The organism is Gammaproteobacteria bacterium, from assembly GCA_029881255.1.
In the GTDB taxonomy this organism is placed as follows: domain Bacteria; phylum Pseudomonadota; class Gammaproteobacteria; order S012-40; family S012-40; genus JAOUMY01.
Map to the genome: position 1 here is coordinate 1 of JAOUMY010000001.1, position 230,686 is coordinate 230,686.

The following is a 230,686-nucleotide window of genomic DNA, read 5'->3' on the forward strand; positions in this document are numbered from 1 at the left end:
CAACCCATATTCCTGACTCATCAGTTCTCTCATTCACACTCGCACATGAACTTAATGCAAGCGAAAGTAGTAATGCTTTTTTTAACACTTGTTTCTCACATCTAAATTTTTAATACACGCAATCTTTAAACTATAAAGTTAACGCCTAGCTTTGGGGCTGCCGGAGCGCAGCGTAGGCAGTCCCAGCCGCGATAGCGGCGAACAAGAGCTGATTGTTAAATGCTTACTCTCGACCAACAAGCTCTACCTTCTTCAAATCACCCATTGCCAAATCTCTTAGCCCTTCGGCGAACTCAAGTGCCAATTGAATATCAACTTTAAGCTCAGACGACACTTTTGATATTTCTTCTACACGGCAATCAGTATAAGGGTATTCCGAAAGAGTTACGTGAACACCCAGAATTCCTGTTTTGGATATTACATAGCACCGTATTCCAAATCGCTCCAAGTACTCCGAACCATCAGATTTTGACTGACTACCTATTAGCTCTGCCTTGCCATCGACTGTACTGGCAAGAGCTTTAAGCCTTTCACAAAACTCAAAAACATCGTTTGGATTAAACCAGCCCTCTCCAAATCCCGTAAATCCGTTAGCAACAAGATTTCCTTTCAATCCAATTGCATGGTCATCGAGATCTGCGGTAACAGCTAGTTGGTTCATATTCTTCTATGCATTTAACGCTCAGCTTTGGGGCTGCCGAAGCGCAGCGTAGGCAGTCCCAGCCGCGATAGCGGCGAACAAGAGCTCATTGTTAGTCGTTTACTCCCCTGGTTCCTCAAACAATATTGTATTTTCATCGATTCCTGATTCATCTTTATAGTTTTCTACTAAATACGAAAGAAATTCCTTCGATAAATTTCTCGCATCTTTCAATACGCGACCTTCAGACAACTTTCCTCTCCAAAGCTTTACATTATCTTTTGATGTGTTTGCGAAAGTTGCATGCTCAGTTACCATCAATCTTTGATTGAATTGTTGAACCATATTCCTCCATAAATGCAAAAAATTGAAAAGCTTTTTGTCTCCTGAATCGATAAAGACTCCTGAGGAAATGGAAGCGTCTACAACGGAGTCAACTAGCCTCGGGAATACTACTGGCTTTTCCAGCTCCTCGCCTTTTGCAATAAATTTTGCGTCATATAACGTGCCAACATTGAGATATAGCTCATGCGCCAAAGAATATAGTAGCTCTTTCCGTTTGTCTTTTTGAGCTATCCACCTTTCAACAAACAAACCCATAATGGCGGAAAATATTAATAAGGACGTAATCGCTGGTTCAAACCCGCCTTCTACGCAGAACCAGGCAACAGAAACTACATTTGCTGTGATTAGGACTAGGAAACTTATTTTAATGAGTAGTTGTTTGTTCATCTTCGTATACGACTAACGTTCAGTTGTGTGGCAGGCGCGTTGTCCGCGCCTGTCCACCACGAACGGCGTGTTATGTGTCTCCGCTCTGTTCATTACTCAATTTTAATAATGCGTCTGACGTATTTCTTTATCAATGTATATGATTAAATTCCCAAATATAGTGAGAATGGCGTGGATATGGCCTACCATATTCATCATTCCCAATACTTGGGTGATTACCCCAAATTGGCAAAGAAAGAGCTATTAACAATATTACAACCAGCAACACATTAATTAATAGCTCGAACTTTTTTCCATTTTTCTTCAACACAAGAATCTTTCTAACCGCAAGCCATAAAAATAGCGCAACAAAAATATATGCGAATGGACCATAAACAATATTTCCCGCAAAGTAGATTAAAACTACGATAAGGGTTAAAAACCAATATTCAGAAATAATTCTAGCCATATTGTTTAGTCACATAACGCCCGCATTTGCGGCCGGTTTGAAGCGCAGCGAAAAACCTGTCCGCCAAGATGCGCTTGTTATGCGTCTTCATCTAGATGCCAACCTACAATATCCCCTACATCATCATAGACATTGTAAATAACTTCACAATCACAATGTCCACCATGATCAATTAACCAGGGTATGATTTTGTTTTTATCTAATTCACGAGATTCAATAAAATCAATCGCCTCTTTAAGAGTATGATCACACTCTGGGGCTGATTCGCGATTCAAATAACTTAGAAGATCCTTTAAATCCTCAATACTCATTGGTATTGAGGCCCTTAATGCATCTTCTTCATTCTTCTTGAATTGTTCCTTTAACCTTTTCTTATCTTCTTTATCCATATTCCTTTACGCATAACGCTTAGCCAAGAGGCGCGGCGCAGAGCGACGCGTCCGAGTGAGCGTAGCGAACGCTCTTGGGCTGATTGTTAGAAGGCTTGTCTTTACAACTAGCACCATTTCTATTCACCTAAGTTGATTTTCTTCGCAATGTCATAGCACGCCCCGCACAGCAGCTTTACACCGGCAAATTCCTCACTATCGTCAGTCCATTCACCGTTTGTCTTCTGCACCATACTTTCACATGCTGAGCACCATGCATCAGGCCTAGAGTTCTCTGGATCATTGGCCCACCAAAAACCCCTTGCTTCTCCGTCACTCAATGTCTGAACAATGTGCTGACACACAAAAGTAGCTTGCTGCTTACCATGAGTACAACATTCGATATAGTTTTCTTCTTCCGTCATATGGTTCGGGCTGCCTTCTAACGATAAGGCCAGGGGCGCGAGCAGAGCGAGCGTCCCAGTGAGCGATAGCGAACAATCTGGGCCGCCTTGTTATGAGTTTTCATCGATATATGACTTCCATCTGAGCATTAAATTAGCAACATCAAACGCTCTCTCTTTTTCAAACGAGAGGCCCATATTTTCTGATTCTGCCCATCGAAGATACTCAACTATGTCTTCAATATTTCCTGATTTCACACGGCCATAGATTGCTGTCATATAGCTATAGTATTCGTCACGCGCTTCTGGAATACCTCTTACTCCGATAGGATCCCATACATAGTGAACTATCTCCTCTACACGACGAAACAACTCAGCATCTTGAGGTAGCATCTTATCGCTCATATATACTCATAACGCCAAGACAAGCGGCGCTGAGCAACGCGAAGCGTCCGAATGAGCGCAGCGAATGCTCTTGGTCTTTTTGTTAAGCGCTTTACTTGCATGTAGCAGTTCCTGTTGCGTAAGGGTATTTACTGCGTTTATTTGCGCTAAATTGCCCACTACGCATTTTAACTTCCATTTCCGAAATATAAGCATTTGAACCGCAAAGTTCAGTTGCTCGTCTATGCCAATAACTTTCTACTAATTCTTTTGATGTGTTCGGATTGGCCTCGAACGTTATCAAAAATGTTTTCTCATCGAGTTTTTCATTACGGTATCCCTCCGGAACAACGCTACCCAGAGGCTTATACGGAGTCGCTAACGAACAACCGGCACAAATAATACACATCAACGCTTGCAAACTCCGCACAGACAACCAACTTAACAACTACTTTCTCCGGTTTCTATAAGAACACCCATATCGAAATATTTATCCTGCGCGCTTAACGTTTAAGCCAAGAGGCCGCCGACGTAGGAGGCGGTCCGAGGGAGCATAGCGACCTTAGGCGACTGGTTATATGCTATCCTAATTTTGCACATGCCAGTATCTATAAGGAAACATATGCTCTTGTTTTTCGGCGACTGTATCGAGATCAATTAAGTCAATAATAAACTCAAAAGATACTGTGGCTTGACTACTGTAGCTTTTAACTAAATTAACAACCAAGCCTTCTTGAAACTCTATTATTTTGTCATTCTTTGCGTCTAGTATCTTTATTGAACGCTTAAGACTGTAGGGTTCACCGTGGTAAACGGAAAAAACATCATATCCTGCGTAATCGACAATAATCAGCAAAGATGCCAGGGATCCAACGAGAAAAGAACTTATTGCAACTACGATATACTTAGTCATCGACTGCTCTCATGCATATAACATTTTTATCAGTAGCCCCTTCTTAAGATATCTCGATCTTTTATCATAATCTGCGAGCAACTTATTGTTTGAACTAGGGATATCCAACAGAGCACCTTAGTTCCAAAATCAGGATAGCTAGTTTTTCCCCCTATCCCAACACGGTGATCGCCCCCTATCTAGCCGCTTAAATTCCTAACTCCCTCATTTAATATAAAAATCCCCAATCAATCAAGGCTAAATCAAGCCGTGGCTAGCGCAAAAAATTTTGCGCCTTGAAATCTGATCCAGATGGCTGTATATACAACCAGTACTTTAAACATCGAAAGGAAAAAGAATGAAAAAGAAAGCTAGCCCATTTATGACAGCTCTGCGTGAAGAAATTCGTTTGCGTGGCTATAGTATAAAAACAGAGAAGACTTATCTCGAATGGACTCGTCAATACATACGTTTTATAAAGCACAAACACCCAAGTGAAGTTGGCGCAGCTGGCGTAAAAGCTTTTTTAACGTTTTTAGCCGTCAAGAAAAACGTGGCGATCAATACGCAGAAATCGGCGTTGAACGCACTCAATTTTTTGTATGCAAAACACCTAAAAATTGAACTCGGTGATCTTGGTTTTCAACTGGCGACACGTCAGCGAATTCTGCCAAGTGTTTTGACACCGGTTGAAGTGAAGCAAATTCTCGATCAACTTTCGGGGCGTAATCTTTTGATTGTTGAATTGCTATACGGTAGCGGTTTGCGCACATCCATACACCGGCGAGCTATGTCGACATCATTTGCACTACACCGTAGTGCGTAAGTTTGTAAAAATTGCGGTTCGCCAAGCCGGTATCGACTATAAGCGCGTCAACACTCATACCTTTAGACATTCCTTTGCGACCCATATGTTGGCGAACGGAACAGATATCCGCTCTGTCCAGGAGATGCTCGGACACAATGATGTCAAGACGACGCAGATTTATACCCACGTATTAGGGCAACACTTTGCAGGTAGTCAGAGCCCGCTTGATCAAATTCGCGAGGATCAGGCGCCGTATTTGTCTCGATATGCTTGTACAGCCGCAGCATGCTGAGAAAGTTCGGGATGCCCATCAAGATAACTCAACAGGTCTTCGAGTTTAACGATACTGGCCACGGGTATGCCCAGGGATTCTTCCACTTCCTGGATGGCGGACTTGTCACCGGTGCCTTTTTCCTGGCGGTTGAGGGCAATCATCACCCCCGCCGGTGTCGCGCCCTGAGCCTTGATGATGTCGACGGATTCGCGCACGGAGGTACCGGCGGAGATCACGTCGTCGACGATTAAGACCTTGCCTTTTAGCTCTGCGCCGACGAGGGTGCCGCCTTCGCCGTGGTCTTTGGCTTCTTTGCGGTTGAAGACATAGGGCACGTCGCGGTCGTGGTGGTCGGCCAGGGCGATGCCAATAGCGGCAACTAGCGGGATGCCTTTATATGCCGGACCGAATAGCACGTCGTATTGCAGGCCTGCGTCGACCATGGCGGCGGCGTAGAATCTTCCGAGTTTAGCCAGACTGCCACCGGTGTTGAACAGGCCACTGTTGAAGAAATAGGGGCTGGTACGCCCGGATTTGAGCGTGAACTCGCCAAATTTCAGCACGCCGGTGTGTATGGCAAAGTCGAGAAATTCCCGTTGATAGTCGCGCATGATTGCTCCCGCGTTTGAGTTGGCGCCATTCTAGCGAATATGACCCCTGAGGAAAACTTCGGTATCATAGCCGGCCTTCAATAAGAACCAGGGGTAGTCTCATGCGCATCATCACCGCCAACGTCAACGGCATTCGTTCTGCGGCCAAAAAAGGCTTTTTTGAGTGGATGCAAAAACAGGATGCGGACGTGGTGTGCATACAGGAGACCAAGGCGCAGGAAGACCAGCTCTCCCAGGCCGAGCACTATCCCGAGGGCTATCACTGTTATTACTTCGATGCGGAGAAAAAAGGCTATAGCGGTGTTGCGTTGTATTGCCGCCAGAAGCCAAACAAGGTCACCAAGGGTCTGGGCGAAGGCTTTGAGGATATGGACGCCGAGGGGCGCTATATTCAGGCCGACTTCGACAATATCAGCGTCATCTCTTTGTATTTACCTTCCGGCTCGTCCGGTGACGAGCGTCAGCAGGTGAAATACAGCTTTCTTGATCGTTTCGCCGAAACCCTCAAATCCATGCGCAAGAAAAAGCGCGAATTTATTGTCTGCGGAGACTGGAATATCGTGCACAAGGAAATCGATATCAAAAACTGGAAGGGCAATCAGAAAAACTCCGGCTGTCTGCCCGAGGAGCGCGCGTGGCTGGATCAGTTATTTGGCCCTATCGGTTTTGTCGATGCCTTTCGCGTGGTGAATCAGGCGCCTGAACAATACACCTGGTGGTCAAATCGCGGTCAGGCCTGGGCCAAGAACGTCGGGTGGCGTATTGATTACCATGCGATCACGCCGGGGCTAAGAGATAAAGTAAAAGCAGTGGAGATATACAAGGAAGAGCGGTTTTCAGATCACGCGCCGTTAACCATAGACTACGACAGCGTTCTTTAAGAGGCGGCGTCCAGATCGTTTTGTTCGTTCTGGAACTGTGTCAGCCAGTTGGTAAAGTGTTCCACTTCCATCGGCTTGGCAAAGAAGAATCCCTGCCCCATATGACAACCAAGGCGGCGCAGAAAACCCGCTGTTGCTTCGTTCTCGATTCCTTCGGCAACTATGCCATAGCCAAATGCGCGGCCCACATTCACAGTCGCCTCGATAATCGAGGCGTCTTGCTGATTATTCACCGCGTTATACACAAATGAGCGATCGATCTTGATTTCGTCGATCGGTAGTTTCTTGAAATTCACGAACGACGAATAACCTGTTCCAAAATCGTCGATGGAAACTCGGAAGCCCATGTCGCGCAGACTCGTCAGAACTTGCGACACGCGCGTAGTGTCGTGCACGATAGCGCTTTCGGTTACTTCCAGGGTAAAGTGACGTGGATTCACGTTTGTCCTTTTCACCAGTTCGATAACTTGCTCGACAAAACGCGGATCATTCAAGTTTTGTACTGATAAATTCACAGAGAGATGTAACTCGTGTCCGCGCTTATAGAAGTAGGCAAAATCACGGAACGCACGCCACAACACCCACATCGTCAAACGCCCCATCAAACCTGTACGTTCCGCCAGCGGAATAAAGCGCATCGGCGGCAAAATACCGCGACTCGGATGGTGCCAACGCACCAGTGCCTCGGCACTGACTACGGAACGATGGAGTAAATCATACTTGGGCTGGTAAACAAGAGTCAGTGCGTCATTTTCAATCGCATCGCGCAATTCGCCTACCAGCATCAATTCGGTTTGTTCATCGACATTTTCATCAGTGTAGAAAGACAAATTCAGACCGGAAATCTTGGCATGATCCAGTGCCTTGTCTGCGTGATGAACCAGGGTAACGCTTTCTTTGGCGTCGCGTGGAAACATCGCAATACCGATACATGCCGAGATAAAAAATCGCTCCTTACCCACAACCAGTTCGTGTTCCAGTTTGTCGATGATCTTGCGCGCGACAATCTCTGCGCCATAATCGTCCGTATCGTAAAGCAGGATACCAAACTCATCACCATCGATTCGCGCCACGGTATCTGAATCACGCACCACGGAAGTCAGCACGCTACTGATCTGCTTTAGTAAATCGTCGCCATAATGATGACCAAGGGCGTCGTTTACGTCTTTAAAACCATTAAGATCCACCAACAACACGCCATGCTCTCGATCACTACGCTTACCCATGGCAATGGCTTGATCGAGATGATCCAGTAATAGTTTGCGATTAGGCAAAAGCGTTAAGGAATCGTGCATGGATTGATGCGTTAGCGCATCACGTTGTTGTCCGAGCTTACGCAACAACCCGGCAACATACATCGCCAGCCACGCCGACAACCAAACCACCATCAATGTACCAAAAGCCAGCGACACGCCCATTTCCTTCATAAAGGAATAGGCCTCTTTTGCGTCTTCGACATACACCGCCGTGATGTAGGAATTCGCAGAAGAAACCGGTGTATTAAACCAGGTGTAGAGTTTGTCGTTGATTACCTGCTGACCGTTTTCCCGTTGGTCACCAATAAAGGAATACAGGCTGGGGAATTCATTGGATGGCGACAGTACATAGGTCAAAGTGCCTTCGTTACTGTGGACGTAAAAATAGATATTTTCCGGTTCCTTGGCCTCGATTCGCTCAATAAGCTCATTGATATCGCCATTTTGCGTGAGCGTGTTGTCGATATCATTCAGGGTGTTGGACAGCAGCCCTCTAAGCACCGTAAGTTGTTTTTCAACGCCTGATTCGCGGGTAGCATCAAATGAAAGATAGGCGAACGCAACCACCACGGTGGTTGTCACGAGAGAAAAAATGAGGAGCCACTTTAGTCGCTGATTCATTACGCCTGCATCCCTCTATATAAGGATGCAAGTAAATGTGAGGCTCTTATAATTAGTCTTGAACTCATTCGAAATTACGCAAAAATTACCATACTGTAACCCTCGTAATATCGTCCACCGCCGTCGGTTTATTAGCACAAATTGACTATAACCATTCCTGGCCTTATTCAAGCACTTACAACTACTGTTCGTTCGGGCGTAAAAATATCAGCTGAGCGACTTCGCGAAATCAAATAATGGCGCGACCACCAGAAAATTCGTCAATTGCAGAAACACCACCACAATGAGTGGCGAAAGATCAAAACCAGAAATGGGTGGCAACATACGCCGTGCCGGTCGCAATAGCGGCTCGTTGAGTGCGTATAAAACACCTACCACCGGATTATAGGTCTGGGGATTAACCCAACTGAGTATGACCTGAATAATCAGGGAAAACAGGAATATCTTGAGCGTAAAATCGAGTAACTCCACCACGCTCACCGCCAGTGTAGCCAAGGGCGAGGCTTGTGCACCAAGCAATACCATGGTCAAAAACAGCTCAAGATATTGCAATACGATCAATACCAATACCGACGCCATATCGATACCGAACAAACCGGGAATGAAACGACGCAGCGGCCGTAGAACAGGATTGGTAACCTTGACGATAAACTGTGAAACAGGATTATGAAAGTCTGCACGCACCAGTTGCATCAACAAACGCAACATAAACACCAATAGCAGCAAACCAAATATGGTGTGCACCAAAAAGATGCCCGCATTGCTCACATAAGAATTTCCCATCAATCTGCTCCGTACTGTTGCGCCAGTTCCGCTGCGCGATCCGCTGCGGCTTTTAGCGCCTTGCTAAAGATCTCTTCCAGACCGTTTTCACGTAGTGTTCTAATCGCCTGTTCTGTCGTCCCACCTGGCGAGGTCACACGATTTCGCAAAATTGCTGGCTCATCACTACTTTCCATGGCTAGCTTGGCCGCGCCTAACGCTGTCTGTATAGTCAACAACCGTGCCGTTGATTCCGACAATCCCAAGGTATTGGCCGCCCTTTCCATCGCCTCCATCACATAGAAAAAATACGCAGGACCACTACCCGACAAGGCAGTGATGATATCCATTTGATATTCATCTTCCACCCACAACGCCACGCCTACGGCGCGCATAATATTTTCCGCTAAAATTCGCTGTTCGGATTTGACCAGGTGATTGGCAAACAAACCCGTCGCGCCGGTCTGCACCAATGCTGGCGTATTCGGCATAGTGCGCACGATAGCAACATTCTGTCCTAACCAACGCTGCATGTCTTTAGTGCGTATTCCGGCAGCGACAGAAATCACCAGCGGTTGACTCTTCTCGACTGCACCAGCAATTTGTTTGGCGACATCTTTAAACACCTGCGGCTTCACCGCCAGCACCACTGCATCGACCTTATCAATGAGTGCCGCATTATCGACAACTGTGCGCACGCCAAAACGAGATTCAAATTTGTTGAGCTGATTGTTGTCGATATCTGACACCCACAGCTTACCTGGATCAGCGCCATCGGCTATCAATCCACCGAGCAAACTTGCTGACATATTGCCCGCGCCTATAAAACCGATGTTGTCCTTGTTCATTTTCATTCTCCCGACTGGTGTGCCACTTTATTAGAATTTCGCTGAAAAATCACTTGCTGTCGATTTACCGCAGGTTTAGCGACGATAATCTCGCTGACCAAAAATGTCGGTGCCGACGCGCACCATGGTCGCACCTTCTGCAATCGCTACGTCCATGTCATCAGACATTCCCATCGACAAAGTGTCCATTTGTAGTTTGCATTGCTCATTGATGCCAGCAAGTAACTGCCGTAGTTGCGCAAATGGCAGGCCTTGCTTCGAAACATCTTTTTCCGGCTGTGGAATCGCCATCAATCCGCGCAAGCGCAGACGTGGCAGTAGTGCTATTGCTTCCACCAGTGCAGGTAACTCATCCACTGACACCCCGGATTTAGTAGACTCGCCGCTAATATTGATCTGCACGCATATATTCAGCGCAGGAAGTTCCTCTGCACGTTGTTCGCTGAGACGTTGCGCAATCTTCAGTCGATCAACGCTATGCACCCAATTAAACGCATTGGCAATCGCGCGTGTTTTGTTTGACTGTATCGGGCCGATAAAATGCCACTCGATATTCAGCGACGCCAACTGCGCAATCTTGTCCAGCGCCTCCTGAACATAGCTTTCACCGAATACCCGTTGGCCTGCTTCATATGCGGCACGAATGGCTTCCGCCGGGTGAGTCTTGCTCACCGCAATCAGCTGTATCTCGTTTTGCTCGCGCCCGGCCTGTTGCGCTGCTGTTTCAATACGCTGTTTTACCGCCTGCAACTTGCTCGCTATGCTCGAAACCACTTAATTCCTTTCATTTTTCCAGCCCACATCATACCCTTGGACATACTAAAGAAAAACACCGGCCCAGCCGCTAATTTTGTGTGGCGCCGTTTTGTCGATATGGTCTTTTCCTTCAGCATTTCAACCCGTTAAGGATTTCAAATGGATATAGCAGAGTTGCTCGCGTTTAGTGTTAAGAACCAGGCATCTGACCTTCATCTCTCTGCTGGCGAGCCTCCCATGATCCGTGTCGACGGCGATATCCGCCGCATCAACGTGCCGCCGTTGGATCACAAGGAAGTCCATGCCCTGATTTACGACATTATGGACGATAAACAACGTAAAGATTTTGAGGAATTCATGGAGACCGATTTTTCCATCGAGATTCCGAACCTGGCCCGTTTCAGGGTAAACGCCTTTAATCAGTATCGCGGCGCCAGCGCAGCCTTTCGTACCATACCCACGCGCATCCTCACCCTGGATGAGTTAGGCTGCCCGCCAGTGTTTAAAGATGTCTGCGAATATTCTCGCGGACTGGTACTGGTGACCGGCCCAACCGGCTCGGGTAAATCGACTTCACTCGCGGCCATGATCGACTATGTCAACGAAACCCGTTATGGCCATATTTTAACGATAGAAGACCCGATCGAATTCGTACACACCAGTAAGCGCTGCATCGTCAATCAACGTGAGGTGCACCGTAACACCCTCGGATTCAGTACTGCATTGCGCTCCGCCCTACGTGAAGACCCGGATGTAGTGCTCGTCGGTGAGATGCGTGACCCGGAAACCATACGCCTCGCTTTGACCGCCTCCGAAACCGGTCACCTGGTTTTCGGTACCCTGCACACCAGTTCTGCGGCCAAGACCCTCGACCGTATCATCGACGTCTTCCCGGCCGGTGAAAAAGAGATGGTGCGCTCGATGGTGTCCGAATCCTTGCGCGCGGTCGTCTCGCAAGTGCTGCTGAAAAAAGTCGGTGGGGGACGCGTGGCCGCACATGAAATCATGATCGGTACACCAGCCATCCGTAACCTGATACGCGAAAACAAGATCCCGCAGATGTATTCTGCGATCCAGACCGGTAACCAATTGGGCATGCAGACGCTGGATCAGACATTGCATGACATGGTACGCCGCGGCATCGTCGCGCCTTCCGAGGCACGCGCGTCGGCGGCCAATAAAGATCACTTTCAATAAAAAATATCGCGCCAGAGCGCGGAATTCATTGGGGAAAACTCGGGGTATCACCAATGGACTTTATGTCCTTGCTTAAACTTATGAAGGAACGCCGCGCGTCAGATTTATTTATCAGCGCCGGTTTCCCACCCAGTCTCAAAATTGATGGCAAACTCACGCCGGTCTCGACCACCAGTCTGTCTGCGGAACAAGCACGCGATATTATTCTGCGCACCATGACGCCGCTGCAAAAGCGCGATTTCGAACGCACCTCAGAATCGAATTTTGCCCTCAGCCTGCCCGACGCCGGACGTTTTCGTGTGAATGTGTTTCGCCATCAAACCCAGTTGGGTATGGTTTTGCGCCGCATTGAAACCGAGATCCCGGATCTGCAAAGCCTGGGGCTACCACCGACTATGGCCGAGCTGGCGATGTATCGACAGGGTTTGGTGCTCATCGTTGGCGCCACCGGCACCGGTAAAACCACCACCCTGGCGGCGATGATTCAACACCGCAATCGTCATAGTCAGGGGCATATTATCGCCATCGAAGACCCTATCGAGTTTATTCACAAGCCCGAGGGGTGCATCATCACCCAACGTGAAATCGGCATCGATACCGAGAGTTATGAATCCGCCTTGCGCAATACCCTGCGCCAGGCGCCGGATATGATTGTCATCGGTGAAATTCGCAGTCGTGAGACGATGCAACAGGCCATGGAGTTTGCGGAGACCGGGCATCTTTGCGTTGCGACGCTACATGCGGCCAACACCACCCAGGCCATCGAACGTATATTGAGTTTCTTTCCTGAGGATAATCGCGCACAGGTATTGCTGGATTTGTCTCTGAACCTGCGTGCGATTGCCGCGCAACGTCTGGTCCTGGCCAGCGATCATAAAGGCCGTCACGTCGCCGTGGAAACGCTGATCAACACCCCGCTGGTGGCAAGCATGTTACGCAAGGGCGAGATTACTTATCTGCGAGAAGCGATACAGAAGTCCACCGAGTTGGGTATGAAGCTAATGGACCATGCCCTGTTCGAGCTGGTCTGCGCAGACTTGATCAGTCATGAAGAAGCACTTACTCACGCCGATTCGGCGAATGAATTGCGCCTGATGATCAAACTCAACACCCCACACAAACCCGCCGCCACAAAGTTTCGACGTATTGCGCTGCTCGAAAAACGCTAGCGTCGCTATTAACAAGGACAAAACACTTCGGTTTTTCACGACATTGTCTGCCCCTGGGCATGGTGCAATAATGGGCGCTTTCCGCACCCGAGAGAATTCTCATGTCTGTCAAAGTCTGGTCCGTGTTGTCGGGATTCATTTTTGCCACTAATTCGGCATACGCCGTCGACCAATACACGGTCACAGATCTCGGTCCGCTATTAGAGACCAACGCTAAGCTACAACAGGACGACGAACAGAAACTCAAGTTTGATATCAATAACAACGGCGTCGTGGTGGGCACTTACCGAGTCCCTACACCGGGTGGTTTCAAGGCCTTTGTTTGGGACAGCAGCAATGGCCGCCAGGATTTGAACACGGATTCCACGCGCCAGGATGAGGCGCGGGGCATAAACGATGTCGGGCAAGTCGTCGGTTGGGCCAGGGTTGGGACTAACAATGTCACAGTAATGTGGACGCAAAATCCTGATCTCAGCTGGAGCGAAACCTTTCCTGCCATCGTCGGACAAATCAGCGGCAAGGCCACAGCGATCGACAATAGCGGCAATATCGTCGGTACTTACACCGATAGCAGTAATCAAAAACACGGCTTTGTCTGGTCCAGTAGTACGAATTCACCTCACGCCCTAAGCGACAGTGTCGCCGAGCTTGCCGAAGACACGAATAATGGATTTGTTGTCGGCACCTCACTTATCGATTCAATCGACCGTGCCATATTCACCAGAGCAGTAAACGACAATATACCGTTAGGCAGTTTGAACAACAGCGGTTTTGCAAGCTACGGCACTGCACTCAACGCAAACGGCGACGTCGTCGGCGGGGGATTTACCGATGCAAATTCCTGCACGCGTTTTTGTTTTGGCGTGGCCCATGCCTATCTCTGGCAACAGGCGACGGGTATTCTAGACCTGATGCCGAACGATCCGGCTACCTCCTGGGCAAATGACATTAATGACAGCGGCCAGATCGTCGGCTGGCGTTTGCGCCTGCCTACCAGTATTGCCGTGCTATGGCAGGATAGTATCGCCATCAATCTGAATCCGATCACCGCAAACCTGGGCGATTGGCATTTGGAAAGAGCCCACGCCATAAACAACGGTGGACAGATCGTTGGTATAGGCAAGAAAAGCGGTATCTTGAGTGCTTTTGTACTGACGCCGACGGGCATCACCAGCAGTAGCGATCTGGCCGTAGCAATTCTGCCCACGCCATCCGGCAAACCACATAGACGCGCTCAGACGTCAACGCCCACAACCCGTTTCAGTATTATCAATCGCGGCCCTGACGTTGCGCCCAATATCGTTGTTAACGCCACCATACCGCAGGATATGCGTGTCGATGCGATCAATATTTCCGCTGGTAACTGCGAAATTCAAACTGACGTCCAGTGCACGCTCAACTCACTTGGCGTTGGCGAAAGCCTGACCGTTGACGTAACCCTCGGCGCAAACGTCGCCGCAGAATACGAAATCGAGATTAGCGCCAGCGGCGACAACATCGATAGCGGTCCGACGCCGAACAACTCGGCCACGCTAAAGATTAGCCTGCCGGCCAGCACGCCATCGATCACCAGTAGCGATCCTGAAACAAGTAGCGAAATCTACAGTGGAAATGACTCTGCGGAGGCAGACGCTAGCGGAACAGCGCAAAGTCCCAGTGGTGGGTTTGGGTGTGCAGCAACAAGAAACGGTGACATCGATCCATTGCTGCCATTTTTACTATTTGCAGGGCTGATTTATTTGAATACCAACTCTCGTCGACGCGAAAAAAACGCTATTCGGTCTTGAAGCGATTCACGAGATTAAGCATCTCTTCGCCCTGAGAATTAAGACGACTAAAGGCATCCTGGCTGTGCATGGCTGACGACGCAGTTTGCTCGGCGATGTCGCGTATGCTGACCACGTTCTTATTGATTTCTTCCGAAACTGAACTCTGTTCTTCTGCTGCCGACGCAATCTGGCGATTCATATCGTTGATACGTATAACCGCAGAAACAATTGCATCAAGTTTAGAACGCGCCGATTCAGTTTCCTCACGCGTATTCTGCATCTGGTTTTGACCGGCCTCCATTGCACTGACGGCGTGACGTGTTCCGCTGTGCAATTTTTCGATCATGGTCTGAATTTCACTAGTGGAATCCTGCGTACGACTGGCTAGCGTGCGTACTTCGTCAGCAACGACAGCAAAACCGCGCCCCTGCTCACCCGCGCGTGCCGCTTCGATCGCCGCATTCAATGCGAGCAGATTTGTCTGTTCGGCAATGCCTTTAATAACATCAAGCACCGCTCCAATCTGGTTGCTATCGGCTTCCAATATCTTCATCGCGTCCGAGGCACGTTGTATTTCGCGATCCAGCTCAGAAATACGTTGTGATGCGCTACCCATCGCTGAGCTGCCGTCTTTTGCAAGCTTGGCCGCTTCTTCTGCCGCATCGGCAGCATCATTGGTACTACGCGCCACTTCTTGTACCGTAGCAGCCATTTCATTTATCGCCGTGGCCGCCAGGTCAACTTCACGATGCTGACGCTTTACCCCTTCCGCTGAGCGAGTAGACATCTCAGCCGCGTTCTGCGTGACCTCAAGGACATTTTCTGCCGTCGAACGTGCATTACTAATTGTTTCAGCAATCGTGTGTATGTATTCGTTAAATCGATTGGCAAAAGCGGTATGGCCGTCAAGGCGAGGAGACAAATCCACCACCCCACCTTTCACCTGTAACATTTCAGCCAGTAAACGCAGTTGTTCGTCCTGTTGCGCTTCTTTTTGTGACTGATGCGCCAGATAGACCAGTACTGCAGTTTCAAACACCACAAATGCCGCGTGAATCATCACGATGCCAAATCCTGTGTTCTGTTCGAACACGAAAACACCAAAATCGGCAACCTGTAGATAATTAAATGCCAAGTGATGCACAGCGATGACGCCCGCCGCAACGACAACAGTCAACCAGTCACGATAGGCGAGCAGAAAAGCAAGCAGGGCAAAGATGATGAAATGGGTTTCGATCATGCCGTGGGCCTGGTGAATAGTCAGACCCGAAAACACCATAAAACTGGTGGCTATGGACACACGCATGGCCTGACTACCGGGTACCAATATACTCAAAGCTGTTGGCACCAGCGCCGCCGGCAAGCCTATCCAAAGTGCCGCATTCCAGGTGTCATGCCACGAGGCCAACGCCAGGGAATACAACATCAACACCCAGGTTACGACAACCAGCTGTCGGTCGACCCGAACCTGCGTCTTGTTCACACTCAAATGTGCCGCCATCTCGCCTGCTGACACGCTGTGACTATTTTTCACCACGGCTCAATTCCTTATTATACGAAGTAGAATACTTCTAATACCTGTCAGCAATAAGAATCGGTATTTAAAGGTATAAACTTTATTCTTTGGGCAAAAAAAAGCGTCGCATGATGCGACGCCCGGCAGAAAAGTTTTCAACCCCTGGATATCGTTAATCTAGAAAGGCAATGTCGCCGAATTGCTGACCCAGATGCTGTACTGGGTATTGGCTTGATCGACTAACATTTGCTTCCAGGCAATATAGGTTGCGCCCATGGGCGTGACCGCTATATCCGGCGCAACGGTGTATCCATTCACATTCAGTTGATTGACTACCACAGGCTGAGGCGCAGAAGCCCAGCCTATTTGTGGCGTGTAGTGTTTGGTGTAAAGAACGCTTTGGCCTGTTACATCACTTACCCATGCAGCGATTGCCTCACCGTTAGGGCGCATTAACAATGTGGGATCAGACTCGTAATTTTCATTGAGATTACCCAAGCGAGCAGCAGGCTCCCAGTTCCCCAGCATCGGACTGAAGCGACTGGAATACACGTTATAACGCGGACCACTCAATCCCTGGCTTTGCCCCTGCACCCACACAGCCATTGCTTCGCCCTGCACGTTGGAAACGATCTTCGGCTTGCCAGACAATGTGTTTGGCAGAGAAATCAGGTTTTGCCAGCCAAACGGATTGTTTGGCGCATAGGCATAGAGCCCGCTGTCATTAAACCCGACTACACCATTGATACCCGCGATTGCAAACACCTGTCCCTGACCAGTGGCAGCGATATCCAGTGAAATCGGTACCGTAACCTGGACCGGTAACTGTGGTAATGCTTTGTCCTGACTCCATCCAGTCGCCTGAGTGAAATCGTTAACATAAACATACAGAGTCATACCGCCCGAACTGTTATTTAACAACTCCTGGCGCGCGATAAAAACGCGGCCCTGAGCATCGACTACGGGTCGACTGAACTGTGCCGAGTCGCTGACTTCGAGGGTACGGGTTTCACCCCAGATGGTACCGCTACGATAGACTCGCGCATTGAGATTGATCTGATTTGGTCCAGACGGTCTGCGCCAAACCGCAGTAAGCACTTCATTATTCAACAACAGATAGTATTGACCGTCGACCGCGCCTACACGCGTTGGCGCCGTCCATGTACCTTGATTCGTGCCTTCACTGAAGAACAGCTCGCCCTGCTTGCTCCACAAGGCATAGGTGTTTCCGGTCAACTGCGATACCTGAATCTGCACCATGCTCGCATTCAACATTTCTGCGCGTGGCGCGGGCAGTTTTTCACGCCAGGCCGTGCCTTCAGAAGAATAATAGACATGGTTTTCGCCCAGCTCGTAGCGCCCGGTAAATCCGTTAAATTGCGAATGCTTCACCAGCGACAAATAGAGATTGTTATCGGTCACCTTTAGTTGTGGCCCGTGAACATAATCATTGCTGCTGTTAACTGTGGTGCTCGACCACACACTGACCGGCATCGACCAGTTACCCGTCGGCCCCGAGTTGATCGGCGTGCCACCTATCGCTGGAAACCATGCCTGTACCGTGTGGCACTGTTCGCATTGATTGGATGAAGCAATATGATTCGGACTCTTTCCTGTAGACGTTACACCGTTGTGACACTGGAAACATGAACCCAATGCCTGGTTGTGATCAAACATGATCGCGGGTATCCACATTGTTGTGGAGTGACAGGCTTCGCATACATCCGTGGTTTGTAAATGCGCGATGGATTTACCCATCGCCACAAAGTTGTTGTGACAGCTGCTACAGCTACCGATAACTTGCGAGTGATCCACGACTTGTACTGTAGGCGAACCACCAATGTGGCAACTAAAGCATTGGTTGGTCGCCGGAATATGATTGGCCGGACGAGGCGTGGTTGGCGTAATCACTCCCACAGGTGTGCCCGGTTGCGTGGTTGTCGTAAACCAGTTCAACGTGCTATGACACTGCGCGCACTGGTTCGATGACGGAATATGGAAGGCGCTCTTACCTGTTGCCAACACACCGTTATGACAGCTCTCACAGGTACCGACGACTTGTGCGTGATCGACCTTGATCGCTGGCACCCACGCCGTCGTCATGTGACAGCTGGCGCAGAAACTCGTGGTCGGCAAATGACTGACGCTCTTGAAGTGACAGGACTCACACGGACCGATGACTTGCGTGTGATCGACAATCACAGAACCGGTTTGAAAATGACAGGCGTTGCATTGATTTGTCGATGCGATATGTCCAGGTGGTTTTGGCTGTGTTGGATTGATAGGCGACGGTGTAATAATCGAACCTGGCCCACCGAGTTTGCCCGCGAAAAACATTTCGTATAACACAGCCTGCGCAGTTCGGTTGGCTTTTCTCCAGGTGATGACCGGCGAGTTGCCGCGCAGAGCAAGATCGGGCTCTTCCGCTACAACAACAGGACCGGGATAAGTGGTTACCAGTTCCGGAACATTCCAACCGGTGTTAGCCATAAAGTGCGCCGTAAACAATTCGCTGGTCTGCGGCGAGTTCTCTACCCAGGCAAGTGTCATCTCGCCGACGCTATCCACCACAGCATCAAGACTGTTTAAATAAGTAGGTATCTGATTTCCAGGCGCGGTACCGATGGGACCACGAAAAACCGGTGCGCTAACCGCTTCCGGTGGCGTCCATCCCTGCATCGGGATATAACGGCTGACATAAATAAGAGAATAGGTGTTGATATTGTCACGTTGTTCTTCCACCCACGCGACTACCGCATCACCACGCGCATTGCTTGCAAGCGCGAAGGGTTCTAATTGGGTACGATCGTTATTGAACAGATTGTCATCAATGTTCTGTCCGGTAGACCAGAAGCTTTGTTGAAAATCATAAGCGAACAAACCATCACCACTGATCGCGTCTGTCACATGCACAACCATTTGCGCCATGCCCGGCTGACCTGAAGTGACCAACTCCAAACCGGCAATGAGCTCTGAACCCAATGGCATAGGTGGACGCGCAACAATCACGTTACTCCAGCCAAACGAGGAAAGCGTCGCGCTATAAATACCGCGTGATGCGCTGATTTCTTCCTGCCATGCAAGGAGTATCTGGCCACTGGCATCCATTTGCGGACGCGTGGAACTCACGAAACTACCGTTGCGCGTCAAGGTGAACACCTGAGACCAGATATTCGATGTCTGATATCGTTTCGCCTCGATCACAAATTGATTGATTCCAGTCTCTCTCACCCACATGGCGGCTGCGCCACCCTGGGCGTTTCTGACTATCCAGGCCTGTTTGCCTTGTCCCAGCAAAACAGGTTGGCTCCAGCGTGTGACTGCGGAATAAACGCTGGCATAAATACTTTGATTCTGAACCCAGACGGCGTAAGCCTGTCCGGAAACATTGTCTGTTACGATATCAGGCAGCGTGGAAAAAGACTGTTGCAGTGGAGGGACGGGTGACTCCGGTTGCCATGCACCAAAACTACCCTTGGTTAGCACGGCGGTAACACCGCCCATGTATTGTCCGGTGAAGGGATTGAGATCGGTATGTGTGCGCCAGCGTACGAAGGTGCTGCCATTCGCACTGGTGGAAACCATCGGTCCGTGAAAAAAGCCAGTGGCGGCATTTTGCAAAGAAGCAGTTCCAATTAACTCGGGAATCGTCCACGACTCAATAGTGCGTGCCCGTATTTTTGCGCGACTTTCCAGCGAGTTGTTTTCGCTTTCTTTCTGGTTTGAATTTCCTGGTGCGACAACTTCTCCGCAACCACTGAACAAGCTGAACGCCAACAAGAAAGTCAGCACACACGCCAGAGCAGATCTGTTACTCCGCATGATTCCCCTCCACAACCCACATACTTATAAATTATTCGAACCAGACAATATTTTCCCGATCCAATACTGTCCATGCGTGGGGCCATAGTGATGGAGGTCAATGAAATCTTGCTGAACTGAAACAGTTTTTAGTCTGAAATGCAGTAACTTAGACTGTGTTATTTGACACAAGCGTGAAATGAAAATGAATAATAAGTGTATCTATTTTAAATAGCGCTTCATGCTTCGCGACGATAAACAATATTGCCGTTCAATATCGTTAAATCAACCTGTCCCAATAATTCGCGACCCACAAATGGCGAGTTCTTGCCTTCGCTTAACATGCTATTCGCCGTTAACATCCAGTAGGCATCCGCATCAAATACACAAACATCGGCGGCTTTGCCAATACCCAAGGTGCCTACATCAACACCGATAACACCCGCAGGCTTGTGCGTAACAAAGGCGATTGCTTCCGATAGCGTCAATACTTTTTCGTCCACCAGTTTCAGCATCAATGGCAATAGCGTTTCAATCGACGAAATTCCCGCAGCAGTTTCCGCCAGTGGCCCGGTTTTACTATCAAAGTCATGTGGTTGATGATCTGAACACACGGCAGACAAGACGCCATCGGCTAATCCTTTACGCAAACCATCACGATCACGCGCACTGCGTAGCGGTGGCATAACATGATAATTGCTGTCGAATCCGCCAACATCAATATCGAGTAAATGCAATTGATGTGCGGCAACATCGGCAGTCACTGGCAAACCATCGAATGTCGCGCGTGCAACCATGCGTACGGCATTTGCCGATGAAAGTCGACAGAAGTGCACACGCGCGCCTGTCAATTCAACTAATGCAAGATCACGCGAAACAGCGATAGTTTCAGCAATTTCAGGAATTCCAATCAAACCCAAACGCGTCGCCACCGGCCCTTCATGTGCAAATCCATTTCCTGTCAACCAGGGATCAGAGGGCTGTATAAATACGGTAATATCGTGACTGCTCGCATATTCCAGTGCACGCCGCATTACCAGCGTATTTTTGATTGTGCGATTGGCATTGCTCACGCCCACGCATCCCGCCTCTTTTATCGCGGCCATTTCACTGATTTGCGCACCTTCCAGATTTTTACTCAGGGCGCCAAGACAAAACACTCGCGCATAACCAGCCTGACGCGCACGCTGAGTAATGGATTCGACAACCGAAGGTGTGTCGATAACCGGATTGGTATCCGGAGGACAACACAATGTGGTCACTCCACTGCGTGCGGCAGCGAAAGTTTCGCTTTCGATAGTCGCTTTGTATTCGTATCCGGGTTCGCGCAAGGCGACGGCTAAATCCACCAGACCGGGGCAAACAATTTTTCCCTTCGCATCAACAGTTTCGTCTGCATGAAAACCTTCGGGTGCATTACCTATCGCAAGAATTTTTCCATCGGCGATAAAAACATCCGCCTGCTTATCCACCTTGTTTGCCGGATCAATTACCCGGCCAGCGCTGATACGAATCTTACTCACGAACCCTCCCGTGTTGCGCTGTAACTTCCCATGCACATCGACATCACTGCCATGCGTACGGCAATTCCGTTAGTCACCTGTTCGAGGATAACGGATCGTTCTCCGTCAGCGACCTCGGAGGCAATCTCAACTCCGCGATTTATCGGCCCGGGATGCATGACGATGGCTTCCGGTTTGGCGCATTGCAATCGTTCATTGGTCAAACCATATTGTTGAAAAAATTCTTTTTCACTCGGGATAAACGCGCCTTGCATACGTTCTTTCTGCAAGCGCAACATGATGATGGCATCCACACCCTCAAGCCCGCGACAAACATTGTGATAGACATGCACGCCCATGTCTTCGATACCCGCAGGAATCAATGTCTTTGGTGCAATAACGCGAACTTCGTCGACACCGAGCGTGGTCAGCGCATGTATTTGCGAACGCGCTACGCGTGAATGCAAAATATCGCCGACGATGGCCACTTTGAGGCGCGCAAATTCGCCGAAGTGACGGCGCAAGGTAAACATATCGAGCATCGCCTGCGTAGGGTGCGCGTGATGTCCATCACCGGCGTTAATTACGCTGATATGTTCAGGTGCATGACGCGCAATAAAATGCGCCGCGCCACTTTGCGCATGTCGCACTACAAACATATCGCACTGCATGGCTTCGAGATTGCGTAAGGTATCGAGTAGCGACTCGCCTTTGCTTGTCGCGGATACGCTGATATTAAAATTCAACACATCGGCGGTAAGGCGTTTGGCCGCCAGTTCAAATGTGGTGCGCGTGCGCGTGCTGTTTTCAAAAAAGAGATTTACAATGGTTTTACCGCGCAGGATCGGCACCTTTTTCACCGCCTGTTGGCCGACGCTACTAAATGTTTCGGCGGTGTCGAGTATATCGACCAGTATCTTGCGTGGCAGGCCTTCGATGCTGATGAAATGTTTGAGCTGCTTATCTGCCGTCAGTTGTATATTGTCGCGATAACCCATACCGGTTTTCCTAAACTGAAATAATACTCAACTCCAGAGGATCGGCTCCGCTGAGCTTGAGTTGTTGACCTTCTGCAAGCTCGACCGTCGTCGCGGCGAAATCCGCCTGTATCGGCAACTCGCGCCCGCCTCTGTCGACCAGCACCGCCAGCTTCACGCTGTTCGGCCGCCCATAATCAAAAATCTCATTTAATGCCGCGCGTATCGTACGCCCGGTATACAGAACATCGTCAACCAGTATGATATCCCTGCCTTCCACATTGAGCGGGATTTGCGAGGGCTTTACCTGGGGATGCACACCGATACGAGTAAAGTCATCGCGATAAAAAGAAATGTTCAGCGTTCCCATAGGCGAACGACAAGCCAGTTTTTGATGCAGTTTCTCTGCTATCCATGCGCCCCCGGTATGTATGCCGATGATTACCGGCTCGTCGATGGCCTGGGCGCCAAGATAGGTCTTTACCTTTTCTGCCAGCGCATCGATGAGCGCGTCCACATCATAGTGATTAGTCATTGTTCCTTTTATATTCCTCTAACCAGGATTCCAGGATGAGCGCGGCGGATACGCTATCTACGCCATGCTCCTGTCCAACACCTGTTTGTTGCAGGGTTTCTGCTTCGAATGAACTCAGGCGTTCATCCACTTGGTAAACCGGTAAATGATACCTGCCATTCAGGCGATTGCCAAAGCGTTGTGCAGCTTGCGTTATCTCATGTGGGCTGCCATCCATAGACAGCGGTCGACCAACGATCAAGGCCTGGGGATTCCATTCTTCGATGACACGACTGACTTCTTCCCAGCGTGGCGCACCGTTCTGCGCCTTTAACACGCACAGAGGGCGTGCAGTTGCCGTCACGGTCTGTCCAACCGCAATGCCAATACGTTTCATTCCAAAATCAAAGCCGAGAACTGTTTTGATGACGGGTTCAGGCATGCCCAACGTCGTTGGATAAAAGATTGAGATCCACGCCTACGGAACGGGCGGCCTCTTCCCAGCGCTTTTCATGTGGTGTGTCGAAGATGATGTCGGCTAGCGCCGGAACACTCAACCAGGTGTTGGCGGCCATTTCCGTTTCTAGCTGTCCTGGGCCCCAACCCGCATATCCCAAAGCAACCAGCATACGATCAGGGCCTTCCCCGCGACCGATCGCCTCAAGTATGTCACGCGAAGACGATACGCCAATTTCTTCCGTCACTTCCATGGTCGCATTCCACTCACCAATCGGCGTGTGAATAACAAAACCGCGCTCGGTTTCCACCGGCCCACCCTGCATCACGATTTGATCCGCAATTTCCTGGCTTGGCCACGCAAAACCCAGTTGACTCAACACCTCGCCAACAGAAACAGACATGGGTCGATTTATTACCAGCCCCATCGCGCCTTCATCATTGTGTTCACAAATATAGGCAACGCTATGAAAAAAATTGGGATCGTTCAAGGCTGGCATGGCGATGAGGAAGTGGCCCGTCAGGTAGTGGGATTCAGTCATATCGATAATTTCACTTTGTGAATGGTGATCTCGCCATCTGGTCTGGCGCATTATACACATACGTTAGACATAACGTACAAAACTGTTGGTGCATATCATTCGTTTTGTGCAGCGTTAACGCGCCTGCACGCCGCTACTTAAAAACTTCCAGGTTCGAATGATATGTAATACATCGGCCTCTTTCTTAATGTCTTCACTAAATGGCGCGTAAGGCGCGGCCAGGTGCACTATCGACAATGCGGCATCGTCCAGCATTTTGTGTCCAGAGCTACGCAATATTTCGACGCGACGTATAGTGCCGTCATCATTCAGCGTGACATCCATAGTAACGCTGCCACTAAGCTTGCGGCGTCTTGCCTCGGCGGGATAATGAAGATTGCCAACCTTTTCCACTTTGCGACGCCAGGCATCCATATAGGCCGCATATTGATATTCCTTGGTGCCTGCCGTTACCACCTTATTGCGCGGTCGTTTGGCGTAGATTTCCACTGCATTGGAAATCTCCGCTTCAAGACTGGCGATGTCCATGCTTTGACTGATCAGCTCAGCAGCGGTAACTCGCTTGCCCTCTTTTTTTTCTTCGAGTTTTTCATCGGTGGCGATGGTTTTCTTTGCTGTATCCTGAGTGAGCAATTCTGTCTGCGAAACCGGTTCGCTCGGCGGAGGAATAAAGACCGGCGGCGACGGATTGGTAACATTCAAGGTTTCGCTCGGCGCCATGGAAGGAAACAGCGTTTCCGGCTTGACTTGATCTTCGCTGGTGCCTCCGCCTTCCTGGTTACTCTGTGCCAGATAGGCCGCGTTTTCTACGGGTTTACTGGTGCGGGTATTTACGAGGGTAACTTCCAGGGCCTGCGGCAATTGGCTTTTTTCCGTTTCACCCAGGCCAAATCCGATGAAAAGTATCACGAAGGCGTGCACGACAAGGGCAATAACCAGCGAAATCGCAAAGCGATCGCTGATATTGATAAACAACACCTGGGATGACAGGCCATTGTTCATGTCTTTGCCTCGTTACTCAGTCGTTTTAACAGATTGAATGAAACCAGCCCGGTCACCACGCCAAACACCACTGCCATTAACAGCAACGGTGGGTATAAAGTAAACACACCGGCATGGGGAATAAACAGCCAATATGCCAGCAAGAATTGGCCCGTAATATGTGACATCGCGGCCAGCACCGCCGTTCCCAAAGGCCCCAGCCCACACGACTTTAAGGGCTGCAACAGAAATAACATCAGCAAGGTTGCGATGCTTCCCGCCAGGCTTAAAGCGAAAGTGGGAGTCAGAAAAGTCCCCAGCAGCAGGCTACCGACAAATACCCGTAACAAGCTCACCCACACGGCCGCACGAAAGCCGTACAGAAAATACACCGCGATGGTGATGACATTCGCCAATCCGGGTTTGACGCCGGGAAGCGGGCTGGGCAAGGCACTCTCCAGCACATGGATGGCGATCGCCAGTGCTGCCAGACGCGCTATGCGAATATCTTCTGCTGTCGGTGTTAATGTCAGTTGCATCTTGGCTCGTTATCGTCAAACACGGCTTTGAAAATCGACTTCACTTTATCGCTCGCCTAAAAAAACGTTGGCCGTCAATGTAGGCGGAGCGATAACAGACAGGTATGGCTTGGTTATCGGCAGCATTAACGGGTCTTTTTTGCGGCGCTTGCTGGCAAGTAGCCTCAATACCAGAAACTAGAAATTAATTGCGTCATATTGTTGGTTACCGACGAGGCGCAAACTTATGCCATTAGGTATACACACCGCCATCTGCCCCGCTCGCTCAAGCCAACCCGCGAGTACACACACTTGCTTGTTACACGATGACCGAAGGAAACGTGTTCGCCCATCCTCAATCACAATTTCGCTCGAACCATGGCGGGTTTCCACATGGATATGCCTGTCCTGCAATAGTGAGTAGCGCCGCACCTCACCGGGGCTGCGCACTTCCACATATTGCGCCACGCCGTCACCGCGCCCCTGCCAAAACCAGGCAAACGACACGACACAGGCCCCGACCGCCATCAACACAATCAGCTTGTCGAGAATACCGATTTTCACTCGTCGTTTATTACCTGTATGTTTTCATCCGCGACATCGTAAAACTGGACGCGTTTACGCAAGGCCCGGGTGATAATTACCTTGCCCTGTTGATCAATTAGCATCGCCTGTTCGACACCCATGTTTTTGGCAATACGCTGCCAGTGTTCAATGCCTGCGACAAACAGCGCTGTCGCCGCAGCGTCTGCAACCGCAGCATTCATATTAACCACCGTTACCGATTGAAAATCCGTCGCTGGCATGCCGGTAAAGGGATTCAGTATGTGGTGATAACGCTTGCCTTCTTGCTCAAAAAAGCGTTCGTAATCGCCAGATGTAAACACACTTTCGTCGCCTTGAATCGCAATACTGGCAACAATACCCTTATTGCGCGGATGTCGTATGCCGATATTCCAGGGCTTACCGCCTTTGGAACCAATGGCACGCAAATCACCGCCGGCATTGACGATGACATCGTTGACGCCAATCTTTCTTAATTCCTCAATCACGCGATCAATACCGTAGCCTTTGGCAAAGCCGCCAAAATCAAATTTTACCGCTGAATTCTTGCCACGCAGCGTCAATTGATCCAGGTCGAAGCCTTCCATCGTCGGACGGGAATCCAGCCATTGTTGCAATACCGCTTTGTCAGGTGGCCGCATATCTTTGATCTCTTCCATGCGATCAAATCCCCACAGCTGCACTAGCTTGCCAATTGCGGGATTAAAATAACCTTCACTCCGCGACGACAGTTCTTTGCCTTTGATAATGAGGGGAAGCACCGATGGCGCGACGGAAAACGGTGCCCCGGTTTCCAGCAAACTGTTCACCCGCGCCAACGGCCCTTCTTCATAGGGATGCCAGGCGCGGTGCAAATAGGTGAAATCTTCTTCGACTTTCTGGAGCGCAAGTTCGGCCAGTTTTTCATTATCGGTGTAATGGGAGACTTCGATGACAGTGCCAAAGGCAAAGATCTGGTGACTGTGAACGCGGGCGTCATTGCCCAGAGAACAGGAGACCAGCAAGGGTATGCTGAACAACAGACTCAGCCACCGAGAGTGATGCGACTTTTCAGGCGAGCCTTCGTTCAATGGCATCCATTAAATCTCCCGCGATATCGAGATGATATTGCGCATCCAGTTCACGGATGCAGGTTGGACTGGTGACATTGATCTCGGTGAGGTAATCACCAATCACATCCAGACCAACAAACATCAAACCCTTTTCCACCAGCGTTGGCGCGACCTGTTCCACGATCCAGTAATCTCTTTCACTCAAAGGCACACCCACACCGGTACCACCTGCCGCCAGATTGCCACGGGTTTCACCCGATTTCGGGATTCGTGCCAGAGCATAATCCACTGGTTTGCCATCCACTACCAGAATACGCTTGTCGCCTTTGACGATTTCGGGAATAAAACGCTGCGCCATCACGTATTCGCTTTCCATATGGGTAATAGTTTCGAGTATCACACCGAGATTTGGATCGCGTTCGGATACACGAAATATCGATGCACCACCCATCAGGCCGAGCGGTTTCACGATTACGTCCTGCTGCTCACTGACGAAGGCGCGTAAATCTTCTCGCGAACGGCTGACCAGCGTCGGCACACAACATTGCGGAAACCAGGCGGTATAGAGTTTTTCATTGGCATCGCGCAGGCTCTGGGGTTTATTGACCACCAGCACGCCTTTTTGCTCCGCCATTTCCAACATGTAAGTCGAGTACACATACTCCATATCGAAGGGCGGGTCTTTGCGCATCAGGATGACGTCCATTTTCTCGTCGATCGGGCCGTCACCGCTAGCGCCATATTGAAACCACTTGTCCTTGTCGTCCTGCACAGTGATTTCGCGCCAACGGGCAAAGGCGCGACCATCACGCAAGCGTAAATCATTTTGTTGCATGTAAAGCAACTGCCAGCCGCGACGTTGCGCCGCCAGCATCATGGCAAACGTACTGTCTTTGGCGATCTTAATTTTTTCGATGGGGTCCATCACCACCCCAACACGAACGGGCTTGTTCATCACCGAGGGCTTCCTGCAATTTCTCGCGCCGCTGCCAATAATGCCAGGCGCGCCACCACACCATAGGCATAAAAACGATTGGGCGCCGCATCCGGAGACTGAGAGCAATCCGGTACGTTCAAAGGTTCGGCAAATGCCAGTGGTTCGAAATGCATTCCCGGTGAATTGAGATTTTCATTGACGCCTTTGGCGGTGTGTACACGATAAAAGCCGCCAACAACATATTGGTCTATCATATACACCACGGGTTCGGCCACCGCTTCGGCCCAGGTTTCAAAGGTGTAAACACCTTCCTGCACCAGTACTTTGGTAATGGCCTGACCTTCTTTGGCCGTTGTCATTTTCTGACGTTGCTTGCGGTTAAGCTCAGAGATCTGCGCCGGATCAGTCACGGTCATAATGCCCATGCCATAGGTGCCGGCGTCGGCCTTGACGATGACGAAGGGATCGCGATCCACGCCATAGGCCTCATACTTGCGACGTATATCATTGAGCAATGCCTCGACATTTTTCTCGACACACTCCTCGCCCTCGCGCTTCTTGAAATTGATTTCGCCACACTTGCGAAACAAGGGGTCGACCAGCCACGGATCGAGATCGACGATGTCGGCAAACTCGCGCGCCACGCGGCGGTATTCAGCGAAGTGTTCTGATTTGAGGCGATTACTCCAGCCCAGACTCAAGGGCGGTATCACCTTTTGCTCCAGACCTTCAAGCATGGGCGGTCGTCCGCCACTAAGATCGTTATTGAGCAGTATCGAACAGGGGTTAAAATCTCCGGCGTGGATACGATTTCCTTTGCGCTCTATCGGTTCCAGCGTCAGGGTATTACCCGATGGTAATTCGAAAGTTGTGGTCTCGGTAATCTCAGGATTTAGCGTTCCCACTCTGACGGTAAAACCGGCCCTGGCGATGATCTCGCGCAGATTCGACAGGCTTTCCAGATAAAACTGATTGCGGGTGTGACTTTCGGGGATGATCAATACCCCGGCCGCATCGGGACAAACCTTTTCTACAGCGTGCTGCACTGCCTGTATACACAGCGGCATGAACGATGGATTGAGATTATTAAACCCTGCTGGAAAGAGGTTGGTATCTACCGGCGCAAGCTTGAAACCCGCGTTTCTCAGGTCAACCGAGGCATAAAAAGGTGCTGGCGTCTTGCGCCATTCACTGCGTAACCAGGTCTCGATTTTCGCCTGTTTATCAATCAGGTGCGTCTCCAATTCAAGGAGAGGTCCGGTTAATGCCGTAGTCAAATGGGGGACAGGACTGTTTTGTGACATAGCTTAAGGATTTCACTCGCTGGACGATAAATTGGTTGTATTATCACACAGTTAGTCTCGAACTCAGAAAGAGCTACTATGTGGGACTCTGGCCTAGCTGAACGAACGTGCTACCGTGGCCGCGATTGTAGTTGATTTATCGGCCGCGGAGTACATTAATACCAGGCTATCCAGTATACTTGGGAAGCTTCGTGTTTTTTCAATGACTATAGATGGGTCAGCGGTCAAATAATTACAAACCACCATAGAGGTATATACACGTGGAAGCGTATAAATCTGCCGGGGAGGCAAATAACGAAAAACTGAAAGTCATGGTGATCGACGATAGTAAGACGATACGCCGTACTGCAGAAACCCTGTTATCCAAGGCAGGTTTCGAAGTGATCACCGCTAACGACGGTTTCGAAGCCCTGGCCAAAGTTGTTGATAATCAGCCTGACATTATTTTCATGGATATTATGATGCCGCGTCTCGATGGCTATCAGACTTGTGCGCTGATCAAAAACAACGATGCGTTCAAGGACACGCCCGTCATTATGCTTTCCAGTAAAGACGGACTATTTGACCGCGCCCGCGGTCGTATCGTCGGTTCCGACAACTACATCACCAAGCCGTTTTCTAAGGAAGAGTTGTTAACCGCCGTACACGAATATGCACCCGCCAAAGGCGGCTGATTTTCACAACCTCGGTCACCTATATGGCCATTATTCTTCTTGTTGATGATTCGAATACGGAAATACATGTGTTCAGTCGCATGCTGGAAAAGCACGGACACACCGTACTCATTGCAAAGAATGGCCACGAGGCCCTGACTGTCGCCGCACAATACCTTCCCGACCTGATACTGATGGACATCGTCATGCCGGAGATGGATGGATTTCAGGCCACGCGCCGACTACGCGGCCAAGCGTCAACGGCCCATATCCCTATCGCTATGCTTAGCGCCAAAGACCAGCAAACCGACCACATCTGGGCCGAACGCCAGGGGGCGCAGGCCTATATCGTCAAACCTGTGGAGGAACAGGTCTTAATCGCCGAAATCGAGCGCCTGTTGAATTCCTGATGGCTGGCCCTATCCTCAACCCCCTGCAATTACTAAAGGAAATAGACTTGCGCTGCCGCCGCTTTCTGAAGCAGACGACCACGGGTCAGGCGCGCCAGGCAAGCCTGCTGGCTATTCATGTCGGAGACTACAATCTCTGCATCGAAAGTCGTTTTATCGAAGAGATCCTGTCCTTTAGTCGCCAGACCCGGCTGTCCGCCATTCCGAACGCCAAACCCTGGCATAAAGGCTTGACCAGCATCCGCGGCCAACTCCTGAACGTCATTGATCTCAAAACCTATCTGCTCGAAAAAACTACAGAAATCTCCCCTGGAACCCGACTCATATTGATACGCACCGGGGATTTCCGTAGTGGCATTATTGTCGATAGCGCCCAGGGCTTATTCCCGGCAACCGAAACCAGCCAAAACGGGAATATCGCGCTGTCGCCTACTTTAAAGGACATCTGCCGCGCGACTATGACTATAGAAGGGCAATTGTGGATGCAACTAGATATCGAACGACTTTTCTCTGATCCCTATTTTGTCCAGGCTACCCAGGGATAAATAGCAGGGGTCTATGTACGCGCAACGTCTGCCTCAGACCACGTTTTCCAGACTACCCGTGCCCTTGTTGGCAGGATTGTCTGTGAGCGTATTAATCATGGCGTTGATTTTTTCCTATACCGCTTCGCAGGCCACCAACTACATCCACTACGCCAACCTCACCAAAGAATTGCAGACGCTGACGCTGCAAATGTTGCGTTCCAGCACCGACGCCAGCAAGGGTAAGAGCAGTGCATTTACCTTTTTGCAGGATGCCCACGATCGCTTTCAGCAAAACCTGGATTTACTGCAAAAAGGCAGTAGCAACCTCCCCCCCTCGCCGATGGAAGTACAGCCATCGCTGCAGGCGATGTATGTTTTATGGCTGGAGTTTTCCGGCCAGGCGCGACAGATTCAGCGTTCCGAAGGCACTATTCGCCTGCTGAATGAGTTTGTCACCGCAGTAAATGACGTGATTCCCGGCCTCAATGAACACTCGGAAATCGCAGCCCAGGGTCTGATTAACAAGGGCGCGCAAAAACGCCAGATCTATCTCGCCAGTCGCCAGCTGATGTTGGGCCAGCGCATCGCCACCAATATCAACCGCCTGTTGAGTGGTGTCCAGTTCGCGGAACCGAGCGCCATGCGCCTGGAGTCTGACACCCGGGAATATGGCGACGTTCTCCTCGGCCTGTTGTCAGGCAACAAACAGCTTGGGCTGGAGCAGGTGCGTGACACGGGTATTCGACAGGAGCTGGACCAACTGCTGCAGATTTACGAAGCCATCCAGGTGCTGGTGCAACGTATCATGGAGAAAGCGCCGGAGCTGTTTAAAATCCAACAGGCGCAGAGTGATCTGGCCTCTCAGTCGGAGGCGATTGCCGCCCACATTGGCGTCATTGATGGGCAATACCAAACCTTGCAACAACAGCTGGGGTCAATGCGGCTCGGTGGATTCGCCATGGGTATGGTCAGCATGGTCTTCCTCGCCATGTTAATCCTGCGCCTCAATTCCGGCACCAAGGAGCAACTCCTCCGTGAAGAACACAAGAATCGTCGGGTACAAAACGCCATCCTCAAACTACTGGATGAAATTGCGCCGGTCGCCGAGGGTGATTTGCGTGCCCACGCCACGGTAAGTGAGGAGGTTACCGGCGCGATTGCCGACGCCATCAACTTTACTATCGAGGCGCTGCGTGAGCTGGTCACCACCATCAATCTGATGGCTGCCGAGGTCGAAAGCAGCGCCGACGACACCCAGCTAATGGCCCTGCAACTGAATCGCGCCAATGATCTGCAAACACAACAGATCGACCAGGTTAACATCCATATCCACACCATAGGCGACAAGATCGACCAGGTTACCACCAGCGCCAGTGATACGGTAACGATCGCCCGGCAAACCATGCAATCGGTGGAAGTCGGTAGCCAGGCAGTGCAGGAAACCATCAAGGGTATGCACATCATCGTCGACGATATCCGTGAAAGCTCGATCCGTATCAAGCGACTGGGTGAGACCTCACAGGAGATCGGTGACATCGTGGAATTGATTAATGACATCGCCGAACAGACCAATATCCTGGCCTTGAACGCCGCGATCAAGGCATCAAACTCCGGCGACGGCGGGGTGGCGTTTGCCGGGGTTGCCGATGAAGTCCAGCAACTGGCCGACCGTGTCACCCAGGCAACCGGAAAAATCGAGTCTCTCGTACGGAATATTCAACAGGATACCGCCAAGGCGGTGGAGGCCATGGAACAAAGTACCGGCGACGTTATCTACGGTGCCAAGTTAGCGGAAACTGCCGGTGATGCCCTGTCACAGATGCAAACTGTGTCTGCACATCTGGCGAATTTCATTCATAATGTCGCTCAAGCTGCAACCGAGCTTAGGCAACTCTCGCAACAGACCCGCGAAAGCATGGAAATGATCAAGCAGGTCACCCGCCAAACCCAGGCCGGTACACGGGAAACCGCCCGTATGGCGGCGGATCTGGCGAACAAAGCCGCGGAACAAAACCGTCGTCTTCAGGCATTTACCTTACCGGATGACGGAAATCAGGACAGGGAAGGGGCTTAAGCAATTGAATGTTAATCTTAAAATAATATGTAAAGGGTTAAATATGCAGCGGAAATCTAGTCTTGTGCTGAAGGCGTATTACGGGGAGCTTTAGCGTGACAATTGCAGCCGATAGGAAAGAACACCAGCAGCCTATTTCCTGGGTAAAACCAGAGCTGGACAAAACAATACAAGAAATCAAGAACTGCCTTGAGGCCTATGGTCACAGCCTGACCAATTTCGAGCCATTACTGCCGATTCTTGAACAATTGAAACTGGCGCGCGGCGCATTTCACATGCTTGAATTATATGGGGCTTCGCTCCTGATTGAGGACATGGAGCGCACCGTTCGCAGCCTCTTGGCGAGACTGACCAACAAGCCCGAAGACGCCTATGAATCCCTGGTTCAGGCATGCATCGCTCTGGAAGGCTATCTCGACCGACTGAGCCGTACCCCGAATGACTCGCCACAGGCCCTGCTACCGATCATCAATGACTTGCGCGCCGCACGTAACGAGCCATTATTAACTGAAAGCTCTTTGTTTTTACCCAATCTGTCCATCGTTCCCCGCGTTCCCGATGACGTCTTGATGGACGAAGCCAAACAGGAATCACTTGCCCACACGGCCAAATCATTGCGCCCGTATTTCCACGCCGCCTTATTAACGTGGTTCCGCAATTCCAAAGACACCTTGAGTCTGCAGCAGATTAAACTCGTCATCCGTAATCTCGAATCAACGGCGATGACGCCGCGCTTACGCCAACTGTGGTGGATCGCCGGTGGCCTGGTAGAGGCACTGGTCGACAAGGGTTTGCGCACCAATGTTTCTATACGTCTGTTGCTCGGCCAATATGATCGTTTTATCAAACTGGTTGCCAACGGTGAATTTGAATACATCGAGAAAAATCCGCCCACGGAATTGTTAAAAAATATTCTTTTTTACATTGCGCATGCAAGCAGTCGTGGGGAAAGAGTTAGCACCTTGAAAAAGGCCTATAGCCTTAGCCAGATCACTCTCGACGAATCCGATTTAAAAAACCTGCGTGACAATATTCGAGCCCCGCGTACTGAGACTTTTGCGGCCATCGCCCGCGAACTCAACAAAAATCTCAGCAACATCAAAACGGTCGTTGACTCATACGTTCGAGGACAAAATAAGTCCATCCTCAGTGGCGCTGAAAATAGTGTGGAATTAAACAGCATCGTTCAGCCACTGCGACATATTGCCGATACCTTGAGTTTGATGAGCCTGGGCAAGGAACGACAAACACTTGCCACTCACATATCAGTTTTCGAATCGAAGCTAAAACAAAACGGCGTTACCCGTGATGACATCATGTCACTCGCATCGACGATCCTGCATATCGAGTCGGTCATCAACAACATTGGCAATGAACGACGTGTGCGAAACCAGCCGGGCAAATTCAACGAACGTCGCCGACAGCGTAGTCACGCGGAGGAAAATATGGATACCGCCAGCAATCAGCCGATCAATCGTCTGCCTGGAACCGAGTATCGCCTCTTCATCCAAAAGGCTGCACACCAGGCCCGCGAAAACCTGGGGCAGGTCAAGAAAGACATAACCGCTTTTCTTGCGAGTAATTCACGACACGCGCTGGTACAGAATATTCCCCAGTTACTCAATGAAGTTCACGGATGTCTGGTGATAATTTCACAGCCTTTTGCCGCCCGACTGACTCAGGCCCTGATCTCGTTCGCACAAAAAAATCTTTTGGATGAAACCGCCACTCCCGATGAAATAACCCTGGACCGCTTTGCCGAGGCGATTGTTGGTCTGGAGTATTTTCTAGAAGGTGTTACAGAGGGGCGTTCACAGCTGCATACCATACTCGCCATCACCCGCGAAAATCTCGCGGCTATCGGCTATGCGGTTCAGGAACCCAAGCAATCCGAACGCAAGCATCCTTCTCTTGAAAGTGTGGTGACCAATATTACGAAGGCGAAAGCCTCACGTTCTGGTGATAATAAATCGCAGGTATACATCCCTGTCGATGTGGATCAAACAGATGATGAAGTCGCTGAGATTTTTGCCGAAGAGGCCGAAGAAGAAACCCAAAAGCTGGCGCGTTATCTGGAAACCCTCAAGGGTGACATCAATAATCGTGACGCGCTGAATTATATTCGTCACATCTATCACACGCTCAAAGGCAGCGGTCGTATTGCCGGCGCAACCGATATCAGCGAGTTCGCGGCTGCCATTGAAGAATACATCAATCGCGTTTCTACCGGCGCGATCCAGTTAGAACAACGTGGGTTGAAATTACTCGTAGATGCCTACGAAATTTTGCACCTCTTATTAAGTAACTTCCAGCGCAAAGCTCCTCCCCCGCTGAAAGCCAACACCATTATTCAAGAGGCCATCTCACTTTCAGAAGAGATTAACCAGGCCGCCAGACACGTCTCGCAACCCGTTGACGCCTTGACTCAAGCCAATATGGGAATCACCGAGGAGGCACGCGCAAGTCAGATCACTGTGCAGGGCGCGACCGGCGTCGTTCTCGACCTGATCGATCAACTCGACTCGTGCATTCGTTACTACCACGAAAGTCGCGACTCGGACCCCAATGCGCGTCCACTGTCAAAAGTCATTGCAGATTTACAGCGCATCACGATTTCCGAAGACGAGCCCAGTGAATTCGCTGAGACTACTGGCTTACTGCTGCGCTATATGAAGAATCTGGTCGAGGGTAATGGCCTCATCACTCTGGACACCCTCGACATATTAGAAGAGTACAGCGCAACCACCCGCGAGCTGTTTACCCGTCCATTACTCGACAAAGAGCCGCAGCAAGCCGAGAAAGCGGCTGCTACTCCGAGCAGCGAAAAGCAAGTTGAGTCCGACGCAACGGAACAAGCGACGATAACAACGGAAGCGGAAATTGAAACAAGTCCTGAAGCAATAGAAGAAATTCCGGAAGAGGTGAAAGAACCGCAGGCCGCCGAAACCGTTCAAGAGGAAGTGGTCGCACCAAAAACCGCTGAGCCTGCAACCACTATGGTCGAATTTGATGACGCGCCATCCACCGCGGAAAAATATGCATTCGATTCAGAGGAAGACTCTACGCTCATCGATATATTTATCGAAGAAGCGCAACAATTGGTACACGAGTCTAATAATTTGCTCGCCAAGTGGGTGCATGACATACCCGATGAGGCAAACATCGACGCCCTCAAGCGCTTGCTGCACACCTTGAAAGGTGGCGCGCGCATGGCAGGAATAACAGCGATTGGTAACATCGCTCACGCAACAGAATCCTTACTGGAACGACTTGCAGGAAACCTGCACGTCATTACGCCAGAGCTACTCGGCATGATGCACAATGTGTTCGATAGCGTGACGGAAATCGTCGAAGCATTGCAACATGGCAGCGACTTCAGCATTCCTTTTGAATTGATGGACCAGATCAACCACTTTACGACGCCTGTGGCTGACAACACCCAAGACTCGCAAATCGAAGATGCTGCAATAGCTGAAATCGCGGAGCTCGTCGAAAACGAAGCGCATAGTGAAAGCATAGATGCCGAAGACGAACTCTTTCAGGATACCGTTACTACCGACATTAGCAGCGATGTTTCTAGCGAAACAAGTATCGATGACAGCGACGAGGCCGCGCGCGAGTTCGCGGCCATTGTAGAAGATTCAGGTTCGGAAGAAGACATTGTTGCTGAGCTGGAAAAAGCACTCAATACCGAGGACAGTCCGCCAGTTTTAACCGAAATCGTCGAAGAGGCACCGGTAAGCGTGGCGCCTGTCAGCAAAGCACCAGTCGTTGAAAAGCCGATTGTTGCCATCCGCAAGCCTGTCGAAGCCAAACCTGGCAGCAAGGCTGAACCCATGCGTATCGCGGCGGAAACCGTCGACAGTCTGGTCGAAAAAACCAAAGCAGAAAGCACGCTCATCAATGATACCGCTCGCCATATCTCAGATATGCTCAACTATCTGTCGGAAATGGATGCGGCAATCAGTCGCCTTCAATCGCAGTTGCGAGACATTGAATTCGGGCACGGTGGCGCGAGCAATAGCAATGATGAACTGGACATGGCAGAGTTCAGCGAATCCCAGCAGGCCGCTCAGCGACTCATGGAAAATGTTGGCGATATCGAGAACCTGCACAATGCCATGACGCGTGTCGCTATCGAGTCAGACACACTTATACAGCAACAAAGCCGTTTGCACTCAGAACTCAGCGATGAATTAATCCACTCTCGCATGACGGTGTTTGCCGACCAGACCCATCGTATGAATATGATTGTGCGTCAGGCATGTCGTGAAACCGGCAAGCAAGCCGTACTACATTTACACGGCCTGGAAGGCGCTGTTGATCGTGCAATGATGGATCATTTGATCAGCCCGTTCGAACATTTGTTACGTAACGCCATTGCCCACGGTATCGAAGCACCCGAGCAACGCGCACAGAAAGGCAAACCAGAAATTGGCAAGATCGATTTCACCTTCGATCGCGATGGCAACGATCTTGTCTTCAATATTTCCGACGACGGCGCCGGTATCAATATCCGTCGCATATTCGAGAAAGCCGTGGCCAGAGAACTGATACGTGAGAACGACAAGCTGAGTGATGATGAATTAACACAGTTCATTTTCGAACCGGGTTTTAGTACCACCAATGACATCAGCCAATTGGCCGGTCGCGGTATTGGTATGGATGTAGTCAACAGTGAAATACAAAGACTGGGTGGCGAGATTCTGGTACACACCGAAGCAGACAAAGGTACGACGTTCACGGTACGTGTACCTTTTACCTCGACGCTAAACAAAACTCTATTGTGCCGCTGTGGTGAGACCTTGTACGCGGTTTCACAAAACCTCGTGGAAGGTACGCGCCCTATAGATCTCGAGAGTCTGGTGCGCACCTACTGCCAGCCCAAGCCGGTATTAAATGTCGAAGGACAGGAATATCCGATCTGGTATCTGGGTACCTTACTCAACGATTCCCCGCCTGTATTGCCGGAGAGCAATAAAGTTGCATCGGTGATACTGCTGCGCAGCAATCGTATTCGACTGGCGCTACAAGTAGATGAAATTCTCGACATCAAAGACGCCATGATCAATCCGACCGGGCCACAACTCGGGAAGATTAACGGCATAAGCGGTGCGAGCATATTGAACGACGGTGAAGTTGCATTGATACTCGACGTACCTGCCCTGGTACGGATGGCTATCATGAAAGTCGCCAAGCCGATCGCCGATGACTCCATCGAAGAGAAAACAAACCAACGCCCGCATATTATGGTTGTCGATGACTCTATTACCGTGAGAAAAGTCACCGAGCGTTTTCTCAAGCGTAATAGCTTCGAGCCGGTTTTGGCGAAAGACGGCGTAGAAGCCCTGGAGATACTCGAACACACCCGCCCGAATCTCTTCCTGCTGGATATTGAGATGCCGCGCATGGATGGATTGGAACTGGCAAGGGAAATTCGTAAGCACCCGGCACATGCCGATACGCCAATTATCATGATCACCTCGCGCACCAGCAAGGCACACAAGCAGGCTGCAGATGAAGCCGGTGTGGATATTTTTCTCGGCAAGCCATATCAGGAAAATCAGCTATTGAGTTACATCCACCGTCTGTTGGAGGACGAAACAGGAAACGCGTAAATGGACCACGCATTGAAAGTCCCTTGCAGTCTGGTGACGCAGGGGAAAACCCATCTGCTGATACCAAACAGCGCCATCGTCGAAGTGGTCAAAACTAGCGTTCTACTCTCGGACGACGGCCGAGAATTCGTCCACTGGTCAAACAGGGATCTACCCGTATACGACGAGCGACGCCGGGCGCATACCGGCGACAACACTACTATTACCGTGATTGTTCGCACCCCTGAAGACAATCAACTGTTCGCGATTCCCGCATCACAATTTCCACGTAGTATTCAGGCAAACATGCACAACGTAACGGAAGATACCCGCCCACCCAACACTCACGCCATTGCTATCGCCTACATCCTGGTCGACGGACAACACGCCATCATCCCCAATCTGGATCTTTGCAAAAAGAAAATTTCCTGATTTTTCATCATTTAGCAATCGTATTACATGCATTTTCTTTAAGCTACCGTTTTTCAAGCATATTTCTTTCAGTATTTTCTTGAAAAAAAAACCTAAAGCTTTTCGCCAGACTGTCGACAATCGTTATAGACGTAAGGACTTTAGTCATTTTTTCTGAGAACTAGGCGACAGTTTCGAGAATTATGAAAATTTATAACTCTCCGGTATTGGACACGGAAATCCAAAGACAGGCCAGACAATCGGCTGACAGTCTGCAGACTCGCGCAGATGTCAATCGCGAAGGCGGCTCACAGAGCACGCCGCATTTGGACAAGTTGTTTCTAAACACCTTGCGCCCGTCGCAAGCCACCGAGTTTCTTGCTCAACATATGGGCAAACGTATAAATGAAAACTACCAGTTAACGCCAGCGCTAAATGAACAACGCTTTGGTCATGAGACCAGCGGTGCGGCAGGCGTCGTTAATAAAATCATTCAACTGGCCAATCATGCCATGCGCAAGCTGGCGCCCGAAATGGGTATCCCTGCTGCCGCATATGATATCCGCAAACAAATTGATAGCGGATACAGCGACGCGCTCGACATCTTTGGTGTATTTGGTCAACTCGACGAAGACACTCAATCAAGTATACGGGATGTTCGCGATTTGCTTGACCGCGCGTATCAACATGCACCGCTGAACGGTCACCCGGATAACACATCGGCACTACTATTTCAGGGTGAACGTATTAGCACCTCAGTTTCAACGCAATTTGAAATTGAAACCGCCGATGGCGATAGAGTTACCATCTCCTTGGAACAGTTAAATGAGCAAACAAACAGCAGCGTATCGTATGGCGAAGGCTTGTCTCAGGTTAACGTACGCAGTGGCGAGAATACCCAAAGCATAGACGTAAAAATCACTGTTGAGGGCGACCTGAGCGACGAAGAGAAGGCATCTATTTCCAAACTCGTTGGCCAGCTAACCGACGCCAGTGATCGTTTTGACAACGGTGAAAGCGCCGAGGAAATAGCCGCCAGCTTGAATCTCGGCGATGAATTAATTAAGAATTTCAACTTCAGTCATTTTACGGATCAGCAGATTGAGAACGTAAAAGGATTTAGTGAAAGCAGTTCTACTCCGGTACAGACTGCCGAAATAGAACCTGTTTTGCCTGACGAATACGGAAACATTCCGGTAAATGATTTACAAAGAACCGTGCTTTCGATTCTGTCACGGATCACCGAGTTTCGTGAAGCTTTGGAAAAATCCCTAGAGGATGACCAGAAGATTTTTGTAGAGCAGCAGGTGTAAAGTTTACTCAAGGAAGCGCTATCACAGGGACGTGATATTTACCTTGGCCCAGGCAAAATATATTCAACACCGGTACTCGCGGCTCATGCTCAAAGTTGCTTGGTTAGTTTCCAATTCCTGCCGCATCAATATAAATCTTTTTGCCACATCCCCGATTCGCGCCTTTAAAACCAGCGTTGTAGGTATATTTTAAGGACGCATTCGATTCTATCTCGCGTGACAGAGCGATGCGAACCTCCAGCAAATACGCCTTACCATTGTGACGACGACACACCAGCTCTATCGCACCATCAGATTGTTTATTATTTTCATTCCAACGTTGTAATAGCAATTCAGAACTAACCACTTTACCTATATTTCGCCGAATTTCCTGCGCTATAGCGGTCGTAGCGAAGTCCTGAACCAGCGTTATTGAGGTTTCAAAATAGTCCTGAACCGTGAGTCCGCTACAACTACCGTGCTTACGCCACTGATAGTTTTGCAGACACGAAGCGACGCCAGGCATGTACTTTTCCAGCTTGGCATGATCAACCGCGATTTTGTCCTCACACCAGTCGCCTTTAGCCTTTTTACCCGCGCAATACGCGTAGCGATGTTTGGGATCATTGAGGCGATTCGGCCACAAACCATGAAGCGCAGGCTGTTCAGCACTGAAAACATCGGTCGAGCTTCCCTGACATTCTTTCTTCTGTGGATGAAATTCACAAAACGCTGGCTGCCAGGATAAGGCCAGCACATAGTAATCGAAGGACGCGATCGGCTTAGCCGCGAAAAGCGATCCCGGAGTAAACAGAAGCCAGACAACGAGGGCAACCCGACACTTAAACAAAGAAAGACGCATTTTTCTATCATTTTTTCCGTGGTATTAAACGCAATTTTACGTACAAATGAATAAACTGAGAACCCTATCACAATTTCTACCTTCATTGACGCCAATTACCCCTTGAGTTTAGTGCGTTGCAGGACGACATCAGGGGTATATAAGGAAAACTCGAAACAGGCGGAGTCTACAATGAAACAATTTGTCTTTTATGCAGCTGTAGTATTGATTATCGGTGGCGTCGTGGTCTTATCGACTAAGTTCTATGACGATGGCGGAGTATCATACTCATCAACCGGCACTAAGAGTAAAGTCAAACAAGAAGCCAGCCGTTTGGGCATCAATAACGACTGGGCGAATCGATAAGATCTCCTCTCCCTGTCAAAATTACCAGAGAACTCGCTTTATAGCTTCTCTGGTTTTTTTCGTCTCATGATTTAACCACTCGAATTGCGGTTACTTCGCTATCTCGCCGTCGGTAACGACTGTTATAATCCCTCGTGTCGACTAACTACATAAGATTTTTTCGGTGGCGATTATTCTGAAGACATTTCTCTCTATGCTATGCATAGCGTATTCAACTATCACGCTGGCCACGCAGGAAGCATCGACACAACATTACCCGCCCTCTCCTTCGTTTAGCCAATTGGCGGGAAATATCTGGGATGATCTTGGTCAGTTTACAACTGAAATCAATCCCGTCGACAACGCCTTGCCACTGCTTGGTTTGACCGCAACAACACTTTTGTTGGTTGCTCATGATGAAGCCATTACTCAACATGTCCAGCGTCTTGCGCATAAATGGGGAATTCTGTCCGACACGCAACACGGACGCGAGGCACGCATCGTATTTGATCCATCTGTCGGCGGCTTTGATATTCCGTTTCGGATTCCACAAAACCTGGTATCGTCTTTGTACTTCATGGGTGATGCACCGATGCATATCGCCATCTATTCCGGGCTAGCAACATATGGCGCAATATATGACAACAATCGCGCACGCAATGCCGCCAGCCAGGTGGCCGAAGGCGTGTTGGCTACCGGTATACTCATTCAGATTATGAAGCGCTGTTTTGGACGCGAATCACCTTTTCAAAGAACAGAAGCAGGCGGTGCCTGGGATTTATTTCCAAACCAGATTGACTATGCCTATAACGTAGCAAAATATGACGCTATGCCTGCGGGTCATATGGCGACGGCCATGGCCACAACCCACATACTCGCAGGCAACTACCCTGAATACAAATACATCAAGCCAGTCGGCTACACCTTAACCTCCATGATAGGCCTGGCAATGATAATCAACGGCGTGCATTGGGCCGGAGATTATCCCCTGGGGCTGGCGACCGGCTATCTGGTCGCGAATATCGTGCTGAAACGTGGAAAAGAATACCGGGAGCGTTTCGACAGCACGCATTCGCTTCGTCACTCAAGAAAAATCCGCGCGCAATTTCTACCCTATATCCATTCATCAAACAACATGGGGCTGTGGTTATCGGTCTCGATGTAGGCAATCTGGTCGCGTTTAAAAAACCACGCGCCACAACTGTTTCGCTAGTGATCTGGTATTGATATAACCTGCCCTCACCGCCCAATACGTCGTTCCCGGTAAATCAATCAAACCAACGTTTATATAGGCATCGTCACCAAACCAGTCACCGCCAAAGTTACGCTGCCCATAACTCACGCGGATCTTATTTGCGAGCAAATTGGCGTAGACGCGAAAACCCACATTTTTATCGCCATGAGGTAACCATTCGGATTCTGACCGTTGCATATTAAAGGTCAAGCCCGCACCCATCGACCCAAGCATTACGCTGTAACGCCGAAAATCGTAATTCGCACTGGCCTGGTAATATGGTTCCCAGGCACCGTTGACACGTCGACCAGCAAGCGGCGTAAACCTCAGATTAATATGATGCTGCCCGGTCAGACGATAGCTAGGCTCCCAGCTAAACTCGTATCCACCACTCAAGATGTTGTAGTTCGCCTCATATGGTAGAACCAGGTGCATGGGATTGTAGTTAGCGTACGGCGCGGTAGATTGCGTCCACGACCGTTTCTTATTATTTCCCGCCAGTGAGTTACCCATGAGTATGGCCAGAAATGAAATCGTATCCACTGTCTTAACGATCTGCTCTCCAGCAACCCCTTTCTTTTTGTCCCGTCGCGCCTGGGCAAGAACCTCGGCTTCTCTATCCTGAATATCGATAATCCTGTCGCTGATTTTTTTCAACAGTGGTTGATACCAGGTCAGTACATAACCATCACTGTTATTGATAATAGTTCGAATTTCCGAATCGGTTCTGTCATCGACAAACCCACGCTTCTTCAGCCTGGCAAGAAAAGGCTTGAAATCGGCCGCACCTTTATAATTTCCCTGATCGTCAAGATCAATCAGCGCCGAGAAAATCAGGTCGAGTTTGCGATACTGATCATCGCTATGATCATCCACTGAACACGTCGCAGCCGAAGTCGTGTCCACAAAAATTGCAACTCCGTGAGACGCAAGATTATTGCCTTGCGCGAGACCATCGTAGACACGGGTTTCGAGATCCTGGCGTGCCTGTGTTTCGCAAGATTTACGTTTTGGTCCAGCCTTGATGCCTTTACACCGTTGATCGATGCTCGCCTGGAAGGCGTCAACTAATGTACTGTGACAGTTACCTAGACCTCGCTCCTGTAGCCAACGCCAACTGGCTTGCTGAGCACCGGTATTGAGTCTCTCAAGCCTAACAAAGCGCTGGAACAGAAATGACGCCTTTCTTACATCGACGAAGCCGAGCATATCAAAGTACGCGCGAAAAAAAGCGGGGGTACAGGCTTCCGTGCGCCCGCCTTTTTCAAATCCCGATAACAACTGACTCTGCATTTCACTACCGGATTTCGAACAATAGTATTGCGACAGATTCAATAAGGCATCGAATACACCCACATAGTAGTCAAACTCCCTAAAATACGGGTCAAGAAAGGCAGCAAAATGACCAAGAAAACTTCCAGTCAATGGTACATAACGATCGGAACGAAACAAGACGCGATCGGAAAACTTGTTTTCATTGAGACGTGCAACACGCAATTTCAACGAATCTTCACCGAGCTTGTCTGCGACTTTTTCCAACATGCAGATAACACGCTGGCGTTGTTTCATCACGATATCTGACGAGATGCGATGTGTTGAATTCATGAGGTAGCCGGGACAGTTGCCAAAAATAGGCGATCTGTCCGGCTCGATATTGACACGGAATCCCCGGTACATGGACTCAAGCACGGCACTTTCAAAGGCGAGACAGTATGCGGTCAGCGAATGCACATCATTATCCAGCGCTATACGACAGGCATTCATCAATCCGGTGTTGCTCAATGTTTGGAACAGGGCGTCAAAATCAATTTCACCAAAGCTGGCGCCTGTACTCTCCAGCTTGGCCAATGTCGCTTCCACTGCGCTTTGGGTATTGGCTGACCAGTCACCGCGACGATAGAGATTAAATAACTCCTGATCTCCCGCAGACGCCGTCGTCCCTACCATATATTGAGCCAGCCCGATCAGACCATCAGAGACTATTCCCGCATGTTCGTTACTTTGGCGTTGGTTTTCCTCACCACGCAGATTGGAATGCTCCATATAAATATAGTTATAGCGCCGTCCTTCCTGTTCGTAACGGCTGCGCGTATCGACATCATATTGCCAGGGCTCGGCAATCGCGCTGGCAAGGCCTAGCGGTTTGTTATCGAATGAACCGCCATCTTTGAAGCTTCCGCTGCGCACCTGCATATGCGCGGCTGGACAACGTGGATCATCGACACCAGATGAGCTGGCATTTTCATCCGGCAAACAGTAGTCGAGATGAATCGCGGAAAAGGCGCCGGGCACAGAGCTGGAGGCCTTTGCAAATTCAACAATGGTTTCGACTGGAATATTGTGTCCATCGCGCGTCCTTACACCTACCGGATATACCACGCGCCCTATCAAGGGATGTGTTGTATTTTTGGTATTCGATAGAAATACGGCGCGTGACTTGCCCTTTTCACGCAGCGTCTTTAGCCGAAAACTAACGGCAACGCGGGAGACACTGAGCGAAATACCTTTTAGCTCGACTTTATCCGGATTGACCCTGGTCATGACAAATGCCAGGGGCACTTCACAGCCATCCTGCCAGATATCCTTATCCATATGCGTCTGCAGGAGTTCAAGAACGCGATTCAGAAATTTCCGCGACAGCAGAAATTCGTCTTCCTCATATTGATCATTCTCTGGCATCAACTCCCTGATACCGGTTTTCAACCATAACGCTTCAAATAGATTCTGCTTGTCGACATTCGAAAGTACGCCAGGCAATGCAGCCAGTTTACTCTCGTCCATACACCACACCATGGCACTGAACAAAGCATTTACACTCCCGGCGGACGTGCCCGACACACCTTTTAACTCGGGATAATTACGATTTTGGAAACCTTGCTGCTTTATCTTCTTCAATATATTGATGAGCGCCCAGTTGTATCCGGCTTCATAGGCACCGAGACTGATCGCGCCACTGATAGCGAGCGCTATGGGCACTTCTTGCTGGGAACTGGTATCGGCGTCAGCGCTGAGACTCGATGTTGAAATGAGAAAACAGGCAAAAAGCATACATAGCAGGCCACACTTTCTAAATCTACTATTCAATGTCATAACATCCCTTTTAAGTTGATCGTCGCGCTCCCCGTGACGGTTGTAAAAGCCATGCGCAGTCGTTACCGTACTTTTTCCCTGAATTATAACGTCGTTTCTAAGCGACACTCCAGAGCAGATATGTCTAGTGAGCCATGAGGATGGCGAGTATTGAATGAGAAATAACATTTGAGAAACGAAACAAATTCAGACATTATTTGAATTTTTTGGAAGAAAAGATGTTCTGGCTGATTACAATTGCCCTGTCCGCATGGACGCTCAATATCAGCGGCCATATTAGCAGCGGTGCCTGGGATGCGTTCATACTGATGTGCTGGATTACCTGGCCACTGCTGCTTTGCACCTTGCTCATCACGCTTAAGCACCGGGGACAACAGACGCCTTTCTGGCGCTTACAATATTTCAGCGACTACTTGTTGACGGGAGCACTGATTCCGCAAATCGTAGGCGTCATACTTTTTAATATCACCTTACAGGAAAATATCGAGAATGACTCCCGGTCATTTTCTGAGAATTTACTATTCGTGGGCTACTACACCGTTAAGCTATGGCTGGCAACGGCGTTAAGCGTCGTCGTATTCTATTTTGCTGCAAAGTTGCGTACCAAGAAGCCTCGCATCGACAAAGATATCGTCTGACACAGCCTAATTTCCGCCATTTCACACTCCTGATGCCGTAATTTGTAAATATTTGTTAAATACGATGCTTTTTTAACGACTGAACACACCCTCTAGTATATATCTATTGGCGTTTAACGCTGTGGTCTCGCCGATATGACTTTCTGGCTTGAACATAACTTGTAAACCTATAACAACACTCCAACTTATGGTTTTTGTGGGGACATACACAATAATACTTATTTGCTTGCATCTGTAACCGCAGGATCGGGCACTTTCTATTTCATCATAAAAGGAGCTTGTGCATGAAACCCACCCCCTTTCCAGTTGGCGATAGTTACAACGATTTCTCAAATAAACATCGCAGTGTAATTTTTTTTGCCATGCTTATACTTGCCTTACTTGGCTGTAATAATCAACAGACTGGAACCGAAGGCCCACAATACGCCAACGAAGCCCTCAAAAGCGAAATCCTTACTTATCGATTTGCGATTCACCCCTTACACAATCCCAAAAAGCTAACCGAATCCTATCAACCGCTCATCGACTATCTAAATGAACATGTAAAGACCGTACGTTTTCAGGTCGAAGCATCCCGTGATTATCAGGCCTATGAAGCGAAGTTCCGCAATAAGGAAGCAGAGTTTTTGCTGCCTAATCCGTGGCAAACATTAGAGGCTATGAAAGTTGGCTACTCCGTTATGGCCATGGCAGGTGACGCCGAGGACTTTAAAGGTATTTACATCGTACGTAAGGATGGAAATATTCATCAACCTCGCGACCTCAAGGGCAAAGCCGTCAGTTATCCCTCACCTACAGCATTAGCAGCGTGCATCATGCCGCAGCAATTTCTTCACGACAACGGACTCAACGCCACCCGAGATGTCATTAATCATTATGTCGGCTCGCAAGAGTCATCCATCATGAATGTCTATTTGAAAGAGACTGCCGCGGGCGCCACCTGGCCACCACCCTGGCGAGCGTTTCAAAAAGATCACCCAGAAGAAGCTGCGCAATTACAGGTCATATGGGAAACACCACCACTCATCAATAACTCTGTAATGGCGCGCAACGATATACCTTCGGAAATTCGCATGCGGGTAAGAGAGTTGCTGACCTCCCTGGAAAAAACAGATGAAGGGCTACGCATCCTTAAGGGGATGGAAACTGCACGTTTTCATGCCGCCAACGATGACAGCTACGACAAGGTCCGACAGTTTGTTGAAAGTTTTGAAAAGAACGTCAGACTCGTAGAGGAAAAAATCTAATGTGGCATGCTATACAAAAGGCACTAGCAGGAAATCTGCGGCGAAGACTACTTTTCAGCGTTGCCGCGATACATGCGGTTATGATGAGTCTTTTTATCTGGGATTTAACTGTACGACAGCAGGAAATGATACTAAGCCAGCAAACACGTCTGGCGTCAGCATTGTCACAAAGCGTGGCGACTTCGGTAGCCATATGGGTACAGGCGCGGGACTTTGCCGGCATACAAGAAATTGTTGATGCCCAGAAGCGTTATCCCGAACTGAAATTCGCCATGGTGACCGGGCTGGATGGCGAAGTCTTTGCGCACACAGATCCAACGCGCCGCGGACAGGCGGTTCTTGATCTCCCACTGAATCCTACTAAGGCGATACTCAGTCGCAGCCGTGATCTGGTTGATATCGCAACGCCCGCCATTCTGGCAGATCAGCAAGTTGGCTGGGTACGCATTGGCATTGGCCAGGAGATCACCGACGCCGAACTCAACGCGATCATTCGCGACGGTCTTTACTATACCCTGGCGGCTATTTTGATAGGGTCTTTATTAGCGGCATTAATGGCAAAAAAAATGACCAACCGCCTATACGCTATTCAAACAACGGCAGACGCAGTGCACGAGGGTAAGGCGGACAAGCGTGCCGCAGTGGAGGGTGACGACGAGGCGGCAACATTGGCCCGGCAATTCAATCGCATGCTCGATCGTCTGTCAGAACGTGAGCATCAACTACTTAACTCCCATGAGGCTCTATCACAAAAGGAAAACAGTCTTGCAGAAGCACAGCGCATCGCAAAACTTGGGGACTGGGAAATGCGCTATCCAAGTCGCACCTTGTTCTGGTCGGATCAAGCACTACGTATCATCGAAATCAAACGCGAAAACAAACAATCCATTAGCTATGACAAATTTCTCGAAATCGTTCATCCAGATGAACGAGACTATGTCCGAGAAGTCTATGCACGCTCCATAAGCAATAAGGCGGTGTTCAATATTGATCATCGTCTGCTTATGCCTGACGGACGCATAAAGTATGTACATCAGTATTGCGAAACCTATTACGATGATGAAGGTTTACCTTTACGCTCGGTGGGCACGATACAAGACATCACCGAACGCCGACTGGTCGAAATTGAACTTGAACAACACCGCTATCATCTCGAAAAACTGGTTGAAGAACGAACGAATGATATCGCAACCAAGAATCGTCTTTTTGAAGCCATTAGTCGCATGCAGGCGCAATTCATACGTGAGCCCAACCCTGCTGAACTGTTTAGACAGATAGTCAAAGAGTTTGTTGAACTAACCGATAGCGACCTGGGATTCATTGGCGATGTCCAACAGGATTATGAACATCGCGAATTCCTTCAGGATTACGCCTTTTACAATATTCCGCAAGATGAGAACACATTGGCATTCTTTGAAAAACATCGCAGCACAGGATTTATGTTTCGTCGCGATGCCGGAGATAATTTATTTAACCATGTGATAAAACATCGGGAACCTGTTATCTCCAATGACATTGCCAATGACCCACGTCAGGGTGGCACACCAACAGGCCACCCTGTGCTGAATAATTTTCTTGGCATACCTGTCTGGTATGGCGAGAAAATGGTCGGCGAAATCGGGCTTGCCAATCGTGTGCATGGTTATGACGAGACCATGCTAATAACCTTGCAACCGGTAATTGAGGCAGTTGGCCGCATTATTGTCGCGCGTTGGGACCAGCTCGCAAAAGAACAGGCGGAACAAGCATTAGTCGAGGCAAAGAATATTGCCGAATCTGCCAGTGAAGCAAAGAGCAATTTTCTCGCAAACATGAGTCACGAGCTGCGCACTCCATTGAATGCCATTCTAGGCATGCTTTACCTGGCGCTGCGTAACGAACTTCCCCCCAATCTGCGCAATCAGCTTGGTAAAGCACGCACCTCAGCGCATTCACTGTTAAGTATTATTAATGACATATTAGATCTATCGAAAATAGAAGCCGGAAAACTCGATATCGAGCGTATTGAATTCGGCCTGGATCATGTGCTGGAGCGGGTAACCGACATCATCGCGCCGCAAGCAACGGAGAAGGAGATTGAGTTTCTTATTCGATACGATACGCATATTCCGCCGACACTTATTGGCGATCCACTCCGTATTGGGCAGGTCTTAATCAATTTGTGTAGCAACGCGGTTAAGTTTACAGAGAAGGGACAGGTCACCCTGTATTTTCACGCCGACAGTGCCGATGAATCTCAGTTGACGCTACGCGCATGCGTGGAGGACAGCGGAATCGGAATGTCTAAAGAACTGCAATCACGTCTGTTTACAAAATTTACGCAGGCGGACCAGTCAAGCACGCGTCGATTTGGTGGAACCGGACTGGGTCTGGCCATTAGCAAAAGTCTTGTTGAAATGATGAACGGGCGTATTTGGGTTGAACGCTCAGAGACTAATCATGGCACAACGTTTTGTTTCATGATGCCTCTGGGTATTGCGCCACAGGCACAAAACAGCCATCGTCAGGCCGTTGCCAACCAGGCAGGTCCTCTGCTCAAAGACATGCGTGCGCTAGTCGTCGATGATAATGAAGTCTCAAGCGAGATCCTCGCTGAAATGTTACGTGAGTTTAAGATGGAAATTGATATTGAGCGGAGTGGCGCGGCAACTCTGGCGCGTCTGGAAACTCAGCAACCCTATGATTTGGTCTTGCTTGACTGGCACATGCCCGGCATGAACGGAGACGAGGTCATGAACAAATTTCGTCGGCAAAATCCAGGCGGCAAGATTCCCAAGTTTATCATGGTGACAGCGTATGGTAGAGAAGACGTCTTACTCGGGGCCGAACGCGCCGGTGCTAACGGCTTTCTGGTCAAACCTGTCTCTCCGTCGTCTTTACTCGACGCGACATTGACGGCGCTAGGGCGTGAACGAGTCTGGGAAAACCATGACAAGTCGTATACGACCCGCCGCATACAACGCAGTCATGACTTCGCTGGAATCAAACTATTACTGGTAGAAGATAACGAAATAAATCGTGAATTCGCCGGCGAACTTTTGCGTAGCGAAAACATTGAGGTTGACGAGGCGCGGGACGGAAAAGAAGCAGTTCGCATGATACAGGAGCGAAACTATGACTGCGTTTTAATGGACATACAAATGCCCGTCATGGACGGTATGACGGCCACACGTCAGATACGCGCTTTGGGTCAGACGCCTAACTTTTCACATCTCGCGCAACTTCCGATTATTGCCATGACGGCCTTGGCGATGCTGAATGATGCTGAACGCAGTTTCGATGCCGGCATGAATGACTATGTCACTAAGCCCGTTGAACCGGAAAGACTGATGGACGTTCTTGCAAAGTGGCTACCTCGCAACAATAAAACCAACGCGAAACGGGTCGACGTACCTCATGATAACAACATCTCTCAAGATCTGCTCGCCCTCAAACACCTTGATGCTATCGGAGGCGTACACCGCATAGGTGGAAAAAGCGATGCTTACAGACGGCAGTTGCTACGCTTTCGCGAGCGCTATGTGAATGCGGTAACAGAGTTGCGTCGACTCATTGAAGAAGAAGGCGCACAGGAGGCCGAGCTGTATTGTCATGCACTTAAAGGTGTTTCGGGAAACATAGGCGCGACGCGACTACACCAGGTGCTAAGTGAAGCTGACGCGCTATTGAAGCGACTGCGCGTACCTGACGAGAACTTGTTGAACAATCTTGAACAGCGATTTCAGGAAGTGATAGCTGATATTGACTCTCTTTCACCATCCCCTGAACCTACTATGGCCATACAGGCATTGAAGCCCGATGAAATCCAGGACTTATTGCGAGAACTGAGTTTTGTATTGTCCAATGATTTGGGCGCTGTGGAAAACCTGCTTTCACGTCTACGTTCTGGCATCGATCATGCGCAATGGACAACTGCGGTAAACGAGATCGCGCAACTCATAGACACCTTTGATCTGGATGAAGCAGAAACACTCATAACGAATTTTCAACACCAACTCAATGCGCAAGCGGAGGAGTACGCGTAATGAAGCATCGTTTTCATCGTCCAAACATTCTAATTATTGATGACGTAGCTGAAAACATACATTCACTGATGGGCGTGCTACGGGATGAGTACACGATTACCGCAGCGACCTCTGGCGAAAAAGGCCTGGAAATGGCCCGTCGAAAACCACACCCTGATTTGATATTGCTAGATATCAAAATGCCACACATGGACGGCTATAGCGTTCTCGATCAGTTGCAGAATAATGAAGAGACGACAGACATTCCCGTCGTCTTTGTCACTGCCTTAAGTGAAAACGAAGATGTTGCGCGAGGCCTTAAACTCGGCGTCGTCGACTATATCATCAAGCCGGTGGAGCCTGATATTCTACGACTACGCGTCAGGACACAGCTAAATTTGCGTGATGTTCAACGTCAACTCACCCATCAACAGGCTCGATTGCCGGACAAACACACGAATCTACCCAAAGTATTGTTGGTAGACGACGTTCCGGAAAACCTGCACGAACTTATCGAAGCGCTTAAAGCTGATTACCAGATCCAGGTTGCGGGTAATGGCGCCAAGGCTTTGGAGATCGTCAATTCCGACTCACCGCCGGACATTGTTCTGCTCGATGTCGTCATGCCAGGCATGGATGGATATGAAGTTTGTAGACGAATTAAATCAAGCACATTAGGTAACGCTATCCCTGTCATCTTTATTTCTGTCGCCAACGCCCTCGAACACAAGATTTCCGGGTTCAGAATAGGTGCCGCCGACTACATTACCAAACCCTATGACATTGATGAAGTACGTGCCCGAGTACGTACCCATCTTGAACTCGCTCAACTACGCTACTACCTTGAATCGCAAGTGGCGCAGCGCACAGAACAGTTACGTCGCGAGGAAGAGAAATATCGCACAGTTGCCAACTTTACGCATGATTGGGAATACTGGGTCGGGCCCGGCGGCGAAATGCGCTATGTTTCACCATCCTGCGAACGCTTGACCGGATATACAGCGAACGAATTTGTCGAGAACCCGAATTTGATTTACCAAATCATGCATTCTGATGACCGGCAGAAGTTTTTACAAACGAGCAATAAATCACAGTATTGTCCGGTTGGCAGTGGCTTCGACTTTCGCATTACCACGAAAAGCGGTGAACAACGCTGGTTAGAACATAATTGCCTGACTGTTTATAACGAGGATGGTGAATATCTCGGTTGCAGAGCCAGTAATCGTGACGTTACTCTGCGTAAGCTCGCCGAAGCAGAAATACTCAAACTGAATTCCCAACTGGAAGAGCGCGTAAGAGAACGAACGCTGGAGTTGGAAGATGCGAACAACAGTCTTGCCAGCGCGCGTGATTCGGCGGAAGCGGCATCTCATGCCAAGGGCGTGTTTCTCGCCAATATGAGTCATGAAATTCGCACGCCATTAAATGCCATACTCGGCCTGTCACGTTTAGGTACAAAACCTGAAAACGAACTCGATGACAAACAACTATTTGGCCAAATTCAGGACGCCGGCAATCACTTGCTCGCCATCATTAACGATATTCTCGACTTCTCCAAGATCGAGGCTGGAAAATTGAAGATTGAGCTTGCGCCATTTTCTCTACAGCAGACTATCGAAAATATCCGCGCTGTAGTAGACCGTGACGCAAAGGAGAAGGGCCTTGATTTTACCATTGCGATAGATGAGCACGTTTCACCCTGGGTAATAGGCGACAAATTACGCGTTTCTCAGATCGTGCTTAACCTAGTCAGCAATGCCATTAAATTTACGCCGCGCGGAAAGGTGACATTAGACGTATCTCGCGATGGTGAAAACATCGTGTTCAAGGTCAGCGATACCGGCATTGGCATCGGCGCAGAAATGCTCAGCCGCCTGTTTCAAGCCTTCGAACAGGAGGAGGGTTTAACCACTCGACAATACGGTGGCACAGGACTGGGCCTGGCAATTAGTAAAAACCTGGCGGAGTTGATGCGTGGAAATATAGACGTCAACAGCACAGAGAATGTGGGAAGCACTTTTCGCGTGAGTCTGCCGTTGTCTGTAACTGACGCGCCTGCGCAGATTTCTCAACCCAGGACAGGCTCGAAGCGACTTGCCGGTTTAAAGATTTTAGCTGTTGAAGACATTGCCGTTAATCGCTTTCTTCTCAAAGAGATTTTGCAGAATGAAGGTGCCCGAATAGTCGAAGCCGAAAACGGTGTAGAGGCCATCAAGTTGTTTGTTCAAGGCGAGGCGGAAGACATTGATATTGTGTTGATGGATATTCAGATGCCCGAATTGGATGGCTTCGAATGTACCCGCCAAATTTTGCGCATAAAACCGGAACAAACCATTATCGGACTAACCGCCTATGCACTACCAGAGGAAAAACGCCGATGCGTAGAAGCCGGCATGGTCGATCGGGTAAGCAAGCCATACCAGATCGAAGAAATCATTAGTGCCATACTCACGCATACCGCGACCGTCGCCGCGTAAAGTGGAAGCCATGGCATACTTGCGAATACAGGCGCGCCACCCCAGAGTATGCTCACGACGATGATAGTAAGATAGAAAACTGCGCGATTCATAGCATCCTCCTCGGCGAGGTTACCTTGAAAAAAATTATAGGGTAACAATACTGCCTGGCAGCAAGATGATCAGTGTGAAAGCTCACACCTTGACGCTATTTTTTCTGTTGCAGAAACCGCATCATCCACTGCGCCATGCGCAGGGAATCGGTATCCTTTGACAGCGAGTCGACGCCATGCTCAAACACTGACTCACCCAGTTTGGCGCGACGATGATTCATCATCGTTTCTGAATAAGACTTACTGAATTCCGGATGCCCCTGAAAAGTCAGTATGTGCTCACCGATTTGAAAGGCCGCATTTTCACAGAATTCACTACGCAATATTGGCTCAGCATCGGGAGGAAGACGCATCACCTGGTCCTGGTGGCTGGCAACGATAGACACACTCTCCAACGGAGGTTGCTGCCAGGCTTTGTGATCGACTACTTCGTAAGACTGTACGCCTACGCCCCAGCCTTTGGGTGATTTTTTCGTCTCACCTCCCAGGGCCTGGGCAATCAATTGATGGCCGAAGCAAATGCCCACTAACGGCTTCTTGTGTTCATGCAGGCGAATCAGAAAATCCGAAAACACCCGTATCCATTCCTCGTCGTCATAGACGCTGGCCTTGCTGCCGGTGATGACATAGGCATCACACTCGTCGATCTGCACCGGGTATTCGCCATGCTCAACATCATAAGTCTTGAACAAAACCGCAGGTGCGGCCGTGGACAATAGCGTTTTGAACATTTCAGGATAGTTTTCATATTGGTCGCGATACTGATCCAGTATGGAATCGCACTGCAAGATACCGATTTTCATATACGCCTATTCCTGTTGCCGTCGAATTGTTCCATTATAAGGTGGCTCACTACAGGAACACAGTGAATTGGTCGTTATGGTTTGGTCGGCAAAGGAGTAGACCGTCAGTCTGTTTTTGCCGCACACCGGTTCAAAACGTCAGCACGCAGGATGACAGGATGCCTATGAACGCCAGAGAGATCAAAACCGTTGCCCAGGCCAAGCAAATCGTTGAGCAACGTCAGCTAGCACACGTCAAGGTAGGCGTATTCGACGCCGACGGCATTTTACGCGGCAAGTATATGTCGAAGGAAAAATTCTTCTCCGCCCTGGATAAGGGTTTTGGTTTTTGCGACGTGGTCCTGGGTTGGGATTCAAAAGACCAGCTCTATGACAACGTCAACTATACCGGCTGGCACACCGGTTATCCCGATGCGCCGACACGCATCCTGCCCGACACCTGCCGCGATTTACCCTACGAAGAAAACGGCCTGTTCTTTCTGGCCGAGTTCGCGGATAAAGCCGAGCCTATTTGCCCGCGTGGCACCTTGAGACGCGTTATCGAACGCGCAGCCGATATGGGTATCAAGGCCTACTCTGCCTTTGAATATGAATTCTTCGTCTTTCAGGAAACCCGCGAAAGCATACGCGAAAAACACTATCGCAATCTCACGCCACTGGCGCCGGGATTTTTTGGCTATTCCGTGCTACGCAATTCGGTAGACGTGGAAATCTATCAGGAGATACTCGACCTCGGTGAGGCAATGGACTTCGGCATTGAGGGCTTACACGAGGAAACCGGTCCAGGTGTCATGGAAGCGGCGATACAAGTCGACAGCGCGCTCAATTCTGCCGACAAAGCATCTCTGTTTAAAACCTTCGCCAAAGTCGCCTGCCAACGCAAAAACCTGATGGCAACCTTCATGGCCAAGTGGTCGCCGGACTGGCCCGGTCAATCGGGTCACATCCATATTTCGTTACAGGACAAGAAAGGCGCATCGCTTTTCTATGACGCGAAGGACAAACATGGCATGAGCGAAACCATGCGACACTTCGTAGGCGGACAACAACAGTTAATGCCCGAGTTACTGGCCATGGTCGCGCCAACCGTCAATTCCTACTCGCGCCTGATACCCGGCTTCTGGGCACCGACACATAGCACCTGGGGAGTGGAAAACCGCACCTGCGCGCTGCGCGTGATTCCTGGTAGTGAAACATCTCAGCGCGTGGAGTATCGCGTCGCCGCTGCCGATGCCAATCCGTATATCATTTTATCGGCGGCCCTGGCCTCGGGATTGTATGGCATCGAACGTCGCATCGAGCCGCAAGCCATGGTCGAAGGCAATGCCTACGATCAACACTTTGACGACAAGTTGCGACTACCCGCCAATCTGTGGGAGTCAGCACAAAGACTCAAGGCATCTGAGATGGCGCGGGAATGGTTTGGCGACGCCTTTGTGGAACACTTCGCCGCCAGTCGCGAATGGGAGGAACGGGAGTTCCGCCGCGCAATTACCGATTGGGAACTGGATCGTTACTTCGAGATAATTTAATGACTACTGCAAAAACCTTTTCCGTTATTTCGCCGATTGATGGTTCAGTTTATCTGGAACGTCCTTACGCCAGTAGCACCGACATCGACAAAACATTTGCGCAGGCAAATACCGCGTTTTCCCACTGGCGCGAAACGCCCTTGGCCAAACGCATCGAGATTTGTACCGCGCTCGTGGATTACTTTCAGGCCAACCAGGATTCCATAGCCAAATCGATTACCTGGCAAATGGGTAGGCCGATTGCCTATTCTGCGGGTGAAGCCCGTGGCACTGCGGACCGGGCAAAGGTAATGACTGAAATCGCCGCACGCAAATTACAAAATGTCGACGTCCCGGCCCAGGAAGGGTTTAAGCGTTACATGCAGCGCGTTCCCCTCGGCGTGGTGTTTTCCATGACACCGTGGAATTATCCGTTTCTTACTGCGGTAAACGTGGTGGTTCCGGCAATATTGGCGGGCAATGTCGTGGTGATGAAGGCCTCAGCACAAACACCACAAACCGCAGAAATCTTTGCCGATGCATTTAATGCCGCTAAATTACCGCAACACGTGTTTCAGTTTTTACACCTGGATCACGCAGCAACCGAATCGATTTTGAAAAAGGCGCCGATTAACTACGTTGGCTTTACCGGTTCTGTCTCTGGCGGTGCGGCGGTTGAACGTGCACTCGCAGGTCGTTTTATCGGCCTGGGACTGGAACTCGGTGGCAAAGATCCCGCCTATGTGCGTGCCGACGCGCCGGTAGAACAGACGGTGGTCAATCTGGTCGATGGCGCGTTTTTCAATTCCGGACAGTCCTGTTGCGGTATCGAACGCATATACGTGCAACGCGCCATATTTAAAGACTTCGTCGATGCCTTTGTCGCCGAGGTAAACAAATACAAACTCGATGATCCCAGCAAGCCAGACACCACGCTTGGTCCGATGGTACGCGCCTCTGCGGCAGAACACGTGCGTAAACAAATCGACGATGCACTGGCCAAAGGCGCGAAGGCATTGATAGACGAAAAACATTTTCCGAAATCGGGCAAGGGCACGCCTTATCTTGCGCCGCAGGTATTGATCGACGTGGATCATTCCATGGACGTAATGCGCGAGGAAAGCTTCGGCCCGGTGATCGGTATCATGCCCGTCGACAACGACGAACAGGCCGTAGAATTAATGAACGACAGCCACTACGGATTGACGGCCTCGATATGGACGCAAGACATGGACGTCGCTGAACGTCTCGGACAACAGTTGGAGACTGGCACCGTATTCATGAATCGCTGTGACTATCTCGATCCCTATCTTTGCTGGAATGGCGTGAAAGACACCGGACGCGGCGGCACGCTTTCAGAGATTGGTTTCGAACACCTGACACGTCCCAAATCGTTTCACCTCAAGCGCTGAAAGGAAAAGCTATGAGCGGCCAATTTATTGCCAACTGGAATTATCCCACCACCATACGTTTCGGTGTTGGACGCATTAACGATCTGGCCAAGGAAGTGGGCAAACTCGGCATGAGTCGACCACTACTGGTAACGGATAAAGGTCTGGTCGCGCTACCGGTTTACGCACGGGTGAAAAAAATACTCGACGATAATGGCATTCAGTACGAGGAATTTTCCGACATCAAACCCAATCCTACGGGTAGCAATGTGGATGAAGGCGTGCGTTGTCTACGCCAATCCAGTTGTGACGGCGTGATTGCCTTTGGTGGTGGCAGTGCGATGGATGCAGCCAAAGCGATCGCCTTAATGGCAGGACAGACACGCGCGCTATGGGACTTCGAAGACGTTGGCGATAACTGGACGCGTGTGATCGAGAACGGCATGGTACCGTGTATCGCCATTCCTACCACAGCAGGTACAGGCTCTGAAGTCGGAAGGGCATCAGTGATTACCGAAGAATCACAACACCGCAAGGTTATTATTTTTCATCCACGCATGTTGCCACCAGTCGTGATTGCCGATCCAGAACTCACCTGCGCCTTGCCTGCGGCGATTACTGCGGCCACAGGCATGGACGCCTTATCGCACAATCTTGAGGCCTTGTGTTCACCTGGTTTTCATCCTATGGCCGAAGGCATTGCTATCGAAGGCATACGTTTGATTAAGGAATATCTTCCCGCTGCATACAAAGACGGAAACGATATGACGGCGAGGGCAAATATGTTAGTGGCCTCAAGCATGGGTGCTACCGCGTTTCAAAAAGGTCTGGGCGCCATGCATGCGCTTGCGCATCCGCTTGGCGCCAATTACGACGCCCATCACGGCATGCTCAACGCGATCGTGATGCCCTATGTGCTCGAAGCCAACGCAAAGGCGATACAGGACAAAATGGCGCGTCTCGCCGCCTGTCTCGATTTACCGGGACGCGATACGAAAGCCGTGATTGACTGGGTGTTGTCTTTGCGTAAGACCTTAGGTATACCGCACACGCTTGCAGCAATCGGTATAGATGATAGCAAGGCTAGCTATATTGCACAGGAAGCGGAGAAAGATCCTTCGGCAGGAGGTAACCCGATTTCGTTTTCAGTGAACGAATACGAAACTCTACTGCGAAAGGCGATCAACGGCTAACCGTTCTGAACTCTCGGTGCAGGTTGGCTAAGCTTGTCTAGCTCAGCAAGTATGTCGTCTGGTTCCATACGTTTGGTGTAATCCGCGTTGACAAAGGTAGACGCGATCGTACCGTTCTTGTCAACGATGAATGTCGCAGGCATGGGCAATAGCCAACTGTTTTCGCCATTTCTCTTCTCTAAGTCAAGCGAAACCTGAAGGAAGACTTCACGCAGGGACACTGGCAACTGAAACACCAGGCCAAATAGCTTTGCCGCCTCGTTGTTAAGATCGGTCATGACTAGATAGTCAAGATGATGGTCCTTGATATGCTTTTCTGTGAAAGTAAATAACTCTGGCGAGGCCGCGATCAACAGCGCTCCTCTAGCAGAAATCTCCTTGTGAACATCGCCCAGTGCTTTGAGTTCCAGATTACAGTAGGGACACCAGGTACCACGAAAAAAACTGATCACAAGATGTTTATCTCTGTTCAACTCGCGTAATTTTACTTTTCTCATATTGCCGTCAAAAAAGAAGGCATCGGGAAGGGTATCACCTCTTTTCAACGCCTTATCTTCAAGAAACATCATAAGCGTTTCTTTTTCGAAATCCGAGACTACTTTCGAAAGTTCCGGCGGATACTGGCTGGAAAGTCTGACTTTTAAGGCATCGAGCTTTTCTTGCAGTGACATCTACAAACCTACTATTTCTCACGTCTCGTAGATTTATCGGTCCGTCTCGCTAGCATAATAAGAAGACATTGTTAACATTTGTATCGCTACTACTTAGGAACTAGGCGCCCATAGCGCAAATCAGACAGTCACGTCCCCATAAATTTTCGGTCGCGCGCGCTTCATGAAAGACTTTCCCAACAAATACCTGGACTCAATTTTGAGCATTTTATTCAGTTAAAGTAAGCAAGATTCCTCCCCGATAACAAGGAAAGCCATGACTCATTATGTGGTAAGAAACAGTCCGAACAAATAGTCGGAGTCTGTCTTAAATTTGGTCATACAACCAGACAGGTATATGTGCAATGAAAGACTTTTGGAAAACAAATATAAAAATTGGAATAAGCACACTTTTAGCCGTGTTCTGTACCGCCTCGTGGAGCGCAGAAAAACCGCTTAATCTCGCCATACTTATGCCAGCGCCAGCCAAGATTATTCACAAGAACTGGCAACCGCTGGCTGATTACCTAAGCACGGCCTTAGGCAAAACGGTGCATATTTCGACACCCAGAAACCTGGAGCAAGCCAGAACCTCTCTGGGAGACGCAGACTTTGTCTACGCCAACGCCTATCTCTACGCAATACTTGCCGATGAGTTTCAAATTACACCCATAGCGCAGATGCGCAACACCGGCAATAGCGTCTTGAGTCGCGGCCGATTTCTGGTAAGAAACGACAGCAACATCACTAGCATAAAAGATCTCAAGGGCAAGAAGATTGCCCTGATCAGTCGCTTTGGTGCCGGCTCGTATCTGGCGCCACGCGCCAGTCTTGCGCGAGAGGGATTGGATATAGAAAAAGATGTCACTGTCGAATTTACCAACAACCTCAAAAAAGCGGCCTATATGGTCATGCTTGGCGAGGCTGACACCGCCGTCATGTGCGAAGTCAATTACGAGATTCTTTCGAAACGGATTGATACCGGCGATTTAAAATTTTTTGATACGACAGAGCAGTTTCCAGAAGCGATTATGTTTACACCGCACAAGCAGGACTCTGAAATCGCAAAACTCTTTAAGAAAGCCATACTCGCCGATAGTGCCCGTAAGAACGAGGCTTTACGATCGTTAAACGAAATGAAGATAGGTAATTTCATCGAATTTGATCCTGCCATTATGATTCAACTGAACAAACTCATTCGTCAGGCCGGGCTGACGAAAATCGACGGCACATAAAAAAGAATCACCGCCATGCTCATGCGCGTTCAACTCAACCTGCACACCAAGGTACTCGCCAGCCTGATTGCTTTGTTTGTAATTTCTCTCGCCAGTCTAGGCATAGTGTTACTACGCGACGCCAATCTACGCATGAATGAGTTTCGCTTGTTACAGGCAAACGCTCAGGCGCGAACTCTCGCAGGCAATGCTGAAGAACCTCTATTAGTAAGAGATTACCCGGCCTTGGAAAACCTGGTGAACGTAGCAAAGTCTGAACAACAATATGCTTATGCCGCTATTGTTCGCCCCGATGGATTAGTATTTAGCCATTCAGACATGAGTCTTGTTGGTAGTCATATTGCTACGGTGTCGAACAATGAAGGCGTCAGAGTTCTTGATATAGAAAAGAATCAGCGTAAATTGAAAGAAATTGTGTTTCCCCTGGATACCACCGGGCAACACATCGCCAATGCTCATCTCGCATATTACACCGACACAAGCTATAGCATATCTAACGAAACACAGAAGTATTTGGCCGAGATCATTATAGGCACGCTACTGGTGCTTTCGCTAGGCAGCTTGCTTATTACGCGACACTTTACCAATCACCTGGTCAAGCTGACGCAATTGGTAAATAGCAATGGTGTAGATATGCACCTGGTGCTAGACAACAAGATTCTCAACCGCGGCGACGAAGTGGGAGACCTGGCGCGTTCGTTCAAGGACATGTCGGACAAACTGGTTGATCGGTTACAGGAGCTGGAGATACAGATACGTGAAAGAGACAATGCCCGCGCCGCAAACGAAACCAAAAGCGCCTTTCTTGCCAATGTCAGTCACGAGTTAAGAACACCGCTAAATGCCATCATAGGCTATAGTGAAATTCTGATAGAAGATGCCGTGGATACCCATGCGCAACAGAATCTCAAAGACTTGGATCGGATTAAAAATTCCGCCAAATACCTCAATTCCTTGATCGACGACATGCTTGATTTGTCAAAAATTGAGGCTGGCAAACTGGAACTGACACCACATTTGATCGATGTTTCGTGGCTGGTAAAGGAAGTCGGCGCCTCGATAACGCCTCTAGTGGAAAAAAATCACAATGCCTTAACTATCAACATCGCCACGGGAACTGAAAAGGTATACGCGGATCCCTTGCGCCTGAAGCAGGTCTTGTTTAATTTGCTCAGCAACTCAGCGAAGTTTACCAAAGATGGCAATATACAAATCCATGTAGAGCCCGTTGCAAATAGTGTTCGATTCGCGGTTAGCGATACCGGTATAGGCATGAACGACGAACAGCTGAATAAAGTTTTCGACGCCTTTACTCAGGCCGACGCGAAGATCGCGCAAAAATACGGAGGAACCGGTCTGGGCCTGGCCATATCAAGACGACTGTGCGAAATGATGGGAGGCAGTCTCAACGCAACGAGCACGCCAGGATTGGGATCGACTTTTGTGGTTATGATGCCGGCAGTTGAGCCATCGCAACAACAGGCTACAGCTTAATAAAAAATCACACGTCACACGGTTACTTTCTCAATTGCTGTAGCGTGTCTTCCAACGATTTATTTCTAAGCCGCAGATAATCCAGCTTGTAACTGTCTCCCTGTTTCACAACCAATACCGCATCTCCTGAGGACACGGGGAGGATTTCTCTGTCGAATAAATAAATACGTCGATGTCCTTCGTCAATTTTTGCAATAACTTTTGCCTGCGCAATTTGCATCTGTATATGCGACCATTGTTTGTCTGATTGAATCAAGTCACCCACTACGGCTTGCGCAAACTTGGACCACAGCCACAACCAGTCTTCCCTACGCTTGCTACTTCGTTCAATAAAGGCACTCAAAAGCTCTCTTTCGTCGCCAACAGGCAGACCCGCTACGAGTTGAGCGAAATCGAGTGGCGGCGCATAGGTTCTGGGTAATATTCTGGCGGGTTTTTGTATCATTCGCGCACGCGGCGCTGCCGGTGTGGCTGCCGACGCAGGTGCCGCGTCTGATTCCGCCGTCGATCGCTGCCCAAACGATGCTATCTCTTCCATACGTTCTGGCATCGCTTCACTTTCAAGCGATAAGCCAGACGCTGCCATAGACGGCTCTGACATTTCTGATGCAGCCTCAAGCTCTATTGCCTTGGGCTTGTTTGAAACAGGCGCAGAAAGGCTTTTTTCAAGGGGAGCAGCTGGTGGCGCTTGCTTCACGTGCGCAGGAACTTCTGCTTTTGACTCAGCACCACCCGAGGAGTTGCGCTCAAACGGTGCCTGCACATCTGATGCTTGCCTTTTGTTAATTGGCGCACGTTCTTCCAGTGCGATCTCAGTTTCACCAAGACGTATCTCCTTAGGGGCCTCCCGTTGTAAAACCAATACAACACTGACGCTTAAAACAATGGTTGCCGCCAGCGATAAACTCGCTATACGACTTGAGGAAATTCGATGCGTATGCGCTAAGGGAGCCGTTGCCTCAGCTTTTTCGCGAGCGATTTGCATAATCGCCGCGTCCAGGTTTTTACCCGGTTCGGACTTGTTAGACGCATGATAGGCGTCGACAACAGCCTTTTCGCGGGTTTCAAATGTTTGCTCCTGGCTCATATCAATCTTCCAGTAACTGAGAAAGTTTGTTCACTGCATAACGGTAGCGACTTTTAATCGTATCCAGATTTTCGCCACACACCTGGGCAATTTCCTGCAAACTTAGCCCGGATTCCACTTTCAACAAAAAGACATCAAGCTGACGTGGCGGTAGCTGCTCCACGAGACGTTGAAAGGCCTTGCTCTCCTGCTTGTGCGCCAATTGGATATCGGGACTTTCAGTATCAACCATCTCACTAACATCTTCGACGCTGGCCAATCCGATCCGATTTTTGCGGTAGTAATCATATAGACGATTTCGGGCCACCGTATAAAACCAGGTTCGAAAACTGGCGTTTCCGGTATGCGTAAATTGGCCGTGAATAATACTTGTCCATATATCCTGGAACAGTTCATCCGTGTCATCTGTATTAGACAAACGATTGTTGAGATAACGGTATAAGGGTGAGCGATAGCGCTGGTAGAGCATCTCAAAGGCCTCCATATTGCGGCCTTCATGAAACGCCTTGATTAGCGCCTCGTCCGTCTCTTGGCCTGCCCTTATCAATATTCCTCCTGAACAATCGTTGGGCCGCCGAAGGACGGCCCAACAACTTCCATTAGCGGTTTATTCCACTCGTGCATGTCTTGACGGGACGTCAAGCGCCTGCGCAAGACTGATTAGCTGTATAAATTCGCCACGATGACCATTGTCATCACGACCCTTACCGCCACGGGCCAGCGCAGCAATATCTTCCCAGCCGAAATCCTGCAAATATTTTCCGCCACGCAGTTTTTGTCCAAAGGCTGCGACACTGGCACTAAACATAAGCCGATGCGAGGGTTCGGCACTGAGACTTTCCGTCATTACAGGTACAGTGATCAATTCGCTTTGATCCGCATCGGGTTGTTTAAAACGCAATTTCACAAACGCCAATTCCCTAAGTTCCGCTTCTTCGCGTAACCCAGCCTGTGGTTGATAACGTAACGCATCAATCAAGGTATGCGATTGTCCGGCCAGTTCAAGTTCATACAGCGCGGTCACCGTATGTCCCGCGCCAATATCACCCGCATCCACTTTGTCATTATTAAAATCCTCGCGTGCCAGTTTGCGATTAACATAACCAATCAAGCGATAACTGACTACTTTGGACGGATTAAACTCGATCTGTATTTTCACATCCTTGGCAATCGTCATTAACGATGCGCTTAGCTGCTGACCCAAAACCTTTTGTGCTTCTTTTAGGCTGTCGATATAACTGTAACTTCCATTTCCCTTATCCGCCAGTTGTTCCGCCAGATGATCGTTTAGATTTCCCTGACCGAAACCAAACGTCGATAAAGCAACGCCGGATTTGCGATTTTGTTCAACCATATCCATTAGCGCATTGAAGTTGACCGTACCAACATTAAAATCACCATCGGTGCACAACAATACCCGATTGATACCTCCTTTGACAAAAGCAGCGTTTGCTACCTCATACGCCAGCTTGATACCTGAGGCGCCATTAGTGGAACCACCAGCTTGTAGATTCTCCAGGGCTGAGAGTATCTTGTGCTTATCTGCACCTGAGGTAGGTTCCAATACCGTACCGGATGCCCCTGCATAGACGACGATACTGATACGATCCTGCTCACGCATACGTGACACCAATAAACGCAATGACTGTTTTAGCAGCGGCAGCTTGTTTTGGGCGTTCATCGAACCTGAGACATCAATCAGAAACACAAGATTTGCCGGTGGCAATTGTTCAAGCTTTTGCTCATACCCTTTCAGACCTATCTGCAACAGAACGGAATTTTTGTTCCAGGGTGTTTTCGCCAATTCCGTCGTAACGGAAAACGGCTGCTTACGCGAACGAGGCGTGGGATAGTCATAATCAAAGTAGTTGATCAGTTCCTCGATACGCACAGCATCCCCACGCGGAACCTGACCCTGGTTCAACATCCGTCGCACATTCGCGTAACTGCCGGTATCCACATCAATGGAAAAAGTTGAAACCGGCGCTTCTGCCACCAGACGTATCCCGTTATCTTCGAAGTGCTGATAATTCTCTCTGTCTACGGTGACTGGCGCCTGGTAGGGAATAGGATGATGCGGCTTGATCACCCGTTCACGTCGAAACATATCACCCGATTTTGTCGGCGTTTTCGGCATGCGCTCGGTTCGAGTCGTACTCGTTACGATTTCTTCCTGGTGAATAAGCTCCTTTGCAGGGAGGCCGCCAGCCATATCCATATGCGTGCTGTCCCAGTCTTTTTCCGGGGCAATCGCAGCCAGAGATTCATCTGGCGTTTTCTTCTCAGGGATCGCTCGCTGAGCCTCACTGTCGTGACTGATTTCCTGCTCCTGCGTCACCACTGGTGCCGCCAAACGCGCCCCAGTTTCGCTTACAGGGCTTTGTGTCGTACAGGCGCCGAGCGCGGCCCCTGCAACTAGACTGAACAAAATAGACGATGTACATAATTTCATAATATCTCTCCTTACTCTGCGTTATTCAGGAGAGGTAAACGCGCAAAGAGAGGTTTTGGGTTTAAATTGCGGAAATTTTTTTTGCCCCTAGAATCAGCAGGATAGTTACTACCCATAGATAGCTGGGATTTTTTCCGTCAAGAATGGGGGTTAATTCGTAACTCCACTCGACCTAAAAATCACGATATCCACCTCGATCTGCCTATACGCCTATGCAAGCATGAGTTGGAATGAATTTAAAGTATTTCGTCCCATACATCGTAATAGTACTGGACGCGGTAAATCCTATAGTGCAATCCATCACCCGAACGTTTTCATGGATTTTTACAATGGAATCATTTATTAAACAGCTCCCGGAGAATCGCAAACTCAACGTCATATACCGACTCGAAGCCGGTTGCCTCGGACCGAATGGGGCGGATCTGATTGATGACTTTTGCCAGCATGTTCAGAACGAGCTTAATAAGATGATTTCAGAATTTGTGAAATGGAATATAGAACCGCGAGACCAACGCAAGCTAGATGAATTGGAATTTAATATTGGTAATAAGCGCCTGAGTAGAGAACAAGCGAGCCAGATTTTTTCTCATTTTGGGAAAGAATTGAATCGCGTAGAAGAATCTTTTCTCGAACTGGTTTCACAGCTTATTAAGTCTTATACCATTTGATACCACTGGGTGATCCATACTCTCGAGTAATTTACCACTCACTATCGCAATATCAGCTTACATTAAACCACAGCCTGAACTGTGCCCCTTTCCCCAGAGCACTACTAACACTGACGTCACCGCCAAGAAGGTGCGCAAGTCTTTGGGTAATGGCAAGACCAAGCCCTGTGCCACCATAGCGCGATGCGATTGAGCTGTCAGCCTGTGTGAACTCGGCGAAAATTGTCGCCTGCTGTTCTGCAGACATTCCAATACCGTTGTCTCTGACAGTAAACACCAAACGATTCTTGTGTCCGTGCTGTTCGTCACCCACATTAATGACAATTTTTCCGTCATTGGTAAACTTGGCGGCGTTGCTGATCAGGTTGAGTAAACATTGCTTGAGTTTGACATAGTCAGAATGTATGGACGTGATTCGTGATTCGTTGACAATCTCCAGTTGGTTATGATTCTTCTCTGCTAAAGGTCTTGTGGATGCATCCACATCTTCCAGTAAATCTTTTAGAGACACGTCACTCATTTCCAGTTCGAGTTTTCCTGCTTCAATCTTCGACAAATCCAGAAGGTTGTTAATTAATCCTAAAAGGTGTACTGCCGAATGGTTAATGCGCTCCAGATCCACGACTGCATAATCAGGGTGTGATTCTCTGAGTTCCTCTTTTGCCAGTTCCGAATAGCCAATAATGGCATTCAATGGCGTTCTCAATTCGTGACTCATGCTGGCCAAAAAAGCGGACTTCGCTTTATTGGCAACCATAGCCTGATCTCGCGCCTCGATAAGTTCTGATTCCGTCTTTTTGCGTTTCTCCACCTCAGTTTCGAGATCCTGCCGAATTCTCAACTCACGATCACGCAACCTGATATAGGAAAAGTGCCCAATGGAAGTGACGACCATAACCGCCATCGCGAAGAAAACATAAACATAGATAAGGTTCGAAGTTTTTACGCTCCAATAACTAAACTCGACCGCGACATATGGCATATAAATCCATAGCAGCGCATAGAAGAAATAACGCCTGGACCACGGGATAAACGACAGTGCCGCAATCGCAACCAGATTCAAACTGATCGAATAATGTGAGGCGCCCCCCAACATGGCAATCATAGTCGTCAAGGCCAGGCCACTTGCCGCAGTCAACACCAGCGCTGCGCGTTCGATCGACCTCTGTGTACGGGCGCGTTTTACCCACGCCACTATCAGCAACGCGAGGGGAATAAATAACAAGCGTATCGCGAGGAAATGCCAAACCAGGTGAGGTGCGTGTACCCAGTCTAAGAGCCAGAACAATAAAAACAACGGCATCGCCACCCAAATCGCCATGGTTCGAGTGATATTGCGTAGCTCTTCCAGTTTTTCGCTTTGAATGTCCACCAGTGACTTGAATTCGTTACTTTTTCCCGTACCTGTATCGACATCCAGCGGAGATATTTTGAGCTTTTATCAATCTTCCGTTAATTGCTTGTTTTTGTTTAACATAGAGCGCCCATTTTACGCGCGTGTTCGATAAGCATTTCGCGGGAGTTTTGCGCATACCCCTTTTGTTGACAATGTTGTTGCCAGCACTCGAACAGGTGGGCTAGCTGTGGCTCGCTACCGTGGCAACCCAGTACATGCAGGACATGGTCTCCGACCTTCCACGGCCCCTCACCTTTAATCTCCCCGCGGATCACATGCGCAGCGAACTCGATCCCCTGCTCTTGAGCGACCACGTCCCAGTACAGTTCGAAATACAATATGCCTTCCGGGTGGGGATAAAGCGCGGCTGCAACCCGCTTATCTCCATTGGGCGAACGTATCGTCAGGGGCGCGGTGACGGTAAACAGCTTGGCCATAAAGTCTTTTCATCGATATCAAAAACGACAGCATAACATGTACTGCATCTACACAGAATTAGAGCCAATGTAAGTCGGTGTAGATTTCTATCATTAAGTGGATTCGCGCATTGCCAGCAGTCACTGGTCACATTTAAAACTTCTTCTACATACACTCAGTTTTCACAATGGTATAAACCAGTATCATGCGCTGTTTTCGATATAAGCATTTATTTGAATTCCTTTTCGAAGGCATAGATTCAATCATGCAAAAGAATGCACAATTAGAACGCCTATAGTGTTTTTTTCTAACAAGGCTTACCGCATTTTTTGCGTTTTCGATGAGACACTTTTCAATAATTATTTTAAAGTCGTGTTATTTCGTATAGCGCTTCTCACATTCAATACAACACCCCCCCAGACCCTTTGATCGCATCGGCAAGTTCGGGTAATAATTCCCCAGCTGGATGAAGTGACTCAAATTGAATTCTGTCTAACAAGACTTCGTTTGTTTTGAGATCTACTTCGACGTCTCTTGAAGAGTTTTCATATATGTTAACTAAGCAAGTCGTACCAGCACTCATTACATGAGTCTTATAAATTAAACGATAGAGAGAGTTGTTATGAAGAAGCTTTATTCATCAGCAGTATTGATCTTGAGTATGTTTGTGGCACCAGCGGCGTTTGCAGACAAGAGTGGTGGACACACAGAATGTTCTGACGAAGCGAAATGGGCGATTGATGCCGAATTCGGTGCTGGCTCAGGAGATCTTACACGTTGTCTTTCTAAAAAGAGCCATGTGAAAGTCGTTTATCAAATCAACACGAAATGTAAAGATGCTACTTGTACCGCTCCTTATGCGGTAGGCAACATCGGTAACGCAATCAAGGATTACGAAAACCTACACGGAATGGTTCGTGGTCGCGATTACGAACTTGTTGCTGTTATCCACAGCGCTGGTTGGTCTTTGGTTCTAGACGATCCAGCTAAAAATCCTTTCCGCAATGCAGTTGCGGGCTTGCTGGATAAAGGCGTAAAAGTTCTGTTTTGTCAGAATACTGCTCGCTCCAAGCACATCGGTCTTTATGACATGATTCCTGGAATCGGGTTTACTACTTCTGGCGTGACTGCTCTTGCTGATCTTCAGATGAGAGGTTACGCAATGGTTCAGCCATAATCTGAATCTTCGAACGAATCAGCCCCTGCTTTGCAGGGGCTGATTTTTTTTGTAAGATCTGTAGGCACACTCAGTGATTAATGATTAACAGCAGCCCGGCTTTCATCTCCATTCTCTGCCACACCATCATCAAAATCTCTTGGCAATGTTATAGTAAATACCGACCCTTTATTTAACTCACTTGTTAATTCAACATCACCGCCCATAAGCCGACAAAACTTCTTACTTATTGCCAAACCTAAGCCCGTACCTGCATGATCCTGAAACTGGGCTTTTTCCACCTGAGTGAATTCATCAAAGAGGCTTTTTGCATCCTCCTCTGATATACCCACGCCAGAATCACTAACGGAAATCACAACAAGAGACTCGCCCTTTTCTTTTATTGCAGAAAAGTTGATGCCTATTGTACCTTCATGCGTGAACTTGCAGGCATTGCTCAATAGATTCAGCAGTATTTGTCTTAGCTTTACCCTGTCGGCATACATCAGAATTTTTTTATCGGGCGCATTCACTTCCAAACGATTGCGATTCCTAAGCACCATAGGTCTCACCGTGGACACCACTTCGCCAATCAAATCGTCTAGATTGAAGTCTTCCGCTGAAACTGTCATTTTTCCTGCTTCTATCTTAGACAAGTCAAGCACCGCATTTATTAGACTGAGCAAATTTTTTCCTGAATTACAAATCCGGTCCACATCCCCGCGAAGCTGCGCTTCTCCTGCAGGAAGCTCATCCAGTATCATTTCGCTGTAGCCAATAATCGCATTTAACGGTGTTCTCAACTCGTGACTCATATTTGCAAGAAACGCACTCTTGGCATGATTCGCAATTTCCGCATCTTCCTTGGCGTTTTGAAGCTCTAGTTCCGCTTGCTTTCTTTCGAGAGCGACACTTACCCATTGCGCCATCAGTCCCAACAAATCTTTATCTGTTTCCTTTAGTTTTTTGTTTGGCCTGAAAGAGGCAAAATTGATTGTCCCAAATTTTTGGTCATTTACACGCAGTGGCGTGCCCATGTATGCACCCAATCGTGTCGCCAGATACCCTGGATGACTGGCGAAGTCGGTTTTTGATACATCCTTTAACAACAGCGCATCATTTTGTTCGAACGTCAGGCCACACATCGTCTGAGAGAGTTTTAATTTTTGATTCTTTTCTAAAGACACACCTTCTGGTGCAATCACATTAACAATGGTGTTTTCGTTTTTTTCGGTATCAACCTGGCAAACTCTGCCAATTTCCAGACCAAACAACCGACAACCCAATTTCAATAGTTCATCTATTTGCTCGTCAAACGTTAGGCCTGATTTTGTCGCAACCTCATGCAAGGCTCGCATTTGTTCTGCCTGTCGGTGTTCCGATTCTTCCGCACGTTTTCGCTCAATGACTTCATTTTCCAGTTCCGACTTGGACAGTTCCAATGAGTGTCTTGAGTGTTCAATTTTATGGTTCAAACGATAAATATAGAAAACGAAAATCGCCATACCTCCCAGAAGAAGAATATCGACGATGATCCATGCCGCATATTTTTTAAACACATCACTAAAACTGAATTTTCCGAGATCTTTATAGGGGCCTACGCGTAATTCCTTCATCAATTCGTGTACAGGCTGATAGTCCAGAGGCACTGTCCAGCCTGCGCTGTCTGCAGCACGCACTGCTTCATGATTTTGGGGGAGTCGCAATAGCGCAATGGCCACCTGCTGCGCCAGGGCCTCCAGTGTATGCTTGGTCGTAGCGAACGCCCATTCTGGATACAACTCGGTGCTGTGCGCGAAAGGAAACCCAGGGGTATTTTGAGCGTTAATTATAAAGAAATCATTGAGATTTATTCGGCCTTCTTTCGCCATACGCTCTATGATATCTGTTCTCACAGTCCCCGCGTCTACTTTACCTTTTAAAACAGCGAGAACGATATTGTCCTGTGGAAGTCCGTTAAAAATTATCTCCGAAAACTCATCTTCTGGACGAATGTCATGGCTATAAAATGTCTTCAACGCCATCCACCAGCCGCCAAAGGCAGAGGGATGAACGGCCATAAAGGATTTCCCCTTTATATCATCCAGCGACCGTATGTCTTCACGGTCCGCGCGAGTGAAGATAAGTGCACCGAACTTTGTATACGTACCACCCATGCGCTTGTTTCTCAGGGTGACGATTCTGGAAATGCCATGAGTCGCTTCGAGCGAAGCATAGGAGGCCGGGTTAGACAAAACAAAGTCTACTTCTTTCTTCAGCACCGCCTCGGCTAATGTATCGTTATTCAAAGGCAGGATTTCGAAGTGGAAGCCAGGAATCATTTCGGAGAGGTATTCAGCCGTCGGTCCCCACATGCGCAAGGTTCGCTCCTCGCCACGGAGCGCAAGTACACCAACTTTTATGTGCTCAAAAATCGCCTCGCCAGCAGAGACGGTATCCATGCCCGTTGTCAAAAGCAAAGCGGCAAGACTAAGCCATGCTTGTCTTTGGCAATTTCGTAGCAGCCTAAAAACAGGTGTTTTCACCCTATTCTTTCCTATTTTCTATATATACGTCAGACTTCCTTGGTCATATTGATACGTCTTCCATGAATGGCTCGAGCAAAAGAGCACCAATTTATCCGGACCACTGGTGCGAAGTGTATACAAACAGGCTTATTTTGCTCGCCAGATGATTTAAACGGAGGATATCCGGCTTAACTCGCAAGACTTATCGGCACAAAGTGTGAAAATGTTTACACTTAATGTGCTTTAGAAGAAAGCTGAGTTAAACGTCGTCCAGATACTTAGAATTAGACCGGATCGAAACCACATGAGTGGGGAGAGATAAATTTTTTGAGAGGGCATACGCTCATCGTATGCCCAAGCGTAGACGTCTTTCTGAGAACATATCGTCGTCTATTCCCTGGTCAATTTTCACATGATCGATTTCAAACAACGATTGCTGCATAGTCTGGGCGTTTTTTACCGACACTTCTTTCCACATCCAGGCATTGTTTATTCTCTGCCAGGATAAGGTCTGTTTTTTTAACGGTGCGCCTTTCCTGTCGTAGTAGTCAATTCGCGTCTTTACGCATTCCTTCGGGTCCGCAGTTTTCTTATACCAGGACTCCTTGCGACTGTAGATACTGTCTGTCTCGATAGGTATGCTTTCAACAAGGTAAAATTCGTCTCCGTCTTTATCCTTTACTATCCGAAGCAATTCATGTTTGTCCTGTTCTGGCAGACGGGGGGTAATGTCACCATAGGTCAGATCGGAGCCAAGAAAACTCTCACCGAGATCGCGTACGGACACTCGTCTCAAAGAGCGCAGGTTCGGTAGGTACACCCACTGTTGTGCATTTTTCTCCTGGTTGTGGTCATAGCCCCAGCGCATAAACCCAGTCCCCTCTGAGTCAGGTGGATACAGTGTAAACAACACCATTTTATCCAGCAAACCCTGATCGCCTTTCATATCGCGCCATAGACGCAGATAGGTGGTGGTTCTTTTCTGACCGTTTTTTGCAGTAATCGTAATACTCATGCGAGACTGCTGATCCGATCCAGGATTTTTATTGTCACAACGACTGACGATTTCTAAGACATCCGGTTTCTCTTTAACATTAACAGCTGCCAGGGCAGATTGCGTTTCGAGGCATAGAAACGTAAACACGCCATATATAGTCAAACCACAAATAGTTTTTTTCATTATTGCCATTCCCTTATACGACTTGACATTCAACAATCGGCTATATCAACTACACCATACGGGTGTCTATAGCATATAGACGCAAAAACAGTAAAAAGTTCCCTTCGCACTTAATACATTCGTAGCAGACCTATGAGGCTTATTAACACGAGTGTCGCACCGATTACCTGCTTAAATAGCTTGTCTTTTTCTATAATGTAATCGTGTGCTTTTAACCCGAGCCAATGTCCAACAGCCACAACCGGGAGTAACATTAAGGCGGTATCCAATTGTAGCTCAACGTCAAGAGAAATAAACGTAGCTATTTTGATGCTTACCACGACAAACCAAAGCACCAAAAGTGTATTTCTCATTTGTTGCGCAACGACGTTGCGCGAGAATACAGCAACGATAAGTGGTGCTCCGGTTAGTGAAGCCCCCGTAATATAGGCGCCAGTTCCGAGCAGAAATCGATCAAGCCATTTATTGCTACTTTTTATCACCAGTCCGGTCATCCAAGTAAACGCATAGAACAGAGTAACCGAATAGATAAAGATAAGCATTACCCTGTTTGGCAGGCTAATCAAGCCAAATACACCCGCGATAGCCGCAGGAACAATAATAGGCAGGGTGCGAATCATATATGACCAGGCTACGTTGCGAAAACGCGTAAGCAGTGTAAGCGCAGAAAATATCAGCAAGTGCAGGCCAATGATAGGTAACCAGAATATGGGTTGATCGTATATCAGCAACATCAGCGGTAGTGCCAGAGCCGCACCGCCAAAACCAAGCCCACTGCGCACAAAACCGGACCAGACAAAGATCAGCAGCGTCAGCAAAATTTGTGAAGTCGAAAACTCCAACAACATGTGGTTTACCAGAATTTGCTAGTGGGAAATTAAAAGAGCATTTCAACCAGAATCAGGCTGATCCATGGCACGTAAGTAATAATCATCAGCGCCACTATCAACACCAACATCCACGGCAAGGCGGCGCGAGTGACCTGCCCCAAAGACATTCCAGTTAGACCTGCGGCGACATAGAGATTCAGCCCTACAGGCGGCGTTATCATTCCAACCTCCATATTTGTTGTCATGATGATTCCGAGATGTATGGGATCAATACCCAAACTAACCGCAATAGGATGAAAGAGAGGCGCGAGAATCAACAGTATCGACGATGGTTCCATAAAATCGCCAGCAAACCAAAGGATGACATTGACAAGCAATAAAAAAACGCCTGGGTTTAAGTCCTGCTCGATTACCGCTTTGGACAATTCTTGTGGGACTTGTTCTTCCGTTAAGACGTGCGCAAACAACATCGCACAGGCGATAATGAACATAATAACAGCGGTCATTTTTGCCGAATCGAGCATTACCCTGGGTACGTCTTTAAAGCCCATGTCTTTGTGAACGAATAAGGCAATAAACGCGGAATAAACAGCGGCAACTGCAGCTGCCTCAGTGGGCGTGAATACACCGCCATAAATTCCACCAACCACGACAAAAATCAAAAAAAGACCCGAAAACGCGTTACGAAAACTGATCGCAATATGTTTAAAACCTTGCCATTCATCGCGTGGCATTTTCAGCCGTCGCGCAGTTACCCAGGTTGCCAGCAGCAACAGAACCCCCACCAGAATGCCGGGTAAAATTCCTGCAATAAACATCTTACCTACAGATTCTTCGACAGCATCGGCATAGACTATCATCGGAATAGAGGGCGGGATCAGAATCCCCATGCTGCCAGCCGTGGCGATGACCCCAACAGCGAAGCGTTTGTCATACCCGGCCTGTATCATGCCAGGAATCAGAATCGAGCCTATGGCTACCACCGTAGCGGGTGATGAACCGGAAATCGCGGCAAACAGCATACAGGCAATAACGCCGGCCATTGCTAGTCCACCGTCCATCCAACCCACCAGGGATTTGGCGAACTCTACCAGGCGCTTCGATACACCGCCGCTAGTCAAAAAATGCGAAGAAAGAATAAAGAATGGAATTGCCAGCAGCGTGGTGTGTTCCATCGTACTAAACAGTTTTTGCGCTATGATCGTCGGCGATTCTTCAGAGCCGAACATAACAAAAGACAAGGAACTCAAACCGAGACTGATAGCGATGGGAACGCCTATCAATAGCAGTATCAGTAAACCGATAAATAATCCGGCTACCGCCATCAGGAGCGCTCCGTCTTTTCGATGACATGCGCTTCGTGAACGTGTAGCGCATTGCGTTTTCCGGTGATAATTTCCCAGCCCAGGAAAAGAAAATGATATAGCATCAAAGACAATCCAACCGGAATAGACACATAAGGTATCCATTGAGGAATTTGCAGATCTTCTGTCAGATCACCCCATTCATAGATTCGATAGGTATACACAAAGGAATGATAATCTACGATTGCAACAAATACGATACAACAAAGCACCGCAAGGATTAGAACAACACGACGCCAGTGATCAGAAAGACGTTCGAGTAGTATATCAATGCCGAGATGGATTCCGACCTTAACACCATGAGCGGCACCAACCAACACTACCCAGGCAAATAGATACTGTACTAACTCCAGAACCCAGATTAATCCGGTATCAAAAAGATAGCGCAATACAACATTCGTAAACAACAACATGGTTGCCGCAGCGAAAAATATGGTTATGCTAAATTTCTCGAATAAATCGATAGATCGATTAAGTAAATACATAAAACATCTTGTCATTGTAAAAGGAGACTGCGCTCGCAGCCTCCCTTTCAAATGGATTATCGGCCGAGTAGCTTATTGATGTCATCTATCAAATCACCGCCTATCTCGTCACGAAACTCGCTCCACACTGGCTCGTTAGCCTTACGCCATGCGGCCTTTTCTGCTTTGCTCAATTCTACGACCTTGGCAAAGCCTTCCTCTTCGATTTTCTTGCGATCACCTACATCGGCCTCCGCTGCATATTTACGATTTGCATCGGTTGCCTCAGTCAACGCCTTTGTGACTTGCTTGCGAATGTCATCCGGCAGATTTTTCCAGAATTCATCACTGACCACAACGAGATATCCTAAATAAGAGTGATCGGATACGCTGATGTAGTCCTGAACCTCATGAAATTTCTTTGAGTAGATATTTGACCAGGCATTTTCCTGTCCATCCACTACACCTTGACCCAAAGCGGTGTACACTTCTTTAAATGGCAGTTTTTGCGGCGTTCCACCGAGATGACTAATCATAGAAGCGGCAATATTAGAAGACTGGATGCGAAATTTTTTGCCTGTAAAATCGGCTGGAACAGCACGCAGGGGCTTATCACCTTTGGTAGAGAACACCTTCATGCCATTGTCCCATACCGTCAACGCATGCAAGCCTTTTTTATCTAGGCCAGTGGTCAGACGATCCATTAACGGAGAGTCCACTAATTTATGGACATCGGCGATATCGCCAAACAGATAAGGCAGATCGAATGCCTGAAGCGTTTGGGAAAACTTTACAAATTTTGACAAACTGGGCGCAGCCATAATCCCCGTCGTTTTGCTGGAACTGAGTCGCATTGCCTCCAGAACTTTGTTGTCATCATACAACTGCGAATTGGGAAACACCTCTACCTTAACGCGACCATTGGTGTGCTTGTTTACAAGTTCAGCAAATAGATCGGCAGCTCTCCCCTTAGGCGTTCCGGGAGCTACCACATGAGAATACTTGATTGTATAATCCGCAGCGTAGACCTGCATTCCCAACAACGATAGAACCACTAGTAAAAACAGGCGATAGAACACTTTCATTCCGTTCTCCTTCATAACATTCAGATGTAGGCTCAGTTTCGGACATGATCCTTATCGTTATGTTTTTCCAAAACATTGAATCAACATTAGCAGGGAATATACAAATTACCAGAGGAATACTTCCACACTATTTGCGATATAGAAGTTGCACCATAGTTTAGTTAATTTTCGCATTCACTCTGATGAAGGCATTACGAGTTTGCCATTGAGGATGAGGTCTTGATAGTGCGCCAGGTCATTTTCATTGTCTACTTCTCCCCAGCCTGGATCAGTAGGTACTGCGTATATTCTTTCACCGCGCGCAATCAATTGTGACAATAGCCCCGTCATATCGAGGCGATTAAACTCCTCGTGGCTCAATTCTGAAGCATATGTCTTCACAGATTGCCAGGCTTGAGGTGTTAGTTTTAGCAAGCCCATATATTGCCCCTCAATTTGAGACAAATTGTCAGGCTTGTTTCCAATTTCAATCAGCCTGCCGGTGTCGTCTTGACGAAAGGTCTCGGCATCCGACAGAGGATCACTAAACCGTCCCTGCCACAAACTCAGCCAGTCTGGATCATAGGAAATCAGAAATTTGTGAGTGTTTTCGATCAATCTCTTTACGGTCGCAGCGGGATAAAATATGTCCGCATACGATACGATACACGGTGACCGACTCAGCCAGTCATCGGCCGCGAACAAAGATGCAACCATATTGGTTTCTGACCATTGGGAATTGTGAAAACATTTCAGGCCTTGGTCTTCTATCATTTCACTTTTATAGCCAGTAACAACGGCTATTTCATCAATTCCCGCCATGCGCAATGCCGACGTTTGCCATTGGAGCAAGCTTCTTCCGGCCAATTCGACTAGACATTTCGGGCGGTCTGACGTTGCCGACTTCATTCGACTTCCTCTACCCGCCGCAAGAATTATTGCCCTCAATTCTTCACTCCATCAAACCACTTTCTAAATAGCAGAACATCTTTTTGATCGGTCGGTAATTGACGTTCTGGATGCCACATAATTCCCATGATGGGCAATGTTTCGTGTTGGACTGCTTCAATAACACCATCTTCTGCCTGCGCCACAATTTTCAATGGCGAAACGGAATGCCGGGCCGCTAATCGATGATAGCTATTTACTGAATGACGCGCCTCATCACCCGAAACTCTGTGGCTTTCATTGATATGTCCCGTGACTGACACAAGCGAAACACCGAAATAGTGTTGTATTGCCTGCATGCCTCGGCATACACCCATCATTGGCTTTTTATTGTTAATGCAGTATTCAATCAGGTATGTTTCGAGGTCGTCACGCTCAGGCGTTTCACCGCCATATGTTACGAGATCATTTCCGCCTGATAACAAAACACCTACTGGGTTAACTTTCTTGAACAACCCTTCCACTGCAAACCTGCTGTTAGGCAAAACCAGTGGAAGATAACCAATGCTTTGTAGAAACATCGTCCACCGCTGGTCTAAGCAATCGCGTCTCTCCTCATAATCGTTTTCGTTGGCGACGCGTTGGGTTATTGCAAGCAGTTTCACTTCAGTACGATCACCTTTCGATTCGCGCAGTCAAGCTGGAGAAGTGTAGCCTCAGCCCAGGTTCTAAACTGCATTTCACCCGCACCTATGACGGCAGGGACACCCAACTCTCCTGCACGAATTGCCATATGGGAGTTAACGCCGCCATACATCGTTACCAGCCCCGCAATACCAGTTGCAAACAGCCAGTCATAGCCAGGATCGGCGCTAGCGATAAAAACAATACTTCCTCGCAGGCCTTGACGATTGTCAAGATTGCTCGTGACCTTTCCTTCGACTGACTTGAGCGTAATAAAATTGGGCTCGTCTCGCGGCAACTTAAACCACCAGATCTGAGAGGGATCGGTTATTACCGGGGGAAGTACCAGAGAGCGGGTTTCTTCATAAACCGCCTTTCCCTTGCGGATACTTTCTTCAAGAATATTGCGCGGCTCTTCCCAGGAACCATAAAGATATTTCACTACGCCAATATCCACATACGACATATCCTCGCGATCGAATCCCTGCTCTTCACCATACGATTGGAGCAATTGCATGGCATTGCTCAGGCTGCGCGTAAAGACGAATTTGGAATACTCACGTCCCTCGATAGCGGATTTTATAAAATTCAAAACACTCAATCCACTATGGTTCAACTCATGCTGTGCCATCAGTTCTTCCAGCATATTCATCTTTTCCAGAGACATGCGGAATTCACGTCGCTCATGGTTACGCCCAAGTGTTCCTTGCGTGGACCAGTCGAAATACTTTTCCGGCGCTTCGTCATAACGAAGAGAACAAATATCATAAGTCCCGGGGCGCAAATGTCCGTAGCGTTGTAAGAATGCGTCACGACTGAGTAACTCAAAATCTGTGCTAATTTGCGAGCCCACTGTATTCAATGAACTCATAAATCGTTCATAGTCATCCTCACTAAGAACGCCGACATTGATTAGCGACTTCAACATCTGTACAGCAATAAAGCCTGCTCTGGCCAATCCTGCAAATGGCAATGTACCGTAACGCTTGCAGTCTTCCAAAAGCCAATAGATTTTTTCCAGGATATCCAGATCCGAATCAAGTATTTTTTGTTGTCGCTGTTCCAGTTCAGCAATTTTCTCTATATCTACCTTCCACAGACCCGATTCTGGATCAACAATACGGTTGGTTAGTCGCCGCAAACTATTGACAAGCGCATTGCGCTCACCTTGTGCAAAACCGTGACGCTCCAGTTTTTCTATTCGATTTTTAATATCAAGGGTATAACAGGAGTAAATAATCTCAAACTCCACCTTGTCATGATTGTGTGGATTCTCTCGCAGCTGATCCAGATAGTGGTCAACCAGTCGCCCTGCGAGTCCAGGCTCGATATCGGAAGGAATGAAAGAATTAAAGCTTACCCTGACATCAATATAGGGAAATCCGCCGAAACTTTTTAGTAAGGGAAAACTCCGTAGGTTTCGGTAGCCGTAATTGGCACGCTGATAGGCCCAAATCGCATCGGTAATCAGTTCTTTGTAAAGTGATAATGTCAAAGGCCGCGGACGTATTCCGATGATTTCCGCTGGGTTCCAATCTGGCATCACGCCGAATACGGCCTGAGATCCCAGCAAATACGGATGCGGCTGCATTGCCATCGCCAGTTTTTTTTCTATTTGCGACAGCAACCGGGTTTGTTGCTCGCAACTAAGATGTGTCGAATTGGGTAATACTAAAGGCCGAACTTGCAACAAGTACAGATCGTCGTTTTCCGTGACGGCAAACTCAATATCAATAGCATCGTTGTCAAATAGCGAACTAAGTTCGTCAAGCAAATCTGCAAGTCGTTGAAGCCAGGCGGTATTCGGTCTGTTTCTTTTAGACTTTATGCCTATCACAACCTTTACATCATTAGATGTCCCGGCGGTAATCGTGTCTGTACTGCCACTGCCCTCATCATAATTCACTACATAATAGTGTCCACCAGAATTCGGATCTCGGCTAAACGCGACGCCAGCGCGTACCACATTTGTCAACATGGGTTGAATCAATACCTGATCTTTATCATTGATTCGGCCGAATGAAGCGATAACGGCATCTATAGCGTTGGAAACCTGCTCTTTGCCTCTAATATCCAGCAACGATTTGAAGTGTCCTGCCATAGTACTATGCTGAGTATCTTCTAGAAGGCAGCTACTACGGACGATGAGACTCTTGTCAAACCACCCTGACGACTCTATTTGCGAAAGCACGTTTTCCTTCGCCTTTCGCCACTGACCAACCTCTACGAGAATAAGTGGCAGCAGGTTTCCGGTTACGAGCTTTCCCGACAATGTGGCGAGATTTTCCGCTTTCGTACCGAACGCTACCTGAGACATATGCGCTATATTCTGCTTCGCGCCGTCCATAGACGCGTCAGATACGTTGTTTCAATCACGTCCAGTCCACTCACTTTCTTTTCGACATAGTTCATGAATTGAGCGAAGGATTCTTCTCCTGCTTGTGCCCGGATATCGTTAACTGACCACCATACCCCTAGATATGTCTCTGGTGATTGCTGTACCGTATGTCGGCCTTCGATATACAAGACATCCTCGAATAGAGAACTGGTATTTAGACGATCAGAAAGTTGTTCAGTAACGCCAGACCGTCCCGAGGATACACGTTTAATATTGGGTGCGATCTTGTAAAGCGCCTGTTCGATTTCAACTAGTAAAGGATTTGCCTCAATGTAGCGCGGATTCCACAATACGGCCATCTGTCCGCCCGGACGCAATACGCGATGAAATTCCGATATCCCTTTGTCAAAGTCTACCCAATGAAAAGAAGATGCCATCGTGAGCAGGTCGACGCTATTATTGGCTAGTCCAGTGTTTTCACCACTGCCTTTCTTCCATGTAATCGCTAAATTGCCACTATCGGCTTTTCCCTGCTCGCGCATATCGTCATTTGGCTCTATGGCAATCGCCGAGGCACAACCACGTTCGGCCACCATTCGGGTCCAGATGCCGGTTCCAGCACCTACATCAACAAAATCTATTTCATCGATGGTATGTCGAACCTGGCTCAACAAGGCCGTTAGTGCCGCTTCTGCATAGCCAGGACGAAACTTGGAATAGTTTGTAGCCAGCCCGGTAAAATCACCTGGCGCCAGTTTTTCTGCTCTCACGATTTTTCCTCAAGGTGAAAGTGATCCACGATATGTTGCACAATTTGCAACGGCGATAGAGCGCCATCATTCAACAACTCGAGATCTGGACATTTTGGTTCTTCCACAGGAATATCGATGCCCATTACATTCGATACCTGTCCAGCGATTGCTCGACTGTATAGCGCTTTCTGGTCACGCTGCACCAATACGTCGATGGGTACTTTCAAATAAATTTCATGGTAGTGACGAATTTCTTGCCTATTCCAGGCACGAACATCATCGAACATCGAAATCGTTGCACAGACGACATCAATTCCTTGAGTCGCAAGCATATGGCACATTTTTCCGTACTGTGAAGCCAGCTGTCGCCGTTGTTCCAGGCTATGTGATTGTGTATGCCCAAAAACTTCGCGTAGCACGTCTCCGTCCAGGTATACCGATGCCTGACCTATGCTCTGTAAATGCGTATGCAGCAAACGTCCAATTGTCGTTTTTCCCGCTCCAGCCAGACCAGTAATCCAGTACACATGACCCGGTGCAATCGTCGTAGTCACATCAATTTTCTCCGGCCAGACTGATGGTCAAACTAGAAATGGTACCCTGCATAAATGTGACGTGAGCAACAATCACGCCAGTCAAAATACGCTTGATTCGGCCTGGAGCCTATTTTGCATTTCATCGCGTTGAGCAAGGGCGACGGCTAGGCAGTCTTCCAAAAGGCAATTACTCAAAGACTCCAGGTAAAGAGTATTGAACAAAATAATTTTTTCTGTCGGCAGCGTTGGCACTATTGCAATGTGTAATCTGCTATCCCGCTATGAAGGCGTCTTTCTTCCGCACTGGAACGAGGCCAATCTCTTTCTACGTATCCATGAGCAAGTTTACCCTTCAACGATCTTCATTGTTCATAAACATCGGGAACTCGATCTTTGGTCGCAATACATACAGCAAACACCTACGGTAAAATCCTTACATATGGTGCGCAACCCCTCGGCACTGGCAATGTCTCTCGCCAATATGTGGTTATTCCGCGATATTATTGCGGGAATGCCCCTACCCGCGGATGTCACTGACTGGCTCATTTCGAAAAGCGCTCTATCGGATTTTATTTGCTTTGATCGTATCGAACAGATCTGTAGAGAAACGGACGACACACTGGTGATAGATACCAGTGAGCTGTCAGATGCAGAAATCGATGGAACAGATCTCAGAATTAGAGAACATTTCCAGCTGAATTCTTCACCAGGCGAAATAGAAAAAGGGGTCAAGAACTCTCTATTCGATCGTTTTTTGCACCATAGTCCTGTTTTTATCGCTTGGCAGGGCATTCAATTCAAAATTTATTTTTCTGCCTGGGGAAAACTGACGTTATCACCGCAAACACACGAAATTTTCAATTTCAAGTCTGATGCGATCTGGCCTCACGTTTATGATGCTCCGAAGACGATACGCGTATTGATCGACACTAAGAATTTTCATAACATGTTTTTTGAAGATACGAGAAAGTTAATCTTACCGAGACTCGCTGAATATCTTCACAAATCGCTACCCGGTATTGGTCAACACTTATTGCAGCGGTATGAGTCAGCACTAGAACAGTTTGAAGCCATTCAATTGCACGAGCTACCAACAAGAGCCTCGGAATATTATGGGCAAATTCTCAACTCAAAAATCAATTCCTTTGTCGAGCGGCATCCCCATCTACAGTCTCGTTGGAACCTGTTTTAGCTATCCAGAGAAGAGGTTTTGCAAAACGAAGTATTGGCCCGTTTTCGATCCGCTTCTTCGCCGATGGGCATTCAATACCGAGGCAAACCCAATGGTGATAGCCAAGCCATCGACACTTTTAGTATTGCCGGCAACGTCTTTTAGATTCACTCCGAGCACCTTGTTGCCCTGGTTCATTTTTTCATCAGCCAGCTACCCGATGGATCGCCTCATTCTACATTTGAATAGCACTACTGCGCTTCAAACCACTGAAGACACTCTACGTAAAACACGCGGTAGTCCACGCTTAGATCGATCAAGCCTCGCTGACACCCGGAATTTCAGACTCAAACAGCCTTGGACAAAAGATAAGCTTATGTTTTTAAAAGATAACACCGGCACTAATGTCTGGACTGGATTCAATCGTTTTAGTAAGCTAGAAAACAGGTGTCTCGACAGACAATTTTCATAGATGTCTAATGTCGACATAAGCACAATTGCGCATACTAACAATTCAAAAAAACGGGGATATCGACGTGGGGACGATACATATCACTCGACAACAGCTTGGGGTTGGCGGCAAACATTTGGCCATACTGGCAGGTCTAGGGCTGCTCGCATCCTGTGGCCAGGGTTTGGACAAAAACCCTGATACAACAGATGGGCCTCGTTTTTCAGATATACCGCTAAGCTATCTCCCCTTCGCCAATTCATTCAAAGACCAGCCACCTTCGTCAATCGGCCTGTTAAACAGCGAAGACTTCAACGATAGTATTCGTGGCGACATCGTCAGCAATTCGGGAAAACCCGATTTTTTATTCGATACCGCGTTTGACTACCGTAGTGACAAAACAACCGCTTTACCGCCCGTGCGCGACCGCGACTACAATGCGACACTCATATTCGACGGCCAGTATGACACTTCGACGCGTCATGTAACGAATTTTCACACCGACAGTTTCCTGTTTACCAAAAACAGTCGCCTATATCGACAACCTATCTGGCAGACACGCTCTAGCGCGGCGCAAGTCATTTCGAGTGGTGCACGTTTCAACGTAGGCAATTTGTGCCAGCTCAATGGCAAAGGTGACAACAAAGGCAAGTTTCTTCTGGTAGGTCAGGATTATCAAAATGTCGATAACTCCATTATTGTCTACAAGGAAGCCATGCTGTCACAGAACGACAAGAATCAACGCGTGAAACTCTGTGACGCAAACTCAGCCACATGGCGATTTGTCGCCTTGAATGCTAGCGAATCCATGCTACCACTGGAAATTCCACACAAGCTTGCAGGCACCATATTTCAACCGGTACATGACGTGAATAGCGGCGTACTCACCGGTTGGGTCGTCAATGATGCGACAGGTAGTTTGCGCCATTACACGCGAGATTTTAACAGTTACACGTCGATACCTGTTCCTACCACTAACGGAGATGCGGATACCAGCAATGACTGGATAGTGTGGTTGGGCGAGGAAGAAAACGGAAGTTCAATTTGGTTCGCCACCCACGGTGTTCACTTACACCGTTATAACACCCAAAGTAAAACGCTTGTGACACCACCAGGCGGCAACATGCCATCCTTTTCAGCCGTACCAGACAGCAACCATGCACTTCAGGTATTTGGCGCATTTAAACATAACCAGTACCCCTTGTTTGCATTTGACTCCAACTATCTCTATTTCGTCATCAGAAACACGCAAGTTGCTACGACAGGAACAGACGGAACGCCGCTGTATCATTTTATTGTCAGACGAATTCCGGCCGCAGGAACCAGCAGTATGCCGGAGACGCTTGCGCAATTTCTCGCTCATGATTTAGGTAAAATGTTGTTAACTGACAATAAGCTGGTGCTTTCCGTCAGCGACCAGGAGGACACCAGCGAAGGCAGCCGTTTTGTACTCATTGATAAAAACAGCACTTCGTTGGAACCGATGCATGTGACACCGATTACCGGACATAAATGCCTGTTCAATCTGATTGCCAGTGGCACACGGGTATTTGGTAACTCCCTCGCCCTGGAGAGTTGCCGCAAACCCACCACGCAAGATACACACGTACATTTTTTTCAATTTGATGAGTCCGGCCAAGGAAGTTATATCGACAATAAACAGAGCCGAATACTGGCAGCGGAATATACCTCGGAATACAGCCCGTTTGCGCGCAGTCAAACTATTAAGACACTGGTCGTGAAACGTAATATGGTTTCTGCAGGCACAAACTGGACGGATAGTTTCCGTGTCTTCAATCCTGCACTGGCCCAGGACACAGCTATACTCGGCGAGATTTCGGGTAAGAACGAGGCCATGTCGGCACGTGTAACCCTCATGCCTGGTTTTACTGTCGGTATGGTGGAGACACAGCTATCAGTTGAGCGCCAAAAGCTATTCGCCTATTCTTTGCTGCAAGATAACTCTCTAAAAGAGATTTCTCCCGGCTTCTCGTCTGAGGCATCTCATCGCTGGGTTTCCCCGTTTACCTTACCGCCTTAAACGGTGCAACAGGGATGTCGCTGTTCACGTTATAGCGTTCCAAAAAATATTTAGACCGATATCCTAGTACTCATTCACGCACTTACTGGCACATTATTCGCTACAGCCTTTTCTTTAGACGTATGATTTTCACAACCGTTTACTGAACTGCTCAGTCACTATCTATCCAGATAAACAGGGAATGTCTCAAAATAGTCATCGTAACAAAAAGGCGTGTCATTTATGAGTAAACCACTCAAGGTGACTATCGTATTCTCCGACATGACGAAAGCGCCTGCATATGAGTGGTTTGTCGACGAGGTCGATCGAACAAATATCGCTTTCACATTTGTATTCCTAAATGCCCAAACATCAGACACAGCCGAGTATATACGCGCAAAAGGTCTACCCGTTCACTACATAAGCTATCGCGGAAAGAAAGACCTGCCTTTAGCCACTTTACGCCTGATCGGGCTTTTTCTTCGCACTCGACCCGACATCGTGCACACACACTTATTTGGCGCCTCTCTGGCAGGGCTCACGGCTGCGTGGATAACTCGGATAAAAAATCGAATACATACGCGTCATCATTCCAGCTTTCATCATGACTATCACCCACATGCGGTGAAATATGATCGGTACATCAATCGGCTGTCAACGCACATAGTCGCCACCGATAAACTGGTACACGACATACTAGTAAATCAGGAGGCTGTACCCGAGAAAAAAATCAGCATCATTTACCTCGGATTCAAACTGGACTATTTTCGTCACGTCGAGGCTTCGAGAATACAGTTCATCCGGGAACGCTATGGTATACCCGACAATGGTATCGTCTATGGCATGGTCAGTCGTCTGATGACATTAAAGGGAGTCGATTACGCCTTGCGTGCTCTGGAAAGACTGTTAAACGAGGAACCCACATCTGTCGCCGTCATCGCGAACGCGAAAGGCAGCCAACGACAAGAAGTCGAGAACATGATCGCCCGTATGGATTGCGGCGCTCGTATTATTTTGATTGAATTTGAAACCGAAATGAATGCCTTATACAAGGCCATGCATTATTTTATACACGTGCCGATAAATCATCGTATCGAGGCGTTTGGCCAGGTATATATCGAAGCAATGGCAGCAGGCATACCTTGCGTGGTCACCATCTCGGGCATTGCGAATGAAGTAATCAAACACGAGCACAATGCATTAGTCGTCGACTACTGTAATAGTGATGAAATCTATTTTTCACTAAAGAAACTTCAACAAGATACACAGCTAAAAGACAAGATAGTTCAAAACGCTGTTGTCGACTCCAGTCACTTTGAATTCAGTCCAACTGTCGCTCAGTTGGAAAACCTCTATTTAGCCGGAATAACTTCTTAAAGCACCCGATTATTACCTGCCCGTCCAGTTCGAGTATGACCACGCTATGAGCTGATCACTAAGGCGCCTCCGGCGAAACAATAATAAGCGTAATAAGAAAAACGCTTTCACCGTCGATATCGACGAAAACGCCTTCAAGTTTCATCTTTTTTCCGATTGTCAGGCTCTCGACCGTGAGAGGTGCTCCGGCACGGGAAAATATCCTGGCATTTGGCTGTAGGCGCCCGCGTAATATTTCGCCTTCAGACGTTTCCAGCATCATATCACCTGGCAACTCTGCCGACTCAGCCTGTAAATTGGCATAAAGGCGGTGATAACTTCCGATAGGGGCAATCTGTACAAGCGCAACCTCTACAATAGGCATCCCGTTAACGCCATTTTGAGCCTCTCGAACATGACCAATAACGGTTACATATTTTCCAACATCGGAATTCGTCAGCTCAACCATCTCCGCTAACTCGTCAAAGATGCTCGCCGATGTGATATCTGCCTGCATACAGCTAGAAGAATCTTCAGCTTTGCGACACACAATAATATTCTCGCCGTCTACGCTAATCTCAGTCAGCTCGCCGGATTGCCGTACGAGTTTAGTCTGTATTGCTCCTGAGACAGCTTCGATGAATACAACCGGACGAAACCGATAGGCGCCGTTACCTGTTTGAATAATATGCAGTGATTTACCAGCATCAATATCAATCTGAATGGAAAGATTTTCTCCTGGCCTCACTTCAAGACCCTTGCGTGCCAGTAAATCTATTTTTCTATTCCCAGTCAGCGATGGAAACACCCGCTCTATTACATTACCTTCATCGTCTTTACGCACCAACTCTAGACCGTTTTGTTTTAATATCATCCTTAGCTTTCGATACATCCCGGTTGGCACATCGCTTCGCATAGCAAACAACTCTGCATGGTCGCGCAAGGCCAACAAATCAATCGTCTTTTCGCCGGAAAATATTGTAATGCGATTATTTTTCTCAGCGTCTTGCGTGTCGTTTTCATCTTCGACACTTTTCTCCGAACCGCCCAAGAGTGATATTTCACTTATCGTGACATACACAGAATCAAAATCGTCACTTGGTGCATCGGTAATGAAAAGGGAAACCGATCCTGTATTTGAGTCGTTAGATTTACCTGTCTCCCCCCGGCCACAGGAAAGAAATAGGAATAGTGAGAATAGAGACAAACCGAAGATTAATCTGTGCGCAAAACACGACATATATCTACCTTTATGAGAACCTTGCTTGGACGTAATCTCGAACTGTTTAATACACGAATTCATTTGGAAAAAAGTTCCCCGCCCACCAACGCTCAAGCTTTGTATTTATTCCCGCGTAATAGTCAGTGTATAATTCATTTCGCCTGTATAGATTTGATAATAACAACTGACTATGTTTTCACGTCACCGTCGAATTTTCGATCAACGCTTTGATATCGTGCGCTGGTTTTCTGTAACCGGGTTTGTCGCTATACTCATACTGAGTCTTGTAAGCGCTTGGTATTTTTCACAAATATTTACCCGCAACATACTTGAACATGACGCACATGTAATGACAGAGTTTGTCAACAGCATAATTCGACAAAGCAGTGAATCTGATATCTCTCTGACAACAACAAATCCCAGCCCCCTGACCGTATTTTTCGAACAATTGAGTCAGGTACCCGGTATCATTCGCGCAAATGTATATTCAACCGAACACAAAATTCTCTGGTCCAGTCATGCAAAATTAGTCGATCAACATTTTTCCGAAAACGACGAGTTGGATACCGCCCTGAGTGGAACACCTGTTGCCAACCTTGAAGATCACCATGAACTCAGCAAAGCTGAGCATATATTGCTTCCATCTGACGTGGACACTTTCGTTGAATATTATCTTCCAATATGGAAAGCAAAAGACAAAAATGGCGACATAATAGCCGTAGCGGAGGTCTATCGTGTACCACTCGGATTATCAGACCAACTGGTCAGTATCAAAAGATCCGTCTGGACAGCCATAGTCACTGGCGGTCTATTTTTATTTCTCAGTCTGTTCTGGACGGTACGTAGAGCATCGCGCGTTATCAAGTCTCAGGATCTACAGATTGCAGAATCCAGTCGCTTGGTCACCATAGGCGAGATGGCTTCAACCGTCGCGCATGGACTACGGAATCCACTGGCAAGCATACGTTCTTCGGCCGAGCTTGCCATGGAGAATAATAATGAAAGCGAAACTGACAGACTTCTCGAATTAATCATTGAGGAGTCGGATACGATGGAGGCGTGGGTAAGACAGTACCTCAGTGAAATGAAAGTTCAAGAGGGTGTAACCGAAACATGTTTGCTTCACTCTGTGATCGAACAATCATTACAAACATTGGCACATCACCCTGGTTTTGCCCGCAATCATTTTGTTCGGGAAATCGCAAACGAACAGGTAGACGTCAGCTTTAACTGTATGTTACTTACTCAGATCATCGTTGGATTACTGTCCAACGCCATTGAGGCACAACCGCAGGACAATATCATTCGACTCGAAGTATGCCCTGGGCGTCGTATCGACGAAGTCATTCTTAACATTAGCGAACATGGCATAGGAATAAGCCAGGAACAGCAACAAATCGTCTTTGAGCCATTTTATTCCACCAAACGTAATGGACTAGGCGTTGGTCTTTCATTAACTCGGCAGATATTGAAGCGTCATCATGGCGCAATCGATATCGCCTCCGCGCCGGGTAAAGGCACTACCGTGTGCGTCTATTTGAGGATTGCGAAATCGTGACACCGCTGCGCGTTCTAATCATAGAAGACGAAAGAACATTTGCCAATAACATCGCCACCTATCTGACGAAGTCCGGATTTTCCTGCCGTAATGCCTATAGTGGCAACGAGGGCATACGGATATTTAGGGAATTTTCACCGCAACTGGTATTGCTCGACATCAGCCTGGGGGATATGAGCGGCATAGAGGTTTTGAAGACTATCCGCGCGAGCAATGCAAACTGTCCGGTCATTATGATGACGGCATACGGCAGTATTGATATTGCAGTAGAAGCAATGAAGTCCGGCGCAAACGAATTTCTAACCAAACCTGTTTCGCTCAAATCCGTCCGTCAATTGATAGTAGATATACTCACAGGAATAGACGCTGCATCGCTCGACAAAAACACAAAGGAAGCACAGGGGTATCTATCACGCATTGTTGGCCAAAGCAAAGTCATTAAGAAATTGAAACAGGAGATACGCGCTTTGCTCAAAACCGAAGGTGGCGCAGATCATAGCTACGCCCCTCCGGTTTTGATAGTGGGAGAAACCGGCACGGGTAAGGAACTTATTGCCCAGGCATTACACTACGAAGGCAAACGAAGTAAAGGACCATTCGTCGAAATAAATTGCACAACCTTGCCAGAGTCACTGGTTGAGTCTGAGCTTTTTGGTCATGAAAAGGGGGCCTTTACCGGCGCCATCAGCAAGAAACAAGGCTTGTTCGAAGCCGCCCACGGCGGAACCTTGTTTCTCGACGAAATCGGTGACATGCCGATGCAGGTGCAACTTAAATTACTGAAGGTACTGGAGGACAAAGAGGTTCGCCCCTTAGGTTCCTTGCAGAGCCGCAAAGTCGATGTACGTATCGTCGCTGCAAGCAATCGTCCGCTCGACAAATTGGTGGACGAGGGTAGTTTTCGCGCCGACCTGTACTTTCGTCTTTCCATTATCCAGATAGAATCACCGCCCTTGCGTGAGCGCGGTGGAGACATAACTCTATTGGCCAGACATTTTCTACAGATCTTGTCAAACGTCTACCAACGGCCAGTGCCTGTACTGACTGATGGCGCTATCGACGCCATCCAGCAGCATACATGGCCAGGAAATGTCCGAGAATTGCGCAACCTGATGGAAAAGCAGATAGTGACCTCAGTCCATGATCGCCTACTTGCCGAACATCTGAAATTTTCTGATGTTCGAAAAGCCTTCAATACCGACAACTTCCCGGAACCTTCTAGCGAACTCAATCTGCACGACACTGAAAAACAATTACTTCTCCGCGCGCTAGATAAAACTGCCTGGAACGTCAGTGCTGCTGCCAAAATACTCGGCGTAACACGCGATACCTTACGCTACAGAATGAAGCGCTATGGATTGCAACGTAAACGCGATTCGTAAACAGCCTTATATCTCTAACGCAACGCTGACTTCGTCTTCACTAGCAGCACCTGTCTCTGGTCTGAGCCGTTCAGTAAAAATCAGTGGCATTCCATGGGCAGGTCTCAAACTTATGGCTAACTGAGGTTTAGGCACCTCCTCGCGATGATATTTGACCCTGAACTGTTGAATAATCTGCGAGAGTAACAACACCGCCTCAATCATGGCGAAGTGGTTTCCAATACAAACCCGATGCCCTATGCCAAAAGGATAGAATGGTTTGCCCTTGCTCTGATTTTCTTTACCGAGAAAACGCTCCGGCAAAAATTTTTCCGGCTCATCCCATATTTGGGGATCGTGATTCAGATTATAGAGATTAACAATGGTGTAAGCGTCTTTTTCGAATGCGACGTCGTCTATCTCGACATTCTGGTCGACACGCCGCAGCAACAATACGATGGGAGGATACAATCTCATGCTTTCTTCAATAACGGCTCGCGTCAAAGGCATCGCTTCCAGATCCTCGTAACGCGGCCTGTTTTCACCTAAAGCTTGTTGAATCTCCTCGGCCACCTGCTGCTGTATATCCTGATGTGTCGCCAGAAGATATAAGGTCCAGATCAAGGCCGCCGCCGTCGTTTCATGTCCGGCACTATACATGGTAATGGCCTCATCAACGATTTGTTGTGAGCTCATGGCTTGGCCGGTTTCATCATCGCGGCTGTCGAGCAATAGTTGCAACAAGTCGTCGGCCGACGTGATGGATTCCGCACGTTGCTCAATAATGTAACTAATAGTAGAGCTCAAAAACTTCATCGCGCGATCAAAGCGTCGGTTACCTTTCGTCGGGATATAACGAGGCATTGGAAATGGGTGGAAAAAATTTAGCATTGCGTACTTTAATGCCACGGCCAGTTCCTCCGGAAGTCGATCTCCAAATTCCGTCGCATTTTTCCCAAACATAGTGCGTGAGATCACTTCCAGAGTCAGCGATGAAATCGGACCAGAAACGTCGATCTCAGCACCTGTGGTTTGCCGCAGACTGGCAACAAATGCCTCTCCTTGCGCGCTGATCGTATTTACCATCGTGGCAATATTGCTCTTGTGAAATATAGGCTGCATCATTTTGCGCTGCCGTTTCCACAAATCCCCCTGACTGGTGACCAGCCCCTTGCCCAAGACCAACGCCAGACCTCGAGGCTTGTTCAGGTCGTAGGGTTTAACAAAGATATCTTTGTGGCGAATCATGACTTTCTCTATCATGTCCGGCTCACCAATCAAATAAACAGCCTTCTTCCCCAGAAAGAACTTGGCCAACCTGCCACGCGTCTCGAACAACCTGAACATAAACGCCAGAAAATCCTTTTTTACGTCTTTAATACTCCCTAGCAGGAATTGTCCTCGTTCGATAGCAACGCGTTCGTGATCCGTCATTTTTCCTCCTGTTAATCTGGCCTATTATTTACATCAATAGAAAAGTAGTGAGTATTTACTTGTACATCTTCAGTCCCGGAAACGCAGGCTCATTTCTCATGCACTTAATCCGGCTCGCATGCAGTTACACTGATTAAACTGAGTTTACTGTGCGACATGCTACAACAGCTCAGTTTATTTCACTACAGGCGCGAGGAACCGGTTAATCCATAATCACACATTACCTGTTGTTTAAATTTTTCATCAGAACTATCCTTGACCTATGTCACACACAGGGAAACGATTGTGAAAACAGTATCAGACAAGCATCTTGCCAGGCCGCTGATATGTGGCTTACTCACACTACTACTTGCATCGCCAGTAGTAGAGGCTGAAAGTGAATTCGAAAAGTGGAAAAGACAACAGCTGAATGATTTTTCGGAATACAAGTCGAAACTGGATCGCGAGTTTGCCGATCACTTAAAGGCAAGTTGGATTGAAATAAAAGGCCGCAAGGAAAAACCGCTTTTTGACGAGGAAAAGGTTATCACCCCGCCGAAGGCCCCCGAACCTCCGCCATCAAAGACCTTGGTAGAGCCGCTAATGGTTACGCTACCAGAGCGTAAGCCACCGCCTAAACCAGTTCCACCTCCTCCTGCGCCAAAACCGGTTGTACATGGCGTCCAGGTAAAATTCGATTTTTTCGGTAATGAACTGGCGTTTCCTTACGACAGAAAAATCCAACAACGCATGAGTGGCGTGATTGATAAAGAAACCCTCAGTGAACGCTGGTCTTTATTGGCCAAATCAGAATTTGAGCCTTTGCTCAAGCAACTGCAAACCTCGCAAAGGGATTTGCAACTAAATGACTGGGCGTATGCCATACTTGTTGACCGCGTTGCGAGAGATGTTTATCCAAGACAGACTAATGAACAGGTTTTGTTTTCCTGGTTCTTGCTCATCAAAAGCGGCTATCGCGCACGTCTGGCATATCAGGACAGGCAGGTGTTTCTGCTACTGCCTGTAAAGCAGCAGATCTATTCCTCTCAATCGCTTAGCTATAACAATCAGAAGTACTATATTCTCGATTTTGATGGCGGAAAACAGCCACGAGTCAAATCCGTCTTCACATACGATAGCGAATACGATAAGAACAACAAACTTTTTGATTTACAGTTGAATTCTTTACCCATTACTGGTGATAAGACCGTAAAGAGAAAGCTCGAATTTTCGTATACAAATAATAAATACGCATTTGAAACAACCAACAATCAGTATATCGTTGAATTCATGAAAACCTATCCGCAGGTACACTGGGACGTTTACTTCAACGCAAATCCGGTTAGCTCCCCTCGTCAGCAATTGGCCGATCAGCTGCGCCCTGTACTTCAGGGCTTGACTGAATTAGACGCCATTAATCTATTGTTGCGTTTTTCCCAAACCTCATTCAAATACGATACTGACGATAAGCAATTCGGGTTTGAGAAGCCGTTATTTCCAGAGGAAACTCTTTTTTATCCTGCGTCGGACTGTGAGGATCGTTCTTTTATTTTTGCCTGGCTGGTAAATGAATTGCTGGGGCTAGACGTGGTTGGGCTCTTATATCCCGGCCACATGGCAACCGCCGTACGTTTGAATACGGCAATTGATGGCGACACCATCACCCACAAAGGCAAGACCTTTTATATTACTGATCCCACCTATATCAATGCCAACATCGGCATGGCTATGCCTAAGTTTAAAAAACAAAAACCGGAAGTTTTAAAAATTGAAAAATTAAGTATTTAACACGATCGCAAGAGAACACAGTAATATACTTTATTCGATCGTTCTAGCGACGCAACTATTCACCAGACGACTTGAGCAAAGGGATAATGGAGGTATTTGATTGTTGGGCCAAAGGCCCAACAACTGCGTAACGAGGAGGTTTGTCGGCTTTGCTATCGGCGCCATATTCAGGCAAGATAAAAAAGAACGTACTTCCGTTTCCTCGCACCGAAAAATAGTCTATTTCGCCATCGTGTGCCCGAACAACACTTTTGCAGATGTAGAGTCCTAAACCTGTCCCGCTACGACTACGTGAATCAGACGAATCCGCCTGAGAGAATCGCTGAAATATACGCTTGCGGTACTCTACCGGCACGCCTACGCCGTTGTCACTCACTGAGACCTTGATGCGGTTCTTCTCGTGTGTACGTGCGTCGATAATAACAACGCCACCCTCAGAAGAAAATTTCACCGCATTACTGATCAGATTGGAAATGACTTGGATGAGACGCTCTTTATCGCCCTTCACCCACAAAGCCTTACTTCCCAACACCACATCCAGTGAAATATTGCTTGCACCAGCCATACTCTCGTTTAACAGCGCGGCCTCTTTTACCAGTTCACGCAGGTCAAGCCTTGTGAAATTTAAGCTCACGCCACCGGCTTCCATTTTTTGAATATCCAGTAAATCGTTTATGAGAACTTGCAGGCGGTCTGCATTCCGTTGGGCAACGGATACCATATCGACGACTTCGGAATTTAGCGTTTCACCAAACACGCCATGAATGATTGACAACGATCCGACAATAGAGGTCAAAGGTGTGCGTAACTCATGGTTCAGAGTGGAAATAAATTCGTCCTTTTGTTTTTCGATCATTTTTTTCTGTGAAATATCTTTCAAAATCAGCGTATACATACGCTTTCCCGAAATTGAAAACTCCGTCAATGCGATTTCCGCCGGAAAAACTCTTTCACCACTGCGTACGGCATCACCATCAAAAGCGGCAAACCGGTTACTAGGCGCACCGACCCAACCGAGATCGCCACCTGTTTCCATTTGCAAGGCGCCAGGCGTCAGCCTTGGGACAATGCTTTCAATCGGACAATTGGAAAACTCTTTGCTGTTATATCCCAACACAAGTTCTGCCGCTGGGTTCCAGAATTCAATTACGCCTTTCTCGTTAAAACTGATTACAACATCTGCCACACTATTCATAATCAGCTGCAGATAGTCTCGATTCCGTATCAGCTCATCGAATTGATCGTTGATCGTGTGTTTCATATCATCGAAGGATTTTACCAGCGTCTGAAATTCTTCATATGGATCGCTGACGACGGGCTTGGTATCTCCATGTATGGAGAAAGAAGACGCCATATCTGTTAACCATTGAAATGGTTTCTGCAATACGAAGCGCATGAACACCACGGAGAATAAAACCGTCACCGCTATCATCAAAGAATTGGAGACCAGATATGGCCACAGATATTTATAAACCAGCTTATCACGATACGCTTCGTCGGCTTGTAGCGTCACGCGTCCAATAAATCGTTCTTTGAAATATATATCTCGAGACATGACATAAGGACCACTCAACTGATCCCCTGCACTATTGTATATCCTATTGTCATTGTGATCGGTAACCACGATCGCGCGAATAAACTCATTTTTAACATAGGCATCGCAGACCAGCGAAATGGCGTTTTCGTCGAAATTCCACAAAGGCGTGGCCAAAACCTGTGTCAACGCCTGAACGATATCGGTAGAGTGATTGGCAATATCTTGCTCAGCATCTTTAGCTGAAAAATAGAGACTAACACTGGCGATGAGTATAACTGCCGCCAACAACAGCAGGAATAAGCTCAATACATAGGTTCGGATTATAGAACGGCGTCCAGATTTCATATAGGTTCTCAAATACGCAGAAAGCCATTCTGTCTTTTATATTTGCGCTAAATCAATTGATTGATGCGGTTATCCTGTCCAATGTACCGTCATCACGCATTTTCGTCAGAACGCGATCCACTTCGTCCTTCATTTTTATCGCTCGCCCTTTTTTCGACAATGCGATAAAAAACTCCCCTGTTGCTATCGGCTTAACAGCATGACTTATTTTGCCCCTAAATTCCGGGTATTGATCTTCCAAATATATGGCTGTACTACGATTCAGTATCACCAGATCGACCCTGCCAGCTAAAAGCTTTTTCACATTAAGGATATCATCTGCGGTCACTTCAAAAGTGATTTCGTGTTGTTTCGCTGCCTCATTGAATTCGCCATAGTTGAAACCGCGAACACCGGCCACGGTATAGTCTTTTAAATCCTGCCACTGGTTCCAGTCTATGAGTTTGAATCTGTCTTTAGCGTAATAAAGGAGCTGAGGATCACTCAGTGAAATACTGGAATATGCCATATAGGCTTCACGCTCCGGCGTTTTTTTCACCATTAACAGCACATCACTCTCACCGGATTCCATCTGACGCAAACATCGTTCATAGGGATAGATTGCATATTCAGCAGACACAGCCATGCGCTGAAATAGTTCTTTAGCCACATCAAATGCCCATCCACCACCTGGCGCTTCTCCCTCTTTGCCTATCGTCCAGGGCACCCAGGGATCGGCGGATACGCGCACTGTCTCAGATTCAGCGTGACACACGCTATGGGCAAACATGAAAAATAGTAAGGAATAAATCCGATTTAAAGAGGTGGCCGTGCGTGATATGTCGTTTTTCATTTCGACGTTATCCTGTGGAAGCGAACCCGTATATTTCACCGCTTTGAATGGTAAAATATTGTCGAGTCAAGTATTTCAGGCTGCGATACCTTGGTCAAGACCTATACAGGGGCAGACTCTGCGGAAAATTTCATACCAAGACGTATGATGCGCTAATCGGCACACTTGGATTGCTGATATTCCAATGTTTGCGGTCAGACAAACACTCACCACAAATGCGGCGTGGATAATCAGCCATTGTTATTTCACTCAGCAGCGACTCGCCCTTTTCCATACAAAATGCGATTTTTCTCCACGCCCGCGCAAGCAATTGATATTGTTGTGTAGTCCGCTAACGCTCCTTTTCAGGCAATATTTTTCTTTGAAAGCTGTTTATATATACAGTACCATTTCTACCCGGCAATCATACAGGCAGCAGCTGGTCCGGGCATCCGATTTCTACACAAGCAGCCGAACTATGCCCTCACTTTACGCAGAACTCCATTGCCTGAGTAATTTCACCTTTTTGCGCGGCGCCTCGCATCCACACGAGCTGGTACAACAGGCGGCGGAACTGGGATATCACGCGATTGCCATCACTGACGAGTGTTCTTTCGCCGGGATCGTACGTGCACACGAGGCAGCCAAACAACACCACATCAAACTAATCATTGGTAGTGAAATAAAAGTCGAAAACGGACCGCGCATCATTTTGCTTGCCCGTAATCACGACGGCTACACACAATTGTGCCAACTCATCACCCGTGGCCGACGTGCCGCAGCGAAAGGTGAATACCGACTTACTCGGAAAGATTTTCGTACAGATCTTTCTCAATGCTTGGCGATTTACCTTCCCGGTAAACGTTTCTTGCAGCGACAGGCGTTATGGCTTCGACAACACTTCCCACAGACTTGCTGGATAGGCGTGGCCTTACTGGGAGAACAACAGGACCGACAACGACTGGCGCGGTTGCAACAATTTTCAAACGAACACAACATACCATTGGTTGCCTGCGGTGATGTCCATATGCATACGGCACAGCGGCGACTGCTACAGGATACATTAACCGCCATACGTCTCAACAGACCACTACACCAGCTCGGACAACAGCTATACATGAATGGCGAGCGTCATTTGCGGCCTTTATCGCGTCTGCAAAAAATATATCCGGCTGCACTGTTACAAGAGACAGTTAAGATCGCGGAACGCTGCCAGTTCAGCCTCGACGAGATTCGCTATCACTATCCACGTGAAGTCGTTCCCGAAAACGAAACTCCTGCCGCGTATTTGCGTCGCCTCACCTACGAGGGCATGCAACAACGTTGGCCACAAGGCGCAAACAAAAAAGTCATCGACATTATCGAAAAAGAATTGGCGCTGATTAGCGAACTGGTTTACGAACCTTATTTCCTCACGGTATACGACATCGTTCGCTACGCACGCAGCAAGGAAATCCTGTGTCAGGGTCGCGGTTCCGCGGCTAACTCCGCGGTGTGCTATTGCCTGGGTATAACCGAAGTAGACCCATCGCGCATGGAAGTCTTGTTCGAACGTTTTATTTCTAAGGAACGTGATGAACCACCCGACATCGATGTGGACTTCGAACATCAACGCCGCGAAGAAGTCATCCAATATATTTATGAAAAATACGGCCGCCATCGCGCCGCACTTGCAGCAACGGTAATTACTTACCGACCACGCAGTGCCTTTCGTGATGTAGGAAAAGCCTTGGGCCTGGATTTAGTGCAGGTAGACAGGCTCGCCCAATCCGCCAGTTGGTGGGACGGCAAGGCAGTAAAAGCAGAACGCATACGCGAAGCCGGCTTCGATCCGGACACGCCATTGATCGCGCGGGTGATGGAGCTAGTGAATACCATCGTCGGTTTTCCGCGGCATTTGTCGCAACACGTGGGCGGTTTCGTGATCTCCGATTCCGATCTCGCTGCACTAGTGCCGGTAGAGAACGCCAGCATGCCCGATCGCACCGTCATTCAATGGGACAAAGACGATCTTGAAGCATTAGGCCTGCTCAAAGTCGACGTGCTGGCGCTAGGCATGTTAAGCGCGATACGCCGCGCCTTACAGTTAATTAGCGATTACTACGGCAAGCCTATGCGCATGCAGGACATCCCTGCGGAAGATCCCCGTGTATATGAAATGATACAGAAGGCCGACACCCTCGGCGTGTTTCAAATTGAATCGCGCGCGCAAATGGCGATGTTGCCGCGACTGCGTCCAAAAAACTTTTATGATCTGGTGGTAGAGATTTCACTGGTCCGACCAGGGCCGATACAGGGCAATATGGTGCACCCTTATTTGCGCCGGCGTAACGGTGAAGAAGCGATTACTTACCCTAACCTCGCGGTACGCGACGTACTCAAGCGCACGCTAGGCGTACCTATTTTTCAGGAGCAGGTGATTAAACTGGCCATGGTCGCCGCCGGTTTTTCCGGCGGTGAGGCCGATCAACTACGTCGCGCCATGGCTGCCTGGCGTCGTCGCGGATCACTGGAACCGTTTGAAGAAAAATTGCGCGATGGCATGGTCAGTCGTGGCTATAGCGAGCAGTTCGCGCGTCAGGTGTTTGAGCAGATCAAGGGTTTTGGTGAATACGGTTTTCCAGAATCACACGCGGCGAGTTTCGCTTTATTGGTTTATGTTTCGGCCTGGCTCAAACATTATGAACCCGCAGCGTTTACCTGCGCTTTGCTCAACAGTCTGCCTATGGGTTTTTACGGTCCGGCGCAACTCGTTGGCGATGCGCGTCGACACGGCGTAGAGGTGTGCGAAGTCGACGTCATGTTAAGCGAATGGGATTGCGTCCTCGAAGGCGAGGCGCAACAAAAACCCCGTCTACGTCTTGGGCTACGCATGATTAAAGGTCTGTCGCAATCTGGTGCCGAACGCCTGTTGCAAGCGCGCGCGCTGCGTCGATTTAGCAGTGTGCAAGATATGACACAACGGGCCGACCTGGACAAACGCGATACCCAGGCACTGGCCAGTGCCGGCGCACTAAAGGCCTTGGCGGGACATCGTTACCGCGCGCGCTGGGAAGTTTTAGGCACAGAAAAACCCTTGCCCATGATACGCGAACCGATACAAGAGGCCTTGCCCTTGTTACCGCCGCCGAGCGAAGGCCAGAACATCGTCGCCGATTACCAGTCGAAAAACCTCAGCCTCGAACGTCATCCATTGGCCTTATTGCGCGAACAACTCACGCGCAAACGCATACGCAGCGCGGCGCAGGCACGTGATTTTGCGCACGACCGATTTATTCGGGTCGCCGGCATCGTCACCGCGCGACAACGACCGGGAACCGCCAGCGGCGTTACCTTTGTCACACTGGAAGACGAAAGCGGCATGCTCAATATCATCGTCTGGCGTGACATCGCTGAACGACAACGACGTGAATTACTACGCGCGCGGCTACTAGTCGTCTATGGAAAAACCCAAAGAGAAGGCGATGTATTACACATTATCGCCATGCGCCTGGAAGACTATAGTCACCTGCTGGGACAACTGAATACACAGTCTCGGGATTTTCATTGATACGTGTTTGCAATATTTCGGCGATCGAAAACGCCACTATCAGGACACATAGCGATAACAAAGCCTTGAGTGGAAAATTCGACATTCCCACTCAAGGCATTTCGTCATAAAAGCGCTGTTATGGCTGCACAACAAACGCGTCACCCATGCCATGCGGCATCATGCCACTCATCGAACCATGCACATAACCCGTCGCATACATAGTTCCTGACCCGGAGATCACCATGTCGCGTACACTGGCATGCATCTCTGCATCCAGGTTTTTAAAGACCGAAAATCCGCTATCCGTCAGACTCATGATTTCAGTCATACCATGCATCTGCGCACCGCTACCGTTATTCATTTGATGAAAACGCGTCGTAGCAACATAAACGCCCGATGTATTGCTGTAAATACCAGTCGCGACTTCATCCTGATCCGGCGTATTGTCACCGTGCGCCAGATAAGTCGGCGTGCCGCCACTTTCATCGAAACGCAATGCATAAGTGCTAATGCCATTATTGTTGTGTTGCGTTCCGATCACATACACGCGACTGTTAAATGTCGTAACACCTGTCACCATACGGTCATGCGCCTGGCCTGGGTTGGCGGTTTGGCTACTGGTGTCAAAAGTTTCGGTAGCAACACTGCCGTCAGCAGCATTGAGTTTTAGCAAGAATGGATTCAGCCCTACATGCTCACTCGCCGGCGTAGCAAAGTTGCCCAATGTATCACCAGCGATGTAAACGCCATTCAAACCGACAGCGATACCACGACCAAAATCCCGCGCCGCCGTACCATATTGTTTTGACCATGCCAGTGACAAGTCTGCACTATATTTAGCGACGACGACATCTTCCTGGCCCTTGCCGACTTCGCCATTCAATGCGCCTGTGACTGTACCTATGACGTATACTGACTGGGTGTTGGCGTCACTGGTAATTGCGTAGCCTTCCATGTCTCCTGATCCACGCAATATCTGTGGCGTACCCATAGGTGTAAGCGACGCACCATTCCACTGATAGCGTGCAACAAATAATGCCCGTTGTCCGGACGAAAAATCCGACGTCGACAGATTTCCGCGTGTAAATCCGGTGACATAAATATCACTACCAATCATCGTCATGTCATAAACCGGGTCGGCAATATCCAGATTTTCGTTGCTATCGGCGCCGGAACCAAATTGAACCAGATCCTTCACTTCACCCGAAAAGGCATCTATCGCTGCGATAAAACCATCGCCGTCATAGTGACTCACGGTATCGGTCAAGGCGCCCCAGGTTTCTCCCGCAATAATAATCGTGCCGTCACTAGAGACGGCTATCGCGTCGGCGTATTCATCCCAGTCGGTGGCAATAAAATTGGTAAACGGCGTAGCGCCTGCCGTTGTAAAGCTGGTACTGCGATCTGTACCAAAAAAAGGCGCGCTCGAACCATTTAACACTGTCGACAAGACAGTATAGGTATATTGTGTTTGCGGTTTGAGTCCCTGGCCGAAGTTGTATGTATCCGCGACGTAAAGTATTGCCGTCTGTGAATCCTCATCGACGCCAAGCTCTATATCCACATTTTGCCCGGTTTGTGTTTCTTTCAAAGTGACGGAGAATGAACTGACCGTAGACATCTCCACGCCATCGCCAAACTGGACGCGAATAGTCGAACGCGGACTGACATTGGTCGCATTATCCTGTGGATTAAAGACGGATTCGCTTGGACTGGTTTGGGTATGAAAATTGATATTGTGAACATTGCTGAGATGTGCGCCAGAACTACTACGCACCATAGTACTCACCATTACGTGCACAGGCGTGTCATAAGGTAATGGCATATACGGCTGAAAGCTGACGGTTGTGCTCCCTTCCTGATAGTGCACCTTTCCCTCTATCAATGACATGCCTTCCGATTCCATCACCTGAAAGGTATAGGCATTCAGCGAAGTCTTGTCCAGGGCCTGACTGAAGTTGACCTGTATCGTCTGTGATGGCGATACCTCATCGCTACCACTGGAGGGTGTAGAGGAATTGACCGAAAAATTACCGTTATCCCCAGGTGCTGCCACACCACACGAATTCAAAAATAATACCGCGAACGAAACCGTTGCGGCGATTAACCACATCCTTCTCATATTTTACTTCTCCCCATACGTTTGGTGTGCGCATATTCTTTTCGTTCTATGCAATCATTCAAAATGTCACGGCAATAGAAACTCCTGTGCGTTACGCATTGCATGCACTTCAGCGCATAAATATTTTTTAGCTCGTCTATACCCTGAGCAACCCACTAGAAAATGACAAAACCTAGGCCCTCGCTACCCGACCTAAACAAACGCGCATGCGCTCTTATACAAGGGCTGTGAACTGTAAAATGACATAGTCATCAGCATCTAATCGAGATTCTTTCCTCGCGTGGATTCCAGATAGGCGCCTAACTCCCAGTCCTGAAAGTGTTTGGAAATATCCGCCTCTGCCTGTATCTTACCTGCATTAGCCAGAGCAATTCTTTGCGTCAATCTCGCCTGCTTACTCAGTCCACGTAGACTTTCAAACACTTCGCCTGACATATAGTTCAGCCGATGCTCGATAGCGCGATTGCGTATAGCTTCGTCTATTTCAGCTGCGGCAATCTGATCAAAGTCCAGCGCATCACTGGCGATGGTAAAACGCCACTTACTCCAGAATGAAGGCACAAACGCAGCATATGAACACACGTGTTCAAAACTCAAAGACAGTTCCCGGTGTACATGCCAGTCGTCATTGAGGTCCACGTCATTCAATTCCATGCTCTGCACAACAACAATGCCACCAGGATTTAGATTGTGCGTCTTGAGAAAGGTATAAAACTCCTGCGTATATAAGGCCTGCGCCGGACCCTCCTCTATTGCGTCTACGACATCAATAACGATGATATCGAATTTTTCATCGGTATTTTTCAGATACTTGTAGCCATCTTCAAACCTTAGTTCGACTTTAGGGTGATCAAACGCACCACGATGATGGGTATACAGATGAGATTTACAGAGTTGTATCAGCTCTTCGTCAAGATCGATTAACACCACTCGCTCGACGCTCGGATGATAAAGAATCTCCCGCGCACTGGCCCCTTCTCCCGCGCCAATCACCAACACACTTTTAGGCTGGGCGTGAGATAGCATTGCCGGTTGTATCAAACTTTCGTGATAGATATGTTCATCTTTTTGCGCGGATTGAACGAAACCGTCAAGGAATAATACTTTACCATACGCATAGGTATCCAGGATGGCGTAACTCTGAAATGAGGTTTCTCCCGCTGCAATAACTTCTTTTATCTTGAAGTGATGACGTTCACCGGCGTTATCGTATTCATATACCCAATCCGGATGATTTCTGCCGGGAATCAATGGAAACTCTGATAAATTTCGGGCAACAACTCGCTCATCTGCTTTGGAATCTTCATCTGCGCAGGCTTCAATGTATTCATGCCTGCCAGCCCGGAAAGAATGACTAAGCCTGTCGACAAAATGCCGTATTTTGTCGTCTGCTCCTAGAAGAATAAAACTGACATTCACCTGTTGCGTGTCAGGCATTATCATCACGCTGATCTGCCCTTCTTCCAGAGTGATAACGCCAGAAATAATATTGTTTAATTCATTTGACTCAAGATGAATATCAACGCAATTCAGATCTGATGCCGTCGCAGCGCTAACAAACACTGTTGGTAGCTGTTGGCGATTTGTATAAAACGGGTAGTCACATTGAAAAAGCGCTAAAAATGACTGACTTGCCGTTAACTGCAAACCGGATTTCTGATAAATGGATAAGCTTTGAGTAATGTGCATTGTTCCCTCCGTTCGATTCAGACCGAATGTCGTGGAGAGTATTTAGAGTAGCGATATGACAAGCCGCCTGATCTGGCGACAAAACGCTGTTAACAGCAGAGCTAGCCTAATTGATCGATTAAAATTGCTGAATCAGAATCATAAGAAAAGGATGCATTACTTCCCTGCATGTTGTTTCTATTCCCCACATTTCGACTTATTTGCTAAATAATTGTTGTGATTTTCTTTTAGCGTAATCTATGTTCTACTAGAAACCAATAACAAGTCAATAGAACTTTTTTATTCTGGCTAATATAAAAACAATATAACTCAATCGGCAGAGGCCTGAAGTGAATATCATTGTTGTGGGAGCGGGAATAAGCGGATTGTATGCATCATTTTTATTACAGCAATCCGGCCATCAAGTCACCGTATTGGAAGCCGCTACGCGTAGTGGCGGACGTATTTTGTCTATTCACGATCGTGACGGCGGACGTATCGAACTCGGTGCGGAACTCGCTTATGCACCCGAATCCCGTTATATGCAGATGCTATCCCATCTCGGCGTCGGCGTTCGTCAACAAAGTGGCGACAGCTATTTTATTCTGGATGGTGAATTACATAAACGAGGCTTGAAACAGGACAACACGCTAAATCATTTGCTAGACACACTGGACTCGATAGAAGAGACCGCGCCTACTTCATTCAACGATATCTCTGTAAAAACCTTTTTTCAGCGACTGCAGTTCTATCCACTCTATCCTCGCGTTATCGAGGCATTTTGTTGTGAGTATGGCGCCAGCGCGGCACATCTTGGAATACGCCAACTGGCGGAGGAAGAAGGCGCATGGAAAGGTGGCGATGAGGAATTTTTCTGTGATCAGCCTATGATACGTATTGTGGAATTTCTGGAACAACAACTACTCGCACCAATACAATTTTCAAAACAGGTGAAGCACATTGAATATGAAAGTGGAGTGAAGATATACACTACGGAAGGCGAATGCTATGACGCCGACATCGCCTTGATTTCAGTCGGACTCGGCATATTGAAATCCGACACACTCAGTTTCTCACCACCACTACCACAAGAAACTCGGAATGCTATCGCATGCATGGGCATACAGCCGGGCATCAAAGTCATACTGAATTTCAAACACCCCTGGTGGCCACAGCATTTACTGACGATTGAGGGTGGAACCATGTGCTATGAATACCTGGCCTCCGCATATACCAGAAAGCCCACATTGACCGCATTTATTATGGACGAACAGGCACGCGCAGTTTCCCATCTAACACAAGAGCAACTCATTGAATGCTTGCTGGGTGAATTGAAAAATATTGGCTCTCCTGTGAGCAGACCAGAGGATCTTGATAGCTATTGCGTCAAAGACTGGGGGCGCGATCCCCTGCACCTGGGCGCCTATTCCTATCCAGCAGTGGGCAGTAGTGGCGCAAGAACCACACTCAGTAAACCCGTTAATAAACAGATCTACTTTATCGGAGAGGCATGCAACCAAAACGGCCATGCAGCAACCATACATGGCGCGATGGAGACCGCAGAATTTGCGGTGAACCATATCAACGCGCTCAATAACAATTCATCGACAACAAGAAAAGATACGCTAACGGTTTAATCATGGCCAGACGGTCCGGCAATATACTCTTTCTCTGGATATTCAAGAACTCCTTCGGATTTCTCGGACCGCTACTGCTCGCGGCAACCGTCGTCACTATTTGCGAATTATCGATACCGTGGATATTGGAACAAGTCATTGATGAAGCCATTTCCGATGACGTCGACATGAGCATAGTCAACCTGTTTGGTCTGTTGATGCTAGGCATAATTGTGCTGTTATACCTAGTCCACCATGTTTATTTACGTTATGAAATAAAATTGGTATGTAATACCAGCTTTCAAATCTATCGCCAGTTCTATTCTCACATCCTGGCGCAACCGCTGTCTTACTTCAAACGCAAGCGTAGTGGCGAGATATTGCACCGTGTGATGAATGACACCGCCGAGTTTGAACAAAATGCCCGCTATCTCTTATCAGATCTTCCCTATGAAATTATGATTGTTGTCGGGACTTTGATCATGATGATTTTTCTCGATCCGTGGCTGGCCTTTTTCGTATTCATATTTCTGGTCGCCACCTCGATCGTTTCCACCAAAATCGGACGCCCCTTGCCCGTACTGGAACGTCGGGTGCAAATGCTTGGCGCACGTTTTAGTAACCGTTTACAGGAAATCATTAACGGTATACGCACCGTAAAGACCTTCGGTAACGAAATGTTCGAGCAGCAGACCCTCGACGCGGCAAATCGCAAACGTGCCGACATACAACAAACCTCAGGAAAAATTGAAGCCTGGTTGCTACCACTCTTCGAACTCATGGAAACACTCGGCGTAATCCTCGTGGTGTGGTATGGGGCCCATTTAATTTTTCAGGACAAACTCACTCCCGGCGGACTAGTCGCATTTATTGCCTATATGGAAATACTAGCAGTCCCCGTCAGTCGCGCAGGTAAATACTATCGACACTGGCTTGAGGCCAGCGCCATGGCCGATCGTATTGTCGACTTTTTGCGCGATACCGATGACAAGGAAAACCTGTCGTCAATTAGTTGGGAGCATCCCAATCAACACATGATTAAAACAATACAATTCGACAATGTCAGCTTTACCTATCCGCGAACCGAAGGCCCTGTATTACACGATATACAGTTTTCCGTACAACAAGGGGAAATTGTATCGCTGGTGGGTCGAAACGGCTCCGGTAAAAGCACGACCATGGATTTGCTACAGGGATTCTATTTACCTGATACAGGCAAAATTCTCGCCGACGGTCAGAATATACATGACATGGAAATCAGTCTGTGGCGGCAGCGGGTAGGGGTGATGTCTCAAGAGGTATTTTTATTCAATACCAGTATCCGCGACAATATTCTGTATGGCGTCAAGAACGCAAGCGAGGCGCAATTAATGCTGGCCTGCCATCACGCCGGTCTGACGTCGTTAATTCAATCCTTGCCCAAAGGATTGAATACACGCGTCGGAGAAAAGGGCGGACGCTTTTCAGGCGGACAGCGGCAACGCATCGCCCTGGCCAGGCTCTATCTGATCAATCCGGCTGTCATCATTTACGATGAACCAACAGCCGCGCTAGATGGCGAAGCGGCAAAAGATGTTGCCCTGCGTATCCGTCGATTTGGTCGTGACCGCATATCCATTGTAATCGCCCACCAGGCGGAAATGGTTGCCGTCGCCGATCGCATTATTCTGCTGGATAAAGGACGAATTCATGCTCAAGGTAGTCACGACGAACTTTTTCAAAATGAACTGCTCTATCGCCGGCTATTCGCGTCCATTGAACACCGAGAGGAATTTGAACAACTCAGTCGTGAGTTTTCCTCATCCGGAATCTTCACCCAATCACATTTGAAAAATCTCACTGAGACCAGCTAGACCGAACAACCTACGCCTTCAAGCAATTGATGCACGCCCTGAGAAAAGAAACGGTCTTCAATCGACTTCACCTCATCGTCTTCTATTGCCATGCGCACGTCGCGCGGCAAAGACATCATATGGCGAAAAGTCATGCCATCGAAGAAACGAAGGCGCTCTTTCAATTTTCTTGCCTCCAAAACATTGTCGATGACCTCTTCACTGATTAATTTACAATGACTGACATCGCTGGCGGCCACAAATCCCCACTGTGCCGCAAAAGAAGGTATGAAACTGGTGTAGGCATTCGCGTAGGTAAAGACCTTATTCAAACCGTGCAGCACGGTTGCCAAGTCCGTCGTATCCCCCGGCGTCGCACTCATCGCCTGATAAGCCACGATTCCTTTTAATTCAAGAATACGTTTTAATGCTGTGAAAAATCGTTTTTGAAAAAATTCAATACTTCGAGATGTCTTGTTGATTCCGTCGCAGACATCCAGAATGATGACATCAAATATTTCTGTACTGTCGTATACGTAATCCAGGCCATTCTGTACGATGAGTTCCAATCGGGTATCGGAAAACGCCCCATCATGCCACTCGCTCAAATAGCGTTCACACAATTCAATTAGCAAGCCGTCGATATCGACCATCACGACTTTTTCTACGCAGGAATGCTTTAATACCTCTCTTGCCGTAGCACCCTCACCACCACCAATGATGAGGACATTCCTGGGATTCGCATGGGCGCACATCGCAGGATGAACCAGTGACTCGTGATAGCGATACTCATCAGACTCCACTGACTGAATCAACCCGTCAAGCAAGAGCATTTTGCCGTATTGCCGAGTCTCGTAAATAGAAACTTGTTGAAAAGGCGTTTTGCCATCATAAAGGCATTTTTTTATCCTGATTTTTTGCAAAACATCATCTGAACCCGACTCGTAATGAAATGACACAGAATCCATTGTATTTCTCCCCACTATACGTTTCCATGTTATTGTTAGCTTCAATTATTATGTTAGGAAGGATATCTTATACCAAGTGCGCGACTCAAATAATGAACAAATTGGAGACGAAGCAAGTTTCAGTATAGCCAGACTTACACTTCGACTCCAGCTGATACAGGCATAGTTACTGCACAGCCCCAAAGATAAGGATGTAATTATTGTACCTGGTTATCTTTCGCTCGAAGAGCTCAGTCAAAATACTTTTTAAATACCGTATTGTCTCTACCTATATTGAAGAAACTAATAGTAAAATGGTTTAATCTCTCATAAGTAGCTTATTTGAGACTATCATCTATCCAACGTAAACGATCACCTTGATGACGGCGGCTATAGACAACAACAGCGAAAGTAACCTGCAGGCAAGGATAGAGCAGGAGCAGGTCAAAGCGCTCTATGACAACCTGAACCTGACCGCCATCATTTCCGTCATCAATGCGGCGATATTGGCCTTTGTCGTTTGGGAGGAAACCGATCGTCAAACATTGCTGATATGGTTAAGCGTAACCCAGGGCTTAAGCGTTTTACGCCTTGCAGATCTATACCTCTACCGCTCGAAACAGATTAGACAGATTTCTCCTGCCTGGCGATTCAATCTGGGAACACTTTTTTCTGGCGTGTCGTGGGGGAGTAGCGCACTCTTGATCATCCCCAATGTTGCCATCGAATATCAATTATTCATCGCCCTGATTCTCGCTGGTAACTGTGCGGGTGCAGCCTCCACGTTTTCACATACCCGTACTGCCTTGTATGCCTTTATTGTGCCTATTACCGTTCCTTTTGTATTTCAATTCTTGCGAGGGGATACACAGATTGAAATCGCCGTGGGAATATTGGGCGCTATATTTTTTGGCGCTATCAGTGCGGCTGGATTACGTAACTTTAGGAACACCAAACAGAATATTGAGCTCAAACTCCAGGCGAACAGCCGGGAAAAATTGCTGGCCGCCAGCGAAGCCCGCTATCGCAGCCTGCTCAATAGCGCAGCTGACACCTTTCTGTTGCATGACAAAGAAGGCAGGATTTTAGACGTCAATAAAAGCGCCATCACCTCGCTTGGGTATAGTCGCGAAGAATTGCTGAACATGCGAATCAACGATATCGAGATCGGCATTCAAAATGACATTTTACCTTCGACTTGGGCGACGCTTACGCAAGGTGACGCGGTAACCGTTTCAGGCCTGCATCGTAGAAAAGATGGAAGCACGCTTCCCGTCGAACTTAAGCTGACGCTAATTACTGAACAGGAAAAGCCTTTAATACTAGCACTTTCTCGCGATGTTACTGAGCGCAAACGTTACGAAGATGCCTTGAAGCAAGCACATGACGAAGCACAACAGGCGAGTCGCGCCAAGAGCGAATTCCTTTCACGCATGAGCCACGAGTTGAGAACCCCAATGAACATCATACTAGGGTTTGCGCAACTTCTGGAGTTGGAGGAACTTACCCATGAACAAAAGGAAAACATTCACGAAATCTTGAGGGCCGGCAATCACCTACTTGAACTAATCAATGAAATTCTCGATTTGAGCCGTGTAGAGGCCGGCAAACTGTCTATATCGATAGAACCCGTATCGCTTAGCCTGACGATAGAAGATATCTTGCAAGCACTGGCGCCTCTGGTGGGTAACCAACTTATTACTCTGTCCCGCACCATTGACGGGGTTAAAACTCACTCTTTTATCGAATCGCAGGAAATTTACGTGTTGGCGGACAAAACGCGGCTGCGCCAGGTAATATTTAATCTGCTTTCCAACGCCATCAAATACAACCAGGAAAACGGTCAAATCATCATTGACGTTACGTCATCCGATACCAGAGTGTGCATTTCAATCAGCGATTCAGGAAACGGTATTGCAAAACAAGATCTGCCCTCATTGTTCAAACCCTTCAACAGACTGAATGCGGAACATTCAAATATTGAAGGAACGGGTATCGGTTTAGTAATAACAAAAAGGTTGATTGAATTAATGCAGGGCGAGATTGGCGTCGAGAGTGAGGAAGGTAAGGGATCAACGTTCTGGTTTGAACTGCCACGATCAGATGCCGCCGAGGCGCATACCGATCAAACTAGCCGGAACTCCACATTCAATTCAAAGACACTACAGGGACGAATACTTTACATCGATGACAACTCCCTCAATATATTTCTGGTCAGAAAATATCTAACGAAATTCTCCGACTTGGAGGTATTGTCTGCTGAGAACGCGCTGGAGGGTATAGAAAAGGCGACCAATAATAAACCGGATTTAATTCTGCTCGATATCAATCTACCGGAAATTAGTGGCTTCGAGGTTTTCAAACGCCTCAGGAATATACCCGAAACGAAAGATATCCCCATCATCGCGCTCAGTGCCAATGCACTCCCGTCGCAAATTCAGAAAGCCATGGATTGCGGGTTCGATGACTATTTGACCAAGCCCGTCGATCTCCTTTTGCTTGAAAAAACTTTAGAAAGAAAACTTCGTCACATGTAAAGTAAGCCATGCAGGTTTCCATTACACAAAAGAGTCAAAATGCACATTTTAGCCGTACTATGCCTTTTAATTGGTTTTTCTACTGCGCTTACCGCTGCGCCAACTCCCCAATCTGTGGCGCTTAGCGAAAAACAAATGCAATCTTTGAGACAAGGCAAGCTGGAGATTCGTGAAATCGCGGAAAACAACAAGGGACGCAGGTTTGAAGTCTATGCCATCATCAACGCTCAACCGCAAAAAGTCCTGGACGCGCTGCTCGACTATGAACACTATCCCGAATTTATGCCCAATGTGAAGCGCGTCGATATAGTAGAACAGACTGCCGATCACAACATTATCAATCAGACACTGGGCCTGCCTTTGGGGAAGATCAAACGTTATCGTCTGGAGAACCACATTACACGCAACGCCGATAGCATAGGTCTCGCCTGGCGCATGCTACCATGGCCCGAGTTACCCGCAGACGAGCGCATTGGCGACACGTCCGGGTATTGGATATTGCAAGCTCAGGATGAAAACCATACCTTAGTCGTCTACCATATCTATACTGATCCGGGTGATGTGCCTTTCGGTCTTGGCTGGATCGTGGACCTACTATCGACTAAAAGCGTACCCGATGTGGTGGAGAACACCCGCAACTATGTTCAAAGGAAGTGATATGACAAATCCCAGCATTCGCATCGGTTTACCATTGATAGGCTACTTGGTGTTCATACAGATATTGTTGCCTGCATACGCAGGCAGTGACACGGGAAACGAACTGAAACAGGAAATGCACACAAGCAAAATACAAATCGAGAAAATCATTGGCGATGCGATTTGTCAAACCGATGAACAATGTAAATCGGTCGCGATGGGTAATAAGGCTTGCGGGGGGCCCGCATTTTATCTCACCTATTCTCAACTGAATACCGACGAGAAAAAACTCACGTCGCTGGCTCAGCATCATCAGGAGCTGGCCCGCCAATACAATCAAATTACCGGGATGATGTCGGACTGCATGGTAGTAATGCCACCGCCGCTAAAGTGTGTTGAACAGCGCTGTCAAACAGCTCGCTAATAGTCCACCTGGAAATCGGAATATTCAACGGCGTTGATAGCCTGACAATCAATGTTCTTGACTTGCGCGGTAACAGGCCCCTGTCTCAACCAGTTCTGAAGTTTTTCGATATCTTCCTTCTCGCCACAGGCAATCACTTCCACATCACCATTGACAAGATTTTTAACCCTGCCGGTGATCCCAAATGCCTGCGCTATACGCACGGTGGATTGCCGAAAAAACACGCCCTGCACTTTGCCTGACACGACGCATCGCACACACAGAATCATGGCATGACGATCTCCGCCTGCTCGCCTTGTCTCACCAGCGGCTGCTCATGTTCAAACTCAACACGCAGACGATAACGACCATCTTTATCAGGCTCAACATCTGTTGCTATAGCCCTTGCTTTGTACATTTTTCCGTGAAACCTGACGGACACCTCAGAGACAGCTGGCACCACCTTCAAATCATCCAGAGACATGCGTTTTTCTGCATAGGCAGGATTGAATTTCGCCAACACAAGCAACGGTGTCGCCTGCAATTCGCTAATCACTACCTGTCCTGGCGCCGCGCTTACACTGACGACAACGCCATCAAAAGGCGCACGCAATTCACTATACTGTACGGCAAGTTTTGCCTGCTCCAGTTCCGCATGCGCCGCTTCCAGTTTTGCGCGTGCACGCGCGGCAGCTGCCCGTGCCAGTTCGAGTTCATGATCAGACAACACGGTTCGATCATAGAGCTCTTGCGCGCGTCCCAGTTCTTTGTCGCCCTCCTGCTTGTCCAGCTGAGCACTGTCGCGCAAGGCCTGCGCATGTTTTAAGGCGGTCTGAAATGTCTCGGGTTGCAGTCTTAGCAGTAAATCTCCTTTTTTCACCAGCGCGCCCGGTTTGCTCATTACGTCTGCCACGGCGCCGGAAACCAAGGGACTCAGCGTCACGCGTTCAGACCAGTTAATAGTGGCGGTGAACTCTTTCGCCAGACCAGGCACCGATAGCAGCAATCCTAGCAAAGCCACGAATGTTTTCACTTTACGACCTCCTCAACGGCACCACCTGTCAAAATGCGCAACTGTTCCCAGGCCAACGCCTGTCCATAAATTGCTTTTGCGTATTCCCACTTGGCGTTAGTCAACTCAACCATCGCATCACCCAGATCTGTCTTGACTTCCATTTCGTATATTGCGCGAGCCCGGTCCAGATATAATTCACGATAATTCTCTTTGACGGATTTTTCTTTTTTTTCGTTTTCCAGATCTTTGAAACGCGACCACGTTTCCAACACCTGTTGATCCAGTAAACGCTCCATACGCAGAACCGAGGCTTCCAGACGAGCAATACTCGCCAGTTGCGCGGATTTTTTCGCACCGACTATTCCTCGCTTGTATATTGGCACATCCAATACCAAGCCCGCCCGCCAACGATCGTTGGAACCCATCTGTCGCTGATAGGCCCCCGCTGCCAGTTCGGCATTTATTTGAGGAAAGTATTCGGCATTAATCGCGGCAAGCTTTGCCTTGGCCGATGCCAGTTCTGCTTTAAGTGCCCGTAATTGTAGATTACCGTCACGCGCCTGTTTTTGCAGGGTTTCGACTTCCGGTAACTTATGTCCCTTAAAGCCGATGGTCGGTGGTACTAGTTGCGATGGGATAGAATCGGGACGATTGAGTATCGACGCCAGTCGCGTACGCGTGATACGTTGCCGCATTTCGCTTTCCATGCGACTCCGAAATATGACTTGATATTCGCTCTCCGCTTTCAGCACATCTATTTCAGAATGCTGTCCCAGTTCCTGACGCATGCGTAAACGGTCAAAGCGTATAAAACCGGTTGCCATATCTTCATTGTCACGCGCATATCGCAAGTCAGACAATATGACATCAAAGTATGCGGCCATGATGTCGTGTCGACGTTGCAGCTGTGCGTGCTGCAAATACAATTGCTGCGCTTCCACAGACTGTGCGGCGGCGTCTACACGTCTGGCCGTTTTGCCAAAATCATAAAGTGGCTTGTTCGCCTGCACCACCAATCGATGATCATCTCGGCCGAGACTCAACAGCGACTCCGGTGGCTCAACCCAACGCACATGTCCCTGGGCGGAAATATCAAGACCACTGCTCGAAGCCGCGAGACTCTCTTCCGCCTGCGCCTGTTCAACGGCAGCCTGCAACATCGCCATATCAGGGTGTAACTCCTGAGCAAAACTCAGTGCCTGGCTTAAGGTTAAAGGCTGCGGCAGATCCGATTCAGCATGCGCCGCGAAACTGGCTAACATCGTTAGCGCAGGAAATAATTTCATGATTGCAGACAAGGCTAGCCCTTACCCTCGCTTTGTTCTTTTTTCATGCGCTTGAATTTCAGAAAAGGCATTGTCTTGTAATGTGCTTCTGCTACGTATTCCCCCAGCCACATGAATTCTTCAACGCCGGAAGTTTTACCGATGAAGCGCGACATGCGATTCCCTTCAAGATCAAAAAAACCAAATACTGGTGTCGCCCGCACCCGGTTATCAATAGCGGCAAAGGTTTTCTGCGTCTTGGCTATGCCCGCGAAATCGACTATTTCCAGATCGCCTTCCACATCAACAGAAAAATTCAAAAAGTGCTTGCGAAAATAGGCCTGGACCGAGGGTTGGTTGAGCACGTTCTCTTTCATATAGTGACAGAACGGACACTCATCCATTTCAAAAAATATCAACACGCCCTTCTTGCCCTGCGCCTTGGCCGCGGCCAACTCCTCTTTAAAATCACCAAAGGTTTCACTGAAAAAATACTGATAGGGGTCTCTCGGCGCCTCCGCCGACCAGGCGTAGGAACATGGCACCAACAGCACCAAAACAAACACCAGGGATTTCATAAGGGTCGCAAAAAGGAAGTTATTCATACGCGTTCAATGCCTCGTAAAGACATGACTATTGTAAAGACTATTGGACATCGCAAAACTGTGCTAATGCGCAAACTTTTTTATTTGGTTTTCAAGATAGGTTTGATCCACCCGTCCAATCTTGCGGTGAACTACTCTACCTTGTGGGTCAACCAGAAACGTGGTCGGTAGACCGGGAATCGCGCCCAGAGGACCTTCCTCCGCAGGTTCGGCCAATAAAATAGGGTAGGTAATCAGGTGTTCATCGACAAATTGGCGGACTTTTTCATCGTCGACGTCTTCAAGATTGATGCCCAGCACGACGGCATCCTTGTCTTTATGCTTATCATGAAAGAACACCAACTCAGGCATCTCCTCTACACACGGTGGACACCAGGTCGCCCAGTAATTGACCACTACCCACTTTCCGCGATAGTCAGATAGCTTGTGATTCTTGTTATCAAGATCACTCAAAACAAAATCCACGGGCGCAGAGACCGCATGTTTGTCTTGGGCATAGACAGAACTGAATATGCTGGTAAACACAAACAGCGCAACAACAAAAATTCGCTTCATTTCAACCTGCTTTGTAACATGTCATACCTATTCTATATCGGCCTGACCGATAAAAATACCAGCCTGCCATACATCGCACCGGTTTTTCTGGCCCGTGACTGGCATTACACTATCCACTTTATCGCCGTAAACTGGAACTGGAAGCCGAAATGACCATTATCAGACAAGACGACTTTATCGCCAGCGTAGCCGACGCCTTGCAATATATTTCCTATTATCATCCTGTGGACTTTATACAGGCGATGGGAGCAGCTTATCAGCGGGAGCAATCCGCCGCCGCAAAAGACGCCATTGGCCAAATTCTTGTTAATTCGCGCATGTCTGCACTTGGACATCGCCCGGTCTGTCAGGACACCGGTATTGTCGTCGCCTTTGTTGAAGTCGGAATGAATGTGCAATGGGCAAGCTCTATGACAGTGGAGGACATGGTCAACGAAGGTGTTCGTATCGCTTACACCAATCCCGACAATCCGCTTCGTGCCTCGGTGGTAGCAGAGCCAGCCGGTCGACGCAAGAATACCGGCGACAACAGCCCTGCTGTTGTACACATCGAACTGGTTCCCGGTGATACCGTTAAGGTCACGGTCGCCGCCAAAGGTGGTGGTTCAGAAAACAAATCCAAGCTCGCTATGCTCAATCCCTCCGATGACATCGTCAAATGGATCACCGACGTCGTGCCAACCCTGGGCGCAGGCTGGTGTCCACCCGGCGTACTCGGCATCGGTATTGGCGGTACCGCAGAAAAAGCGGTGTTACTGGCGAAGAAATCATTAATGGCCCATATCGATATGCATGAATTGCTACAGAGCGGGCCAAAGTCTGCACTGGACGAATTACGTCTGGAAATCTACGAAGCAGTGAATAATCTCGGCATAGGCGCGCAAGGTCTCGGTGGACTGACGACGGTGCTCGACGTGAAGATTCTGGACTATCCTACTCACGCCGCATCAAAACCCGTGGCGCTGATTCCAAATTGCGCCGCTACTCGCCATGTCCATTTCGAATTAAAAGGCGAAGGCGCAGCGGAACTGAAACCACCCAGTCTTGATGACTGGCCGGAGATTAGTTGGGCGCCCGGCAGCGATGCCCGCAAAGTCAATCTTGATACCTTGAGTGCTGACGATGTACAGGCCTGGAAACCCGGCGAAACGGTTTTACTCAACGGCAAGCTGCTAACCGGAAGAGATGCCGCGCACAAGCGGCTGGTGGATATGATCGCCAAGGGGGAAACCCTGCCTGTGGACTTCAGGAACCGCTTTATCTATTACGTAGGGCCTGTCGATGCGGTACGCGATGAAGTCATAGGCCCCGCCGGTCCGACGACAGCGACACGTATGGACAAATTTACCGAGACCATACTCGCCAGCACCGGTTTGATCGGCATGGTAGGCAAAGCGGAACGTGGACCAACCGCGATTGAGGCGATCAAGAAACACAAGGCCGTGTATTTGATTGCTACTGGTGGTGCAGCCTATCTTGTCGCCAAGGCCATCAAATCCGCACGCGTGCTCGCCTTCGAGGATTTGGGCATGGAAGCGATATATGAATTTGACGTCGAGAATATGCCGGTGACAGTGGCCGTCGACTATCAGGGCAATTCCGTACACAAGACCGGTCCAGAGGAATGGCGAGTCAAGATCGCCAAGGGCATACCAAAGGCGTAAACATCTTGCTGTAACAATCTCTACCGCTATGGATCTCTACTGTGTTCACAGTGGAGTATCCCCATGCGTCAATTGCTACTGCTCACCTGCCTGTGCATGTCGTCTGCATGGGCAGACGGAGAATTCAAATCGAATTCGGCTTTACTTGACCAGATTCAGATCGAAGGTCTGCGGCGGACCGCGGAATCTGTCGTTTTACAGGAATTACTGGTAGAACCTGGCAAGACTATTTCAGAAAAACAACTCGACGAAAGTCTGCGGCGCCTGCGCAATCTGCGCATCTTTTCACGGGTCGAGCCGGAAGTTACCAACACCGGTGACAATAACGTCACACTGATTACTCGCGTTGAGGAAAAGTGGACGACGGTTCCAATTTTGCGTGCGTCTAGCGGCGGTGGTGCCAATTACTTTGTCGTCGGTGCATACGACATCAATACCTTCGGCAAATATAAAGAGCTAGGCGGGCAATACGAAAACTATAATGGTGAGCATTCCGCCGTAGTCTGGTATCGCAACCCACGTTTTATGCGACAACGTCTGCGTTTTGGCCTGGACATCTGGTCGGTGTCGAGACCGTATGTGCAATACGACAAGCTGGCGCAGCCGCAACTTTCCTTTCTGCTAAATCGAAAAAAACTGAACACCTTTTTTGATTGGGAATTACGTTCATGGCTGAGGCTAGGCCTTGGACTGGAATTAAACCGTGACACCCTCAAAAATATCGCAGACGGCCAAGACATCTATAAGAGTGACGCCAATATAGCCCGGCTAAGCGCTACGCTGGGACAAATCGACTATGACAATTATTTGTTACAGGGAATGCAGGCTACCGTCACTATCGAAAATGCATTGGCCTATTCTGCCAGTCAGGAAAAATTCCTGCGCATAATTTCTGAAAACCAACTCTATTTCATACTCCCATGGCGTTCCAATCTGGCCATGAATCTTCGCCTCGGCTATACCGATAGTGAAGCACTGCAACATGTATTTTATCTCGGTGGACTGGAGAATATACGCGCCTACTACGACACGCAATTTCAGACACAGGCGTTCTGGCAGTACAATACTGAATACCGCATTCCGAGTTTTCGCAATAGCTGGCTGGTATTGCAACATACATTTTTTGTCGATGCCTTGCAGATCATGCAAGGATACACCCACAGCAATCCCTCGCCGATCTACGCCAGCGCCGGCATGGGCATACGCCTGATATCACCAAAGGTTTATCGTTTAACACTGCGTCTGGATATCGCCTTACCATCCCATCAGGGAGGAAGTGTGTTTTCTATGGGCGCGCAGCAATTTTTCTAAGCTGGCGTATCTCGAACGGCAAAGGACAGCGCCTCACCGGGAAAGTCATCCAGACAAAATACCGTATGCCAGCAACACGCCTCAAGTGAAGCCTGTGGCAGCAAAATCACATCGCCCGCGTGAAGTATGTATGCATGCCCTTGCGCCACCAGTCGCGCGAAAAACGCGGGGATATGATTTAACAGAATCTCCACTGTACCGTCTTCTCTGTCGTCAAATCGTTCCGACCAATACTGGCGCTCACCACGGTTTTGCAGAATATCGGAGATCTCAGAGGATTCAAAATACGAAGACAACGTCGTTTCGATATTTTCCGTATCCAGAAACGCCAGAAAATTATCCAGCAAATCCGATTTGGACAAAGCCAGCCACGCCGTGGAACCAAACAGTTGAGCATAGACCACGCCATCATGTCCGCGCTCAACATCGTGATGAAACAAGGCGCCACCATTGGGTGCATTAAAATAATAAATTCTCTCCACGAAGGCGGTTTTCTTTATCCCTGTCACCTGGCGCAATGTCTGACCGAGTGCGGCATTTGATGTAATGGCCGAGGATTCAGGAAATATCGCCTCTGCCAACATCGCTGTCAGCTGTTCCTTGTGAAAATTACTGGCGACATCTTCATGTCCCTCTCGTCCATACGAAAAACGAAAGCGCAATGAAGCATCGTCATCTTCGAAGGACAACCACGACGCCTTCATCCAGATGCTTACGCCGTCCTGATCTTCGCCCTCCGCAGTTTCAAACTCCAACTGCTCGATACCCTGTCGATCGCTTTCATCGCTAAATCCGCCAGCAAACTGAAACTCGTTTTCGATTCGATCGAAGTAGCCCAGCTCGTTCATCATGGACATAACCGATTCGCCATCGAGTACACCTTCCACCAAGGCATAGGTTTGTTCCATATCTGGTTCGACGGCCGCGAGTCGGTCGCTCACGATCGCACGCAAATGCAGTGGACGGGCGCTGCGCCAGATACTCTCCATATCCTGGACCGGCTTCTCCGCGGAAGCATCTCGCACACCCAGCCAGCCCAGCTCTACGCCACGGCGATAGATAAAATGCTGCTCACTACAGCGATTTTTTTGCGCTTCCACTGCCGCAGCATCTGCGCCCATATCAGGCCCGCCAAGAAACACTGTCGTCGATTTATTCACCTGCATACTCCCATGCCGAATGCATGACGATGGTAGCTGATACACCGTCTTTTCGCCACATCAGTGCAACTCCCGCAGCCACTGTACAAAAAGTCAGATGTGACACAGCTCACATTTTTCCAATCGGCCAATGTGTGAAGCAATTGGCGCTTTATCACTTGACAGCAAATCCTCCGGAAATCAACAGCGTGAAAGTCTTCACAGTTCCTGTTTTCCCACGCTTGCGCTGTGACCAGGTTTGCATTGTTGGCCCTCGAAAATACCACGCTACAGACGCAAACAGAGGCAGTTCTTGAGTTGCCCATTTACAAAAACAAGGAACTGTATAATGAAAAAACTGCTTGCCCTTAAGTTATTTTTGTTGCTAATCGTCAGTTCATCATCGGCATTAGCTTGGAGTCCGGAAGCATCAAAAGCTTCCCCGAATAAAAACGAATGGACGCATTGGGACAGTGCAATGGAAGTTGCCTATTTCATGACGCATGTTGCTGACTGGGGACAGACACGTAGCATTAGCGGCCAGTGTAAAACCGGCGCTTACCGTGAAATGAATCCTATACTGGGAGAGTGTCCGTCACTCATTTCGGTGAATGCCTATTTTATTGGCACCGCATTGCTGCACGCAGGCGTGGCTTACGCACTTCCGCCTAAGTATCGTCGATTATTTCAGTCGACAACAATCGTGACGCAAATCGGCGTTGTTTCCAGCAATGCCAGTATCGGACTGGATATCAGTTTCTAACAAACGAATTCAAGGTTAGGGCAACAGGGAAGATGTAGCCCGGGGTTATCCCCGGGCTTTTTTATTTCTCGAAATTTTTCACTACCCATTTATCTTTGTTAGACTACCCCTCAACTATCAAACCGCTATACGAGGACTATTCATGCGTCTTTTGCATACCATGTTACGCGTCGGGAGTCTGGAGAAGTCCATCGAGTTCTATACACAAGTGCTCGGGATGCGTTTATTACGTCAGAAAGACTATCCCGATGGCGAATTTACACTGGCCTTCATAGGCTATGGAGAGGAGTCAGAACAAACCGTCATCGAACTCACCTACAATTGGGGCGTGGAGAATTACGACCTGGGCAGTGGTTATGGCCACATTGCCATTGAAGTGGATGACGTCTATGCCGCCACAGAAGCCATACGCGAACGTGGTGGAAAGATAATGCGTGATGCAGGACCGATGAATGCTGGCACAACAATTATTGCATTCGTTGCTGATCCTGACGGTTACCCGATTGAATTGATAGGGAAGAAATCCCAGGCCTGATCTGCGCAATAGTACGACCAGTGGCTTATAAGCGCTCTTCAACCAGGCTCAGCATATCCACAAGGTCGAAGGGCTTGAATATACAGCCGGTGATCTGGAATGTATTAAACGGGTCTCTCAAGCTATTTCCATCTGTATGGCGAATGGCAATCACCGGCCCCTCGAAGCCCCGGTCTTTCACAAAGCGCAGATGCGCTAACACCGCCGAAAAGTAATCCTCGACCAAATAGACCAAACCTGCACAGTCCTGATAAGCGACATCGTCATAGTCACATCGTTCGATCAGACAATATCCGTTAGCTTTAACGCTATGCGCAAGCTCGTCGCGGGATATCTGAGTTTCAGTAGCGATAAAGTGGATACTACGACTACTACGCTCCTGCTCAAACATCGCAAGAATTTTTTGCGTATCTGAGAGAAGCTGATGGGTAAATTCATCATTCGGAAACGCTTCAAGCGCCACCTGTGGCCAGCGAAATCCGGTCATAAACAACACTGGCATCTGGTGGTGTTGCGCACGTATCTTCGATAAAACGGTTATACCGTCTATGTCGGGTAGATTGACGTCAAACAGACACAAATCGACAGGATTCGATTGAACATGCTGCAAGGCCTCCACCCCGGATTCGGTAGATAACACATTGACCTTGAGTACATCCCCGAGAACTTCTCTGAGACCCTCAGCGAGATCGCTATTGTCCTCGAGAATTAAAATATTTTTCATAAAGGTCCGTTGTTACACCACTATGTTCAAATTAGCAAAATTTGTTCTAATAATACATAGCGCAAGAACGTCACATTTCGTCGAAGTATGCAATACCGCATAGTTGCGGAACAATTTCGAAATAGTTGAGTGAATCAGTGTAAACAATCTTTTCGAACCCTTGCGAATCTCGATGGATATCACTCACCACGACAAACCACTCGTTAGTTTTTTCTATGCATGACACGCACGCGCGCATACTTCTTTTCACGCTTTACGTACAGGACGTTACGTTTATTTACACACTTTCGCAGTTTTGTGAATCACATAACAGACTAATGAATTCGACATTGAAAACTGTCGCCAAAGGCCGTTTAATGAGTCAAGTACACGCTCTTACTGTGAGGAGGCTGAAAATGAAGATCGACGGTGGTACCTTCGCCAACATGCAACAGATCCAGAAAACGGTTTCTCAGATTGAGGGAACTAAGCGCACCTCTACGGACAAGACCATTAAGCATCTGGAAGTGGTCGATGCCAAAGCAAGTCGTTCAACGGAAAAGGTTGTCGACTCTGCGATTGATACCCAGCATGCTGTCATACAGGCCAAAGGTAATTTCATAGATACCTTGGCATAAGATCTCCTCAGATAACGACAAAGGGCGTCTCTTAGGCGCCCTTTGCATTTTAGGCCCACAATCGCGCTGTATTGCAGTATGATGAACAACCTTCTTCATGTATGACATATTGCAATGCCGGAACAACAACCCCAATACGCCGACCTTACACCTGACGTGATTCTTTCTGCCGTTGAGACACAAGGCTTTCAATGCAGTGGCGCGATGCTCGCGCTAAACAGTTATGAGAATCGTGTCTATCAGTTAGGCATGGAAGAGGGGCCGCCATTAATTACCAAGTTCTATCGCCCCGGTCGCTGGCGCAATGAACAGATACTTGAAGAGCATCAATATAGCCAGGAGTTAGTAGAGCGTGAAATTCCCGTGATCGCGCCACTGCTCAACGCACAAAATAAAAGTTTGTTTGAATATCAGGGCTACCGCTTTGCATTGTTTCCGCGACGCAGTGGACAATGGCCGGAACTCGATAACGCGGAAAACCTGCTTTGGCTTGGTCGATTTCTTGGGCGCATACACGCCGTCGGTGCCATCCGTCGTTTTGAGCACAGACAGCGACTAAACGTGCAAAACATGGGTTATGACTCTGTCGCCTTCCTGGACGAACACGGATTCCTGCCGGATTATCTTCGCCAAAACTATCTCACCGCCGCCACGCAACTTCTCGATGAAATCAGCCAGATTTTCGAATCCTTTGGCCCGTATCGCATATTGCGCCTGCATGGCGACTGTCATCCGGGGAATATCTTGTGGACAGAAAACGGTCCGTATTTCGTAGATCTCGATGATTGCCAAAGTGGGCCAGCAATACAGGATCTCTGGATGTTGCTTTCCGGTGATCGACAGGTTCAGGAATGGCAGTTACAACAGATTATTCGCGGTTATAACGATTTTTTTGAATTTGATCCCTATGAATTGAGCCTGGTCGAATCGCTACGCACCTTGCGTATGATTCATTATTCCGCATGGCTCGCGCGACGCTGGGATGACAGCGCCTTCCCCCTTGCATTCACCTGGTTTAATACCCCCCGTTATTGGGAGGAGCAGCTAAACCAGCTGCGCGAACAGCAGGACAAGCTACGCGAGCCACCGCTCAAGCTCAACCTGTAACTCGCTTTAGATTGCGCGCAATCGCCTCGCTGATTTGCGGGCCGATGGTTTGCCCACCTATATAGGAATCGGTGAAAGCATATTCATACTTCAGATCCGTCAGCGCGATTGCCCCAATCACCCTATTTTCCCAGGAGTAATCATCGCTATGTTCACTGAGCGTTGGTAGTCCCGCGTCGTCCATATCCAATGCAGCGCCAAAAAAGATTGTTGCCGGAATATTGCGCAACCTCAACGCACAATTCCCCCGCGTACGCCCTGACATGGGGAGAAAATCGATTGTCCGTGAAAGACGGGTTTTGTTATCTATGATGACATCCACATGCCCGCTTATTGACGTTTGCTCAGCAGCAGAAGCAATAGCTTTAGCATTTAAATACTTACGCCAGTCATCGAGATCAAACACGGCGAGATGACTCGTCAGAAAAATGTAAGCAACTCCCTTGTCACGCAGCTTTGCCGCCAGTTCAGGGTCGAATTTAGGCGTATTTACCAGAATACCGCCACATTCCTTGTCATGAATCAGATACACCGCCGGCGACAGCCTTCCATCCTGTACTAAAGTAATTTCGCGCCCTGCTAGTTTGCATATGGTTTTCAAATGGTTACTAACCTCTCTTTACAGCGTACATGGCATACAATTTGAAACAATTTATGTGACCGTAGACGAATTCCCCTTTGCGCCAATCATACTGAACGGCTAAAGGAAAATTCCAACCACCCGATAATTAGAAACCTTATCCAGAGGGGTAAAAAGGAGAAAACCATGATACATAAAGTCCTGGTGGTAGATGATGGAAACGAACGCATAACGGCACTTATAACGGGGTTAAGTGATGCAGGATACGAAGTTATTGTAGTACAAAATTCAAACTTGCCTGCGTTGCAGGAACACATTCGAACACACCAACCCGATTTTCTGATGTTGGATGAAGACAATGTTATCGATCTTTCCAACAAAGAATTCGATATCACCAACATCGCCGCATAACCCCTCACTTCAGGAATAGTTTTTGCTCTCGTTTAGTATCGCCTAAACGAGAGCAAAAACATTCCCATGGACTTCGCCACCCTCGCTGGATTGGTTTCCGGCATCGTCATTATCACGCTGGCGGTTGCTACGGGATCCAACTTCTCGGTATTTATCAACCTGCCTGGTTTTCTCATTGTACTTGGCGGCACGGCGGCAGCGGTATTGATCAAGTTTCCGCTCAAAACCTGTCTTGAAAGTTTTATCGAAGGCTTGAAGACGGCGTTTGTCGATCGCTCAGAACGTCCTCTGGATCTCATACACATCGCGACTCATTTAGCGGACAAAGTGAGAAGACACGGGCGTCTTGTGTTGGAAGACATTCACATTAAGAATGCTTTTTTCAGAAAAGGCTCAATGCTAATCGCCGATGGCCGTAGCGAAGAATTTATCCGCAAGGTTATGACGATGGATATGGATCAGACTATCGAAAGACACTTGGTCGGTGAACGCGTATTTCGTGCCATCGGTGAATCCGCACCCGCATTCGGTATGATCGGCACCCTGGTCGGTCTGGTGCAAATGCTGTCAAATATGGAAGACCCGAAGGCCATTGGCATGGGTATGGCCGTCGCTTTGTTAACAACGCTATATGGCTCATTGATTGCCAATCTTGTGGCGCTGCCCATTGCAGATAAACTGCAAATGCGCGCTTATGCCGAACACACCAACAAGGCATTGATAATAGAAAGCCTCGTCAGCATCGAGAAAGGGGTTAACCCGAAAATTATGGAAGAAGTTCTGCTTACCTATCTGCCAAGCCGGGAACGTGAAGCAGCAGCAAGCGGTGAAACAAGTCATAGCGTTCCCGATGAGTTAAAAGGCCCGCGCTAGACATGGGATACGATGTCAAATACCAGCGACGCAATAATACGCCCGTCTGGATGGTGACGTTCGCCGACATGATGGCCCTGCTGTTGACGTTTTTTATCATCATGCTGTCTTTTTCCACTATGGATTTGAAAAAGTATAAAGCCGTTAGTAGTGCGATTGAACAGAGCTTTGGTCAGGGCCAACCACACGAAGAGAATACCTCTGCAATAAAACCCATCGTCCCCTTACCCGAACCAGAGCCCAAACACAGCCTGGAAAAACAACTCCTGAACATTTTGCAAAAAGAAATCTCTGAGGGGGTATTATTTGTTGAGAGGCAAGATCAACTCATCATTATCCGCTTTCCAGAACAAATTGCCTTCTCCAGCGCTAGCGATCGACTTCGTCCCGAATTTAGTCCGCTGCTGGAAAAGATTGTTTCCGTCGTAACGAAAAGCGAAGGTGAAATCGTTGTCACCGGTCACACTGACAAGCTGCCGATCAATACCGAACGCTTTCGTTCAAACTGGGATTTATCTGCCGCACGCGCGGTTTCAGTTGTGCACGCCATGCTGGAACACTCTCAGATAAATCCAAAACGGATGACGGCTCAGGGGATGGCAGATACCCGACCATTGGATGCGGCAGAAAACACCGCTTCCAATCGACGGGTTGAAATCTCCATACGCGAAATTGAATAGCGCCTAGACTGCGATAGAAGATTATCTAGCGTATCGCCACATCCATCATCGTTGCATGCCCATCAGACGACACACCTTCTTATCCAGGCTGTCTATGCTTGGCCATGTATTCATCCTTCATCTTCTTCACCTTACCTGCCAGCAGGATGAGACACAACAGGTTTGGTATCGCCATTAGAATATTAGTGAGATCGGCCAGCCCCCACACCAGATGCAATGGCACGGCAGCACCCACCACAACCAGGCCGGTATACACAACACGATACGGCATCACTGCCTGCTCGCCAAAAAGAAAACGCGCAGAACGGTCACCGTAATATGACCATGCAATTATCGTAGAGAATGCGAACAAGGTCAGACCAATACCGACTACCCACGCGCCACCTTCACCCAATGATTGACTAAATGCGTAGGCGGTTAACGCTGCGCCGACTGCGTCATCCGGTTTATTGAGATAGCTGCCGGTGATAATAATGACCAGCCCCGTCAGCGTACAGATAATGAGGGTGTCTATAAAAGGTTCCATCATTGCCACCAAACCTTCGCGCACCGGCTCATTCGTTTTAGCGGCGGCGTGCGCCATGGGAGACGAACCCAGACCTGCCTCATTGGAAAACAAACCTCGCGCCACGCCCCAACGTATTGCTTCGCCAATAGCGGCGCCACCAACAGCCCAGGGATTGAGCGCATGATTCAACACCAGATAAAACGCATGTGGTATCGCCTCAATATAATTGATCAACACAATAACTGACGCTGCGATATACATCACAGCCATAAAGGGAACGATTACGGCAGCGACTTTGGCAATACGCTTAACGCCCCCGAGTATCACCAGGCCAACCAGGGTAGCCATGATGATTCCTATCCACCAACCATTATCTTTCAACGAAGGATTGATAAAAGACAGTCCGTCCACAACAGAATTGGCCTGCACCATATTGCCGATCCCAAACGAGGCAATCAATGCAAAGACCGCAAACAGCGTCGCGGTACGTTTCATTTTCAGACCATGTAATAAGGTATACATAGGTCCGCCAGCAATCTGACCACCGGGATGTATTTCGCGATATTTCAATGCCAGCGTACACTCAGTGAATTTAGTCGCCATCCCAAAAAACGCAGTTACCCACATCCAGAAAAGCGCTCCCGGCCCGCCAAGAGATATCGCTGTTGCAACACCGGCAATGTTTCCAGTGCCTACTGTTGCAGATAGTGCTGTAGACAGGGCCTGAAAATGCGTTACCTCGCCTGCGTCATCTGCCTTAGAATACTTTCCACCGATAAGCTGCATGGAGTGACGAAACCCACGGAACTGAATCATCCCCATTCTTATCGTCAAGTAAAAACCGACGCCGAGTAATACGCCAAGTGTCAGCGGACTATTCCACAAAAAACCCGATGCAGCTCCCACGATCTCTGTCAGCCATTCCATATTTCATTCACTCGCTGTTCAAATGTTTCCAATAATTGCAAAGCACATTCCATAATCCCACAACCGCCTAAACGTATTCAAACAATATTTACATTCCAGTCTTCATTATCACGGTACTAGTAGTCAATTTGCGCAGCCCAAAAGCCGAATAATGTAAAACGATCGTTACAGAATTGCGTACATGTCTTTCACAAAAACAATGCTGGTTTTACTTACCATCGGAGTGGTAATACACGCCGTGGGTCTTCCCATTCTTGCACTGCTAAATGGAAGCTCATCGCTGATGCTAATCGCCAGCATGGCACTATCGTTAGCGACCATCGTTCTCCTTTACCTCTATGCTCGCTCACACGGAAAAAATGTACAGGAAGCACGCATACAGATGCAAAACATTAATCGGCGCATGCAATTAATCGGCGATATCAGCATGGTGGCAACAGGACAATATCAACTCAATCGTAATGTGATACATCTTGGCCTAAAGAGCCTGACGCATTACCTAGGCGCATCTGCCGCTGTCTTTGTAGCGTTTGAAGGACAACATGCGAATTCAGACGAAAGCATACAATCTTATATAAATCGGCAACATTTTAAGCGCCCAGAGGTTTCCGGTCTCCTGGAAAAACTGGAAGCACTCGCGATCACCGACTTCGCGCTGCCCAGTTTTCGAAAATTCTCCCACACCGTTCCAACACAGCTTTACGACAATCTGCAGTCTCATGTCCTATTCAAGAACCACGGACAGTGCAAGCATTTGTTGATACCAATACTTTCCGGGGGAAAAAACTATGCCTTGATTAGTGTATTTCTAAAGGAAGGCAATATATTAAATCTTGATCAAATAGAATTTCTCAATACCATCGCCGGCTATTACGGCAATTTTTTCGAATTGACCGACAACCGACAAAGCCTCAACGACCACATCAGACGCTTAAAGAATTCACAACGGGTCGCGAAAGTCGGATCATGGGAATATAGTCTACAGAACAACAACACCTACTGGTCGGACCAGGTATTTGATATTTTCAATCTGGGCGTTAACTCGATTACACCAAGCATCGACGCACTCATCGAGCTCGCTCATTTCTCCGAACGCCGTCGTCTGCGCACATTTTTATACTCTTTGAAGCCAGGCGAAGAACGTACTTTCGAGTATCACGCAACAAAAGCAAACGGCGAGGAAGTTGTCATCTGCATACGTACTGATGGAGACAATAAAAACGATAATGTACTGGCTGGCGTCATTCAGGATGTCAGCGAACAATACCGCCTTGACCAGTTAAAAGAAGACTTCATCTCTACTGTCAGCCATGAATTGAGGACGCCACTTACCGCCATAAAAGGCTCACTATCGCTGATTGACTACGATAAAAAGTCGAATACCAGCGATTCCGACATACATTTATTGGATATCGCCAGGAAGAATATCGATCGTCTGTTATTTCTGGTCAATGACATCCTGGATATACAGAAAGCCAATAGCGGGCAAGTGGAATTAAAACTACAGAACATTGACCTGAACAATCTGGTTACTGATGCACACAAACAAATGGCTCACTACGCAAGCCAATACGGTACCGAGATTAAACTTAGCAAACCTGATAAACCGATAATTTCCAGCATTGATAGTAACCGACTAAACCAGGTATTACTCAACCTGCTATCCAACGCCGTAAAATTTTCACCCGAAAACAGTATCATCGAGCTGCGCCTGGAGGAGCTCGAAAACAAAGCACGGATACTGATAGTAGACACCGGACCTGGAATACCGGATGACTTGAAAGACAAGGTATTTGAAAAATTCACGCAGGTAAACGCACAAAATCTGAAGAAGACCAGAGGAACGGGGCTAGGCCTGTGTATATCCCGGCTCCTGGTTGAGAAGCATGGTGGGAAGATCGGCTTTTATAGCAACCCTATAAGGGGAACCACCTTTTATATCGAACTTGACACCATTGATAGCACGCCTGCTCAGTTACCCGGCAAGCCTGGTCAAAGTAACCCAAGCTTGCCACAAGCACTTGTGATTGAAGACGACGTAGCCACCAGTCGACACTTAAAAGCGGTGTTACAACGGTTAAACGTCAGCGTTGACTGCGCGTACAGTACGGAACAGGCTGATGACTTGCTCGCAAAAAAGCGCTACGACCTTATCACTATCGATATTATGTTACCCGACAAGAACGGTGTTACCTACGTTAAGGAAATACAAGCGAATAAAGAAATGAAGAACGTTCCGATTTTGATCATTTCCGCCATCACGGAAATTATGCAGAAAAGCGAAGAGGCGAAAGGCGTACACGTCTATAAATGGTTTAGCAAACCTTTCGACATAAAAGCATTTGCTGCGACGATTGAGGAACTGACTAACAAGGACAATACCACTACGACCCGCCGTGCCAGTTAATCTCCTGCGACGATGACTCGATTTCGCCCACTCTCTTTCGCAGCGTAGAGTGCCTTGTCAGCGCGTTCAAACACATCGTCCATATTATCGCCTTCGACAAACTCCGAGATACCGCAGGAAATCGTTATCGAAACCGGTTCTCCCTTGAAGTGAAATCCGAGCGCCTCGATAGTCGTCCGTAATTTTTCAGTAACCGCTTTAGCAGAAGACTTATCGGCGCCAGGCATAATCAACACAAACTCTTCGCCACCAAATCTGGCTAGATAGTCGGTTTCCCGTATTCGTGAAGCCAGCGTCTTAGCAATGGTTTTTAACGCCTTGTCGCCAGCGACATGCCCATAGTTGTCATTAATACGTTTAAAATGATCCACGTCAAACACCACCACCGAGAGCGGATGGCCAAAGCGCTTCCAACGCGCAAATTCCTCGTTTATCCGGCCTATATAACCTAGCCGATTCGGAATGCCCGTCAACGCATCCATTTGCGCCTGTATGCGCTCCTCCTTCACCTTGTCGCGAAGTTTGACGGTTTCCTCTTCCAGTTCATTGAGGCGAGATATCAGGCTTTTTACTAATTGACCGTCTTTTCCATGGCGCGTATTTTCATCCTGGCGAAATTTTGAAACATGACTTTCAATCGCTTCGATACGACTTTGAATCGTCTTCTTCAAATGGTCGATTTCATCTGTTTCGGCCATGGTGTTGCGCAGGCCGAGCATTTCTTTTTTAACGGCATCATTCAGTTCATTGCCTCTCTTCAATGACGCCATGCGTGACTCTTCATTGCCCTGGATAAAAGTATCCAACTCCTGGAGCCTGCCAGTCACCTGCTTCAAAAACGACTCAGTATCCAGTCGCTCATTGTTAATCTTAATGCGTATGTCATTGGCAATTTCTGCCACCAGTTCCAACATGCCCGACCAGGAGCCGGATGACACCCCCGCCTCCAGACACTTTTTCAGTAGTTCAATCTTGTCATCAAGATCTGTTGGCAAACTGATGTTTTGCAGCAATTGATAGAGAATTTCGGAAATCAACAAGGCACAAATCTGGTTGCTGTTTGCGCCCGGAATCTTATGTGTTTCTTCAGGCGGATCCAGCGGCGACACCGCCCTACCCGTCAGATCCTTCATCAAGGCTTTTACGGCACGTTCCAGCGCCGGCATATTTATCGTGTCTGAGATCGCATTTCCGATATTATCGAGATGCAACTCAAGCTCGCTCGTTTCCTGCTGGAAAAGTGACACCACATCGCTAAACGATGTGCTGATCAGCCCTACGGCTGACTTCAAATCATGGCTGATGCTTTCGAGTTCCTGCTCAGCTTCTTCCAGTTGGATACGCCAGCGGTCGGCGTCAGATGGTTGGTCCTTCGACATTCCTGTTCAGGCCTCATACCTTTTTCGTCAATCACGTACTGGCTAGGGAAAGGCAAATAGTTTGCCGATTGAAACGTGGATAGATTACAAACTTACTGAAGCCGGCACGATCACCTCCATGCTGATCGGCAGATGATCTGAGTATGTGTACGGAAGGACTTGCACATTTTCAATTCTCAGGCTGGATGACACCAGGATATGATCCAGCTTGCGTGTAGGCTTCCAGCTGGGATAGGTGTTCAAACCCCATACGGGAGCGCCGAGCCCGGTTTGCCGAAGTAGCGACTGAAGCTCCTCACTGTCAGGCTGACAATTCATATCCCCCATCACCACAACATGTTCGTATTCTTTTACCAGGGCCGCAATATAATCCAACTGTATGCCTCTGGACTTTCTTCCCAGTGCAAGATGAATCATAACCACGATAAGCTGGGAGTCATCCTGTCCAAAACGTGCGACTAGTGCGCCTCTTCCGGGCACGCGGCCTGGAAGCTTGTGATCTTCGACTGAGATGGGCGTATAAGAGCTTAGCAAACCATTGCTGTGTTTGGCGATATGGCCGAGACGGCGATTGGTTTGATGTGTCCAGAAAGGAAAACGCGCGCGCTCGGCGAGATACTGGGTTTGATTGACGTAACTGCTGCGTATGCTACCGGCATCGACTTCCTGAAGACCAACAATATCATGACCCTCGAGTATTTCTGCGATTTGGTTCAGGTTCCTGAAATGCGTTTCATGGGGAAACACATGACGCCAGCTGCGCGTCACATAGTGATGAGGCTTAACCGACGCAATCGCTACCTGAATGTTGTAGCTCATTAAGCGTAAACGCGTTCCCACGCGATCGGTGTTTTGATCAGATGCCATTTTTTGCTTGCGATTTATTGGTCATTATTCTGACAGCATCTCCCCCAGTTTTTCGGTCAGCTTCAGGTTTTCACTATAATCTACTGCACAGTCAATTATGCTTACCGTTCCGTCATTTAATGCCTGCGCGATAGTGGGGAGCAAGTCCTGCGTGCGCTCGATACGATAACCTTTTGCACCAAACGACTCGGCATAGGTAACAAAGTCCGGATTACCGAAATCAACATGCGACTTGCGTCCAAACTGTTTCATCTGCTTCCATTCAATTAAACCATAGCCATTATCATTCCAGATCAGAATGACGATGTTTAGTTTCAGACGCATGGCGGTTTCAATTTCCTGGGAGTTCATCAGAAAACCCGCATCACCAGTTACCGCAACAATATTACGCTGCGGGTATAGCAACTTTGCTGAAATCGCCCCAGGGACGGCGATCCCCATGCTGGCAAAACCGTTGGATATAATACAGGTATTGGGTTCGTCGCAGCGATACATACGCGCCATCCACATCTTGTGCGCGCCCACGTCGCAAATGACGATGTCCTCACTTCTCAATGCCGAACGTAAATCCCAAATTATCTTCTGAGGCTTAACGGGAAAAGAGTCATCATCCTTGTGCAAGTCCATTTCTTTAATCAAGGCCTCGCGCATGGGACGCATCAGGTGCCCCTGGTGTGGTTTGGCTATCTTTGAAAGACTACTCAGGGATTCGCCAATATCACCAACAATACCAATCTCTGCCTGGTAGTAGGCATCTACTTCGGCGGGAGAGGTGTCGATATGTACGATGATACGATCTGCGCTTGGGTGCCAAAGTCGTGGGTGGTATTCAACCAGATCGTAGCCGATGCAAATAATCACATCGGCGCGATCAAAACCGACGCTGACATAATCTTTTGCCTGCAGACCCACACTACCCAGAGCCAGGGGATGACGAAATGGAAATACGCCTTTCGCCATAAAGGTATTGGCAACCGGAATGTTCAGGGTCTCGGCGAATTTAACCAGGGGCTCACAGGCATGGGAGCGTATCACCCCATTGCCCGCGAGTATGATGGGATTCCTGGCGCCGTTTAAAATGTCGGCCACCATCTTTACCCTTTGTTGATTCGGGCCTGGCAGTTGGGTGTATTTGGCGCGCAGTGGCGGCGCATCGGTAGACTGTTTGGCAATGTTCTCCGGGAACTCGATAAACGTCGCCCCCATCTTTTCAGTCACAGCCACTTTAAACGCCTTGCGCACCACCTCTGGAATCACATCGGCGCTGACGATCCGGGACGAATACTTGGTGACATGATCGAAAATTCGATCCAAATGTAGAACCTGGTGGGACTCTTTGTGTAGTCGCGTGGTATCGGCCTGACCAGCAATTGCCACCACTGGCGCGTGATCCATATTCGCATCAGCAACTCCAGTCAACAAATTGGTCGCGCCCGGCCCAAGCGTGGCCAGACAAACACCCGGTTTACCCGACAGACGCCCGTAAACATCCGCCATAAAGGCCGCGCCTTGCTCATGACGCGTGGTAATAAAGTGTATGGACGACGAGAGCAGGGCATCCATAACATCGAGATTTTCCTCACCAGGAATCCCGAAAATATAGTCAACACCTTCGTTTTCGAGGCAGCGTATAAACAGTTCAGAAGCTTTCAAATTATTGCGCTCTCAGGCAGTTTCACAAGTTAATTTGATGCTAATCATAAATCATTACAATTGGACCCGATACAGCGAAATGTTTGATATATTATGGGCTTGACGAAAGGGGGGATTACCTATGCTAAGCAGTCACAGACCTGATATTAATAGCCAATATACCAGCCCGGAAGGGGAGCAAGTCACGGTTATCGGTACTGGAACCAATGGTATCGTCGTTGAATTCCAGGATGGGCGCGTACAACTGCTTGCCACTCCCGAGTGGGAAAGCCTGGGTATGCAGCGCGCAAGTGAACAGAAACATTAAGCATAATTAATCCGCAAAATAAAAAACGCCGGTTTTACCGGCGTTTTTTATTTTGTACCGCTCAAAAGATTGTCAGATTCTCCGACACGTTCTACACTCCACGAACTTCGCGATAAAACGACTAAACTGATATGGATTTTACACAGATTCTGGTACTTGCTCTGGTACAGGGATTAACGGAATTTCTACCCATTTCGAGTTCCGCCCACCTGATACTGATACCGGTTGTTGCCGGCTGGCAGGACCAGGGCCTCGCCTTCGATGTTGCGGTTCATGTAGGGACTTTAGGCGCCGTTGTTTTTTATTTTCGGCAAGAACTTGTCACCCTGAGCGTAGACTGGTCAAGATCTATCGCACAGCGCCAGGCAGTTGGCGATAGCTTGTTAGCGTGGGCAGTCATTATCGCCACTATCCCGGCCGTAGTCGCTGGATTTCTGTTCAAAGACTATGTAGAAACCGTATTGCGCTCACCGATAATTATTGCCGCTACCACTATCGGTTTTGGTCTGCTCCTGTTATTTGCCGACAAATTCGGCCGCCGCATCCGCAACGAACACAGCCTTGGCCTTTACGATATTTTAATCATTGGCTTCGCGCAGGCTTTGGCACTCGTCCCAGGTACTTCACGCTCAGGCATAACCATTACAGCCGGCCTCTTACTGGGAATGACGCGCGAGGCATCTGCCCGCTTTTCCTTTTTGTTGTCTATTCCCATTATCGCTGGTGGCGGTTTATTGAAAACCAAAGATTTGGTGGAATCCAGCCAGCTAGTCGATTGGGGCTCGATCCTGTTGGGTATCGCGCTTTCCGGAGGCACCGCATATCTTTGTATTCATTACTTCATGAAATTGCTGGATCGCATCGGTATGGCGCCTTTTGTGGCTTATCGTTTGTTTCTTGGCGCGCTATTGTTGGTTTTGTTTTTATAGATCTCAAAATTCTCTGTTTAGCCTGGACCAACAATCTAAACATCGCTGATTAAGGGATTTGCCGCCCCATTGTCCCGCTTAACCATGGCGATTGCCTGGGCACGCGCGCGGCGTATGGCAATACCAATCTCTTTACCGGTCAGGCCTTCTTCCACAAACTGCCGTGTATTCACCTGACTGGCTGCCTCGAAACACAGGCGCAGATAATCTGCCTGGGGATAATCCCTGTCTTCATAGCCTGGTCGGCCACGATAGTCGGCAAGACAACTCAACAGGAATTGCTCCACTCGCTCCTTGCGCCGAAAGGCATCCATCGACTCAAACAACTCGAGCACAGTCACAGGTTTTAATTCAAACGCGCGCAAGGCAATACCATGTTTTTGCGCAACCACCAGCGCCATATCGCGATACTGGTTCGGCACATGTAAACGGCGACACAAAGCACGTATCGGTTTCACGCCTCTTGCTTCGTGACCATGATGTCTCGGCCATTCCTCCTGTGGCGTTTCGGCCTTACCAAGATCATGTAACAAGGCAGAAAAGCGTACGATAGCGTCATCCGAATGTCTGGCTGCCTGCTGCAAGACCATCATCGTATGTATACCGGTATCTACTTCAGGATGGAAATCCTTGCGTTGCGGTACGCCAAACAATTTGTCAATTTCCGGCATAATTCTGTTTAGAGCTCCACACTCCCGCAACACCTCAAAATAACTTGCGGGCGTTTTTTCGTTCAGCGCTTTATGGGTTTCTGTCCACACTCGTTCAGGTACCAAGTGATCGGCTTCGCCTTCGTCGACAATTTGCCGCATCAACGTCATGGTTTCAGGCGCAACGGTAAAACCCAGGTGATGAAATCGGGCGGCGAATCTGGCCACCCGTAAAATACGTAGTGGATCCTCGACAAATGCGGGTGACACATGGCGCAGCAGTTTTTTCTCCAGATCCTGTTGTCCACCGTATGGATCAATAAGCTCCTGCCTGTCGTTGAACGCCATGGCATTAATCGTCAAGTCGCGGCGAAGTAAATCGTCCTCTAATGTGACGCTGGGATCGGCGTGTACTTCGAAACCGGTATAGCCATGACCGGATTTTCGTTCGGTTCGCGCGAGCGCATACTCTTCCCGTGTTTCAGGGTGTAAAAATACAGGAAAATCCTTACCAACTTGGTGGTAGCCCTGGTCTAACAACTCATCGGCACTTGCACCAACAACCACCCAATCTCGTTCCTTGATCTCAAGACTGAGCAAATAATCTCGCACCGCGCCGCCTACCAGATAAACCTGAAAATGTTTATTCAATATCCGAAATTCCTATAACAAGTCACGTTCCGCTTTTTCAAAAAAAACATAACTTTACTTTCCAAGCGGCCGACAAAACCGAAACACGCCGGTCTATTTAGTCGTCATAAACATTACCATTCATCATGGAAAGTAAAAGGTTATACTTGCTGGTCCGATATAGAGTATACAACAAGGCAAGCACTTACTACCGGGCAATGAAAAAGCACATTATTAGAGCCATTTTTATCGTAGTAACAGCGTCGGTTTTGAACAGCTGTGGCTTGGCCTATTATTTTGAGCAGTCCATCCCAGGGCATTTCAGCCTGATGTTGAAGATGAAGGAAATCGACCTGGTTATCCGCTCAAACGTAAATGAAAACACGAAACAAAAATTAAAAACCGTCTTAAAAGCCCGCCATTTTGCCAGTACACATTTGTCTTTGCCGGAAAACGAGAGTTACACCTATTACGCTGATATAGACCGCCCTTATGTGACCTGGAATGTTGTCGCAAGTCCCAGCTTGTCACTTAAACCCAAAACCTGGTGTTACTTTATCATTGGGTGCGCAGTATATCGCGGTTACTTCAATGAAGAAGATGCAAAAGCTGAAGCGCAGTCCCTGGTCTTGCAGGGTTACGATGTTCACATAGGGGGAGCAACCGCATATTCAACCCTGGGGTTTTTTATCGATCCCGTCTTAAGCACTATGATCAAATGGCAGGATTTCCAGCTGGCAGGCATCATATTTCACGAGCTTTCACACCAGGAGCTCTATATTAAAAACGATACCGCGTTCAACGAAGCCTTTGCCACGTCGGTGGAATTGATTGGAACCACACAATGGATATTGTCTGAACAAGCTCACATGATGAATGAATTCCTGGCCGCGATCTCACGAGCTGAAGAATTCAGATTGCTCAAAAAATCTGTTCGGGACGAGCTGTCTACGCTGTACGAAAGCAATCAGAACACGGAATTCAAACTGGCCCGGAAAAAAGAAATTTTTCAAGAAATGCAGAAGGAATACGAACGCCTTAAAACCATATGGGGCAAGCCTTATTATGATTCATGGTTCAACATGCCACTCAATAATGCGCGCCTGATTTCAGATGCTGCCTATTGGCAACACGTACCAGCGTTTCTCGCGCTTTATGTTGACTCTAAGCTTGATTGGCGCACATTTTTCGAATCATGTAAGACCATTAGCGAATTAAACAAGAAAGAGAGGGAAGCGAGATTTCTGGAATTAGAAGCCAAAGGAGTAGGTCTGAACCAGATACTCGAGATCCTGCGACAAAATACGCCTACTTAACCAATTTAAGTTGAGGTTTACCCGCTTTGCTACCCGAGTCATCCCCATCACCTGGCGGATGATCAGGTGGCGTGGAACTTTCCGCAAAGACCATCCCCTGTCCATTTTCCCTGGCGTAAATTGCAAGGACAAAATCGATGGGAATTTCGATATAGAAGGGTGTGCCACTAAAGCGCGCAGAAAACGTCACCCTACTATTCTCTAGCAACAAATCACGCACAGCGAACGGGCTTAGATTAAGGACGATTTTGCCATTTTCGACAAACTGCCGCGGAACATTCACCCCTTCGCCGTTAGCGTCCACTATTATGTAGGGCGTCATATGATTGTCGACTATCCATTCGTGTAAACCACGCAACAAATAGGGCCGACTCGACGTCATGCTTGTGGCATCGTCGTCACTCATATTCGGTGTTACTTTCTGAGTACCTTTTCTTCTGACGACAGGCTATCGATAAAGCTCTCACGATTAAATACACGTTCCATATAAGCCGCAATAGCTTTCGAAGGAAGCTCAATTCCGTAGTGATCGAGACGCCAGAGTAACGGCGCGATACTGCAATCAACCAACGAGAACTCGTCACTCATGAAGTAGGGTTTAGCCTCGAAAACCGGCGAAATCGACATCACACTTTCGCGGAATTCCTTGCGCGCCTTGTCTTTTTTCGCCGCATCGCCAGATTCCAAATCAGTAACCAGCGAATACCAATCACGATCAATGCGGTACAACATCATCCGACTTCGGGCACGCGAAACTGGATCAACCGGCATCAGTGGCGGATGAGGAAAGCGCTCATCCAAATACTCCATAATGATTTGCGACTGGAATAGTACGAGATCTCTGTCGACTAACGTCGGCGTGGAGTTATATGGATTCAGATCGATTAAATCCTCAGGCAGGTTTCCCTCTGTGACCTCTTTCACCTCAAAGGTGACGTTTTTTTCATTCAGCACTATCCTTGCGCGGTGACTGAAAGGGTCTGTTGCCCCAGAAAACAAGGTCATGACTGATCGCTTACCCGTGGCCAGTGCCATTTGTGTCTCCTCAGTGAAAGCGTAACTTGTTGAAGTGTAGCGCAATACGACGATGTAAATAAAAAAGGCGCCTGGATAGAACCCAGGCGCCCGCGATTATAACATAGTTAAACCTTGTTTTTACGCGCTCTTCACCAATCCGAAGCGATGAAGTGACCAGCGCATCATGAATATCGCAACAGCGGCGATGAGCAGCGTTGCGACGATGTCCAGAGGACCGGTCATCGGGATATGGTAGTGCTCGGGCGCGGTAGAACCAGAAATCCAGGTATAGCGCTCCAACCAGGTACCAATCACGATGCTGCACGCAATTGCCAGCGTCCAGGTAGGCGTATTACGTGTACGGGCAAAGATCAATGAAGTAAATGGTATAACAAACTTCATTGCCAGGAAGGTCCACCATACGCCACTCAAACCGTTATCCATCATATTGCGGAAACGTACGATTTCTTCTGGAAGGCGGCCGTACCACATAACCAGATATTGAGTGAAGTACAGATACGTCCACAGTATGGTAAACGCTAACATCATCTGCGCCAGGAAGTTCAAGATGTAATCGGGGACTTCTTCCTTCAACTTGCCAGAACGCTTGACGAAGAATAGGAATATTGCAAAAAACGCGAGGAAAAAGTGAAAATTACTCACGAAGTGATAAGCGCCATAGCTCGCACTGTGCCAGCTCGGGATTTGAGTCATTTCGAAATCCCAGCCAACCATAGTGGCGTAAAGGACATAACCAAAAGGAATCAACAGCGCAACATTCCGAAACCGACGCTGGGCCTCATAACTGGAGTCGATAGTTGCAGCGTGCTGGTATTTGATAAACAGCCCATACAGACCTGCAATGATCAGAAAACCAACAATCTGACGAGTCACCAGGAATGAGTAGTTATGCCAACCTGGCAGATGGTGCTCAGGATCGTGAGGTTGACCCATCCACAAAAAGGTATTGTCCCCATTCACGAGCAAAATAATTAACAGACCAAATGCAACCGGTAATAAGGCTGCAAGAGAAACTGCAAGAAAACGCACTTTGTAACGCCACTTGGCATTGGCCAGATGTAACAAGGCTGCCAAGGTCACACCATTCAGTGCGATATAGAGAATGAGTAAAAAGTTCGTCGTTAAAACGGACCAGCTACCGAAGCTTTCCATATCGTATCCTACCCTACTTTTTGTTTATTGCGCGCTGGCAGTGCTACGACCTGCCGCGTCCTTAACCAGTTGGTTCTTGACGTAGTTAACTACGTACCAACGCTCCTCTGGAGACAAATCGTTTGAACCACGCTTGTCGTCACGACCAGATGGGGTACCGTAGGCAGGCATGATGGCACTACCAAAGGTAATTGTTCCCCAGATCCAGCCTTCGGTCAGAGATTGTTGAACGTATTCACTGGTCAGATCGATTGCACCGATGCGCTCGCTAACAGGCGTCGTTGCCTTGCCGTCGTAGCCGTGGCATGCGGAACAATAGATACCAAACAGGTCTCGACCCTTCTTTATCGTTGCTTCGGAAACCGGAATTGGACTCTTAAATTTCTCAGCTTCTTCGCGCGTTTTGACCGTAGTCGGAACACCGGTTACCGGAACAGAACGCTTAGGAAACGCCGCCGGTGGGCCTTCCTGTGGCTTAATGCTCGGCTGGTTCATCATGTCAGTAGACCAGGGCCAGGCAAAGACTTGTGTGGGCAAAATAATCGCCGCTGAAATGAGTATCAGTTTTCTTATCTTCATCAGACTTTCTCTTCCCTTAATTCCACTGCCTTGTTTCCGTTGAAGAACGAACGTGCGCTATCGAGCTGCTTGTCTTCAACCTCGACAATCAAACCAACCTGATCAACCGTCAACTTTTCGCTATACAAGGTATCGCGTTTCTTCAACAGACCTGCAAGGAACAGGAAGGTGAAAACAGTCGTCCAGACCCCGAAGAAAATCAGCATTTCGTACATCAAAACGAAGTTACTGGGAAAAGGAACTACCGGCTTACCACCCTGTGGCTGCACCAGGAACGAGGCCTGGGCAGACGACAGGAAAAAGAAACCGAAAGAAACGCCAAACAAGGCACCAATGAATGTAAATTTTTGAACATTCACCGGACGCTGTCCGAGTATCTCATCTATGTCCGGGTGTTCGATAGGCGACATCACTGTCAAGTCGTCAACCGTAGAACCTTTTAGCTTTCCGGCTTTGACTTCATTGATACATGCAATTGCGTCATCGAAGCCTTTAAACATTGCCAAAATACGATGTGTCGCCATTTACGCACCCTCCAGACCAGGAGTTCCACCTACAGGTTTAGAACTCGTTGCACCACTCTTACGCGCTGCTGCTTCGCGCTTTTCTTCTTCAATCTCATGCTTCAGATGGAATTGAAGTTCCTTGACCTCGTACATAGACATGGCAGGGAAGAATTTACAGAACACCAGGAACAATAGTGAGAACCAGCCAAAGCTGCCAAACACGATTGCCCATTCGATTACTGTTCCCCACAACACGTCCCACTGATGCGGCTGATGTGACATAGCCAGTGTAGGCGCGACGATCATCCAGCGCTCTACGAACATCCCTATCTGAAGAACAATAGAGACAACGAACATGATCGGCATACTTCGACGCCAACTCTGAAAGGCCAGCGCGAACGGTGCCACCGATCCGCAGAATATCATCGTCCAGAACACCACCGCATACGGCCCGGTTGCTTTATCTATGAGCAATTCCTTGTCGTAGATATTGTGTCCGTACCAGGTAGAACCGAACTCGATCAGGTTCAGGTAAGTCCATACCATCGCAATGGCGAAAGTCAGCTTGGTGGTTTTTTCCATGATGTTAAGCGTCATGTATTCTTCCCAACGGTAGAAGTAACGCAGAACAACAAACAGAGTCATAATCGCCGCACAACCGGAATACAAAGCACCCGCTACGAAGTAGGGTGGGAAGGTTGTAACGTGCCAGCCAGGCATGATCGACATGGAGAAGTCTGACGATACGATGGAGTGTACTGAGATCGCCAGCGGGATAAGGAAACACGCCATCAACATATACGTCTTGCGGAAGTTACGCCATTGACGGTCGTCACCTTGCCAGCCTAGTGCAAGAATTCCGTATGCCTTCTTGCGCCAGCCCTTGGCATGGTCACGCAGAATCGCCATATCTGGAATCATACCGATAACCAGGAACAACGCTGATGCAGACAGGTAGGTACTGATTGCAAATGCGTCCCAGCTCAATGGTGAACGGAAGTTTGGCCACACACCACGATCAGACACATAAGGTAGTACCCAGTACAGGTTCCATACACGACCCAAGTGGATCATCGGGAAGAAACCTGCCGTCATCAACGAGAACGTCGTCATGGCTTCGGCAAAACGATAAATCGGTTTACGCCACTGTGCATGAATAATATGCAGTATCGCAGACAGCAAGGTACCGGCATGGCTCATACCGATCCAGAATACGAATGTCGCGATATACATGTCCCACATGTGTGGATTGTTCAGACCGGCAGAACCCATACCATATTTGTACTGGTAAATTTCCGCAGCCACCGCACAGGAAATCATGGCAACGCACACTGCAAACGTCGTCCACCACAATTTACCCGGTGCTGTTAATGTCCGCAGAACATCGTGGTTGATCTGCGTCCACTTCAGATTTTCATCGATTATCTTGTCTTGTATTACTTGACTCATGGCGATTCCTTTAATCTTCTAGACCATGTTCTATTCAACGTTAAACTTCTGTCTCACGTACCCGTTCGAGGTACATGATAGAAGGATCGACGTTCAGTTCGTCGAAGACGCGGTAACCACGTTTTTCCGGATTTGCCTTTGGTTCTTTTGTTGTATATGGACCACGTTTGACTTCCTGTTTTTTCCACAGCTGTGTCACCCTGCTGTTCGGATCCATGGTGTCACCAAAGACAATGGCGTTGGTCGGACAGGCCTGAGCACAGGCAGTGACAACATCACCATCCTGTAGCGCTCGTCCTTCACGTTGGGCCTTGTCTTTCGCGGTACGGATACGCTGGACACAGAAAGTACACTTTTCCATTACACCCTTATCACGAACCGAAAGATCAGGATTCAGTTGCTGATTCAAAGGTTCTGGCCATGAATTAAAATTTTCAGGTCCTGATGGCTGATAGTAAGACCAGAAATTAAAGTAACGTACGCGGAACGGGCAGTTATTCGAACAATAACGTGAACCGATACAGCGGTTATAAACCTGAGCATTCAGTCCGTCCGGCGTATGATATGTCGCCGCTACTGGACAGACCGGTTCGCAGGTTGCGGCGCCGCACTGCTGACAAAGCATGGGTAGAAACTGCGCACCTTGCTCTGGAAAGTCTTGATCATCATCTTCCCAGTAACGCTCGATACGCATCCAGTGCATAGCCTGACCGCGTTCAAAACGTTCTTTACCTACGATTGCTAGATTGTTTTCCGCATAACACGCTGTTGAACAGGCATTACAGCCGATACAAATATCCAGATCGATTGCCATTGCAAAGCGGTGTTCATATGTATGATGCCCACCATCTTCAGCGTCCTTACGAAAACTAGAGAGATTTTCGAGTACATTTTTAAACGACATACCTTAGGCCTCCTCTGTACGTCGCAAGACATCGGCGGAGACCGTGCGCACAAAGCGACGACCCATTTGTGTCTCACTTCCACCCATCTTGACCAGAACCTGATGCTTAGTGGTTTTTTCCACTTTTACGCGGGTCCCATGAGTGGCAATTTCACCGGTTTTCTTATCCGCCAGCGCGTCCATGATAGCCATAGGACTAACGCCGCGGTCTTTAGCATAACGACCATAAGCGGTATGCCCCTGCCCCATAGGCAAAGCAATCGCTTCGGGATGAATACCTTTATGTGTGTAAACCTGCGCTTCGACCGAACCGCTGGCTGAAGTAATCTTCACAACGTCGCCGTTATGAACACCGAGTTCCGCAGCAGTCTTAGGGTGTAATTCTGCCCAAGATCCCCAAACCACTTTAGATATCTGATCCGGCGCTTCCTGCAGCCACGGTAGGTTTGCATGGCGTCCATCCCATAAACCCAAGCGCGCGGATGGCACCAGGTGCATAGGAAAATCAGTACGCTTTTCGTGTCCGGCTACATTTGCAACGCTCATGTTAACCGTAAGCTTACCCTTAACGCCTTTGGCTTCGACTACGCCTTTCTGTAAAAGATTGTTCCAGCCGCTATCAGAACCCAGACCACTTGCCACAGACGCAGGCATATTCTTCGCGGCGGTACGCAAATAAGAATAGTAATCATTGAACTGTTTGTAACCGGCATCTTTCGCCTTTAACAGGCCAAGCATGACGTCACCGAAACCACGAGTATCTTTATGCAGCGGTTCCATCAGAGGCTGCTGGAAGCTCAATGACGCAGTTCCGTTTTGATAAGCAGCAACATGAGTACCCCAGTCTTCCAAATAAGAATGAAGAGGCAATACCACATCAGCCTTCAGAGTTGTCTCATCTGGGAATGAGGACAGCGCGACTTTGAACTTTACGCGCTCAATGTTTTCTTCAATGTTGAGCGCTTTCGGCGCGTTAAAGACTGGGTTTGCACCATAGAAGAACATGGCATCAAAACGTCCGGCAGCCAGGCCTTTCGCCAATTCACGAATATCAGAAGTGCCGCCACTTTTCGCTTGCAAAGCGCCTTCAGGAAAACTCGTTCCGGCTTCGATTGTATTGCCAACTGCGCCAGTAATTATGTTCAGCAACATTGCCGCGGATACGGATTCATAGCCATGTTCGTGACCGGCTGTTGAAGCCCCTGCCAATACCAATGCTGGCGAATGTTCACCGAGAAGACTGGCAATGCGCTTGATCTTGCTGGCCGCAATACCTGTAATTTCCTCGACCTTCTCAAGATTGTACTGCGCCAGTTTGCTCTTCACGTCTGCAGATACGTCAACCTTGTTCCAGCCGCGTTCGACGATGAAATTAGCAACACCCAATGCCAGCGCGCCTTCAGAACCTGGATTAGCGGTTAACCACAAATCCGAGTTACCACCCGTAATCGTCATTCTTGGTTCAACTGTAATCAAAACGCCGCGCTTACCTTTGCGGAATTTTGCATATTCACCCGCCATCATAACGGGGGACATCCAGGTTCCCAGGAAATCTGCACCGAGTGACAAAATTGCTTGCGCTTTATCGATGCGCAGTCTGGGCATGCTGTCACCCAGCATGTCGCCACAAACTTTTTGCCAGATGGTGGTATTGATTGTTTCATACACAACATGGTTACGCGAACCGACAGCCTTCAGGTATTCGGAAACCAGAACAGACTGGTGACCACTTATTGATCCTGTCACGAAGGCAAAACGATTTCCCGAAACGCCACTCATACGCTTGCCTATTTCACCCAGGGCTTCTTCCCAACTGGCAGGCTGCAAGTTGTTACCCTTACGCACCATTGGCACGGTTATGCGATCGGGATTATAGTGGCCTTGAACACCTGCTTGACCCATCATGCAAGTCTTGCCGTTATTTACAGGTGAATCAGGGTTACCTTCAATTTTCAGCACACGTCCTTCACGAACACGTCCATGAACGCCGCAACCGGCATCGCACTGTGTACACGTCGAGGCGTACCACACACCAATGCCGGGAATAACATATTCTTCTGGTAACAGATAAGAAACGACTTCTTCCTTGCCTTCTTCCAACGTAATCGTGGTCGGCAAATCACACCCGGTCAGCGCGGTGCCAGCACCACCCCAACCGAGCATCTTCAAAAAACTTCTGCGATTAACTTTCACGCTTTTCATATTGCTCACCTTTGTAATCTTTCGCAACGCCGCTACTTATGACACTTCCAGCAGTCACCCGGACCACCATTGGCTTGATGGCATCGCTGGCAGAATCCCATATTCAACGGCTTTTTCTTTTCCGCGACCGTCATTTCACGGATTTCGCCGTGACAAAGACCACAAACCTGCTGAACGTCTTCTACCGGAAAATCAGCGTTAAATACAAAACGTTTTATGTGTTTTTCATGAGTGAAGTGCACGTAGTCTGGTACGTCATGCACTTTCTTCCAACGGGGCGATTCACCTTTTTCCCAGTATTCGGTCAAGGTTTGAATACGCGGCTTGTCTGTCGCGATCACAGAGTGACAGCCCATACACTTACTGGTGGGCGGAATGCCGGCAACCTTACTGCGACGTGCATAGGTGTGACAGTACATGCAGTTGATCTTCATGTCCTTCACGTGCCGATTATGCGGAAACTCAATCGGCTGAGGGACATTCTCACCCTGATGTTCACCGACAGGCGGTTTGATATGCGCCGGAACAGGCAGCTCGGCCATAGCCGAAATCGGCATTAATAACACCGCCGCCAGCAATGCAAATATAGACAAAAAACTACGCATCTTCACGGTCCTTTCTGCTCCTTTTGTATGTCTGATTCGAAAAACAGGCAAACCAGAAAAAAACTTTTTCGCTTGCATACTCCATCCTCAAATAGATTGTGCAACCACAATCAAATCCTCAAAAAAAGAAAAACCTCAACCGCAATGTCTCATGCAGTTTTAAAAATACTTCTCAACGATTAGCGCCAGGGCCCTAGACGTAATAACGCACACTCCCGTGCGCTAATGGGCCGTACTGATATGTATCGCTGACTATTGAGATCCCCCCTCTTGCTTTCAGCAAAAACTCAATATCAGAAAATGCTTATTAATTAACTATAGCGAGATATCAAAGAAATCTATGTGGCTAAGGATGCTAGTCTAAGTCCAAGCGAATTGTCAACGAGTTTAAAAAAATAATTCGAGCAATTTAGTGCGTTAATTCTTTCTCGCAATCACACAAAAAGATTACGCAAAAGCAACCACCTACAAAATTAGCAACCACTAACGACACACATACGGCGCTGCTTTTTATTTAATAGTTACTAATATTCTTTTTTTATGGTCAAACCGGATTAGGAATGTCAACAAAAGTATGTTTTATAGCGAAGTGATTCGATAGATGTTCACCTAAGGCCTGAACACCGTAGCGCTCAGTTGCATGATGACCTGCTGCAAAAAAATCCACTCCGCATTCCTTTGCTAAATGATAATTTTGTTCTGAAACTTCACCTGTAATATAGGCATCAACGCCTGCAGCAATTGCATGCTCAAAATAATTTTGAGCTCCACCGCTACACCATGCTACCGATGAAATCAGTTGTTTTCCGCCAGATATATGCAGCGCGTCACGCGAAAATTGTGTGGACAGATGTTGTGCAAAGGCATCGGCTGACAAAGGCTTTTGCAGTTGCCCATACATAACCAATTCTGCACTATCTAACGTACCGAGCATGGTAATACCGAGCTTGTGCGCAAGTTGTGCGTTGTTACCATAAACCGGGTGCGCATCCAGAGGCAAATGATACGCAAGCAAATTGATATCAGCCTGCAATAATAACTGTACACGCCGACGCTTTATTCCCGTGATGGCAGGGTCTTCACTGCGCCAGAAATATCCGTGATGCACCAACACCATATCAGCATCTGCTTCTATAGCCTTTTCAAGCAATGCCTGCGAAGCCGTAACGCCTGAGACAATATGACCGACCTCGCTACGACCTTCGACCTGCAAACCATTGGGGCAATAGTCCTTAAATTTACCAATATCGAGCAAATGATTTGTATAGCGAACAATTTCGCTTGTTGATGCCATGCCCTTCCTTCCCGTGGTTCTATGAATATTTCATGTATCCTATATAAGTTTTTGGTAAAGTGTCGATAAGCTTTCCAGAGGCCCTACTATGACAGACGACCAGCGCGACCCAGAAACCATCAGAACCCTGATCAAGTATACATTGATCGGTGTTGCCGCTGCGTTTGTAGTGGCCTACTTCCTTGGGTCCAAGCCCGATGTAAGTTTTAATGAGGTTTCAGTCGACGACGCAAAAGATCTGCTGTCATCCTATCGAGAACAACAGAATAGCGTCATCTCTTATTCAAAGGCAGTAGATTTTGCTGCAACATCGGTTGTGAACATTTATACAACCAAGAAAATGCCAGAGAAGAATTTCGAAGATGATCCCGTTTTTCGACGTTTCTTCGACGAAGACTACCCTCTAATTCCGAAAGAACGACTCGAAACCAGCCTTGGTTCGGGCGTAATTATCAGCGATCAGGGATATATTCTCACCAATCACCATGTCATACAGGGCGCAGATGAGATACAGGTTGCGCTAAAAGACGGACGCAATTCCGCAGCCAGCGTAATAGGCACCGATCCCGAATCTGATATTGCGGTATTAAAAGTCGCTATTGGTGCCTTGCCCACGATTACACTCGGTCAGTCTGACCTGATCCAGGTCGGTGACGTTGTGCTTGCCATAGGCAATCCTTTCGGCGTCGGTCAAACGGTCACAATGGGTATCATCAGTGCGACGGGGCGGGATCGCCTCGGTCTGAGCACATTTGAAAATTTCATCCAGACCGATGCAGCAATAAACCCTGGTAATTCCGGTGGCGCTTTGGTTAACGCATTTGGACATTTAATCGGTATCAATACCGCGATATTCAGTCGCAGCGGCGGATCGCAAGGCATAGGCTTCGCCATTCCTGTCAATTACGCGAAAGAAGTCACTGAACAAATCATCGAACACGGCCATGTTATACGCGGCTGGCTTGGCATAGAGATTCAAGGCGTAACGCCGGCACTAGCCGAGTCATTCGGTTTAAGAAGCGTGAAAGGTGTTATAGTAGCCGGTGTGTTACGAGATGGGCCGGCCGACTCTGCCGGAATGAAACCTGGTGACATCATTGTTGAAATCAATGGTGATGAGATTGCGGACGGCAAACAGGCACTGAATGAGATAGCCAAATCCAAACCAGGCTCTGTAATAGAAATAGACGTTTTGCGCCGCGGTGAACGCATCGCTCTAAAAGCAAAAACAGCGCAACGTCCATTGCCTAAATTTAACTGAAACAAGAAAGCGCGAACAAGAAGATTGATCCGGGCAATTAGCGCCGATCAAATCTGCCAAACAGATTGCCCGCGACTTTATTGGCAGCTTTCAATAGCAATGAGGTACCAGTGAATAAAGCGGCACTTCTAGCATTATTCGTATGCTGTTATCTGTTGTCGAACACCTCGATGGCCATAGACAGTGGCAATCTATACCGCTTTGATAACAAGTTTAACTACCACTTCTCTGTGATACTCGAAGAGGAAATCCGCACCTTGGATATCACCTCCTCAGGCATACTCCAGGGTGTAGATAGCCTGTTTTTGGACCCGGCAAATCCCTTCACCGGAAGCAAGCTAACTGGCGATATCACAAGCTACAACCTGTTGTTGCGGGGAAATATGTATTTTGGCGAAGACATGAGTGTATTCGCCGATGTTGGACTATTTAACGATGTACAGGCCGTTGTTCACGCACCTTTTTTTGCTGGTGGTGGAGGCCGAATTACACAGGAAGTATATCCTGACACCTTTATTAGCGTTTATGGCAAGGCCTACGTTACGGATTTTTATCGCTATCAACTACATATCGATCTTGGTGAAAAATGGGGCGACTATCTGGCCTCATTTGACGGACGCATCTATATGGCTGTAGCGGGTGCTGTCGTTACCAATCACATTAAACTGGAAACGATAGAGCTATTTCCTTACATAGGGGCTGAGGCTTCATTCGTCCGTAGCTCAAGTGAAGTTTCTGATTTTCGCGTACCGGGAGCAACCACCACACTCATTAACAGAATAGACAGAGACAAACGCAATGCGCAGCTCGCCCAAGAACACCTTTTTCATTTAGTTATTGGCGCAACAATCAAGCGTCACAATCAGGCCACAATACGCGTGGAAACAAAGGTCGCGCCTGGAGAAGGTACTTTATCGCTCGGGATTGGAATGTTTTTGTAATCAGACGCTAGAAATTACGGCTTCTTGTCATCATGCTCATCCGACTCGGCGCGATCAAACTCACGCTCAAACTCTTCGTCCGTCATTTCATATTCATCGCCATGGTATTGCTCCCATGTGTCCGGGTGTTCTTCCGCAAAACGCTCTTCTGCCTCGGCTACAGTTTCCGGTTCTTTCGTCGTGACAGGTTCAGTGGCCTTTTCCTTTATTGCATTTTCTTCTTCTGGCAGTTCTTCCGATTTGCGCACAAAGGCACGTGAGAAAAATAGTCCCATCTCAAACAAGATGATCATCGGAATCGCGAGCAGCGTTTGAGATATAGCATCCGGTGGCGTTAACAACATACCGATTACAAACGCACCGACGATTATGTATGGCCGCTTCTTTTTAAGATCTTCTGGCGTCGTCACGCCTATCCACACCAGTACGATAGTCGCGATAGGTACCTCGAAGGCCAAACCGAAAGCAAAAAACATTTTCAACACGAAATCCAGATACTCGCTGATATCCGTCATCACCGTCACGCCTTCTGGCGCTGCACTGGTAAAGAATCCAAACACGAGCGGGAATACCACGTAGTAGGCGAATACCGCGCCTAGATAGAAAAGCAAGGTGCTGGAGGCCAGCAAAGGAAACACCATGCGACGTTCATGGCGATACAAGCCGGGAGCAACAAATCCCCAGGCCTGAAACAAAATCCACGGCATGGCCAGAAAGATAGATAACACCATCGTTAGTTTAAACGGCGTAAAAAATGGCGATGCGACTTTAGTCGCTATCATAGAAGCGCCTTCCGGCAGATGTGCCAGCAAAGGCGCAGCAAGTATAGTATAGAGTTGGTTGGCAAACGGAACGCAGGCAAGAAAAATAATCAGTATGCCTACAACAGCCTTCATAAGTCGATTTCGTAATTCAATCAGGTGAGATACCAACGGCATTTCCGACTGAGGTATCGACGGTTTAGCCATTGGTTTTCTGCTCTTGCTGTTGCTGCTGTTCAGATTCTATCTTTGACTTTACTGAAACCGGCTGGGGGCTCGCTTTAGGGGCATCATTTTTTTCGGATTGTTCTATTTCCGGCATGAGTCGCCGAGCTTCGAGCTCGGTATGGCGCTTTACAATTTCTTCCTGCTCTTCCATCAAACGCTTGAGCTGTTCCGCCTTATCAACTTCGGACTGAATTTCACTTTTGACATTGGCAGCCATCTGCCTGGCCCGACCCAACCAATAGCCGGTACTCTTGATCAATCCAGGCAAACGCTCGGGACCGACCACGACCAGCGCGACCACTCCGATTAGGCAGAGCTCCCAAAATCCGATATCAAACATATCGCGTGTCGCTCAGTTCAGCTTTTGTCCTTGGATTCGGCTTTTGTTTCTTCGCGTTTAGTCACCTCAACGTCAATGACGTCACTGGCGCTTTTCTGTTCAATACGATCTTTTTCTTTTTCCGCGTTTTCGCCATCTTTCATCGCAGAACGAAAACCTTTGACCGCAGTTCCAAGATCAGAACCTACGGTTCTCAATCGCTTGGCGCCAAACAATACCAGTACGATTACCAAAACAATCAATAATTGCCAGATGCTAATTCCACCCATCTCACTTCTCCAATATCAATGTTTATTCGATATATTACGCGACGCCTTTTCTTCCAGGCCAGACAGGCCCAAACGACGCTCCAATTCTTTTAATACGTCTTGAGGGCCTAAACCCTGCTCCGATAGCAACACCAGGCAGTGAAACCACAGGTCTGCCATTTCGTAAATCAGCGCCTTTGGATTGCCTTCTTTGGCGGCGATTATTGTCTCAGCAGACTCTTCACCGATTTTTTTTAAAATGGTATTGGTGCCTTTCTTATACAAACTCGCCACGTAGGACGAATCCGATGATGCATTCTTGCGTTCTTCAAGCACTCTTGCGAGGGCCATCAGAATATCTGACTCAGCCATAGATTTCACCCGGGTCTTTTAACACCGGCTCCACTTCGTTCCAGTTGTCGCCATCGAGGCGTTTAAAAAAACAGCTTTCTCTACCGGTATGGCAGGCTATTCCACCCTGCTGTTCTATCTTCAACAGCACTACGTCGTTATCACAATCAAGACGTATCTCTTTGACCTTTTGCACATGCCCGGAGGATTCGCCTTTATGCCACAATTTGTTGCGGCTACGGGAAAAATACACCGCTTCGTTCTTCTCACGGGTTAACGACAGTGACTCACGATTCATCCACGCCACCATCATAATCTTGCCTGTCTCCGCATCCTGCGCGATCGTGGGCACAAGGCCTTTGTCATCCCATTTGACCTCGTCGAGCCAATCCGCCATTACAACCTTACCTCAATACCCGCCGCCTGCATGTGACGCTTGGCCTGTTCGATAGTGTATTCACCGAAGTGAAAAATACTCGCGGCAAGAACCGCATCGGCGCCGCCTTTAATTACGCCATCGGAAAGATGATCAAGATTACCAACGCCACCAGAGGCAATCACCGGCACGCTCACCGCATCACTAATCGCACGCGTCAGTTCGAGATCAAAACCGATTTTGGTACCGTCTCTGTCCATGCTGGTTAATAAAATTTCACCCGCGCCATTGCTAACCATTTTCTGCGCCCACTCGATGGCATCGAGTCCGGTAGGCTTGCGTCCACCATGGGTAAAGATTTCCCAACGCTTAGGTTCACCTTCTGCCGAAACTTTTTTCGCATCGATGGCAACAACAATACATTGCGCGCCGAACTTGTCTGAGGCCTCTTTGACGAAATCCGGATTAAACACCGCTGCAGTATTTATTGACACTTTGTCCGCACCGGCGTTCAACATGCGACGTACGTCTTTGCTTTCACGAATACCGCCACCAACGGTGAGCGGTATAAACACTTCGCTAGCGACTTGTTCAACCACGTGCACCATCGTCTCGCGTTGATCAGAGCTGGCGGTAATATCTAAAAAGGTTATTTCATCCGCACCCTGTTGGTTATAACGCTTGGCGACTTCCACCGGATCTCCGGCATCGCGGATGTCGACGAAGTTTACGCCTTTCACCACACGGCCAGCATCGACATCAAGACAGGGAATAATGCGTTTTGCTAGTGTCACGTTAATTTCCGTTCAATGAATCCGCGAGCTTTTGAGCTTCTACGAAATCGAGTGTACCTTCATAAATTGCGCGGCCAGTAATGACGCCAGTAATACCCTCACCTTCGACAGCACAAAGATTGCGAATATCATCAAGATTGGTTACACCGCCGGAGGCAATCACGGGTATGGTTATTGCCCGCGCGAGTTCTACGGTTGATTCCATGCTCACACCGCTCAACATGCCGTCACGGCCGATGTCGGTGTAAATGATACTGTTCACACCCATGCGCTCGAAGCGCTGCGCCATATCGATGACGTCGTGGTTTGATAGCTTTGACCAGCCGTCTACCGCGACTTTTCCATTCTTTGCATCCAAACCGACAATGACGTGATTGGGAAACTCAATACACAGGTCTTCAACAAAGTGTGGTGAGTTTACGGCCTTGGTGCCGATGATTACGAATTGAACGCCAGCATCGAGATAGGCTTGCACGGTCTCTTCATCGCGTATGCCGCCGCCCACCTGTACAGGTACGTCGGGGAAGGCGGAAGTAATCTCTTTGATTACCGGTGCGTTCATGGGTTTGCCTGCAAATGCGCCATTTAGATCAACCAGGTGTAGACGACGCGCGCCTTTTTCCACCCACTGCGCAGCCATTTGTACTGGGTCATCACCATAGACTGTCGCGTCGTCCATTTCCCCCTGACGTAGACGAACACACTTGCCGTCTTTCAGATCAATTGCGGGAATGATTAGCATTTTTGTGTTTCCTCGTTCATTGTGCCTTGGGTCGTTGCTTTGGGAAGGGGTAGACGTTTGCAAAACTCGCTGTGAATACATCCATGTAAGCTCGACGGCCGCGTCCATGCGGCCGACGGTTTTGCAAACGTCTACCCCTTCCCAAAGCAACTAGTTCAGTGGTAATCCCACAACAACTAAAACCGCTTTTTGCAACTCACGATGAGTCGCCACTGAGTCTCTAAATCAGCTAGTTTAGTCAGAGGAGAAGGTTCGCTTTTTTGAAACCGACGGCCGCATGGACGCGGCCGTCGAGCTTACATGGATGTATTCACAGCGAGTTTCAAAAAAGCGAACCTTCTCCTCTGACTAAACTCTCCTACTTACGGAGACCAGGTCGTAAAATTCTTTAACAATTGCAAACCAGCGTTGTGACTCTTCTCCGGATGAAACTGCACCGCAAATAAATTATCGCGATACAAAGACGCAGCGAAGCTTTTACCGTAGTCACAACTACCCGCAATAATGCTTTCATCCTGTGGCTCACAGTAATAACTATGCACAAAATAAAAACGTGTATCCTGCTCAATACCCGACCACATCGGATGATCTACACGTTGGCGTACCTGATTCCAGCCCATGTGCGGAACCTTTAACCGCTGGCCGCTAGCATCACGCATATCCGTACCGAAGAAACGCACCTTGCCTGGAAACACACCCAGACACTCAGTGTTATCGTTCTCCTCACTCATATCCATCAAGGCCTGCATGCCCACGCAAATCGCAAACACCGGACGCGAATCAATCGCGCGACGAATCGCTGCATCGAGTTTCAATTCTTTCAGCCCTGCCATACAGTCACGCATCGCGCCCACACCAGGAAAGAGCACACGATCCGCCGCATCCACAATCGCGGGATCACTCGTGACGGTAATTTTGTGACCATCGGCAACATGTTCAAGCGCTTTGGCAACCGAGTGCAGATTGCCCATGCCGTAATCAATAATCGCTATGCTGGACATAATCGTATTACAAGCTGCCCTTGGTTGAGGGAATCACACCAGCCATACGCTCATCGCGCTCCAGCGCAAAACGCACCGCGCGACCGAAGGCCTTGAAAATGGTTTCAGCGATGTGATGCGAATTACGTCCGCGCAAATTATCGATGTGTAGCGTCGCCTGGGCGTGATTGACGAAGCCCTGGAAAAATTCGAAAAACAGCTCGGTATCGAAGGTACCGATGGAACCCGCCGGGAATTGCGCATGGAATTCCAAACCAGGTCGGCCAGAAAAATCGATAACCACGCGACTGAGCGCCTCATCCAAGGGCACATAGGCGTGACCATAGCGACGAATGCCTTTTTTATCACCAATCGCCTTGGCAACTGCCTGGCCAAGCGTAATACCGATATCTTCCACGGTGTGGTGCGCATCGATGTGTAAATCACCCTTGGCTACGATGTCGATATCCATCATGCCGTGACGGGCGATCTGATCCAGCATGTGCTCCAGAAAGGGCACGCCAGTATCGAAGGTTCCCTTACCCTGGCCATCCAGGTTCACCGAAACCTTGATCTGGGTCTCGAGGGTGTCGCGCTTTACCTCGGCTTTGCGTTCAGCCATTGTCGATTACCTTTTTGAAATCTCTCTGGACACTGACAAGCAGTGTCTCTACATATATATAGTATGTCCGCGAAGAACAGGAGCTACTGCCGCTGAGAAAACACATGGTCACCATGTTTTCCTACACCAGTTGTGCCAAAGCCTCCATAAAAGCGGCATTTTCCTCGGGTTTGCCAACGGTAACCCGCAGACAGTCTTTTAGCAAGCCGCCCGCCGGGTTGAGGTTTTTAATCAATATCCCGCGATCTTTCAAGCCCTGAAAGATATTATTGGCCTTCCCTTCGGGGGTGCGCAGCAAAATGAAGTTGGCCTGGCTGTCGAAGACTTGTACAGGCAGAAGCTTCAAGCCATCCAGCATTTTGCCTCTTTCAGCACGGATGTTCGCTGTTTGCTGGTCAAAAACCGCCTGATGGCGCAGGGCGAAGGCCGTAGTCTGCTGGGTCAAGGTGTTTATATTATAAGGAAGGCGGACCTTATCAAACTCGCTAATCCAGTCACGGCTACCGAATAACAGACCTAGGCGCAGACCCGCCAGCCCCATCTTGGAGAAGGTGCGCATCACCACAAGATTATCGTATAGGCCTAGATCATTGAGATAACTGTCGTCGGCGAAGGCGTTATAGGCCTCGTCCACTACCACCAGGCCAGGTGTTGCCTGGATAATTTGATCAATTACCTCGCGATCCCACAGATTACCCGTCGGATTATTCGGATAGGCGAGAAATACCAGTGCTGCCTGGGTTTCTTCAATTGTGCTCAGCATGGCATCCAAATCGAGGGAAAAATCTGTTTTAAGAGGTACGCCGCGATAAGACATGCCGCAGAAGGTTGCAATCATCTTGTACATCACGAAACTAGGCTCTGGTGCTAGCACCGTTCTTCCCGCTTCGGCGACAGCCATTGCCATAATCTGGATGAGTTCATCAGAGCCGTTACCAAACATCAGCTGCACACTGTCCGGCAGATCTAATTGTTCGCGAATTTGGTGTGATAACATTTGAGCCGCCGGGTCCGGGTAGCGATTAACACTGGTGTTCGCCAACTCGGCCTGCCACTCACGCAACATGGCCTCATCCCAAGTGTAGGGATTCTCCATGGCATCGAGCTTGATCATGCCACTAGCGTCGGCGACATGATAGGCGGACAAGGCCTGGATGTCGGGGCGTATCAATTTTTTGGTGAAATCACTCATGGGTTTTAGCGTAGGGCACATTCGAGTGCCTAATAAAACGACACCTATCCTACTTGTGCATGCGGTACTCAGCCGATCGCGCGTGGGCGGTCAGGCTTTCGCCGCGGGCCAGTTTTGAGGCAATCTTACCCAGTTCTGCCGCACCCTGTTGCGAAACCATAATCAGGCTTGAGCGTTTCTGGAAATCATAAACACCTAGCGGTGAACTAAAGCGCGCTGTTCGCGATGTGGGTAAAACGTGGTTGGGACCAGCGCAGTAATCACCAAAGGCCTCGGCGGTATAGCGTCCCATAAAGATCGCGCCCGCATTACGAATCTTTTCGACATAACTCATGGGATCTTCGACAGACAATTCCAGGTGTTCAGGCGCGATAAAATTCGAGACCTCGGCCGCCTCATCAAGATTTTTCACCTTGATCAGCGCGCCACGATTGGTCAGCGACTCAGTAATGATGTCTTTGCGTTCCATCTCCTGAGACAGACGATTTATGCTTTCCTGCACCGCGTTGATGAAATCTTCATCATCGGTAATCAATATCGCCTGGGCATCTTCGTCGTGCTCGGCCTGGGAAAACAAGTCCATGGCTATCCAGTCCGGATCGGTCTTGCCATCGCAAATCACCAGGATTTCCGAAGGACCGGCAATCATATCGATACCGCAAGTACCGTAGACCATGCGCTTGGCGGTGGCAACATAGATATTGCCAGGACCAACGATTTTGGCCACTGCGGGTATAGTTTTGGTCCCATAGGCTAAGGCGCCTACAGCCTGTGCACCACCAACCGCAAAAACTCTATCGATGCCAGCTACTGCCGCCGCGGCCAATACCAATTGATTCTTTTCGCCATCCGGTGTCGGAACGACCATGATCAATTCGGGCACACCAGCGACTTTCGCTGGAATCGCATTCATCAAAACCGACGAAGGATAGGCCGCCTTTCCGCCAGGGACATAAAGCCCGGCGCGATCTAAAGGCGTAACCTTCTGGCCAAGCATGGTGCCGTTGTCTTCGGTATAACTCCAGGATTCACCGACCTGACGTTCGTGGTAAACGCGAATACGTTCGGCAGCCTGTTCCAGCGCCTTGCGTGTCTCTCCATCAAGGCGTGTTAATGCCTGATGCAATTCGTCCTGTGAAATCTCCAAATCGTGTATCGACTTGGCCTGCATGCGATCGAAACGATTGGTGTATTGCACGACCGCGGCATCACCACGAGTACGCACCTCGGTCAACACCTGTTTAACGGTATCATTGACGCGATCATCGGATACCCCTTCCCAGGAAATCAGTGTTTCCAGGTCCTGCCAAAAATACGTATCGCTTGAATCTAGTCGGCGTATATCAATCATGTATCACCCCTGGGCTTTGACCATGCGGTCAACCGCCTCACTCAAATGCTGAATAAAGGCCTTTACGGTATTGGATTTCATTTTCATCGAGGCCTTGTTAACGATAAGACGAGAACTGATGTCGGCAATCTCTTCCATCGGTTCCAGACCGTTTGCGCGCAGTGTGTTGCCAGTGTCGACCACGTCAACTATCGCATCGGCCAATCCAACAATAGGCGCAAGTTCCATAGAACCGTAGAGCTTAATGATTTCGACCTGCTGACCTTTGGACGCATAAAATGCCTTTGCAGAATTGACATATTTGGTGGCGACTTTGAAACGCGTTCCTGTGGGTTTGTGTTTCGGATCGCCGGCCGTCATCAGTTTGCATTGTGCAATCTGCAAATCCAAAGGCTCATAAATACTGTCGCTTGGGTGTTCAAGCAACACATCTTTACCCGCCACGCCAATATCCGCCGCGCCATAGGCAACGTATGTCGGTACATCTGAGGCGCGCACGATGACGATTTTTACGTTGTCGAGATTGGTAGGCAAAATCAGCTTACGACTTTTTTCCGGATCTTCGGCAGGCTCTATTCCTGCGTGGGCCAGAAGCGGAACGGTTTCTTTATAAATGCGTCCCTTGGACAGGGCAATAATGATGTTGTCTTTCATGAGTCTTTACTTTGTTCAGGCGCTATGGAACGCGACGAATATTCGCCCCCAGCATAGCCAGTTTTTCTTCAATGCGCTCATATCCGCGATCAATGTGGTAAATACGTTCGACTAAGGTATCTCCCTCCGCCTTGAGTGCCGCCAAAACCAGGCTGGCCGATGCGCGCAGATCGGTCGCCATAACCGGCGCTGCGGTCAAACGCTTTACGCCTTTAACAATCGCGGTATTCCCTTCAAGTCGAATATCGGCACCCATGCGCTGTAGTTCCTGCACGTGCATGAAGCGATTTTCAAATACGGTTTCAGTTACCGTGGCAACGCCATCGGCTATTGCGTTCAAAGCAACAAATTGAGCCTGCATATCGGTCGGAAACGCCGGATGCGGCGCGGTATGAATATCTACTGCCTTGGGACGCTTACCTTGCATATCCAGACTAATCCAGTCTTCGCCAATCTCAATTTTGGCACCGGTTTCTTTCAGTTTCGCCAGTACGGAATCCAGGCAATCCGGATCTACATCTTTTAATTTGACGTGCCCGCCAGTAATGGCTGCACCGACCAGATACGTCCCGGCTTCGATACGATCAGGAAGCACCTTATGGTGGGCACCTTTCAGGCGTTCAACACCCTCAACAACAATAGTGTCTGTGCCCGCACCGGTAATTTTCGCGCCCATCTTGATCAGGAAATTCGCCAGATCAACGACTTCAGGCTCGCGTGCGGCGTTTTCCAGTATGGTGGTTCCTTCCGCCAGGGTTGCCGCCATCAATAAATTCTCGGTACCGGTTACGGTCACCACATCCATATATATACGGGCGCCTTTTAGGCGTTTGCACTCTGCACGGATATAACCGTTAGACACATCGATCGTGGCTCCCATTTCCTGGAGCCCTTTGATATGTAAATTCACTGGGCGGGTACCGATTGCGCAACCACCTGGCAGGGACACTTCTGCCTGACCAAAGCGTGCGACCAATGGACCTAACACCAATATCGATGCACGCATGGTTTTGACTAGCTCATAGGGGGCAACGCGGCTAGTCACATTGCTGGCATCTACCTCGATACTCATTTTCTCGTCGACAATGAGTTGCACACCCAAACGGCCCAGCAATTCCATGGTGGTAGTCACATCCTGGAGATGTGGCACATTGGCAATAACCGAAGGCGTCTCTGCCAATAAAGTGGACGCCAATATCGGCAAAGCGGCATTTTTTGCCCCCGAAATGCGTATCTCGCCGTTGAGCTGTTGCCCGCCACTGATAACTAGTTTATCCATAGCTGATCCGGTTAATTATGAGGATTGATTTTCATTTCAGGCAGTTAGATCCGCTTATATGACATTCTGCTTATCAGGGAATGCCTGCCATTGTTCTGGTGTAAATGATTTGATGGAAAGGGCGTGAATCTCGCCGCTGGCGATCTTTTCCCCAAGACAGGCATAGACCATGCGCTGCTGCGCCAGTTTGTTCTTGCCCTCAAACGCGGGGCTGACAACTCGCACACGGGCATTACAACCTTCACCGGCAACCTCAACATCGGCTTCCGGTATACCATTTTCGATCAAGCGTTTGATATCAGAGACTTCCATTACACCATCCGAACCCGGTAAACACAGCGGCCAATGGTACCACAGTTGACAACGCTATGCGGCAACCTTGATCAGGCGCTCCAGGCCAGATACACGGATTAGCATGGTCAGTTGTTGCTGGATATTCTCAAACAAAACCTCGCTTTCGTGCATACGTCCTTCGCGTATCCATTCCAGCAAGCAGGCGATACCCGCGCTGTCTATACGTTTTACTTCTCCCACATCAATCAAAACGTCTGTATTATCTTGAAAGATCTGGCGCGCCAAGGAATAGGCCTGGTTTGCAGTTTCAAAGGTCAGATCGCCAATGACGCGATAATGTCCCATCGCCAGCGTGTCGAGACGGACACTACTCACTGCATAGCCTTTTTGTTTTTCGCTGCCAACTGATCGATCAATCCACTGATTCCCGCCGTACGTATCTCTCTGGAAAAACTGGTGCGGTAATTAGAGATCAGACTGATATCATCAATCGTCACGTCGAAGACTTTCCATCCATCTGCGATCTTGTGCAGGCGATAATTAATCGGCACCGGAAAACTACCCGGCTGCTCGACTTCGGATTTTATTGTCACCTCGCCCGAGGCCAGGTCGTCATGAAAAGGCAGAAACTTGATATTCTGTTCGGCAAAGTCTGCCAGCGAGGTTGCATACGTGCGCACCAGCAGTGTCCGAAATTCTTCGATAAAACGTTTTTGTTCCTGCGGGGTAGCCTGACGCCAGTATTTACCCAACACCCATTTCGACATGCGTTCGAAATCAAAGTGTGGAAGCACATACTCCTTAATCAGCTCGTAAAGTCGCTCCGGTTCTTTGGCGATTAAGGCCTTATCCTGCTTGAGTTTGGCAATGGTCTTTTCAGACACCGATTTAACCATATCCTGCGGTGACTGCTCAGCCAGCACTGCTGTGGAAAAGCACATGCTTACCAGCAAGAAGCAACTCAAAATTCCGTTCTTCATCACATTTCTCCCGTCACCCGCGCCAACTCAGCCACGTGCATATTATAGTGAAATACACTTTGAAGATATTCTGTATAGGTGAGCACATATCCCTGAAACGCACCCACTATTTTGTCCGATTGTTCCAGGCCCGCTTCAAAATCTGTATAGGTACTTATCATCCAGCGCCGTGCCGAACGGGCACTTTTTTCGAGACTTGCGACTGAAGAATAAAATGCGTGCACCTGTTTGTAACTCTCTTCAACCTGGAAAGGAATCCCTTTGCGCGCAAGTGCTCCTTTTTCCATTAACGCATCGAGTTCGGCCTGTGCTTTGGCCACGCGGGCGTCTTTCAGGCCGCCGTTCCAGTCCCACTGCAATCCTACAAAGGGCGTACCGCCCCAATCGTTAAACGGATCGTATATATGCGGATTGTCCAGTCGATCACGCCCAGGAGAAAAGGAAACCATACCGCCCAATCCGGCAACGATATTAGGTTTGTTCATTGCTTTGTTGGCCAACACCAGCGATTGCTTCGCCTTCAAGCCTTCACGCAGTTGGTTCATTTCAGGGCGCTGCGTTAGCGCCTTGCCTTGCCATTCCGCTAACTCACCCCCTGGCAAGGCCACGGGCGTGATTCGTGTGTCTTGAATTTCAATCGATTCTTCTGCACCAAAATTGGTCAAGACCTTCAAACCCGCCATGGCGATCTTTTTCAAGGCCTGAGCCTTGGAAATATAAGCATCCGCCAGACCTAAAGCCGCTTGCAGGGCAAACAAATCCGATTGTTTTACGTGACCCTCGCCTTCATCCAACCAGTTCTTGACCTTGTCGGCGGCGATCTGCAAGCGGGACTTCATGTCTTCCAAAAACAATTCAGTGTCGCGAGCGGCGAGAAATCCAAAATAGGCCTTCTTGACTTCGTAAACCGTGTCGCCCTTTTGCAGGCGTACGGTTTGTTGCTTGATCTTGATGTCTGCTCCTGCGGCGTCTCGATAGTTTTCCAGCTTACCGAAGGTATACAGCGGCTTTATGATGCGGAAATCCGTATAACTCCAGGGCGAAATGCCTTCCGCCAGGGTGTAACGGTCGCGACGATTGACACAAGCAGCTTGATCGCCACAGTTGTCGCTTAAAAACAAACCGCCAGTTAAGCCGGGAGAAAGACCGACAAAGCTGTAAACCTGGGATTGCAGCCCACCATAACCATCCACTTCCGCCAAGGTCGCTTCCGCAACGCGCACCAATGCTTCCATTTCCGAAATACGGGGATCGTGTTGTAGCGCTCGCTCGATAGCCGTATCGAGATTAAGGGGAACGCCCTGCGCGTGAACCGAAAACGTGAACACCAGTCCGGCTAATAAGGGGAAAAACCTATTCATTACCTGCTGCTTTGCTAAATAAAACCTGACCGATCACCTGCTCCAACACGATAGCTGATTGGGTCAATTTGACCTTGTCGCCATCATTCAGCAACTTTTCGTCGCCACCTGGTTCAAGAGCCACATATTGCTCACCAAGTAGGCCCGCCGTGAAAATCGAGGCGCTGGTATCAATTGGCAACACCTTGTACTTGTCATCGATAGCCAGAGTGACAACTGCCTCAAATGTTTGAGTATCAAGTGAAACCGACGCTACAGTCCCCACCCGCACACCTGCCAACATTACCGGCGCCCTGACCTTTAGACCACCGATATTCTCAAAATGCGCTTCAATATCGTAGGTATCACCTTCATCGTATCCGGCCAGATTACTCACCTGTAAGGCCAGCACTACCAGGGCGGCTATGCCTGCGGCGACGAAGCCGCCGACAAAGATTTCCATTCGCTTTTGATCCATCTAGACTCCCCCGAACATCAGTGCGGTCAGAATAAAATCCAGGCCCAGCACAGCAAACGCGGTATGGACCACCGTACGCGTTGTCGCTGAACTGACGCCTTCAGTGGTTGGGTGTGCATCATAGCCCTCAAAAACCGCAATCCAGGTTGCGACAAAACCGAACACCATGCTCTTCACCACGCCATTCCAGATGTCATCCCAAAAATCCACCTTGGACTGCATTTGCCCCATCAACGCACCGCTATCAACACCAAGCATGCCGACCGCAACCATATACCCACCGAATACCCCAACTGCGCTGAAAATACACGCCAGCATTGGGAGAGAAACGATTCCGGCTATAAAACGCGGCGCGATCACTCGCTTAAAAGGATCTACCGCCATAACTTCCATCGCTGGCAATTGCTCTGTTACTTTCATCAAACCGATTTCCGCGGTCAGCGCAGAACCTGCCCGGCCAGCGAACAATAATGCCGTTAGCACTGGCCCCATTTCTCTCACCAAAGAAAGTGCCACCGCCTGCCCTAAGGCCTCTTCAGCGCCAAAGTCCACGAGCGTGTAATAACCCTGTAAAGCCAGAACCATTCCTACGGTAAGACCTGATATCGCGACGATCTGAGTACTTTGTACCCCAACATTAAACATTTGCCGTACAAGCTGCCTGCGCTGCCCGAGTAAACCCGGAAATGCCCGCAGCGCAGAAATCAAAAACAGATGTCCGCGACCCAGTCGCTCAAAAAAGGAAAGTCCGTGCCCGCCTATGTATTCCAACCAATTCAGCATGCGCCTATTGTTTCCGTTCCATCAGGTCATCCGCTAAATCACACGCGGGATAGTGAAAGGCCGCCGGTCCGTCCGGCAAACCGTTGAGAAATTGTTGTACCCATTTTGAGTCAGAATGCCACAACTGGCTCGGTGTTCCCTGCTCCACCACCTTGCCGTCTGAAATCACATAGAGATAATCCGAAATCTTTGCCACTTCCTGCACGTCATGGGAAACAATTATGCTGGTTAAACCCAGGCTGTCGTTGAGCAAGCGTATGAGTTTCATGATGACGCCAACCGTTATCGGGTCCTGCCCGGTAAATGGTTCATCGTAGAGTACCATGGTAGGGTCAAGCGCCACCGCACGTGCAAGCGCAACCCGTCTGGCCATACCCCCGGATAATTCGCTAGGCATAAAATCCTTCACGCCACGCAGACCCACGGCCTCCAGTTTCATTAACACCAGATCTCTGATCAGTATCTCAGGCAGCTGTGTATGTTCGCGGATGGGGAAAGCCACATTCTCAAAGACACTAAGGTCGTTAAACAAAGCGCCGGTCTGAAACATCATGCCCATGCGTTGGCGCAGTGCATAAAGCTCGCTACGACTTAGCGACGTGACGTCTTTTCCCTCGACAGTGACGCTGCCAGTGGCAGGTTTGAGCTGGCCCGTGATCAGGCGCAATACCGTGGTTTTCCCGGTTCCGCTTGGCCCCATGATAGCCGTTACTTTGCCACGAGGAATCTGAATATTGAGGCCATTGAGAATCGCCCGCGTGCCACGATAAAAACTCACATCGCGCATGTCGACTAGTAGCGATTCGTCGTTTGCCTTCCTTGTCACCAAGTTTTTCTACCCTGAATTCATTAAATGTTTGTTTTTGAAACCCTAAACAGTATACCCCATCAGTTCAAGCAGAATTTGTACCGATGACGCAGCCTCTGAAAATTCAAGCTCGGTTTCCAGCACTACAACCAGGGGCATTTTGAGTTGGGTGACCGGAAATACTTGCTCAAGATCACGCCGTAGCGCGCGTAGACCATCATTTCCCGCCGCTAGTTTCACGCGCAATACCTTCAACTGATCTTGTAGGCAATCTGGGGGTGATGATACATCGACCTTTTGCACAGACTTGCCATTATTTACAGGTAAGGTAACGAAACCGATACATAGCTCGCCAAACGTTTCCGTTAAACTGACCTGATCCGCAGGGCTCGCGCCCTCAAACAAGAAGCCCGTCTTGCCATCAACGGCTTCCAGCCACGACTCACTCACCGCTTTTGGCACACCTCGCCATTTTTCTTCTGGCACCCAGACTGCTGAAAATTCGTTGGCATAGTAATCAAGACGCCAATCCTCAGGCAAATCCTCGGGATAATAATGTGTGAGTAAATGCGGATTATCCCAGTCGTTTGACGCAATATTTATTGCTTTTAAGCGCACAGATTCATACTCCTGCTGCCGATTGTGATTGGCCTTAGGTAATCGTTCCGGATATTAAACCGGCTTGGAAGCGGCCTTCAAACCTTAATACTGTGCAACTCTTCGTTAATCCCCTAAAAAGTACTCAAGCACATAGATTCAAACCAATTACACGCTTTCCTCACAATTACAGGAAATGCATCACATTTTAAATGTGAAATACTGTGCAAATTTTAATTGTTGCCGAATTATTTCATACAAAATACTACTTATTGGCTATAAATGGAGAATGATATGACCGTGCTGGATATGGCTGTCCCCGTCAATACAGGGCTACATAGTTTTCTTGCCATCGACGAGGCATGTGTGGCGATATTTCCCCTGCTGATAGAACAACTAGAGATCGCCAATCACCAATTGACGGACGGTATCGATGCTCTGACACGTGGCTTTGGCTGTTTAGCGCAAACCTTGAACCTGATAGAACCATCCCAACTAGGCCACAATCTTCCGCACGACATTATCCAAAAAATTCAGAAAGTGCAGCGCTATACGCACGATTTGATTAAGGCAGGGGAGTCTATCCACGAAACAACCGCCCGGGAGGCGATAAACAATCATTCAAAAGATAGCGCGCAAAATATCAAACGCATCATTATCCGCACTTTGAATATGCAGGTTCTTGCGCAAGATGTCCGCAACGAAGCAGACAATTTGATAAAGGAATTGGAAAAGGCTCAGGAAGGCCTGCTATTTGACGAAAATACCGACGTAAAACAAAAAGCAACGGCTATCAAAATGTTGATAGAAATGCGTATGGAAATAAACAAAATGATCGTCGCTTTCCAGTTTCAGGATCGAGTAAGTCAAATTATCAATGCAGTAATCAATTCAATGAAGGATCTTACAGACTACATTAGTGATGCAGGTACTCAAGCGAGAAACGAAGGAATAGACGCCTATGTCGACATAGGGGAAATGCGTCGGCGCGTCGAACAATACTGTATTTCAAAAGAACAATATGAACTCATGGGGAGGAAATCGAGCGACACCTCAGACGACATTATTCTTTTCTAGTCTTTTGCACTACTTATTTTTTCGTCTTTCACTCGCAGTGCTTTTCTTTGTTTTCAATCCGTGTGTTTGCTGCGTTCTGAAAGGTTTGGCTTTTTGTGTAACGCGCGCGCCTTCAGCGCGATCACCTGTACCCGCCGGCTGATAAGTCGGAACAAGATGTTTTTTCCCATTCCCAATAAGATCTGCACGCCCCATACTTTTCAGAGCATCACGCAATAAGGGCCAATTATTCGCATCATGATAACGCAGAAAAGCCTTATGCAAGCGGCGCTGCTTTAATCCTCTTGCGCTAAACACCTTCGCCGAATTCCGTTTGATTTTACGCAAAGTATCCATTTCGCTGTAATACATCGCCGTTGCAGTCGCCATAGGTGACGGCAAAAATGTTTGCACCTGGTCCGCGCGAAATCCATTAGCTTTCAACCACAGAGCGAGATTCATCATATCTTCGTCTGTAGTACCCGGATGGGCGGCAATAAAGTATGGAATCAAATATTGTTCTTTTCCTGCCTGTTGGGAATATCGTTCAAACAACTCTTTGAAACGATCATATACCTTTATTCCAGGCTTCATCATTTTACTTAGTGGACCTTCTTCCGTATGTTCCGGCGCTATTTTCAGATAGCCGCCAACATGGTGCTGCGCCAGCTCTTTTACATACTCAGGTGAGCGTATAGCGAGGTCGTAGCGAAGTCCCGACGCAATGAGAATTTTCTTCACGCCTTTCAATCCACGCGCGCGCCGGTACAACCGTATCAAAGGCTGATGATCGGTACCCAGGTTTTGACAAATATCCGGGTAAACACACGAAGGTTTGCGACATGCAGATTCGATTGCCTCATCCTTACATGTTAGTCGATACATATTCGCTGTCGGTCCACCAAGATCGGAAATTACGCCTGTGAACCCGGGAACCGTATCTCGTATAGCCTCTATCTCACGGATAATGGAATCTTCCGAACGACTTTGTATGATTCTTCCCTCGTGTTCCGTAATTGAACAAAAGGTACATCCCCCAAAACACCCGCGCATAATATTTACGGAAAAACGAATCATTTCGTATGCGGGAAATTTACTGGCCTGATAATCAGGATGAGGAATGCGTCGATACGGTAAATCAAAAACCTTATCCAACTCCTTACTCGTCAGCGGAATCGGGGGAGGATTGATCCACACCTCGCGCGTACCATGTCGTTGCACTAATGCGCGCGCATTACCAGGATTAGTTTCCTGGTGCATCACACGCGACGCGTGGGCATATGTCACGCGATCACTACGTACTTGCTCGAAGGAAGGTAAGCGAATTACGGTTCGCGCCGGGTCGAGTTTGGGCGCACGACGAGAAACAAAACGAATAACGCTCTGATCAGGCGGCGTAGCCGCGACTTCTTCATAAGGATTGGCGTGAGGCACAATTTCGCCAGGCGTATCGACGTGGGTAGAATCCAGTTCGTACCAGCCGTCAGGAATTTCGCGACGAAAAAAAGCTGTACCACGTATGTCTGTGACGTCTTTTATATCCTCGCCGGAAGCCAGGCGATGAGCAAGCTCCACAATTTGCCGTTCTGCGTTTCCATACACCAGCATATCGGCTTTGGCATCGACTAACACCGAACGCTTGATCTTGTCCGACCAATTGTCATAGTGAGCAATACGGCGCAAGCTGGCCTCGATACCGCCTAGAACAATCGGTATCCCCTTGAATGCCTCTCGACATCGTTGGGCATATACCACGACCGCATAGTCCGGTCTTTTACCCGCTGTACCATCGGGGGTATAGGCATCGTTGCTACGAATTTTCCTGTCTGAGGTATAGCGATTGACCATTGAATCCATGTTTCCGGCTGTGACCCCGAAAAACAAGTTAGGCTTTCCCAGTCGGCTAAAATCCTTGGTATCAGACCAGTCCGGTTGATCGATAATGCCCACCCGAAAGCCCTGAGCCTCTAACACACGCCCCACCACCGCCATGCCAAAGCTGGGATGATCCACATAGGCGTCGCCGGTAATCAAGATGACGTCGCAAGAATCCCAGCCCAACGCTTCCATTTCGGGGCGAGTGCGGGGGAGAAACGACGCAGTCCCGAAGCGCTTGGCCCAGTATGGTCGGTAGGAAAATATGTCAACTGCGGGGTACATAGGGATTTATCACATTGAAGTGGGGTAATTATAACAGACCAGCATAACCAAGCAATTTTCTTGGTTATAGCTGTGATTACAAACAAGCCACTATTTGTAAAACATTGTTATTTTAAAAACAATTCAGCGCATTCCCTTTTCGTCTGAGATGAAGTCCGAGCTCAGTCTGGTCGCTAACATGGGAGTGCTATACCAACAGGAGGGGCAAATGTCAGAGCCGGCACCAGTGTTGAACACAGATGATACCTCTGATCTGGTCACTATGGACCAGGCCTGCATCCATGTTTTTCCTTTATTGGTCGCGCAGCTCGAAATTGCCAATCAACAACTTGCGGACGGCGTTGACACCCTAATCACCGGGTTCACCTACCTTGCGCAGAAATTTAATGATGTAGACCCAAGTACCCTGGAAAAGCAGATACCCACGGAAATGCGCCAAAAACTGCAGCGTATACACCGTTTTACCGAAGACCTCATACACGCTGGCCATCGAATACACAACACCACCGTGGAAGAAGTCACCAAGGATGAAAACAATAAATTGCGTCGCAACATCAACCGTATCGTTTTAAAAACCCTGGATATTCAACAGTTATCCGCTGAAATTCGCGAACAGGCGGGAAACGTTATCAATGAATTGGAAGACGTGCGCGATGAGCTGGTTAACGACGCAGATGACAGCAATCCTCATTTGTTAAAAACGTTCATGGAACTACAAATGGAATTGAACAAAATGGTCGTCGCATTCCAGTTCCAGGACCGCGTATTCCAGATTATCAGCGCCGTAACCAACGCAATGAAGGATTTAAGCGAGTTTTTACAGAAGGCTCGGAGCCAACAAAGCGGAGGCAATAACGAGACCCTGGTCAGCCTCACAGAAACGGTGCGACACGTGGAGCGCTATTACATATCCAAAGAACAATATGAGTTAAAAGGCGACAAAAAGGACGAAACATCCGACGATATCGAATTATTTTAGAGTGTCGAAACTTATACTACGCAGCTGCCCTGATACCAGCCTCGCCCTATAAAACATTCCAGAAAAAACAAGCCCTCTTCGTCTAGTTCGGTAAAACGTACGCCATGTGTAACACCTGGGTGCGTTCCTGTTTCTTCATGCACGAATCGTATGACGCTTTTCAGTTTGACTAGCCCCGGCCCAAATGGGGATCGTATGGAAATCAATAAACGATCCCCCACATTGCCTAGCCGGTCACGTCCGCTCAAACAAGCCTCACCGACCGTTATGTTCTTCATACGCACCATCGAACTCTTGCCCGATTGAGTACTGACATTGAGCAAGATACCCTCCGAAGCCACCACGACACTCTCAGCCAAAGGGGCTTGTTTTTGTCCCATTACTGGCCATACCAAATGTAGGCTGGGATAGGGTGTTTCACGGATCGCTGCAGCCCTGCTGTTAAATCTCACGATTTGTCCACCCATTCGGCGCTTTACTACTACCTGGCAGCCTTCTACCAAGGGAAATTCACTTCTTGGAAGGCTTACCCGGATATGGCGGCTATCTACATACCCCAGGAGGGTGGATGGCGATAGATGGTGAAGCCCATCTTGCTCAATTTGAAGATAAAGCATTTCACCTATGCGCAGCTCGGAGGGGACGGGACTCATGCAATCTCCTTATCATCTAATTCAACTATTACCGGGTCTTAGATAGTGTCCTGAACCTGGTTTGATACTTTGCTTGTAGTCCCTATCGACACACAGGTAAAATGTCTGAACAGTCGGGTTTACCTGACAGTTTGAAAACTTTAATAAATACATCCAATTTAAATAATTAGAAACAATTTGTTACGTAATTACCTGTGCTTGAAAGCGGTTTTGGACGATATCCAAGTTAACTTAACAAGTCTTTAACATTTGCTTTGTAGACTTCTACAAACATCTGGCGGGTAGTCGTACGAAAAGGAGGAACCCAAATGTTTCTTGAAATCTTTTCTAAAACCGATATGAGTGAAAAACAGGACGTCCGTACCTATGAAGAGGAAAATCAGTACCTCGAGGCATTTGTTGGCGACTCACTGTTAATTACCACCGCCCAAGAGCTGAACCAGCTTAAAGAAGGACTGAGTAACTAAACAGCTCTAAACCGTTTTCTCTAGCACTCTCCTTAAACTAAAAGCATTCCGAACAGAATGCTTTTTTTTTCGGCTCAGTTTTTGCTCGTCTCTCCTTTGAAAGCTATAACAACAGTTTGGAGAACGACGATGAAACTGGTCGAAAACTGCAAGGATCTTTACGGTGAATTATCGGAAAGTAATCAGCGACATATTACTCGCCTGTTACAAAACCCGTCCGCTGAAAACTGGGAACAGGCGCGAAGAATCGTAGTAAGCCCGGCACCGCTATTGACCCTCGACATGGCCGTCAGCCGCGTGACAGAAACCAAGCTCAATAGCTTCCCGGATCAGTTCACCATCTACCGGGCCCTGGACTACGCTATCAAGAAGCACCAGCACTATCTGAGTCGCCCAATGGATATGGAATTCGGTATCCGCTAAGCATTTCCTTTACCCCCCAGATGAGACTAAAATGGATTTCCTTACAACAAAAAAGAGGGGATATCCATGGGAACCGTACGCATAGCGACGCTGTTAATGCTTGCGTCTATCGCACTGCCGCTTCAGGCCGCTGAAAATATCAACATCATGTTACAAGAATGGCGCATCGTTACCGACAAGACCACGGTACGTACCGGTAAGGTCACGCTAGCCATTCAAAATCGCGGTAGGGAAACCCACGAAATTGTCCTGTTAAAAACCGATCTTCCTTTTGATCAACTACCCTTGCTCCCGGAAGGTGGCATTGATGAAGCAAAAGCAGGAGAAGTCATTGATGAAATCGAAGACGTTACTGCCTTTTCAAAACACGAACTCACCGCTTTTTTAAAGCCTGGTAAATACGTGCTTTTGTGCAATATGGTCGAGATGGAAGACAACCAGCTCGAACAGCACTATGCCATGGGCATGCGCTTATCACTGGTAGTAAAATAGCTTACTCAAGACTTTAGCGTAGATTGCCGACAACCATCAGAGAATTCTGGTGGTTGTAAAAATGGACACTGGCAAAGCACAAAATATACTCGTCATCGATTCGGACCGCGCAAGTCAGGAAGCAATGCAGACATTTTTTGCTGCACGTTCCTGCCGTGTGTGTTTCGCCGGTGACGAGGCATCTGCCTACAAAGTTATAGACAGCACTCCTTTGTCACTAGTTATTGTCGAAATACTCTCCGACAATTTAAAAGGTCTCGATTCCCTCAAAAATATCGCTAAAAAAGCCGCTGGACGCAAAACACCTGTTATCGTAGTTAGCAGTCACACTAAAAGTGATGATATTGCGCAATGCGTAGCCTTGGGCGCAAAAGACTTTATTGCAAAACCTCTCAACGACGAACTCTTTGCCAAACATGTTTCCGGGGTAATGAGCTTACCTGAGTTAGGTGGTAATACCGACGCTGCCACCAAACCTGTCACCGGTATTGTTAATGAACTTGCAGAAAAACTAAAAACTGATGATCTGGACTTTTCAGTCATGCCTCAGCTCGGATACAAAATCATCGAGCTACTCAAAGATGAGAAAGCGCCGCTGGCAAAAGTATCCGAATTAATAGAAAAAGATCCAGGAATCTTTTCTAAAATACTGAAGGCCGCAAATTCTCCGGTATTCGCCGCTGCCAAGCCTGTATACAATTCTAAAGAGGCAATCTTGCGCATAGGCGTAAAGCGCACCATTAACTACATACTGGTAGTATCAAGTTCTCGATTATTTAAAACCCCAGATAAAACATATGAAGGTATTTTGAAAGAGGTTCTTGATCACAGCTTGACCTGTGCCATTGTCGCAAGAGAAATCGGCCATGCGATCAATTACCCTGAGGCTGACAATCTATTCGCATATGGATTACTTCATGATATAGGAAAAGTTTTACTGCTGCGCATATTGAAAGAAGTCGCAGAGGAAAGAAACATCACGGATACTATAGTAATAAAAGATTTACTGGAAAAACTGCACACCAGATTCGGTGCAAGCCTGGTGAAAAAGTGGAATCTACCGAAAGAATTCTTTGAAGCAATACTCTATCATCACGACAAGCCCGACCGCGCAAAGCACAGTCCGACAGTGGTACTGGTGTCCATTGCTAACATGATCGCGCATGAAATTGAAGACGACACCCTTAAAACCAATATGCCCCAGATTTTGAGGCAACCGCACTTGGCGATGTTAGGCCTGAAAAATCCTAAGTTTGATACGATGAAGTCTGTCGTAATGAAAGAGAAGTCGATTTTGAAAGGTCTGGCCGAATAAATCAGATTTTTATTCTTGTAGTATGCCCGCTAGCCATAGCCGTAGACGCAATCCAAGCTCCGTTGTATATCCCACTTCCGTGTATCGAATCAATCCGTTTCTATCCACAATAAAACTTGTGGGGAAAGCACGAATTCCAAAACGTTGTGCAATAGTCCCGGAATCATCCACCAGTACAGGCGCAATAATTTCGCGCTCGCGAACGACTGCTTTCACTTTATCTGCGCTACCCGAATGAGAAGCCACAGTGACGACATTTCCGGAACGGGAAAGCGAATCGATGGTGCCATGCTCAAGTCGGCAGACCGTACACCAGGTCGCCCAGAAGTGTATGAGAACCGGTTCGCTGATATCCTCTGGAAGACGAATAACCTGCCCGTCCAGAAACTGGGCCGTGACAGAAGGTAATTTTCCCTTTGGTGTATCCAAGGTTTGATAAAACTGCACACCGAGATAGACCAGCACAAGCACCGCTGCCTGAATCAACCATCCAACGTAGCGCTTTCTATAGAAAGGTACTGTATCTCCGCTCACTTCGCTTCAGCCTTTTTCTGACCGCAACGTGTACACCTGTATACCGTTACCAGTTTACCTTTCTTAACATCAAACACCTGCTTCTGGTCGATTTCCCACTTATGAAAACCACTTTTGCACAAACTCTTCCCCTTGTGCTTCTCAGCGGCTTTAGGAATCTTGAATTTGACCACTTCCCCCATGACCTACCTCTCAACAAAACCAACAACCATGCTAACTATCGACAAAATCTTGTTGGAATTTGATCCAAGTTGAGTAGGGAAGTTTCAAATTCCCTAGACTCCCCTTCGCCAGGCGTGGAATCGCGAAACCCAACTTAATAGTCTTTCCGGCGCATGGGCCTTCTTCCAGTTTCCGGCAACATACTTATTCGCCTCAGAGAGAGTTGGATAAATATGAATAGTTCCCAGAATCTTGTTCAATCCAATACCGTGTTTCATTGCCAATACATATTCGGCAATCAATTCTGCTGCATGATGGCCGACTATCGTAACGCCCAGAATACTATCCTTCCCCGGCACTGTTAACACTTTAATAAAACCGTACGCTTCCTGCTCTGCTATAGCGCGATCCAAATCGTCTATGCCATAACGCGTCACTTCAAAATCAATACCGCGCACCCTGGCCACTTTTTCATTTAGCCCAACCTGCGCAATTTCAGGATCAGTGTAGGTCGCCCAGGGAATTACCGAATAATCTACGCGAAACTTTTTGAAAGGACTGAACAACGCATTAACCGCTGCGTACCAGGCTTGATGCGCTGCGACATGCGTAAACTGATACGGTCCTGCAACATCTCCACAAACATAAATATTTGGATAGTTGGTGCGTAGAAATTCGTCTGCTTCTATAGTGCCATTAGCCTGCAATTTCACGTCGAGTGATTCCAGGCCAAAACCCGATACATTCGCCTGTCTACCCAGTGCGACGAATACAAGATCGCATTCGATTCGAATTTCGCCTTGTGGACCTTTACAGATCGCAACCGTATAGCCTCCGGTTTTCTCGAAGCGAACAACCTCGTGTTCAAGCAAAACTTCGATTCCTTCGCTCTTAAACCGTTGGACTATCAACTCAGACACATCGTCGTCCTCTCGTGGCATCAGATGTTTGTCACGTTGAATCAACGTCACCTTCGTACCAAGACGCTGGAATGCCTGAGACAACTCACAGCCGATTGGCCCACCACCGAGCACCAGCATACGTTTGGGTTGATTCCGAAGCTCCCATAGCGTGTCAGATGTTACATACTCAATATCCTTAAGTCCGGCAATAGAAGGCACAAATGGCCTGGCGCCAGTGGCAATAACAATATTTTTCGTCGTCATTCGCTCACCATTCACCTCGACCTCATATGGAGAGACTATCTTCGCATCTCCCTCAATCACCTTCACCCCCAGGCCGGTATATCGTTCCACTGAGTCATGTGGCTCGATCTCACGTATCACTCGTTGGACGCGTTCCATAACTTCTGCAAATTCGAAATCGACACTTGCCTGTTTAAAACCAAACTCTTTCGCACGCTTAATATAGGATAGTATCTTTGCCGATCGTATTAGTGATTTACTGGGAACGCATCCAGTGTTTAGACAATCCCCACCCATGCGATGTTTTTCTATCAAGGCCACTTTTGCCTTAACAGCGGCGCCGATATAGGCGGTAACCAATCCCGCCGAACCACCACCCATAACGATCAAATTGAAATCATAATTACGTGGACGCTTGTATTTTTTGATTTTGCCATTTCTCTTCAATATTGAAACCATTTTCTTGGCTAGTAGAGGAAATATACCTAGCAACGCGAAGGACAGTATTAAAGCCGGCGACAATATCCCTGCAAGTGAATCCAGATCTGCCAACTGACTACCTGCATTGACGTAGACAATTGTACCCGCCAGCATGCCAGCCTGACTGACGAAAAAAAACTGCCATGTTCGAATTTTGGTCAAGCCCATTACCAGGTTAATCACAAAGAAAGGCACAACGGGAATTAAACGTAGACTGAAAAGATAAAACACACCATCTTTTTCCATGCCTTGATTAAACTGCACTAGCTTTGCCGAAAAGCGTGTTTGAACATATTCTCTCAATAGAAATCGCGATACTAGAAAAGCCAGCGTCGCACCGATGGTGCTTGCGACGGACACAATAATTGTTCCATTGAAAAGACCAAACACAGCCCCGGCAAGCAAAGTCATTATCGTTGCGCCCGGAAGAGATAACGCCGTGACAGCAATATAGACCCCGGCAAACACCACAACGGTAAAAACGAGTTGTTGATCCCGAAAAGCGATCAGGGAATCTTGTTGAGACTTAATATAATCCAGGGTAAAAAACTGATGTGCGTCGAATATATAGAATGCCGCTACCAGCGACAATATTGTTATGCCCAACAATAACCTTGTAAGACCTTGCACTATGAGTACCTCTAGGCAGCTTGCAACAGACTGGTATAGAGATCCTCAGACAACGATTTTGTTACAACTCATTCCTTGTCTTTCAAACACCCGATCTCAGGAATTGTCCCCACTGAATTCTCCACCGGCTATGGTAGTGATTTTGTTGTCGCGGTTATAGATGTCTCGTCTGAACTGAACGATATCCCCATCATCCACCCAGGCAGTCCAGTACAGTAGATAAATAGGAATTTTGGTTGGTAGATTTACACGCTGTGTTTCACTGCGCGAAATGAGTTTGCGCACTTCACGATTGCTCCACCCATTTTCTCTGCCGCCAAGTAGATAGGTAGCCAAAGAAACCGGGCGCGAAACGCGTATACAGCCTGAGCTAAAGGTTCTAACATTTTGGAAGAACAGTCGCCGAATCGGCGTGTCATGCAAGTAAACGCGAAAACTATTAGGAAACATAAATTTTACGCGTCCCAAACTATTATGGTCGCCGGCCATCTGCTCAAATTTGAAACCAATATCTTCAGGGTCCATCTCTGCCCAATCGACAGCTGTAGGGTCGATTTCTGCCGCGTCTTCACCCCAGTTTTCAAGAATTCGAATATTGTTCGCTTTCAGGAAGTTCGCATCCTTAATCATCTTTGGTAAAAATTCCTCGCGCGCAATTCTCGGCGGTACGCTCCAGGTTGGATTGAACTCCAGATATTCAATCTTATCGGCAAACGCAGGTGTAGCCCTATACGGTTTACCAATAATGACCGGCATATCAAACACGGATTTATTTTTCTCTATCACATATAAGCGATAGCCAGCCATGTTTACCATGACGTAACGACTACCCATATCATGAGGTAGCCAGCGCCAACGCTCCATATTTTGCGCGATCTGGTCAATACGGTCGGTGAGGCTCAAATTCATGGCGTAGCGTGTCTTCGGTCCTACGATGCCGTCAGGATTTTCTCCTGTATGACGTTGGAAAAGCTTTACTGCTTGCTCCATATCTCGATCAAACAATTTTTCGTCCTGAGGCCTTGAGCTAATCGGGTAGCCTTCGTGAAGTAAACGACGCCTCACCATGACGATTTGATCTCCCCAAGATCCTAACTTCAGATGTGGACCGGGCGGAATCGTTATCCACTCGCCCTTTACTGTCAATGTCGCCCGGTAGCGTGCAAGCGCTGTTCGCAAACGCTGATAACCACCATGCTGTGGTGGTATCAGATCCAATGCCGCCTGGATATCCTGGCTGCCAAGAACTTGTTCGAGCACCTCTAGCGGTTTGACCGTGGGCGGATTGATATACCACTCGTTGTCAACGAGCCGGGGATACTGGTACCCAACGCGAGCCTCGATGACATAACGGAAAAATGCATCGGTAAGCAGTAGCTCAAGCCGGGCTCTACTCACATCTCTTTTAGCATTCCAAAGATAACGAATCGCTGTAACGTGGTATTCGAGGGGGTTCAAGCCTTCGTCGCCGGCCCTTAATAAGGTATCTCGCCAGAGTCGTGCCCGTTCAGAGGCGACATCGCCATCGAGCCATATCGGCTTGAATTTTTTGCTCAGATAGAAATCGCGTAGACGCTGCCAATCAAGGTCTTCTGCCCAGTCTTCGTAGATATCGACGACTAGGTGGGCAATCAGCTCACTGACTATTGGATTTTCCACATCGACCTTGGACTCGGCTGCAACGGGCGCAGCCGCTGCTGTCGCGAGGCATACAAGGCCAAACCAGCACAGGATACCGTATAGAATTGATCGCATAGACTTCGTTGGTAAAAAAATCAAAAACTTATAAATTCCCATACTCTATTTCGGCGTCGCCGAGTAAAGCTTGATGGTTGGACTAGCGAAGCGTCTCTTCGTTCTTGCCATTGCAGCCAGTAGAAGCGAAACTGACGGGCTTGCATAGAACAAGCACCCATCGGAGCCATTAAATGAGCCAAATCGTCCTCGCGTGTGATGACAATTACGCCGATAATTCAATATGTTACATCGATATCCAGGCATCTTACCCTGAGCATGAACAAATCTGGATTTGGGACCACTATTTTACACTGGTCATGCATCGTCTCTGTGATACAGAGGAATCCACCCTCTTGCTCGATTCCCTTGCCAACTGGGCCGCTGGATGCATTCCAGAGATGTACAGCCCGGTAAATGAGCTCCACCAGAAGGCGGCTTTGAAAATCGACACCCAATTATCCCTACGCGCGCTGGAAGCCCCTGTCCCTTCAGAGTATTACCTCATCGAAGCCGATCAACGAGCCGGTGAGTGGCCGCAGGTGATGGTTAAATTGCCAGAGGCCCCATCAGCCGCCAGACTCGCCTATTCCGTGATAGCGCTTGCTCAATACTTTCTGGGAAAAAATATCTTGTTTTTCCGTGAATTGCCTCTACATGTACTGGCTATACGCAAGTATTATCAGGAACAAAAGGGACCGATCGAGCCCGAGAGTGTCGCCCAGGCGCCAATTTTCGCCGTGGAAGCCGCGTTGAAATTTTTCACCGATGCGAACAAGAAAGCAAAGGCAGAATAACTATGGATATTTTAATGGGGGTCTGGTTTTTATTCATGGGTGTTGTGTGTCTACACCGTACACACCAGATCCAACAATGGTTTGGAAATTTCTACGAAAAAGTCCCTGCAGCGGCGGCATGGAAATTTTTTTTCGACTGGACACAATCGAAAAATTTTGTCTTCGTCACGCGTATTCTTGGCGTGCTATCGATGATCAATTTTCTGATGCTTTTTTACGTCGCCTTTAACAGCCAGGGCATCGATATCTCAAAACAATTTTAAGGAAGGGGGAACAGGGATGAGAGCCTGGGGGCGCATGTTACTTTTGCTTTCCGCTTTTGGCAGCACTTTTACTCACGCGGCAAATCTTGAAATCAGCGTGCTGGAAAAAGGAAGTGGCGATCCCCTGGAAGGCGCCACAGTCGTGATCAAACAAACCGGCGACTATGACACCACTAACAAAAATGGATTGGTCCAGTTCGAGGGAATCGAATTACCAGTCGATATCAAAATACTCAATTCCGGCTATGCCACCATAGAACAAACGCTAGATGCACCATCTTTGACAGTCTATCTCGATCTTATGAGCTTCGAAGGCGAAGGAGTGGAAGTCGTCGCCGAGCGCGTAAAGGAAAAATCGTCCAAATTTGTTTTGCAGCAGGAAGAGCTACGCCGTATCCCCGGCACTTCGGGTGATCCCATCAAGGTAATCGAAACTCTGCCCGGCATTGTCAGCGGTGGTGGGGGCGGAGGAGGCGGTGGCGAAGGTGGACCGGGCGCCATCTATGTCCGTGGTAGTGGTGGAGGCGAAAACAGCTGGTGGGTAAACCGTATTCCCATCGATTATCTCTACCATACCTGGAACATTTCTGTAATTAATCCCAGCCTGGTGCAGGACTTCAATATTTTCCTCGGTGGCTTCCCGGTGGAGTACGAAGACAGACTGGGCGGCGTGGTAGACATTAAACTACGCAATCCAAAAAACGATCGCCTGCATCAGACTTATCGCGTCGCTTTGAATGAGTCGGCAGGATTGCTCGAGGGTCCGATTGATAAGGAAGGCAAACATAGTTTTTATATCGCTGCGCGCGCCAGTTATATCGATAAAGTGCTGTCACCTGTCATAGATGATTTATCCAAACTGGTTCAAGACCCAGACAGCGACACCAATGTTTCGGTGATTACCTTACCCAAATATTGGGACGCGCAGGCGAACTGGCACTACGAGCTCAACAAGGGGAGCGCTGATCTTCTTTATCTCGGTTCCGGCGACGGACTGGCATTTGACATCAAAAGCCTGGATACCGCCGACCCGCAACTACTCGGCATACTGGATGCCAAATGGGGATTCCATTCTTTAGGTTTAAACCTGCGGTACCAACTGGCGCCCACGCTAACAGGGCAAATGACGGCATCTTTAAAGAATGTGTTTTCTCATCAGCAAATGGGAAGTGATGAAAATGGCGATCCATTTTTTGTAGACCTGCAGCAATTGACCAGCCTGGCGCATCCACAGTTGTTCTGGACACCATTTCCTCGACACGAGTTTAGTCTTGGGTCACACCTGTTTTATGGTTTATTTCCCTTGAAACTCAACATCAGCAGCACACCTACAGAAGAAGGCGGCCCGCAAGGCAGTTTCACCAGCGCAGAAAAATTCAAAATCGATAAAACTGTGCGCGCCGGTAGTATCGCACCGTACCTAAAGTGGCGCTGGTCGATTATGGACAGCCTCAAGGCGACGCTAGGGCTGCGTTACAGTCTGGTGCGCGCATCCGATGGAGTCGATATGTCTGACTACACGCCGCGCGGCTCCCTGGAATATCAGGCAACTGACAATTTACTGTTAACCGCCAGCTGGGGACGATTCATACAAATACCGCAAGAGGCGCAACTGGTTAAAGGTTATGGGAATCCTGATCTCGGTTTTACGCGATCCGAACACCGAATTCTTGGTGCGCAATATAAGGTCAATAATGACTGGATGGTACAACTCGAAGGCTACCACAAGCCGATGAACGACCTGGTACTTACCTATCCTGCATTACCACCGAATATCTACAAGAATCACGGCAAAGGTGAAGCCTACGGTATCGATTTATTGATCAAACGTAAGTACGCAAATCGTAAAATGGGTTGGTTGAGTTATTCTTACGCACGCAGTTCGCGCACCACCATACTCGACATCGAACGCGATTTCAGTGCCGATCAACCACACACGCTTAATTTTGTGTGGAGCCAACCCATGGGCGGAAGCTGGAGCAAATGGAGTTGGGGTGTTCGCGTCGAGGCACATTCGGGCAGACCTTATACACCGATTGTTGGTCGCGAGGCCCAGTGTAATAACAATGGTCAAATAGAGCCTTGTGCCGATCAGGCAAATGCAGCCGACGATCCAAATCTGTCACACTGGAATCCCATCTATGAAGGTGAACGCAATAGCAGTCGTCGCCCGTTTTTTCACCAGGTGGACCTGCGACTCGACAGACTGATTCGTTACAATACCTGGAATTTGAACTTGTATCTGGATCTTCGCAATGTCACTTTTACCAGATCAATCGTGTTCTATGACTATGGCAAAGACTACGAAGATTACGAAAACCCGAAAAAAACCGGCTTCCCTCCCATCGTGTTGCCTTTCTTCGGTATGGAAGCGAATTTCTAGGAGAGTGTTTTGTTGAACGAATTTCTCGATCTGATGGCACGAGGCGGCCCGGTAATGTGGGTCATTTTTTTTACGGCCTGGCTTGCCATCATCATGCTGATAGAACGCATGTTGCGCATACACGGGTGGTATCGCGCAGCGGTAAAAGACCAACACGAATTTTCACAGCAGAACCATTTTCGTCCACAAGGAAATGCCAGCCCTATAGCGATGCTGGTCAGCAATCTTCAGTGGCATGAGATACAGGACAAGCAAACCCTGGCAGAACAGTTGAACATCCAGCTCACCGAGCACATGCCACGCCTGGAAGGAACCCTGCCCACAATCGCCATCATTGGTTCGCTTTTACCTATGCTAGGCCTGTTGGGAACGGTAACGGGAATGATAGAGGTATTCGAAGTTATCGCGATTCAGGGTACTGGCAATCCACAGGAAATGGCCCACGGCATTTCACAGGCGCTACTGACTACAGCCAGTGGGTTAATCATTGCGATACCGGTAATCTTTGCCCACCACCTGTTAGCACGAAAACTTCGTACTGTCCTGGCTATTACCGAACAAAGCATGCAGGCAATTTATCACCAGGGGATACAAAACAAGCATGCAGCATAACCCAATAAAGTCGCCGGTCATGGACGCCGGCAAGCCAGAAATTTCGATGGCGCCACTCATAGACGTAGTATTTTTACTCCTGATTTTTTTCATGGTAACAACGGTGTTTCCAGAGAATCGTGGACTGGTCATTGAGAAACCTGAAACCGAACAATCAGAGCCATTAGCGCTAAAAAAAATCACCTTTGTTATTTCCAGTAGTGGTGAGATTCAATTTCAAAACCGCGTTATAGATTTAAAAGATGTTAAACGCCTCGTCACTGAGCAACTGGCTGCTGCACCAGATACTGCGGTATTACTACAAGTCGACAAACGCGCTGCTACCGAAACATTTATCGGTGTGCTGGATGCCTGTAAAGCAGGAGGCGTAAAACAGGTCGGTATAGCAACTAACAAACGTAATGAAGAATAAAGAAAAAATCTGGCTGCTGGCATTCGTCATAGGGAGCATGATTAACACCGCATTGTTTCTTATTTTACCTCGACTGGGTTATAGCGACCCGCCACCACCTGCACCCATCATTAAACTGGACTTTGTCGCCTGGCAAGAACCCATTGTGAAACCGATTGAACCACCCAAAAAAGCAAAGCCAATTCCAAAACCCAAGCCTAGACCTAAACCTGCAGAGCCACGGCCTGTTCCACCGGAACCGGTTAAGGAGCCGGTATTAACGGAAAAAGAACAAGCACCTGTTGAAGAAGTTGTGGAACAAGAAATTATTGAAGAACCACCCGAAGAGCTTATGCCGACACCAACACCGGTACACGAACTTACCAATATGCCGCGCATCGTCCACAAGGCCGACTTGATTTACCCCCCGGCCATGCGTGCGCAAAATAAACAGGCTTTAGTCAAACTAGAGGTTCTAATCGACGCAGAAGGACGAGTTAGACAAACACGTGTCATTAAATCCGGCGGCGAGGAATTCGACAAGGCGGCCATGGAAATGGCGATGGGTTCGACTTTTATTCCGGCCAATATCAATGGAAAGCCGGTCCCTGCGTTATATAAGATTCCTTACACTTTCACACTACACTAGGACGCGAGAGTGTCATTTAGAAATTAGCAACGCAGGAGAGATGTTCTCAATTAACTTGCCTTCATCTAAACCCGCGTCCGGATGCTTGTGCCACACGCTCATCTACGAACATGAACAGCATAAATTTTTTTGCTCACAAGATTGAACAAGATTACCTTTAGCAAAAAAGGTGAGCATGGAAAATAGTACGATTCGCAGCGGAAAGTGGTGGACACAAACATGGGCGTGGTAGAAACAAGTTTTTACAAATTCATCATTCCAATCTACATAAGCGCAAGCTCTTTCAAACCCTGCTCGATAGTAATCACAGGCTTATAACCCAGTTCCTTTCTTGCGCGCTCAATATTGTAGCGTCGCGGCAAGGAAATAAAGCTCGTTTCGAATCGCGTAAGCGGTGGCGTAAAGCCCAGGTGCAACATTCGCCATAGCCATTCAATCAACACCGCCATGGGATACACAATAAAGCCCGGAACGCTTTTCTCAGGCGTTTTATAGTCCAGCGCTTCCAACACTTGCCCAATGAATTCACGCGCACTATGTTCCACACCGTCAGTAATGTAGTAAACACCCTTGTGCACACCATGATTCAAAGCACAAATACACGCTGCCGCAACATTCTCCACATGTACCGCTTCGAAAGGCTGAGCGCCTGCATCAACCCAGATAAACTGCTTAGACCTGACTTTTTTTACGATGCTTTCGAGTCCCGCCGACCCCTTACCCCAAATAAACGTTGGTCGGAGAATAATGATTTCAGGCCCATCAGTTTGTTCAAGCAACCACTTTTCGGCCTGTTGTTTGGCCAATCCATACATGGAATCAGGCTCAATATAAGTTCTATTTTCGTCGATATCGACCAGCGGCATACGCGCCTGCAAAACAGACTCTGAGCTAATATAGATAAAACGTTTCACGCCATGGGCTTTTGCCGCCAGATACATGTCTCGTGTAGCGCTGACGATGCCCGACTGATACATCGACCATTTCCCCCAAAACACCATTGGTGCTGCAGCATGAATAACGACTTGGCAGCCACGCAAATCTTTTGCCCACTCAGTAATAGTCTCCATTGAACCAATAATCGGCATGCAACCGCGCTTCACGTATTCATCTTTCTTTTGAGCCTTGCGTAAAAGCGGTGACACAACATGCCCTCGCGCCATCAATTGATTGACGATGGAACGCCCAAGAAATCCACTGGCACCACTAACAAATACGTTCATATCAGGTCAAAACCATATATTGTTTTCAATTGACTCTTTTTCAGATCGGCACAGGCCGTGCAAAAGCATAGATATGCAAATACTTGTCCGTCAATTTGTTTCTGTCAGTAGCATGCTCGCCTGTCTACTACTTGCGCCAGCTGCAAACGCTGAACAGTGTTTCGAAGAAAACTCGTGGGTTAGTCCTGAGCGTAGCGAATATGTGAGCGAAACAGACGTATTCAACAAACTCACCGATGCAAAAATGATTTTTCTAGGAGAACATCACACCAACGAATCACACCATTTATGGCACGCGGAGCTGTTGGAGCGTTTACTCCAAAATGGAAACTGGGCAATCGGCCTTGAAGCCTTTCCCCGCTCTAGCCAAGCACTGCTCGATCGTTGGATAAGAGGTGACATTGATGAGGCTAATCTACGCAAAAACACCAATTGGGACGCCGTATGGAGCTTCCCGTTCGACTACTACTTACCGGTGCTCTATTTGGCGCAACGATATAAATCGCCGCTGATTGCACTTAACGTAGAACGTGAATTAGTGCGCGCGACTCGTGTTGATGGCTGGAAAAATGTTCCTCAAAACCAGAGAGAAGGTGTCGATGATCCTGAGATACCTGGTAAAGACTATCTACAAAAACTGGCCGCAAGCTTTCAACGTCACAACACGCAGGCTATAGGCCCTGAACAAAAACAACAGTTCCAACGTTTTGTAGAGCAACAACTACTCTGGGATCGCGCTATGGCACGCGCCGTTGGCGATTACAGAAAAACACATCCCACCGTTAATATCCTCTCTATCGTTGGTAGTTGGCATCTCATCGATTTTCACGGCGTACCTTTTCAGCTCAACTCGCTTGGGTACAGCGATGCAACAGTACTAATCCCATGGGATAATCATCTAAATTGCAGTGATTTAAACAAAAATTTCAGTACTTATATTTATACCCCGTCTCAATAAAGCGTGCGCCAGTTGGCAAAACCACATTATCCGCTTCATTTTTCACCCTCAGGTGTCGACACAATTACCAGAAGTCATTGTCTAAAGAGTTGAGCTGGCAAGGATGCATTCCTTAAGTATGGACAGGCTCGAGCGTAGCGGTAAACGACTCAACTCGAATTACTTGAGTGAGGAGGGTCGAAATGAAGTCCTTCAATAAAGCACTGATAGTTTGTAGCTTTTTATTAACTACCAGCACACCATCTCTTGCTGCGGTAGGCCAGCCTATCGATGGCCCGGAACAGCATTGCTATGGTATGTCGATGGTTGGTTACGATTCTGTAATCAATTCACGGCTAGGAGTACCTCCAGAGCACGCCTTGGAACTAGCGGCAATACAACGAGTTGGTGGTAAAGATGTTGTCTATCAGCCATTCCTGTTAAAAGTCGTGCTTGATGCTTATCTGTGGAATCAAGCGCCCCACAACTATGCGGTTAAGGTTATGTATCAGTGCGCTCAGCGTGACGTCAGAATGCGTACCGCTGGTATTACCGACGAGAGTTTAATGTAGTAGGTTATTGGACCAAGGAAGGTTCAAATCAACCAGGTTTTCCGACGAGACTTTTTCCGCCAAATCTTCTAGTATACGCCTCCCCTGATATATCACCGGAGGCGTATTATTTTGTCGCAACAGTTTGTACCTGGCCAGCGCTGGATTAGTGAAGCAGAACCTCAGCTGGGGTTGGGCACCATACTGAAAGTCGACCATCGGATGGTGACGATCGTCTTTATCGCCTCTGGCGAAACACGAAATTACGCCAAGGATTCCGCGCCACTTGCGAGAGTCCAGTTCAAGAAGGGCGACGCTATTCTCAGCCATGAAGGCTGGGGTATGGTTGTCACTCATACAAAAGAAAACAGCGGCATTATCACCTACTTCGGCACCACAGAGTCAGGCAATTCGACACAGCTCGAAGAGGGACTCCTCAATAATTTCATCCAATTGAACCGACCAGTCGATCGCCTGTTCAGTGGGCAAATCGACGCAGACAAGTGGTTCGATTTACGAATACAGACGCTCTATAACCAGAAAAAATTCACACACTCCGAAATCCGTGGCTTGCTAGGTTCTCGCACCAATTTACTTCCCCATCAAATTTATATCGCGCAAGAGGTCGCACGCCGGTTTGCGCCACGGGTCTTATTGGCTGACGAAGTAGGACTAGGAAAAACTATTGAAGCGGGCATGATACTCCATCAACAGTTATTAACTGGCCTTTGCAAGAGAGTATTAATCGTCGTACCTGATCCCCTGGTAAATCAGTGGTTGGTGGAATTGATCAGGCGTTTTAACCTTCGCTTTAGCATCTTTGACGAAGAACGATGCATTGCGCTGGAAGAGAGTAGTGAAATTGCCAACCCGTTTCAAAACGAACAACTCGTTATCTGCAGCATAGATTTTCTGACTGATTCCACTCACCGTCACGAGCAGTTACTGGATGGCCAATGGGATATGATGGTAGTAGATGAAGCACACCACCTGGAATGGACACCTGAAAAATCGAGCCCTAAATACCAAATCGTTGAAGCGTTAAGTCGTGTGTCCAAAGGCGTGTTATTACTTACAGCAACTCCAGAGCAGCTGGGCAAGAATGCGCATTTTGCCCGTCTACGCTTGTTAGACCCGGCACGTTTTCACAGCATAGAAGCTTTCGAAGAAGAACAGCGACACTATGCACCCGTCGCCAGTCTGATTGAAAAACTCATCGATGGTGAGAAGATAGAAAATAGCGCACTCGATGCCTTGCGAAAAATATTCAATGACGAAAACATTTTGCCAGCAGAGTTAAACTCGGCGACCGACGAACAACGACTGGCAATATTAAATAAACTATTAGACACTCATGGAACGGGGCGGATTCTCTTTCGCAACACACGCCATGCCATAAAAGGATTTCCTGAACGAAAACTGCACGCCTATCCTTTGGAGCTTCCGGCGGAGTACCGTGAACCATTGGCGGAAATCGTAAACTCGGGTATTACAAACCCGCAATTATTTCTCAGCCCGGAGCGCTTATTCCAACAAGTACGGCAACATCCACATTGGACTGACTTCGATCCACGCATAGACTGGCTTTGCACACGCTTGCGCACAATCAGGCCTGAAAAATGTTTATTGATTACGGCGAACAAGCAAACCGCACTAGAACTAGCGCAGGCCTTGCGCGAACGCGAAGGAATAATCGCCGGCGTTTTTCATGAGGATCTTAGCATCATCGAGCGTGATCGGGCCGCCACGTTTTTCGCCGATACAGAAGGGTCACAGCTATTGATTTGTTCCGAAATTGGCAGCGAAGGTCGCAATTTTCAATTCGCACATCATCTGGTGTTATTCGATTTGCCTTTCGTTCCCGATTTACTCGAGCAACGCATTGGTCGCCTTGATCGTATCGGACAGCGTCATACGATAAATATTCATGTTCCCTATCTCAACGATACTGCGCAAGCCTATATGTATCGCTGGTATCACGAAGGATTGAATGCCTTTGAACAAATCTGTCATGTCGGCCAAACCATATTTGATGAGTTAGGCGATACTTTGCTGCAGGGTTTACATCAAATCGATACTAATCAGGATTTCGACCTGCTTATCCAAACCTCACGCGACATGTATCAGAAATACACGCATGAACTCCATGCGGGCAGAGACAAACTGCTTGAATTCAATTCATGCCGCAGCGATGTGGCCGAAAATCTGATATCGACAATTAAGAAGCTGGAAGCTCCCGAACGTATACAAGACTTTATGGAGCTCATATTCGATTGCTTTGGCGTAGAAATAGAGGACCATATCGAGAATTGCTTTATTCTTCGCCCTAACCCGCATATGCCGGTTGTTGCCTTTCCAGAGCTTCCCGAAGATGGTGTAACCATCAGCTATGACCGAAATACCGCACTGCATCACGAAAACGTGCAGTTTATTAGCTGGGAACACCCGATGGTATTGGGCGCAATGGATATGATACTGACCCAAGAACTGGGCAATACCTGCGTTGCTGCACTAGAAACGAAAGTGGTACCTCGCGGTACCTTGCTAACCGAGTGTTTTTTCCGCGTAGAAAGCGAGAGAGAAGAGATTCAGGCGACCATGCCTCCTCAATTGTTCCGAGTTCTGATAGATCATCGCGGTAAGCAACACGATGAAAAGCTCGGCTTTCGTGAAATCTCAGAAAACCTGCAAAGTGTCGATGCCAACACCGCAAAGAAAATCATTGAGTCTCAGAGGGAAAAACTACGGGACATGATAGACCGCAGCAGTAACATCGCAAATAATGCACTGCCAGACCTACTCGCCCGAAGTATGAAGCGCCTACGTAATATATATAGCGACGAGGCAAACCGCCTACGCGATCTGGGAAAACACAATCCCAGTGTGCGAGAGGAAGAAATTCGCTATTACGAAGAACGGTTAGCCATAGCCGAATCCGTTATCGATAATGCGATGTTACAACTTGATGCGGTTCGCGTCTTAGTTACGACGTAAGCGCCTTAGCCCTAAGCTTCGGCCGTCGTCACAGATACAGACGTTGCAGCCAGACCCTTGGGGCCTTTTTCCGCTTCAAACGCAACAGGTTGTCCTTCGTTCAGTGTTTTAAAACCTTCGGACTGAATCACTGAGAAGTGTACAAACACATCTTCACTGCCATCATCCGGAGCAATAAAACCAAAACCCTTGGTATTGTTAAACCATTTAACGGTACCAGTAGCCATGCCTTACTCCACAAAATTCCCTTGAATACCTTCGGCACTCAAGCACCAGAGAAAACACGGCTCGTCCCGACACATGGTGCAACAACCGAAGCCGACTGAGTATAGCAGCGTTTGTTTCGTAAAGACTACCGGCAATTAGCATAGGCAACTCTGAAATGCTGCTAACTTTGACGCGAGGCTGTCAATCAACCGACATCTATCAATCAAGCTATTCACAGTTTCAAAAGGCCGTCAACACCAGAAAATTTCTTTTTTGCATCTTTCTGTCGTGCAACGATAACAAAATAAATTTCAATGAAAACAATATGTTAGACCATGATCAAGAAACGAGCAATTTAACAGCAAGATAGATGTAATAAGGCTTCCCGTGGGTTCTCCGCAACTAATCCACATAGTTATCCACAGGCTCTGTGGATAAAGAAATTTAATGTGTCAGAATATTGTATTCTCTTGATAGCGTCGTTAGTGTTGGCTCACTCGCAATTTTGTCGCAACAAAATCCGAGTGGCGTACATACAATAATTCAGCAATTTTACGAATGGTGTGGTCTTCATACGCATCGAGTGTGTTATCAGCGTAGGCAACTTTCCATAGCAGTTCGATGATTTGTACTTTTTGCTCGTATGAATAATGATCATTAATCAGTCTTGTAAACTGATGATAATCGATAGCGTCAGTGGCTTCTTCTGCGGCAAGTGCCAAAAGCGTATTTGCTTCTGTCTCACTGAGTAAAAAAAGCTCGGACAATGCTCGGTGCATAGTCTGTTGTTCAATCGGGTGTTCCTCATCATCACTATTCATGACTTCGACGAGCAATGCCGCCGTAGCGAGCTGAATCCGATGAGCCGGGTCGGAACCACTCCCGCCCTCGAAGGAAATATTGTCTTCGAAAAATCGTTTCAGCTTGCTCAGCATTCCGGCTTTCCCGTCGGATCGACTATTCCTTTGCCTCGGCAACTTTAATAGTGCGACCAAAAAACTCCTTGCCATCTAAAGCACTCGCCGCCTTATCCGCGTCCTGCCCAGACATTTCGACAAAACCATAGCCTTTTGGCTTGCGGGTATTTCGATCCGTGGCAATTCGAACATTGACAACATTGCCATACTCGGAAAATAACTTGGTCAACGCCCCGCGATTGGCTTTAAATGCCAGATTTCCCACATATAAGGTTTTAGTATCGCCACTCGTTTGTTTCGCAGCAACAGTACTGCTACGACGAATCGGTCCAGGCTTCGCGGTCTTTCCAGCACTTGCCGAAGGCAATGCTACCGACAATATGGCGGCGACGAGCACGGCTGCAAACGCCCCTGACACAAAACTACTACTATCCAGTGACAGCGTTGGGGCCAAGAAAAAGCCGGCAACAGCCACAACCACAAAAGAAACTATCAAGCTGATCATATTCATGTTTTACATGCCATAGTTAAGAATGGCCGCGTATACACCTTGTTAAACACTTGAGGAAACCGGGATTTACCTGAGCAGATATGAAACTGGCACGGCTACGCGACAAATTGAAAAAACAGCCATATTGGCTCGACTGAGTGCCGAAGTGTAACTGAAAGCCGTCACCAATACCACGCACAATCCCTTTTTCTAACGAGAACCAGACGTTGCCGGCTTTTGCCCGTTATAATGCGCAACATGACTATGCTATGACCTGGTGACGCTCACATGGATCACACAAAATTCGATATTCAGCAAGCCATAACCGCACTGTTACGCCAAACAACAGATCGTTATGGAGAACAGACTGCCATTTTTGATGCGGAAACGAAAATCTCTTTCCGGGAATTTGACGATCTCAGCACGCAAGTAGCTTATTCCCTGACCTATATTGGCATAAAACCGGGAGACCGGGTGGCGCTATATTTCGTAAATAGCGCGGAATTCGCCATCAACTATATTGGTATCGTGAAAGCAGGCGCCGTTGTCGTTCCTATCAATTTACTGTTAACCCCAGTAGAGATTGCCTTCATATTAAATGACTGTAGCGCCAGTGCGTTGATATATCACGAAAGCCTGCGTGAGCGGGTTCGAGATACCCAATCCTTAGTCACAGACAAGTTGCACTTTGTTTCGTCTTCCAGTCAATTGGCCGAAAACACAGATATTGCGCAGCATGTATTCGCTGCGCACCAGAAAAAACCTGGCGAATTTCAAGTTGATCCCCACCGGGATCTGGTGTGCATACTTTACACGTCAGGCACCACAGGAAAGCCCAAAGGGGCCATGTTGACTCATCGTAATCTGTCGAGTAACACCACTGCAGCTTTTACCGCTTTGGGACTCGAATCAGGTAAAGACAGACTGTTGGTGGTCCTGCCTATGTTTCACGCCTTCGCTGCAACCGTCGGCATGTTAATGCCGCTATTACACGGGTGCGCATTCATACCATTGCCACGCTTTGAGCCAAAACTTCTCGCCGATACGATCAAGATTCATCAGGCCACTATTTTTCTTGGCGTACCAAGTATGTATAACGTTTTACTTCAGCATGCTGATACAGTCGCCGATGGTTTTTCATCAATATGCCGATGCGTTTCTGGCGGGGCGGCAATGCCAAAGCAATTAATGCGCGATTTTGAAAAACAATTCAACGTTCCTGTATACGAAGGCGACGGACCTACTGAATGCTCACCGGTCACCTGCATCAACCCGATCCAGGGCCAACGCAAGATTGCCTCTGTTGGTCTGCCCATACCCGGCGTGGAAATGTCTATCATGGACGGTAACGGACAGTTTCTTCCCACCAATACAACAGGAGAAATTTGCGTACGTGCACCGAGTGTCATGGCTGGATACTGGAAACGCCCGGAAGCAACTGCGGAATCTTTTTTTGGCGATTGGTTTCGAACCGGCGACCTTGGCAACATGGATGAAGACGGCTATTTCTACATCGTAGACCGCATCAAGGACATGATTATCGTCAACGGCATGAATGTCTACCCACGCGTAGTCGAAGAGGTTCTCTACCAGCACCCTGATATCCGTGAAGCCGCCGTGATTGGGGAGCCTGACGAGTTGCATGGAGAAAACGTCGTTGCACACATCGTCCCCAAGGAAGGCAAGACCTTAACAGCAAGCGATGTTCGATCGTTTTGTCGAGACAAACTTGGGCGCTACCAAATTCCTCGAAAATATTGTTTTCAACCTGAGTTACCCAAAAATGCGGCGGGTAAAATCCTTAAACGCGAATTGCGCAAACACGGTGAAATCGAACGTGGTATAGACAACCGCGATACCAGCGAAGCCTGAACAATCGACATACGCTAAAGCTTAAGCCTTGAATTAGACTGGCATGATGCTCTTTGCTCTGTTATTTTCTTGCGGGAAAAGAAAATGCCAGGCATGGGGTTCAAACAATGATGTCACGAAAGTCTCAAGTACTCGCCTTTACTCTAATGGCAGTTGTCACTGCTTGTTCCGAAAGCGTTCAGCAGGGTGCACTGTCCTGGAAATTGGTATCTCCGTCACAAGGTGGCACAACTGTATCGTCCCCCACCACTAGCGTCGACACTGACGGGAATATACTTCTGACCTGGCTGGAAACAGAAACGCGCGAGGCTGACGGAAATGCCGACATCTTATGTACGCGTGCCAATTTGCTAACGCGTCACTACAATAATGGCTCAGGAACCTGGGGAAACACAGCGAATTTGCAAAGCGGTGTATGGCGCCGCACATCTACCAAAGACACTAATGACGGCACATGGCGTACCCTGTCCAATGTTCTTGCCAGCCAGTTACAGCTTGGAGCCGATGGAAATGGAAATCACATCGCCGTTTGGTTACAGGACACGGTTTCTGACTGTGATGCTGCTGCGACTAAAATTGTGAGTATTTATCAAAGTATTTATTCCGCTGAAAACAATACCTGGTCAACACCTGCGCTACTCGTCGATACGCCTACCCAAAACGCCAGCAACCCAAGTCTTGCGGTGTCTGCACTTGGAACCGCGCTTGCCACCTGGCAGGAAAATGATAGTAGTGGTCTGGTCACCCTTTCATATGCCAGTCACTTTGACAGCGTCGACACTTGGGGAGCACCTATAATTGTCAGTGGTGACGATGGCGGCACACCCTTAGGCTATTATTCCAGTCATGCGCCCAAAGCAGCCTTAGACAGTTCAGACAATGGCGCGGTGATTTGGAGACAGAATGGCAACGGAATTTTTGAGATTTTTGGACGCAACTACTCAGCCGCCGATGGCTGGAGCGCTACGCCGGTCAAGCTCAGCAATTCATCAGTAGACGCTACCGATCTGAATATTGCTTCCAATAGCACCAGCATTTGGGCTGCGTGGGTAGAACTTGACGCCAATGGTGCGGGACAGATCATCGTGAACAACTTAAATACTGACAGCACCAGCGGCACGTCAACTGCCGTTAAAGGTGATCTCGCCGCAACAGAAGCGGACGAACGTGAACAACATGCCACTTCTCCAAAACTCGTTGTGGACGGAAGCGGCAACGTAACCATCGCCTGGTTACAGCGACAAAACTATGATCCCCTGAGCAATCGATGGAATAATAACAGCGCGGTCGCGATATGGAGCAATCGCTACAGCGGGGGCAGTTGGTCAGGCGGTTCACCAGTCTTGTTCCAACAAAGACTATCCGCGGAAAGCGTATCAGTCTCACTAAAGGGGTCTGATCCTGTCATCAGCTGGATACAGAACAACGATGCGCTCGAAAGCCATCCGCAAGCCATTGTTTCCAGCAGATATACAGGCGGAAAATGGAGTGATTTCATAGAAGTTGCAGAGATAAACGAGGCTTCCACTCAGCTTCATAGCAAGCACTCAGGTGACCATGTCGTGGATAGCTGGATTCGACTAGACACCGAATCCGCCACTGGCCAACAGAAAGCCAGGATTGAAGTCGCACATACATATTAAAGATATTATGCGGACTGCATTTTATAAACGATGGTTTGACTACTCGACCCCAGACTGCCGACGAAATCTTGCCATACATCTAGTGACGCATCCTTGTCCACAGGTGCTCGTGCAAAAACACGGGCATCATCGAGCAAACAATCAAGCATAGACACACCTTCCGGTATGCCTTTTGGAAACTCGCCATTATTAGTGAAAACTACCCGACCAAATACCTTGGCTCCGGGTAATTGGTCTCGCACAGCCTGTACACAAACGCGGTTATAGTACAAAGGATTGGTAAATTTATAGCTCTTTCCCTCGAAAACCTGCGTCCATTGCTCGATTTTTTCACCGCCAAACAATATTCCCGGGTAGTCTTGTATTTTTAACACCAACACGCGACCCCGAGTATAGATACAGAAGTCTATTTGCACGTTACCTTCGACGCCATCAGAAAGCGTAATGTTTTCGACCACTTGTCCGCCAAATGATTTAAGTGCACGCTTAATCCGACGACGCGTCGCACTTTTACGCATACGGCGCAGCATGAACAGAATCGATAATAGCCCCAATACCGACGCCAGCGCGTAATAAGCACTTTCTTCAGGGGCCTGTTGAAGGAATTGTATAATTTCTGACATTTTTATAAAGGTAGTACATAAATCTGCCTACTACCATGTCGGAATGGCGTCAGAAAAATTAAGTTTTAAACGAATAGAAATGAAAACTACGTTTTAAGCGATAGCGGTGACAGGGTATAGGACACTCTCGGCTTCTTCGAGAAATTGCGCAAGCTTGCTCAGGCCTTCTCCTCTAGCGTAAGCGGCAATTTCACCCCAGGCATCTTCGCGAATAATGGATTGCAGAGTAAGACTTCCGGAAGGCAGACGGCTCGCATATGTATCAAGCGCAATTTCTATAAATTCAAGCGCAGTACCGCTCATAGGAAGCTCCTCAGTAAAAAAACCACAAGATCAGGCATCACACACAAAATCCATGTGTACGAACCGCTCTAATTCCACCTTATACAGGTGCAGTTTTCCCACTGATGAGCCGCGCATACAGGCGACTCTGAATTCAAACTGATAATTGTTATTGTTTTGACCGCAAGCATCATACCCTGCATTTGGTAGGAAATACAACACCGGCATTCAAATAAAAAACCGAGTAGAATCTGTCCCGAAAATTTTTTTCAACCTGTTAGGAAGTCATGAAACACAAACACGCTAGGACCAGCGTCCCTGTTCACCCATTGATAGCTCGACGCTGGAGCAGCCGGGCTTTTGATCCATCCCGCCCGGTCTCAAGGCCACAACTAATGGCATTGTTTGAAGCAGCACGCTGGGCGCCGTCCTGTTTTGGCGATCAACCCTGGCAAATGTTGGCGACTGACTGCTTTGAAACACCCGATGCCTGGAAAAAAGCGGTTGAATGCACAGATGAATGGAATCGTTACTGGGTAACACAAGCGCCTTTGATACTCATAGTGACCGCCAACACACTCTTCACTCTAGAAGATGAAGGCGAAAACCGCTGGGCAGAATACGATACCGGCGCCGCCGTCGAGAATCTGGTATTACAGGCGACAGATATGGGACTAATGTCTAGGCAGATCGGCGGATTTGATCCCCATAAGACACGCACTTCGTTTAAGATACCGCCCCAATACAATATTTTAAGTTTCATTGCTTTAGGTTATCCCGGCAGTGCCGATCACCTGACAGACAAACACGAAGCCGATGAAAAGGCGTCGCGGGAGCGCAACGATCTAGAGCAGCACTTCTTTTTAGGTCAATGGGACCAAGGAATCAAGTAGACAAATCACTATGAACAACAAAGCAAATATATGCCCATTGTGGCTGGTTCGCGTATTTCCATTTATTCGCTGGTGGCAGGACGTCAACGGAAAAACATTTCGCGCAGACCTTATCGCTGGGCTCACTGGCGCAATCGTTGTTCTTCCTCAGGGGGTTGCATTTGCCACAATCGCCGGCATGCCACCCGAATACGGTTTGTACGCGGGCATGGTGCCAGCCATTATTGCGGCGTTATGGGGTTCATCAAGACACCTGGTCTCTGGTCCAACCACGGCAGCATCAATCGTTTTGTTCTCAGCCATTAGCGCTCATGCCGAACCCGGCAGTATCGACTACGTGCGACTGGTGTTAACACTCACATTCATGGTGGGTGTAATACAACTCACCATGGGCATCGCCAGACTTGGAACTTTAGTCAACTTTATTTCTCATTCCGTTGTCGTAGGATTTACCGCTGGCGCAGCCATACTTATCGCATCCAACCAAATTAAGAATTTCTTCGGTATCAGCATAGAGAGAGGGCTACATTTTTACGAAGTCATCCTGCAACTCGTCCAGCATATCTCAGAGACCAATCTCTATATCTTCGGCATTGCCACTCTGACCCTGATATCGGGTATTGTGGCTAAGCGCCTGATACCCAAAATCCCTTATATGTTGATTGCGATGATAATCGGCAGTATCGCTTCGATTGTACTCAATTCCATACTGGGCCAGGAATTTACACACATCGTCACCGTTGGAGCGTTACCGGCATCTTTGCCACCGCTCTCGTCTCCCGATCTGACCTTGAGTACCATCAAGGAACTGGCACCTGCGGCACTAGCTGCAACACTGTTTGCCTTGGTCGAAGCGGTGTCAATCGCACGCTCTATAGGCATCAAATCTGGGCAACACATCGACGGCAACCAGGAATTTATTGGCCAGGGCCTTTCCAATATTGCAGGGAGTTTTTTCTCCGGATATGTCGCCACTGGCTCTTTCAATCGCAGCGGCCTCAACTACGAGGCGGGCGCAAAAACTCCGCTCGCGGCCGTAATGGCCGGCCTTATGCTAGTAGGCATCGTGCTTCTTGTCGCACCCTATGCATCCTATCTTCCGAATGCCGCGATGGCCGCCATTCTGTTTTTAGTTGCCTGGGGATTGGTAGATATACACCACATCAAGCGCATCATAAAAACCAGCCGATCAGAAACAACCGTACTGCTGACAACATTTCTCTCTACGCTTTTTCTGGAACTCGAGTTCGCCATATTCCTGGGGGTATTACTTTCACTGGTTCTGTATTTAAACCGGACATCAAGACCGAAGGTACTTTCCCGCATTCCTGATCCATCGCTACCGAAACGCAAATTCATCACCTCAACTGTGCAGGAAAAAGAGTGCCCACAACTCAAACTCGCCAGGATTGATGGTTCCTTGTTTTTTGGCGCCGTTCCACACGTACGCGAATCAATCGCTAACTTCTATCAACGCAACCCCGAGCAAAAACATCTTCTCATCGTTGCGATAGGGATTAATTTCGTCGACCTTGCGGGTGCGGAATATCTGGAAGAGGAGGCTATTAAGCGCCGGAAGATTGGCGGCACAATGTCCATGTATCTTGTAAAAGAGGATGTCGTGGATCGTCTGCAACGTGGCGGCTACCTGGAACATATTGGACGAGACAATATTTACGGCTCTAAAACCGAGGCCGTAAAGTCTATCTTCGATAAACACTTAGACAAGAGCATTTGCGCAAAATGTAGTAAACGCGTATTCCTTGAGTGCGATAGCGTGCCGCGAAACTAATACTTAATAAATCTTAGCCGGGCGGCCAGGCCAACTGACGCCCGGCCAGTAAATGCATATGCAAGTGAAACACGGTTTGGCCGCCGTCGCCATTGCAATTGACCACCAACCTGTAACCTGATTCATCGACTCCAAGCCGTTTCGCCACCGTTTTCGCAACCAACCCCATCCTCCCAAAGATCACACCATCTTCCTCAGAAAAATCATTGACTGTAGGTATATGTTTTCGTGGTATAATCAGCGTGTGCTGAGGGGCCTGAGGGTTAACATCCCGAAAGGCGATAATTTCGTTATCTTGATACACTATTTCGCTTGGAATAGTGCCGTTTGCTATTTTGCAAAAAAGGCAGTCCATATCAATCCTCCGCACCTGGGTTTTTTGGAGACAACAGCGTTGACTCCGGTAGCTTTCGCTCAGGCTGACGATCATATCAGTGGCTACTCAGGGATAGAAGCAGCAAATGTTTACACTTTGTTGCGAGCACGCTGGCTATAATTGAGTCATACTGTCGACTTTGATCCGGACTCACCGCAACAACTTTTATAATGTAGCGAAAACATGGGCCTATATCGTAGAAGACGAAATACTGGAAAAATTGTCAAACAGCGTTTTAACGGTAGAACGTTAATCGTGCATTCCGGTTTTCCGGAAAGCTGGTTGAAAGAACTCTTGAGACAACCTGGTGGTGGCGGTTATTTTCGCATTGATATACGCGTACAAAGCGATGATCGTCCTTCTCCCGTGGAAAAATTTGTCCATGACCAGCTATTACCCTTAGAACTGCCTCTTCCATTCATGGCAAAAATTGACTATGACAATGTCTATCTACGTCATCTGACTCGCAATGACGAGTTGGTCGATCCCTCTGAAGTGGGGATGATATACACCGAAATTGAAACTCGTTATCACATACGTCTTTCGATTGAGAAGGCAAAAACAGAGGCCTTCCCAGGCATGGCGCTGGACAATAACGATATTGCTATCGAGACTGTGCTCGCCTGATACCCGGCTTTACTTTTGTTAAAGCCCTGTACCTCTGCACTAATACGGAACTCTTTCTCGAATAAGAAGGCTAGCGCCTTGTTAAAACGGCACTTTTCTTGCCGTAGTTAATTCTAATGATAGATCACGATCTCACCGTTACTTTTGTTCGCCTGGTCGCCGCCATATTTATTGGCGGTATCATTGGGCTTGAGCGCAGCATCAATGGACGACCCGCAGGGTTTCGCACCCATGCTCTAGTCTGTCTTTCCTCATCCGTACTCATGTTATTAACTGTCTATCAGTGGAAACTACTCGCGGATGCGCCTATCGATACGATACGAGTAGACCCGACTCGCATGGCTCAAGGCATTATGACTGGCATTGGCTTTCTAGGAGCCGGTGTAATTATGAAGGAGCGCTTCACCATCCGCGGGCTGACAACTGCGGCTTCGATCTGGGTTACCGCATCTATCGGAATACTCGTCGGAATGGGTTTCTTTTCAGCCGCAGGCATAGCGACCGTGCTCGCCCTGGGAACGCTGTCACTGTTTAGAATTTTCGAACAATATCTGCCCACCGTACAATTCGGCAGACTGAGTATCCGCACATTGCGCAAATCCAGCTTGAGTGAAGACGACTTATTGGAAATTGTTTCCACTTATAAATTCACGGCGGGAAGCATTAGCTACAACCTGGAAAGTGAAGGCAAATACAGCAAAATGGAAATGATTGTGCGCACGCGTCACCCGGAAAACTTTCGCAAGCTGAGTGAAACTCTCAACCAGATGGAAGAAATACAGGAGTTCAGTTTGACGCCACGCTCAAGCTGACGAGGACTGGTTTACCCACAACTGAAAACCCTTGTCAACCGCCTAATCGTAAGATTTTTATCTTTAATACACCACACAGGCAAAATCTTTAATATCTGTAATAACAATAAGTTACAAAAACGATGCTTTTTTAAACAATCTAAACGCAAGTGTGGAACGACGTGCATTGGTGTGACTTCCCCCCAATTCTTCCACAAAGTTATCCACAGCTTGTGTGCATAACTATATAGCGCCAAACAACGGCAACTCGCCGCTAAGTTCTGTAATTCCGTGATACATTCTGCGCATGCAGAAAATTTCCATTTTACGCCTGGCCTTACCCACGCCGTTGCGCAAAACATTTGACTATCTTGCGCCTAATTCAGAAAGCGACATTTCGCTTGAGCCAGGTATGCGAGTCCTCGTTCCCTTTGGCAAGCGACAACTTGTCGGGATTCTGTTGGAAGTGAGCGATAACAGCGATTTCGATCTAAATAAACTGAAATCGGCGATACAAATTCTCGACCACACACCGCTGTTTACCGCCTCAATGCTCACTTGGTTACGCTGGATGGCAGATTATTATCATCATCCTATTGGTGAGGTGTTTTCCAGCGCCCTGCCCGCGCTCTTGCGCCAGGGAAAAGACACACGCAGCCAGGAGACACCGATTTTCATAGCTGAACCGAATCTTGATCAACACGAACTTCGTTCTCTGATGCGTGCACCAAAACAAAAAGCACTACTGGAGTACATCCAGTCTCAGCCCACGGGTGTGACAATAGATTTGATCCGCTTTCGATTTGAACACTGGCAAACCCCGGTGAACCAATTACTGGAAAAGGGTTTTATTCGTCGTACGTCGATCATACGAGAACCTAAAACACCGTCCTACAATTCCGGACCGACGCTAAATGCTGAACAACAAAACTGCGTAAATGAGATCAACAGCACTCGAAGCAAGTACCGTTCTTTTGTTTTACAAGGCATCACTGGCAGCGGAAAAACCGAGGTCTACCTCAACGCAATACAATCGCTCGTAGAAAGTGGCCTGCAAGCCATGGTTCTCGTTCCAGAAATTGGACTGACACCACAATTTCTTGCACGCTTCGAACAACGTTTTGGTGGAGAGATTGCCATACTGCATTCGGGCATGAGCGACGGTGAACGCCTCCACCATTGGACGCTAGCGCAACAAGGGCGAGCAAATATCCTCATTGGCACTCGCTCTGCCGTATTCACACCGCTACCGCGACTAGGGATCATTATCGTCGATGAGGAGCACGACAATTCGTATAAACAACAGGACAGTTTTCGATACTCCGCACGCGACATGGCCGTTGTACGTGCAAGACGCGAAGGCATTCCGGTTGTATTAGGTAGCGCCACTCCTTCATTTGAGAGCATGCGCAATGTGGAGGAACAACGCTATCAAGTGTTGCACCTGACCAAACGTGCCGGCGATGCCCGCCCACCTGCGTTTCATCTGCTTGATCTTAAGGGCCAGCCACTACAGGAAAATTTTTCGCACGCACTCGTCAACACCATGCGCAAACACCTCGACCAGGGAAATCAGGTATTACTTTTTCTCAATCGCCGCGGGTTTGCACCCTCTCTTATCTGTCACGAATGTAGCTGGGTGGCGATGTGCAAGCGCTGCGAATTACCGCTAACATTTCATCAACAGTCACGTCGCCTGCGTTGTCACCATTGTGGAAGCGAGCGACAGATACCGCAGCAATGCCCTGACTGTAGCAACCTCAATCTTTTCCCTCGCGGATATGGAACAGAAAGAGTTGAGCAGTTTTTAAACGCGCAGTTCCCTGATGTCGAAACCTTGCGCATCGATCGCGACACCACACGTGGAAAAAACAAATTGCACTCGCTGCTCGAACGCATCCATCTGGGCGAAAAACAAATACTTCTCGGCACGCAAATGCTCGCCAAGGGACATGATTTTCCCAATGTCACTTTGGTTGGAATACTCGACGCCGATCAAGGCCTGTATGGCACAGACTTTCGCGCGACAGAAAAGCTCGCGCAACTAATTACCCAGGTTGCCGGTCGCGCAGGGCGAGGCAGCAAACGAGGACAAGTGCTTATTCAGACACACTACCCTGATCACCCACTACTTCAAACCTTGGTACATGATGGCTACGAAGCCTTTGTGCACGCCGCCCTCATGGAGAGACGGGACGCTTTGCTACCTCCTTATACGCACGCAGTGTTGTTTCGAGCGGAGAGCAATACACCAGGTCGGGAACTGACTTTCTTACAGGAGATAACAAGTGAACTATATGGAGGGATAGACAAAGAAACAATGGTACTCGGGCCTACGCCATCACCCATCGAAAAACGTGCCGGTCGATTTCGCAGTCAATTACTTTTGTTGTCGAAAAACCGCGCGCCTTTACACCAACTCGTACAGCGAACCCTCCCTTTGCTGGAAAAAGAGCGTCGCGTTCGTTGGTCTATAGATATTGATCCGCTGGATTTAAGCTAGAAAGGCTTATTCGCCAGAAGACAGTTCAGATTCTGATGGATGATCTTGTGTCGGGATCGCGTATTGCTCATCGGCCCATGCGCCGAGATCAATCAAACGACAGCGCTCCGAACAAAACGGCCTGAACGTGGCCTTTTCAGACCATTTGACCAGCGCGCCACAGGTAGGACAATCAACATTCATATGGCGCTACGCACAAGCAAAAAAGAAACATTGGTATCGGCCTGCACCGGTCGCTCACTCCCCATAGGTTTGAGAAAACGTACCGTAAAACGGTGCTTGCCACCACTGATTTCGGGATAATAAGGACTATCGACCGGCACTTTTACCTGGATCATTTGAAATGGTGCGCTGCTGTCCAGCGAGCTTTGAAAAAAACCATTACTCGCAATCTCCTCAACCGGTTCAGCGCTCTCTCTCACCAAATCAAGAATGATTTTCACGACAGATTTAACCAGTGAGAACTCACTCAGCCAGGTTTCAAGATCTTTCTTACGCACCTCAATAGGCTGACCTAACCACCAACCATAAGCTGGCGTGTCAAATCCCATTGCCCCGCCTGGCATACTGTCTTTTTGTCGTAAACCATTCAAAAATTCGTTCAGCTTGAGAGACAGAGCTATCTGCCCTTCAACGGCACGCAAATCTCTGACATAGGTTTTTAGCTGATTAAGCACTGTTTCGAGACGTTCCTTATCAATGCCGTCGATCTGTGCATAACGCACCAGTCCGGCATTAATACGTTCCAGCTCTTTCATGAACTCCGTTTTTAACTCAGGACGGCAAAAGATTGTCATGATGTCGATCAATCCCTGCATGGCTGCACGAGAGTCGAAAATATCGTCACCGCGCAGGTGATATTCCGTTTCCATAAAAAGGTTTTCAAGGCGCATCAATGTGCGAATGCGCTCATTCAGTGGCAGTGTGTAGGTTATATAATCAGATTCCACTACGGCAACAGACGCTTTTTCCGCGCTTTTCGTCGAGGATAGTTCGTCCGTATGTGCAGAAGAAGGCATTTCCTGCTCATCGGGTAGGGTAATCTGTTTTAATTGAGTTTGTGCCATATCACTGTATCGTCGATGTATGTCATCAACTTGACTATATAGGGAGTCCAAATCGCCGGTGTTTTCGATCACTTCGTCCGCCTCCTCAAGACGTTGTTTACGATCGATCTGGGCATCCATAATGGCCTGGACATCTTGCTCGCTGACCTTATCGCGCAACACGGTACGACGAATCTGTTCTTCTGGCGTGGAGTCCACCACCAGAATACGGTCTACCATGTCCCGCTGCCCTGTTTCGAACAGCAAAGGTATCACAACTATGCAATACGGGGTACGAATCTCTTCAATACGTTGGCGCATAGTGCGCCTAATTAGCGGATGTAACAAAGATTCCAGCCATTTTCTATCGCGATTACTTTGAAAAATGCGCTTACGTAATAGTGGGCGATTCAATCCACCCTCATCTGTGAGTATCTCTTCGCCAAAATAAGACGCAATTTCTTCCAGTGCGGGAGAGCCTGGCTCGACGACTTCTCTGGCGATAATGTCGGTATCGACTACTGGTACGCCAAGGATTTCAAAGCGACGCGTCACGGCAGACTTACCGCTCCCAATGCCGCCTGTCAGCCCGACTATCAGCATTTGTCGTTCCTATAGCCCCGATATTTTCCAGTATTGATCCAAAATTTCCTGCCCCCACAACATGGCGCACCAACCGGCAATCGCCAGATAGGGGCCAAACGGGATCGGTTTGTCGCGCTCATGTCGACGCAACACTATCAACAACACGCCCAGCACCGCACCCGCAAAAGAGGATAGCAGGATAATAACTGGAAGCAACTTCCAGCCTAGCCAGGCACCCAGGGCTGAGAGCAATTTGAAATCGCCAAACCCCATACCTTCTTTGCCGGTTAGCAATCTGAATAGCTGATAGACAAACCACAAAGACATATAACCGGCGACGGCGCCAATAATCGCTTCTACCGGAGAAACAAACGCACCGCCAAGGCTTAACAACAAACCGACCCAGATCAATGGCAAGGTAATCGTGTCGGGCAAGAGCTGAGTATCGTAATCAATAACACTGAGCGCGATTAGCACCCAGGTGAACAGCAAACCCGCACATGCAGCCAAACCAAAACCAAAATGCGATGCAACAACGGCTGACAATACCGCGCTAAGCAATTCGATGAGCGGATACCGAACCGAAATAGCCGTACCACATCCGGCGCATTTGCCACGCAACATCACATAACTCAGCACCGGAATATTCTCCCACGCGCGCACGACCCGTTTGCAATGCGGGCAATGCGATCGAGGTACTGCGAGATTGAATTTTTCATCTTTGATAGCTGACTTGCTATCATTTTTCTGTGCTGGTAGATCGTCAAACATTTCGGCGCAGTATTGTCGCCATTGCTTTTCCAGCATCACAGGCAGGCGATAGATCACGACGTTTAGAAAACTTCCGACGAGTAAACCAAAAAGGGCAGAAACGATAACGAAACTTGCTGGATTATCCGTAAATACTGTGACAGCCGTGTCTAACATTATCTCCGTACCTAAATAGTCTGACCCAATTGGAACACCGGCATATACATCGCCAGCACCAGACCACCTATGAGTACACCGATAATCACAATGATAATAGGCTCCATCAAGCTGCTCAGACCGTCGACCGCATCGTCCACTTCCTGCTCATAAAAATCGGCAACCTTCGCAAGCATGGAATCCAGAGAACCGGTCTCCTCGCCAATGTGCACCATTTGCACCGCCATATTAGGAAATATCTTTGTCTGTTGCATCGCCAGCTGTAATTGCTGCCCCGTTGCCACATCTTCTCGTATGTCAAGTATGGCTTTGGCATATAGCAAATTACCCGCTGCACCGGCAACAGACTCCAGAGCATCTACCAAAGGCACACCGGCAGCAAACATTGTCGACAAGGTACGCGAGAATCTCGCAATAACAGATTTGCGCACTAAGTCACCAAGCACTGGCAAACGCAACATATTCGCATCCCAGCTGTAGCGAAAGGCTTCAGAGTTTTCCTTGGCTTTGATTATGCTGTATACAGAAATACCGATAGCCCCCAAGATAAACATCCAGTATTGCTGAAAAATATCAGACATATTTACCACGATCTGAGTCGGTAACGGCAAGGCTGCGCCCATGCTGGCAAACATTTTCTGGAACTCCGGCACAACCTTGACGAGCATAACCATGAGTATCAACATTGCCACCGCCATAACGCCTACCGGATAATACATAGCCTTCTTGATTTTGCCTTTTATCGCCTCTGTTTTTTCTTTATACAAGGCGATTTTGTTGAGCAAGGTCTCGAGGATACCCGCCTGCTCACCTGCACGTATGAGATTGCAAAAGAGGTTGTCAAAATGCTTTGGATGCTTGCGCAATGACTGCGCCAGAGAACTACCACCTTCCAGATCCATCTTGACCGCCATCATCATCTCTTGCATCGAAGGGTTTTCACTTCCCTTGCCGATAATCTCGAACGCCTGCACAAGCGGAATACCTGATGACACCATAGTGGCCAACTGGCGACTAAACACGGTGATTTCTTTCGACCTAATCGACTTCTTGCCTTTACTAAATAAGGCAACTGGCTTCTTGCGAATCTTGTGTGCACTAACACCTTGGCGACGTAATTCGGCTTTGAGCACAGGGATACTTACCGAGCGGAGCTCGCCTTTTACGCGCTTACCTGCGCGGTCAGTGCCTTCCCATAGATATAATATTGTCCGGTTTTGATGTTGTGCCATATCTACTCCATCGTCACCCGATGTATTTCTTCAAGACTTGTCAAACCCTGCATGACTTTTTCCAGACCCGCCTGACGCAGGTCCACTATCCCTTCTTCACGCGCCTGATCTGCCAGTTGTAAATGATTACCACCGTTCAAGATCAAACGTCCCATGGCTTCCGACATTGGCATCACTTGAAATATGCCGAGCCGCCCCCGGTAGCCGTTATTACAACGCTCACAACCCGCCGGAGCGTATAAAGTGAATCGTCCTAATTGTTCCGGCTTGAAGCCCTGCGCCATCAAAATCTCTTCAGGCAGCTCAATAATTTGTTTACAGTGAGCACACAGGCGTCGAGCCAGGCGTTGCGCGACGATTAGCGATACCGAAGACACAATGTTATAGGGCTCCACACCCATATTCATAAGGCGCGTCAATGTCTGTGGCGCATCGTTGGTGTGCAGCGTCGACAACACCAGGTGCCCTGTCTGCGCTGCCTTCAACGCAATCTCTGCGGTTTCCGTATCGCGAATCTCACCCACCATGATGATATCCGGATCCTGACGCAAAAACGCGCGTAGCGTCGACGCAAAGGTCAATCCGACTTTTGGATTGATATTGACCTGATTGATGCCAGGCATATAAATTTCTGCCGGATCTTCCACCGATGAAATATTGCGATCACCGGTATTGAGTATGTTCATTGCGGTATACAGTGTCACCGTCTTACCCGAGCCCGTTGGCCCGGTCACCAGCACCATGCCGTGTGGTTTTTTTATGTGCTCGACAAACACCTGCTTCTGCCGTTCATCAAATCCGAGCACATCTATGCCGTACTTGAAACTGCCGGAATCCAGAATACGCAATACGACTTTTTCGCCGAACAAAGTCGGGCAGGAACTGACGCGAAAATCGATCGAGCGATTCTTGCTCAGATTCATCTTGATACGTCCGTCCTGGGGCAGGCGTTTCTCGGAGATATCCAGTCGCGCCATAACCTTGATTCTTGCCACTATACGCGGTGCCAAGCTGACGGGCGGCGTAGCTGCTTCCTGTAAAATTCCATCGAGCCGATAACGCACACGAGTGCGATTTTCGTAAGGCTCGAAGTGAATATCCGATGCCCCCCGCTGGATTGCGTCCAGCAATATCTTGTTAACAAAACGTACTAAAGGCGCATCTTCTACATCCGCGTCGCCTTGTGGTGTCTCGTCGTTAATGCCTTCGAATTGTAAGGCATCAAGATCCGTATCACTCAGCCCCATCATGCTGGTGCCGCGTTGTTCCAGCGATTCCTCCAGACGCTTGAGCAGCGCATGGGTTTCCACCAGCACCGGTTCGGTATTCAAACCACTCTGGAATTTAAATTGATCCAGGGCATGGAGGTTTCCAGGATCGGTTATTGCCACAAACAGACGATTGCCACGGCGCCAAAGAGGCAAGGCATTAAACTCCTGAATCAGGCGTTCGTCGATTAACTCCTGAACATCGGGGTCGAGATCCAAGGCATCAATATCGAACAGCGGCAGCCCAAATTCTTCTGCCGCCGCCTGGCTGGCCTTGAGCGCATCCACGATGTGGTGTTGCGACAGATAATTCACCAAAGGCACATTGTCCTGCCGCGCCTGCATTTGCGCATGCATGGCCTGTCGTTCTTTTAACAGCCCTTTGTCGACCAAACGTCGAGACAATCCTGTCAATGCCGATGATGTTTTCGTCAAACTCGGAGTCCTATATTCGCTGCAATATTCATTGGTAAAAGGGATCATTAATATAGCGGCTAAGGTATAGTCCCTTTTTAATATAAAAATGAATAAATTGGTCAAAACACCAAAGAAAATCGGCATTAAAAAATAAAGAAGGAAAATTCGAGAATCAGGTCACGGCTTGTGCAAATTCCGTTAGGCGTCTGCGAATCCGGAAAACTTTTTGCAAGCCATAAAAATAGCCCCCCTAAAGAGGGGGGCTGAGTAAATGTGGGGAGGGAAGGACGGGGTGATCGGTAACGAAACGGAAAACTTGTTGCACTCCTTCCAAATCTACAACAACCGCTTATTAAACTTTGCAATTGCTTACAAAGTGTTACCAACAATCACAGTAAAGCGAAAGCTGTGCCACATTTGCTTTTAGCGAAAAAAAACCGCTCCCGTGGGGGGAGCGGTTCTTTTTCTTGTTGTTAGCTCAAGCTATCATCACAAAAAGTTACAACCCTGTGGTGCATATTTCTTCAGAATGGCAGCACTGGCACAAGTCCAAGTAATAACCCCTGCCGTGCCAACTCCTGGCGTTAACGTTATGGTATTACCCGCCAAGTCGTCAGGCACACCAGGAGAACCCTGGGGTTGGAACAGAATAGTAATCGCACCGCCAGCTACGGCAACACTTTGAACATAGCTATTTGAAATGTTTGCCGCTGGAGCAATATTGATTGCTGCATTGTCAGCAGGCGGGGTCCCGTTGGAATTGATATACTCAGACACCCCAGTCTTGGCGGAAGCTGCCAAGGCTATCGCACTCGATACCTTCGACTTGGTTGTATAAGTGGTATAGGCTGGCACCGCTACCGCTGCCAAGATACCGATGATCGCAACCACGATCATCAATTCAACAAGAGAGAAACCAGTTTGTCGCATTTTCATAAACATCTCCATACAGTTAAAATAAATTTCTAATGTAAATTATTATGTCGTGTTGCACCCTGTGTGCCATTAATCGGTCCGTGAATGTAAAAAATGAGCGTCAAGAGGTGTGAGAAAAAAATTTTGTGGCGGACTTCGCGAAATTCCCCACGACTTGTTAGCTTTCTTAAGGCGTTTAGACCGTGTGCAGAACATTTTTACGCCCGCAATGGTCACAATGTGACAATATTTGTCACTCCTATTGTCAGAGTTGTTTCGAGGTTCGAAGCGGAATGTTGCAGATAGGCGCTGAATTAATTCTGATTCGAATTAATCGGCTGGTTTGAAGTGTATTTTCGCCACCGAAAATGAAAAAAATTTCAATCTATCCCTAATTTCTTCAGGCGATAACGCAGCTGTCTAAAGCTTATGCCCAGCAATTTGGCGGCGGCAGTCTTATTATATTGGGTCTTCTCCAGGGCCTGGCGGATCGCATCTTTTTCCATTTCATCGAGAAAGGGGTCGAGACCGGTCTCATCGCCTTCCAGATCACTGTTCATAGCGGTGGCATTTAGTTTGAGATCCTGGGGTTTAATCGTGTCGCCCTCGCATAGCGTCATGGCACGTTCGAGAATATTTTCCAGCTCACGCACATTCCCAGGAAATGAGTATTGTTTTAATACCTGCAAAGCCTCTGGTCCGAGATAGGCAGGTGGCATCCCAGAATCGTTAGCCAGTTTGTCGAGGATAAAATCGGCCAGCATTGGAATGTCATCCGGGTGTTCACGTAGAGACGGTACGTGGAGCTCGATGACATTGACGCGATAATACAAATCCTGTCGGAAATCGCCACGGTTAACCAGACTGGCCAGATCCTTGTGGGTGGCACTTAGTATTCTTACATCGATGCTTTCTTCCTTGGTTGAGCCTACCGGTCGCACCGATTTTTCCTGGATGACGCGCAACAGCTTTACTTGCATATGCATAGGCAGGTCGGCGACCTCATCGAGAAACAAGGTGCCACCGGTCGCCGCTTTGAATAAACCATCCTTATCCGCGCTGGCACCGGTAAAGCTGCCTTTCTTATAGCCGAAAAATTCGCTTTCCATGAGCTGTTCCGGAATAGCGCCACAGTTGACCGCGATAAACGGCCCATCACCGCGCGGACCTTGCTCATGTATCATACGCGCGACCAGCTCTTTACCGCTGCCAGATTCGCCGGAGATATATACTGGTGCCTGACTGCGTGCGAGTTTGCCAATCGTAGCGCGGGTACGCTTCATGACCGAGGAATCACCAAGCAAGTCATGACGCTTATTCCCTTCGTCCGCTGAAGATTCTGCGCTTGCAGGTTTAACCTTGATCGCGGTAGACACCAGATCGCGCAGCATTTTTAGATCAACCGGCTTGGAAACAAAATCGAAGGCACCGGCCTTCAGGGCTTTAATGGCAAGCTCCATATTGCCGTGCGCAGTAATTACCGCCACCGGAATATCCAGACCTTCCTGTTGAATATATTCGACGAGCTCGATGCCATCGCCGTCAGGCAAACGCATATCGGTGAGACACAAATCATAGGGATGTCGTGATAGCAGCGTTTTACCCTGACGCACATTGGATGCAATATGTGACTTTATCTGCATGCGCGCCAGAGTGATCTCCAGCAATTCGCAGATATCCGGCTCGTCATCAATAATCAGGGCCAGCGTCTGTGCCATATCGTTTACTGTTCGCCTTTATGGGTAATACGAAAACAACTGCCGCCCGAAGGAACGGGAACATAGTCCAGCTTGGCCTGATTGGCCGCGGTTAATTCCTTGGCGATAAACAGGCCCAGTCCGGTGCCTCGACTGGCAGTCGTAAAAAACGGTTCGAAAATCTTGTGCGCAGTTTCCGGGTCGATACCCGGACCAAAGTCGATAATATCCAGCACAACCCCACCACCGGGAAATTTCCCCGCTTTAATTTGTATTATCTTGCGCTGTGCATGTGCCACGCCGTGCGCCATAGCATTTTGACATAGATTGGCGAGAATTTGGTGCAAATGGCCTGCATCAAAGGCTAATACCAAATCGTCTGGTGATACGTCTATCTGTAACTGTCCGTTTTCGAGTTGTTGAGCCCTGGCAAATTCCGCGACAAAATCGTGTAACCACGTTTTCAAGGGAATGCGTTCCGGATGCGCTTTTTCTTTACGCGTGAGCTGCATGACATTCTCGATGACATTATTGGTGCGACCGGCATTTTGGTGGATGATCTCCGCCAGACGCCGATCGGCTGTGTCCAGGGCGCTTGACTCTACCAGCAATTGCGCCGCGTGACTGATTGCCCCGAGTGGATTGCGAATCTCGTGGGCAATACTGGCGGTAAGCCTGCCGAGGGCACTGTGCTTTAGCTGTTGCGCCTGCTGATTCAACAACGAGGCGTCTTCGAGCAGGATTAACACTCCCTCTCGGCGTGTCTGACCCAAGGGAATAAATCGCGGCATAACATCTGACGCACCGGTAATACTTACAGAACGCTCATCCGTCGTCGATGTAGCCCGCCACTCCTGCAAGCGGTGGTGCAAAGGCGCAGACATATTGTCCAAACTCACAATGGCGGAGCGAGATTGCATACCGAGCAAATACCAGGCAGCATCATTGGTCAGCTGAATATTGTTTTTGCCATCGATGACGATCACCCCAGAATCCATGCGCTGAATGATATAGCCATTGAGCTCAGCCATATTTCTGAGATCGATACCCAGCTTCTCGGCTAACTGGCGGTTTTCCTGGGCCTGGCGCGCCAGATGACTGAAGATGGTTGCAGCAATGAAGTAGACCAGCCCCAGCCCACCGGGCACTAGAAAGCCGTAAACTGTCGCATGACCGGATATAAACTCATTGGCCTGCACCCCGAGTATCATCAAACTCGCTGCCGCAGCCATAGCAATCGCGTTTTTCGGTCCAGCTAAAGCGGCATAGGCTAGTACAAAAACGGTGAGCAAAACCGACAATGCATTACGCTCAGCGATCAGCAGCAGCATCATGGCCAATATAAAAACTAAATCGAAGAGAAAATAACGGGAGACCGAACCAGTGCTGATACGCTTGTGCAGTAACAGAAAAGTACAGGCATAAATTACGTAGGCAATTGCTGTGATCTGAATATTTGTCTGTTCGAGAAACTCATCAAACAGCCACACACTGCCGGACATCAAGGCCAGAGACACAATCAAGCGATAAACCGACAACAGAATCAGAACGCGCTGCCTGAATGCACTTGAATCTGGCTGGTTTAGTTTAATTTCCGCTCTCCTCAGTCCTTCAACTACCTCTACGTTGGCATTCCGTGCAGACATCCTGTCCATGAACTTTTGTCATATCTTTTTCGAGAACATGCACGCCACACCGGGAACAGGCCAACATTCTATCGCCCTGTTGAACGGAATTTGAGGACTGTTTTTTGATTTGCGCCCGCCCCGACCGTAGTTGCCGAACCAACATCACTAGCACTGCGATGACCGCAATAATGATCAGAACTCGTAAACCTGGCAATGAAGTACTCCGCCCACAAGGAAAGCCAGGAAGAATTATAAAGGGTATATGAAAGGAATTGCTACGCGGAGCGCTTTAATCTGAACAATTCGGGAGTTACCTGGATAAGCGTCAAATCATCTGACTGCTCCCGATCTCCACGATACTGGGCTAAAAGCCTGCTTAGATAGTTAAAAGGCTCTGTTTTTTGATGTGATTTAATCAGGCAACGCTCCAACCCATCCATGCCTAGCATATCGCCGTTTTCGTCTTCCGCCTCGGTAATGCCATCAGAAAAGACATAGATGGAGTCACCCTCTTTTAGATGGTAAGTCGTGAAAGAGGTATCCAGGCTAGCATTACCCATAATGCCAAGAGGTAAACGATTCGATGCCACACGTTCACGAATATCTCCACTGCGTGCGTTATATATCAGACCATCGGGCAACCCACCATTCCAGATTTTCGCTACACTCATGTCGAGACTAAATTCCATCAGACACGCGCATAAAAATAACTCTGTCGGCAGGAAGGTTTTCAGTTTTTGGTTAATCGCAAGAACGATATCCGCAGACTTGCGTCCATGTTCTGTCATATCGTAAAAAATATCCGAAACAGGCAGCACGCCGATGGCGGCAGGCAGACCATGCCCTGTGGCATCACCAACAAAGACATTCAGACCGCCATCCTGACGCTTTGCAGCCAGCAACATATCCCCATTAAACATCGACTGAGGTGTGCTGATGTGATTAAAGGGAAGATCCTTCAGCACACCACGCGTATTCAAACGCGCAAAGATCTTTTCTGCATAAAGATATTCTTGCATCATCATCTGGTTATGTTGCTGGATTTGTTGATAGAGGACGCGGGTACGCAAGAATGCCGTTATCTTGGCCTCAAGTATAGTTTTGCTGAATGGCTTGGTAAGAAAGTCATCCCCACCGACTGAAACACATTCGGCAAGTTCATCCTCATCCGTCAGAGAAGTCAGAAAGATCACTGGCACAAACTCATCACCAGCTAATTCTTTGATTTTGGTGGCAGCAACACGGCCATCCATGACCGGCATAAGGACATCCATCAGAACTATGTCTGGCCGTTCCTTTTCAAAGACTTCAACGCCTTCCGCACCGTTTTCGGCAAAGAACACGTCGTAACGACCTCCGTCGAGGATGCCATTTAAAACCATACGATTGATTTCGTCATCATCAACCACTAGCACCTTGATATTCATAGTCCCCTTTCAAACCACCAGAGTGAATCGGACTCAATTGTTAACGACTGCCCACATACATCTCTTGAAACAGGGATTGAAAACAAATGTTTCCTCGAATTCCGGACGAATCAAGGTAACTACCAGAGCGTCGATACATAACAAAGCACTATCAGAATGGATATGGAATTTTGAACAAAGTACTGATTTCTCTGTTGCTCATGTCCGCTGTCAGCATGCCAGTCCATGCACAGAACACCAGATACACGTTCGGCATCGTTCCCCAGCAAACAGCAAGCAAACTACTCCAAAGCTGGACGCCTCTTCTGAGAAAAATGGAGGAAATTACAGGACTGGAATTCGAATTTCGGACCGAGTCCAGCATCCCAGAGTTTGAGGAACAATTGCGCAATGGCGCCTATGATTTTGCCTATATGAATCCATATCACTATACGGTTTTTGCTAAACATCCGGGCTATAGCGCTTTTGCCAAAGCTAGTGACAAAAAAATTACCGGCCTCATCGTTGTACACAAAGACAGCAGCATAAAGACCGTACATGATCTCGAAGGAAAGACTATCGCCTTTCCTTCTCCTGCAGCGTTTGCAGCAACCATACTGAATCGCAGCAACCTGAAAAATAGCGGCATAAAATTTGATACGGCCTATGTCAACTCTCATGATTCAGTCTATGCCAGTGTTGCTCGAGGAATATATCCAGCCGGTGGAGCCGTACTGCGCACGTTAAACAACACCGCATCGTCCTACCGCGATCAACTAAGAGTCTTGTGGACAAGTAAGGGCTACACGCCGCACGCATTTGCAAGTCACCCGAGAATTTCCGCCAACGTCAGGAAATCAGTCATCACCGCGCTGTTGCAAATTAACAAAAAACCGGACGAGCCCGTCTATAAAATCCTCGGCATCAAAAGCATCGAACAGGCCAGAGACAGTGACTGGAACGATGTACGAAAACTAAACATCAACATTCTTGAGTAGTCGGTACATGAATTTTCGCAGTAAAAACATATTGGGGATAGCGATCATACAGATAATTCTGCTGTTATTCATCGTTCCTTCACAAATAAAAATTATAGAAAATTCTCATATCGAAGAACTGCTGGAAAACGCTGAGACTACAACACGGCTGTTCGCCACACTAGCGATTACACCCGCTATTTCAAACGACATCGCAACGCTAGAACAGATCTCTCATCAACTAACCACTGAATCAGATGTCCGCAAGGTCAAAATCGTTAACGGAAACAATCAAGTACTCGCGAGCTCAGGCGACATCGAAAACATGCTACATCTTGAGAGCGAATTTGACTACTTGATCAAAGTTCCCATTGGAGATAAAAATCTAAACATTGGCCACATTGAAGCCTATTTTTCATCGGAACACTTACGTGCTATTGTAAGCGAATCACTTCAAAGAACATTAATCATAGGCATCACCTCGTTGTGCATAGCCATTCTTTTTGCATACACGTTAGGTTCATATCTTTCCAAACGACTGAAACATCTCGAAGCGGGCGCAAAACTCATAGGTGAAGGACAACTAGGCTATCAAATAGATTCTACGGGACAGGATGAGATTGCGCGCACGATCGGCTCATTCAATCAAATGTCTCGCCGAATCAATGAACTTTATCGAGAACAAAAACGCATAAACAAAATATTTCTGGCACTCAATAACGCACAGAATCGTTATATAGCCGCCACTAGCAGCCGAGATGAAATTTTCAGCGAATTACTCAGCAGCATACTTGAGCTGACATCCAGCCAGTATGGATTTATTGGCGAAGTCCTCACAAAAAATGAAGCCCCCTATCTTCACACCTACTCGATAACCAATATCGCATGGGATGATGACAGCATTAAATTTTATAACGAGCACAAAAGTGCTGGCTTTGAGTTCTTCAATCTAAATACACTTTTTGGAGCCACACTACACACCGGATTACCTGTTATTTCCAACAATCCCAAATCGGATAACCGGGCTGGCGGATTACCCAAAGGACACCCTCCTCTAGACAATTTTTTAGGTATGCCGCTCTATAGCAACAACAAGCTAATTGGCATGATTGGTCTCGCTAATCGCGATCAAGGTTTTTCTCACGAGCTCATAGATGAGTTTCAGGCGCTATGGAATGTTTCCTCGTCGATGATTTTGGCTACGCAAAATGAAGCTCAACGCGCGCGAATGGAAGAGGAATTGCGCGAAAGTGAAGAGCGTTTCGCACTAGTGGCCAAGGGCACTAACGACGGCATGTGGGATTGGGATCTCAATACGGGGCATATATATTTCTCCAGTCGATGGAAAGAAATGCTCGGCTATACTGACGAAGAGCTCGCGAACCGCTTTGATGTTTGGCAGGAACACATCCACCCGGAGGACCTATCCGACACACTACAAACATGGACAGAGGCGATGGAAGGAAGGCGCGACGCCTTTAATTTTGAATATCGTGTTCAGTCCAAACAAGGACAATACCTCTGGATACGATGTCGTGGAACAGTTTTTAAGAATACATTGGGCCGCGCGATTCGCATGGCCGGTTCACATACCGATGTTACTAAAGAAAAAGAGAACGAACTCGCACTTAAACAAAATGCAGATCGCACCAGGGCTATACTGGATAATGTAATGGACGTCATCATGATGCTGAATGAGGCAGGCGACATTGAGGAAAGCAATCCCGCAATAACAGGCACCTTCTTTTATGAACCCAATGAAGTGCTAGGAAGAAACATAAGCGAATTAGTGCTTCAGGATTCTAAAGATGGCGATCTCAACATATCCCGTCTGCGAGAGATGAATACGGAATTGGTCGGAAGGAGAAGAGACGGACTCACCTTTCCGGTAGAGTTTCAACTTAATCAGATAAGTAATGACCATCAACAGATCAAATACATTTGCGTCATAAGAGACATCACAGAACGTAAAAAGACTGAACAGGCAATAAAGGACGCTCACGAGACCGCCTTGGACGCCGCAAAAACAAAATCTGAGTTCCTAGCCAATATGAGCCATGAAATCAGAACCCCTCTGCACGGCATACTGGGCATGATCCAGATGACAGAACACACGCCGCTTAATGCCAAACAACAGGGTTATCTGTCAACCGCACACCGATCCGCAACACATTTGCTAGGCATCATCAACGACATTCTTGATTTCTCGAAGATTGAAGCAGGAAAACTTGAACTCGAATTTATTCCGTTTAATTTGCGTGAACTACTTGAGGATATCACCAATCTTTACGCACGCCAGGCGCACGAAAAAGGCATTCTACTGGAACAGGTAATGCCCGCAGACTTACCCGATTTCTATAATGGAGATCCCGCGCGACTCAAACAGATTTTCACCAACCTGGTTAGCAATGCAATCAAGTTTACAGACAAGGGGTCAGTTATTATAAAAGTCACTGCATTGTCCGAATCAGCTGAGGAGATGCATTTACGTATCGAGGTCATTGACACAGGGATAGGCATATCAAAAGACGCTCAGGCGAAGATATTTGAGTCCTTCCAGCAAGCAGATAGCACTATGGCTCGGCAATATGGCGGAACCGGTCTCGGTCTGGCCATATGTAAACAACTGGCAAATCTTATGAATGGAGAGATCAGCATCCATAGTGAACCAGGCAAGGGATCACGATTTATTTTTAGTAATATTTTTCATCTTGCGCAGAATACTCAACTCTATACCGTAAAGCCTTTAAGGGGAAAGCGTGCGACCCTGCTCGATATCGAGGACAGTTTAACCAGCTCAATTATTGTAGATTATCTGAGGCATTGGAACCTGGAAGTTGACGTCCAAAAAAATGTCAATCTTAGTGAACATCTCGGTAAACAAGATTTCATGTTTGTCTATTGGGACCAAAAACAGCATTTTGGCCGCTCTGAAAATGAACTTCTAAGCAACAATAGTGACACCCAAGTCATCATCATCGTTGACAGCCTGAATGCTAACGACATTCCAAACAACACCAACAAATTCCAAGTTATCAACAAACCCATACGCCAGTCCGATGTATACAACGCACTCATTTCCAACATCAGCCAGGAGCTGATGATATACGGAAAGAACCGTCGCCAGGACGGTGTAACTAAATTTTCAGGGCATGTACTACTTGTAGAAGACAATCCTGTTAACCAGGAAGTCAGTAGCGAGTTGATACGTCAATTAGGGATGACTGTTGATATTGCGGCGAATGGTATTGAGGCGGTAGAGGCTGTAAAGAGAAGTCCATACGATTTGGTTTTGATGGATTGTCAGATGCCAGAGATGGATGGTTACGAGGCCACCAACTATATTCGAATATTTGAGAATAGCCAGTCACGCACCAAGGTCAACATCATAGCACTAACGGCAAATGCCATGAAAGGTGACCGCGAAAAATGCATTGCCGTTGGAATGAATGATTATCTTTCCAAACCCTTCACTCTGGAACAACTGATCAGCACCTTACGCCGTTGGTTACCTGAACATCAAGAAAACCAACCAATTCCACAGACCAAAACATCTGAATCCGACACCGCCACAACTGAACGGGATGAAAAACCTATGAGCGAAATAATCGACTACAACATAGTCAATGGACTTCGATCGATTTTAAAAGATCGCTTTGCTGAGATGTTGGAAAAATTCGAAACCAATGCCTTAAAACTGGTTGAGGATATGAAAAATACATTGAGCAGTGGTGACAATGAGAGCCTACGGCGGGCAGCTCACACGTTGAAAGGCAGTAGCGGAACAGTTGGAGCACAAAAAGTCGCTGAAACTAGTCTGGTTCTGGAAAAAGCCGCAAAAGAAGGGCAACTAGATTCGGCAACGGAAATGATTGCTGAAATCGAAACTGCACTGGAACAATTTCGAGAACAGATCCCCGCACTAAAAGCGGCATAAATAGATGGGCAAGCTGCTGAGCTAGTAGGTGCGTGAAACCGAAAACTCTGCCAAAGCTACCAAGGCGTCTTTGAACTCGCCTTCTGGCAACACGTCCAGATAACCTATCGCCATACGCGCTTCTTTGCGAGCAACGTCTAAAGTATACTCCGTTGCCCCAGTAGACTGTACCGCTGCAATAACTTCATTTATGCGCTCACGCCCACCATTTTCTATAGCTTCCCGTACGATATCTATTTGTGCAGGTGAACCATTACGCATGACGTGAATGAGTGGCAAGGTGGGCTTACCTTCGGCGAGATCATCGCCAATATTCTTGCCGATCTCTTCACTTGATGTACTGTAATCGAGCACATCATCGACAAGCTGAAACGCCGTTCCCAAGTGCATGCCGTAACGCGCCATAGCACTGCAATCGACATCCGGACGCCCGCTGAGTACAGCACCAAGCTCTGCTGCAGCTTCAAATAATTTGGCGGTCTTGTAGCGAATGACTTCCAGGTAACGTTCTTCAGTGGTATCCGGCTCGTGGCAGTTCATTAACTGCATCACTTCGCCTTCGGCAATCACGTTGGTCGCGTTTGACAGAATTTCCATCACCCGCATGCTGCCAACTTCTACCATCATCTGAAACGCACGAGAATAAAGAAAATCCCCCACCAGCACACTGGCTTCGTTACCCCAGATCGCATTGGCAGTGTCTTTACCGCGACGCATCTCAGAAGCATCGACTACATCGTCGTGTAGTAGCGTTGCGGTATGGATGAATTCCACCACTGCCGCTAGCGGGACGTGGTGATAACCCTTGTAGCCAAATGCCCTGGCGACCAGGAGCAATAACACCGGGCGAAGACGCTTACCCCCACTATTAACAATGTAATGACCCAGCTGATTGACCAATACCACATCGGACTGTAGCCGTTGTCGGATCACACCATCTACCGCGTCCCTATCATCCGCAATCAGGGCATACACTTCCTCTATAGTCTTGGAGCGCCTCGCCACATCTGGCGTGAAGTCTTCCTCATATATAGAATGGTTGTCGAAATTTACGGGATCAAGATGCATATCCGCGGGCTCATAGAGATAAACGCCCATGAGTATATAAAATAAGCAGCGCCCAAACAAAGCGTTATTTTATCCCGCCGCGGATTTGACAGCCCCCCCTTGTGGGAGTTAGAATTCGGCCCCTTTCCATGACCAGATACTGAATTTGGAGAACGAATCAATGTATGCGGTAATTCAGACCGGCGGCAAACAGTACCGCGTAACAGAAGGCCAGACCCTGAAGGTCGAAAAACTCGACGTAGAGCAGGGCGCCAGCATCGAGCTGGACAAGGTCTTGATGGTAGCCAACGGTGACGACATAAAGATTGGTGCCCCCTTTGTAAGCGGTGGCAAGGTCACAGCGACAATCGAAGCTCACGGACGCGGCGACAAGATAAAAATTGTCAAATTCCGTCGTCGTAAGCATCATCGCAAGCAAATGGGACATCGCCAGCACTATACGGCGATCAAGATCACAGGCATTAGCGCCTAAATAAAGGGAGCAGATTCATGGCTCATAAAAAAGCAGGCGGTAGTACCCGCAACGGTCGCGACTCAGAATCGAAACGCCTTGGCGTCAAGCGTTTTGGTGGCCAGGAAGTCCTGGCAGGTAATATCCTGGTTCGTCAGCGCGGCACATCATTTCACCCCGGCACCAACGTAGGTCGTGGCAAAGATGACACCTTGTTCGCCAAAGCCGACGGCACTGTGCTTTTCGAGATCAAAGGTCCGAAAAAGCGTCGTTACGTCAGCATAGTAGCGGCCTGAAGTACAAACGATCAGATGTAAATGAAAAGGCCCCGTTTTGGGGCCTTTTTTGATTATGGGTAAGCAGTAATGAAATTCGTCGATGAAGCAAAAATCAAAGTCGAAGCCGGAAAAGGTGGCAATGGCTGCGCAAGCTTTCGTCGCGAGAAATATATCCCTAAGGGTGGTCCTGACGGCGGAGATGGCGGTGATGGCGGCAGCGTATACCTCGTCGCCGACGACAACCTAAATACGTTAGTGGACTTCCGTTTTACCCGGGCATTCAAGGCACAGAACGGCGAAGGCGGCATGGGCAAGAACCGTACTGGCAAGAGTGGCGAGGATCTCGATATCCCCGTTCCCGTCGGTACGCTAGTAAAAGACGTGGATACCGAAGAGGTCATTGGTGACCTGATCAAAGTTGGCCAACGACTCAAGGTCGCCCAGGGCGGTTTCCACGGTATAGGTAACACTCGTTTCAAGAGTTCAACCAATCGCACGCCGAGACAATGCACGCCTGGCTCTGCTGGCGAAGCCCGCACCCTGAATCTGGAGCTAAAAGTTTTGGCTGATGTGGGCCTGCTCGGCATGCCCAACGCCGGAAAATCCACCTTTATCAGCTCTGTTTCGGCCGCCAAACCCAAGGTTGCCGATTACCCATTTACGACACTACACCCCAACTTGGGCGTGGTCAGCATAGAGCAGCATCGCAGCTTTGTTATCGCCGATATTCCCGGATTGATCGAAGGCGCCGCTGAGGGCGCAGGCCTGGGCATCCGTTTTCTCAAGCATCTTTCCCGCACGGGTTTATTACTCCACATTGTGGATATCGCCCCGGCTGATGGTTCCGACCCGGTGGACAACGTACGGAAAATCGACGGCGAATTGGCGAAATATAGCGATGAACTGGCAGGTCGCGAGCAATGGCTATTACTCAATAAAACCGATTTACTCCCCGATGATGAACACCAACAACTGTGCGATGAGATCGTGCAACGTCTGGAGTGGACGGGCCCTGTCTTTAGCATGTCTGCAGCGCTCGACGTCGGAACATTGACCGTGTGTCGAAAAATCATGGATTATCTCGAACAAAAACGCCTTGGGGAGCTGGAAGGAGAATAATAATGGCGGACAAGCAGCGTTGGGTTATCAAGGCAGGAAGCTCGCTTTTAACCGATCACGGTCGCTGCCTGGACCAACAATATATTGGCAAACTGGTTGACCAAGTTGCCCAACTACGTAGTCGCGGTATCGAATGCGTAATTGTCTCATCCGGTGCAGTCGCAGCCGGGCTTTCCCGCCTGGGTCGCACCGAACGTCCCGACACACTACACGAGTTACAGGCAGCGGCTGCGATCGGGCAAATGGGTCTGATACAGACCTATGAGTCTAAATTCCAGGTGCACAATATCCATACCGCACAAATCCTGTTAACCCACGATGATTTATCTAATCGCCGTCGATACCTAAATGCACGTAGCACACTGGTTACGTTGTTATCACTAGGCGTAGTCCCGATCATCAATGAAAACGACACGGTTGTGACCGATGAAATCAAGTTCGGTGACAATGACACGCTCGCTGCACTCGTAGCAAATCTGGTGGAGGCGCAAACCCTGGTCTTACTCACCGATCAAGACTCCATGTATGAGGCCGATCCCAATCAAAATCCACACGCCAAGCGCATAGTACGCGCCCAGGCCAGTGACGTACGCTTGTTGGAAATGGCCAGCGGTGGCGGTATTGGAAAATTAGGTAGAGGCGGTATGCGCACCAAGGTGCTGGCGGCTACACGCGCGGCGCGTTCGGGTACAAATACGGTAATAGTCGGCGGTAAACTGGACAATATTTTGTGCCGCCTGGCAGATGGGGACGACAGTGTTGGCACCTGGATCGAACCCGACCAGGAACCGGTCGCGGCGCGCAAACAGTGGTTGGCCGGACATCTTCAGGTCAAAGGCAAACTCGTTCTCGATGATGGGGCCGTAAAGGTATTACGCAACGGCGGCAGTAGCTTGCTGCCCGTTGGCGTCAAACAATCCTCGGGCAGTTTTCAGCGAGGCGAGGTAGTCGAATGCACGGATTTAAACGGAAGCCGCATCGCCTGTGGACTGATTAATTACAGTAGCGACGAAACCGGCAAAATCATTGGGCATGCCAGTAAAGAGATCGAAGGCTTGTTAGGGTATGTAGATGAGCCGGAGTTGATACATCGAGACAATTTGGTGCTGCTGTAAACGACAAAGCCGGTAACAACCGGCTTTGAAGTCTGATTTTCTATGCGTCACGGCTAAAAACGATAGTGAACACCGCCATTAATCCTCACAAGCGAAGGTGTGTAGAAGTCAGCCGTAGCAAATCCTGCTCCCACCTCGAAACTCCACCATAGTGGAAATATATCATCAATCCAGTTTTCCCAGTTTGTCTCTATGCCTACCGAGCCATTGAAATCAATACCGGTTCCAGTGCCAAATCGCCACATTTGGACACCTACTCCAGCAGCGCCATATAGATTGTATTTTTTTTCTTCCTTAAACTTGAATAACCCGCGAACAGCGATATCGGTAGACCACCAACCACTGCCGAGAACCGCTTGCAGACTGGTTTTGTCATTCAGGAAAAGCTTTCCACTAATACCATTGGAAATATACATAGACTGCAAACCAAGTGCATATTTATCTTCTGCTTGCGCCGCTCCTGCGCTCACAAACAAAGAAATTATCATTAGCAAAGACGCTTTTATCGTTTTCATTTCTCTCCTACTCCCTCCATTCCTGATTATTAAAACCTCAATACCGTTTTGAGCCTACAACATTATGACCGATTTGATACATGTGAAGAAAACAAAATTTCACATGCTCAGCTCAGTACAGAAGGCAAAAAAAAACCGTCTGAAAGACGGTTTTTTCTGATCTAATGTCCAGACCTGACGGTTTACAGGGCCTTGATGGCTGAGTTCAGGCGAGACTTGTACCGCGCAACTGCATTCTTGTGCGCAATACCTTTGTTGACCATGCTATCCATTACTGGAGTTGCTGTCTTGAATTCTTCCTGAGCCTTGGCCTTGTCACCGGTTGCGATAGCAGCGCGGACACGCTTTACGTAGGTACGCATTTTTGAACGCAGGGTTGCGTTATGCGCGCGACGCTTGTCATTCTGCTTTGCGCGTTTTCTGGCTTGTGCTGTATTTGCCAAAATTGAGCTCCTCAATAAGACGATCGGTGAAAGAACGCGCGATTATGAGGATTTCGCCCCCAACTGTCAAGCGGCCCTGCCCGGGTCTTGCATTGTCCTCGGCGGTGTTCTGGTTTGGTGTTAATATTCAGCGGCTTGGAATTCTGCTGATAACTCGTGGGGTCTGTGCGCCTATATATGGCATGTGCTTAATCCGATATCTGGGTCTTTGTTGTTTTTTCCGGCGCTGTTGATGTCCTGATTATTGTGCTGGGAGCGTCAGGGGGATGGGGTGACAAAACTCGCTGTGAATACGTCCCTGTACGCTCGACGGCGCCGTCCATGGCGCCGACGGTTTTGTCACCCCATCCCCCTGACACTCCTCGATACCCGGGCAGTGTAATTACTCTTTAAATCAAATGGTTAGATAAAAAAGGAACGCATTCTGAGCCGAAAACTCCTTAAATCCACAGCGATAGTCAGCGCCATGACTATGATTTCCCGCGTACTCGGATTCGCACGGGACATGGTCGTTGCCCGTATATTCGGTGCCGATGCGGCTACTGATGCCTTTTTCGTCGCCTTCAAGATTCCGAATTTCCTGCGCCGATTATTCGCCGAGGGGGCGTTTTCCCAGGCCTTTGTTCCTATTCTGACGGAGTATAAGGAACAGCGTAGCGAGGCTGAACTTAAGGATCTCATCGACCGGGTGGCCGGTACGTTTGCGGTGATTTTGTTCGGTATCACCCTGATTGGGGTGATCGGCTCGCCAATTCTGATCATGATCTTCGGTCCTGGCTTTATCGACGAGCCGCAGAAGTATGATCTTGCGGTGGAGATGCTCAAGCTGACCTTCCCCTATTTATTCTTTATCTCTCTGGTCGCCCTATCTGGAAGCATACTCAATACGTTTGGTCGTTTTGCCTCGCCAGCATTTACACCGGTTCTGCTCAATGTTTGTTTAATTGCGGCGGCGTTGTGGATATCACCTCAAATGGAAAGACCGATTGTCGGTCTGGCCTGGGGTGTGTTTCTAGCGGGGGCGACGCAGTTATTATTTCAGGTTCCGTTTTTGATCAAGCTGGGTTTGATGCCGGTTCCCAAGTGGGGTTGGAAGCATGAAGGTGTGCAGCGGATTGCAAAACTTATGGTGCCGGCAATATTTGGCTCGTCGATAGTCCAGATCAATCTGTTACTCGATACTTTGATTGCCTCGTTTCTCATCACCGGAAGTATCAGTTGGCTTTATTACTCAGACCGACTCATGGAGTTTCCTCTTGGTGTTTTCGGTATTGCCCTTGCGACAGTGATACTACCGAAGCTATCTCGCGATCATGCACGTTCGGATAAAAGTACATTTTCAAATACCATCGACTGGGCTTTGCGCCTGGTGTGGTTGGTTGGCGCGCCGGCCGCTGTGGGCCTGGCCACACTGGCGGGGCCGTTGCTGGCAACACTGTTTTATGGTGGCGCCTTTACCGCAGAAGATGTCGACATGGCCACCCTCAGCCTGATGGCCTATTCCCTGGTTTTACTCAGCGCCATTTTTGTGAAGGTACTCGCACCCGGTTTCTATGCCCGCCAGGATACCAGGACTCCGGTAAAGATAGGCATTATCGCCATGGCCGTGGGCATGTTGCTCAATATTGCCATTGTCGTACCTTTATATATGAGCGATTTTAAAGGTGCGCATATGGGACTAGCACTTGCCTCTGCCGGGACTGCGTTGATCAACGCCTCGCTGTTATTCAGACGACTTCGCGCTGACGGTGTCTACACACGGCATTCGGGCTGGATGTTGTTTCTTTTCCGTATCGTACTAGCAAGTTCAGTAATGGGTATCATCATTTCTGTTTACTCGCCCAACATTGAAATCTGGCTAGCATGGAACACGCTGGAACGCGGGCTAAATCTATTGATGTGGGTAGGTATCGGCATGCTGAGTTATTTCGGAACTTTGATTTTGAGCGGACTAAACATCAAGGCGCTGTTAAAGTCTACCCATTAGATGAACGAAACAGAAGCAAAGAAACTTTGGTCTATAGGCTTACGACTTTTCAAAATACGTAATTCGCGCAGCCAATACTGGCGACTATGTAGAAATGGAAAACATAGGTAGATCATCAAATAAAACGAACCGTCAACCAAGTCATACACTATACCGACGACAATGGCTCAGACTATATTGCCGGACTCAAGCTTTCATTTATGTAGTCGGTAATAACTGCAGCAGGCTGAGGCTCTCTCAAATGAAACCCTTGGACGACGTCGCAATTATTCTCTAACAGGAAATCCAGTTGTTCCTGTGTTTCCACCCCTTCCGCGACGCAGCTTACGTTTAACATTTCACTCATCGCAATAATCGCCCTGGTAATTTGCGCATCGTTCGAGTCTTTACAAACGTCATGTATAAAAGAGCGATCTATCTTTATTTTCTTTATTGGAAAACGCTTCAAATAACTGAGCGACGAATAGCCTGTCCCAAAATCATCTAAAGCCAGACGCACGCCGTAACGACATAGTGAGTTGAGCGAGTCGGCTATATTTTTTACATTATTGATCAACAAACTTTCCGTAATCTCAATCTCGAAGAGATTCGGTTCGAGATTGTGACGTTCTAGCGCCGATTCTATCGTATCCACCAGGTTGTGATCTGAAAACTGCCGACTAGAAAAATTAACGCACATGACCAAGTCCGAAAACCCAAGCCTATGCCACGACTTGGCTTGTGCGCAGGCCTGGTCCAAAACCCACTTTCCGACGTCTACTATCATTGAGGTTTCTTCCAGCAAATGCAGAAACGTGTTCGGCAGAATAACGCCCAGTGCTGGGTGATTCCAACGCAGCAAGGCCTCCATGGCGACAATCTTATTTAAACGAAAGTTATATTGAGGCTGATAATATACCTCGAGTTGATTTTCCTGAATGGCGATATGTAAGCTGTTCTCAAGATTTAACCTCTCGAACGCTCGAGCACTCATGTCTTTTGAATAATATTGATAATTATTTTTGCCCAGATGCTTGGCACGATACATGGCCATATCCGCATTTTTTAGCAACACATCTGCTCTATCACTATCATTGGGATATAGACTCACCCCAACACTGGCCGTTATGTGCAAGCTTTGAGTATCGACAACAAACTTGGGACGCATGCTATCAATGATCTTTTGTGCCAATTTAGAAATATCTTCTTCAGATGCGATGTCATCAAGCAATATTGCAAATTCATCACCGCCAAGCCTAGCAACCGTATCACCACTACGCACAACCTTTTGCATGCGGCTGGAAATCTTTATCAGGAGTTGATCACCTGTATCATGTCCAAGTGTATCATTCACAAATTTAAACCCATCGATATCCACGAACAAAACGGCGATGAAACGATTATGCCAATGCGCACGACTCAAAGCCTGTTCGAGTCGGTCGTAAAACAGGGAACGATTCGGCAACTGCGTCAATGCATCATGGGTAGCCATGTGCTGTAGTTTTTCCTGGTTGAGCATGTGCTCAGTAATATCTTTACCGATCGCGACGTAGTGGGTGGGTTCTGCATCTCGATTTCTAATGGTGGTTACAGTTTTTTGTACGTGCAGAGCATTACTATTACCACTTTTTTCCTGACTAATGTCATTGTATTGATCTGTATCGGCCATATTGCTCAGAAACCTGGCGTAAAAATCATTTTCATCACAGGACAAGCTCGTTATTGACTGACCTATAAGATCTCCGCTTTTATACCCCGTCATATGTTCAAAACTTCTATTTACGTATTCAATATCTCCTTTCAAATCTGTGATCAATACGGTGTCCGCGGTGTTCTCTAGCGCACGGGAAAGCTTTTCCATTTGAATTTCCGCTTTGCGTCGCTTGGTAACATCTCGCACGACTACGATAGCCGATTTACCCTGTTCCGAATCTTTGAACGCAGACACATGCGCCTCAAAATGTCGTATATTTTCTTCCGGATCAGGAAAATCGACATTAAACATATCTTTCTCCCCGGTCTGTTTGACATAGTTCAAACATCGTTCTATATCGTATTGCTGCTCACGCGGAAGGAAGTCATACATACTCATATTGATCACACCGTCCTTGGTATGTTCCGGAAGGGGGTAGTTGATAAACAGTATTCTTCCGTCGTAATCAACGTGCATTATGATATCGGCAGTATTCTGAGTTAAGGTATCCCATATACTCTCAGAGTGAATTAAACGTTCTTGATGGTGCTTGAATTGAGATACATCTTGTATGTAACCAGCATGGCGTGTTGACTTGCTTGTGAGTTTTGGCTGCTCAAAACTAATTAACAGCGTACCTTCGCCACCATGACTCCTCTTAAAACGGGCTTCTAAATCAGATCTCTGTCCTTGCCGCACTCTTGAAATAAAGTAGTCACCAAATGATAGTCCGTCCTCTGGAGCTTGAATCGTTTGATTAAGTACATCAAGCAAGTTTGGCGCGTCGTTTTTCGACAGACCAATTATCTTAAATGCATTTTCCGTCAGGTGAAGCGTATTGTTTTCAGTATTAAATACCCATCGGCCGACTGGGATGGAATCTTGCGATCGAGATTTTGGCATCGTTTTACACCTTCCACGAGAAAATGGCAATAAGACAACAATTCACAATAATAGCCAATTTGGCAAATAAAGTTATATAAAAATAATATTATTAAAATTTTCGAGGGATTTTTGACTAAAGACACACAACTAAAGCGCGATATACATCTAAATCTCATCGCCAAAAGGAGTAGTGTGTGTCTCAAACATGGTCCAATGATTTTCTCAATCGAATGAAAAACACTGGTGACGATTTAGCAGAGAGTGTTATTGAGTCTCTGAATAGGAATAAACAACTCGAATTAGCGAACAAATATTTCGCACAACCGGAAACAAACACTCACGTCCTAAACGATTTACCCGCCGAACTACAACGCTATATTGGCAAAACATCACACCTACCGGAATGGGCGGACAGGCAAAAAATTCTTTTGGCACAACACTTTTTTTCTACCAGAGGCCCTGTCTTTGGCGCTGTTCTATTGTGTGGTTCTCTACCGGTCCTCTACGCCGGCGGCCTAGGTGGTGCGCAAGTGTTGGCCGCAACCGGGCAAATGAGCAAGCACTACGAACGCCGCGCAGGTGAAACCTTACGATTTATTTTAAGTGCTATGGAACCAGGCGGCCTTGATCCGCAAGCCCAAGGTATCCGAACCATTCAACGCGTGCGATTGATGCACGCAGCAATACGCCACTACGCTAAACATAGTCCAGACAAGTGGCCGGCCAAACCAGATTGGGGAGTGCCGATAAACCAAGAGGAATTGGTTGGTACTCTACTGGCATTTTCCAGCCAGGCATTAATCGGATTGAACAAAATGGGCGTAGTACCAACCGAGGAGGAAAAGCAAGCCTACTTCCATACATGGAAAGTGATCGGGCACTTGTTAGGCATCAGTCCAGAAATTATTCCAGAGACTCTCGAGAGCGCCGCAGAACTATGGGCGGCAATTTCTAGACGTAACTTTATGCCTAGTGCGGCAGGTCGAGAGTTAGCGAAGGCGCACCTTCACTTTCTCGAAGGCCTGGTGCCAGGCCATATATTCGATGGTGTTGTTGTCGCATTGATGCGCTATCTCATGGGAAGAAAAATTACCGAACATGATCTTGGGTTTCCCAAGCCGGGCTTCTTCAGTTGGTTGATTTGTGTTTTACGTGGTGTCTTCGGCTTTAAAGAGTCATTGATAGATTGCTCAAGGACGATCAAACAAATTGCGGAGCACGATAGCATACTTTTCATGGAAGGCCTGGCAAACCATTGGATGAGAAACGACAGCAAACCGTTTCAAATTCCTGCTTCATTGACGCAACGTTAAGGACTGACCATGAACAAAGTAATATGTGACAACGGACTGATCAACAACCCCGACAATCTCTTTAATTGGGTCGACATCAACTGCGTTCCTTATACAAAACTACAAATGGTCTTGTTTGCCGGTGGATGCCTGATGTGGGTGGTTGCTTATGTCATCATGATTAAGAACGCGCGCAAGTTTCGCTTTATCGAAATGGCGGCGTTTGCTGGTGTTAGTAATTTCGCCTGGGAGGCATTGTGGTCATGGTGGTACACACCTGATACTGGACAGTTTATGGTCTGGACCTATCGTGCGTGGTTTTTCCTGGACGTATACATCGTCTATTTGCTGTTTAAGTATGGGCATAAGCAAATTCAAAATGAATATCTACGAAAATACTATTCGCTATGGTGCCCCGCTGCCCTGGTTGCCTGTATGGTGGTGTATTACTATTTCATCAAACAAGGATATGACATGCCGATTGGTGCGAACACTGCCTATATCTGCCAGATTATTTTGTCTGTTCTCTGCCCGTTGGTGCTATTAAATGCAAAGACGCTAGATGGGATATCATTCCATTTCGCCTGGCTGAGAACCTTTGGCACAGCCGCCAATACTGTTTTTATGTTTCTACACTACCCAGACAATCACTTCGTTCATACCCTGGGCGTTATCTCATTTGTTTTGGACATGGGGTATCTGTACCTGTACAAGAAGAAAGAACTAAACTTGAAGCAGGGTTACACCGCTGCCGTTGCGGCTTAAAACTTACCTCATCTTGTCAAAGGCGATATTGAAAATAAAAAGGGTTGGAGAAATCTCCAACCCTTTTCTACTTCTAAGACAATACAACTACCGGCAAGACACGCTAGTCGAACCAGTCAGTGTGTCGTTTGCAGTATCGCTGTCTTCTGCGGCACTAATTGTCGCCGTCCAGTCGATATTTCCTGTTCCTGAACCTGTACAGGAAACTTCAACACCGAAGCGGAAACGTGTGCTACTACCAGGAGTTACCACATCGGTTACAGTATTTTGCGCGATTGTAACAACTACCGGACCAGTGACATCAGCGCTTAGGGAAACATCTGCGTCCTGCGCCATTGTTGTACCACCAGCGATCGTAACAACGCTTCGACTTGCTGTGCGAGTAGTACTGGTCTTTATCGTTTTCGGCGCTTGAAGCTTACTCAAGAACACATCAGCAAGCGGCGTAACGATTGCGGTAGTACCTGCGGAATCTGCAGCACCTTCATTGTCGGTCACAGTCAACACAACATTGTAGGTTCCTGCATCGGCATAGGTATGCATAGGCATCGCATCAGCAGAGCTGTTGCCATCACCAAATTCCCACATGTAGGAAACAATAGAGCCGTCATTATCGACCGAAGCACTAGAATCAAATGCAATCGCTTCACCGAGTTTCACCATGTATGGGCCACCCGCATTGGCAACCGGTGGTAGATTACCTGCACTTATGTTTGCAGTAGTGCTTGCCGACATGCTAGCACCGGCGTCGTCGGTTACCGTCAAGCTGACTGTATAAACGCCATCGCTAGCATAGGTATGCATAGGCATAGCACCGGTTCCGGTATTGCCGTCACCAAAATCCCAGGCATAGTCAGTAATGGTGCCATCGGAATCGCTGGAAGCACTTCCATCCAACATCAACGCAACACCCGCAGTTCCGTAATAAGGACCACCGGCATTAGCAGTTGGCGGTACGTTAGCGACACCGATTGAAACAGTCGTTGTTGCACTACCTGTATCGCCTGCATCATCAGTAACCGTCAAAACAACATTGTAGACACCTTCACCGCCGTAGATGTGCCCGGTGTTCATACCACTTCCCGTGCTACCATCTCCAAAATCCCAATGGTAGTCAATGATAGTTCCGTCGGTATCAGTTGAACCACTTCCGTCGAAATTAATCATGTCGCCAGCAAAACCTTCATACGGACCGCCAGCATTTGCAACAGGTGCCTGGTTTACTGGCATCTCCGCGATAGTCGCTGACGTTGCCGCAGAATCCATCGCACCTGCATCATCCATAACAGTTAACACTACGTTATAAACGCCCGCCATTATGTAAGTATGCGAAGGGTTTGGGCCTGTACCACTGCTGCCGTCACCAAAATCCCAATCATAAGAAACTATGCTTCCATCGGGATCGTTTGAACCACTACTATTGAAAGCGATTGCATCACCCACCATGCCGCTATATGGACCATTCACATTAGCAACAGGCGCCTGATTGCCCAAGCCTATTGTTGCTGTTGTCGATGCCGTTGCTGAATCACCTGCATCGTCGGTTACCGTCAAGGTCACGTTAAACACGCCATCAGAAATATACGTATGTGTTGGCGTAACACCACTTCCCGTACTGCCATCGCCAAAATCCCAACTGTATATTACGATGATTCCATCAGGGTCTT

General features: G+C 48.2%; 205 protein-coding genes and 4 pseudogenes (1 of these 209 cut by a window edge). 85 read left to right on the plus strand and 124 right to left on the minus strand.

Features of this window, described 5'->3' with window-relative positions:
- Positions 1-223: 223 nt before the first annotated feature.
- From OEZ43_00005 to OEZ43_00035, 7 genes are all read right to left on the minus strand, one after another.
- Positions 224-661 carry a hypothetical protein gene (locus OEZ43_00005; protein MDH5543939.1) on the minus strand — a complete coding sequence of 146 codons (438 nt, stop codon included), beginning with the start codon at positions 659-661 and terminating at the stop codon, positions 224-226.
- A gap of 99 nt (positions 662-760) precedes the next feature.
- Entirely contained in the window at positions 761-1,372 is a 612-nt protein-coding gene (locus tag OEZ43_00010) for a hypothetical protein (protein ID MDH5543940.1), read from the minus strand.
- Between the two features lie 130 nt (positions 1,373-1,502).
- Complete coding sequence (locus OEZ43_00015) at positions 1,503-1,820, minus strand: hypothetical protein (protein MDH5543941.1); 318 nt, start codon at positions 1,818-1,820, stop codon at positions 1,503-1,505.
- 77 nt (positions 1,821-1,897) lie between these two features.
- Positions 1,898-2,209, minus strand: coding sequence for a DUF2695 domain-containing protein (locus tag OEZ43_00020; protein ID MDH5543942.1), 312 nt, complete (start codon positions 2,207-2,209; stop codon positions 1,898-1,900).
- Between the two features lie 119 nt (positions 2,210-2,328).
- Positions 2,329-2,613, minus strand: a complete 285-nt coding sequence (locus tag OEZ43_00025; protein MDH5543943.1) for a hypothetical protein — start codon at positions 2,611-2,613, stop codon at positions 2,329-2,331.
- Positions 2,614-2,703: 90 nt separating this feature from the next.
- Positions 2,704-2,997: a hypothetical protein gene (locus OEZ43_00030; protein MDH5543944.1), complete on the minus strand. Its 294-nt coding sequence runs from the start codon at positions 2,995-2,997 to the stop codon at positions 2,704-2,706.
- Positions 2,998-3,562: 565 nt separating this feature from the next.
- Positions 3,563-3,889 (minus strand): hypothetical protein, encoded by a 327-nt coding sequence (locus OEZ43_00035; GenBank protein ID MDH5543945.1) that lies wholly within the window; start codon positions 3,887-3,889, stop codon positions 3,563-3,565.
- A gap of 337 nt (positions 3,890-4,226) precedes the next feature.
- Between OEZ43_00035 and OEZ43_00040 the strand changes: the two are divergent.
- A pseudogene (locus tag OEZ43_00040) lies at positions 4,227-4,968 on the plus strand (tyrosine-type recombinase/integrase).
- On the opposite strand, the gene pyrE reads toward OEZ43_00040, so the two are convergent.
- Positions 4,920-5,561, minus strand: a complete 642-nt coding sequence (gene pyrE, locus OEZ43_00045) for an orotate phosphoribosyltransferase (GenBank protein ID MDH5543946.1) — start codon at positions 5,559-5,561, stop codon at positions 4,920-4,922. The pseudogene OEZ43_00040 and the gene pyrE sit on opposite strands and share 49 nt — an antisense overlap.
- Before the next feature lie 101 nt (positions 5,562-5,662).
- Between pyrE and OEZ43_00050 the strand changes: the two genes are divergently transcribed.
- A complete protein-coding gene (locus tag OEZ43_00050) occupies positions 5,663-6,442 on the plus strand; it encodes an exodeoxyribonuclease III (GenBank protein ID MDH5543947.1) in 780 nt (259 codons plus the stop codon).
- Here the strand turns inward: OEZ43_00050 and OEZ43_00055 are convergent.
- From OEZ43_00055 to OEZ43_00070, 4 genes are all read right to left on the minus strand, one after another.
- Positions 6,439-8,319 carry a bifunctional diguanylate cyclase/phosphodiesterase gene (locus OEZ43_00055; protein ID MDH5543948.1) on the minus strand — a complete coding sequence of 627 codons (1,881 nt, stop codon included), beginning with the start codon at positions 8,317-8,319 and terminating at the stop codon, positions 6,439-6,441. The genes OEZ43_00050 and OEZ43_00055 overlap by 4 nt on opposite strands.
- 207 nt (positions 8,320-8,526) lie before the next feature.
- Positions 8,527-9,102 carry a YggT family protein gene (locus OEZ43_00060; GenBank protein ID MDH5543949.1) on the minus strand — a complete coding sequence of 192 codons (576 nt, stop codon included), beginning with the start codon at positions 9,100-9,102 and terminating at the stop codon, positions 8,527-8,529.
- On the minus strand, positions 9,102-9,929 hold the full coding sequence (gene proC, locus OEZ43_00065) for a pyrroline-5-carboxylate reductase (protein ID MDH5543950.1): 828 nt from the start codon (positions 9,927-9,929) through the stop codon (positions 9,102-9,104). Before proC ends, OEZ43_00060 begins: the two co-directional genes overlap by 1 nt.
- 75 nt (positions 9,930-10,004) lie before the next feature.
- On the minus strand, positions 10,005-10,703 hold the full coding sequence (locus tag OEZ43_00070; protein ID MDH5543951.1) for a YggS family pyridoxal phosphate-dependent enzyme: 699 nt from the start codon (positions 10,701-10,703) through the stop codon (positions 10,005-10,007).
- A 141-nt stretch (positions 10,704-10,844) separates the two neighbouring features.
- Between OEZ43_00070 and OEZ43_00075 the strand changes: the two genes are divergently transcribed.
- The 3 genes from OEZ43_00075 to OEZ43_00085 all read left to right on the plus strand — a co-directional run bounded on the left by OEZ43_00075 (position 10,845) and on the right by OEZ43_00085 (position 14,838).
- Positions 10,845-11,882, plus strand: coding sequence for a type IV pilus twitching motility protein PilT (locus tag OEZ43_00075; protein MDH5543952.1), 1,038 nt, complete (start codon positions 10,845-10,847; stop codon positions 11,880-11,882).
- 53 nt (positions 11,883-11,935) lie between these two features.
- A complete protein-coding gene (locus tag OEZ43_00080) occupies positions 11,936-13,051 on the plus strand; it encodes a PilT/PilU family type 4a pilus ATPase (GenBank protein MDH5543953.1) in 1,116 nt (371 codons plus the stop codon).
- Positions 13,052-13,152: 101 nt separating this feature from the next.
- Positions 13,153-14,838 (plus strand): hypothetical protein, encoded by a 1,686-nt coding sequence (locus OEZ43_00085; protein ID MDH5543954.1) that lies wholly within the window; start codon positions 13,153-13,155, stop codon positions 14,836-14,838.
- Here the strand turns inward: OEZ43_00085 and OEZ43_00090 are convergent.
- The 13 genes from OEZ43_00090 to gshA form a co-directional block, all read right to left on the minus strand.
- Positions 14,825-16,354: a methyl-accepting chemotaxis protein gene (locus OEZ43_00090; protein ID MDH5543955.1), complete on the minus strand. Its 1,530-nt coding sequence runs from the start codon at positions 16,352-16,354 to the stop codon at positions 14,825-14,827. The genes OEZ43_00085 and OEZ43_00090 overlap by 14 nt on opposite strands.
- A gap of 159 nt (positions 16,355-16,513) precedes the next feature.
- Positions 16,514-20,158, minus strand: coding sequence for a hypothetical protein (locus OEZ43_00095; protein ID MDH5543956.1), 3,645 nt, complete (start codon positions 20,156-20,158; stop codon positions 16,514-16,516).
- Positions 20,159-20,376: 218 nt separating this feature from the next.
- Positions 20,377-21,660, minus strand: coding sequence for a dihydroorotase (locus tag OEZ43_00100; protein ID MDH5543957.1), 1,284 nt, complete (start codon positions 21,658-21,660; stop codon positions 20,377-20,379).
- Positions 21,657-22,637, minus strand: a complete 981-nt coding sequence (locus OEZ43_00105) for an aspartate carbamoyltransferase catalytic subunit (GenBank protein MDH5543958.1) — start codon at positions 22,635-22,637, stop codon at positions 21,657-21,659. The genes OEZ43_00100 and OEZ43_00105 overlap by 4 nt, the downstream gene beginning before the upstream one ends.
- Before the next feature lie 10 nt (positions 22,638-22,647).
- Complete coding sequence (pyrR, locus tag OEZ43_00110; GenBank protein ID MDH5543959.1) at positions 22,648-23,151, minus strand: bifunctional pyr operon transcriptional regulator/uracil phosphoribosyltransferase PyrR; 504 nt, start codon at positions 23,149-23,151, stop codon at positions 22,648-22,650.
- On the minus strand, positions 23,144-23,572 hold the full coding sequence (ruvX, locus tag OEZ43_00115; protein ID MDH5543960.1) for a Holliday junction resolvase RuvX: 429 nt from the start codon (positions 23,570-23,572) through the stop codon (positions 23,144-23,146). Before ruvX ends, pyrR begins: the two co-directional genes overlap by 8 nt.
- Positions 23,565-24,128: a YqgE/AlgH family protein gene (locus tag OEZ43_00120; protein ID MDH5543961.1), complete on the minus strand. Its 564-nt coding sequence runs from the start codon at positions 24,126-24,128 to the stop codon at positions 23,565-23,567. Before OEZ43_00120 ends, ruvX begins: the two co-directional genes overlap by 8 nt.
- Positions 24,129-24,242: 114 nt before the next feature.
- A complete protein-coding gene (locus tag OEZ43_00125) occupies positions 24,243-25,130 on the minus strand; it encodes an energy transducer TonB (GenBank protein MDH5543962.1) in 888 nt (295 codons plus the stop codon).
- Entirely contained in the window at positions 25,127-25,648 is a 522-nt protein-coding gene (locus OEZ43_00130) for a Gx transporter family protein (GenBank protein MDH5543963.1), read from the minus strand. The genes OEZ43_00125 and OEZ43_00130 overlap by 4 nt, the downstream gene beginning before the upstream one ends.
- A 177-nt stretch (positions 25,649-25,825) precedes the next feature.
- The gene (locus tag OEZ43_00135) at positions 25,826-26,191 is read right to left on the minus strand and encodes a NusG domain II-containing protein (GenBank protein MDH5543964.1); all 366 of its coding nucleotides are present in this window, start codon (positions 26,189-26,191) and stop codon (positions 25,826-25,828) included.
- Entirely contained in the window at positions 26,188-27,267 is a 1,080-nt protein-coding gene (locus OEZ43_00140) for an FAD:protein FMN transferase (protein ID MDH5543965.1), read from the minus strand. Before OEZ43_00140 ends, OEZ43_00135 begins: the two co-directional genes overlap by 4 nt.
- The gene (gene gshB / locus OEZ43_00145) at positions 27,242-28,198 is read right to left on the minus strand and encodes a glutathione synthase (GenBank protein ID MDH5543966.1); all 957 of its coding nucleotides are present in this window, start codon (positions 28,196-28,198) and stop codon (positions 27,242-27,244) included. Before gshB ends, OEZ43_00140 begins: the two co-directional genes overlap by 26 nt.
- Positions 28,198-29,484 carry a glutamate--cysteine ligase gene (gshA, locus tag OEZ43_00150; protein MDH5543967.1) on the minus strand — a complete coding sequence of 429 codons (1,287 nt, stop codon included), beginning with the start codon at positions 29,482-29,484 and terminating at the stop codon, positions 28,198-28,200. The genes gshB and gshA overlap by 1 nt, the downstream gene beginning before the upstream one ends.
- A 311-nt stretch (positions 29,485-29,795) precedes the next feature.
- On the opposite strand from gshA, the gene pilG reads away from it, so the two are divergent.
- The 7 genes from pilG to OEZ43_00185 all read left to right on the plus strand — a co-directional run bounded on the left by pilG (position 29,796) and on the right by OEZ43_00185 (position 40,469).
- Positions 29,796-30,158: a twitching motility response regulator PilG gene (gene pilG, locus OEZ43_00155; protein MDH5543968.1), complete on the plus strand. Its 363-nt coding sequence runs from the start codon at positions 29,796-29,798 to the stop codon at positions 30,156-30,158.
- Between the two features lie 23 nt (positions 30,159-30,181).
- A complete protein-coding gene (locus tag OEZ43_00160; GenBank protein MDH5543969.1) occupies positions 30,182-30,547 on the plus strand; it encodes a response regulator in 366 nt (121 codons plus the stop codon).
- A complete protein-coding gene (locus OEZ43_00165; GenBank protein ID MDH5543970.1) occupies positions 30,547-31,092 on the plus strand; it encodes a chemotaxis protein CheW in 546 nt (181 codons plus the stop codon). Before OEZ43_00160 ends, OEZ43_00165 begins: the two co-directional genes overlap by 1 nt.
- Positions 31,093-31,105: 13 nt before the next feature.
- Positions 31,106-33,148, plus strand: a complete 2,043-nt coding sequence (locus tag OEZ43_00170; GenBank protein MDH5543971.1) for a methyl-accepting chemotaxis protein — start codon at positions 31,106-31,108, stop codon at positions 33,146-33,148.
- Between the two features lie 95 nt (positions 33,149-33,243).
- On the plus strand, positions 33,244-38,766 hold the full coding sequence (locus OEZ43_00175; GenBank protein MDH5543972.1) for a response regulator: 5,523 nt from the start codon (positions 33,244-33,246) through the stop codon (positions 38,764-38,766).
- A complete protein-coding gene (locus OEZ43_00180) occupies positions 38,767-39,177 on the plus strand; it encodes a hypothetical protein (protein ID MDH5543973.1) in 411 nt (136 codons plus the stop codon).
- Between the two features lie 182 nt (positions 39,178-39,359).
- Entirely contained in the window at positions 39,360-40,469 is a 1,110-nt protein-coding gene (locus tag OEZ43_00185; protein ID MDH5543974.1) for a hypothetical protein, read from the plus strand.
- Between the two features lie 103 nt (positions 40,470-40,572).
- Here OEZ43_00185 and OEZ43_00190 read toward each other — a convergent pair whose 3' ends face one another.
- Positions 40,573-41,310, minus strand: a complete 738-nt coding sequence (locus OEZ43_00190) for a hypothetical protein (protein ID MDH5543975.1) — start codon at positions 41,308-41,310, stop codon at positions 40,573-40,575.
- Between the two features lie 171 nt (positions 41,311-41,481).
- Here OEZ43_00190 and OEZ43_00195 point away from each other — a divergent pair, with 171 nt between their 5' ends.
- Positions 41,482-41,655 (plus strand): hypothetical protein, encoded by a 174-nt coding sequence (locus tag OEZ43_00195; protein MDH5543976.1) that lies wholly within the window; start codon positions 41,482-41,484, stop codon positions 41,653-41,655.
- Between the two features lie 163 nt (positions 41,656-41,818).
- Positions 41,819-42,799: a phosphatase PAP2 family protein gene (locus OEZ43_00200; protein MDH5543977.1), complete on the plus strand. Its 981-nt coding sequence runs from the start codon at positions 41,819-41,821 to the stop codon at positions 42,797-42,799.
- Between the two features lie 15 nt (positions 42,800-42,814).
- Here the strand turns inward: OEZ43_00200 and OEZ43_00205 are convergent, their stop codons facing one another.
- A complete protein-coding gene (locus OEZ43_00205) occupies positions 42,815-45,958 on the minus strand; it encodes a patatin-like phospholipase family protein (GenBank protein ID MDH5543978.1) in 3,144 nt (1,047 codons plus the stop codon).
- Between the two features lie 218 nt (positions 45,959-46,176).
- On the opposite strand from OEZ43_00205, the gene OEZ43_00210 reads away from it, so the two are divergent.
- The 4 genes from OEZ43_00210 (at position 46,177) to OEZ43_00225 (ending at position 54,324) form a co-directional block, all read left to right on the plus strand.
- Positions 46,177-46,596, plus strand: coding sequence for a hypothetical protein (locus OEZ43_00210; protein MDH5543979.1), 420 nt, complete (start codon positions 46,177-46,179; stop codon positions 46,594-46,596).
- A gap of 284 nt (positions 46,597-46,880) precedes the next feature.
- Complete coding sequence (locus OEZ43_00215; GenBank protein ID MDH5543980.1) at positions 46,881-47,843, plus strand: phosphate/phosphite/phosphonate ABC transporter substrate-binding protein; 963 nt, start codon at positions 46,881-46,883, stop codon at positions 47,841-47,843.
- Positions 47,843-51,868: a response regulator gene (locus OEZ43_00220; protein ID MDH5543981.1), complete on the plus strand. Its 4,026-nt coding sequence runs from the start codon at positions 47,843-47,845 to the stop codon at positions 51,866-51,868. The genes OEZ43_00215 and OEZ43_00220 overlap by 1 nt, the downstream gene beginning before the upstream one ends.
- Positions 51,868-54,324 (plus strand): response regulator, encoded by a 2,457-nt coding sequence (locus OEZ43_00225; GenBank protein ID MDH5543982.1) that lies wholly within the window; start codon positions 51,868-51,870, stop codon positions 54,322-54,324. Before OEZ43_00220 ends, OEZ43_00225 begins: the two co-directional genes overlap by 1 nt.
- 187 nt (positions 54,325-54,511) lie before the next feature.
- Here the strand turns inward: OEZ43_00225 and OEZ43_00230 are convergent, their stop codons facing one another.
- Complete coding sequence (locus OEZ43_00230; GenBank protein ID MDH5543983.1) at positions 54,512-55,219, minus strand: gamma-glutamyl-gamma-aminobutyrate hydrolase family protein; 708 nt, start codon at positions 55,217-55,219, stop codon at positions 54,512-54,514.
- Between the two features lie 164 nt (positions 55,220-55,383).
- Between OEZ43_00230 and OEZ43_00235 the strand changes: the two genes are divergently transcribed.
- The 3 genes from OEZ43_00235 to OEZ43_00245 are packed head-to-tail and all read left to right on the plus strand — an operon-like array spanning position 55,384 to position 59,314.
- Positions 55,384-56,751, plus strand: a complete 1,368-nt coding sequence (locus OEZ43_00235; protein MDH5543984.1) for a glutamine synthetase — start codon at positions 55,384-55,386, stop codon at positions 56,749-56,751.
- Positions 56,751-58,142: an aldehyde dehydrogenase family protein gene (locus OEZ43_00240; GenBank protein MDH5543985.1), complete on the plus strand. Its 1,392-nt coding sequence runs from the start codon at positions 56,751-56,753 to the stop codon at positions 58,140-58,142. Before OEZ43_00235 ends, OEZ43_00240 begins: the two co-directional genes overlap by 1 nt.
- Before the next feature lie 11 nt (positions 58,143-58,153).
- Positions 58,154-59,314: an iron-containing alcohol dehydrogenase gene (locus OEZ43_00245; GenBank protein ID MDH5543986.1), complete on the plus strand. Its 1,161-nt coding sequence runs from the start codon at positions 58,154-58,156 to the stop codon at positions 59,312-59,314.
- On the opposite strand, the gene OEZ43_00250 is transcribed toward OEZ43_00245, so the two are convergent.
- Positions 59,311-59,985, minus strand: coding sequence for an AhpC/TSA family protein (locus OEZ43_00250; GenBank protein ID MDH5543987.1), 675 nt, complete (start codon positions 59,983-59,985; stop codon positions 59,311-59,313). The genes OEZ43_00245 and OEZ43_00250 overlap by 4 nt on opposite strands.
- A gap of 344 nt (positions 59,986-60,329) precedes the next feature.
- On the opposite strand from OEZ43_00250, the gene OEZ43_00255 reads away from it, so the two are divergent.
- Entirely contained in the window at positions 60,330-61,199 is an 870-nt protein-coding gene (locus OEZ43_00255) for a phosphate/phosphite/phosphonate ABC transporter substrate-binding protein (GenBank protein ID MDH5543988.1), read from the plus strand.
- Between the two features lie 15 nt (positions 61,200-61,214).
- Positions 61,215-62,693 carry an ATP-binding protein gene (locus OEZ43_00260; protein ID MDH5543989.1) on the plus strand — a complete coding sequence of 493 codons (1,479 nt, stop codon included), beginning with the start codon at positions 61,215-61,217 and terminating at the stop codon, positions 62,691-62,693.
- A gap of 22 nt (positions 62,694-62,715) precedes the next feature.
- Here the strand turns inward: OEZ43_00260 and OEZ43_00265 are convergent, their stop codons facing one another.
- Genes OEZ43_00265 through OEZ43_00275 form a run of 3 tightly spaced genes read right to left on the minus strand, consistent with a single transcriptional unit; the run spans position 62,716 to position 66,232 of the window.
- Positions 62,716-63,780 carry a hypothetical protein gene (locus tag OEZ43_00265; GenBank protein ID MDH5543990.1) on the minus strand — a complete coding sequence of 355 codons (1,065 nt, stop codon included), beginning with the start codon at positions 63,778-63,780 and terminating at the stop codon, positions 62,716-62,718.
- 1 nt (position 63,781) lies between these two features.
- Entirely contained in the window at positions 63,782-64,327 is a 546-nt protein-coding gene (locus OEZ43_00270) for a sigma-70 family RNA polymerase sigma factor (protein ID MDH5543991.1), read from the minus strand.
- A gap of 60 nt (positions 64,328-64,387) precedes the next feature.
- Positions 64,388-66,232, minus strand: a complete 1,845-nt coding sequence (locus OEZ43_00275) for a VWA domain-containing protein (protein MDH5543992.1) — start codon at positions 66,230-66,232, stop codon at positions 64,388-64,390.
- Between the two features lie 329 nt (positions 66,233-66,561).
- Here OEZ43_00275 and OEZ43_00280 point away from each other — a divergent pair, with 329 nt between their 5' ends.
- Positions 66,562-66,900: a hypothetical protein gene (locus OEZ43_00280; GenBank protein ID MDH5543993.1), complete on the plus strand. Its 339-nt coding sequence runs from the start codon at positions 66,562-66,564 to the stop codon at positions 66,898-66,900.
- A 52-nt stretch (positions 66,901-66,952) separates the two neighbouring features.
- Here OEZ43_00280 and OEZ43_00285 read toward each other — a convergent pair whose 3' ends face one another.
- Both OEZ43_00285 and OEZ43_00290 read right to left on the minus strand, forming a co-directional pair.
- Complete coding sequence (locus OEZ43_00285; protein MDH5543994.1) at positions 66,953-68,272, minus strand: ATP-binding protein; 1,320 nt, start codon at positions 68,270-68,272, stop codon at positions 66,953-66,955.
- Positions 68,273-68,370: 98 nt separating this feature from the next.
- The gene (locus tag OEZ43_00290) at positions 68,371-68,733 is read right to left on the minus strand and encodes a hypothetical protein (GenBank protein ID MDH5543995.1); all 363 of its coding nucleotides are present in this window, start codon (positions 68,731-68,733) and stop codon (positions 68,371-68,373) included.
- Positions 68,734-69,335: 602 nt separating this feature from the next.
- Here OEZ43_00290 and OEZ43_00295 point away from each other — a divergent pair.
- Entirely contained in the window at positions 69,336-69,890 is a 555-nt protein-coding gene (locus OEZ43_00295; protein MDH5543996.1) for a DsrE family protein, read from the plus strand.
- A gap of 77 nt (positions 69,891-69,967) precedes the next feature.
- Here the strand turns inward: OEZ43_00295 and OEZ43_00300 are convergent, their stop codons facing one another.
- The 11 genes from OEZ43_00300 to OEZ43_00350 all read right to left on the minus strand — a co-directional run bounded on the left by OEZ43_00300 (position 69,968) and on the right by OEZ43_00350 (position 82,494).
- Positions 69,968-72,394, minus strand: a complete 2,427-nt coding sequence (locus OEZ43_00300; protein MDH5543997.1) for a PhnD/SsuA/transferrin family substrate-binding protein — start codon at positions 72,392-72,394, stop codon at positions 69,968-69,970.
- 325 nt (positions 72,395-72,719) lie between these two features.
- Complete coding sequence (locus tag OEZ43_00305) at positions 72,720-73,556, minus strand: outer membrane lipoprotein-sorting protein (GenBank protein ID MDH5543998.1); 837 nt, start codon at positions 73,554-73,556, stop codon at positions 72,720-72,722.
- Positions 73,557-73,666: 110 nt separating this feature from the next.
- Positions 73,667-74,404: a TSUP family transporter gene (locus tag OEZ43_00310; GenBank protein ID MDH5543999.1), complete on the minus strand. Its 738-nt coding sequence runs from the start codon at positions 74,402-74,404 to the stop codon at positions 73,667-73,669.
- Between the two features lie 29 nt (positions 74,405-74,433).
- A complete protein-coding gene (locus OEZ43_00315; GenBank protein ID MDH5544000.1) occupies positions 74,434-75,711 on the minus strand; it encodes a TRAP transporter large permease subunit in 1,278 nt (425 codons plus the stop codon).
- The gene (locus tag OEZ43_00320) at positions 75,711-76,235 is read right to left on the minus strand and encodes a TRAP transporter small permease (GenBank protein ID MDH5544001.1); all 525 of its coding nucleotides are present in this window, start codon (positions 76,233-76,235) and stop codon (positions 75,711-75,713) included. Before OEZ43_00320 ends, OEZ43_00315 begins: the two co-directional genes overlap by 1 nt.
- 56 nt (positions 76,236-76,291) lie before the next feature.
- Complete coding sequence (locus tag OEZ43_00325; protein ID MDH5544002.1) at positions 76,292-77,299, minus strand: TRAP transporter substrate-binding protein; 1,008 nt, start codon at positions 77,297-77,299, stop codon at positions 76,292-76,294.
- Between the two features lie 174 nt (positions 77,300-77,473).
- The gene (locus tag OEZ43_00330) at positions 77,474-78,226 is read right to left on the minus strand and encodes a phosphocholine cytidylyltransferase family protein (GenBank protein ID MDH5544003.1); all 753 of its coding nucleotides are present in this window, start codon (positions 78,224-78,226) and stop codon (positions 77,474-77,476) included.
- The gene (locus OEZ43_00335) at positions 78,223-78,831 is read right to left on the minus strand and encodes a gamma-glutamyl-gamma-aminobutyrate hydrolase family protein (GenBank protein MDH5544004.1); all 609 of its coding nucleotides are present in this window, start codon (positions 78,829-78,831) and stop codon (positions 78,223-78,225) included. Before OEZ43_00335 ends, OEZ43_00330 begins: the two co-directional genes overlap by 4 nt.
- On the minus strand, positions 78,828-81,167 hold the full coding sequence (locus OEZ43_00340; GenBank protein ID MDH5544005.1) for a PEP-utilizing enzyme: 2,340 nt from the start codon (positions 81,165-81,167) through the stop codon (positions 78,828-78,830). Before OEZ43_00340 ends, OEZ43_00335 begins: the two co-directional genes overlap by 4 nt.
- A 5-nt stretch (positions 81,168-81,172) precedes the next feature.
- Positions 81,173-81,958 carry a class I SAM-dependent methyltransferase gene (locus tag OEZ43_00345; GenBank protein MDH5544006.1) on the minus strand — a complete coding sequence of 262 codons (786 nt, stop codon included), beginning with the start codon at positions 81,956-81,958 and terminating at the stop codon, positions 81,173-81,175.
- Entirely contained in the window at positions 81,955-82,494 is a 540-nt protein-coding gene (locus OEZ43_00350; GenBank protein MDH5544007.1) for an adenylyl-sulfate kinase, read from the minus strand. The genes OEZ43_00345 and OEZ43_00350 overlap by 4 nt, the downstream gene beginning before the upstream one ends.
- Positions 82,495-82,690: 196 nt before the next feature.
- Here OEZ43_00350 and OEZ43_00355 point away from each other — a divergent pair, with 196 nt between their 5' ends.
- The 4 genes from OEZ43_00355 (at position 82,691) to OEZ43_00370 (ending at position 87,495) form a co-directional block, all read left to right on the plus strand.
- A complete protein-coding gene (locus OEZ43_00355) occupies positions 82,691-83,668 on the plus strand; it encodes a hypothetical protein (protein ID MDH5544008.1) in 978 nt (325 codons plus the stop codon).
- Between the two features lie 18 nt (positions 83,669-83,686).
- On the plus strand, positions 83,687-83,812 hold the full coding sequence (locus tag OEZ43_00360) for a hypothetical protein (GenBank protein MDH5544009.1): 126 nt from the start codon (positions 83,687-83,689) through the stop codon (positions 83,810-83,812).
- Between the two features lie 371 nt (positions 83,813-84,183).
- Positions 84,184-86,139, plus strand: a complete 1,956-nt coding sequence (locus OEZ43_00365; protein ID MDH5544010.1) for a hypothetical protein — start codon at positions 84,184-84,186, stop codon at positions 86,137-86,139.
- A 222-nt stretch (positions 86,140-86,361) separates the two neighbouring features.
- Complete coding sequence (locus OEZ43_00370) at positions 86,362-87,495, plus strand: glycosyltransferase family 4 protein (GenBank protein ID MDH5544011.1); 1,134 nt, start codon at positions 86,362-86,364, stop codon at positions 87,493-87,495.
- 58 nt (positions 87,496-87,553) lie between these two features.
- Here OEZ43_00370 and OEZ43_00375 read toward each other — a convergent pair whose 3' ends face one another.
- Entirely contained in the window at positions 87,554-88,714 is a 1,161-nt protein-coding gene (locus tag OEZ43_00375) for a DUF4382 domain-containing protein (protein ID MDH5544012.1), read from the minus strand.
- Positions 88,715-88,886: 172 nt separating this feature from the next.
- Between OEZ43_00375 and OEZ43_00380 the strand changes: the two genes are divergently transcribed.
- Together OEZ43_00380 and OEZ43_00385 are read left to right on the plus strand one after the other, a co-directional pair.
- Positions 88,887-90,254 carry a HAMP domain-containing histidine kinase gene (locus tag OEZ43_00380; GenBank protein ID MDH5544013.1) on the plus strand — a complete coding sequence of 456 codons (1,368 nt, stop codon included), beginning with the start codon at positions 88,887-88,889 and terminating at the stop codon, positions 90,252-90,254.
- On the plus strand, positions 90,251-91,636 hold the full coding sequence (locus OEZ43_00385; protein ID MDH5544014.1) for a sigma-54 dependent transcriptional regulator: 1,386 nt from the start codon (positions 90,251-90,253) through the stop codon (positions 91,634-91,636). The genes OEZ43_00380 and OEZ43_00385 overlap by 4 nt, the downstream gene beginning before the upstream one ends.
- A gap of 6 nt (positions 91,637-91,642) precedes the next feature.
- Here the strand turns inward: OEZ43_00385 and OEZ43_00390 are convergent, their stop codons facing one another.
- Complete coding sequence (locus OEZ43_00390) at positions 91,643-93,049, minus strand: cytochrome P450 (GenBank protein ID MDH5544015.1); 1,407 nt, start codon at positions 93,047-93,049, stop codon at positions 91,643-91,645.
- A 285-nt stretch (positions 93,050-93,334) separates the two neighbouring features.
- Here OEZ43_00390 and OEZ43_00395 point away from each other — a divergent pair, with 285 nt between their 5' ends.
- A complete protein-coding gene (locus tag OEZ43_00395) occupies positions 93,335-94,816 on the plus strand; it encodes a hypothetical protein (protein MDH5544016.1) in 1,482 nt (493 codons plus the stop codon).
- A gap of 55 nt (positions 94,817-94,871) precedes the next feature.
- Here the strand turns inward: OEZ43_00395 and OEZ43_00400 are convergent, their stop codons facing one another.
- On the minus strand, positions 94,872-96,698 hold the full coding sequence (locus OEZ43_00400; GenBank protein ID MDH5544017.1) for a PAS domain-containing sensor histidine kinase: 1,827 nt from the start codon (positions 96,696-96,698) through the stop codon (positions 94,872-94,874).
- Positions 96,699-96,750: 52 nt separating this feature from the next.
- Positions 96,751-97,530, minus strand: coding sequence for a transporter substrate-binding domain-containing protein (locus tag OEZ43_00405; protein ID MDH5544018.1), 780 nt, complete (start codon positions 97,528-97,530; stop codon positions 96,751-96,753).
- A gap of 457 nt (positions 97,531-97,987) precedes the next feature.
- Between OEZ43_00405 and OEZ43_00410 the strand changes: the two genes are divergently transcribed.
- Positions 97,988-101,059 (plus strand): error-prone DNA polymerase, encoded by a 3,072-nt coding sequence (locus tag OEZ43_00410; protein MDH5544019.1) that lies wholly within the window; start codon positions 97,988-97,990, stop codon positions 101,057-101,059.
- Positions 101,060-101,177: 118 nt separating this feature from the next.
- On the opposite strand, the gene OEZ43_00415 is transcribed toward OEZ43_00410, so the two are convergent.
- Both OEZ43_00415 and OEZ43_00420 read right to left on the minus strand, forming a co-directional pair.
- Positions 101,178-103,163, minus strand: a complete 1,986-nt coding sequence (locus tag OEZ43_00415; protein ID MDH5544020.1) for an Ig-like domain-containing protein — start codon at positions 103,161-103,163, stop codon at positions 101,178-101,180.
- A 258-nt stretch (positions 103,164-103,421) separates the two neighbouring features.
- A complete protein-coding gene (locus OEZ43_00420; protein MDH5544021.1) occupies positions 103,422-104,852 on the minus strand; it encodes a methyltransferase domain-containing protein in 1,431 nt (476 codons plus the stop codon).
- A gap of 329 nt (positions 104,853-105,181) precedes the next feature.
- On the opposite strand from OEZ43_00420, the gene OEZ43_00425 reads away from it, so the two are divergent.
- Positions 105,182-106,468 (plus strand): FAD-dependent oxidoreductase, encoded by a 1,287-nt coding sequence (locus OEZ43_00425; GenBank protein MDH5544022.1) that lies wholly within the window; start codon positions 105,182-105,184, stop codon positions 106,466-106,468.
- A gap of 2 nt (positions 106,469-106,470) precedes the next feature.
- On the plus strand, positions 106,471-108,300 hold the full coding sequence (locus OEZ43_00430; protein MDH5544023.1) for an ABC transporter ATP-binding protein/permease: 1,830 nt from the start codon (positions 106,471-106,473) through the stop codon (positions 108,298-108,300).
- On the opposite strand, the gene OEZ43_00435 is transcribed toward OEZ43_00430, so the two are convergent.
- Positions 108,297-109,247, minus strand: coding sequence for a spermidine synthase (locus tag OEZ43_00435; protein ID MDH5544024.1), 951 nt, complete (start codon positions 109,245-109,247; stop codon positions 108,297-108,299). The genes OEZ43_00430 and OEZ43_00435 overlap by 4 nt on opposite strands.
- Positions 109,248-109,606: 359 nt before the next feature.
- Between OEZ43_00435 and OEZ43_00440 the strand changes: the two genes are divergently transcribed.
- Genes OEZ43_00440 through OEZ43_00450 form a run of 3 tightly spaced genes read left to right on the plus strand, consistent with a single transcriptional unit; the run spans position 109,607 to position 112,823 of the window.
- The gene (locus tag OEZ43_00440; GenBank protein MDH5544025.1) at positions 109,607-111,763 is read left to right on the plus strand and encodes an ATP-binding protein; all 2,157 of its coding nucleotides are present in this window, start codon (positions 109,607-109,609) and stop codon (positions 111,761-111,763) included.
- Positions 111,764-111,802: 39 nt separating this feature from the next.
- Positions 111,803-112,420 (plus strand): hypothetical protein, encoded by a 618-nt coding sequence (locus OEZ43_00445; protein ID MDH5544026.1) that lies wholly within the window; start codon positions 111,803-111,805, stop codon positions 112,418-112,420.
- Between the two features lies 1 nt (position 112,421).
- Positions 112,422-112,823, plus strand: coding sequence for a hypothetical protein (locus OEZ43_00450; protein ID MDH5544027.1), 402 nt, complete (start codon positions 112,422-112,424; stop codon positions 112,821-112,823).
- Here OEZ43_00450 and OEZ43_00455 read toward each other — a convergent pair.
- The 5 genes from OEZ43_00455 to OEZ43_00475 form a co-directional block, all read right to left on the minus strand.
- On the minus strand, positions 112,820-113,092 hold the full coding sequence (locus OEZ43_00455; protein MDH5544028.1) for an acylphosphatase: 273 nt from the start codon (positions 113,090-113,092) through the stop codon (positions 112,820-112,822). The two genes, OEZ43_00450 and OEZ43_00455, sit on opposite strands and share 4 nt — an antisense overlap.
- Positions 113,089-113,835: an efflux RND transporter periplasmic adaptor subunit gene (locus tag OEZ43_00460; GenBank protein MDH5544029.1), complete on the minus strand. Its 747-nt coding sequence runs from the start codon at positions 113,833-113,835 to the stop codon at positions 113,089-113,091. The genes OEZ43_00455 and OEZ43_00460 overlap by 4 nt, the downstream gene beginning before the upstream one ends.
- Positions 113,832-115,103, minus strand: a complete 1,272-nt coding sequence (locus OEZ43_00465) for a TolC family protein (protein MDH5544030.1) — start codon at positions 115,101-115,103, stop codon at positions 113,832-113,834. Before OEZ43_00465 ends, OEZ43_00460 begins: the two co-directional genes overlap by 4 nt.
- Positions 115,104-115,117: 14 nt before the next feature.
- The gene (locus OEZ43_00470; protein ID MDH5544031.1) at positions 115,118-115,687 is read right to left on the minus strand and encodes a thioredoxin fold domain-containing protein; all 570 of its coding nucleotides are present in this window, start codon (positions 115,685-115,687) and stop codon (positions 115,118-115,120) included.
- A 63-nt stretch (positions 115,688-115,750) separates the two neighbouring features.
- Positions 115,751-116,242, minus strand: coding sequence for a TlpA family protein disulfide reductase (locus tag OEZ43_00475; protein MDH5544032.1), 492 nt, complete (start codon positions 116,240-116,242; stop codon positions 115,751-115,753).
- A gap of 18 nt (positions 116,243-116,260) precedes the next feature.
- Here OEZ43_00475 and OEZ43_00480 point away from each other — a divergent pair, with 18 nt between their 5' ends.
- The 3 genes from OEZ43_00480 to OEZ43_00490 all read left to right on the plus strand — a co-directional run bounded on the left by OEZ43_00480 (position 116,261) and on the right by OEZ43_00490 (position 119,217).
- Positions 116,261-116,395, plus strand: a complete 135-nt coding sequence (locus tag OEZ43_00480) for a hypothetical protein (GenBank protein ID MDH5544033.1) — start codon at positions 116,261-116,263, stop codon at positions 116,393-116,395.
- The gene (locus tag OEZ43_00485) at positions 116,392-117,906 is read left to right on the plus strand and encodes a fumarate hydratase (GenBank protein ID MDH5544034.1); all 1,515 of its coding nucleotides are present in this window, start codon (positions 116,392-116,394) and stop codon (positions 117,904-117,906) included. Before OEZ43_00480 ends, OEZ43_00485 begins: the two co-directional genes overlap by 4 nt.
- Before the next feature lie 63 nt (positions 117,907-117,969).
- Complete coding sequence (locus OEZ43_00490) at positions 117,970-119,217, plus strand: BamA/TamA family outer membrane protein (GenBank protein ID MDH5544035.1); 1,248 nt, start codon at positions 117,970-117,972, stop codon at positions 119,215-119,217.
- On the opposite strand, the gene OEZ43_00495 is transcribed toward OEZ43_00490, so the two are convergent.
- Entirely contained in the window at positions 119,214-120,377 is a 1,164-nt protein-coding gene (locus OEZ43_00495) for a hypothetical protein (GenBank protein ID MDH5544036.1), read from the minus strand. The genes OEZ43_00490 and OEZ43_00495 overlap by 4 nt on opposite strands.
- Positions 120,378-120,705: 328 nt before the next feature.
- On the opposite strand from OEZ43_00495, the gene OEZ43_00500 reads away from it, so the two are divergent.
- Both OEZ43_00500 and gloA read left to right on the plus strand, forming a co-directional pair.
- Positions 120,706-121,119, plus strand: a complete 414-nt coding sequence (locus tag OEZ43_00500) for a hypothetical protein (protein MDH5544037.1) — start codon at positions 120,706-120,708, stop codon at positions 121,117-121,119.
- Between the two features lie 142 nt (positions 121,120-121,261).
- The gene (gene gloA, locus OEZ43_00505; GenBank protein ID MDH5544038.1) at positions 121,262-121,654 is read left to right on the plus strand and encodes a lactoylglutathione lyase; all 393 of its coding nucleotides are present in this window, start codon (positions 121,262-121,264) and stop codon (positions 121,652-121,654) included.
- 25 nt (positions 121,655-121,679) lie between these two features.
- On the opposite strand, the gene OEZ43_00510 is transcribed toward gloA, so the two are convergent.
- Positions 121,680-122,378, minus strand: coding sequence for a response regulator (locus tag OEZ43_00510; protein MDH5544039.1), 699 nt, complete (start codon positions 122,376-122,378; stop codon positions 121,680-121,682).
- A 395-nt stretch (positions 122,379-122,773) separates the two neighbouring features.
- Here OEZ43_00510 and OEZ43_00515 point away from each other — a divergent pair, with 395 nt between their 5' ends.
- Together OEZ43_00515 and OEZ43_00520 are read left to right on the plus strand one after the other, a co-directional pair.
- Positions 122,774-122,995, plus strand: coding sequence for a hypothetical protein (locus tag OEZ43_00515; GenBank protein MDH5544040.1), 222 nt, complete (start codon positions 122,774-122,776; stop codon positions 122,993-122,995).
- 114 nt (positions 122,996-123,109) lie between these two features.
- Positions 123,110-124,102 (plus strand): serine/threonine protein kinase, encoded by a 993-nt coding sequence (locus OEZ43_00520; GenBank protein MDH5544041.1) that lies wholly within the window; start codon positions 123,110-123,112, stop codon positions 124,100-124,102.
- On the opposite strand, the gene OEZ43_00525 is transcribed toward OEZ43_00520, so the two are convergent.
- Entirely contained in the window at positions 124,092-124,703 is a 612-nt protein-coding gene (locus tag OEZ43_00525; GenBank protein ID MDH5544042.1) for a hypothetical protein, read from the minus strand. The two genes, OEZ43_00520 and OEZ43_00525, sit on opposite strands and share 11 nt — an antisense overlap.
- A 165-nt stretch (positions 124,704-124,868) precedes the next feature.
- On the opposite strand from OEZ43_00525, the gene OEZ43_00530 reads away from it, so the two are divergent.
- The 3 genes from OEZ43_00530 to OEZ43_00540 all read left to right on the plus strand — a co-directional run bounded on the left by OEZ43_00530 (position 124,869) and on the right by OEZ43_00540 (position 126,646).
- Entirely contained in the window at positions 124,869-125,093 is a 225-nt protein-coding gene (locus OEZ43_00530) for a hypothetical protein (protein ID MDH5544043.1), read from the plus strand.
- 66 nt (positions 125,094-125,159) lie between these two features.
- The gene (locus OEZ43_00535; GenBank protein MDH5544044.1) at positions 125,160-125,966 is read left to right on the plus strand and encodes a MotA/TolQ/ExbB proton channel family protein; all 807 of its coding nucleotides are present in this window, start codon (positions 125,160-125,162) and stop codon (positions 125,964-125,966) included.
- A gap of 2 nt (positions 125,967-125,968) precedes the next feature.
- Complete coding sequence (locus OEZ43_00540) at positions 125,969-126,646, plus strand: OmpA family protein (GenBank protein ID MDH5544045.1); 678 nt, start codon at positions 125,969-125,971, stop codon at positions 126,644-126,646.
- Between the two features lie 79 nt (positions 126,647-126,725).
- On the opposite strand, the gene OEZ43_00545 is transcribed toward OEZ43_00540, so the two are convergent.
- On the minus strand, positions 126,726-128,081 hold the full coding sequence (locus tag OEZ43_00545) for an alanine:cation symporter family protein (GenBank protein ID MDH5544046.1): 1,356 nt from the start codon (positions 128,079-128,081) through the stop codon (positions 126,726-126,728).
- A 181-nt stretch (positions 128,082-128,262) separates the two neighbouring features.
- Between OEZ43_00545 and OEZ43_00550 the strand changes: the two genes are divergently transcribed.
- Complete coding sequence (locus tag OEZ43_00550; protein ID MDH5544047.1) at positions 128,263-130,488, plus strand: ATP-binding protein; 2,226 nt, start codon at positions 128,263-128,265, stop codon at positions 130,486-130,488.
- Here OEZ43_00550 and OEZ43_00555 read toward each other — a convergent pair.
- From OEZ43_00555 to OEZ43_00565, 3 genes are all read right to left on the minus strand, one after another.
- Entirely contained in the window at positions 130,485-131,867 is a 1,383-nt protein-coding gene (locus OEZ43_00555; GenBank protein MDH5544048.1) for a diguanylate cyclase, read from the minus strand. The two genes, OEZ43_00550 and OEZ43_00555, sit on opposite strands and share 4 nt — an antisense overlap.
- Before the next feature lie 84 nt (positions 131,868-131,951).
- Positions 131,952-132,734 (minus strand): endonuclease/exonuclease/phosphatase family protein, encoded by a 783-nt coding sequence (locus tag OEZ43_00560; GenBank protein ID MDH5544049.1) that lies wholly within the window; start codon positions 132,732-132,734, stop codon positions 131,952-131,954.
- Positions 132,735-132,758: 24 nt separating this feature from the next.
- Complete coding sequence (locus OEZ43_00565; protein ID MDH5544050.1) at positions 132,759-134,387, minus strand: acetolactate synthase large subunit; 1,629 nt, start codon at positions 134,385-134,387, stop codon at positions 132,759-132,761.
- A gap of 121 nt (positions 134,388-134,508) precedes the next feature.
- On the opposite strand from OEZ43_00565, the gene OEZ43_00570 reads away from it, so the two are divergent.
- Entirely contained in the window at positions 134,509-134,694 is a 186-nt protein-coding gene (locus OEZ43_00570; GenBank protein MDH5544051.1) for a hypothetical protein, read from the plus strand.
- Positions 134,695-134,825: 131 nt separating this feature from the next.
- Positions 134,826-135,623, plus strand: a complete 798-nt coding sequence (locus OEZ43_00575) for an undecaprenyl-diphosphate phosphatase (protein ID MDH5544052.1) — start codon at positions 134,826-134,828, stop codon at positions 135,621-135,623.
- 35 nt (positions 135,624-135,658) lie between these two features.
- Here OEZ43_00575 and OEZ43_00580 read toward each other — a convergent pair whose 3' ends face one another.
- Complete coding sequence (locus tag OEZ43_00580; protein ID MDH5544053.1) at positions 135,659-136,924, minus strand: multifunctional CCA addition/repair protein; 1,266 nt, start codon at positions 136,922-136,924, stop codon at positions 135,659-135,661.
- Between the two features lie 197 nt (positions 136,925-137,121).
- On the opposite strand from OEZ43_00580, the gene OEZ43_00585 reads away from it, so the two are divergent.
- Entirely contained in the window at positions 137,122-138,219 is a 1,098-nt protein-coding gene (locus tag OEZ43_00585; protein MDH5544054.1) for an aminopeptidase, read from the plus strand.
- Here the strand turns inward: OEZ43_00585 and OEZ43_00590 are convergent.
- The 10 genes from OEZ43_00590 to OEZ43_00635 form a co-directional block, all read right to left on the minus strand.
- Positions 138,212-138,625, minus strand: coding sequence for a ClpXP protease specificity-enhancing factor (locus tag OEZ43_00590; GenBank protein ID MDH5544055.1), 414 nt, complete (start codon positions 138,623-138,625; stop codon positions 138,212-138,214). The two genes, OEZ43_00585 and OEZ43_00590, sit on opposite strands and share 8 nt — an antisense overlap.
- 8 nt (positions 138,626-138,633) lie before the next feature.
- Entirely contained in the window at positions 138,634-139,254 is a 621-nt protein-coding gene (locus tag OEZ43_00595; GenBank protein MDH5544056.1) for a glutathione S-transferase N-terminal domain-containing protein, read from the minus strand.
- A 120-nt stretch (positions 139,255-139,374) separates the two neighbouring features.
- Positions 139,375-140,409, minus strand: coding sequence for a hypothetical protein (locus OEZ43_00600; GenBank protein ID MDH5544057.1), 1,035 nt, complete (start codon positions 140,407-140,409; stop codon positions 139,375-139,377).
- Between the two features lie 24 nt (positions 140,410-140,433).
- Positions 140,434-140,988 carry a c-type cytochrome gene (locus tag OEZ43_00605; protein ID MDH5544058.1) on the minus strand — a complete coding sequence of 185 codons (555 nt, stop codon included), beginning with the start codon at positions 140,986-140,988 and terminating at the stop codon, positions 140,434-140,436.
- Entirely contained in the window at positions 140,988-141,512 is a 525-nt protein-coding gene (locus tag OEZ43_00610; protein MDH5544059.1) for a DUF3341 domain-containing protein, read from the minus strand. The genes OEZ43_00605 and OEZ43_00610 overlap by 1 nt, the downstream gene beginning before the upstream one ends.
- Positions 141,513-142,943, minus strand: a complete 1,431-nt coding sequence (nrfD, locus tag OEZ43_00615; protein ID MDH5544060.1) for a polysulfide reductase NrfD — start codon at positions 142,941-142,943, stop codon at positions 141,513-141,515.
- Between the two features lie 40 nt (positions 142,944-142,983).
- Entirely contained in the window at positions 142,984-143,847 is an 864-nt protein-coding gene (locus OEZ43_00620; GenBank protein ID MDH5544061.1) for a 4Fe-4S dicluster domain-containing protein, read from the minus strand.
- Between the two features lie 3 nt (positions 143,848-143,850).
- A complete protein-coding gene (locus OEZ43_00625) occupies positions 143,851-146,049 on the minus strand; it encodes a molybdopterin-dependent oxidoreductase (protein MDH5544062.1) in 2,199 nt (732 codons plus the stop codon).
- Positions 146,050-146,081: 32 nt separating this feature from the next.
- Positions 146,082-146,654: a cytochrome c family protein gene (locus tag OEZ43_00630; GenBank protein MDH5544063.1), complete on the minus strand. Its 573-nt coding sequence runs from the start codon at positions 146,652-146,654 to the stop codon at positions 146,082-146,084.
- Positions 146,655-147,198: 544 nt separating this feature from the next.
- Entirely contained in the window at positions 147,199-147,948 is a 750-nt protein-coding gene (locus tag OEZ43_00635) for a Nif3-like dinuclear metal center hexameric protein (GenBank protein MDH5544064.1), read from the minus strand.
- A gap of 88 nt (positions 147,949-148,036) precedes the next feature.
- Between OEZ43_00635 and OEZ43_00640 the strand changes: the two genes are divergently transcribed.
- Positions 148,037-149,209 (plus strand): trypsin-like peptidase domain-containing protein, encoded by a 1,173-nt coding sequence (locus OEZ43_00640; protein MDH5544065.1) that lies wholly within the window; start codon positions 148,037-148,039, stop codon positions 149,207-149,209.
- A gap of 110 nt (positions 149,210-149,319) precedes the next feature.
- Complete coding sequence (locus OEZ43_00645) at positions 149,320-150,150, plus strand: hypothetical protein (GenBank protein ID MDH5544066.1); 831 nt, start codon at positions 149,320-149,322, stop codon at positions 150,148-150,150.
- 209 nt (positions 150,151-150,359) lie between these two features.
- Here the strand turns inward: OEZ43_00645 and tatC are convergent.
- The 21 genes and pseudogenes from tatC to OEZ43_00750 all read right to left on the minus strand — a co-directional run bounded on the left by tatC (position 150,360) and on the right by OEZ43_00750 (position 165,369).
- Positions 150,360-151,118: pseudogene (gene tatC, locus OEZ43_00650) on the minus strand (twin-arginine translocase subunit TatC).
- On the minus strand, positions 151,111-151,479 hold the full coding sequence (gene tatB, locus OEZ43_00655) for a Sec-independent protein translocase protein TatB (protein ID MDH5544067.1): 369 nt from the start codon (positions 151,477-151,479) through the stop codon (positions 151,111-151,113). Before tatB ends, tatC begins: the two are co-directional and overlap by 8 nt.
- Positions 151,480-151,496: 17 nt before the next feature.
- Positions 151,497-151,748 carry a Sec-independent protein translocase subunit TatA gene (tatA, locus tag OEZ43_00660; GenBank protein MDH5544068.1) on the minus strand — a complete coding sequence of 84 codons (252 nt, stop codon included), beginning with the start codon at positions 151,746-151,748 and terminating at the stop codon, positions 151,497-151,499.
- Between the two features lie 15 nt (positions 151,749-151,763).
- On the minus strand, positions 151,764-152,099 hold the full coding sequence (locus OEZ43_00665) for a phosphoribosyl-ATP diphosphatase (GenBank protein ID MDH5544069.1): 336 nt from the start codon (positions 152,097-152,099) through the stop codon (positions 151,764-151,766).
- Positions 152,092-152,475: a phosphoribosyl-AMP cyclohydrolase gene (gene hisI, locus OEZ43_00670; GenBank protein MDH5544070.1), complete on the minus strand. Its 384-nt coding sequence runs from the start codon at positions 152,473-152,475 to the stop codon at positions 152,092-152,094. Before hisI ends, OEZ43_00665 begins: the two co-directional genes overlap by 8 nt.
- A complete protein-coding gene (gene hisF, locus OEZ43_00675; GenBank protein ID MDH5544071.1) occupies positions 152,475-153,248 on the minus strand; it encodes an imidazole glycerol phosphate synthase subunit HisF in 774 nt (257 codons plus the stop codon). The genes hisI and hisF overlap by 1 nt, the downstream gene beginning before the upstream one ends.
- A gap of 1 nt (position 153,249) precedes the next feature.
- On the minus strand, positions 153,250-153,990 hold the full coding sequence (gene hisA / locus OEZ43_00680; GenBank protein MDH5544072.1) for a 1-(5-phosphoribosyl)-5-[(5-phosphoribosylamino)methylideneamino]imidazole-4-carboxamide isomerase: 741 nt from the start codon (positions 153,988-153,990) through the stop codon (positions 153,250-153,252).
- A 362-nt stretch (positions 153,991-154,352) separates the two neighbouring features.
- Positions 154,353-154,991 (minus strand): imidazole glycerol phosphate synthase subunit HisH, encoded by a 639-nt coding sequence (hisH, locus tag OEZ43_00685; GenBank protein MDH5544073.1) that lies wholly within the window; start codon positions 154,989-154,991, stop codon positions 154,353-154,355.
- Positions 154,992-154,998: 7 nt separating this feature from the next.
- Positions 154,999-155,592, minus strand: a complete 594-nt coding sequence (gene hisB / locus OEZ43_00690) for an imidazoleglycerol-phosphate dehydratase HisB (protein ID MDH5544074.1) — start codon at positions 155,590-155,592, stop codon at positions 154,999-155,001.
- A 121-nt stretch (positions 155,593-155,713) separates the two neighbouring features.
- Positions 155,714-156,784, minus strand: a complete 1,071-nt coding sequence (gene hisC / locus OEZ43_00695) for a histidinol-phosphate transaminase (protein ID MDH5544075.1) — start codon at positions 156,782-156,784, stop codon at positions 155,714-155,716.
- A 49-nt stretch (positions 156,785-156,833) separates the two neighbouring features.
- Positions 156,834-158,135, minus strand: coding sequence for a histidinol dehydrogenase (gene hisD, locus OEZ43_00700; GenBank protein ID MDH5544076.1), 1,302 nt, complete (start codon positions 158,133-158,135; stop codon positions 156,834-156,836).
- A 3-nt stretch (positions 158,136-158,138) separates the two neighbouring features.
- Positions 158,139-158,789 (minus strand): ATP phosphoribosyltransferase, encoded by a 651-nt coding sequence (hisG, locus tag OEZ43_00705; protein MDH5544077.1) that lies wholly within the window; start codon positions 158,787-158,789, stop codon positions 158,139-158,141.
- A gap of 22 nt (positions 158,790-158,811) precedes the next feature.
- Positions 158,812-160,068 carry a UDP-N-acetylglucosamine 1-carboxyvinyltransferase gene (gene murA / locus OEZ43_00710; GenBank protein MDH5544078.1) on the minus strand — a complete coding sequence of 419 codons (1,257 nt, stop codon included), beginning with the start codon at positions 160,066-160,068 and terminating at the stop codon, positions 158,812-158,814.
- Between the two features lie 54 nt (positions 160,069-160,122).
- Positions 160,123-160,380: a BolA/IbaG family iron-sulfur metabolism protein gene (locus OEZ43_00715; GenBank protein MDH5544079.1), complete on the minus strand. Its 258-nt coding sequence runs from the start codon at positions 160,378-160,380 to the stop codon at positions 160,123-160,125.
- 54 nt (positions 160,381-160,434) lie between these two features.
- Positions 160,435-160,737 (minus strand): STAS domain-containing protein, encoded by a 303-nt coding sequence (locus OEZ43_00720; GenBank protein MDH5544080.1) that lies wholly within the window; start codon positions 160,735-160,737, stop codon positions 160,435-160,437.
- A complete protein-coding gene (locus OEZ43_00725) occupies positions 160,734-161,342 on the minus strand; it encodes an ABC transporter substrate-binding protein (GenBank protein MDH5544081.1) in 609 nt (202 codons plus the stop codon). The genes OEZ43_00720 and OEZ43_00725 overlap by 4 nt, the downstream gene beginning before the upstream one ends.
- Positions 161,342-162,703, minus strand: coding sequence for a TolC family protein (locus OEZ43_00730; GenBank protein ID MDH5544082.1), 1,362 nt, complete (start codon positions 162,701-162,703; stop codon positions 161,342-161,344). Before OEZ43_00730 ends, OEZ43_00725 begins: the two co-directional genes overlap by 1 nt.
- Positions 162,696-163,160, minus strand: a complete 465-nt coding sequence (gene mlaD / locus OEZ43_00735; protein MDH5544083.1) for an outer membrane lipid asymmetry maintenance protein MlaD — start codon at positions 163,158-163,160, stop codon at positions 162,696-162,698. Before mlaD ends, OEZ43_00730 begins: the two co-directional genes overlap by 8 nt.
- On the minus strand, positions 163,161-163,943 hold the full coding sequence (mlaE, locus tag OEZ43_00740; GenBank protein MDH5544084.1) for a lipid asymmetry maintenance ABC transporter permease subunit MlaE: 783 nt from the start codon (positions 163,941-163,943) through the stop codon (positions 163,161-163,163).
- A gap of 4 nt (positions 163,944-163,947) precedes the next feature.
- Positions 163,948-164,769 carry an ATP-binding cassette domain-containing protein gene (locus tag OEZ43_00745; GenBank protein MDH5544085.1) on the minus strand — a complete coding sequence of 274 codons (822 nt, stop codon included), beginning with the start codon at positions 164,767-164,769 and terminating at the stop codon, positions 163,948-163,950.
- A 45-nt stretch (positions 164,770-164,814) separates the two neighbouring features.
- Entirely contained in the window at positions 164,815-165,369 is a 555-nt protein-coding gene (locus tag OEZ43_00750; GenBank protein MDH5544086.1) for a hypothetical protein, read from the minus strand.
- Positions 165,370-165,642: 273 nt separating this feature from the next.
- On the opposite strand from OEZ43_00750, the gene OEZ43_00755 reads away from it, so the two are divergent.
- Positions 165,643-166,425, plus strand: a complete 783-nt coding sequence (locus tag OEZ43_00755; GenBank protein MDH5544087.1) for a hypothetical protein — start codon at positions 165,643-165,645, stop codon at positions 166,423-166,425.
- A gap of 9 nt (positions 166,426-166,434) precedes the next feature.
- Here OEZ43_00755 and OEZ43_00760 read toward each other — a convergent pair whose 3' ends face one another.
- Entirely contained in the window at positions 166,435-168,564 is a 2,130-nt protein-coding gene (locus OEZ43_00760; protein MDH5544088.1) for a YgiQ family radical SAM protein, read from the minus strand.
- A gap of 208 nt (positions 168,565-168,772) precedes the next feature.
- On the opposite strand from OEZ43_00760, the gene OEZ43_00765 reads away from it, so the two are divergent.
- A complete protein-coding gene (locus OEZ43_00765; GenBank protein MDH5544089.1) occupies positions 168,773-169,543 on the plus strand; it encodes a hypothetical protein in 771 nt (256 codons plus the stop codon).
- An 11-nt stretch (positions 169,544-169,554) separates the two neighbouring features.
- Here OEZ43_00765 and OEZ43_00770 read toward each other — a convergent pair whose 3' ends face one another.
- On the minus strand, positions 169,555-170,196 hold the full coding sequence (locus tag OEZ43_00770; protein ID MDH5544090.1) for a flagellar brake protein: 642 nt from the start codon (positions 170,194-170,196) through the stop codon (positions 169,555-169,557).
- 308 nt (positions 170,197-170,504) lie between these two features.
- Here OEZ43_00770 and OEZ43_00775 point away from each other — a divergent pair, with 308 nt between their 5' ends.
- From OEZ43_00775 to OEZ43_00790, 4 genes are all read left to right on the plus strand, one after another.
- Positions 170,505-170,663 (plus strand): hypothetical protein, encoded by a 159-nt coding sequence (locus tag OEZ43_00775; protein MDH5544091.1) that lies wholly within the window; start codon positions 170,505-170,507, stop codon positions 170,661-170,663.
- A gap of 129 nt (positions 170,664-170,792) precedes the next feature.
- Positions 170,793-171,086, plus strand: a complete 294-nt coding sequence (locus OEZ43_00780; GenBank protein ID MDH5544092.1) for a hypothetical protein — start codon at positions 170,793-170,795, stop codon at positions 171,084-171,086.
- Positions 171,087-171,152: 66 nt separating this feature from the next.
- Positions 171,153-171,578 carry a hypothetical protein gene (locus OEZ43_00785; protein ID MDH5544093.1) on the plus strand — a complete coding sequence of 142 codons (426 nt, stop codon included), beginning with the start codon at positions 171,153-171,155 and terminating at the stop codon, positions 171,576-171,578.
- 61 nt (positions 171,579-171,639) lie between these two features.
- Positions 171,640-172,893 (plus strand): HDOD domain-containing protein, encoded by a 1,254-nt coding sequence (locus OEZ43_00790; protein MDH5544094.1) that lies wholly within the window; start codon positions 171,640-171,642, stop codon positions 172,891-172,893.
- A gap of 9 nt (positions 172,894-172,902) precedes the next feature.
- Here the strand turns inward: OEZ43_00790 and OEZ43_00795 are convergent, their stop codons facing one another.
- The 4 genes from OEZ43_00795 to OEZ43_00810 form a co-directional block, all read right to left on the minus strand.
- Positions 172,903-173,427, minus strand: a complete 525-nt coding sequence (locus OEZ43_00795) for a redoxin family protein (GenBank protein MDH5544095.1) — start codon at positions 173,425-173,427, stop codon at positions 172,903-172,905.
- Positions 173,424-173,609 carry a hypothetical protein gene (locus tag OEZ43_00800; protein MDH5544096.1) on the minus strand — a complete coding sequence of 62 codons (186 nt, stop codon included), beginning with the start codon at positions 173,607-173,609 and terminating at the stop codon, positions 173,424-173,426. The genes OEZ43_00795 and OEZ43_00800 overlap by 4 nt, the downstream gene beginning before the upstream one ends.
- A gap of 93 nt (positions 173,610-173,702) precedes the next feature.
- Complete coding sequence (locus tag OEZ43_00805) at positions 173,703-175,823, minus strand: FAD-dependent oxidoreductase (GenBank protein ID MDH5544097.1); 2,121 nt, start codon at positions 175,821-175,823, stop codon at positions 173,703-173,705.
- 117 nt (positions 175,824-175,940) lie between these two features.
- The gene (locus tag OEZ43_00810; protein MDH5544098.1) at positions 175,941-177,599 is read right to left on the minus strand and encodes a L,D-transpeptidase family protein; all 1,659 of its coding nucleotides are present in this window, start codon (positions 177,597-177,599) and stop codon (positions 175,941-175,943) included.
- 173 nt (positions 177,600-177,772) lie between these two features.
- Between OEZ43_00810 and OEZ43_00815 the strand changes: the two genes are divergently transcribed.
- From OEZ43_00815 to OEZ43_00840, 6 genes are read left to right on the plus strand one after another with little or no spacing between them, the layout of a single operon-like run.
- Positions 177,773-178,375 carry a hypothetical protein gene (locus OEZ43_00815; GenBank protein ID MDH5544099.1) on the plus strand — a complete coding sequence of 201 codons (603 nt, stop codon included), beginning with the start codon at positions 177,773-177,775 and terminating at the stop codon, positions 178,373-178,375.
- Positions 178,376-178,389: 14 nt separating this feature from the next.
- The gene (locus OEZ43_00820) at positions 178,390-178,638 is read left to right on the plus strand and encodes a hypothetical protein (protein ID MDH5544100.1); all 249 of its coding nucleotides are present in this window, start codon (positions 178,390-178,392) and stop codon (positions 178,636-178,638) included.
- A gap of 16 nt (positions 178,639-178,654) precedes the next feature.
- Entirely contained in the window at positions 178,655-181,021 is a 2,367-nt protein-coding gene (locus tag OEZ43_00825) for a TonB-dependent receptor (GenBank protein ID MDH5544101.1), read from the plus strand.
- Positions 181,022-181,030: 9 nt separating this feature from the next.
- Positions 181,031-181,633, plus strand: a complete 603-nt coding sequence (locus OEZ43_00830) for a MotA/TolQ/ExbB proton channel family protein (protein MDH5544102.1) — start codon at positions 181,031-181,033, stop codon at positions 181,631-181,633.
- Entirely contained in the window at positions 181,623-182,045 is a 423-nt protein-coding gene (locus tag OEZ43_00835) for a biopolymer transporter ExbD (GenBank protein ID MDH5544103.1), read from the plus strand. The genes OEZ43_00830 and OEZ43_00835 overlap by 11 nt, the downstream gene beginning before the upstream one ends.
- Positions 182,035-182,673, plus strand: a complete 639-nt coding sequence (locus OEZ43_00840) for an energy transducer TonB (protein MDH5544104.1) — start codon at positions 182,035-182,037, stop codon at positions 182,671-182,673. Before OEZ43_00835 ends, OEZ43_00840 begins: the two co-directional genes overlap by 11 nt.
- A 263-nt stretch (positions 182,674-182,936) precedes the next feature.
- On the opposite strand, the gene OEZ43_00845 is transcribed toward OEZ43_00840, so the two are convergent.
- The gene (locus OEZ43_00845) at positions 182,937-183,896 is read right to left on the minus strand and encodes an NAD(P)-dependent oxidoreductase (protein ID MDH5544105.1); all 960 of its coding nucleotides are present in this window, start codon (positions 183,894-183,896) and stop codon (positions 182,937-182,939) included.
- 73 nt (positions 183,897-183,969) lie between these two features.
- Between OEZ43_00845 and OEZ43_00850 the strand changes: the two genes are divergently transcribed.
- From OEZ43_00850 to rapA, 3 genes are all read left to right on the plus strand, one after another.
- On the plus strand, positions 183,970-184,854 hold the full coding sequence (locus OEZ43_00850) for a ChaN family lipoprotein (protein ID MDH5544106.1): 885 nt from the start codon (positions 183,970-183,972) through the stop codon (positions 184,852-184,854).
- Between the two features lie 182 nt (positions 184,855-185,036).
- The gene (locus OEZ43_00855) at positions 185,037-185,405 is read left to right on the plus strand and encodes a hypothetical protein (GenBank protein ID MDH5544107.1); all 369 of its coding nucleotides are present in this window, start codon (positions 185,037-185,039) and stop codon (positions 185,403-185,405) included.
- A gap of 111 nt (positions 185,406-185,516) precedes the next feature.
- Positions 185,517-188,378 carry an RNA polymerase-associated protein RapA gene (gene rapA, locus OEZ43_00860; GenBank protein ID MDH5544108.1) on the plus strand — a complete coding sequence of 954 codons (2,862 nt, stop codon included), beginning with the start codon at positions 185,517-185,519 and terminating at the stop codon, positions 188,376-188,378.
- A gap of 11 nt (positions 188,379-188,389) precedes the next feature.
- Here the strand turns inward: rapA and OEZ43_00865 are convergent, their stop codons facing one another.
- The 3 genes from OEZ43_00865 to OEZ43_00875 all read right to left on the minus strand — a co-directional run bounded on the left by OEZ43_00865 (position 188,390) and on the right by OEZ43_00875 (position 190,013).
- Complete coding sequence (locus tag OEZ43_00865; GenBank protein ID MDH5544109.1) at positions 188,390-188,605, minus strand: cold-shock protein; 216 nt, start codon at positions 188,603-188,605, stop codon at positions 188,390-188,392.
- Positions 188,606-189,067: 462 nt separating this feature from the next.
- The gene (locus OEZ43_00870; GenBank protein MDH5544110.1) at positions 189,068-189,520 is read right to left on the minus strand and encodes a TerB family tellurite resistance protein; all 453 of its coding nucleotides are present in this window, start codon (positions 189,518-189,520) and stop codon (positions 189,068-189,070) included.
- A 22-nt stretch (positions 189,521-189,542) separates the two neighbouring features.
- Positions 189,543-190,013 (minus strand): RNA-binding protein, encoded by a 471-nt coding sequence (locus OEZ43_00875; protein MDH5544111.1) that lies wholly within the window; start codon positions 190,011-190,013, stop codon positions 189,543-189,545.
- Positions 190,014-190,280: 267 nt separating this feature from the next.
- Here OEZ43_00875 and OEZ43_00880 point away from each other — a divergent pair, with 267 nt between their 5' ends.
- Positions 190,281-191,864: a long-chain fatty acid--CoA ligase gene (locus OEZ43_00880; protein MDH5544112.1), complete on the plus strand. Its 1,584-nt coding sequence runs from the start codon at positions 190,281-190,283 to the stop codon at positions 191,862-191,864.
- A 107-nt stretch (positions 191,865-191,971) separates the two neighbouring features.
- The gene (locus OEZ43_00885; GenBank protein ID MDH5544113.1) at positions 191,972-193,507 is read left to right on the plus strand and encodes a hypothetical protein; all 1,536 of its coding nucleotides are present in this window, start codon (positions 191,972-191,974) and stop codon (positions 193,505-193,507) included.
- 5 nt (positions 193,508-193,512) lie between these two features.
- Here the strand turns inward: OEZ43_00885 and OEZ43_00890 are convergent, their stop codons facing one another.
- Positions 193,513-194,130 (minus strand): NERD domain-containing protein, encoded by a 618-nt coding sequence (locus tag OEZ43_00890; protein ID MDH5544114.1) that lies wholly within the window; start codon positions 194,128-194,130, stop codon positions 193,513-193,515.
- 93 nt (positions 194,131-194,223) lie between these two features.
- The gene (locus OEZ43_00895; GenBank protein ID MDH5544115.1) at positions 194,224-194,433 is read right to left on the minus strand and encodes a hypothetical protein; all 210 of its coding nucleotides are present in this window, start codon (positions 194,431-194,433) and stop codon (positions 194,224-194,226) included.
- A 266-nt stretch (positions 194,434-194,699) separates the two neighbouring features.
- On the opposite strand from OEZ43_00895, the gene OEZ43_00900 reads away from it, so the two are divergent.
- Entirely contained in the window at positions 194,700-195,305 is a 606-nt protein-coding gene (locus OEZ43_00900; GenBank protein MDH5544116.1) for a nitroreductase family protein, read from the plus strand.
- Between the two features lie 10 nt (positions 195,306-195,315).
- Complete coding sequence (locus tag OEZ43_00905) at positions 195,316-197,097, plus strand: SulP family inorganic anion transporter (GenBank protein ID MDH5544117.1); 1,782 nt, start codon at positions 195,316-195,318, stop codon at positions 197,095-197,097.
- A 13-nt stretch (positions 197,098-197,110) separates the two neighbouring features.
- Here the strand turns inward: OEZ43_00905 and OEZ43_00910 are convergent, their stop codons facing one another.
- On the minus strand, positions 197,111-197,452 hold the full coding sequence (locus tag OEZ43_00910; GenBank protein MDH5544118.1) for a histidine triad nucleotide-binding protein: 342 nt from the start codon (positions 197,450-197,452) through the stop codon (positions 197,111-197,113).
- A 204-nt stretch (positions 197,453-197,656) separates the two neighbouring features.
- Here OEZ43_00910 and OEZ43_00915 point away from each other — a divergent pair, with 204 nt between their 5' ends.
- The 3 genes from OEZ43_00915 to OEZ43_00925 all read left to right on the plus strand — a co-directional run bounded on the left by OEZ43_00915 (position 197,657) and on the right by OEZ43_00925 (position 201,394).
- Positions 197,657-198,100: a hypothetical protein gene (locus OEZ43_00915; GenBank protein ID MDH5544119.1), complete on the plus strand. Its 444-nt coding sequence runs from the start codon at positions 197,657-197,659 to the stop codon at positions 198,098-198,100.
- A gap of 116 nt (positions 198,101-198,216) precedes the next feature.
- Positions 198,217-198,912: an MgtC/SapB family protein gene (locus OEZ43_00920; GenBank protein MDH5544120.1), complete on the plus strand. Its 696-nt coding sequence runs from the start codon at positions 198,217-198,219 to the stop codon at positions 198,910-198,912.
- A 286-nt stretch (positions 198,913-199,198) separates the two neighbouring features.
- Positions 199,199-201,394 carry a primosomal protein N' gene (locus tag OEZ43_00925; GenBank protein ID MDH5544121.1) on the plus strand — a complete coding sequence of 732 codons (2,196 nt, stop codon included), beginning with the start codon at positions 199,199-199,201 and terminating at the stop codon, positions 201,392-201,394.
- Positions 201,395-201,400: 6 nt separating this feature from the next.
- On the opposite strand, the gene yacG is transcribed toward OEZ43_00925, so the two are convergent.
- The 10 genes and pseudogenes from yacG to OEZ43_00975 all read right to left on the minus strand — a co-directional run bounded on the left by yacG (position 201,401) and on the right by OEZ43_00975 (position 212,536).
- Complete coding sequence (gene yacG / locus OEZ43_00930) at positions 201,401-201,577, minus strand: DNA gyrase inhibitor YacG (GenBank protein MDH5544122.1); 177 nt, start codon at positions 201,575-201,577, stop codon at positions 201,401-201,403.
- On the minus strand, positions 201,574-203,043 hold the full coding sequence (gene zapD / locus OEZ43_00935; GenBank protein MDH5544123.1) for a cell division protein ZapD: 1,470 nt from the start codon (positions 203,041-203,043) through the stop codon (positions 201,574-201,576). The genes yacG and zapD overlap by 4 nt, the downstream gene beginning before the upstream one ends.
- Positions 203,044-203,052: 9 nt before the next feature.
- On the minus strand, positions 203,053-203,952 hold the full coding sequence (locus OEZ43_00940; GenBank protein MDH5544124.1) for an A24 family peptidase: 900 nt from the start codon (positions 203,950-203,952) through the stop codon (positions 203,053-203,055).
- Between the two features lie 11 nt (positions 203,953-203,963).
- Positions 203,964-205,184, minus strand: a complete 1,221-nt coding sequence (locus tag OEZ43_00945) for a type II secretion system F family protein (protein ID MDH5544125.1) — start codon at positions 205,182-205,184, stop codon at positions 203,964-203,966.
- Positions 205,185-205,186: 2 nt separating this feature from the next.
- Positions 205,187-206,935: a type IV-A pilus assembly ATPase PilB gene (gene pilB / locus OEZ43_00950; protein MDH5544126.1), complete on the minus strand. Its 1,749-nt coding sequence runs from the start codon at positions 206,933-206,935 to the stop codon at positions 205,187-205,189.
- Positions 206,936-207,358: 423 nt separating this feature from the next.
- Positions 207,359-207,688 (minus strand): annotated as a pseudogene (locus OEZ43_00955) (pilin).
- Positions 207,683-207,799, minus strand: a pseudogene (locus tag OEZ43_00960) (prepilin-type N-terminal cleavage/methylation domain-containing protein). Before OEZ43_00960 ends, OEZ43_00955 begins: the two co-directional pseudogenes overlap by 6 nt.
- A gap of 365 nt (positions 207,800-208,164) precedes the next feature.
- Positions 208,165-209,502, minus strand: coding sequence for a sigma-54 dependent transcriptional regulator (locus OEZ43_00965; protein ID MDH5544127.1), 1,338 nt, complete (start codon positions 209,500-209,502; stop codon positions 208,165-208,167).
- Positions 209,503-209,507: 5 nt separating this feature from the next.
- Positions 209,508-211,136 (minus strand): ATP-binding protein, encoded by a 1,629-nt coding sequence (locus OEZ43_00970; GenBank protein ID MDH5544128.1) that lies wholly within the window; start codon positions 211,134-211,136, stop codon positions 209,508-209,510.
- Positions 211,137-211,384: 248 nt separating this feature from the next.
- Positions 211,385-212,536, minus strand: a complete 1,152-nt coding sequence (locus OEZ43_00975; protein ID MDH5544129.1) for a fused response regulator/phosphatase — start codon at positions 212,534-212,536, stop codon at positions 211,385-211,387.
- 170 nt (positions 212,537-212,706) lie between these two features.
- Here OEZ43_00975 and OEZ43_00980 point away from each other — a divergent pair, with 170 nt between their 5' ends.
- Positions 212,707-213,513 carry a phosphate/phosphite/phosphonate ABC transporter substrate-binding protein gene (locus tag OEZ43_00980; GenBank protein MDH5544130.1) on the plus strand — a complete coding sequence of 269 codons (807 nt, stop codon included), beginning with the start codon at positions 212,707-212,709 and terminating at the stop codon, positions 213,511-213,513.
- A gap of 7 nt (positions 213,514-213,520) precedes the next feature.
- Positions 213,521-217,429, plus strand: coding sequence for a PAS domain S-box protein (locus OEZ43_00985; protein MDH5544131.1), 3,909 nt, complete (start codon positions 213,521-213,523; stop codon positions 217,427-217,429).
- A gap of 21 nt (positions 217,430-217,450) precedes the next feature.
- Here the strand turns inward: OEZ43_00985 and ispB are convergent, their stop codons facing one another.
- On the minus strand, positions 217,451-218,497 hold the full coding sequence (gene ispB, locus OEZ43_00990) for an octaprenyl diphosphate synthase (GenBank protein MDH5544132.1): 1,047 nt from the start codon (positions 218,495-218,497) through the stop codon (positions 217,451-217,453).
- A gap of 160 nt (positions 218,498-218,657) precedes the next feature.
- Here ispB and rplU point away from each other — a divergent pair, with 160 nt between their 5' ends.
- From rplU to proB, 4 genes are all read left to right on the plus strand, one after another.
- Positions 218,658-218,969, plus strand: coding sequence for a 50S ribosomal protein L21 (gene rplU, locus OEZ43_00995; protein MDH5544133.1), 312 nt, complete (start codon positions 218,658-218,660; stop codon positions 218,967-218,969).
- Between the two features lie 17 nt (positions 218,970-218,986).
- Entirely contained in the window at positions 218,987-219,244 is a 258-nt protein-coding gene (gene rpmA / locus OEZ43_01000) for a 50S ribosomal protein L27 (protein ID MDH5544134.1), read from the plus strand.
- A 69-nt stretch (positions 219,245-219,313) separates the two neighbouring features.
- Complete coding sequence (gene cgtA, locus OEZ43_01005; GenBank protein ID MDH5544135.1) at positions 219,314-220,345, plus strand: Obg family GTPase CgtA; 1,032 nt, start codon at positions 219,314-219,316, stop codon at positions 220,343-220,345.
- A gap of 2 nt (positions 220,346-220,347) precedes the next feature.
- A complete protein-coding gene (gene proB, locus OEZ43_01010) occupies positions 220,348-221,460 on the plus strand; it encodes a glutamate 5-kinase (protein ID MDH5544136.1) in 1,113 nt (370 codons plus the stop codon).
- Positions 221,461-221,513: 53 nt separating this feature from the next.
- Here the strand turns inward: proB and OEZ43_01015 are convergent, their stop codons facing one another.
- Both OEZ43_01015 and rpsT read right to left on the minus strand, forming a co-directional pair.
- Positions 221,514-221,975 (minus strand): hypothetical protein, encoded by a 462-nt coding sequence (locus OEZ43_01015; protein MDH5544137.1) that lies wholly within the window; start codon positions 221,973-221,975, stop codon positions 221,514-221,516.
- 182 nt (positions 221,976-222,157) lie between these two features.
- A complete protein-coding gene (gene rpsT / locus OEZ43_01020) occupies positions 222,158-222,418 on the minus strand; it encodes a 30S ribosomal protein S20 (protein MDH5544138.1) in 261 nt (86 codons plus the stop codon).
- Between the two features lie 424 nt (positions 222,419-222,842).
- Here rpsT and murJ point away from each other — a divergent pair, with 424 nt between their 5' ends.
- Positions 222,843-224,405, plus strand: a complete 1,563-nt coding sequence (murJ, locus tag OEZ43_01025; GenBank protein MDH5544139.1) for a murein biosynthesis integral membrane protein MurJ — start codon at positions 222,843-222,845, stop codon at positions 224,403-224,405.
- A gap of 172 nt (positions 224,406-224,577) precedes the next feature.
- Here murJ and OEZ43_01030 read toward each other — a convergent pair whose 3' ends face one another.
- A complete protein-coding gene (locus OEZ43_01030; protein MDH5544140.1) occupies positions 224,578-226,980 on the minus strand; it encodes an EAL domain-containing protein in 2,403 nt (800 codons plus the stop codon).
- 176 nt (positions 226,981-227,156) lie between these two features.
- Here OEZ43_01030 and OEZ43_01035 point away from each other — a divergent pair, with 176 nt between their 5' ends.
- Complete coding sequence (locus OEZ43_01035) at positions 227,157-228,275, plus strand: DUF2236 domain-containing protein (protein MDH5544141.1); 1,119 nt, start codon at positions 227,157-227,159, stop codon at positions 228,273-228,275.
- 9 nt (positions 228,276-228,284) lie between these two features.
- The gene (locus tag OEZ43_01040) at positions 228,285-229,019 is read left to right on the plus strand and encodes a hypothetical protein (GenBank protein ID MDH5544142.1); all 735 of its coding nucleotides are present in this window, start codon (positions 228,285-228,287) and stop codon (positions 229,017-229,019) included.
- A gap of 87 nt (positions 229,020-229,106) precedes the next feature.
- Here the strand turns inward: OEZ43_01040 and OEZ43_01045 are convergent, their stop codons facing one another.
- On the minus strand, positions 229,107-230,686 hold the 3' portion of the coding sequence (locus OEZ43_01045; GenBank protein ID MDH5544143.1) for a PKD domain-containing protein. Its footprint extends 535 nt past the window's final position; only the last 1,580 of its 2,115 coding nucleotides appear in the window; the start codon falls outside the window, past its right edge — the gene reads right to left on this strand; its stop codon occupies positions 229,107-229,109.

What these genes read in the sequence shown, in the direction of transcription:
- OEZ43_00005 (MDH5543939.1), bottom strand. Translation starts at nt 661, where the DNA reads ATGAACCAACTAGCTGTTACCGCAGATCTCGATGACCATGCAATTGGA.
- OEZ43_00010 (MDH5543940.1), bottom strand. Translation starts at nt 1,372, where the DNA reads ATGAACAAACAACTACTCATTAAAATAAGTTTCCTAGTCCTAATCACA.
- OEZ43_00015 (MDH5543941.1), bottom strand. Translation starts at nt 1,820, where the DNA reads ATGGCTAGAATTATTTCTGAATATTGGTTTTTAACCCTTATCGTAGTT.
- OEZ43_00020 (MDH5543942.1), bottom strand. Translation starts at nt 2,209, where the DNA reads ATGGATAAAGAAGATAAGAAAAGGTTAAAGGAACAATTCAAGAAGAAT.
- OEZ43_00025 (MDH5543943.1), bottom strand. Translation starts at nt 2,613, where the DNA reads ATGACGGAAGAAGAAAACTATATCGAATGTTGTACTCATGGTAAGCAG.
- OEZ43_00030 (MDH5543944.1), bottom strand. Translation starts at nt 2,997, where the DNA reads ATGAGCGATAAGATGCTACCTCAAGATGCTGAGTTGTTTCGTCGTGTA.
- OEZ43_00035 (MDH5543945.1), bottom strand. Translation starts at nt 3,889, where the DNA reads ATGACTAAGTATATCGTAGTTGCAATAAGTTCTTTTCTCGTTGGATCC.
- pyrE (MDH5543946.1), bottom strand. Translation starts at nt 5,561, where the DNA reads ATGCGCGACTATCAACGGGAATTTCTCGACTTTGCCATACACACCGGC.
- OEZ43_00050 (MDH5543947.1), top strand. Translation starts at nt 5,663, where the DNA reads ATGCGCATCATCACCGCCAACGTCAACGGCATTCGTTCTGCGGCCAAA.
- OEZ43_00055 (MDH5543948.1), bottom strand. Translation starts at nt 8,319, where the DNA reads ATGAATCAGCGACTAAAGTGGCTCCTCATTTTTTCTCTCGTGACAACC.
- OEZ43_00060 (MDH5543949.1), bottom strand. Translation starts at nt 9,102, where the DNA reads ATGGGAAATTCTTATGTGAGCAATGCGGGCATCTTTTTGGTGCACACC.
- proC (MDH5543950.1), bottom strand. Translation starts at nt 9,929, where the DNA reads ATGAACAAGGACAACATCGGTTTTATAGGCGCGGGCAATATGTCAGCA.
- OEZ43_00075 (MDH5543952.1), top strand. Translation starts at nt 10,845, where the DNA reads ATGGATATAGCAGAGTTGCTCGCGTTTAGTGTTAAGAACCAGGCATCT.
- OEZ43_00080 (MDH5543953.1), top strand. Translation starts at nt 11,936, where the DNA reads ATGGACTTTATGTCCTTGCTTAAACTTATGAAGGAACGCCGCGCGTCA.
- OEZ43_00085 (MDH5543954.1), top strand. Translation starts at nt 13,153, where the DNA reads ATGTCTGTCAAAGTCTGGTCCGTGTTGTCGGGATTCATTTTTGCCACT.
- OEZ43_00095 (MDH5543956.1), bottom strand. Translation starts at nt 20,158, where the DNA reads ATGCGGAGTAACAGATCTGCTCTGGCGTGTGTGCTGACTTTCTTGTTG.
- OEZ43_00105 (MDH5543958.1), bottom strand. Translation starts at nt 22,637, where the DNA reads ATGGGTTATCGCGACAATATACAACTGACGGCAGATAAGCAGCTCAAA.
- pyrR (MDH5543959.1), bottom strand. Translation starts at nt 23,151, where the DNA reads ATGACTAATCACTATGATGTGGACGCGCTCATCGATGCGCTGGCAGAA.
- ruvX (MDH5543960.1), bottom strand. Translation starts at nt 23,572, where the DNA reads ATGCCTGAACCCGTCATCAAAACAGTTCTCGGCTTTGATTTTGGAATG.
- OEZ43_00120 (MDH5543961.1), bottom strand. Translation starts at nt 24,128, where the DNA reads ATGACTGAATCCCACTACCTGACGGGCCACTTCCTCATCGCCATGCCA.
- OEZ43_00125 (MDH5543962.1), bottom strand. Translation starts at nt 25,130, where the DNA reads ATGAACAATGGCCTGTCATCCCAGGTGTTGTTTATCAATATCAGCGAT.
- OEZ43_00130 (MDH5543963.1), bottom strand. Translation starts at nt 25,648, where the DNA reads ATGCAACTGACATTAACACCGACAGCAGAAGATATTCGCATAGCGCGT.
- OEZ43_00140 (MDH5543965.1), bottom strand. Translation starts at nt 27,267, where the DNA reads ATGCCATTGAACGAAGGCTCGCCTGAAAAGTCGCATCACTCTCGGTGG.
- gshB (MDH5543966.1), bottom strand. Translation starts at nt 28,198, where the DNA reads ATGAACAAGCCCGTTCGTGTTGGGGTGGTGATGGACCCCATCGAAAAA.
- gshA (MDH5543967.1), bottom strand. Translation starts at nt 29,484, where the DNA reads ATGTCACAAAACAGTCCTGTCCCCCATTTGACTACGGCATTAACCGGA.
- pilG (MDH5543968.1), top strand. Translation starts at nt 29,796, where the DNA reads ATGGTGATCGACGATAGTAAGACGATACGCCGTACTGCAGAAACCCTG.
- OEZ43_00160 (MDH5543969.1), top strand. Translation starts at nt 30,182, where the DNA reads ATGGCCATTATTCTTCTTGTTGATGATTCGAATACGGAAATACATGTG.
- OEZ43_00165 (MDH5543970.1), top strand. Translation starts at nt 30,547, where the DNA reads ATGGCTGGCCCTATCCTCAACCCCCTGCAATTACTAAAGGAAATAGAC.
- OEZ43_00170 (MDH5543971.1), top strand. Translation starts at nt 31,106, where the DNA reads ATGTACGCGCAACGTCTGCCTCAGACCACGTTTTCCAGACTACCCGTG.
- OEZ43_00180 (MDH5543973.1), top strand. Translation starts at nt 38,767, where the DNA reads ATGGACCACGCATTGAAAGTCCCTTGCAGTCTGGTGACGCAGGGGAAA.
- OEZ43_00185 (MDH5543974.1), top strand. Translation starts at nt 39,360, where the DNA reads ATGAAAATTTATAACTCTCCGGTATTGGACACGGAAATCCAAAGACAG.
- OEZ43_00190 (MDH5543975.1), bottom strand. Translation starts at nt 41,310, where the DNA reads ATGCGTCTTTCTTTGTTTAAGTGTCGGGTTGCCCTCGTTGTCTGGCTT.
- OEZ43_00195 (MDH5543976.1), top strand. Translation starts at nt 41,482, where the DNA reads ATGAAACAATTTGTCTTTTATGCAGCTGTAGTATTGATTATCGGTGGC.
- OEZ43_00205 (MDH5543978.1), bottom strand. Translation starts at nt 45,958, where the DNA reads ATGACATTGAATAGTAGATTTAGAAAGTGTGGCCTGCTATGTATGCTT.
- OEZ43_00210 (MDH5543979.1), top strand. Translation starts at nt 46,177, where the DNA reads ATGTTCTGGCTGATTACAATTGCCCTGTCCGCATGGACGCTCAATATC.
- OEZ43_00215 (MDH5543980.1), top strand. Translation starts at nt 46,881, where the DNA reads ATGAAACCCACCCCCTTTCCAGTTGGCGATAGTTACAACGATTTCTCA.
- OEZ43_00220 (MDH5543981.1), top strand. Translation starts at nt 47,843, where the DNA reads ATGTGGCATGCTATACAAAAGGCACTAGCAGGAAATCTGCGGCGAAGA.
- OEZ43_00225 (MDH5543982.1), top strand. Translation starts at nt 51,868, where the DNA reads ATGAAGCATCGTTTTCATCGTCCAAACATTCTAATTATTGATGACGTA.
- OEZ43_00230 (MDH5543983.1), bottom strand. Translation starts at nt 55,219, where the DNA reads ATGAAAATCGGTATCTTGCAGTGCGATTCCATACTGGATCAGTATCGC.
- OEZ43_00235 (MDH5543984.1), top strand. Translation starts at nt 55,384, where the DNA reads ATGAACGCCAGAGAGATCAAAACCGTTGCCCAGGCCAAGCAAATCGTT.
- OEZ43_00240 (MDH5543985.1), top strand. Translation starts at nt 56,751, where the DNA reads ATGACTACTGCAAAAACCTTTTCCGTTATTTCGCCGATTGATGGTTCA.
- OEZ43_00245 (MDH5543986.1), top strand. Translation starts at nt 58,154, where the DNA reads ATGAGCGGCCAATTTATTGCCAACTGGAATTATCCCACCACCATACGT.
- OEZ43_00250 (MDH5543987.1), bottom strand. Translation starts at nt 59,985, where the DNA reads ATGTCACTGCAAGAAAAGCTCGATGCCTTAAAAGTCAGACTTTCCAGC.
- OEZ43_00255 (MDH5543988.1), top strand. Translation starts at nt 60,330, where the DNA reads ATGAAAGACTTTTGGAAAACAAATATAAAAATTGGAATAAGCACACTT.
- OEZ43_00260 (MDH5543989.1), top strand. Translation starts at nt 61,215, where the DNA reads ATGCTCATGCGCGTTCAACTCAACCTGCACACCAAGGTACTCGCCAGC.
- OEZ43_00265 (MDH5543990.1), bottom strand. Translation starts at nt 63,780, where the DNA reads ATGAGCCAGGAGCAAACATTTGAAACCCGCGAAAAGGCTGTTGTCGAC.
- OEZ43_00275 (MDH5543992.1), bottom strand. Translation starts at nt 66,232, where the DNA reads ATGAAATTATGTACATCGTCTATTTTGTTCAGTCTAGTTGCAGGGGCC.
- OEZ43_00280 (MDH5543993.1), top strand. Translation starts at nt 66,562, where the DNA reads ATGGAATCATTTATTAAACAGCTCCCGGAGAATCGCAAACTCAACGTC.
- OEZ43_00290 (MDH5543995.1), bottom strand. Translation starts at nt 68,733, where the DNA reads ATGGCCAAGCTGTTTACCGTCACCGCGCCCCTGACGATACGTTCGCCC.
- OEZ43_00295 (MDH5543996.1), top strand. Translation starts at nt 69,336, where the DNA reads ATGAAGAAGCTTTATTCATCAGCAGTATTGATCTTGAGTATGTTTGTG.
- OEZ43_00305 (MDH5543998.1), bottom strand. Translation starts at nt 73,556, where the DNA reads ATGAAAAAAACTATTTGTGGTTTGACTATATATGGCGTGTTTACGTTT.
- OEZ43_00310 (MDH5543999.1), bottom strand. Translation starts at nt 74,404, where the DNA reads ATGTTGTTGGAGTTTTCGACTTCACAAATTTTGCTGACGCTGCTGATC.
- OEZ43_00315 (MDH5544000.1), bottom strand. Translation starts at nt 75,711, where the DNA reads ATGGCGGTAGCCGGATTATTTATCGGTTTACTGATACTGCTATTGATA.
- OEZ43_00320 (MDH5544001.1), bottom strand. Translation starts at nt 76,235, where the DNA reads ATGTATTTACTTAATCGATCTATCGATTTATTCGAGAAATTTAGCATA.
- OEZ43_00325 (MDH5544002.1), bottom strand. Translation starts at nt 77,299, where the DNA reads ATGAAAGTGTTCTATCGCCTGTTTTTACTAGTGGTTCTATCGTTGTTG.
- OEZ43_00340 (MDH5544005.1), bottom strand. Translation starts at nt 81,167, where the DNA reads ATGTCTCAGGTAGCGTTCGGTACGAAAGCGGAAAATCTCGCCACATTG.
- OEZ43_00370 (MDH5544011.1), top strand. Translation starts at nt 86,362, where the DNA reads ATGAGTAAACCACTCAAGGTGACTATCGTATTCTCCGACATGACGAAA.
- OEZ43_00375 (MDH5544012.1), bottom strand. Translation starts at nt 88,714, where the DNA reads ATGTCGTGTTTTGCGCACAGATTAATCTTCGGTTTGTCTCTATTCTCA.
- OEZ43_00380 (MDH5544013.1), top strand. Translation starts at nt 88,887, where the DNA reads ATGTTTTCACGTCACCGTCGAATTTTCGATCAACGCTTTGATATCGTG.
- OEZ43_00390 (MDH5544015.1), bottom strand. Translation starts at nt 93,049, where the DNA reads ATGACGGATCACGAACGCGTTGCTATCGAACGAGGACAATTCCTGCTA.
- OEZ43_00400 (MDH5544017.1), bottom strand. Translation starts at nt 96,698, where the DNA reads ATGAAATCTGGACGCCGTTCTATAATCCGAACCTATGTATTGAGCTTA.
- OEZ43_00405 (MDH5544018.1), bottom strand. Translation starts at nt 97,530, where the DNA reads ATGAAAAACGACATATCACGCACGGCCACCTCTTTAAATCGGATTTAT.
- OEZ43_00410 (MDH5544019.1), top strand. Translation starts at nt 97,988, where the DNA reads ATGCCCTCACTTTACGCAGAACTCCATTGCCTGAGTAATTTCACCTTT.
- OEZ43_00415 (MDH5544020.1), bottom strand. Translation starts at nt 103,163, where the DNA reads ATGAGAAGGATGTGGTTAATCGCCGCAACGGTTTCGTTCGCGGTATTA.
- OEZ43_00420 (MDH5544021.1), bottom strand. Translation starts at nt 104,852, where the DNA reads ATGCACATTACTCAAAGCTTATCCATTTATCAGAAATCCGGTTTGCAG.
- OEZ43_00430 (MDH5544023.1), top strand. Translation starts at nt 106,471, where the DNA reads ATGGCCAGACGGTCCGGCAATATACTCTTTCTCTGGATATTCAAGAAC.
- OEZ43_00435 (MDH5544024.1), bottom strand. Translation starts at nt 109,247, where the DNA reads ATGGATTCTGTGTCATTTCATTACGAGTCGGGTTCAGATGATGTTTTG.
- OEZ43_00440 (MDH5544025.1), top strand. Translation starts at nt 109,607, where the DNA reads ATGACGGCGGCTATAGACAACAACAGCGAAAGTAACCTGCAGGCAAGG.
- OEZ43_00445 (MDH5544026.1), top strand. Translation starts at nt 111,803, where the DNA reads ATGCACATTTTAGCCGTACTATGCCTTTTAATTGGTTTTTCTACTGCG.
- OEZ43_00450 (MDH5544027.1), top strand. Translation starts at nt 112,422, where the DNA reads ATGACAAATCCCAGCATTCGCATCGGTTTACCATTGATAGGCTACTTG.
- OEZ43_00455 (MDH5544028.1), bottom strand. Translation starts at nt 113,092, where the DNA reads ATGATTCTGTGTGTGCGATGCGTCGTGTCAGGCAAAGTGCAGGGCGTG.
- OEZ43_00465 (MDH5544030.1), bottom strand. Translation starts at nt 115,103, where the DNA reads ATGAAATTATTTCCTGCGCTAACGATGTTAGCCAGTTTCGCGGCGCAT.
- OEZ43_00470 (MDH5544031.1), bottom strand. Translation starts at nt 115,687, where the DNA reads ATGAATAACTTCCTTTTTGCGACCCTTATGAAATCCCTGGTGTTTGTT.
- OEZ43_00475 (MDH5544032.1), bottom strand. Translation starts at nt 116,242, where the DNA reads ATGAAGCGAATTTTTGTTGTTGCGCTGTTTGTGTTTACCAGCATATTC.
- OEZ43_00480 (MDH5544033.1), top strand. Translation starts at nt 116,261, where the DNA reads ATGTCATACCTATTCTATATCGGCCTGACCGATAAAAATACCAGCCTG.
- OEZ43_00485 (MDH5544034.1), top strand. Translation starts at nt 116,392, where the DNA reads ATGACCATTATCAGACAAGACGACTTTATCGCCAGCGTAGCCGACGCC.
- OEZ43_00490 (MDH5544035.1), top strand. Translation starts at nt 117,970, where the DNA reads ATGCGTCAATTGCTACTGCTCACCTGCCTGTGCATGTCGTCTGCATGG.
- OEZ43_00500 (MDH5544037.1), top strand. Translation starts at nt 120,706, where the DNA reads ATGAAAAAACTGCTTGCCCTTAAGTTATTTTTGTTGCTAATCGTCAGT.
- gloA (MDH5544038.1), top strand. Translation starts at nt 121,262, where the DNA reads ATGCGTCTTTTGCATACCATGTTACGCGTCGGGAGTCTGGAGAAGTCC.
- OEZ43_00510 (MDH5544039.1), bottom strand. Translation starts at nt 122,378, where the DNA reads ATGAAAAATATTTTAATTCTCGAGGACAATAGCGATCTCGCTGAGGGT.
- OEZ43_00515 (MDH5544040.1), top strand. Translation starts at nt 122,774, where the DNA reads ATGAAGATCGACGGTGGTACCTTCGCCAACATGCAACAGATCCAGAAA.
- OEZ43_00520 (MDH5544041.1), top strand. Translation starts at nt 123,110, where the DNA reads ATGCCGGAACAACAACCCCAATACGCCGACCTTACACCTGACGTGATT.
- OEZ43_00530 (MDH5544043.1), top strand. Translation starts at nt 124,869, where the DNA reads ATGATACATAAAGTCCTGGTGGTAGATGATGGAAACGAACGCATAACG.
- OEZ43_00535 (MDH5544044.1), top strand. Translation starts at nt 125,160, where the DNA reads ATGGACTTCGCCACCCTCGCTGGATTGGTTTCCGGCATCGTCATTATC.
- OEZ43_00540 (MDH5544045.1), top strand. Translation starts at nt 125,969, where the DNA reads ATGGGATACGATGTCAAATACCAGCGACGCAATAATACGCCCGTCTGG.
- OEZ43_00545 (MDH5544046.1), bottom strand. Translation starts at nt 128,081, where the DNA reads ATGGAATGGCTGACAGAGATCGTGGGAGCTGCATCGGGTTTTTTGTGG.
- OEZ43_00550 (MDH5544047.1), top strand. Translation starts at nt 128,263, where the DNA reads ATGTCTTTCACAAAAACAATGCTGGTTTTACTTACCATCGGAGTGGTA.
- OEZ43_00555 (MDH5544048.1), bottom strand. Translation starts at nt 131,867, where the DNA reads ATGTCGAAGGACCAACCATCTGACGCCGACCGCTGGCGTATCCAACTG.
- OEZ43_00560 (MDH5544049.1), bottom strand. Translation starts at nt 132,734, where the DNA reads ATGGCATCTGATCAAAACACCGATCGCGTGGGAACGCGTTTACGCTTA.
- OEZ43_00570 (MDH5544051.1), top strand. Translation starts at nt 134,509, where the DNA reads ATGCTAAGCAGTCACAGACCTGATATTAATAGCCAATATACCAGCCCG.
- OEZ43_00575 (MDH5544052.1), top strand. Translation starts at nt 134,826, where the DNA reads ATGGATTTTACACAGATTCTGGTACTTGCTCTGGTACAGGGATTAACG.
- OEZ43_00585 (MDH5544054.1), top strand. Translation starts at nt 137,122, where the DNA reads ATGAAAAAGCACATTATTAGAGCCATTTTTATCGTAGTAACAGCGTCG.
- OEZ43_00590 (MDH5544055.1), bottom strand. Translation starts at nt 138,625, where the DNA reads ATGAGTGACGACGATGCCACAAGCATGACGTCGAGTCGGCCCTATTTG.
- OEZ43_00595 (MDH5544056.1), bottom strand. Translation starts at nt 139,254, where the DNA reads ATGGCACTGGCCACGGGTAAGCGATCAGTCATGACCTTGTTTTCTGGG.
- OEZ43_00600 (MDH5544057.1), bottom strand. Translation starts at nt 140,409, where the DNA reads ATGGAAAGCTTCGGTAGCTGGTCCGTTTTAACGACGAACTTTTTACTC.
- OEZ43_00605 (MDH5544058.1), bottom strand. Translation starts at nt 140,988, where the DNA reads ATGAAGATAAGAAAACTGATACTCATTTCAGCGGCGATTATTTTGCCC.
- OEZ43_00610 (MDH5544059.1), bottom strand. Translation starts at nt 141,512, where the DNA reads ATGGCGACACATCGTATTTTGGCAATGTTTAAAGGCTTCGATGACGCA.
- nrfD (MDH5544060.1), bottom strand. Translation starts at nt 142,943, where the DNA reads ATGAGTCAAGTAATACAAGACAAGATAATCGATGAAAATCTGAAGTGG.
- OEZ43_00620 (MDH5544061.1), bottom strand. Translation starts at nt 143,847, where the DNA reads ATGTCGTTTAAAAATGTACTCGAAAATCTCTCTAGTTTTCGTAAGGAC.
- OEZ43_00625 (MDH5544062.1), bottom strand. Translation starts at nt 146,049, where the DNA reads ATGAAAAGCGTGAAAGTTAATCGCAGAAGTTTTTTGAAGATGCTCGGT.
- OEZ43_00630 (MDH5544063.1), bottom strand. Translation starts at nt 146,654, where the DNA reads ATGCGTAGTTTTTTGTCTATATTTGCATTGCTGGCGGCGGTGTTATTA.
- OEZ43_00635 (MDH5544064.1), bottom strand. Translation starts at nt 147,948, where the DNA reads ATGGCATCAACAAGCGAAATTGTTCGCTATACAAATCATTTGCTCGAT.
- OEZ43_00640 (MDH5544065.1), top strand. Translation starts at nt 148,037, where the DNA reads ATGACAGACGACCAGCGCGACCCAGAAACCATCAGAACCCTGATCAAG.
- tatB (MDH5544067.1), bottom strand. Translation starts at nt 151,479, where the DNA reads ATGTTTGATATCGGATTTTGGGAGCTCTGCCTAATCGGAGTGGTCGCG.
- tatA (MDH5544068.1), bottom strand. Translation starts at nt 151,748, where the DNA reads ATGGGTGGAATTAGCATCTGGCAATTATTGATTGTTTTGGTAATCGTA.
- OEZ43_00665 (MDH5544069.1), bottom strand. Translation starts at nt 152,099, where the DNA reads ATGGCTGAGTCAGATATTCTGATGGCCCTCGCAAGAGTGCTTGAAGAA.
- hisI (MDH5544070.1), bottom strand. Translation starts at nt 152,475, where the DNA reads ATGGCGGATTGGCTCGACGAGGTCAAATGGGATGACAAAGGCCTTGTG.
- hisA (MDH5544072.1), bottom strand. Translation starts at nt 153,990, where the DNA reads ATGCTAATCATTCCCGCAATTGATCTGAAAGACGGCAAGTGTGTTCGT.
- hisH (MDH5544073.1), bottom strand. Translation starts at nt 154,991, where the DNA reads ATGTCCAGCATAGCGATTATTGATTACGGCATGGGCAATCTGCACTCG.
- hisB (MDH5544074.1), bottom strand. Translation starts at nt 155,592, where the DNA reads ATGGCTGAACGCAAAGCCGAGGTAAAGCGCGACACCCTCGAGACCCAG.
- hisC (MDH5544075.1), bottom strand. Translation starts at nt 156,784, where the DNA reads ATGAGTGATTTCACCAAAAAATTGATACGCCCCGACATCCAGGCCTTG.
- hisD (MDH5544076.1), bottom strand. Translation starts at nt 158,135, where the DNA reads ATGATTGATATACGCCGACTAGATTCAAGCGATACGTATTTTTGGCAG.
- hisG (MDH5544077.1), bottom strand. Translation starts at nt 158,789, where the DNA reads ATGAAAGACAACATCATTATTGCCCTGTCCAAGGGACGCATTTATAAA.
- murA (MDH5544078.1), bottom strand. Translation starts at nt 160,068, where the DNA reads ATGGATAAACTAGTTATCAGTGGCGGGCAACAGCTCAACGGCGAGATA.
- OEZ43_00715 (MDH5544079.1), bottom strand. Translation starts at nt 160,380, where the DNA reads ATGGAAGTCTCTGATATCAAACGCTTGATCGAAAATGGTATACCGGAA.
- OEZ43_00725 (MDH5544081.1), bottom strand. Translation starts at nt 161,342, where the DNA reads ATGAAGAACGGAATTTTGAGTTGCTTCTTGCTGGTAAGCATGTGCTTT.
- OEZ43_00730 (MDH5544082.1), bottom strand. Translation starts at nt 162,703, where the DNA reads ATGAATAGGTTTTTCCCCTTATTAGCCGGACTGGTGTTCACGTTTTCG.
- mlaD (MDH5544083.1), bottom strand. Translation starts at nt 163,160, where the DNA reads ATGGATCAAAAGCGAATGGAAATCTTTGTCGGCGGCTTCGTCGCCGCA.
- mlaE (MDH5544084.1), bottom strand. Translation starts at nt 163,943, where the DNA reads ATGCTGAATTGGTTGGAATACATAGGCGGGCACGGACTTTCCTTTTTT.
- OEZ43_00755 (MDH5544087.1), top strand. Translation starts at nt 165,643, where the DNA reads ATGACCGTGCTGGATATGGCTGTCCCCGTCAATACAGGGCTACATAGT.
- OEZ43_00760 (MDH5544088.1), bottom strand. Translation starts at nt 168,564, where the DNA reads ATGTACCCCGCAGTTGACATATTTTCCTACCGACCATACTGGGCCAAG.
- OEZ43_00765 (MDH5544089.1), top strand. Translation starts at nt 168,773, where the DNA reads ATGTCAGAGCCGGCACCAGTGTTGAACACAGATGATACCTCTGATCTG.
- OEZ43_00770 (MDH5544090.1), bottom strand. Translation starts at nt 170,196, where the DNA reads ATGAGTCCCGTCCCCTCCGAGCTGCGCATAGGTGAAATGCTTTATCTT.
- OEZ43_00775 (MDH5544091.1), top strand. Translation starts at nt 170,505, where the DNA reads ATGTTTCTTGAAATCTTTTCTAAAACCGATATGAGTGAAAAACAGGAC.
- OEZ43_00780 (MDH5544092.1), top strand. Translation starts at nt 170,793, where the DNA reads ATGAAACTGGTCGAAAACTGCAAGGATCTTTACGGTGAATTATCGGAA.
- OEZ43_00785 (MDH5544093.1), top strand. Translation starts at nt 171,153, where the DNA reads ATGGGAACCGTACGCATAGCGACGCTGTTAATGCTTGCGTCTATCGCA.
- OEZ43_00790 (MDH5544094.1), top strand. Translation starts at nt 171,640, where the DNA reads ATGGACACTGGCAAAGCACAAAATATACTCGTCATCGATTCGGACCGC.
- OEZ43_00800 (MDH5544096.1), bottom strand. Translation starts at nt 173,609, where the DNA reads ATGGGGGAAGTGGTCAAATTCAAGATTCCTAAAGCCGCTGAGAAGCAC.
- OEZ43_00810 (MDH5544098.1), bottom strand. Translation starts at nt 177,599, where the DNA reads ATGCGATCAATTCTATACGGTATCCTGTGCTGGTTTGGCCTTGTATGC.
- OEZ43_00815 (MDH5544099.1), top strand. Translation starts at nt 177,773, where the DNA reads ATGAGCCAAATCGTCCTCGCGTGTGATGACAATTACGCCGATAATTCA.
- OEZ43_00820 (MDH5544100.1), top strand. Translation starts at nt 178,390, where the DNA reads ATGGGGGTCTGGTTTTTATTCATGGGTGTTGTGTGTCTACACCGTACA.
- OEZ43_00825 (MDH5544101.1), top strand. Translation starts at nt 178,655, where the DNA reads ATGAGAGCCTGGGGGCGCATGTTACTTTTGCTTTCCGCTTTTGGCAGC.
- OEZ43_00835 (MDH5544103.1), top strand. Translation starts at nt 181,623, where the DNA reads ATGCAGCATAACCCAATAAAGTCGCCGGTCATGGACGCCGGCAAGCCA.
- OEZ43_00840 (MDH5544104.1), top strand. Translation starts at nt 182,035, where the DNA reads ATGAAGAATAAAGAAAAAATCTGGCTGCTGGCATTCGTCATAGGGAGC.
- OEZ43_00845 (MDH5544105.1), bottom strand. Translation starts at nt 183,896, where the DNA reads ATGAACGTATTTGTTAGTGGTGCCAGTGGATTTCTTGGGCGTTCCATC.
- OEZ43_00850 (MDH5544106.1), top strand. Translation starts at nt 183,970, where the DNA reads ATGCAAATACTTGTCCGTCAATTTGTTTCTGTCAGTAGCATGCTCGCC.
- OEZ43_00855 (MDH5544107.1), top strand. Translation starts at nt 185,037, where the DNA reads ATGAAGTCCTTCAATAAAGCACTGATAGTTTGTAGCTTTTTATTAACT.
- OEZ43_00865 (MDH5544109.1), bottom strand. Translation starts at nt 188,605, where the DNA reads ATGGCTACTGGTACCGTTAAATGGTTTAACAATACCAAGGGTTTTGGT.
- OEZ43_00870 (MDH5544110.1), bottom strand. Translation starts at nt 189,520, where the DNA reads ATGCTGAGCAAGCTGAAACGATTTTTCGAAGACAATATTTCCTTCGAG.
- OEZ43_00875 (MDH5544111.1), bottom strand. Translation starts at nt 190,013, where the DNA reads ATGAATATGATCAGCTTGATAGTTTCTTTTGTGGTTGTGGCTGTTGCC.
- OEZ43_00880 (MDH5544112.1), top strand. Translation starts at nt 190,281, where the DNA reads ATGGATCACACAAAATTCGATATTCAGCAAGCCATAACCGCACTGTTA.
- OEZ43_00885 (MDH5544113.1), top strand. Translation starts at nt 191,972, where the DNA reads ATGATGTCACGAAAGTCTCAAGTACTCGCCTTTACTCTAATGGCAGTT.
- OEZ43_00890 (MDH5544114.1), bottom strand. Translation starts at nt 194,130, where the DNA reads ATGTCAGAAATTATACAATTCCTTCAACAGGCCCCTGAAGAAAGTGCT.
- OEZ43_00895 (MDH5544115.1), bottom strand. Translation starts at nt 194,433, where the DNA reads ATGAGCGGTACTGCGCTTGAATTTATAGAAATTGCGCTTGATACATAT.
- OEZ43_00900 (MDH5544116.1), top strand. Translation starts at nt 194,700, where the DNA reads ATGAAACACAAACACGCTAGGACCAGCGTCCCTGTTCACCCATTGATA.
- OEZ43_00905 (MDH5544117.1), top strand. Translation starts at nt 195,316, where the DNA reads ATGAACAACAAAGCAAATATATGCCCATTGTGGCTGGTTCGCGTATTT.
- OEZ43_00910 (MDH5544118.1), bottom strand. Translation starts at nt 197,452, where the DNA reads ATGGACTGCCTTTTTTGCAAAATAGCAAACGGCACTATTCCAAGCGAA.
- OEZ43_00915 (MDH5544119.1), top strand. Translation starts at nt 197,657, where the DNA reads ATGGGCCTATATCGTAGAAGACGAAATACTGGAAAAATTGTCAAACAG.
- OEZ43_00920 (MDH5544120.1), top strand. Translation starts at nt 198,217, where the DNA reads ATGATAGATCACGATCTCACCGTTACTTTTGTTCGCCTGGTCGCCGCC.
- OEZ43_00925 (MDH5544121.1), top strand. Translation starts at nt 199,199, where the DNA reads ATGCAGAAAATTTCCATTTTACGCCTGGCCTTACCCACGCCGTTGCGC.
- yacG (MDH5544122.1), bottom strand. Translation starts at nt 201,577, where the DNA reads ATGAATGTTGATTGTCCTACCTGTGGCGCGCTGGTCAAATGGTCTGAA.
- zapD (MDH5544123.1), bottom strand. Translation starts at nt 203,043, where the DNA reads ATGCTGATAGTCGGGCTGACAGGCGGCATTGGGAGCGGTAAGTCTGCC.
- OEZ43_00940 (MDH5544124.1), bottom strand. Translation starts at nt 203,952, where the DNA reads ATGTTAGACACGGCTGTCACAGTATTTACGGATAATCCAGCAAGTTTC.
- OEZ43_00945 (MDH5544125.1), bottom strand. Translation starts at nt 205,184, where the DNA reads ATGGCACAACATCAAAACCGGACAATATTATATCTATGGGAAGGCACT.
- pilB (MDH5544126.1), bottom strand. Translation starts at nt 206,935, where the DNA reads ATGATCCCTTTTACCAATGAATATTGCAGCGAATATAGGACTCCGAGT.
- OEZ43_00965 (MDH5544127.1), bottom strand. Translation starts at nt 209,502, where the DNA reads ATGGCACAGACGCTGGCCCTGATTATTGATGACGAGCCGGATATCTGC.
- OEZ43_00970 (MDH5544128.1), bottom strand. Translation starts at nt 211,136, where the DNA reads ATGGACAGGATGTCTGCACGGAATGCCAACGTAGAGGTAGTTGAAGGA.
- OEZ43_00975 (MDH5544129.1), bottom strand. Translation starts at nt 212,536, where the DNA reads ATGAATATCAAGGTGCTAGTGGTTGATGATGACGAAATCAATCGTATG.
- OEZ43_00985 (MDH5544131.1), top strand. Translation starts at nt 213,521, where the DNA reads ATGAATTTTCGCAGTAAAAACATATTGGGGATAGCGATCATACAGATA.
- ispB (MDH5544132.1), bottom strand. Translation starts at nt 218,497, where the DNA reads ATGCATCTTGATCCCGTAAATTTCGACAACCATTCTATATATGAGGAA.
- rplU (MDH5544133.1), top strand. Translation starts at nt 218,658, where the DNA reads ATGTATGCGGTAATTCAGACCGGCGGCAAACAGTACCGCGTAACAGAA.
- rpmA (MDH5544134.1), top strand. Translation starts at nt 218,987, where the DNA reads ATGGCTCATAAAAAAGCAGGCGGTAGTACCCGCAACGGTCGCGACTCA.
- cgtA (MDH5544135.1), top strand. Translation starts at nt 219,314, where the DNA reads ATGAAATTCGTCGATGAAGCAAAAATCAAAGTCGAAGCCGGAAAAGGT.
- proB (MDH5544136.1), top strand. Translation starts at nt 220,348, where the DNA reads ATGGCGGACAAGCAGCGTTGGGTTATCAAGGCAGGAAGCTCGCTTTTA.
- OEZ43_01015 (MDH5544137.1), bottom strand. Translation starts at nt 221,975, where the DNA reads ATGAAAACGATAAAAGCGTCTTTGCTAATGATAATTTCTTTGTTTGTG.
- OEZ43_01030 (MDH5544140.1), bottom strand. Translation starts at nt 226,980, where the DNA reads ATGCCAAAATCTCGATCGCAAGATTCCATCCCAGTCGGCCGATGGGTA.
- OEZ43_01040 (MDH5544142.1), top strand. Translation starts at nt 228,285, where the DNA reads ATGAACAAAGTAATATGTGACAACGGACTGATCAACAACCCCGACAAT.